The organism is Paraglaciecola algarum, from assembly GCF_021532655.1.
GTDB classification, from domain to species: Bacteria; Pseudomonadota; Gammaproteobacteria; order Enterobacterales; family Alteromonadaceae; genus Paraglaciecola; species Paraglaciecola algarum.
Map to the genome: position 1 here is coordinate 230,685 of NZ_JAKGAS010000002.1, position 230,686 is coordinate 461,370.

199 protein-coding genes and 2 pseudogenes (2 of these 201 only partly in view) are annotated in these 230,686 nt (G+C 39.1%); 84 read left to right on the forward strand and 117 right to left on the reverse strand.

All coding sequences use genetic code 11. The features are described from left to right. The 21 genes from mreC to L0668_RS04605 form a co-directional block, all read right to left on the reverse strand. Positions 1-414 carry the 5' portion of a rod shape-determining protein MreC gene (gene mreC, locus L0668_RS04505; RefSeq protein WP_235310887.1) on the reverse strand. 444 nt of this gene lie to the left of the window's left edge, so only the first 414 of its 858 coding nucleotides appear in the window; its start codon is at positions 412-414; its stop codon lies off the left edge, out of view. A 163-nt stretch (positions 415-577) separates the two neighbouring features. Continuing rightward, the gene (locus L0668_RS04510) at positions 578-1,621 is read right to left on the reverse strand and encodes a rod shape-determining protein (RefSeq protein WP_235310888.1); all 1,044 of its coding nucleotides are present in this window, start codon (positions 1,619-1,621) and stop codon (positions 578-580) included. Between the two features lie 223 nt (positions 1,622-1,844). Next, on the reverse strand, positions 1,845-3,710 hold the full coding sequence (locus L0668_RS04515; protein WP_235310889.1) for a formylglycine-generating enzyme family protein: 1,866 nt from the start codon (positions 3,708-3,710) through the stop codon (positions 1,845-1,847). Positions 3,711-3,889: 179 nt separating this feature from the next. After that, entirely contained in the window at positions 3,890-7,597 is a 3,708-nt protein-coding gene (locus L0668_RS04520; protein ID WP_235310890.1) for a LamG domain-containing protein, read from the reverse strand. Next, positions 7,594-8,049 (reverse strand): MSHA biogenesis protein MshP, encoded by a 456-nt coding sequence (locus L0668_RS04525; protein WP_235310891.1) that lies wholly within the window; start codon positions 8,047-8,049, stop codon positions 7,594-7,596. The genes L0668_RS04520 and L0668_RS04525 overlap by 4 nt, the downstream gene beginning before the upstream one ends. Continuing rightward, a complete protein-coding gene (locus L0668_RS04530) occupies positions 8,039-8,905 on the reverse strand; it encodes a PulJ/GspJ family protein (RefSeq protein WP_235310892.1) in 867 nt (288 codons plus the stop codon). Before L0668_RS04530 ends, L0668_RS04525 begins: the two co-directional genes overlap by 11 nt. After that, positions 8,905-9,453, reverse strand: a complete 549-nt coding sequence (locus L0668_RS04535) for a type IV pilus modification PilV family protein (protein ID WP_235310893.1) — start codon at positions 9,451-9,453, stop codon at positions 8,905-8,907. Before L0668_RS04535 ends, L0668_RS04530 begins: the two co-directional genes overlap by 1 nt. Beyond that, positions 9,440-9,994 carry a prepilin-type N-terminal cleavage/methylation domain-containing protein gene (locus L0668_RS04540; RefSeq protein WP_235310894.1) on the reverse strand — a complete coding sequence of 185 codons (555 nt, stop codon included), beginning with the start codon at positions 9,992-9,994 and terminating at the stop codon, positions 9,440-9,442. The genes L0668_RS04535 and L0668_RS04540 overlap by 14 nt, the downstream gene beginning before the upstream one ends. Before the next feature lie 86 nt (positions 9,995-10,080). Then, positions 10,081-10,653, reverse strand: coding sequence for a prepilin-type N-terminal cleavage/methylation domain-containing protein (locus L0668_RS20810; RefSeq protein WP_284439538.1), 573 nt, complete (start codon positions 10,651-10,653; stop codon positions 10,081-10,083). A 117-nt stretch (positions 10,654-10,770) separates the two neighbouring features. Continuing rightward, on the reverse strand, positions 10,771-11,403 hold the full coding sequence (locus tag L0668_RS04550) for a pilus assembly FimT family protein (RefSeq protein WP_235310895.1): 633 nt from the start codon (positions 11,401-11,403) through the stop codon (positions 10,771-10,773). A gap of 27 nt (positions 11,404-11,430) precedes the next feature. Further along, complete coding sequence (locus tag L0668_RS04555; RefSeq protein ID WP_235310896.1) at positions 11,431-11,961, reverse strand: hypothetical protein; 531 nt, start codon at positions 11,959-11,961, stop codon at positions 11,431-11,433. A 5-nt stretch (positions 11,962-11,966) separates the two neighbouring features. Next, a complete protein-coding gene (locus tag L0668_RS04560) occupies positions 11,967-13,193 on the reverse strand; it encodes a type II secretion system F family protein (protein WP_235310897.1) in 1,227 nt (408 codons plus the stop codon). Beyond that, positions 13,180-15,039 carry a GspE/PulE family protein gene (locus L0668_RS04565; protein WP_235310898.1) on the reverse strand — a complete coding sequence of 620 codons (1,860 nt, stop codon included), beginning with the start codon at positions 15,037-15,039 and terminating at the stop codon, positions 13,180-13,182. The genes L0668_RS04560 and L0668_RS04565 overlap by 14 nt, the downstream gene beginning before the upstream one ends. After that, the gene (locus L0668_RS04570; RefSeq protein ID WP_235310899.1) at positions 15,036-16,196 is read right to left on the reverse strand and encodes a tetratricopeptide repeat protein; all 1,161 of its coding nucleotides are present in this window, start codon (positions 16,194-16,196) and stop codon (positions 15,036-15,038) included. The genes L0668_RS04565 and L0668_RS04570 overlap by 4 nt, the downstream gene beginning before the upstream one ends. Further along, positions 16,193-17,101, reverse strand: coding sequence for an ExeA family protein (locus L0668_RS04575; protein ID WP_235310900.1), 909 nt, complete (start codon positions 17,099-17,101; stop codon positions 16,193-16,195). The genes L0668_RS04570 and L0668_RS04575 overlap by 4 nt, the downstream gene beginning before the upstream one ends. A 3-nt stretch (positions 17,102-17,104) precedes the next feature. Further along, a complete protein-coding gene (mshL, locus tag L0668_RS04580; protein WP_235310901.1) occupies positions 17,105-18,778 on the reverse strand; it encodes a pilus (MSHA type) biogenesis protein MshL in 1,674 nt (557 codons plus the stop codon). Further along, positions 18,768-19,109 carry a hypothetical protein gene (locus L0668_RS04585; protein WP_235310902.1) on the reverse strand — a complete coding sequence of 114 codons (342 nt, stop codon included), beginning with the start codon at positions 19,107-19,109 and terminating at the stop codon, positions 18,768-18,770. The genes mshL and L0668_RS04585 overlap by 11 nt, the downstream gene beginning before the upstream one ends. Then, positions 19,110-19,784 carry a type II secretion system protein M gene (locus L0668_RS04590; protein WP_235310903.1) on the reverse strand — a complete coding sequence of 225 codons (675 nt, stop codon included), beginning with the start codon at positions 19,782-19,784 and terminating at the stop codon, positions 19,110-19,112. After that, positions 19,777-20,391 carry a PilN domain-containing protein gene (locus L0668_RS04595; protein ID WP_235310904.1) on the reverse strand — a complete coding sequence of 205 codons (615 nt, stop codon included), beginning with the start codon at positions 20,389-20,391 and terminating at the stop codon, positions 19,777-19,779. The genes L0668_RS04590 and L0668_RS04595 overlap by 8 nt, the downstream gene beginning before the upstream one ends. Continuing rightward, complete coding sequence (locus tag L0668_RS04600) at positions 20,391-21,317, reverse strand: type IV pilus biogenesis protein PilM (RefSeq protein WP_235310905.1); 927 nt, start codon at positions 21,315-21,317, stop codon at positions 20,391-20,393. Before L0668_RS04600 ends, L0668_RS04595 begins: the two co-directional genes overlap by 1 nt. A gap of 237 nt (positions 21,318-21,554) precedes the next feature. Then, positions 21,555-22,424 (reverse strand): sugar phosphate isomerase/epimerase family protein, encoded by an 870-nt coding sequence (locus tag L0668_RS04605; protein WP_235310906.1) that lies wholly within the window; start codon positions 22,422-22,424, stop codon positions 21,555-21,557. A gap of 266 nt (positions 22,425-22,690) precedes the next feature. On the opposite strand from L0668_RS04605, the gene L0668_RS04610 reads away from it, so the two are divergent. Then, positions 22,691-23,437, forward strand: coding sequence for an AraC family transcriptional regulator (locus L0668_RS04610; protein WP_235310907.1), 747 nt, complete (start codon positions 22,691-22,693; stop codon positions 23,435-23,437). Between the two features lie 83 nt (positions 23,438-23,520). Beyond that, positions 23,521-23,913 carry a hypothetical protein gene (locus L0668_RS04615; protein WP_235310908.1) on the forward strand — a complete coding sequence of 131 codons (393 nt, stop codon included), beginning with the start codon at positions 23,521-23,523 and terminating at the stop codon, positions 23,911-23,913. A 43-nt stretch (positions 23,914-23,956) separates the two neighbouring features. Here the strand turns inward: L0668_RS04615 and L0668_RS04620 are convergent, their stop codons facing one another. After that, entirely contained in the window at positions 23,957-24,565 is a 609-nt protein-coding gene (locus tag L0668_RS04620; RefSeq protein WP_235310909.1) for a TetR/AcrR family transcriptional regulator, read from the reverse strand. A gap of 166 nt (positions 24,566-24,731) precedes the next feature. Between L0668_RS04620 and L0668_RS04625 the strand changes: the two genes are divergently transcribed. The 4 genes from L0668_RS04625 (at position 24,732) to grxB (ending at position 29,116) form a co-directional block, all read left to right on the forward strand. Next, positions 24,732-26,123: an aldehyde dehydrogenase family protein gene (locus tag L0668_RS04625; RefSeq protein WP_235310910.1), complete on the forward strand. Its 1,392-nt coding sequence runs from the start codon at positions 24,732-24,734 to the stop codon at positions 26,121-26,123. Positions 26,124-26,395: 272 nt separating this feature from the next. Then, positions 26,396-28,060 carry a SulP family inorganic anion transporter gene (locus tag L0668_RS04630; RefSeq protein ID WP_235310911.1) on the forward strand — a complete coding sequence of 555 codons (1,665 nt, stop codon included), beginning with the start codon at positions 26,396-26,398 and terminating at the stop codon, positions 28,058-28,060. A gap of 47 nt (positions 28,061-28,107) precedes the next feature. Continuing rightward, entirely contained in the window at positions 28,108-28,446 is a 339-nt protein-coding gene (locus L0668_RS04635; protein WP_235310912.1) for an FKBP-type peptidyl-prolyl cis-trans isomerase, read from the forward strand. A gap of 28 nt (positions 28,447-28,474) precedes the next feature. Continuing rightward, positions 28,475-29,116: a glutaredoxin 2 gene (gene grxB, locus L0668_RS04640; RefSeq protein ID WP_235310913.1), complete on the forward strand. Its 642-nt coding sequence runs from the start codon at positions 28,475-28,477 to the stop codon at positions 29,114-29,116. Between the two features lie 58 nt (positions 29,117-29,174). Here the strand turns inward: grxB and L0668_RS04645 are convergent, their stop codons facing one another. Continuing rightward, positions 29,175-32,216: an efflux RND transporter permease subunit gene (locus L0668_RS04645; RefSeq protein WP_235310914.1), complete on the reverse strand. Its 3,042-nt coding sequence runs from the start codon at positions 32,214-32,216 to the stop codon at positions 29,175-29,177. Next, entirely contained in the window at positions 32,216-33,256 is a 1,041-nt protein-coding gene (locus L0668_RS04650; protein WP_235310915.1) for an efflux RND transporter periplasmic adaptor subunit, read from the reverse strand. Before L0668_RS04650 ends, L0668_RS04645 begins: the two co-directional genes overlap by 1 nt. Positions 33,257-33,387: 131 nt before the next feature. On the opposite strand from L0668_RS04650, the gene L0668_RS04655 reads away from it, so the two are divergent. From L0668_RS04655 to L0668_RS20850, 5 genes are all read left to right on the forward strand, one after another. After that, positions 33,388-33,966 (forward strand): TetR/AcrR family transcriptional regulator, encoded by a 579-nt coding sequence (locus L0668_RS04655; protein WP_235310916.1) that lies wholly within the window; start codon positions 33,388-33,390, stop codon positions 33,964-33,966. A gap of 128 nt (positions 33,967-34,094) precedes the next feature. Next, positions 34,095-34,874, forward strand: a complete 780-nt coding sequence (locus L0668_RS04660) for a substrate-binding periplasmic protein (protein ID WP_235310917.1) — start codon at positions 34,095-34,097, stop codon at positions 34,872-34,874. A 186-nt stretch (positions 34,875-35,060) separates the two neighbouring features. Next, positions 35,061-36,572, forward strand: a complete 1,512-nt coding sequence (locus L0668_RS04665) for a sulfatase-like hydrolase/transferase (RefSeq protein WP_235310918.1) — start codon at positions 35,061-35,063, stop codon at positions 36,570-36,572. Then, positions 36,569-37,633 carry a glycoside hydrolase family protein gene (locus L0668_RS04670; protein WP_235310919.1) on the forward strand — a complete coding sequence of 355 codons (1,065 nt, stop codon included), beginning with the start codon at positions 36,569-36,571 and terminating at the stop codon, positions 37,631-37,633. The genes L0668_RS04665 and L0668_RS04670 overlap by 4 nt, the downstream gene beginning before the upstream one ends. A 220-nt stretch (positions 37,634-37,853) precedes the next feature. Next, positions 37,854-39,833, forward strand: a complete 1,980-nt coding sequence (locus L0668_RS20850) for a S9 family peptidase (protein ID WP_235310920.1) — start codon at positions 37,854-37,856, stop codon at positions 39,831-39,833. A gap of 177 nt (positions 39,834-40,010) precedes the next feature. Here the strand turns inward: L0668_RS20850 and L0668_RS04680 are convergent, their stop codons facing one another. The 4 genes from L0668_RS04680 to L0668_RS04695 form a co-directional block, all read right to left on the reverse strand. Continuing rightward, positions 40,011-41,165 carry a PKD domain-containing protein gene (locus L0668_RS04680; protein ID WP_235310921.1) on the reverse strand — a complete coding sequence of 385 codons (1,155 nt, stop codon included), beginning with the start codon at positions 41,163-41,165 and terminating at the stop codon, positions 40,011-40,013. 310 nt (positions 41,166-41,475) lie between these two features. Then, positions 41,476-41,718, reverse strand: a complete 243-nt coding sequence (locus tag L0668_RS04685) for a hypothetical protein (protein ID WP_235310922.1) — start codon at positions 41,716-41,718, stop codon at positions 41,476-41,478. Positions 41,719-41,928: 210 nt separating this feature from the next. Beyond that, positions 41,929-42,507 carry a single-stranded DNA-binding protein gene (gene ssb, locus L0668_RS04690; RefSeq protein WP_235310923.1) on the reverse strand — a complete coding sequence of 193 codons (579 nt, stop codon included), beginning with the start codon at positions 42,505-42,507 and terminating at the stop codon, positions 41,929-41,931. A 12-nt stretch (positions 42,508-42,519) separates the two neighbouring features. Then, positions 42,520-43,860, reverse strand: a complete 1,341-nt coding sequence (locus tag L0668_RS04695) for an MFS transporter (protein ID WP_235310924.1) — start codon at positions 43,858-43,860, stop codon at positions 42,520-42,522. A gap of 200 nt (positions 43,861-44,060) precedes the next feature. Between L0668_RS04695 and uvrA the strand changes: the two genes are divergently transcribed. After that, on the forward strand, positions 44,061-46,892 hold the full coding sequence (gene uvrA, locus L0668_RS04700; protein ID WP_235310925.1) for an excinuclease ABC subunit UvrA: 2,832 nt from the start codon (positions 44,061-44,063) through the stop codon (positions 46,890-46,892). Positions 46,893-47,086: 194 nt separating this feature from the next. On the opposite strand, the gene L0668_RS04705 is transcribed toward uvrA, so the two are convergent. From L0668_RS04705 to L0668_RS04725, 5 genes are all read right to left on the reverse strand, one after another. Continuing rightward, positions 47,087-48,706: a methyl-accepting chemotaxis protein gene (locus tag L0668_RS04705; protein WP_235310926.1), complete on the reverse strand. Its 1,620-nt coding sequence runs from the start codon at positions 48,704-48,706 to the stop codon at positions 47,087-47,089. A 127-nt stretch (positions 48,707-48,833) separates the two neighbouring features. Next, positions 48,834-49,319: a DUF3299 domain-containing protein gene (locus L0668_RS04710; RefSeq protein WP_235310927.1), complete on the reverse strand. Its 486-nt coding sequence runs from the start codon at positions 49,317-49,319 to the stop codon at positions 48,834-48,836. Next, a complete protein-coding gene (locus L0668_RS04715) occupies positions 49,316-50,524 on the reverse strand; it encodes an MFS transporter (RefSeq protein WP_235310928.1) in 1,209 nt (402 codons plus the stop codon). The genes L0668_RS04710 and L0668_RS04715 overlap by 4 nt, the downstream gene beginning before the upstream one ends. A gap of 163 nt (positions 50,525-50,687) precedes the next feature. Continuing rightward, positions 50,688-51,599 carry a transporter substrate-binding domain-containing protein gene (locus L0668_RS04720; protein ID WP_235310929.1) on the reverse strand — a complete coding sequence of 304 codons (912 nt, stop codon included), beginning with the start codon at positions 51,597-51,599 and terminating at the stop codon, positions 50,688-50,690. 152 nt (positions 51,600-51,751) lie between these two features. Further along, on the reverse strand, positions 51,752-52,717 hold the full coding sequence (locus L0668_RS04725; RefSeq protein ID WP_235310930.1) for a class 1 fructose-bisphosphatase: 966 nt from the start codon (positions 52,715-52,717) through the stop codon (positions 51,752-51,754). A gap of 247 nt (positions 52,718-52,964) precedes the next feature. Between L0668_RS04725 and mpl the strand changes: the two genes are divergently transcribed. The 4 genes from mpl (at position 52,965) to L0668_RS04745 (ending at position 58,069) form a co-directional block, all read left to right on the forward strand. Next, on the forward strand, positions 52,965-54,323 hold the full coding sequence (mpl, locus tag L0668_RS04730) for a UDP-N-acetylmuramate:L-alanyl-gamma-D-glutamyl-meso-diaminopimelate ligase (RefSeq protein ID WP_235310931.1): 1,359 nt from the start codon (positions 52,965-52,967) through the stop codon (positions 54,321-54,323). Positions 54,324-54,356: 33 nt separating this feature from the next. After that, positions 54,357-55,133, forward strand: coding sequence for a S1/P1 nuclease (locus L0668_RS04735; RefSeq protein ID WP_235310932.1), 777 nt, complete (start codon positions 54,357-54,359; stop codon positions 55,131-55,133). 96 nt (positions 55,134-55,229) lie between these two features. Beyond that, positions 55,230-57,050, forward strand: a complete 1,821-nt coding sequence (locus L0668_RS04740; protein ID WP_370659885.1) for a metallophosphoesterase family protein — start codon at positions 55,230-55,232, stop codon at positions 57,048-57,050. 32 nt (positions 57,051-57,082) lie between these two features. After that, complete coding sequence (locus L0668_RS04745) at positions 57,083-58,069, forward strand: sugar phosphate isomerase/epimerase family protein (protein WP_235310934.1); 987 nt, start codon at positions 57,083-57,085, stop codon at positions 58,067-58,069. Positions 58,070-58,144: 75 nt separating this feature from the next. Here L0668_RS04745 and hemE read toward each other — a convergent pair whose 3' ends face one another. After that, the gene (gene hemE, locus L0668_RS04750) at positions 58,145-59,209 is read right to left on the reverse strand and encodes a uroporphyrinogen decarboxylase (protein ID WP_235310935.1); all 1,065 of its coding nucleotides are present in this window, start codon (positions 59,207-59,209) and stop codon (positions 58,145-58,147) included. A 324-nt stretch (positions 59,210-59,533) separates the two neighbouring features. After that, positions 59,534-60,355 carry an NAD(+) diphosphatase gene (gene nudC / locus L0668_RS04755; RefSeq protein WP_235310936.1) on the reverse strand — a complete coding sequence of 274 codons (822 nt, stop codon included), beginning with the start codon at positions 60,353-60,355 and terminating at the stop codon, positions 59,534-59,536. A 168-nt stretch (positions 60,356-60,523) separates the two neighbouring features. On the opposite strand from nudC, the gene L0668_RS04760 reads away from it, so the two are divergent. From L0668_RS04760 to L0668_RS04780, 5 genes are all read left to right on the forward strand, one after another. Continuing rightward, positions 60,524-60,961 (forward strand): transcriptional repressor, encoded by a 438-nt coding sequence (locus tag L0668_RS04760; RefSeq protein ID WP_235311215.1) that lies wholly within the window; start codon positions 60,524-60,526, stop codon positions 60,959-60,961. A 34-nt stretch (positions 60,962-60,995) separates the two neighbouring features. Next, on the forward strand, positions 60,996-61,460 hold the full coding sequence (locus tag L0668_RS04765) for a chemotaxis protein CheX (RefSeq protein ID WP_235310937.1): 465 nt from the start codon (positions 60,996-60,998) through the stop codon (positions 61,458-61,460). Between the two features lie 4 nt (positions 61,461-61,464). After that, positions 61,465-61,887 (forward strand): secondary thiamine-phosphate synthase enzyme YjbQ, encoded by a 423-nt coding sequence (locus tag L0668_RS04770; RefSeq protein WP_235311216.1) that lies wholly within the window; start codon positions 61,465-61,467, stop codon positions 61,885-61,887. A gap of 90 nt (positions 61,888-61,977) precedes the next feature. Continuing rightward, a complete protein-coding gene (locus tag L0668_RS04775) occupies positions 61,978-63,099 on the forward strand; it encodes an OmpA family protein (protein ID WP_235310938.1) in 1,122 nt (373 codons plus the stop codon). 103 nt (positions 63,100-63,202) lie between these two features. Beyond that, positions 63,203-64,093 (forward strand): dienelactone hydrolase family protein, encoded by an 891-nt coding sequence (locus tag L0668_RS04780; protein ID WP_235310939.1) that lies wholly within the window; start codon positions 63,203-63,205, stop codon positions 64,091-64,093. A gap of 66 nt (positions 64,094-64,159) precedes the next feature. Here the strand turns inward: L0668_RS04780 and hslO are convergent, their stop codons facing one another. Together hslO and hslR are read right to left on the reverse strand one after the other, a co-directional pair. Then, positions 64,160-65,050, reverse strand: coding sequence for an Hsp33 family molecular chaperone HslO (gene hslO, locus L0668_RS04785; RefSeq protein ID WP_235310940.1), 891 nt, complete (start codon positions 65,048-65,050; stop codon positions 64,160-64,162). 43 nt (positions 65,051-65,093) lie between these two features. Beyond that, on the reverse strand, positions 65,094-65,504 hold the full coding sequence (hslR, locus tag L0668_RS04790; protein WP_235311217.1) for a ribosome-associated heat shock protein Hsp15: 411 nt from the start codon (positions 65,502-65,504) through the stop codon (positions 65,094-65,096). A gap of 127 nt (positions 65,505-65,631) precedes the next feature. Between hslR and gspC the strand changes: the two genes are divergently transcribed. From gspC to L0668_RS04850, 12 genes are read left to right on the forward strand one after another with little or no spacing between them, the layout of a single operon-like run. Continuing rightward, positions 65,632-66,585: a type II secretion system protein GspC gene (gene gspC, locus L0668_RS04795; protein ID WP_235310941.1), complete on the forward strand. Its 954-nt coding sequence runs from the start codon at positions 65,632-65,634 to the stop codon at positions 66,583-66,585. A gap of 2 nt (positions 66,586-66,587) precedes the next feature. Further along, on the forward strand, positions 66,588-68,648 hold the full coding sequence (gspD, locus tag L0668_RS04800) for a type II secretion system secretin GspD (protein WP_235310942.1): 2,061 nt from the start codon (positions 66,588-66,590) through the stop codon (positions 68,646-68,648). A gap of 2 nt (positions 68,649-68,650) precedes the next feature. Further along, positions 68,651-70,213, forward strand: a complete 1,563-nt coding sequence (gene gspE, locus L0668_RS04805; protein ID WP_235310943.1) for a type II secretion system ATPase GspE — start codon at positions 68,651-68,653, stop codon at positions 70,211-70,213. After that, positions 70,213-71,433: a type II secretion system inner membrane protein GspF gene (gene gspF, locus L0668_RS04810; RefSeq protein WP_235310944.1), complete on the forward strand. Its 1,221-nt coding sequence runs from the start codon at positions 70,213-70,215 to the stop codon at positions 71,431-71,433. Before gspE ends, gspF begins: the two co-directional genes overlap by 1 nt. Beyond that, on the forward strand, positions 71,433-71,912 hold the full coding sequence (gspG, locus tag L0668_RS04815) for a type II secretion system major pseudopilin GspG (RefSeq protein ID WP_284439539.1): 480 nt from the start codon (positions 71,433-71,435) through the stop codon (positions 71,910-71,912). The genes gspF and gspG overlap by 1 nt, the downstream gene beginning before the upstream one ends. Before the next feature lie 24 nt (positions 71,913-71,936). Then, entirely contained in the window at positions 71,937-72,560 is a 624-nt protein-coding gene (gene gspH, locus L0668_RS04820; protein ID WP_268820182.1) for a type II secretion system minor pseudopilin GspH, read from the forward strand. After that, positions 72,550-72,945, forward strand: coding sequence for a type II secretion system minor pseudopilin GspI (gspI, locus tag L0668_RS04825; RefSeq protein WP_235310945.1), 396 nt, complete (start codon positions 72,550-72,552; stop codon positions 72,943-72,945). Before gspH ends, gspI begins: the two co-directional genes overlap by 11 nt. 3 nt (positions 72,946-72,948) lie before the next feature. Continuing rightward, positions 72,949-73,581: a type II secretion system minor pseudopilin GspJ gene (gene gspJ / locus L0668_RS04830; protein ID WP_235310946.1), complete on the forward strand. Its 633-nt coding sequence runs from the start codon at positions 72,949-72,951 to the stop codon at positions 73,579-73,581. Then, positions 73,578-74,666, forward strand: coding sequence for a type II secretion system minor pseudopilin GspK (gspK, locus tag L0668_RS04835; RefSeq protein ID WP_235310947.1), 1,089 nt, complete (start codon positions 73,578-73,580; stop codon positions 74,664-74,666). Before gspJ ends, gspK begins: the two co-directional genes overlap by 4 nt. Before the next feature lie 49 nt (positions 74,667-74,715). After that, the gene (gene gspL, locus L0668_RS04840) at positions 74,716-75,921 is read left to right on the forward strand and encodes a type II secretion system protein GspL (protein ID WP_235310948.1); all 1,206 of its coding nucleotides are present in this window, start codon (positions 74,716-74,718) and stop codon (positions 75,919-75,921) included. 1 nt (position 75,922) lies between these two features. Beyond that, entirely contained in the window at positions 75,923-76,402 is a 480-nt protein-coding gene (locus tag L0668_RS04845; RefSeq protein ID WP_235310949.1) for a type II secretion system protein M, read from the forward strand. Next, positions 76,399-77,148 carry a type II secretion system protein N gene (locus tag L0668_RS04850; protein ID WP_235310950.1) on the forward strand — a complete coding sequence of 250 codons (750 nt, stop codon included), beginning with the start codon at positions 76,399-76,401 and terminating at the stop codon, positions 77,146-77,148. Before L0668_RS04845 ends, L0668_RS04850 begins: the two co-directional genes overlap by 4 nt. 13 nt (positions 77,149-77,161) lie before the next feature. Here L0668_RS04850 and L0668_RS04855 read toward each other — a convergent pair whose 3' ends face one another. The 3 genes from L0668_RS04855 to ilvC all read right to left on the reverse strand — a co-directional run bounded on the left by L0668_RS04855 (position 77,162) and on the right by ilvC (position 79,641). Further along, positions 77,162-77,491 (reverse strand): hypothetical protein, encoded by a 330-nt coding sequence (locus L0668_RS04855; RefSeq protein ID WP_235310951.1) that lies wholly within the window; start codon positions 77,489-77,491, stop codon positions 77,162-77,164. Positions 77,492-77,757: 266 nt separating this feature from the next. Continuing rightward, positions 77,758-78,015 (reverse strand): DUF3081 domain-containing protein, encoded by a 258-nt coding sequence (locus L0668_RS04860; protein WP_235310952.1) that lies wholly within the window; start codon positions 78,013-78,015, stop codon positions 77,758-77,760. A 144-nt stretch (positions 78,016-78,159) separates the two neighbouring features. Continuing rightward, the gene (ilvC, locus tag L0668_RS04865) at positions 78,160-79,641 is read right to left on the reverse strand and encodes a ketol-acid reductoisomerase (protein ID WP_235310953.1); all 1,482 of its coding nucleotides are present in this window, start codon (positions 79,639-79,641) and stop codon (positions 78,160-78,162) included. A gap of 144 nt (positions 79,642-79,785) precedes the next feature. Between ilvC and ilvY the strand changes: the two genes are divergently transcribed. Then, positions 79,786-80,640 carry an HTH-type transcriptional activator IlvY gene (ilvY, locus tag L0668_RS04870; protein WP_235310954.1) on the forward strand — a complete coding sequence of 285 codons (855 nt, stop codon included), beginning with the start codon at positions 79,786-79,788 and terminating at the stop codon, positions 80,638-80,640. Between the two features lie 84 nt (positions 80,641-80,724). Here ilvY and L0668_RS04875 read toward each other — a convergent pair whose 3' ends face one another. From L0668_RS04875 to L0668_RS04885, 3 genes are all read right to left on the reverse strand, one after another. Beyond that, complete coding sequence (locus L0668_RS04875) at positions 80,725-81,111, reverse strand: VOC family protein (RefSeq protein ID WP_235311220.1); 387 nt, start codon at positions 81,109-81,111, stop codon at positions 80,725-80,727. A 201-nt stretch (positions 81,112-81,312) separates the two neighbouring features. After that, the gene (locus L0668_RS04880) at positions 81,313-82,827 is read right to left on the reverse strand and encodes a YifB family Mg chelatase-like AAA ATPase (protein ID WP_235310955.1); all 1,515 of its coding nucleotides are present in this window, start codon (positions 82,825-82,827) and stop codon (positions 81,313-81,315) included. A gap of 61 nt (positions 82,828-82,888) precedes the next feature. Beyond that, the gene (locus tag L0668_RS04885) at positions 82,889-83,518 is read right to left on the reverse strand and encodes a trimeric intracellular cation channel family protein (protein ID WP_235310956.1); all 630 of its coding nucleotides are present in this window, start codon (positions 83,516-83,518) and stop codon (positions 82,889-82,891) included. A gap of 207 nt (positions 83,519-83,725) precedes the next feature. On the opposite strand from L0668_RS04885, the gene ilvD reads away from it, so the two are divergent. From ilvD to L0668_RS04900, 3 genes are read left to right on the forward strand one after another with little or no spacing between them, the layout of a single operon-like run. Further along, a complete protein-coding gene (ilvD, locus tag L0668_RS04890; protein ID WP_235310957.1) occupies positions 83,726-85,573 on the forward strand; it encodes a dihydroxy-acid dehydratase in 1,848 nt (615 codons plus the stop codon). Continuing rightward, the gene (gene ilvA / locus L0668_RS04895; RefSeq protein WP_235310958.1) at positions 85,574-87,130 is read left to right on the forward strand and encodes a threonine ammonia-lyase, biosynthetic; all 1,557 of its coding nucleotides are present in this window, start codon (positions 85,574-85,576) and stop codon (positions 87,128-87,130) included. A 54-nt stretch (positions 87,131-87,184) separates the two neighbouring features. Next, positions 87,185-88,105, forward strand: a complete 921-nt coding sequence (locus L0668_RS04900; RefSeq protein ID WP_235310959.1) for a glutaminase — start codon at positions 87,185-87,187, stop codon at positions 88,103-88,105. Between the two features lie 302 nt (positions 88,106-88,407). Here the strand turns inward: L0668_RS04900 and tsgA are convergent, their stop codons facing one another. The 4 genes from tsgA to ftsY all read right to left on the reverse strand — a co-directional run bounded on the left by tsgA (position 88,408) and on the right by ftsY (position 92,733). Continuing rightward, entirely contained in the window at positions 88,408-89,583 is a 1,176-nt protein-coding gene (tsgA, locus tag L0668_RS04905) for an MFS transporter TsgA (protein WP_235310960.1), read from the reverse strand. Positions 89,584-89,658: 75 nt separating this feature from the next. Then, positions 89,659-90,639, reverse strand: a complete 981-nt coding sequence (gene ftsX / locus L0668_RS04910) for a permease-like cell division protein FtsX (protein ID WP_235310961.1) — start codon at positions 90,637-90,639, stop codon at positions 89,659-89,661. 30 nt (positions 90,640-90,669) lie between these two features. Continuing rightward, entirely contained in the window at positions 90,670-91,365 is a 696-nt protein-coding gene (ftsE, locus tag L0668_RS04915) for a cell division ATP-binding protein FtsE (RefSeq protein WP_235310962.1), read from the reverse strand. 3 nt (positions 91,366-91,368) lie between these two features. After that, on the reverse strand, positions 91,369-92,733 hold the full coding sequence (ftsY, locus tag L0668_RS04920) for a signal recognition particle-docking protein FtsY (protein ID WP_235310963.1): 1,365 nt from the start codon (positions 92,731-92,733) through the stop codon (positions 91,369-91,371). Positions 92,734-92,817: 84 nt separating this feature from the next. Here ftsY and rsmD point away from each other — a divergent pair, with 84 nt between their 5' ends. After that, positions 92,818-93,405: a 16S rRNA (guanine(966)-N(2))-methyltransferase RsmD gene (gene rsmD / locus L0668_RS04925; RefSeq protein ID WP_235310964.1), complete on the forward strand. Its 588-nt coding sequence runs from the start codon at positions 92,818-92,820 to the stop codon at positions 93,403-93,405. 53 nt (positions 93,406-93,458) lie between these two features. Here rsmD and L0668_RS04930 read toward each other — a convergent pair whose 3' ends face one another. Together L0668_RS04930 and L0668_RS04935 are read right to left on the reverse strand one after the other, a co-directional pair. Continuing rightward, positions 93,459-94,040 carry a YjaG family protein gene (locus L0668_RS04930; RefSeq protein WP_235310965.1) on the reverse strand — a complete coding sequence of 194 codons (582 nt, stop codon included), beginning with the start codon at positions 94,038-94,040 and terminating at the stop codon, positions 93,459-93,461. 71 nt (positions 94,041-94,111) lie between these two features. Next, complete coding sequence (locus tag L0668_RS04935; protein ID WP_235310966.1) at positions 94,112-94,702, reverse strand: YhgN family NAAT transporter; 591 nt, start codon at positions 94,700-94,702, stop codon at positions 94,112-94,114. Positions 94,703-95,039: 337 nt separating this feature from the next. Here L0668_RS04935 and L0668_RS04940 point away from each other — a divergent pair, with 337 nt between their 5' ends. Then, positions 95,040-95,222, forward strand: a complete 183-nt coding sequence (locus L0668_RS04940; RefSeq protein ID WP_235310967.1) for a helix-turn-helix domain-containing protein — start codon at positions 95,040-95,042, stop codon at positions 95,220-95,222. Between the two features lie 54 nt (positions 95,223-95,276). Here the strand turns inward: L0668_RS04940 and pepB are convergent, their stop codons facing one another. Beyond that, positions 95,277-96,569 carry an aminopeptidase PepB gene (pepB, locus tag L0668_RS04945; RefSeq protein ID WP_235310968.1) on the reverse strand — a complete coding sequence of 431 codons (1,293 nt, stop codon included), beginning with the start codon at positions 96,567-96,569 and terminating at the stop codon, positions 95,277-95,279. A 79-nt stretch (positions 96,570-96,648) separates the two neighbouring features. On the opposite strand from pepB, the gene sfsA reads away from it, so the two are divergent. From sfsA to panC, 7 genes are all read left to right on the forward strand, one after another. Further along, complete coding sequence (sfsA, locus tag L0668_RS04950) at positions 96,649-97,350, forward strand: DNA/RNA nuclease SfsA (RefSeq protein WP_235310969.1); 702 nt, start codon at positions 96,649-96,651, stop codon at positions 97,348-97,350. Between the two features lie 164 nt (positions 97,351-97,514). Then, complete coding sequence (gene dksA, locus L0668_RS04955; RefSeq protein WP_235310970.1) at positions 97,515-97,964, forward strand: RNA polymerase-binding protein DksA; 450 nt, start codon at positions 97,515-97,517, stop codon at positions 97,962-97,964. 76 nt (positions 97,965-98,040) lie between these two features. Next, a complete protein-coding gene (gluQRS, locus tag L0668_RS04960) occupies positions 98,041-98,961 on the forward strand; it encodes a tRNA glutamyl-Q(34) synthetase GluQRS (protein ID WP_235310971.1) in 921 nt (306 codons plus the stop codon). A 148-nt stretch (positions 98,962-99,109) separates the two neighbouring features. Beyond that, positions 99,110-100,405: a polynucleotide adenylyltransferase PcnB gene (gene pcnB / locus L0668_RS04965; protein ID WP_235311221.1), complete on the forward strand. Its 1,296-nt coding sequence runs from the start codon at positions 99,110-99,112 to the stop codon at positions 100,403-100,405. Beyond that, on the forward strand, positions 100,402-100,890 hold the full coding sequence (folK, locus tag L0668_RS04970; RefSeq protein ID WP_235310972.1) for a 2-amino-4-hydroxy-6-hydroxymethyldihydropteridine diphosphokinase: 489 nt from the start codon (positions 100,402-100,404) through the stop codon (positions 100,888-100,890). The genes pcnB and folK overlap by 4 nt, the downstream gene beginning before the upstream one ends. Before the next feature lie 96 nt (positions 100,891-100,986). Beyond that, on the forward strand, positions 100,987-101,781 hold the full coding sequence (gene panB / locus L0668_RS04975; RefSeq protein ID WP_235310973.1) for a 3-methyl-2-oxobutanoate hydroxymethyltransferase: 795 nt from the start codon (positions 100,987-100,989) through the stop codon (positions 101,779-101,781). A gap of 11 nt (positions 101,782-101,792) precedes the next feature. Continuing rightward, positions 101,793-102,641: a pantoate--beta-alanine ligase gene (gene panC, locus L0668_RS04980; RefSeq protein WP_235310974.1), complete on the forward strand. Its 849-nt coding sequence runs from the start codon at positions 101,793-101,795 to the stop codon at positions 102,639-102,641. Between the two features lie 29 nt (positions 102,642-102,670). Here the strand turns inward: panC and panP are convergent, their stop codons facing one another. Next, on the reverse strand, positions 102,671-104,272 hold the full coding sequence (gene panP / locus L0668_RS04985) for a pyridoxal-dependent aspartate 1-decarboxylase PanP (protein WP_235310975.1): 1,602 nt from the start codon (positions 104,270-104,272) through the stop codon (positions 102,671-102,673). A gap of 151 nt (positions 104,273-104,423) precedes the next feature. On the opposite strand from panP, the gene L0668_RS04990 reads away from it, so the two are divergent. Continuing rightward, a complete protein-coding gene (locus L0668_RS04990; protein ID WP_235310976.1) occupies positions 104,424-105,137 on the forward strand; it encodes an EAL domain-containing protein in 714 nt (237 codons plus the stop codon). A gap of 27 nt (positions 105,138-105,164) precedes the next feature. Here L0668_RS04990 and trmB read toward each other — a convergent pair whose 3' ends face one another. The 6 genes from trmB to pdsO all read right to left on the reverse strand — a co-directional run bounded on the left by trmB (position 105,165) and on the right by pdsO (position 111,297). Beyond that, on the reverse strand, positions 105,165-105,824 hold the full coding sequence (gene trmB, locus L0668_RS04995; protein ID WP_235310977.1) for a tRNA (guanine(46)-N(7))-methyltransferase TrmB: 660 nt from the start codon (positions 105,822-105,824) through the stop codon (positions 105,165-105,167). 37 nt (positions 105,825-105,861) lie between these two features. After that, positions 105,862-106,632, reverse strand: a complete 771-nt coding sequence (locus tag L0668_RS05000; RefSeq protein WP_235310978.1) for an ABC transporter permease — start codon at positions 106,630-106,632, stop codon at positions 105,862-105,864. Then, positions 106,625-107,575, reverse strand: a complete 951-nt coding sequence (locus L0668_RS05005) for an ABC transporter ATP-binding protein (RefSeq protein WP_235310979.1) — start codon at positions 107,573-107,575, stop codon at positions 106,625-106,627. Before L0668_RS05005 ends, L0668_RS05000 begins: the two co-directional genes overlap by 8 nt. A gap of 153 nt (positions 107,576-107,728) precedes the next feature. Next, positions 107,729-108,358: a class GN sortase gene (locus tag L0668_RS05010; RefSeq protein ID WP_235310980.1), complete on the reverse strand. Its 630-nt coding sequence runs from the start codon at positions 108,356-108,358 to the stop codon at positions 107,729-107,731. Beyond that, positions 108,310-110,535 (reverse strand): marine proteobacterial sortase target protein, encoded by a 2,226-nt coding sequence (locus L0668_RS05015; protein WP_235310981.1) that lies wholly within the window; start codon positions 110,533-110,535, stop codon positions 108,310-108,312. The genes L0668_RS05010 and L0668_RS05015 overlap by 49 nt, the downstream gene beginning before the upstream one ends. A 42-nt stretch (positions 110,536-110,577) precedes the next feature. Continuing rightward, positions 110,578-111,297: a sortase-associated OmpA-like protein PdsO gene (pdsO, locus tag L0668_RS05020; RefSeq protein ID WP_235310982.1), complete on the reverse strand. Its 720-nt coding sequence runs from the start codon at positions 111,295-111,297 to the stop codon at positions 110,578-110,580. A gap of 198 nt (positions 111,298-111,495) precedes the next feature. Here pdsO and pdsR point away from each other — a divergent pair, with 198 nt between their 5' ends. From pdsR to L0668_RS05040, 4 genes are all read left to right on the forward strand, one after another. Continuing rightward, a complete protein-coding gene (gene pdsR / locus L0668_RS05025) occupies positions 111,496-112,188 on the forward strand; it encodes a proteobacterial dedicated sortase system response regulator (protein ID WP_235310983.1) in 693 nt (230 codons plus the stop codon). 52 nt (positions 112,189-112,240) lie between these two features. After that, a complete protein-coding gene (gene pdsS / locus L0668_RS05030) occupies positions 112,241-114,400 on the forward strand; it encodes a proteobacterial dedicated sortase system histidine kinase (protein ID WP_235310984.1) in 2,160 nt (719 codons plus the stop codon). 72 nt (positions 114,401-114,472) lie between these two features. Then, positions 114,473-114,880, forward strand: a complete 408-nt coding sequence (locus L0668_RS05035) for a CBS domain-containing protein (protein ID WP_235310985.1) — start codon at positions 114,473-114,475, stop codon at positions 114,878-114,880. A gap of 163 nt (positions 114,881-115,043) precedes the next feature. Then, complete coding sequence (locus L0668_RS05040; RefSeq protein WP_235310986.1) at positions 115,044-117,338, forward strand: CRTAC1 family protein; 2,295 nt, start codon at positions 115,044-115,046, stop codon at positions 117,336-117,338. A 92-nt stretch (positions 117,339-117,430) separates the two neighbouring features. Here the strand turns inward: L0668_RS05040 and L0668_RS05045 are convergent, their stop codons facing one another. From L0668_RS05045 to L0668_RS05075, 7 genes and pseudogenes are all read right to left on the reverse strand, one after another. Next, positions 117,431-117,604: a hypothetical protein gene (locus tag L0668_RS05045; protein WP_235310987.1), complete on the reverse strand. Its 174-nt coding sequence runs from the start codon at positions 117,602-117,604 to the stop codon at positions 117,431-117,433. Positions 117,605-117,720: 116 nt separating this feature from the next. Continuing rightward, positions 117,721-118,497: pseudogene (locus L0668_RS05050) on the reverse strand (transposase). 242 nt (positions 118,498-118,739) lie between these two features. Beyond that, positions 118,740-118,949: pseudogene (locus tag L0668_RS05055) on the reverse strand (transposase); the annotation flags it as partial. 155 nt (positions 118,950-119,104) lie between these two features. Beyond that, entirely contained in the window at positions 119,105-119,398 is a 294-nt protein-coding gene (locus L0668_RS05060) for a HigA family addiction module antitoxin (RefSeq protein ID WP_085301836.1), read from the reverse strand. Continuing rightward, entirely contained in the window at positions 119,398-119,676 is a 279-nt protein-coding gene (locus L0668_RS05065; protein ID WP_235311222.1) for a type II toxin-antitoxin system RelE/ParE family toxin, read from the reverse strand. The genes L0668_RS05060 and L0668_RS05065 overlap by 1 nt, the downstream gene beginning before the upstream one ends. 155 nt (positions 119,677-119,831) lie before the next feature. Then, on the reverse strand, positions 119,832-120,611 hold the full coding sequence (locus tag L0668_RS05070) for an SDR family oxidoreductase (protein WP_235310988.1): 780 nt from the start codon (positions 120,609-120,611) through the stop codon (positions 119,832-119,834). Position 120,612: 1 nt separating this feature from the next. Further along, positions 120,613-121,239, reverse strand: a complete 627-nt coding sequence (locus tag L0668_RS05075; protein WP_235310989.1) for an FMN-dependent NADH-azoreductase — start codon at positions 121,237-121,239, stop codon at positions 120,613-120,615. Between the two features lie 104 nt (positions 121,240-121,343). Between L0668_RS05075 and L0668_RS05080 the strand changes: the two genes are divergently transcribed. Beyond that, the gene (locus L0668_RS05080) at positions 121,344-122,240 is read left to right on the forward strand and encodes a LysR family transcriptional regulator (protein ID WP_235310990.1); all 897 of its coding nucleotides are present in this window, start codon (positions 121,344-121,346) and stop codon (positions 122,238-122,240) included. A 244-nt stretch (positions 122,241-122,484) separates the two neighbouring features. Here L0668_RS05080 and L0668_RS05085 read toward each other — a convergent pair whose 3' ends face one another. Next, positions 122,485-122,721 carry a virulence factor gene (locus tag L0668_RS05085; protein ID WP_235310991.1) on the reverse strand — a complete coding sequence of 79 codons (237 nt, stop codon included), beginning with the start codon at positions 122,719-122,721 and terminating at the stop codon, positions 122,485-122,487. A 726-nt stretch (positions 122,722-123,447) separates the two neighbouring features. After that, positions 123,448-123,714, reverse strand: coding sequence for a hypothetical protein (locus L0668_RS05090; RefSeq protein ID WP_235310992.1), 267 nt, complete (start codon positions 123,712-123,714; stop codon positions 123,448-123,450). 256 nt (positions 123,715-123,970) lie between these two features. Here L0668_RS05090 and L0668_RS05095 point away from each other — a divergent pair, with 256 nt between their 5' ends. Then, positions 123,971-124,939 (forward strand): integron integrase, encoded by a 969-nt coding sequence (locus L0668_RS05095; RefSeq protein ID WP_235310993.1) that lies wholly within the window; start codon positions 123,971-123,973, stop codon positions 124,937-124,939. A 534-nt stretch (positions 124,940-125,473) separates the two neighbouring features. On the opposite strand, the gene L0668_RS05100 is transcribed toward L0668_RS05095, so the two are convergent. From L0668_RS05100 to yjjX, 3 genes are all read right to left on the reverse strand, one after another. Next, the gene (locus tag L0668_RS05100) at positions 125,474-126,088 is read right to left on the reverse strand and encodes a hypothetical protein (RefSeq protein WP_235310994.1); all 615 of its coding nucleotides are present in this window, start codon (positions 126,086-126,088) and stop codon (positions 125,474-125,476) included. 101 nt (positions 126,089-126,189) lie between these two features. Beyond that, complete coding sequence (locus tag L0668_RS05105) at positions 126,190-126,447, reverse strand: hypothetical protein (RefSeq protein ID WP_235310995.1); 258 nt, start codon at positions 126,445-126,447, stop codon at positions 126,190-126,192. A gap of 23 nt (positions 126,448-126,470) precedes the next feature. After that, complete coding sequence (gene yjjX, locus L0668_RS05110) at positions 126,471-127,004, reverse strand: inosine/xanthosine triphosphatase (RefSeq protein WP_235310996.1); 534 nt, start codon at positions 127,002-127,004, stop codon at positions 126,471-126,473. Positions 127,005-127,163: 159 nt separating this feature from the next. On the opposite strand from yjjX, the gene L0668_RS05115 reads away from it, so the two are divergent. After that, positions 127,164-127,337 (forward strand): hypothetical protein, encoded by a 174-nt coding sequence (locus L0668_RS05115; RefSeq protein ID WP_235310997.1) that lies wholly within the window; start codon positions 127,164-127,166, stop codon positions 127,335-127,337. 60 nt (positions 127,338-127,397) lie between these two features. After that, the gene (locus L0668_RS05120; protein WP_235310998.1) at positions 127,398-128,156 is read left to right on the forward strand and encodes an MBL fold metallo-hydrolase; all 759 of its coding nucleotides are present in this window, start codon (positions 127,398-127,400) and stop codon (positions 128,154-128,156) included. 22 nt (positions 128,157-128,178) lie between these two features. Here L0668_RS05120 and L0668_RS05125 read toward each other — a convergent pair whose 3' ends face one another. The 11 genes from L0668_RS05125 to L0668_RS05175 all read right to left on the reverse strand — a co-directional run bounded on the left by L0668_RS05125 (position 128,179) and on the right by L0668_RS05175 (position 143,034). Continuing rightward, on the reverse strand, positions 128,179-129,912 hold the full coding sequence (locus L0668_RS05125; protein WP_235310999.1) for a GMC oxidoreductase: 1,734 nt from the start codon (positions 129,910-129,912) through the stop codon (positions 128,179-128,181). Between the two features lie 61 nt (positions 129,913-129,973). Further along, entirely contained in the window at positions 129,974-130,612 is a 639-nt protein-coding gene (locus L0668_RS05130; RefSeq protein ID WP_235311000.1) for a gluconate 2-dehydrogenase subunit 3 family protein, read from the reverse strand. Positions 130,613-130,694: 82 nt separating this feature from the next. Then, entirely contained in the window at positions 130,695-131,909 is a 1,215-nt protein-coding gene (locus tag L0668_RS05135; protein WP_235311001.1) for an MFS transporter, read from the reverse strand. A 13-nt stretch (positions 131,910-131,922) separates the two neighbouring features. Next, positions 131,923-132,978 (reverse strand): sugar phosphate isomerase/epimerase family protein, encoded by a 1,056-nt coding sequence (locus L0668_RS05140; RefSeq protein WP_235311002.1) that lies wholly within the window; start codon positions 132,976-132,978, stop codon positions 131,923-131,925. Positions 132,979-132,996: 18 nt separating this feature from the next. Further along, entirely contained in the window at positions 132,997-134,163 is a 1,167-nt protein-coding gene (locus L0668_RS05145) for a Gfo/Idh/MocA family protein (RefSeq protein ID WP_235311003.1), read from the reverse strand. Between the two features lie 258 nt (positions 134,164-134,421). Beyond that, complete coding sequence (locus L0668_RS05150; protein WP_235311004.1) at positions 134,422-135,387, reverse strand: D-2-hydroxyacid dehydrogenase; 966 nt, start codon at positions 135,385-135,387, stop codon at positions 134,422-134,424. Between the two features lie 20 nt (positions 135,388-135,407). Beyond that, a complete protein-coding gene (locus tag L0668_RS05155) occupies positions 135,408-136,739 on the reverse strand; it encodes a glycoside-pentoside-hexuronide (GPH):cation symporter (RefSeq protein ID WP_235311005.1) in 1,332 nt (443 codons plus the stop codon). Positions 136,740-136,815: 76 nt separating this feature from the next. Beyond that, complete coding sequence (locus L0668_RS05160; RefSeq protein WP_235311006.1) at positions 136,816-138,402, reverse strand: aldehyde dehydrogenase (NADP(+)); 1,587 nt, start codon at positions 138,400-138,402, stop codon at positions 136,816-136,818. Positions 138,403-138,411: 9 nt separating this feature from the next. Next, positions 138,412-139,593 carry a fumarylacetoacetate hydrolase family protein gene (locus L0668_RS05165; RefSeq protein ID WP_235311007.1) on the reverse strand — a complete coding sequence of 394 codons (1,182 nt, stop codon included), beginning with the start codon at positions 139,591-139,593 and terminating at the stop codon, positions 138,412-138,414. Positions 139,594-139,624: 31 nt separating this feature from the next. Continuing rightward, positions 139,625-141,406: an IlvD/Edd family dehydratase gene (locus tag L0668_RS05170; protein WP_235311008.1), complete on the reverse strand. Its 1,782-nt coding sequence runs from the start codon at positions 141,404-141,406 to the stop codon at positions 139,625-139,627. 5 nt (positions 141,407-141,411) lie between these two features. Further along, the gene (locus L0668_RS05175; protein WP_235311009.1) at positions 141,412-143,034 is read right to left on the reverse strand and encodes a glycoside hydrolase family 43 protein; all 1,623 of its coding nucleotides are present in this window, start codon (positions 143,032-143,034) and stop codon (positions 141,412-141,414) included. A gap of 286 nt (positions 143,035-143,320) precedes the next feature. Here L0668_RS05175 and L0668_RS05180 point away from each other — a divergent pair, with 286 nt between their 5' ends. The 4 genes from L0668_RS05180 (at position 143,321) to L0668_RS05195 (ending at position 147,744) form a co-directional block, all read left to right on the forward strand. Beyond that, positions 143,321-144,316 carry a substrate-binding domain-containing protein gene (locus L0668_RS05180; protein ID WP_235311010.1) on the forward strand — a complete coding sequence of 332 codons (996 nt, stop codon included), beginning with the start codon at positions 143,321-143,323 and terminating at the stop codon, positions 144,314-144,316. Between the two features lie 268 nt (positions 144,317-144,584). Further along, on the forward strand, positions 144,585-144,851 hold the full coding sequence (locus L0668_RS05185; protein ID WP_235311011.1) for a DUF4212 domain-containing protein: 267 nt from the start codon (positions 144,585-144,587) through the stop codon (positions 144,849-144,851). 3 nt (positions 144,852-144,854) lie between these two features. Then, on the forward strand, positions 144,855-146,576 hold the full coding sequence (locus L0668_RS05190) for a sodium:solute symporter family protein (RefSeq protein WP_235311012.1): 1,722 nt from the start codon (positions 144,855-144,857) through the stop codon (positions 146,574-146,576). A gap of 181 nt (positions 146,577-146,757) precedes the next feature. Then, the gene (locus tag L0668_RS05195) at positions 146,758-147,744 is read left to right on the forward strand and encodes an endonuclease/exonuclease/phosphatase family protein (RefSeq protein WP_235311013.1); all 987 of its coding nucleotides are present in this window, start codon (positions 146,758-146,760) and stop codon (positions 147,742-147,744) included. A 68-nt stretch (positions 147,745-147,812) separates the two neighbouring features. On the opposite strand, the gene L0668_RS05200 is transcribed toward L0668_RS05195, so the two are convergent. Then, a complete protein-coding gene (locus L0668_RS05200; protein WP_235311014.1) occupies positions 147,813-148,553 on the reverse strand; it encodes a substrate-binding periplasmic protein in 741 nt (246 codons plus the stop codon). 297 nt (positions 148,554-148,850) lie between these two features. On the opposite strand from L0668_RS05200, the gene L0668_RS05205 reads away from it, so the two are divergent. The 4 genes from L0668_RS05205 to L0668_RS05220 all read left to right on the forward strand — a co-directional run bounded on the left by L0668_RS05205 (position 148,851) and on the right by L0668_RS05220 (position 153,617). Then, the gene (locus L0668_RS05205; protein WP_235311015.1) at positions 148,851-149,282 is read left to right on the forward strand and encodes an FKBP-type peptidyl-prolyl cis-trans isomerase; all 432 of its coding nucleotides are present in this window, start codon (positions 148,851-148,853) and stop codon (positions 149,280-149,282) included. A gap of 71 nt (positions 149,283-149,353) precedes the next feature. Next, positions 149,354-150,574 carry a glycoside hydrolase family 88/105 protein gene (locus L0668_RS05210; RefSeq protein WP_235311016.1) on the forward strand — a complete coding sequence of 407 codons (1,221 nt, stop codon included), beginning with the start codon at positions 149,354-149,356 and terminating at the stop codon, positions 150,572-150,574. Positions 150,575-150,683: 109 nt separating this feature from the next. Then, entirely contained in the window at positions 150,684-152,531 is a 1,848-nt protein-coding gene (locus tag L0668_RS05215; RefSeq protein ID WP_235311017.1) for a methyl-accepting chemotaxis protein, read from the forward strand. Between the two features lie 711 nt (positions 152,532-153,242). Continuing rightward, complete coding sequence (locus tag L0668_RS05220; RefSeq protein WP_235311018.1) at positions 153,243-153,617, forward strand: MaoP family protein; 375 nt, start codon at positions 153,243-153,245, stop codon at positions 153,615-153,617. 44 nt (positions 153,618-153,661) lie between these two features. On the opposite strand, the gene L0668_RS05225 is transcribed toward L0668_RS05220, so the two are convergent. The 3 genes from L0668_RS05225 to L0668_RS05235 all read right to left on the reverse strand — a co-directional run bounded on the left by L0668_RS05225 (position 153,662) and on the right by L0668_RS05235 (position 158,755). Further along, positions 153,662-154,717 carry a CobW family GTP-binding protein gene (locus L0668_RS05225; RefSeq protein ID WP_235311019.1) on the reverse strand — a complete coding sequence of 352 codons (1,056 nt, stop codon included), beginning with the start codon at positions 154,715-154,717 and terminating at the stop codon, positions 153,662-153,664. Between the two features lie 78 nt (positions 154,718-154,795). Then, the gene (locus L0668_RS05230; protein WP_235311223.1) at positions 154,796-156,190 is read right to left on the reverse strand and encodes a 5-methyltetrahydrofolate--homocysteine methyltransferase; all 1,395 of its coding nucleotides are present in this window, start codon (positions 156,188-156,190) and stop codon (positions 154,796-154,798) included. A 105-nt stretch (positions 156,191-156,295) separates the two neighbouring features. Continuing rightward, positions 156,296-158,755, reverse strand: a complete 2,460-nt coding sequence (locus L0668_RS05235) for a TonB-dependent receptor (protein WP_235311020.1) — start codon at positions 158,753-158,755, stop codon at positions 156,296-156,298. 164 nt (positions 158,756-158,919) lie between these two features. Here L0668_RS05235 and L0668_RS05240 point away from each other — a divergent pair, with 164 nt between their 5' ends. After that, positions 158,920-159,342 carry a MerC domain-containing protein gene (locus tag L0668_RS05240; protein ID WP_235311021.1) on the forward strand — a complete coding sequence of 141 codons (423 nt, stop codon included), beginning with the start codon at positions 158,920-158,922 and terminating at the stop codon, positions 159,340-159,342. 41 nt (positions 159,343-159,383) lie between these two features. After that, complete coding sequence (locus L0668_RS05245) at positions 159,384-160,058, forward strand: DUF1826 domain-containing protein (RefSeq protein WP_235311022.1); 675 nt, start codon at positions 159,384-159,386, stop codon at positions 160,056-160,058. 29 nt (positions 160,059-160,087) lie between these two features. Here L0668_RS05245 and L0668_RS05250 read toward each other — a convergent pair whose 3' ends face one another. Beyond that, positions 160,088-160,786 (reverse strand): DUF3299 domain-containing protein, encoded by a 699-nt coding sequence (locus L0668_RS05250; protein WP_235311023.1) that lies wholly within the window; start codon positions 160,784-160,786, stop codon positions 160,088-160,090. 30 nt (positions 160,787-160,816) lie between these two features. Beyond that, the gene (locus L0668_RS05255) at positions 160,817-161,338 is read right to left on the reverse strand and encodes a DUF3299 domain-containing protein (RefSeq protein ID WP_235311024.1); all 522 of its coding nucleotides are present in this window, start codon (positions 161,336-161,338) and stop codon (positions 160,817-160,819) included. Positions 161,339-161,473: 135 nt separating this feature from the next. Between L0668_RS05255 and L0668_RS05260 the strand changes: the two genes are divergently transcribed. Both L0668_RS05260 and L0668_RS05265 read left to right on the forward strand, forming a co-directional pair. After that, positions 161,474-162,232, forward strand: coding sequence for an ABC transporter ATP-binding protein (locus L0668_RS05260; RefSeq protein ID WP_235311025.1), 759 nt, complete (start codon positions 161,474-161,476; stop codon positions 162,230-162,232). Continuing rightward, the gene (locus L0668_RS05265) at positions 162,232-163,626 is read left to right on the forward strand and encodes an ABC transporter permease (protein WP_235311026.1); all 1,395 of its coding nucleotides are present in this window, start codon (positions 162,232-162,234) and stop codon (positions 163,624-163,626) included. The genes L0668_RS05260 and L0668_RS05265 overlap by 1 nt, the downstream gene beginning before the upstream one ends. Positions 163,627-163,789: 163 nt before the next feature. On the opposite strand, the gene L0668_RS05270 is transcribed toward L0668_RS05265, so the two are convergent. The 6 genes from L0668_RS05270 to L0668_RS05295 form a co-directional block, all read right to left on the reverse strand. Next, positions 163,790-164,569, reverse strand: a complete 780-nt coding sequence (locus tag L0668_RS05270; protein WP_235311027.1) for an IclR family transcriptional regulator — start codon at positions 164,567-164,569, stop codon at positions 163,790-163,792. Positions 164,570-164,676: 107 nt separating this feature from the next. Then, the gene (locus L0668_RS05275; protein ID WP_235311028.1) at positions 164,677-165,522 is read right to left on the reverse strand and encodes a fumarylacetoacetate hydrolase family protein; all 846 of its coding nucleotides are present in this window, start codon (positions 165,520-165,522) and stop codon (positions 164,677-164,679) included. A 118-nt stretch (positions 165,523-165,640) separates the two neighbouring features. Beyond that, positions 165,641-166,423, reverse strand: a complete 783-nt coding sequence (locus L0668_RS05280) for an SDR family NAD(P)-dependent oxidoreductase (RefSeq protein ID WP_235311029.1) — start codon at positions 166,421-166,423, stop codon at positions 165,641-165,643. A gap of 20 nt (positions 166,424-166,443) precedes the next feature. Further along, a complete protein-coding gene (locus L0668_RS05285; RefSeq protein WP_235311030.1) occupies positions 166,444-167,475 on the reverse strand; it encodes an aldo/keto reductase in 1,032 nt (343 codons plus the stop codon). A 19-nt stretch (positions 167,476-167,494) separates the two neighbouring features. After that, entirely contained in the window at positions 167,495-168,679 is a 1,185-nt protein-coding gene (locus L0668_RS05290; protein ID WP_235311031.1) for a UxaA family hydrolase, read from the reverse strand. Between the two features lies 1 nt (position 168,680). After that, complete coding sequence (locus tag L0668_RS05295; RefSeq protein ID WP_235311032.1) at positions 168,681-168,980, reverse strand: UxaA family hydrolase; 300 nt, start codon at positions 168,978-168,980, stop codon at positions 168,681-168,683. 553 nt (positions 168,981-169,533) lie between these two features. Here L0668_RS05295 and L0668_RS05300 point away from each other — a divergent pair. Continuing rightward, positions 169,534-170,997, forward strand: a complete 1,464-nt coding sequence (locus L0668_RS05300) for a glyceraldehyde-3-phosphate dehydrogenase (protein ID WP_235311033.1) — start codon at positions 169,534-169,536, stop codon at positions 170,995-170,997. Positions 170,998-171,236: 239 nt separating this feature from the next. Here L0668_RS05300 and glmS read toward each other — a convergent pair whose 3' ends face one another. The 3 genes from glmS to L0668_RS05315 all read right to left on the reverse strand — a co-directional run bounded on the left by glmS (position 171,237) and on the right by L0668_RS05315 (position 174,981). Further along, positions 171,237-173,069, reverse strand: coding sequence for a glutamine--fructose-6-phosphate transaminase (isomerizing) (glmS, locus tag L0668_RS05305; protein WP_235311034.1), 1,833 nt, complete (start codon positions 173,067-173,069; stop codon positions 171,237-171,239). 27 nt (positions 173,070-173,096) lie between these two features. Continuing rightward, positions 173,097-173,864, reverse strand: a complete 768-nt coding sequence (locus L0668_RS05310; RefSeq protein ID WP_235311035.1) for a DeoR/GlpR family DNA-binding transcription regulator — start codon at positions 173,862-173,864, stop codon at positions 173,097-173,099. 172 nt (positions 173,865-174,036) lie between these two features. Next, positions 174,037-174,981, reverse strand: coding sequence for a polysaccharide lyase family 7 protein (locus L0668_RS05315; RefSeq protein ID WP_235311036.1), 945 nt, complete (start codon positions 174,979-174,981; stop codon positions 174,037-174,039). A 397-nt stretch (positions 174,982-175,378) separates the two neighbouring features. Between L0668_RS05315 and L0668_RS05320 the strand changes: the two genes are divergently transcribed. After that, positions 175,379-179,686 carry a VCBS domain-containing protein gene (locus tag L0668_RS05320; protein ID WP_235311037.1) on the forward strand — a complete coding sequence of 1,436 codons (4,308 nt, stop codon included), beginning with the start codon at positions 175,379-175,381 and terminating at the stop codon, positions 179,684-179,686. A 118-nt stretch (positions 179,687-179,804) separates the two neighbouring features. Here the strand turns inward: L0668_RS05320 and glmU are convergent, their stop codons facing one another. Together glmU and L0668_RS05330 are read right to left on the reverse strand one after the other, a co-directional pair. After that, complete coding sequence (gene glmU, locus L0668_RS05325) at positions 179,805-181,163, reverse strand: bifunctional UDP-N-acetylglucosamine diphosphorylase/glucosamine-1-phosphate N-acetyltransferase GlmU (protein ID WP_235311038.1); 1,359 nt, start codon at positions 181,161-181,163, stop codon at positions 179,805-179,807. A gap of 116 nt (positions 181,164-181,279) precedes the next feature. After that, entirely contained in the window at positions 181,280-183,625 is a 2,346-nt protein-coding gene (locus L0668_RS05330) for an agarase (protein ID WP_235311039.1), read from the reverse strand. A gap of 649 nt (positions 183,626-184,274) precedes the next feature. On the opposite strand from L0668_RS05330, the gene L0668_RS05335 reads away from it, so the two are divergent. Further along, a complete protein-coding gene (locus L0668_RS05335) occupies positions 184,275-185,699 on the forward strand; it encodes a sensor domain-containing diguanylate cyclase (RefSeq protein WP_235311040.1) in 1,425 nt (474 codons plus the stop codon). On the opposite strand, the gene L0668_RS05340 is transcribed toward L0668_RS05335, so the two are convergent. Genes L0668_RS05340 through L0668_RS05350 form a run of 3 tightly spaced genes read right to left on the reverse strand, consistent with a single transcriptional unit; the run spans position 185,686 to position 188,418 of the window. Then, positions 185,686-186,582 carry a DMT family transporter gene (locus L0668_RS05340; RefSeq protein ID WP_235311041.1) on the reverse strand — a complete coding sequence of 299 codons (897 nt, stop codon included), beginning with the start codon at positions 186,580-186,582 and terminating at the stop codon, positions 185,686-185,688. The two genes, L0668_RS05335 and L0668_RS05340, sit on opposite strands and share 14 nt — an antisense overlap. After that, entirely contained in the window at positions 186,572-187,060 is a 489-nt protein-coding gene (locus L0668_RS05345) for a methylated-DNA--[protein]-cysteine S-methyltransferase (RefSeq protein ID WP_235311042.1), read from the reverse strand. Before L0668_RS05345 ends, L0668_RS05340 begins: the two co-directional genes overlap by 11 nt. Next, positions 187,057-188,418 (reverse strand): DNA-3-methyladenine glycosylase 2 family protein, encoded by a 1,362-nt coding sequence (locus L0668_RS05350; RefSeq protein ID WP_235311043.1) that lies wholly within the window; start codon positions 188,416-188,418, stop codon positions 187,057-187,059. The genes L0668_RS05345 and L0668_RS05350 overlap by 4 nt, the downstream gene beginning before the upstream one ends. 303 nt (positions 188,419-188,721) lie before the next feature. On the opposite strand from L0668_RS05350, the gene L0668_RS05355 reads away from it, so the two are divergent. Continuing rightward, positions 188,722-189,828, forward strand: coding sequence for a serine hydrolase domain-containing protein (locus L0668_RS05355; protein ID WP_235311044.1), 1,107 nt, complete (start codon positions 188,722-188,724; stop codon positions 189,826-189,828). Between the two features lie 158 nt (positions 189,829-189,986). Here L0668_RS05355 and L0668_RS05360 read toward each other — a convergent pair whose 3' ends face one another. The 3 genes from L0668_RS05360 to L0668_RS05370 form a co-directional block, all read right to left on the reverse strand. Then, positions 189,987-191,024: an energy transducer TonB gene (locus L0668_RS05360; RefSeq protein ID WP_235311045.1), complete on the reverse strand. Its 1,038-nt coding sequence runs from the start codon at positions 191,022-191,024 to the stop codon at positions 189,987-189,989. Positions 191,025-191,117: 93 nt separating this feature from the next. Beyond that, positions 191,118-193,037 (reverse strand): biosynthetic arginine decarboxylase, encoded by a 1,920-nt coding sequence (gene speA / locus L0668_RS05365; protein WP_235311046.1) that lies wholly within the window; start codon positions 193,035-193,037, stop codon positions 191,118-191,120. A gap of 108 nt (positions 193,038-193,145) precedes the next feature. Next, positions 193,146-194,486: a magnesium transporter gene (locus L0668_RS05370; RefSeq protein WP_235311047.1), complete on the reverse strand. Its 1,341-nt coding sequence runs from the start codon at positions 194,484-194,486 to the stop codon at positions 193,146-193,148. Between the two features lie 177 nt (positions 194,487-194,663). Between L0668_RS05370 and L0668_RS05375 the strand changes: the two genes are divergently transcribed. Next, positions 194,664-196,229, forward strand: coding sequence for a bifunctional GNAT family N-acetyltransferase/carbon-nitrogen hydrolase family protein (locus L0668_RS05375; RefSeq protein ID WP_235311048.1), 1,566 nt, complete (start codon positions 194,664-194,666; stop codon positions 196,227-196,229). Between the two features lie 261 nt (positions 196,230-196,490). On the opposite strand, the gene L0668_RS05380 is transcribed toward L0668_RS05375, so the two are convergent. The 6 genes from L0668_RS05380 to L0668_RS05405 all read right to left on the reverse strand — a co-directional run bounded on the left by L0668_RS05380 (position 196,491) and on the right by L0668_RS05405 (position 203,932). After that, complete coding sequence (locus L0668_RS05380) at positions 196,491-196,649, reverse strand: helix-turn-helix transcriptional regulator (protein ID WP_268820215.1); 159 nt, start codon at positions 196,647-196,649, stop codon at positions 196,491-196,493. A gap of 1,339 nt (positions 196,650-197,988) precedes the next feature. Then, positions 197,989-199,269: a GGDEF domain-containing protein gene (locus L0668_RS20855; RefSeq protein WP_235311050.1), complete on the reverse strand. Its 1,281-nt coding sequence runs from the start codon at positions 199,267-199,269 to the stop codon at positions 197,989-197,991. A gap of 46 nt (positions 199,270-199,315) precedes the next feature. Continuing rightward, positions 199,316-200,119, reverse strand: coding sequence for a 3-keto-disaccharide hydrolase (locus L0668_RS05390; protein ID WP_235311051.1), 804 nt, complete (start codon positions 200,117-200,119; stop codon positions 199,316-199,318). A gap of 55 nt (positions 200,120-200,174) precedes the next feature. Beyond that, positions 200,175-201,878 (reverse strand): GMC oxidoreductase, encoded by a 1,704-nt coding sequence (locus tag L0668_RS05395; protein ID WP_235311052.1) that lies wholly within the window; start codon positions 201,876-201,878, stop codon positions 200,175-200,177. Positions 201,879-201,932: 54 nt separating this feature from the next. After that, positions 201,933-202,571: a gluconate 2-dehydrogenase subunit 3 family protein gene (locus L0668_RS05400; RefSeq protein WP_235311053.1), complete on the reverse strand. Its 639-nt coding sequence runs from the start codon at positions 202,569-202,571 to the stop codon at positions 201,933-201,935. 518 nt (positions 202,572-203,089) lie between these two features. Continuing rightward, positions 203,090-203,932 (reverse strand): substrate-binding periplasmic protein, encoded by an 843-nt coding sequence (locus tag L0668_RS05405; RefSeq protein WP_235311054.1) that lies wholly within the window; start codon positions 203,930-203,932, stop codon positions 203,090-203,092. Between the two features lie 123 nt (positions 203,933-204,055). Between L0668_RS05405 and L0668_RS05410 the strand changes: the two genes are divergently transcribed. From L0668_RS05410 to L0668_RS05425, 4 genes are all read left to right on the forward strand, one after another. Continuing rightward, positions 204,056-204,457 carry a heavy metal-responsive transcriptional regulator gene (locus L0668_RS05410; RefSeq protein WP_235311055.1) on the forward strand — a complete coding sequence of 134 codons (402 nt, stop codon included), beginning with the start codon at positions 204,056-204,058 and terminating at the stop codon, positions 204,455-204,457. A 1-nt stretch (position 204,458) separates the two neighbouring features. Continuing rightward, positions 204,459-205,496, forward strand: a complete 1,038-nt coding sequence (locus tag L0668_RS05415; RefSeq protein WP_235311056.1) for an SO_0444 family Cu/Zn efflux transporter — start codon at positions 204,459-204,461, stop codon at positions 205,494-205,496. 94 nt (positions 205,497-205,590) lie between these two features. Next, positions 205,591-206,325, forward strand: coding sequence for a transporter substrate-binding domain-containing protein (locus L0668_RS05420; protein WP_235311057.1), 735 nt, complete (start codon positions 205,591-205,593; stop codon positions 206,323-206,325). A 229-nt stretch (positions 206,326-206,554) separates the two neighbouring features. Then, positions 206,555-207,847 (forward strand): outer membrane protein transport protein, encoded by a 1,293-nt coding sequence (locus L0668_RS05425; RefSeq protein WP_235311058.1) that lies wholly within the window; start codon positions 206,555-206,557, stop codon positions 207,845-207,847. A gap of 88 nt (positions 207,848-207,935) precedes the next feature. On the opposite strand, the gene L0668_RS05430 is transcribed toward L0668_RS05425, so the two are convergent. The 4 genes from L0668_RS05430 to L0668_RS05445 form a co-directional block, all read right to left on the reverse strand. Beyond that, positions 207,936-210,179 carry an alginate lyase family protein gene (locus L0668_RS05430; RefSeq protein ID WP_235311060.1) on the reverse strand — a complete coding sequence of 748 codons (2,244 nt, stop codon included), beginning with the start codon at positions 210,177-210,179 and terminating at the stop codon, positions 207,936-207,938. 186 nt (positions 210,180-210,365) lie between these two features. Further along, positions 210,366-213,320: a TonB-dependent receptor gene (locus L0668_RS05435; RefSeq protein WP_235311062.1), complete on the reverse strand. Its 2,955-nt coding sequence runs from the start codon at positions 213,318-213,320 to the stop codon at positions 210,366-210,368. A gap of 499 nt (positions 213,321-213,819) precedes the next feature. Beyond that, positions 213,820-214,188: a nuclear transport factor 2 family protein gene (locus L0668_RS05440; protein WP_235311063.1), complete on the reverse strand. Its 369-nt coding sequence runs from the start codon at positions 214,186-214,188 to the stop codon at positions 213,820-213,822. 133 nt (positions 214,189-214,321) lie between these two features. Beyond that, positions 214,322-215,389 (reverse strand): GGDEF domain-containing protein, encoded by a 1,068-nt coding sequence (locus L0668_RS05445; protein ID WP_235311064.1) that lies wholly within the window; start codon positions 215,387-215,389, stop codon positions 214,322-214,324. Positions 215,390-215,658: 269 nt separating this feature from the next. Between L0668_RS05445 and L0668_RS05450 the strand changes: the two genes are divergently transcribed. The 6 genes from L0668_RS05450 (at position 215,659) to L0668_RS05475 (ending at position 223,593) form a co-directional block, all read left to right on the forward strand. Continuing rightward, a complete protein-coding gene (locus L0668_RS05450; RefSeq protein ID WP_235311065.1) occupies positions 215,659-217,164 on the forward strand; it encodes a beta-N-acetylhexosaminidase in 1,506 nt (501 codons plus the stop codon). 206 nt (positions 217,165-217,370) lie between these two features. Continuing rightward, positions 217,371-217,745 (forward strand): dihydroneopterin triphosphate 2'-epimerase, encoded by a 375-nt coding sequence (gene folX / locus L0668_RS05455; RefSeq protein WP_235311224.1) that lies wholly within the window; start codon positions 217,371-217,373, stop codon positions 217,743-217,745. Between the two features lie 2 nt (positions 217,746-217,747). Continuing rightward, a complete protein-coding gene (gene folE / locus L0668_RS05460; protein WP_235311066.1) occupies positions 217,748-218,440 on the forward strand; it encodes a GTP cyclohydrolase I FolE in 693 nt (230 codons plus the stop codon). After that, positions 218,441-219,181, forward strand: coding sequence for a dihydromonapterin reductase (gene folM, locus L0668_RS05465; protein WP_235311068.1), 741 nt, complete (start codon positions 218,441-218,443; stop codon positions 219,179-219,181). Between the two features lie 98 nt (positions 219,182-219,279). Beyond that, positions 219,280-220,632 (forward strand): alkaline phosphatase D family protein, encoded by a 1,353-nt coding sequence (locus L0668_RS05470; RefSeq protein ID WP_235311070.1) that lies wholly within the window; start codon positions 219,280-219,282, stop codon positions 220,630-220,632. Between the two features lie 267 nt (positions 220,633-220,899). Then, positions 220,900-223,593 (forward strand): CHASE domain-containing protein, encoded by a 2,694-nt coding sequence (locus L0668_RS05475; RefSeq protein ID WP_235311071.1) that lies wholly within the window; start codon positions 220,900-220,902, stop codon positions 223,591-223,593. A gap of 189 nt (positions 223,594-223,782) precedes the next feature. Here L0668_RS05475 and L0668_RS05480 read toward each other — a convergent pair whose 3' ends face one another. The 4 genes from L0668_RS05480 to L0668_RS05495 are packed head-to-tail and all read right to left on the reverse strand — an operon-like array spanning position 223,783 to position 229,390. Next, the gene (locus tag L0668_RS05480) at positions 223,783-225,900 is read right to left on the reverse strand and encodes a TonB-dependent siderophore receptor (RefSeq protein ID WP_235311072.1); all 2,118 of its coding nucleotides are present in this window, start codon (positions 225,898-225,900) and stop codon (positions 223,783-223,785) included. A gap of 12 nt (positions 225,901-225,912) precedes the next feature. Beyond that, the gene (locus L0668_RS05485; protein ID WP_235311073.1) at positions 225,913-227,211 is read right to left on the reverse strand and encodes a DUF3526 domain-containing protein; all 1,299 of its coding nucleotides are present in this window, start codon (positions 227,209-227,211) and stop codon (positions 225,913-225,915) included. Then, on the reverse strand, positions 227,208-228,656 hold the full coding sequence (locus L0668_RS05490; protein WP_235311074.1) for a DUF3526 domain-containing protein: 1,449 nt from the start codon (positions 228,654-228,656) through the stop codon (positions 227,208-227,210). The genes L0668_RS05485 and L0668_RS05490 overlap by 4 nt, the downstream gene beginning before the upstream one ends. Then, entirely contained in the window at positions 228,653-229,390 is a 738-nt protein-coding gene (locus L0668_RS05495; RefSeq protein ID WP_235311075.1) for an ABC transporter ATP-binding protein, read from the reverse strand. Before L0668_RS05495 ends, L0668_RS05490 begins: the two co-directional genes overlap by 4 nt. A gap of 193 nt (positions 229,391-229,583) precedes the next feature. Here L0668_RS05495 and L0668_RS05500 point away from each other — a divergent pair, with 193 nt between their 5' ends. Together L0668_RS05500 and L0668_RS05505 are read left to right on the forward strand one after the other, a co-directional pair. Further along, complete coding sequence (locus L0668_RS05500) at positions 229,584-229,751, forward strand: SEC-C metal-binding domain-containing protein (protein WP_235311225.1); 168 nt, start codon at positions 229,584-229,586, stop codon at positions 229,749-229,751. A gap of 228 nt (positions 229,752-229,979) precedes the next feature. Then, positions 229,980-230,686 carry the start of a DEAD/DEAH box helicase gene (locus L0668_RS05505; RefSeq protein ID WP_235311076.1) on the forward strand. It continues 3,598 nt past the right edge of the window, so only the first 707 of its 4,305 coding nucleotides appear in the window; its start codon is at positions 229,980-229,982; the stop codon falls past the right edge of the window.

Consider the following 230,686-nt stretch of genomic DNA (forward strand, 5'->3'; position numbering starts at 1 on the left):
GTTAATAACTATTTGATGACTGTAAGGGTTGTTGTCAACGGCCATTAACTCTGCCACTAAGCGTTCTGTATGGTTATTTACAGGGGCGTTTAGTAAGCTGCGTAATCGTTCGTTTTCTTTTTGCAGGAAAGTTAAACGTTGAAGTTGTTCACTCATTAATACCGCATCATGAGTTAATTTAGCATTTTCAGTCACGAGTCGTTCATGGGATACCAAGCGACTTGCACTGGTATTTAACATCTCTCCTGGAAGGTTGGCTAAATACTGCAAGGGACTGACTAACGAATTTAAATAAACACGTGTGGTACCGAAACCATTTAATTTGTGGTCAAATAAAATGAGTGCTACGGACATACACAAGCCTAGTGCCAAACGGCTTTGTAGAGATGGACCTCTAGAAAACATCAAATTCATTATGTACCCAAACTTCCTTAGAATTAGTGTTTCAGTGAGTGTGGACTGATTAAACAAGTCGCTGACTTGTATAATTGAGTCGATTTCAAGTCTTGTTTTAAATGACTAGTATAAATGGTTAAAAGGCAGCACAAATGCTGCCTTCATTCATAATAATTAAAGATTATTCGTAGCTAAACAGATCTCCACCATGCATATCGATCATTTCAAATGCCTTACCACCACCTCTAGCTACACAAGTCAGTGGATCATCAGCAATCACAACGGGTATGCCTGTTTCTTCCATTAATAAGCGATCTAAATCTTTTAATAAAGCGCCACCACCCGTTAACACCATACCTCTTTCTGATATATCTGAAGCTAGCTCTGGAGGAGATTGCTCTAAAGCCACCATCACAGCAGAAACAATACCTGTTAATGGCTCTTGTAATGCTTCAAGAATTTCGTTGCTATTAAGTGTGAATCCACGAGGCACACCTTCAGCTAAGTTACGGCCACGTACTTCAATTTCTTTTACTTCTTCGCCTGGATAAGCTGCACCAATTTCGTGTTTGATTCGTTCAGCAGTTGCTTCACCGATTAAAGAACCAAAATTACGACGAATATAAGAAATAATCGCCTCATCAAATTTATCACCACCAATTCTGACTGAAGAGGAATACACGATACCGTTTAATGAAATAATAGCCACTTCAGTGGTACCACCACCAATATCGACCACCATAGAACCGGTTGCTTCTGATACAGGTAAACCCGCTCCAATTGCCGCGGCCATAGGCTCATCAATTAAATATACTTCACGAGCTCCTGCACCTAATGCCGACTCTCTGATCGCGCGACGTTCAACCTGAGTAGAACCACACGGTACACAAACCAGTACTCTAGGACTAGGCCTTAAAAAATTATTGTCGTGAACTTGTTTGATAAAATGCTGAAGCATTTTTTCGGTGACATAAAAGTCTGCAATAACTCCATCTTTCATGGGTCTTATTGCTTTGATATTGCCAGGAGTTCTACCCAACATTTGTTTGGCTTCACGCCCCACTGCTGCCACACTTTTGGGGCCGCCAGCGCGCTCTTGTCGAATTGCCACTACAGACGGTTCATTCAGAACAATACCCTGGTCTTTAATATAAATCAGAGTATTTGCTGTACCGAGGTCGATTGACAAATCATTAGAGAACATTCCCCGAAGCTTTTTAAACATGGAAAAACCGCATCCTGGTTGGTAATTTATAAATATCCGCTAACTTTACCAATGCACCTTGATTTCAGCAAGCACAGAGGTTCAACAAGGCAATAAAAAAGTGCGTTTTAGGCGTTTTTTATCGATTAAAGTAATAAAGTGACACAAACATCAGTTTATGAACAAATAATATAAACAAAAATCCCGGCTGGTATGCCGGGATTTATTGAATTACTAAAATGTGTTATTGCTCTCGAACAACTCGAAACCCAATATAGTTTGAACGGAATGTGCTATCTAGTTCCATTCGGGTAGAAGCCCGTGCTAATCGAGGAGCGAAATTCCAAGCTCCACCCCTTACTACTGCACTGTTGACGTTTTGTTCACTAGTAGTCCATTCCCAAACGTTGCCTACTGTATCAAATAAGCCAAAATCATTTCGTTCAAATGAACCTACAGGTGCGGTACTAACGTTAGACCATTGACTTCCACACCAACCACAATTTGCGTTGTCGGTGTTAACACCTTCACCCCACCAGTAATCTGTTTCTTTGCCAGCGCGTGCGGCGTATTCCCAACGAGATTCAGAAGGTAATTTGTAAGCTTGACTACTGGCTTTAGAAATCCAATCAACATAGGCTTGTGCATCATTTAAACTGACACACACCACTGGGCTTTGATCAGTTTGCACAAAACCAGGACTACGCCAGTTGCGATCGTCTTGCCACACAGCTTTACCATCTTCGTAAAAGGCACAACCTTTTTCTTTCTCTGCATCTGTAACATAACTGGTGGCATTTACGAAGGTTTCAAAGGCTTGTACGCTTATTTCAGTTTCACTGATACCAAAAGATTGTTTAAATTCTTTGGTTTTAACTGGGCGTTCATTTTCCAGTCCAAGACCTGTAATGTCGCCCATTCTAAAACTGCCCGCAGGCACAACTACCAAGTCTGGGCCCGGAATATCACCCGCTAGGATATCTTGAATTCGTTCACCTTTACTGAAGGTGTATTGTGCACGATTTAAGTCAACTTTGATGGTTTTAGGTTCTGTTAAGCTAATGGTTTGACGACTAGAATCAAAACCGCGTTTAACCACTTCAATATCGTGTTCACCAGAAGGTAACATCACTTGTAATTTAGTTGAACCGTAACTTACGCCGTTAATAAATACTTCATCGTCAAATACATTGGAACGCACAGTAAGTTCATACATGACGGATTCGTCAGTGACCAGGGTAGGGGCAATCGCTGCTACTTGGGTGACTTCTTGACCTTTAAAATTGATACAATAACGTCTGTCTAAACCCAACAACTCACAACCTACGGTACGTTTCAGATTGCCCTGTAATTCTAGGTTCATTTTGACATTATAATTACCTTGACCACTAAAGTTACTATCGGCCACTTCACTGCGTAATACTTGCACTGAGGCATCAGAGGTTTGTCTTCTTTTTTCTGCTTCTACAGCTTCACTTAATCCATCAAACACACTGTCTAAGAATCGTTTCGATGCTTTTTGTTTTGCTAATGCTTTACCGCGAACAGTACATTTAGATAAGGTTTCATCTTTGTCACAGGTGATTTTGTGACTGACTACTACAGATTCTTTACGATTAAATTCTTTGTATAAACGATCCACTCGAGCACTATTGTATTGTTCTTTCAGTCCTTCAATTGTGTTCAACAAACTGTGTTTAGACACCTGCATTTGTTCTACATCTTGCAACTTAGTTTGCCATTCGTTGTACTTGTCTGTGATGGCGTCTTTAATGGCTTTATGGGTTCGAACTGCTTTGGCGTATGCTGAGCGAGCTGGTGTGATGTCTAACTCAGGATCATCTATTACTTTTTCATACTGCATGTTCATTTCAATTAAAGCAGATTGCCTATCTGCATCAGCTAAGGTTACATTTTGCCTTAATTCCGCTAGATCTTTTTCTAAATTATTTGCCAAAGCAATTTGTGCATCTAAATCACTGTTGTAGTTATCGTATTCAGACTGCTTAGTTGATATTTTTTGCGCAATCTCGGAGACCGAAAGAGCAAATGCCTGTTGGCTACTAAATGAAAGGGCTGCGATAAAAGTAAGTTGAGCTATACGGTTCATTATAAAATTCCAAACTGATTGCCTATAGGCAACTATTTTTATTGTTATGATACAAAACAGGCACAAGCCTGCCAACTCACAACTTTGTCAGCCTATGCTATTGAGTTATAACAAAAAGCGCAAGCATGTTAGGCATGCAAAGTTAATTTAATTGTCCTAGAGGTGTTTCTTAGTCATGGTTAATTAAATACCTCTCGCCACTGAATAATACGATCATTACCTCTAAACAAGCCGAAACTCATAGTTGCACTAGGATAATCAGTTAATTGTGGATCAGAATCTGTATCATTTATTGAGTCAGGACAAGAGCCTAAATTGCAAATCACACCATCTCCGTTCCAATCGTAATTTAGATAACTTGGCCAAGCATAAGGTTCAGTATTTGGGTCTGGCAACAATGGATTCAGTTTTAGCACAATTTCTCCCATTATATTGGGCGCATTAAAAAATAAGTTACCTGGATCTGGACTGACACCTGCAGTTAATAGCCCTATGCTAGTGATCTCGTTTACCGCTGCCAATACACCGGCATCTCCTTCTAGAACAAGTTCATTTGCATTTTGGGAAAATTCAATACTTGTACAACTGTCTTCATTATTAATTTGCCACAAACTATTCGCATTATAAAATTCAGTCTTAATCGGTACAGTTAAGCCTTCGGTTTCAGGGCCATAATTACTATCTAAAACAAACCGCCCATAACGCATCTGTGTACCAGTTACATCTTCAATACTCAAGCCAAGACAAGCTTTTTCAGCATAGGTGTTTTGGTGACAAATAGTATGCTGAGTGCTACTTTGATCCGTAAATGTGCTCATAAAAAAGTCGCTGGCGAATCTTAAGTTCATAGAAGCTTCAAATGGCGTGGATAAATCGTAGGTATTATTATTTGTATCAACTTTGTCATACTTAAAACTGCTGTTGGTAATTGCGATGGTGCCAGAACCGTTATAATTTGTATTATTTTCAATTAATGGGGCATCACCTAAACCAATCACACTTGCTGTGCCAGTTAGGGCGTAACTTGAACTGTCTGCAAAATTCAAATAGGTTTCTAAGGTCGTTTTGTTTGGTGCGTAATTCCAATAATTATCGCTGTAATTTTGCGTAACACTATCTAAAGCATTGTAAGCAGTTAAAGTCAGTTCAGGATCTGTAGCGAATGTCATTTCTTGGCCAATATAACTGAAGGTGTTGCATGTCTTGTTTAATGTAGGAGTATTGGATGCATACACTTTATAGTAAGCGGGATAAAAATCCCCTATCAATAAACTGCCGTTGGAAGAAATAACATGGCCAAAATAGTTATTATCTTGAGCGTTTAATTCTATTCTGCCCACTTCATCATAATAAGCATTCGAGTAACTATGTTTACCACCATTAAAGCTCAATCCTGCTGCATTTGTATATGTTGCACTGGTAGTGGCAGTCGCTGTGCCGATATTTGAATATTTAAAATTACCATTCTGACCAGAGTTTGCAGGAGATATTCGTGTGACTTTTAGTTCAGGATCAGAACCAGAATCGATAGTTTCATAGTTGGGTAATAATTGATTATTGGTTCCATAGGCGCCAATAATAAAGGTAAAACTTTCACCGGCTATATAGTTATTTTGCTCACCTGTCCCACCATAAATTAATTCGGTTTCATCAACACTTAATTGCAAGTAACTAGGATAAACCACTATAGTCTCTTCACCTGTAGTGGAAAATGTCGCTCCATCTATTTCTGCTTCAGCAGATAATATTATTTGTCCAGCATCGGGGTAATTTAGCGTATCTAGATTGGCTACTCCTGAACTGTCAAACTTCAAATTAACTGTACCTGAATTTTTGCCAGTGTCATTCGTTATAGGAATATTTGAAAACGGTGTGAGACAAGTATTAGGTGTGTCGCATTCATAGCTCAAAGTAATATCTTTAAAGCCAACTAATAAAGGTTCACATACTCCAGCATTATTACGAACCGCCCTAAGATTGGCGTTAACAAAATTATCTGCGGCAACTTGGTCGGGAAATACATCGTTTATAGTCGCTCCAAAAAATTCAAATCCTGCATCTACAAAGGTTAAATCGCAAGCACCACTTGCACTTGAGCCATTGCAAGTTATAGGGTGGGTAGGTGCTTCATTGGCATTTGCTATTGATAAGGTAACTGTTTCAGCAGTGGTATTGGTATAAGCAAAATTAGTACTGCCAATTATAGTATTAGAGATATAGGTAGTATTGTTAGCTTGAAAGTCTAAAGAAACAAAAGCGCTGCTCAATTGTGTACAGGCAGCATTTTCACAGGCTTTGATTTCAATACTGGCTGACGAACAGGTTAATGCTTGATTGGGGTGACTTATCTCGTAATGATGAACACTGACACATTCTTGTGGAGGATTTGCTGCTAAAGCTTGAATTTCTGATCCAGTTAATAAACCAGAGTAAATTCTAAAGTCGTCTAGTGAACCATTCAAAGAGTTTGATGATGCTTGCCAAGTACTTCCACCAATTGTAAGTGCATTACTTGGCTGAGCACTTAACACTTCATTCCCACTATTATCTAATACTCCGTCAATATAAACTGCCCAATCTCCAGTGCTCACATTTGTAGTGAAAGCAAAGTGTGTCCATGTATTTGTAGTCGTAAATGCGCCACTAGTTCGAATACTATTGTTTGAGCCAGTCTTATTGATGTCGATATACATCACACCACCTGAATCAAACCGTATTTCATAACCATCGCCAAAACCAAATATTCGGTTTAAGGAGTTAGGCACGCTGGGTATTTTCATCCAAAATGCTACAACGCCTTTTTGTGGTGGAGTAAAGGCGGAAGTGGTAAGTCGTTGATTTTTACTTTTATCAAAATCTAAATAATACCCACTAGCTTCACATTGCCAGCTAGGATCTTGATCATTGACTGCAGCAGAGCCACCTAAAGTTCCGTTTCTACCGTAACCACTAGCGTCACTTATTGATTGCCCAGTGCCGTTATTAAACAAGTAATGAGCTATCAGTTCAACTGGTGGCGTATTGTTGCACAGGGCGCCATAATCAGTGTCATCAACTTCTGAGCTTTGGTAGGTTATGGTTGATTCAGTGCCTAAGTCTATATTGGCGGCACTGACCGCACCAAATGCATAACTAGATGAGCCTAGTGTTAGATCACCTTTAACATATAAGCTACCGGTAAATGTACTATTATTGTTGAAGTTTACTTCAGAAAAAGCATAAAGCACCAGTTTGCTAGCATCACCACTATTATTAATTGATGGTGAGTTGATTAAGCCTGGTGAAGGAAAGCTAAGACTTTGATTGACATAAATAAATGCAGTGCCTGTGCCTTGCACAACAATATTTGCCTGACTACCCATACTCAATTGGTTAAACCAATATGTTGAGCCAGCTTGCAGATATAAAGTGTTTTTAAAGCCCAAAACCAACCTATCCACAAAATACTGACTGTGAGTATTTGAAAAGGTAATATTTGCTTCTGAAGCACTACTAGGGTTGATATCGTCGAATTCATTGCCTCGATATCTACCAGTACCGACAACCACTGCCCCCTGATAACGCAAGGTGATGTCGTCAGTGCTATTTGTAGCCTGAAAGCTAATATTTGGAGCCGCTTGTGAGGCTGTTCCTGTTGCGACACAATCAGCATTACTGCAGGTGCTGAGGTTTGAACCACCATTTTTACCAATGCTAGTGGTAGCGAGCAGGTTATCTTCACTTCCGGTTAATCGAGAATTATAGCCAAAATATATAGTCCCATTTGCACTGTGTGTTGATGCTCCGTCTGGAAAAATGAGACCACACTGTGCAGCAACACTTACAAAGCTAATTGGTAATAGTATTAAGACTGATAAAATTTGACATGTTGTATTCACTAATCTCATGGGTTTTTATCCAAGGCGTCAACATACACCTCGCGGGTAACAATTATATTTCCCGCATCACAACGACCTGTGCTTACAAATTTGGAATAAGTGAAAGTCTGAGCATTATCCGTGACAATAACATCGTCAATGGGTTTGACTTGATATTGACAGTTTTCTAATCCAGCGACGTTTACAAAAGTATAATTGGTTGGGTTACTACAAGGCGTAATGCCAGAAGCAATCGGATATTTATCTGCTAAACATTTTTCCAAACCCGATCTAGCGGCATTTAAGGCTCGTTGACCTAACACCTCATATATAACGGTTTCTGATGACGAAGCTAATAAGCGGGTCATGGTTAGTCCTAACAAACCAAATACTATGATTACAAATAGTGCAATCACCAGCATACTGCCTTGTTGGTGGCGACGATTATTCACTAAACTGAGTTGAAATGATTTAGGGAACATTGGGAATATGCACCTCAACATTGTAATTCACTAACTCATCGTTACGCTTAAATTCTAACAAAATATTAACTAAACCATTTCTGGTTAAACTGGCTTCTTCTATTTTAAATGGCTGACTATTTGTTAGCTCCTTAGCCATAAGCGCTCGGCTAACAGTGCTATCTGACGGATAAACCTCTTGAATATCATCGATAACATTTTGGTAACGATAAACCTTCCCATCATTATAAGCGCAATAACTAATTGCATCTCGCCCAAAATACAAACGAGAGGCAGGTGAGTTATCGGCAAAAGATCCATCCAAAGTTAAAATAGCCGTATGTTGTGCGTCGTCCAATGTCCAACAATCGTCATCAGCGCTAGCATCTTGCTCGGTGCAAGCTAAAATTTCACGCCGTTTTTCACTGGCAGCGGCATAAATATCAGTATTACTAGTTGGATATACAAAAGCATAGTCGCCGGTTACACCTGCTAATGTATTTTGTGGGGTAATTTGATAGTTAGCTTTATTTTGTCCAATTTCTATTATAGTGCTTTGAGTTGCTGTGTCTGGTAATACCGGCAAAGAAGTGTAGTAAGTCACCCATAGAGTTGGCACAAACTCCAAACACTGAGTGTTTCCAACAGATTTAATTCTCGTGCTGTTTGGAATTGCATGACGTAATTCACGGCTAATACGTTCGACCATAAACCGGCTTTCGCCCAAAATCTGATCTCGCTCATTTACATCTGTGTAGATCCCCATGCCAGTTCGTATAAATCCTGACAAACCTACTGACACCACACCTAATATTACGATCACTGTGATGAGTTCAATTAAGGTAAAGCCATGTTTTTTGCGGTTAGATGAAAACATTAATAGTTTGCCCTATAGGCAGAAAATATGATGTCTTCGTTATTGGGTGTAGTGATGGTAACGGTTATAAGCTTGATATTTCCTACTACTGTATCTGGATTGCCGCCATCCATATCTGCGTCATAGGACACCTTAACTCGGGCACTAAAGCCTTGATATAAGTTTGTCGTAGCACCTAACGAGTTTTTAATATTAGCTCCAGATTCGTTTAGATTATTATAATCATCCACGTCATCAAATTGTTCTCGGTTACCTAAACCTTCTTCGATATTTGAATTGGTGACACTATTAATACTAGTGCAAGCCGTACCTTCATTGCAGCGGGTATAACCACCAACACGACTGGAATTTTCATCAAACGGTTTACTGGAAATTTCACTAATTAGAGCTTGCCCCAATTCTGCTGCTCGGACTTGAAATATAGGTTCAACACTACGTATAGCTTGGGGCACAATTAAAGAGACAAAGAGTGTCATGGCGATGGAAAACACTACAAGACCGATTATTAGCTCAACTAAGGTAAAGCCGTTATTTTTAGTCGCAGGCATGGATATACCCCTGTGACTCTACACACACTTTAACCGTAGACTCCCCGGTTAATTCAATTTTACAAGTTGGGTTGCAACTTCCGCTAGCTGTTTGTGGGCGGCCGAGTGAGTCAAAACGAATGTACTCATACGGTGTCCCACCACTATCTTGGGCAACCAAGCTAACTTTGCTATCAGCCATTTCTGTGGCTGACGTAACTAGGTAATCTGGGTTGGAGTAGTCTATGTTAGTTTCACAGGTGGTAGAGTTTATACTGGGTGTTTCATAACTAAACTCTGGGGGGCCAAATGCCGAAGGTGATGCACTAAAGTTAACCTGAAAACAAAGATTTTTCCGTGTATCAAACATGGCACGAGTTTGTATGTGACGCAGTGCTGAAATCAGTCTAGCTTGATACGTGTATTCAGCATAGCCTGATGGACCAGTGAATCGGCTATAGGCAGATACAGCAAGGATACTAATCAAACTAATAATAACAATCAGCTCAATTAGGGTAAAACCCAAACTTTTTGGTTGATGACAATATTTAGGTAATATCATGGTCATCCATTTGCTGTAGGTGACGCATTAAGGTGTATTGAGTTGATACATAAAAGGGCATTAAGCCCTTTTATTATAGAACTAGTTTAACAACCGCCTTTAACTACAGTAATAACAGGAGGCGTATTCACTCCTCCCGCATCTTTATACAATACATGGCAGCTCGCTCCATCTTCAGCTGTTTTAGTATAGTCTACAGTCGCACCATCTGGTGATATCCCAAAGTAACCGAGTGCCGGAGAGGCCGTTACTGCGCTAGCGCCAGTACCCGCTATAAAATCCCAATCCGCCGCATCTAACTCAGCAAATGCAGCTACATCTGTACCCACAGGTGTAGCACTTTTGATGGCAGTGATAGTCGCAGAATCAGGGTAACCATAATGAGTTCCAATAGTTAAATTATTTGCTAGTATTTGCCTATCCGCAGCTGTGGTAACTGTTTTCGGATTACCTTGTTCGCCAGCAATGGCTGATTTGGCATAGACCAATTGCGCTCCGCCTTGTAACGCGGCTTTAACACCTTCTAAGGTTGCACCTCGGGCATCACCTTGAATATCAATAAATTTAGGTGCAGCTGTTACCGCTAAAATACCTAAAATGACAATAACTATGATTAATTCTATTAATGTAAAACCACGTTGGTTTTGTATATTACGCATAATATTTCCTCGACGGATATTAAAATTACTAAGTCCTTTAACTGGTTAGATGTTTTATACCATCAAAACACCTTAAAGCGCTATTTTGTTTACTAAATAATTTGTTGGCTCATTATTCTAATTATTACTAAAAACAATTACTTGTCCAATTCTTGGATCATAAATAAATCCATTGCCAGAGGTGTTGTTAGTGGGCTCTGTGGTTTGGTTTTTAATGGTTTGAGTTAAATAGTAGTAACACAAATCATTACCACCAGAGCCTGTATTGTTACTGACGTTAGTAAAGTATCGATAGTTTTCAAATGGCCTATCTGCCCAATTGGATGAAATTGAGGGGGCACTTTGCATAATCAAATTAAAAATACTCTCACAATCTAGTGTACTAACTTGTTCATCTTCGCTGCTAGCGTCTGTATTTAATTGTCCTGTAGGGTAGCCTGTGTCTTTATCAATACCAACTTGGATCCCTTCAATTGTAATATAAGATAAGTTTGTGCCGTTATTCTCTTTAGGCCTTCCTTCTAACTCCCATTGAGCACGTACGAGTCCCACTCCTGTCGCAAATCCGCCTGCAACCCCTTCAACTGTGGCATCTTCAGCATCGGTTGTCACATCTAATAGTCTAGGTAATGCGGTGGCGGCAAGTAGGCCTAAAATCACCACTACTATAACCAGTTCTATAAGAGTAAAACCTTGTTGTTTAGATCCAGTACTTTTCATAAGTTTATTACTCATTTTGTTATTCAACATCTATTCTTCTCCAACAAACATAAACTTTTATGACTTAACTTTAAGTACTTGTCCCAAGCGCAACTTATATTCAAAGTAAGGCCCAGTAGAAAGTCGATATCGACAAACTGAGTCTTGCATATTACCCGTGAGTTTTTCTCCTTGGTAATATTCTGCTATAACTCTAAATCCGTCAATTTCCATCGGAACATCTAACACCATATTCCAAATTTCTTCACACCCGGCTGAGTCTTGGGTTGATTTTGGCCATCCTTCATAACTCATGAAAATAGGCCGCCTTTGGGTTGCTACTAATTTATTGTCATCACCTAACTTATTGGCATAGGACACCAACATCACTATTTGTGGCCGACCTTCAGCTTGCCACTGCCAATGGGCATTATGCACACTGGTGTTAAATCCTTCGGCTAGCTTTTCTAATGTTAACCGCCTTAAATCTGGCGAGTTATTGTTCAAATACAAAATAAAGCCTAACATCAAGCCTACAAAAACCATTACAACTATTATGTTGATAAAAAAGCTGCGATTTCGTTCTTCTGTTGCTTGTTGTTTTAACACCTGAATCAGCCTTTAATTGCACTCATCATGTCCCACATTGGGGTAAATATACCTAAGGCCAATACCAGCACCATGCCTGCTACTACCATTATTAATAAGGGTTCAATCTTTGCTGTCAGACTTTTCAAATCATAATCCACTTCGCGCTCATAAAACTCGGCAGCTTCAGATAGTAATTCATCAACTCGGCCAGTTTCCTCTCCTACATTAATCATTTGTAATACCAGTGGGGTAAACAACTGACTACTGACAGCCACTCTGGATAGACTTTCGCCTTTCTCAATATTTTTGCGCATAGTGATAATTCGATCTGCCATATAAGAGTTACCCACGGCTTCGGCCACTAAGGTTAACCCAGCAGTAAGCGGTACTCCGGCTACCAACATCATAGAAAAACTTCGAGCAAACCTGCCTAACAAAGTGCGCTCAAAGATACTACCGACTATGGGTAAACGGATTTTAGTTTTATCCCATTTATAACTGCCCGCTTCTGTTTGTAAGTAGCGGTGAATCAGATATATCATCAAGCCTAGAGTGATCACTAAGTAGTGCCATTTGGTCATAAAAAACTCTGACGTACTTAATAATATACGAGTCATTAAAGGTAACTCTGCGCCAAAAGACTTAAACATGTCGGCAAAAATTGGGATCACCACCATATTCATTATGACCATGGCAATTACGATCGCGATTAAGACAAACATTGGATAACGGGTGGCTGACTTAATTTGTTTTCGAGTTTCTAACTCACGCTCTAAGTAAAATGATAATTGATTAAAAGCGTCGTCTAACTTACCTGTATTTTCGCCTACATGAACCATGCTTACAAATAATTTATTGAAGACTTTAGGATGTTTGTTCAACGCTGAAGATAAGGTTCGGCCTCGTTCAAGCTGGTCGCCCACATCAAATAAAGCTGACTGCATACGTTTTGAACTTGTGGTATCGGCAAGTCCTTTAACTGCCCGTAAAATAGGAATGCCTGATTTGGCTAAGGAATACATTTGACGAGAAAAAATCACTAAATCATCGAGTTTGATCGAAGGTGTAAATAACGATAGCTGAACCTGAGAAGCACCAATTGAATCGATATCTCCATTTGCAGTGATTTCTATGGGAATAATATTTCGACCAGTTAATATTTGGGCTACCGCTTTTTCATCTGCAGCTTCTAAAGTCCCTGTGGCTAATTCACCGGATGAAGTTCGAGCTTTATAATTAAAGTGAGCCATCATCATCTCCTAGCGGATCGATCTTTGGCTCTAATTCGAATCGATTACTGGCTTGCGTTTTGTTACTGGATTCGATGTCACCTTTTTGGTCTGCAATCACAGTAGCGAGTTCTTCTTGTTCGTGGATTTCGTCAGTTCTTGCCGTTTGCTCTTCTGACACCATTTCTATTAACTTGAGCACTTCATCTACAGTAGTGATACCCATCTTGGCGTACATCAGGGCAACCTTGGCCAAAGGTATAAATCCAGGACTGGCTTGAGCAAACTGAGTAAATGAGGCAGTGTCATTATTTTTTAAAGCGTTCATCATGTTTTCAGTCATTTCTAATAACTCAAAAACCCCAACGCGGCCTTTGTACCCAGTATTATTGCAGCTTTGACAGCCTTTACCTTTTTTGAAGGCAACCTTTTCTAAACTGTCATCTAAGTTTTGTAACCAAGTTAATTCTTCATTTTTTAGTGAATAATCTTCACGACAGTTTTCACAAATTTTACGTACTAGTCGCTGTGCTACGATTGCGCGCAATGAACTGGCTACTAAATAACCGGGAGCCCCCATGTCAAGTAACCTAATTGCGCTACTAATGGCATCATTAGTGTGAAGGGTTGATAGCACTAAATGCCCGGTTAATGCACCTCTAAGTCCAACTTCTACGGTTTCTTGGTCGCGCATTTCTCCAACCATTATAATATCGGGATCCTGGCGTAAGGTGGTGCGCAGCACATTTGAAAAATGTAAACCGATTTTGCTATTGGTTTGCACTTGATTGATTCTAGGCAGCCGATATTCAATGGGATCTTCCACTGTAATGATTTTAGTAGAAGCTTGGTTTAGTTCGCTCAATGCGCCATAGAGGGTGGTGGTTTTACCTGACCCCGTTGGGCCGGTTACCAAGATCATGCCATGTGGCCTGTGTAACAAATTACGAAAGCGAGTCAACAGACTGCTTGGCATACCGGTTTGATCTAAAGATAATAATCCGGCTGATTGATCGAGTAAGCGCATGACCACTGACTCACCGCCATGAATAGGCATAGTAGAAACCCGTACATCAATAGTGTGGCCTTTAACTCGGGTGGTAGTTCGGCCATCTTGGGGCAAGCGTTTTTCAGAAATATCTAAGCCAGACATTAACTTAAGGCGCAAAACTAAAGCTGAGGCGATGTTTTTTTCTTGGATGACGTTTTCTTGCAGTACACCGTCAACCCGCATACGAATTCTCAATAGTGCATCATCAGGTTCAATATGGATGTCGGAAGCTTTAGCTTGTAGGGCGTCTTCAAATATAGATTGTAACAACCTAGCTACAGTAGTGTCTTGGTCGTCGCCTACGCCAGTATCAAAGTCGAAATCTACATCGTCTTGGTACTCTTCTGCTAATTCTTGAGCGAAAGACGCAATTTCTTCAGTTCGACGATATAAACCGTCAAATGCTTGAAGTAATTCAGCTTCTCTAACCACACCAACATCTATTGGTTTAGGCAAGATGCCAGATAACACATCAATTGCCGCCAAATCAGCAGGATCACTCATGGCAACCAACAACTTATCACCCTTATCTTGTATCACTAAAGCACGATAACGGCGCGCTTGCACTTCTGGCAGCAGGTTAACAATTGCTGGCGAAACATTGTATTGATTAATGTCAATTAGCGGTACTTTTAAATGTTGAGATAGAAATGCAAGTAATTGATTTTCTACAATAAAACCTAATTCAGTTAAAATATAACCTAATCTACGACCTGATTGTTTTTGGGTCGTCAAAGCTTGATTTAACTGCTGCTCATTAATAATACCGTTTTGGAGTAACAAGTCACCTAAACGTATTTTTACTCTAGATTTCATTTAGACTCCAAAATCAGTATTCTTTGCTGCACAAACTCCAAAACATTAGCTTCTAACTGATTCGCTTGATTAGCGTATTTATATGCACCTAAGGCTTGAGAGCTATTTCCTGCTTGATCTTCAATTATGCCCAAACCCAGCCACCATTTGGCATTGTTAGGATTTAGTTTAGTTAATGCTAGGTAATCTGCTCTAGCCAGATCAACTCGTTGTAATTGTTGAGCTAACGCCGCTCGATAGGCTAAAAATTCTTTATCTTGTGCTGGTGGTTGATAATTAATTAACACTTGCAAAGCTTTATCGGACTGGTTTTGAATGACAAAAACACGCGCCAACATCACGCGTAAATCACTGTTATCCGGAAACAATTCTATACCTTGGCTTAACAACATCTTTGCTTGATTAGGATTCCCTTGAGCAAAATGAATGGAGGCTAGTTTTTTGCGAGCTTTTATATTTTGAGGTTGCTGGGTAACCAGCTGGCTTAATAAAACGAGTGCTTGTGTGTTGTTACCTTGGGCTAAGTGTTCCGCAATTTTTTGTTTTAAATCAATTAGTTTAGTTTCTTGATTGTTATTGGTCATTTTGAAGCTGCTGGTAGCTGATGGTGTTGACGGTTCGTGACTTTCAACTATTGTGTTAGGTTCTGGTTGCTCCTGTTGCTCCTGTTGCTCCTGTTGCTCCTGTTGCTCCCGTTGTTCCCTTTGCTCCTGTGACCCAAGCTGCTCAACTTCAGCTATTGCGAGTTGATTGTTGTTATCTGTATTGTCGGTTTTTTTAAGCGAGTCAAAGTTTGCCTTAATTTGAACTACTGGTGCTAATTCTTGGTTAGTTAACTGATCTTGTGAAGGTGTATTGTCAGTTATTATTGTCTGGGTATTAGTCGTTTGTTTAATTGGCTCAGACAGCATGGGTTTTGCTTGGTGAACAATGCTAGCTTGCTCTGAAACAGCGTTATTCTCGAGAGGATTAGTGAATTTGGAATTTGTTGTTGGCATAAATAGAGCATACAAAATGGCTACTACTGCTAACAGAATCAAACCTATTATTAATATTTTAGGTGACTTTTTTTGAGGTGGTTGATAATCCGCATTCATGCTTTGATCGTCTGAGCCACGGTTTTCAAGATCTTGTAACATCTTATTAATGACGCTCATACCGAATACCTTATCCAAGTAAGGTAACTACCAGCTGCAAGCATGGCTAAAGCCACTATAAATAAAGAAATTGTCAATGTATGTTTGCTGGCAGGTGTAGCGGCTTCTGTGTCCTTAATTGCTAGTTTTAGGTTATGGACGCTTACTTGCTGTTTACCTTCACCATAAGCCAACATTAAGGCCTTATGACATAACACATTAACAATCCGTGGGGTGCCTTTACTGGCTTTGAACAATATTTTACAACATTGTTGATTGAATACTTCAGCCCCTTTATAGCCAGCTACTTTCATACGATGTTTAACATATTGAAATACTTGATCAGAGTCCATTAATTGTAAGGTATAAGCAAATGTGATCCTTTGTTTCAGTTGTCTTAGTTCTGGCAAGGCTAATTTTTGATTTAACTCTGGTTGGCCAAATAAAACTACTTGGATCAGCTTTCTAGTTTCAGTTTCTAAATTTGTGATCAAACGTAATGCTTCGATACTTTCAGTGGGTAAAGCTTGGGCTTCATCAATTATTAACACCACACATTTGTTTTCTTGGCTTATTTGAATTAATCGTTGTTGGATACGCTGAGTAAACTCCTGCTGGTCGGCATGATCTGTTAAAACCACATTTAATTCATTAGCGACTGCTCTTCGTAATTCAGTAGGGGTTAAATATGGATTGGGGATATAGGCAGCGACAAATGGATCAGGCAAGTCATTTAATAATTTACGACAAATTAGGGTTTTTCCCGTACCGACTTCACCTGTTACTTTTATAAAACCTTCACCGGTTGTTAAGGCTGTTAGCAATACCTGAATGGCTTCCTTATGACTAGGTAAGCCAAAAAAGTAGCTGGTGTTTGGGGTCAGCGTGAATGGTAATTCTTTAATACCAAAGTGGTATAAATACATGGCCTAATCCACTAATAACCAATCAGCCATTTGGTCTCGGCTACGACGTAACTCTTGTTTCCAAGTTTGGCTATTTACCACAGTAGGTTTAATTAAGATCACGAGTTCTTTTTTGATTTCTTTCTCATGTTTATTTTTGAATAAATTTCCTAACAGTGGAATATCTCCCAACAAGGGCGTTTTCGATTCCGATTTGGAAATAATGGATTGCATTAAACCGCCAATTACCACAATCTCGCCAGATTTAGCGCGAATGACAGTGTCTGATTCACGAATATTGCTTTGGGCTAAGGGTAAAATATATTGCTCTTCATTGAGGGTGACGATTTTTTCTTGTTCTTGAGTTTCAATCACAGAAGGGTGTACATGTAATAACACTTCACCTTGCTTATTAATTTGTGGGGTCACGTCCAACGCAATACCTGAGAAAAATGGAGTCAATTCAATGTTAGGCACCACTGAAGTACTGCTGGAAGATATAGTGCTTTGGCTTGATACATCGGTAACAAAATATTCATCGTCACCAACTTTTATTACTGCTTTTTGATTATTGGTCGCTGTGACTCTAGGACTAGATAAGACCTGCACATTGCCTTGAGTAGATAACAAAGATAACACCCCAGAAAAGTCTTTATTCACAAAAGACAAACTAGTGATATTGCCAAGAGCTGCACTAATTGAATCGCCAATAGTGCCTGAAGTATTAGAAAACTGAAAATCGGTAGAACCGCTATTAGCTAAAATTTGTCCCCAGTTAATACCTTGTTGAAACCCGTCATTTAGGGACACTTCAATAATTCTTGCTTCTAAGATAACTTGCCTTTGTACAATTTCTTCAGACACGGCTAAGAATGATTTAATTGCCCTAATTTCATTTGGCATGGCGCGCACTGTTACTAGCCCAGCTTGCGGTGTCACCATCACACTTTTACCCTCTTCACTGCCTATCATAGTCTCTAAGGTGGCTAAAAGCTCTGTCCAAAAATCAGTTTCGGTTAAGGTGTAAATATTGGTGCCATTGGCATTACTGTTAGAATTATTACTTCCACCGTAATTACCGCCGTTACTGGAATTGCCACTGAAATTGTTTTGAGAATTAGTGTTATTATTGCTACCACCATTTCTATTGCCATTTTGCCCAGAAGCTTGGGAGACTCCACCAGAGGTGATACTGGTTTGAGTCGCACCATTACGTTTCATCAACAAATAATTCACTGCAAAGGTTTCTGAACGTAATCCAGCCGGATAAATGCGGTAAATATTTTGTTTGCGTTCAATTTCGTAACCGTAAATTTCTGCTACTAAATCGAATACATCGTTTAGGGCCACTTGTTTTAAGTCTAATGATATTTCACCGCTGACTTCTGGATGAATAGCCACACTAAAAGGTGTATCTTTTACTATGCTGCTAAAAAATGTCTGAGCGGGCAGCTTTTGTGCATTAATATCGTATTTAGTCACTCCAAACAATGGATCATCCATTTCTGAGGTTTGTGGCAGCAGAGCTTGATTAACCTCATCAGGGATCGTTTGCAGAGTTTTTTCATTGGTGCTTTTAGCTTCGTAATTAGCAATTGCTGCATCCATTGAATTTTTTACTGGGCTGGTTTTAGGTGGACTTTGGCATGCCATTGTTAAAACCAGTAAACTGATAAATATTATTTTTTTAAAAAACATTATTGATATCTTTTTTAATTGAGTGGTTATTTATATGAAGCGTTTTTTTTCCGTCAGTGGTATCAAGTACAACTTGATTTTGACTGATGGAGATCAACTCACTTCCTTGCACCTTTTGTCCTGTTTGGTAGTTCTGGCCATTAATCACCGCATATTTGTTTTTGTTATTTATAAACACGGCAGTTAACACAAATTTTTCAGGGATATTTGAGCTATTTTCTTTTTGTTGTTCTTGGCTGTACTTAGGTCGCGTCGGGTCAACCAAGGATTTAGCCTTGAGTTCACTTACTATGAGTGTCAGACAAAATGCAACACACCAATATATTTTCATTTATACCCCTATAAACGCTTGGTTGGTACTCAAGGTATATATTTCTAAATTGATTTGTCCATTCGGGTACACATCAACTTTATAATCGAATTTTTTCCAATAAAACTTCCACTGCAAAGATTCAAGCTTTTGTAAATAATCTTGAATGTCAAAATAACTGGCTTGCATTACAATTTGCACACCATGGCGATATAAGTCTGGTTCTGGCTGTTTGTCGTCTTCACTTGGTTTAGACAAATATATCGGTGTTGGGCTAATAGAGGCTAATTCAATCAGTTTAATACCTTTACTTTCTTGCAGTATTTTTTCTAACATACTTGCCATTTGATTGGCTGGTACCAAATTATCAGTTTGTTGTTGTAATTGAATATCTAAAGTAGATATCTCTTCATTTAATATATCTATTCGTTCACGGATCGCAATATTTGGATCATGTTTAAATTGATTTTGAATCTCGACAACTTGCCCGGCTAGTTTTTGTTGCTCAGACTGGGCGAGCAAAATGCTTTTAGTTAAGTTGTTTGTTTGGTTTAAGTTGGGTTCAATTAAAAATGTATAACCTAATAAGATTAAAGCGACTAAGCCACTAATTAAAATAAGTAGTTGCTCACGCTGACTCATCGTTAAAAATTTAGCTGACACTTTTTGCCATGCAGAAGCGTTATCGTTATTCATATTGAACACCGCCATTAGATACAGTAGTTTCACCTGTGGTCAGCACAAAACGTATTTGTTGTGTTTCATCTCGGAATATCCGAGTGGCTGAAAATTCTTGGCCTTTAAAATAATTGCTTTTACTTAAGTTATTTACCCAAATAGGAATGCTTGATGATTTAGTGGTTGCCCCTTCAATCGTGACATTCTGCTCATTCAAATACACTCGTGTTAGCCAAATATCGGTTTGGTGATGCTCGGCTAAATCTAACATGAGATCGGAAAATCCAGTGGATTTGCTTTTTTCTTGGCCGATTAATTCTTGATAAACGCGCTTTTTTAAATGGGCTATTTGTTGTTTTTTGGCAACTTGGCCGATTAATTCAGGATCCGCTTTTAAGTTATCTAACTCATTTTTTAAGGCTGATATTAAGGCAGTTTTTTGTATATTATTTTTATCGAGTTGATTTAACTCATCTTGTAGACTTTGTTGTTTTGAGGATAAGTAAGTATTCAATAATATGACAGCCAATAAACAGGTACTCCAAATCACAATCACCAAAGGTAAAGATAATAAACGTAATTTGGGGTGTAATTTAGTTGGGTATAAATTGACTTGGTTCTTCATTAGGTAGCCAACTGTGGGGTATGAATTGCTGCGGCTAAACTGGCGAAACTGGCTGGTAAAACAGATATATTGTCTTCAGCTAGCACATAAGGAACAAATTTTTCTACTGGAACATAAACCACATTTTTGATCAATTCAGCTAAAGCTTCTTGATGTAAAGAATCAATAGCTATATAGACCTGTTTGATAGGAGCTTGGCGCATCTGGCTTTCAAAATAATCCATTGATCTTTGTATCTCTAAGCTTAAATTATCAGCTATGCCCATAGCTAATTCTTCAGCTGATAAACTGCCAATACTCTCATATCCTTTTAAGCGTCTAGAAAAATAGAGTTGGTTTTGTTTAATGATATTTAAACTCAGTTGACCATCTTGTTGTTGTTTTAACAGAATAACTGCATGGTCACTATATGCGCATAAATTACATATTATTAACTCTTCAATGCCTATATTTTCTAGCTGTAAACCTGCTTTTAAGATTCCGTTTCGTATGTGGATAATTTCGCTTTCAGTGAGAGCGACTACGTTTATTTGAGGAGTGCTATTTGTCGAAGCCGGTGGCTCAAAATAATCAATAACTAATTGTTCATCTGTGGCTAATTGCTCTTTAACATTCCACTGCAGCGCGTCAATTATTTCTACTTCTGCTACTGCGGGTTTGTCTATATGCAGAATTTTATATTTAGTAATCGCTAAAACAACATGGCATTTTGTATTGCCAAGTTTCTCTTTTTCGACGTAAGTTTTTAATTCTACTTGCCAATTTTCGATATTGATGAAATGTTGTTGGACCCAGCGAAGTTCACCCTGTACTTTTTTCAAACTAGAAATTTGAATGCCTTTTAGGCCGATCATAATCCCCACTGAGTGGAATTGAGAGGCTGTTTTAAAACGATTTTTAATATATTCACGCCAACCAATAATCATGCAACAGGCTACAAGGTAAAAAATGTTAAATAACATTACATCAAAAATATGCGTAAAGCGCCAGTTTTTAACCTTGTATGAGTTAAATTTTATTGAATAAATCCAATGATTTATCTTTATTCACTAGTTCAAGAATAGATTTTGTTTTGCAATCATTTTTATAAAAGCAGCGAGTATGATAATTATCTCAAAAAATGCCCAATGAACATGGGCATTTGGGTTTGAGTTAACCAGTGGTTAGTGGCTAAGGTTGTCCAATTGTTTTAAATATTTGATACTTTCAGGTACTTGAATCATCACTCGAGAAGATTCGTCCTCAATAAAGAAATAACGAATGCCTTGTTTTTTAGCTTCGGCGACAACTGAGCTTATGCCCACATCTCCAGTGCCTAAAACCACATTAGCTTCTACAACTGCTTTATAATCAGTTGAGTTTTGGGTGCCTTTTAAACGATCTTTTAGGTGTAGAGATAAAAATTTTCCTGGGTATTGTTGTAATAAGGCTGTTGGATCCATACCAGCTTGTTTAACCCAAAATACATCCATTTGGAAAGCTGCATGTTTGGTATGTTGCAACATGTAATCCAGTATTGTTCCGCCTTGATGAGGTAAAAATTCATATCCATGAGGGTGATATTGCAGGGTAATACCATTTGCTTTTAATATTTTTCCTGCATTATTCATTGCCTTTACAGCACCTTTTGCATCTTGGATAGTAAAACCTTTTTTACCATCATGAGGTATCCAATAAAAAGTGGCATATCGACTACCAAAATAACGGGCTTTATAAACTACAGCCATAGGGTTATCACGAACTTCTTCAAAACTGGTATCAACACTGACAATTTGTAGGTCGTTTTTTATGAGTTCGTTACGGAAATTTTCTGCTGATAGGCCGTAATGGTTGCCACCACCTTCAACAATTTTAAGCCCCCAATTGCTTATTTCTGCAAAGGTATTAGGAATATCCTTTTCCATTTGATGCCTAACACTATATAGCTGTAAACCTAGTTCATGACTTACTGCGGGTGAGATGAAGCTAACAGTTAAAGCCAACAAAAGAATTGTCTTTAAGCAATATGATTTTTGCATTATTGATATACCCATAGTTCTCTATCCTCTAATTTTAATTTTTATAATTGAATGTTTACAAATAATTAACACTAAATGCAGTGTATCTCGCAATTTTTTTTGTAACTAAGTCAATTTCGGCTTGTAGTGACATTTTTTCAGCGTTGACTGTCGAGTTTATAGATATGCCTCTGGATGTATAAATACAGCAAATTTATTTGATTAAGGTAATAAATACTATGTAAAGTAATGCAATAATTTCAGCGTTAAATTGGTTAATACCATTTGGCAATAGGTAAAGTATGACAGACAAGCAAGTTATCCAAGGGTCGGAATTTCTGCAAAGTATAGTGGGCTTTGAGCAAATTCTAGCTATGTTTGATCTTTTAACTGACGTTATTTTTTGGATTAAAAATACAGATAGTCAAATTATCTATGCGAATAAAAAATTTGTAGAACACCTAGGTTTTCACTCTTTACATCAGGTTGTGGGTAAGTCAGATGATTCTTTTTTCCCGCCACATATCGCCAAACAATTTATAACCGATGATAGAAGTGCTATGGACGGTAAAGTGATTACTGACCGTTTAGAATTAAATATGTTGAATTCTGGTGAATTCGCCTGGTTTTCAACCTCTAAAAGGCCTCTTTATAATAAACAACAAGTGATTGTTGGCTCATTTGGTTTTACTCAGTTATTGTCGAAAGCATCAAAAGTCTTGTCGAGTATTGACGCAATAAAAGAGCCGATTGAATACGTTCGAGAAAACTACGGTAAGGAAATTAGTATTGAAGAGTTAGCTAAATTAGCTTTTATTTCAGTCAGTGCTTTAGAAAGGCGTTTCAAAAAATATTTGTCAAAAACACCTAAGCAATTTATCAATGAAGTACGTCTTGAAAATGCCCGTAGAATGCTAATTGAAACACGCTTACCTATCGCTGAAATTGCTTACCGTTGTGGTTTTTCAGAGCATAGTTATTTTAGCCGACAATTTAAATTACAGTTTGGTCTTTTACCGTCACAACTGCGTGAAAGTATGAAAAGTTAGACTAATTGCTCATCGATTTTAGTGGTAAGTCTATCCATAATCCAAAGTGAATTTGGATTAAAACAGTTTATGAGTAAGAATTTGTGTCTATCCCAAAAGAATTTTTTGATATGTTGCCCTTGCCGATTGTTGTGGTTAAAAATATATCAGATTCACTCAATCACCCTTTGGTTTATGTAAACATTCGTTTTAAGCAAATAATTGGCTGGGATATCGAAGATATTGCAGATAAAAAGTCATGGTGGCAAAAGGCTTACCCCGATCCTTACTATCAAAAAGCCATAGAAAACCTTTGGGAATTGAAGATGGATTCTATTGATCCCGAAAATAATAGCTTCGTGATAATGACTGTTAATATTATGACCAAACATCAAGGTATCAGACGTTTTAAAGTGTATACCGAATTAGATAGTGTATTGATGAAAGGCTATTATGTAGTTGCCTTTGAAGAGTTAGGTACTCAAATTCTAGATTAGTTAACTCATTATTTGTACATTATAAATCAAAACCTCTTGAGTATTATTGGTGTATTGTCATGGCGTAACTAGTCGATAATAATTTCCACTCATTTATATAAGCTAAACGCTCCTTTTCTGTTGGAGCTGTCCACACCAAAAATGTCATGACATCCGACACCATAATAGCAATACGGGTTTTACGAGTCAGTTGACTTACATCTATATTTTGATTGTTACTTGAAATATAAGACACAATACCAGTAATGACTTTTTCATTTTTAGCTGCTTTGACCTGTTCAAATGCTTCGGTATTGCGTATGGCTAAAATAGTTTGTACGACACTTTGTTTATGGCAATAAAAGTTTAGTGTGGCGTCTATTAGGCGGGCCGATAATTCAGCCAATTCAAAAACCGGATCACTTTGTAAAGTTTGCATGATAGTTAAATAAAGTTGCTTCATGACTCGCTCTATCAGAGCGATTTTTACAGTGTCGATATTAGGAAAAAACTGATACAAAGATCCCACCGCTATCTCTGCGCGTTTGGCCACCAAGTGAGTGGTGATATTGTCAGCGCCTACTTCTTTCATCAAAAGAGCCGCTGCATCTAAGATCCGCTCCACTTTTTCAATTGAGCGTTTTTGTTTGGGGATCCTTCTGGTTACAGCCACCATATTTCCTTTTAGCTATTGCTTAGATTGACATAACTTTTCTATTTGAACCAAAAGAGGGGTATTTTTCAATTCAACATTTACTATTTTGTCATAATATTTGCAAAACATGAATATTTGTCATATTTTTGTTGAGTAAAAAATTGTTAATTGAGGAAGTTAGATTTTGCAAACGTCTGCAGCAGATTTAAATTACATATGTGAACGGGTAAATCACTTAAGGTCACATTTTAACTCCGGTGGCACTCGCACTTATCAGTGGCGTTTAACTCAACTAAATCAATTAAAGAAAATGTTGATTGAACAAGAAAAAGCATTTTTACAGGCGTTAAGTCAGGACTTAGCTAAATCTGAATACGAAGCATGGACCTCTGAAGTAGGTTTTACCACTAGCGAAATTGAGCACTCAATTAGAAGCTTAAAAAAGTGGATGAGACCTAGGAAAGTCAGTACACCTTTAGTTGCTCAACCAGCTAAAAGTTATCAATTGCCTGAGCCGCTTGGTACTGTTTTAATCATTGGCGCTTGGAATTATCCAATCCAACTTGTACTCGGTCCTTTAGTTGCAGCAATCGCTGCAGGAAATTGTGCGGTAATTAAACCTTCTGAATTATCACCAGCGTGTTCAGCCTTAATCGCAAAACTAATTCCCGAATACCTAGACTCTGAAGCTATCTGTGTGATTGAAGGTGCGGTGGCTGAAACCACAGAATTATTAAAGCAAAAATTTGATCATATTATGTACACAGGCGGAGAAGGTGTCGCAAAAATTGTTATGCGAGCCGCAGCTGAAAACCTGACTCCTGTGACACTGGAATTAGGTGGTAAAAGCCCTTGTATTGTAGATAACAACACTAACTTAGGCGTGACAGTATCTAGGATAATTTGGAACAAATGGATGAATGCTGGGCAAACCTGTGTGGCACCGGATTATGTGTTAATTGAAAAGTCTCAAGCGGATAAATTTGTGGCCAAATTAAAAGATAAACTCCAAGAGTTTTATGGCCAAGATGTTAAGTCTAATAGCGATTATGGGCGGATAGTCAATAAGAGGCACTTAATTAGGTTAGTGGCTTACCTTGATAATCAAAATGTGGTGATTGGCGGCGAACACGACTTAGAACAAAAATATCTAGCCCCTACAGTAGTGCTAGATCCCCCTGCTGATAGTCCATTAATGTTAGAAGAAGTTTTTGGCCCTATTTTACCGATAGTTACGGTCGAAAATATTGAACAGAGTATAGAGTTTGTAAACCATAGGGCTAAACCTCTAGCTTTGTATGTGTACACAAATAACTCACAATTTGAGCAAAAAGTACTTAATACCACTAGTTCAGGAAATGTGTGTGTGAATGATGGCATGATGTTTATGACCAATCCTAATTTACCATTTGGTGGGGTTGGAAATAGTGGAATGGGTCATTATCACGGGCAATCAGGCTTTGATACTTTTAGTCACTTAAAAACAGTAATGAAACGAGCGACATTTATTGATCCAACGTTGCGCTATCCACCTTTCACCAGTACAAAGTTGAATATAGTGAAAAAATTACTTTAAACAACAGGCAGGTAATTTGCCTAATAGTTTTATAAATCAGCAGTTTTGCAGCTAATTTCGCTGCTTAATATGCCTAATAACGAACGCGATTTAAAGCTGCATACCCACTTTGAACCAACTAATTATTCGTAAAAGGTGGCGGTTACGCAGCATGCTGCTCTCATATTCTAAGATTAATTCACAGAAAACCCTGATAAATTTCAAAGACAGTTGCGTTTTGCCTGAGGTACGTGAAAAATAGCGCCTATGTATTTTTATTGAAGAGTTGTGTTTTGTTAGTTCCCTTAAATCATATTAATTTTAGTAATATCGGTGGTGATGTTTTTGGTGGCCTAACTGCAGCGATTGTATCTTTACCTCTTGCTCTAGCTTTTGGTATTGCCTCAGGTGCTGGAGCCGAAGCCGGTATCTATGGAGCGCTTATTATTGGGCTGTGTGCCTCGTTATTTGGTGGCACTGCGACATTAATTTCTGAACCCACAGGCCCAATGACTGTCATTATGTCAGCAGTGATTGTCAATATGATGGCTGCTAATCCCGAAAATGGCATGGCCATGGCATTTACTGTGGTGATGATTGCTGGTTTATTTCAAATTGTATTCGGCATACTTAAGTTAGGCAAATATATAACACTCATGCCCTATAGTGTTATTTCTGGCTTTATGTCTGGTATTGGATTGATCTTAATTATCATTCAAATCGCTCCATTTTTAGGCCAAAGTCCGCCCGCTGGTGGTGTGAGTGGAACCTTAAGCGCCTTGCCTAGTTTGTTGTCAAATATTAACTATGTAGAAGTCATTTTGGGTTTAGTCACACTAGCCATTTTAGTGTTTACCCCTAAGCGAATTACAAAACACTTGCCCCCACAGTTAATTGCCTTGGTATGTGTAGGCTTAGCGTCAGTTTTATTGCTCAGTGATAGTAATATTCAACGTATCGGTACAATAGACATAGGTTTACCGTCTTTAATTTTACCCACATTTACCTCTGAACAGGTCACTATCATGTTACTCGATGGCATGGTATTGGGCATGTTAGGTTGTATTGATTCAATGCTAACTTCAGTTATTGCAGACAATTTAACTCGTACTGAGCACAAGTCTGATAAAGAACTAATTGGCCAAGGTATAGGTAATATGGCCTCTGGTCTCTTTGGTGGATTACCTGGTGCAGGAGCTACTATGGGCACAGTAGTGAATATCCAAGCGGGTGCTAAAACGGCCTTGTCTGGAGTAGCTCGAGTGGGAATTTTATTGGTAGCTATATTTGGAGCTGCACCACTATTAGAGGTTATCCCTTTGGCATTATTGGCTGGTATTACAGTTATGGTAGGTTTTAACATTCTAGATTGGAGTTTTATCAAACGTTCGCATTTGGTCTCCTGGCAATCAACAGTCATTATGTACGCTGTTATGTTACTCACTGTCTTTGTTGACTTAATTGTGGCGGTAGGAGTTGGAGTATTTATCGCCAACATATTGATTATTGAAAAGCTCAGTAAATCTCAAGAATCAAAAATTAAGGCCGTTAGTGATATGGATGACAATGTGCCGCTTACCGACAGAGAGCAAGCTATTCTAAATCAAGGTGCGGGCAATATATTGTTAGTCTATTTAAGTGGTCCACTTATTTTTGGTGTATCTAAGGCTTTATCGCGGATCCACGAAAAAATTCAAAGACACAATATCATAGTGATTGACTTAACTGATGTCTCTCTCATTGATGACACCATTTCTCTAGCTATTGAAAACACGATTAAAGAAGCCATAGAAAATAATAAACAAGTGTTTTTGGTGGTTAAGACCGATAAAACCAGAGCCAAGCTTGAACGTATGGAAATAGTACAGTTACTCGGTAATGAAAATGTTCTAAGTAAAAGAACTGCTGCATTGGAAAAGGCAGAACAGAGTTTGGCTATTATGAATTCGCGTAAATAAAAAAAGCACGTCAATACGTTCTTAAACGAGAATAAATAGAATCTACTATGCAAGACCAATTAAAAATCGAAGATTTAGTTGAAGGAACAGGTAAAGCTGCTGAGCGCGGTGCCTTAATCACTGCTCATTATCGAGGTTATTTAGCTGACGGCACTGAATTTGATTCTTCCTATAAAAAGAACGCCGCTTTTCAAGTGGTACTCAGTAATAAGCGCGTTATCCAAGGTTGGATTTTAGGTTTACAAGGCATGAAAGTCGGTGGTAAACGTCGTATTTGGGTACCTGCCTCACTTGCATATGGCGAAAGAAAAATCGGTGATATGATCCCTGCCAATTCAGATTTACACTTTGAAATTGAACTCTTAGAAGTACTCACCAGAGACTAAAGCACATCCGACTAAGGTAAATACCCATATGAAACTATATCAATATCATCATTGTCCATACTGTATTCGCGCAGATATGGTGGCTAATTATAAAAATGTACCCCATGAAAAAGTCTATTTACTGAACGACGACGAACAGAGTTGTTTTGATTTAATTGGTGCCAAAGTCTGCCCAATTTTACAATTTGATGACGGTACAGCGATGAAAGAAAGTTTAGATATAGTGGCTAAGCTTGATGCATTAGGTGACAAGGCTAAAGTTATCTCAGCTTTAGAAGATGGCGATAAATTTGAGCAATTATTTGTGAAGATTAAACCATCGATGCGAATTTTAACATACCCTAGAACTATATTGATTGGCTTGCCAGAGTTTGAGACTCAATCAGCTCGCGATTATTTTGAAGGCAAAAAAGAGAAGATGATTGATATGTCCTTTGAGCAAGCCACCATGCAATCTGCTCAACATATTGGCATAGTGAATGCTGTGTTAGCTCAACTACCTGAATTACCAATCAATGCTGATTTGGGTATGGATGACATTTTATTATTCCCCACCTTACGTAATTTGAGTATGGTCAAAGGTTTAAACTTTAAACCACAAACCTTAGATTATATGCAACATATAGCTAAGTTAACCAATAGCGAGCTGTACTTGGCTCAAGCCCTTTAAAAAGATTTACCGAAATAATAAACCCCAGCCAGTGCTGGGGCTTCGTTTAGCAAACCTGTTAAGTCTTCTCGTAACGGATCTTGAAAAAGATACTATAAAAAACTGGTACTGCGATTAGAGTTAATAAGGTGGCAAAGGCTAAGCCTCCCATAATAGTGACTGACATATCGGCAAAAAACGGGTCAAATATTAGAGGCATCACACCTAAAATAGTAGTGATGGCCGCTAATGCTACAGGCCTTAAACGGCTTACGCTGGCTTCAATCAAGCCTTGTAGGGGCGGCTTTCCCTCGTTGATTTGTAAGTCAATTTCTTCCAATAAAACAATGGCATTTTTGATCAACATGCCAAATAAACTCAAGAAGCCCAACAAAGACATAAAGCCAAATGGCATATCCGCAGTTAATAAACCTGCTACTACGCCCACTATTGCCATAGGCACAATTAGCCAAATAATCAGAGGTTGGCGCACGCGACCGAATAGCAATACACTAATTAAAAACATGACTAAAAACCCCAAGGGTAGCCCAGCCCCTAAGGCTTTTTGAGCGTCGTTAGCTGATTCAAATTCACCACCAAATTCTAATGAATAACCAGTGGGGAGTTCGATATCTTCAATTTGTTGTCTGACTCGACTAAAAGCAGCCCCGGCAGTTTCATTTAAACCTGGCTCTGCAGAGATAGTGATGGTTCTGACTCTGTCTCTACGTTGGATCAGCAACTCTTCGCTTTCGTATTTAATATCACTAGAAATCTGTTGAAACGGAATATAACGTCTCTGACTAGTACTCCATACGACACTGTTTTTTAAGTCATCGATATCGGGTTCAGTTTTAACTCTGCTTTTAGCGATAATTGGATATAGGTAATCTCCAAATTGTAATTGTCCAATTCGCAATCCACTCGTCGCGAATTGTATTGCTTCTGAAAAATCGGTGCGAGAAACGCCGGCTAGACCCGCGGTAATTTCGTCATACTGAGGCGTGATGATAAAGCCTTTTTCGCGCCAATCATCTCGCACATTACCAATAGATGGATCATCAAAGTATATGTTTTTGGTTTGCTGAGCTAAATCTCTTAACACTTCAGGGTCAGAACCAGAAAATCTAGCTTGCAGTTTAGCCGGTGCGGATGGTCCAAATTGCATGACTTTCATATAAAAGCGGCCGTCAGTATCCACTACCTTTAATTTTTCAGCTAAAGCTCTCGCCACTACTGGTATTTCTGTTGCATCTTTTACTCTAACTAAAAATAAACCATAACTTTCGTTAGGCATTTCTGGTCCATACAGTAAGGTAAAACGCTCAGCGCCTCGTCCTACAAAACTGGCTACAGATGACACGCCGGCATGATCTAAAATGATCTGCTCACCTAGTTTCATATTAGCTTCGGTGGTACGAATGTCGCGACCTTGTGGGCTCCAGTAGTTAACAAAAAACACAGGTGCATTTGAAGGTGGGAAAAAGCCTTGTTTAATTAGGCCAAAACTGGCGTAAGCGCTGATGGTAATCACTACTAATATTGCCAAGCTGATCCAGCGAAAACGTAAAGCTTGAGTCAATAAAACTAAGTAACCTTTGCTAAAGCCTGACGGTGCGGATTCTTTTTGTTCACTTTCGCCTACTTTGTAGAAATACTTTCCTAACAGCGGGGTTAAAGTCACGGCAAACACCCAACTCAACATTAATGAAATAAGTACTACAGCGAATAACGAAAACAAAAACTCACCGGTAGCATCGTTCGACAAACCTATGCCTGAGAATGCCATTATGCCTATGATAGTGGCGCCTAAAAGTGGCCATTGTGTGCGTTTAACGATAAAACTTGCGGCCTCTAATGCCGACTTACCTTTGGCCATTCGCATCATAATGCCTTCGGCTACCACTATGGCATTGTCTACTAGCATGCCCATAGCAATGACCATGGCTCCTAATGAAATACGTTGTAAACGTAAATCGTACAGCCACATAATAAGTACTGTGCCCAATACAGTGATCAGCAGTGTCACTCCGACCACCACACCTGAACGCCAGCCCATAAAAAGACATAAGGCTAAGGTGACCACCAATACCGACACTTCTAAGTTGAGAATAAAGCCATCTACGGCCTCTTCGACTATGCCTGCCTGATCATACAAACGGTCTACTTCAATACCGGCTGGAAAGCGAGCCAGAAGTTCATCTACTTTTTGGTTTACTTTTTTACCCACGTCAACAATATTCACGTCGAACTTGGCAGACACTGCAAACGTAATCGCATCTTCACCATTAAATCGCATTAAACTTTGTGGGATCTCAACCGGCTGAATAGAGATTTCGGCAATGTCTTTCAATTTTATCGAAGCATTATTACCGGGCAAAACAATAGATAAATTACCTATTTCGTCAATTCTATCTGAAGAGTCAGCTAAAGAAATGCGCACCTGTTTACCGTCAACTAACAAACGTCCTCCGGTAAATGGTTGTAAATTGTTACTTAATAATTGGGTTACATCTGGAAAGGACAAACCTAAGCCGGCAATTTGGTATGTATCAAAAGTAGCGACGATTTCTTCTTCTAAAATGCCATTGGTATCTACTTTGGCCACGCCATCAATAGTCAGTAGTTCTCGTCTAATAATGCGCGAAAACTCTCGAATTTGGTAGGGACTGAAATCCGGCGCAGTTAAGGCATAATACAGCCCATACACATCACCGAAGTCGTCTATTACCGCCGGCGTAGTGGTACCTATAGGTAGCGATGAACTTAAGTCAGAAAGTCTCTTTCTGAGTTCATCCCATATTTGCGGTAATTCTTCGGTATTGTAATGAGATAGCACCTCAACTCGAATTTGCGACACACCAGGTTTACTGGTGGACTTAAGGCGTTTGAGTTGCGGCATTTTTTGCAAGGCAATTTCAATCTGTTCAGTCAGTTCTTTTTCTACCTTTTCAGCACTCGCGCCTGGGTAGTACGTCATAATCATGGACTCTTTGATAGTAAATACGGGATCTTCTAAACGTCCAATCTTGTCTAAAGCAAGTAAACCACCCACAATACAAACAATAGCAAGCAGCCAAATATTGACTGATTTAGTCAGGGAATAACGTGCTATATCCATTATTTTTCTGCCTTATATTCTCTGACAGCTAATCCTTCGCGCATATATGTTGTGCCAGCAGAAACGACTTTTTCACCGGCTGTTAAACCACTGCTTATCAAAGCGTAGTTATCGACTATTCCAGCGACTTGTACTGCTTGTTTGTTTACAACTGAATTGTTAAATTCCCATACCGCAAACCCTGACTCGGCATCACCAATGACAGCAGACACTGGTATGGCGATTAATTGACCGCGATTTAGGTTGGTTTGGATAGTGACCATGGCGCGTGAACCGGGTATCAATGCTGTTTCTTGAGCATTATCTATGGCAAAAGTCACATTGTAAGTTTGCGTGATTGGGTCTGGGATCGCTTCGTGTTCTACATAGTGAATTTTGTAAACTTGATCTTCTAAGCCTATAACTCTGGCACTCGCTTCTACATCTTTATTGCCGCTATTTAAGGTCATGATCCTTTCAGGTACATCAAAGGAAAAATATAAAGTAGAGCGATCTTGGATAGTGGCGATTGAGGAGCCTACTTGCACATAACTGTTGTTTTCTACGTATCTGTCTGACACAAAACCATCAAAAGGTGCACTAATTTTAGTGTAGCTTAAATCTTGTTTGGCGTTGTTTAAATCTAAAAGTGTGGTCTCAAATAGTGACTTAGCATTGTCAAAATCACTGTGTGACACCCCTCCTTTTTTATATAAGGCTTGAATACGTTTTAGATCATTTGTGGCTACTTGGTGTCTAACTTCTCTATCTTTTACTTTACGTTCATATGGAGCTGGGTCAATTTGTGCTAGTACTTGGCCTTTTTCTACTTTTTTACCTTTTACTAAGTTGGTGGCAATTAAACGCCCTGCCACTTCAAACCTTAGTTCAACATTTTTAACTGCTGAAACTACTGCCGGAAACTCATAGGCTTGGTTATTTTGCTGCGTTACGGCAGTAAATGTTTGCACTACGGTTGGTGATGTTTCTGAAACAACGGCGGCCTCTTCTGAACAACTCTGCACTAGTATTAACAGACTTAGATAAATCCACTGCTTCATTTTTCTCTCCAAAAAGTATTAGCCATGCTAAAAATTAAAATGCATGTTAACACATTTACATAAAGTGTAAACTGTGTTGATTGATTATCTAGAATTAAGTAAACTGCTAGTTCAATTTAAAGGTAGCTGTAATGTTAAAAAGTACGCAAAAAATATTTGAAACAGCCAAGCAATGTTTTTTCCAGCATGGTTATAGTGCATCAAGCATTGCAATGATTAGTCGTTACTCCAAAGTATCTAGGGTCACAATTCATAAACAATTTTCGTCTAAAGAAGATTTGTTTAGAGCGTTTATTGAAAATTTTTTATTAGAAAAAGATACGGAAATACAGGCCTATATAAATAGCCCTGGTATGTTTTGGGATGACACAAGTCGTTTTTTAGCCAAGCGTTGTACTGAAGTATTTGACAATATTCCTAGCACCATAATCAAAGCTGATTTGATTCATGCCGGTCAAACATATTGCGCAGATTTAATCGATAAAAATAGAGTGAAGACCCGCCACGCCATTGGGGTTAAGCTACAACAGGCAATCGATCAGCAGCAGGTATGCCTAGCCAAAATAGGTCTGGTGGTTGAAGATTTTGCGGCCAATATTGAATCTGTTGCCGAGAGTATAATGCTGTCTAGTGCCATTCAAGACTCTAGGCAAACATTACAAAAAACGCTGGATGTTTATAAAGTTGCCAGCTGGGTGGAACGTTCTTAAGGTAATTCAAAATTGCAAGCTTAGTTTAAAGAGCAGGCCTATGGAGTGTTGTAACTGCGGGTTTCATAAAAGTGTAAGTTATTTAAATAGTTGTATACTAATAATTAAAGCTTTGCTGAGACAGTGCTGTGAATAAACTATTTTTTTTACTTTGCCTAATATGTAATTCATCCTTTGCCTCTAAACTTAGAATCATAACTGTCAACGAACCCCCTGCAAGTTTTATTAATTCTCAAGGGAAAGCAGATGGTTATGTGACTGAAATCATAGAGGCATTAAAAGCTGAAGTACAATCTTCCGCTAGAGTAGAGTTTGTGCCAGAGGCAAGAGCATTAAATATAGGTTTAAATCACCCGAATGTTGTGTTGTTCAGTTTTTCTCGTACCCCGTTTAGAGAAAAAAATTATCATTGGGTTGGTTTAGTATTAGAAAAAAATTGGAGTGTGTTTGCTCTTAATAATTCAGATTTGAAAATTAATAGTTTAGCTGATTTAAGGGAGCTTCCTTCTGTTGGCGTCGTAAGAGGTGATATTAGAGAGGAGTGGTTAATTAACCGAAAATTTCTAAATTTATATTCTGTCACTGAACATGCACACAATGTTAAAGGGTTACTTAAAAACAGAGTGCCGGTAATTTTATATGAACAACAAGGATTGGCTTATTTGTGCCAATCACTGGGAATTGACACAAATTTATTCAAAAGCCTTTATGTTATCAATAAATCAGAAGTTTATATCGCGATGTCTAAGAAAAATACTTCTAAAAAGCTTTTAAATAAATGGAGAAAGGCTTTTATTAAAATAAAATCGAACGGAGTTGTAGAAGGTATTGCACAAAAATGGCAACAGAAGATCTACGCTGATTTAAATATTAATAGTGAAATAAATGACTCTATTTTAGTTTTTTAATAACGCTTAAGATTCTTGTTTATATGTAAATTTATACTTTTAAATATGTAGTTGTTTGATACAAATTGGGTATTGCCGACAATAGTTAAGGTAAGAGTAAAATATGTGAACGTATGGCATTTATTTGCAAAGGTCATTTCGTTTAATAACTCGTTAAATGTTTCGCCATATGGACCCAATATCAAAGTGAAAAATTTTAATAATAAACATCATTCCAATTTAGTCATTTCTAGCTTTATTGTCTTTTTCTCGGTTCTATTACCTGCTTGTTCTATTCAGAATAAAAATACAGCTAGCCATGAAAAAGTCGAACCAGAAGCGCCTAATATCTTATTTATTTATACCGATGATCAAGCGCCTTGGGCGATTGGTAGCTCTGGTAACAAACAGGCGATTACACCTAACTTAGACAAATTTGCTTCGCAAGGTATGTCATTCCCCAATGCCTATACCACTACGCCTGTGTGCAGTCCTTCAAGGGCAGGGTTAATGACATCTCGCTATGGATATGAATTAGGCATAGATGACTGGATTAATACACATTACAAATCTCTGACTCATTTAGAGCCTGAACTTGGCTTAGATACGTCTTTACAAACTTGGCCCGACATACTGCAAGATGCTGGTTATTACACTGGTTTAATAGGTAAATGGCATTTAGGCGAATTAGACAAATATCATCCCACTAAACAGGGTTATCATGAGTTTACTGGTTTTAGATCTGGCGGTAATTCTCCTATTCATCCCAAAATTGAAAAAGACGGTGTAGTCAGTACTTTTAAAGGGCTCACTTCAGATGTATTAACCCAAGAAGCGATTGGTTTTATTCAGCGTAATCATCAGAAAAAATTTGCCTTGTCTTTACATTATCGGGCTCCACACACTAAATGGTTACCCGTGGCGCCAGAAGATGAAGCGCCTTACAAAAATATGGATATGGTTTTACCTCATCCCAATTACCCTGACTTAAACGTTAAAAAAGCCAAAAAATCTATGGCTGAGTATTTATCTAGTGTGCGTAGTATTGATAGAAATGTGGGTACACTCTTAGCTGAGTTAGATAAATTGGGATTAGCAGAAAATACTTTAGTGGTATTCACTTCTGATCATGGCTACAACATGGGCCATAATGGTATTTGGCATAAGGGAAATGGTCATTGGATCCTGAATAAAAACCCTAAAGGCACTAAAAACATCCCCGCTGGTGACCGGCCTAATATGTATGATAACAGTTTAAAAGTCCCTACTATTGTACGTTGGCCAAGTGTGGTGAAAGCCAACACTCGAAATATGTCTTCTGTATCTAATCTAGATTGGTTCCCCACTATAGTGGAAATAGCCAAAGGTAAAACCGCAGCACAGAGTACTATTCGAGGTAAAAGTTTTATCTCAGCCTTACAAGATGAGCAGTTACTGGTTTCCACAGATTATTATGCTGCCTATTCAACTCTCCACCAATCAATCACCCAGATGAGAATGTATAGTGACGGTCAATTTAAGTTAGTTAAAGACTTCAAAAATAAAGGGCGAGATGAGTTTTATGATTTACAAAAAGACCCGGGTGAAACTCAAAATTTAATTGCCACCACCAATCCTAAATTACAGCAAAAAATTAATGCTTTTGACGATATCATTTTCAAAAAAATGTTGGCCACTGATGACCCTGTGCTAGAGCAATTTTTTGGAGATAAAAAATGAAACGCATGCTAGTTACAATTTTAGTATTGGGTTTTCAAATTCAATTATTTGCAGCCGATAGGTCTCATACTTTTCCACAAGACTTAGCTGAACTCGGCTTACCTTACCCAGTCACTGAATCTGACTTCAGTAAAAAATTAAACTCAGGTAAACGAATTCTAGAACAAGAAAACTGGAACGTATGGGGCGCTTCTCCCATAATGGGCGAAGACGGTAAAATCCATGTGTTTTACTCTCGCTGGCGTGGTACACATAGCCGCTGGTTAAGTCATAGCGAAATTGCCCATGCTGTGGCTGACACACCTGAAGGGCCATACACGGTTCTAGGCCCAGTATTAAGTGGTAGAGGTGAAGGACATTGGGATGCTGACACCATTCATAATCCCACTATTCAAAAAGTAGGTGACAAATATGCTTTATTTTTTATCGGTAATAATCTAGCTAATGCCAGTAAATATGATGGTCATCATGCGTCAACTCAAAGAATTGGATTAGCTTTATCTGATAGTTTAAATGGCCCATTTAAACGAGTATCAGAAGATCCTATTTTGGAAGTAAGTCCTAACAAACAGGATTGGGATAGTTACCTCACTACCAACCCAGCATTACTGCAACATCCAAACGGAGAATTTTGGTTGTATTACAAAGCATGGGATAAATACAACGACAACATGCGCAAAATGGGTGTGGCCATAGCCAAAGACATTAAAGGGCCTTACATCAAACACCCTAAAAACCCTTTGGTTAACTTTGCTCAATATAAAAAACAGGTAGAAGATGCTTACGTTTTTATTGAGCAAGACAAGTTTTATATGATCATGCGTGATATGGGGGTGATCCACCCTCATGTAGGTTTGATGTTAGATTCTGACGACGGCATTAACTGGTCAGCCCCGCAGTTAGGTTACAGAACCAACGTGGATTTCACTAACGAGACCACAATTCAGCGCATGGAACGCCCACAAGTACTTATGCAAAATGGCAAACCTACCTATCTTTTTTTAGCTTTGATGGGCGGAAAGTTTGCCACATCTACCGCATTTGTTTTAAAGCTGCAATAATTAAAATTACCTTAAATCGAATTTCAACTTTTTCTGGAACCCCGATAATATCATTCTAGGTAAATAGTTAGGTAATCACTTATTAACGTGGAATGGTATTACCCAGAATGGCATAAGTTAATGGGTTTTGCACAAACCCTTAGGTAATTGGTTTTATTAATAGCGAACCTAATTTAACTAAGCTAATGTCATTAAACAAAATTCCAATCAAGGACGTCCAGTGAAAATTATTAATGCCTGTTACTTTCTATTGTTAATTTTTGTTTTATGTTACCTGCCAAATGCCAATGCTCTTCAAGAGTCTTTAGCCGGAGGACAATCTGGCTATGACCAAAGTTTGCAAGCAGTTGAACCTAGTGGTCGTCCGATACCCATAAGTTTGGCAGGTGAATATCCAGCCGATATTTCAAGATATTATGTTGTTGATAATCAAGCTACTAAGTCAGCATCATTATCTTTTGATGGTAAATGGATTGCATTTACTTGGTCTATTACTGGGGAAAAACAATTGTGGATTATTCCAAGTATTGGTGGTCAACCCAAACAACTTACGTTTGGAAATGGCGTGACTTTTTATCGCTGGGTCAAAAATCAAAATAAGTTGCTTTACGGCGCAGATAATAATGGTGACGAGCAAGAAGCTTATTACACTATTAGTGCCGATGGACAGAATGAAAGGCTAGTTTTATCTTCCGCAGTAGGTGGCTTTAGAAGGTTTGGAGACTTTGTGGATGACAATACGATTGTATACTCCTCTACTGAAAGAAATAAAATAGATTTTGATATCTATTTGGCTAATCTGACTGATAGTACAAGTAGACTGGCGCTTAAAGGAAAAATGGGCCTTTACGCTAGCTCAGTATCACCGGACGGTAAACATCTTGTTGTAATTGAAAGGGTTGGTGAAGACTCCGACAATCTTTATTTGTTTACTATAGGAACTGACAAGCTGCGCCCTATATCTATTCCTACTCGGCGTGCGGCACATGCTAGAGAAGGCATAAAGTGGACAAATAATAGTGAAGGGTTTTATTTATCTTCCAACCTTGATTCAAATTATTCGTCACTTCGCTATTACAGCCTAAACGACGGCTTTAATGAATTAGAAACGGCAAGCGGAGATATTGAACAAGTCAGGCTGTGCGGCGATAACGACAAGTATTTATTGTGGAGTGTGAATAAAGGCGGTTATAGCGAGTTATACATGTTGAACAATAAGAGTGGAGTCAAAACTGCTCTTGCCAACAATGTAGAGGGAGTTATTAGTGCATCGTGCAATAAACATAATAACAAGGTCGTTCTATCAATAAACGGTTGGAAAAATCCAGGGGAAATTCTACTCATTGATTTAGACACCAAGCAAGAAACATCAATAATGCAAACTAATATGGCAGGCTTAAAAACTGACAAATTAGTAAAACCTGAAAGCATTAATATTACCGCTCGAGACGGTGTTGTGCTGCAAGGGCTTTTATATTTACCTCATAAATCTATAAAAACAGCCACTAAACCTGCGGTAGTCTTTTCGGTACATGGTGGGCCAACCGGGCAATCAAAACCAGTGTTTAGTCCATATGCTCAATATCTAGTTGGCCGTGGAATTGCCGTTTTTTTTCCGAATGTACGTGGTTCAACGGGTTTTGGGCATAAATATGTCACTTTGGATGACAAAAAAAATCGACTGAATAGCATTCGTGATTTGATCGATATGCTTGAGTATTTAAAACAAGAAGGTCGAGTTGATACTGATAGGGCAGTGGTATCAGGTGGCTCTTATGGCGGTTATGCGGTTAATGCTGCATTGGCCAATTTTCCAGGACATTTCATTGCAGGTATCTCACGTTATGGCGTCTCCGATTGGGTGACAGCACTTAAAATAGCCTCTCCTGCTTTAAAAGCAACGGATAGGATTGAATATGGTGATATTAGCGATCCTAAGTGGCTTGATTATTATTCCAAAAACTCACCAATAACACAGGCAAATAACATTACTGTACCCGTTTTGTATTCTCACGGTGTGAAAGATCCAAGGGTCGATATATTAGAAACAGAAACTATGGTTAAAACACTAAGAAAAAATGGTGTGAGAGCCGAGTTTATTCGTTTTTTAGATGAAGGACACGGTTGGGAAAAATTTAGCAATAGACTATTCTCTGCACATCAAGAAGCCAAATTTTTGGATAGTATTTTTGCTGAGTAGACATAAGTTGGTTTCATTATTGAACCAATACACGCAGTATTAAAAAACACCCTAGGGCGATTGTAGTTTTGTTTCTGCTACGGAGTTTTAAATTAATACCAATTATTTACTGTAATTGGTATAACACTCCGTTAGAAGGATATATTGCTAATCATCAGTAGATGAACCAAGGAGAGGTTAGTTAACGGCTAAACCTTTTTGTAAACAGCCTTGTTTAAGCTCTTCAAACATTTCGATGTTAAACCTCAAGCGTTTGGCATGTGCGGGAGTCGATGAGCCTACTCTTTCTCTTTCTAACATACCGTCGAGTTTTGATTTAACGATTTTACAGTTGTGGGCGGAAACTGGCAGTCGTGGTTTTGCAATTGTGCTTTTGGTAGTGGTAGGTTGATTTATATTCTGAACAGCAATATTTACAGTATCAGTGGCTGTTGCATTGTCATTATCTGTCACTGTCAGTTGGAATGTCAGTGTTTCATCTTTAGTTATGGCAGGTGCAACAAATGTAGCCCTTGCTGAATTAGCGTCTTTTACAGTCACTGAAGTACCCGATATTTGGTTCCATCTATAGCTAGAAATGGAACCATCTGAGTCGGTGCCTAAGCCTGATAATGTGACTCTGGTTTGCTCCTTTACCGCTTGGTTGTTACCTGCATTGGCTGTGGGAGGTTGGTTAAGATTCTGAACCCTAATATCTACAGTATCAGTGGCTGTTGCATTGTCATTATCTGTCACTGTTAGTTGAAATGTCAGTGTTTCATCTTTAGTTATGTCAGGTGCAATAAATGTCGCCCTTGCTAAAGTAGTATCTATTAAAATAACTGAAGTCCCCGATGTTTGTGTCCAGCTATAGCTAGAAATGGCACCATCAGCGTCGGTGCCTGAACCTGATAATATTACATTGGCTTGCTCATTTACTGCTTGGTTGCTACCTGCATTCGCAGTGGGAGATTGGTTTATATTCTGAACTGCAATATCTACAGTATCAGTGGCTGTTGCATTGTTATTATCTGTTACTGTCAGTTGGAAAGTCAGTATTTCATCTGCAGTTAGGTCAGGTGCAACAAATGTAGCCCTTGCTGAAGTTGCATTTTCTATAGTAACTGAAGTACCCGATGTTTGTGTCCAGCTATAGCTAGAAATCGAACCATCTGAGTCGGTGCCTAACCCTGATAATGTTGCACTGGATTGCTCCTTTACCCTTTGGTCGCTACCTGCATTGGCAGTTGGAGCTATATTCGAAGGTTGTGGCGTACATCCGCTCCAGCAAGCAACAATCATAACTGATAAAAATACTGTGATTACGCTTATTCTTTGGTGCTTATTCAGCATACATCTTTCCTTGAATTTTAGGAACATTCACCAAAGATCAACAGTCCCTAGTGACAAAAACTCAATACATGGTATATCAGGTTATCGTTATAATGAAATTGTTATGCAATTAGCTTGGTATTATTGTGAGTTTAGGTAGAGCTCATGGAACTAGGTTACAGCATAATGTAATGGCATTGGGTATGGGGTTTGTGAGCGACTTTGTATGGGGGAAGAAGCAAGCCGCTTATCAATAATTTGAAATGCGGCTAGTGACTAGCTTATGTCGCAGAGTATTAATTAATAGTTCTGTGGGAATATTTTAATCGGGTTAATTAAGGGGCAAACCTTTTTGTTTGCAGCCATTCTTAAGTTCTTCAAACATTTCGATATTAGATCTAAGACGTTTGGCATGTGCTGGAGTAGATGAGCCAACTCTTTCTCTTTCTAACATACCGTCTAGTTTTGTTTTCACTATCTTACAGTTGTGTGCAGATACTGGCAGTTGTGATTTAGCAAAAGTGCCTGTAGAAAATATTGCTAAGCTGATTAAACCTACTGTGACTAATTTCATGTTTTTGCTCCTGTGGTTAGAGATTCAAACAATAGGTCATTTTTACAGCATTGGTTATGACTGGGTTCATACATTGTTACTTCAAAAAATACCTTTCTACTAGCCTTTAATGCCCTTGGTGTAACAAGGTGATAGAAGCTACACATACAAAAAAGCCGCTAAATAGCGGCTTTCAAAGTTATTTTTCAACACTTAATATTTTGTCTTTGTCTAGAACGGAATGTCGTCATCAAAATCAAAATCAGGTTCTGCCATAGGAGCAGGTTTACCTGGTTGCTGACCCTTAGGTGCTTGATTAAAGCCTTTATTCTGCTGTGAAGCTGGCGGTTGTTGTTGATAACCTTGGTTTTGTGGAGGTGCTTGTTGATAGCCATGATTTTGTTGTGGTGCGGATTGCGCTGGACGTTGTTGTCCTTGGAAGCCACCTTCCGATTGACCACCTTTGCCGCCTAACATTTGCATCACACCATTAAACGGGTCTAAAACCACTTCTGTGGTATATCTATCTTGACCTTGTTGATCTTGCCATTTACGGGTTTGCATCTTACCTTCGATATAAACTTGACTGCCTTTACGTAAGTATTCGCCCGCAATTTCGGCTAATTTTCCGAAAATAGAAACTCGGTGCCATTCAGTTTTTTCTTGAATTTGTCCGCTTTGATCTTTCCAGCTTTCAGAGGTAGCCAAAGTCAAATTAGCGACAGCTTTACCATTTGGCGTGTAACGTACTTCAGGATCTTTTCCTAAATTACCAACCAAAATTACTTTATTTATACCTTTACTCGCCATTATATTTCCTCTCTATTCTTGTATATTCAGCACACGTCGAGCGTTGTGGATGTCGAAGTGTTTTGCATCTGCTTTTAAATAAATAACCTGTTCGTTTGGAACAACAGTAATATCTTTTACACCGGCTAATTCGGAAAGCTGCAAGTATGCTGAATCGGGTGTTTGATGATTTGTGTTAAGTGTATATCTTTTTAGCTTTGCCGTCGCAGATAATCCTTGGATTATTGGCAGCCAGATAATACATACCAAGCTAGCCAATACAAATACCCAGTCACTGCCTAAAAATTCGCTAATTGTGCCGGATAATACACCGCCAATAAATGCGCCGAAAAATTGAAAGCTGGCATAAATACCCATGGCCGAACCTTTTTTACCGGCAGGAGCAATACTTGACACCATAGCGGGGAAATTAGCTTCTAAGTAGTTGAAACAAGTAAAAAAGAAACTAACTAATATCAATAAATATATAATGGAGTTATGCCCACTTGCCATTAAAGCAAAGACCAAAGCCAAGCCAGCTACACTAATTAACACCACTAATTTTTGGCGCTTTCTGGCTAAACCCATAAGTGCAACTAAACCAACAATTGAAGCAAATAAAACGATTGAATAGGCTTTCCAGTGGACTTCCATTGGCCAACTTAAATCTATTAAAAAGATAGGGATTTGTACAAACAAGAGAGTGATTAACATATGTAGAAGTAACACACTGATGTTTAAGCGTAATAAATTAGATTCAGAGAATAGAATTTTGAGATCTTGCAAAATCGGTAACGTGTCACCTTTAGGCGCTATATTTTGTGCACTCGGGACTACAAACAACACTAACAAAATACACACTAAAGCCAGTGCACCTGTGGCAAAGAAAATGCCACTTAGCCCATAATTTGTCACTACTAACGGCCCAAGCAATAAAGCTAGATAGAATGAAAAACCAATAGAAATGCCGATAATAGCCATCACTTTAGGTCTTTGACTTTCACGACTTAAGTCTCCTGCCAAAGCCATAATGGCTCCTGCAATGGCACCTGCACCTTGCAAAAAACGGCCAATTACAATCCATAACATAGTGTCTGCAAAAGCTGCAACTAAACTGCCTATTGCAAATATAAGTAAGCCAAATGCAATAACCGGCTTGCGACCTATTTTATCTGACAATATTCCCATAGGAATTTGTAACATTGCTTGAGTGAGTCCATATCCGCCTATGGCTAAGCCAACCAAAAAAGCCGAATAATCAGGGTAATGTTGAGCACTGACAGCTAGTACAGGCATGATCATAAACAAGCCTAACATTCGCAAAACATAGATAAATGCGAGAGAAAAAGAAGTGCGAAGTTCAGTAGAATTCAAGGTTAATTCAGTTTACGTTTAGTGATTAAATAACAAAGATAAAAATGGCCGAGAACCTTAGCATAATTTCTATTTTTCAGGAATATTAATCAGTAAGCATTTTACTTTTTTTGAAGAATTTAAAAGATAATCACACCGGGCATAGAGCTAACATTCAGAGTGTGTAATACTTCTTCTTTTGCGCTGATACAGAATCACCAATGGACAAAATTGAAGTACGTGGTGCTCGCACCCATAATCTTAAGAACATCAATCTAGACATTCCCAGAGATAAACTGACAGTTATCACCGGCCTTTCTGGATCAGGCAAATCTTCCTTAGCTTTTGATACCTTGTATGCTGAAGGACAAAGACGTTATGTGGAGTCTTTATCGGCTTACGCTCGCCAGTTTTTGTCTATGATGGAAAAGCCTGATGTGGATCACATTGAAGGTTTGTCTCCGGCTATTTCAATAGAGCAAAAATCCACTTCTCATAACCCTCGTTCAACTGTGGGCACTATTACCGAAATATACGATTATTTACGTTTATTGTATGCCCGAGTAGGTGAACCTCGTTGTCCTGAGCATAATGTGCCGTTAGATGCACAAACAATTAGTCAAATGGTGGATCGTGTTTTAGCTATGCCTGCTGATTGCAAATTAATGTTGTTAGGCCCAGTGGTTCAAGATCGTAAAGGTGAACACCTTAAAACGTTGGAAAACCTATCGGCACAGGGTTTTATTCGTGCGCGAATTGATGGCAATGTGTGCGACTTGTCGGATCCTCCTGACTTAGATTTACATAAAAAACACACTATCGAAGTAGTGGTTGACCGCTTTAAAGTCCGTGAAGATTTAAAATTACGTTTGGCAGAGTCTTTTGAAACTGCACTTAATTTATCTGGCGGTACGGCAAAAGTAGCCTTTATGGATGAACCAGAAAAAGAAGAATTAGTGTTTTCTTCCAATTTTGCTTGCCCACATTGTGGTTACAGCATGGCTGAATTAGAACCTAGACTGTTTTCATTTAACAACCCTGCTGGAGCCTGCCAAAGTTGTGATGGTTTAGGTACAAGGCAGTTTTTTGACCCACACCGCGTTATCACTAATGATGAGTTAAGTCTATCTGGTGGAGCCATTCGTGGATGGGACAAACGTAGTTATTATTATTTCCAGATGTTACAGGCGGTAGCTGATCACTACGGTTTTGACTTAACTAAACCGTATTCTGAGTTAACTGATGAAGCTAAAGATTTAGTGCTAAATGGCAGTAAAGGAAAGTCTTTAAATTTCAAGTACATCAATGATCGCGGCGACATTATGGAGCGTAAACACCCTTTCGAAGGGATTATTCCTAATATGGAGCGTCGCTACAAAGAAACTGAGTCAAATGCGGTACGTGAAGAGTTGGCTAAATATTTAAGCCAGCAACATTGCTCAAGTTGTTCAGGCACTCGTTTAAGATTAGAAGCCAGAAACGTATTTGTCGGTGAAACGCCTTTACATGTGATCACAGACATGTCGATTGCTGAAGCATTAGACTTTTTCAAAAGTGTTAATTTAACCGGTAAACGGGAAAAAATTGCTGAAAAGATATTTAAAGAAATTAACGACCGTCTAAGCTTTTTGGTAAACGTAGGGCTTAATTATTTATCTTTATCAAGAAGTGCAGACACCTTGTCGGGCGGTGAAGCTCAGCGTATTCGACTCGCCAGCCAAATAGGTGCAGGCTTAGTGGGTGTAATGTATGTGTTAGATGAACCATCAATAGGACTGCATCAAAGAGATAACGAACGATTACTTAAAACACTGATCCATTTACGTGATTTAGGTAATACTGTACTCGTAGTTGAGCATGATGAAGATGCAATTAGAGCAGCTGATTTTGTATTAGATATTGGCCCAGGTGCTGGGGTACATGGCGGAGAAGTGGTTGCCCAAGGTACCATTGAAGATATTAAGAACAGTGAACATTCACTAACAGGAAAGTACCTTTCAGGTCGTGAAAAAATTGAAATACCTGCTAAACGTACAGAGATTGACCAAGAAAAATGGATTGAAATAACTGGTGCCTCTGGAAATAACCTTCAAGACGTCACTTTCCGTGCGCCAATAGGATTAATGACTTGTGTCACAGGGGTTTCAGGTTCGGGTAAATCCACTTTAATTAACGATACTTTTTATAAATTAGCTCACCATGCATTAAATGGTGCGACAACTGGCGAAGCCGCTCCATACAAGAGTATTACGGGTTTGGAATTTATGGACAAGGTGGTGGATATTGACCAAAGTCCGATTGGCCGTACCCCTCGTTCTAATCCCGCTACTTATGCTGGAATATTTACACCAGTAAGGGAGTTATTTGCTGGCACTCAAGAAGCTCGCTCGCGCGGTTATAAACCTGGGCGCTTTAGTTTCAATGTGAAAGGTGGACGATGTGAAGCTTGCCAAGGTGACGGTGTAATAAAAGTTGAAATGCACTTCTTACCTGATGTGTACGTGCCTTGTGATGTGTGTAAAGGCAAACGATATAACCGTGAAACTTTAGAAATCCAATACAAGGGATTAAACATTCATCAAGTTCTAGAAATGACGGTTGAAGAAGCCCGTCCATTTTTTGATGTGATCCCAGCTATTGCCCGTAAATTACAAACCTTGATGGACGTGGGATTATCATATGTACGTTTAGGTCAGGCCGCTACTACCTTGTCGGGTGGTGAAGCCCAGCGAGTAAAATTAGCTAAAGAATTGTCTAAACGAGACACAGGTCAAACCTTGTATATTTTGGATGAACCTACAACAGGGTTACATTTTCACGACATTAAACAATTACTTGAAGTATTACATCGTCTCAGAGATCACGGTAACACTGTGGTAGTGATTGAACATAATTTAGATGTAGTTAAAACAGCTGATTGGATAGTGGATCTTGGGCCGGAAGGCGGCTCTGGTGGTGGACAAATTATCGCCCAAGGCACACCAGAACAAGTGGCTGAAGTAGAAGGATCACACACTGCGAGATTCTTAAAACCGTTATTAGAAAAGCGTTAAGTATTGTTTTCCAAAACTTAAAACAAAAAACGCAGCTAACTAGCTGCGTTTTTTAATATACCCTTCATCCTTGAACTGCACATTTGTTGACTATTCTCATTCGCCCCAATCACTTAGTATACTAAGCTCACGCGGTTTCACTCATTTGTCGTCGCCGTGCAATTCCAATGATTTTGCGTACATAATTCAAAAGTTCACACTTTAAATTGTTTAGTAATGCCTTCTAAATGTTGAGCTAATTGAGCTAATTCAGAGCTTACGGATGCTAATTCCCGTGAACTTGACGCCGTTTCTTCCGTTCTACGATGAATTTCATCAACGTTACTACTGATAGTGGTTGCTACCGCTTGCTGATCACCCGTTGAACGGGCAATTTGATCATTCATGCTAGTGATACGGCTAATAGTTTCTGTAATAACAGCTAAACTAGAGCCTGCTTTGTTAGCTGTTTCTACGCTATTTGATGCTTGCTCGGTACCTTTAGCCATAACACCAACAGCTGACCGAGCAGCACCTTGCAATTGCTCGATAGTTTTTTGGATTTGTTCGGTAGATTGTTGGGTTCTAGAAGCCAGTGTGCGCACTTCATCTGCTACAACTGCGAAGCCTCTGCCTTGTTCTCCTGCTCGTGCTGCTTCAATAGCGGCATTAAGTGCTAATAAGTTAGTTTGTTCGGCTATACCTTTGATGACGTCAAGTACCACGCCCACTTGATTTGAATCATCTTCAAGTTTACGTATGACTTCTGCCGTTTCTTCAACATTGGCTGCTAATTCTTGAATGCTATGCACAGTATGGTTTACAACAGATTGACCGTCATCTGCTGCTGTTGAAGCATCACCCGCTGCATTTGCTGCTTCTGCAGCACTTTCGGCAACTGCATTAACACTCTTACTCATATCGTCAACTGCGTGTTTAGCTTGGTCTGCTGAACTTTTTTGTACTTCGATAGTTTTATTGGTGGTATCAGTTAGTTGGTTTAAGTTTTGAGCAAGTTGAGAAAGCGGTAAAGAAGAGTTAACAACTTCTTTCACTACGCCTTGAAGTTTTTCCATGAATTGATTAAACCAATGGACTAGATCACCAATTTCATCTTGGTTTTTAGATTGTATTCGTACCGTTAAATCACCATCTTCTTGAGCTATGTCTTTAAGTGAGTCAACCACTTGTACTATGCTGCCTTTAATACCATTTACGATTGGAATGGCGGTGGCGAACAACAACACTATGGTGATTAATGCCATTATCACGCCTACCATAATCATAGACTGACCACTTTCACCAACACCTTTAATATCGGTTTGAAATGCTTCAATTCGTGAATTTTTAAATGATGTTAGAGTGGCTACAGCGTCATCATAATTTTTATTCATTTCTGCTGATAACTGACCCAGCTTAGAAAAATCTGCCGTGCCGTTTACCATAGATTCCGAAACTGAATAGGCAAGTTCAAAGTATGCACCAAATGAAGAGGAAATTTTGTTTACTTCTATACTGAGATTCGGATCGATATTTTTAATATTATTCAATGAAGAGGATGTTTCTTCGGCATAAAGTTTAGCATTGTCTAATGCTTCTTCGTCTCCTGTTGTAACCGCTACGCTTAAGGTATCTTTTACCTTTTCCATTTTTACTAAAGCACTTTTGGTTTCATCCAAGGCGGGATATTGCACTTCGATAATATTTTCAAGTGAATCAACATTATTTAAAGCGGTGGTGGTAGTGATAGCTAAATAAACTAAAAAAGCGACAGTACCAATAATAGGGATAAGAAATAATTTTTTCGCAATAGACATTTTGGTCAAAAAGTTCATCGAGTTATCTTTCCTGTATTAATTACAACTTTCAGCGCACCTATCACTCAAATGACTGCATCTAAAACATGAGTATAGACAAGATAACTAATGTTTTAACACTAAGTAACGAATTTTGCTAAATATTTTAGCCATCATAGGGGCTAATTTTAATTCCTGCCAATGAATAACCTACCGTCGCTAAATCACCTTGCCATGATTTTGTGGACAAAGTTCCGGTTACCCATACTGCATCTTGTATATTATGTATCGGCACACCTTTTGAAAACTTCACATAGACTATCTGATTAGCTGGTGGTGGTGGTACATGAATACATGCGCCAAAATAGGGAACCAGTAAAAATTCTGTAGTATTTAGGTTATCTCCCTCAAGAGGCACAACAAATCCTGGAATTTTTACTAATTTATTATCTAAGGTTTTTACTATGGGTGCATCCACACCCAATTGCATCATAGAACCGTCGTGGCTTAATTCTGCCTCTGGGGCCACGTAATTTTTAGGCACCATATCTTCCCAAAACAATTCTACAGGTTCATTTGCTTGACTTGCAAAGCATACAAATATTGAGAACAGTGCGATTAATTTACTTATTTTAATATTTATTGTGGTCATGATTTATTGTTTACCCAAGATAGAGGGTTTTTTATTACTTCATTTCCCGTAGCGGGACTATTTGGTATGTTAAGAGCTAAAAATAATGAACACACTGCAAATCCGGTGCCTATATAAAAAACTAATACAGGGGAAGTTAACCAAATAATACCAAGCAATGCTGGAATAATGACCGCTGCCACATGATTAATAGTAAAGCTCACCGCTGCCGTTGAAGCAATGTCTTTAGGATCGGCTATTTTTTGGAAGTAAGTTTTTATCGCAATCGCTATAGCAAAAAATAAATGGTCGATGATATAAATTCCAGCTGCTAGGTTGGAGTTATCAACTAACGCATAACTAGAAAATACAAAAATAAGTCCAATATATTCGATAGTAAGCGCTCGCCTTTCTCCTACCTTACTTATCCATTGGCCAATTTTAGGCGCAAACAGTAGGTTAAATATATAATTAACCATGAAAAGTAGACTTATGTCACCAACTGAGTAGCCGAACTTTTCGACCATCATAAAAGAAGCAAACACCATGAATATTTGTCTTCTAGCTCCGCTAAAAAACACCAATGCATAATATAGCCAATACCGTTTGCGTATCAGTAATTGTTTATGCTGAACTGAACCGTGATTGAAGGTGTCAAAACTTGTCCACATGAAGAGCACTATAATTAGGCCTACACCGCCGGCCAACATGTACATAGTTAAATATGAATACCCTATCCATTCCATCACTATCCATACTGAGCCATAAGCTAATAAAGAGGCAAAGCTTTTGACAGCAAGTTGTTTGCCCATAAAGTGTGCAGTTTGGTCTTTTGGGATCCATTGTAATGTCAGAGATTGGTTAATGGTTTCAAAATAATGGAAACCAATCGACATCAACACAGTCGTGCAATACAAACCTAACTCGAAAGGGAGCCAACCTGTTAGGGCGACACCTATACACATTATGGCCAATGAAATTAGAGCTAACATTTGTTCTTTAATGACTAGTAATAAAAACACCGCAGTAAAGGCTAAAAATCCAGGTACTTCTCGCAAACTTTGTAATATGCCAATTTCGGCACCCGTAAATTGAGCTTTTTCCACCGCAAAATTATTTAGCAATGCATTCCAAATAGAAAACACCAAAGGCATAACAAATGCCATAACTAAAAGTAATAACTGGGGATTTTGTTTAAGTGATGAAAATGAGGTGGTTCGGAACATAATAAGACCTTAGATAATCAAACTTATTGTGCCATAGAGATGAATGAAAAACACTCTTGTACCAGTAGGTAGTTTGACGATTCAGGCTTTAAAAACGCTTTATTGATAAGTCTCAATGTTGGTTTGCTAAAAACTTGGGCTATAAAATGCCTCGTTTTTTAATTTAACGAGCGTTTTTAATTGAATACCACAATTCTGGTTTATCTAAGGGCGTGGCTGGGGTCATATTCAAGTTTGGAAGGTTAAAAATTTTACGTTTAGGCAGGTGACTTTTTTCGATAATGTCACTGTAGTAACGATTAAATATTTTATCAAAAGAGCCGTCTTTTATGGCATTGGTTAAACCTAATTGAATTATGTCATGCAATTTTTGATTGTCTTTGCGTACAAAAAAATAAATAGCTAAGGGGTAACGAATTGCTATGTGCTGGTCGATGGCTAAGTCTAAATCTTCGATGACGTTTTTTTCGTGCCATATTTCTAAAATAGAACGTGGAAAATAGTCAATGCGCTTTGCATTAAGCATGCGTAATAGGCCATCAGCTCCGGTTGCGGTTTCTATGTGAAAGCCTTGGCTTTTAAGTAATGTAGTATCAGGCCAACTTCTGCCTTGTCCGCCTATATATGACTTAAGTTTTTCTACTTGGTTAACATCGGCAAACATATTTACATTATCTGGATGCACAAACATTAGCCTGAGTCCAATCAAGCCTTTAAATAATGGAATTCGAATAGGCAATAATTCCCTTTCTCTACTCGCATTCGTGGTATACCAGTGAGCATCGTAATAACCTTCGTTCATTAGTATTAGGCTACGATCTTGCTCAATACTGGCCGGAATCCGAATGGTTTTTACCGTATATGGTGTACTTGATTTTTGCAGAGCTAAATTAAATAGTTCGTAAAAGTATTCAGTATTCTTTTTGTATAGCGGATCTATGTTAGAGCTTTTAGCATACTTAACCTGTAATTCTGGTTGCTGTGCCTCTGCAGCACTGATCGCTAAGCCAAGTAAAGCACTTTGGCATAAGATGAATACAATGACATACTTGATTTTTGACCAAAAATTATTCATTGGTTGCACTCTCCCTGAGTTTTCTACCCTAAAACAATCTAAGTGTAGCTCAAGACAGTTTTACAACAATGATACTTTTGTCTAGTTTTTGCACAGTTGAGACCTAGTAGAATAGGCGCTAAACAGTTCAGCGCCAATTTCTTTATTACTTATTACGAGTATTCTAGACAGGTTTCAACTTCACCCTTAGAGCCTATTAAAACAGGGACTCTCTGGTGTATATCAGTTGGCATGACTTCCATTATTCGGCCATCTCCAGTATTGGCTAAACCACCTGCTTGTTCTACTAAAAAAGCCATAGGGTTAGCTTCATATAATAAGCGTAATTTTCCTGGCTTATCTGGCTCTCTGGCATCTTGTGGATACATGAATATTCCACCTCGACATAGTACTCGGTGAATGTCGCCAACCATAGCGGCAACCCAACGCATGTTAAAGTTTTTCTCTCTTGGGCCTTCTTTACCAGCTAATAAATCACTAATATAATTTTGAATGTGTGGTTGCCAATGGCGTTGATTCGAGGCGTTAATTGAAAACTCAGAGGTTTGTTCAGGCACTTTAATATTGGCAGTAGTTAACAAGAAACCACCATGAGTTTTATCTAAAGTGTAAATATGTGTACCTTTACCTGTCGTTAAGGCAAGCATAGTTGATGGGCCATAAAGTACATAACCTGCCGCAACTGCCTGAGTGCCAGGCTGTAAAAATGCAGAGGGATCATCGGGCTCCATCCACTGCGGCGCATGGGTAATTGAAAATATGGTGCCAATTAAGCTATTGATATCTGTATTAGAGGAACCATCTAGCGGGTCAAAACTAACTAAATAATTACCATTTGGGTTACAACCGACTACGTCATCTTCCTCTTCAGAAGAAATAGCTTTTACATAGCCAGATTCGCTCAAAATATCTTTTAAAATTTGGTTAGATATTACATCTAATTTTTTTTGAGTTTCACCTTGTACATTTTCACTCAAGGTAGAACCTAACACACCTGCTAATGCTCCTTGGCTTACCCGGAAAGATATTTCCTTGCAGCCAGCTAATATTGTTCTTAATAATAATATTAGCTCCATTGGAGCGCCATCATCTTGAAGTTGTGAGTTGAGTCTCTTCATTGATTCTTACCTTATTATTGTAGGGGATTGTATTAAACGACTGGTTTTTCTTATTATTTTTGTCGTCATTCACAGTTATTGTACCTGCAAATAAAAAGAATCTCTGTAACCGAATCGCATTCTTTATAACCAAAGGTCAGCATATGCAGTGTTTGTATAGTAAATTTATACTTTTTTACATTCAAGATTGGGTTCAGCATTATTGTTCTGATAATCTAACCCTATTCATTTTTTAAATTGGCAGTTTATGCACCTACATATATTAGGTATTTGCGGTACGTTTATGGGTGGCATTGCTGCTATCGCTAAAGCTATGGGGCACAAGGTAACTGGCTCGGACGCTAATGTATATCCACCTATGAGTACTCAGTTAGAATCATTAGGTATTGAACTATTTGAAGGGTATGACGTCAGTCAGTTTTCACCGGAACCGGACATAGTGGTGATTGGTAATGCTCTGTCTCGCGGCAATCAGGCCGTTGAATATGTATTAGATAGAAATCTACCTTACATTAGTGGCCCACAGTGGTTATTAGAAAATGTACTTAAAGATCGCTGGGTCGTGGCTGTTTCGGGAACTCATGGTAAAACCAGTACCTCAAGTATGTTGGCTTGGATATTAGAATATGCGGATTTAGAACCGGGGTTTTTAATTGGCGGTCTTCCACAAAATTTCGATGTGTCGGCTAGATTGGGAAAAAGCCCATTTTTTGTAATAGAAGCGGATGAATACGACAGTGCCTTTTTTGATAAACGTTCTAAATTTGTCCACTATCGTCCTCGTACCTTGATATTAAATAATTTAGAGTTTGATCACGCTGATATTTTTGATTCATTGGCTGATATTCAAAAACAATTTCATCATTTGTTACGCATGGTGCCTAATAATGGCTTAGTACTTTATCCAAAAGCAGATACAAATTTAACCCGAGTATTAGATATGGGGTGTTGGACACCTGTTCAATCTACCGGGGGGGATTGGCAGGTTAGTAATGCAAAACCTGATGGCTCTCAATTTGATGTGTTATTTAAAGGTCAAAACTGTGGAACTGTTAATTGGGATTTGTTGGGCGAGCATAATGTCAATAATGCACTGATGGCCATTGCGGCAGCGCAACATTGTGGTGTGAAAAGTGGTATAGCCATTCAAGCCTTGGCGGATTTTGTCAACGTTAAACGCCGCATGGAAATTAAAGCAAAAATTAACGATATTACCTTATACGATGATTTTGCTCACCATCCTACCGCCATTGCTACCACTATTAATGGACTGCGAGCTAAAGTGGGGAAAGGTAGAGTTTTAGCTGTGCTAGAACCTAGATCTAACACCATGAAAATGGGTGTGCACAAAGATACGCTAGCTGAATCTTGGCAACAAGCCGATCAGGTATTCATTTTCGAGCCCACTAGTTTAACTTGGTCAATGGGAGACTTGTTAGCTCAAAGTGAAGTGACAGCGTTGTTGTATAAAGATATGCAAATATTAATAAAATCTCTCGTCTCATATGCCCAACCAGGTGATCATATTTTGATTATGAGTAATGGTAGTTTTGGTGGGATCCACGATTTATTAGAAAAGGCATTAACGAACAAGTTTCAACCTTAGTCAGTTTAAAAAACATTAAAATAAGTGAAAAATATGAAATTAAATAGATTTTTATTTGGGGTTAGCGTTTCGCTTATCAGTTTTCAAGTGATGAGTTGGGGGCAAACAGGGCACAGAGTAACGGGCGCAATCGCCGAGCAATATTTATCACCTAACACTCAAGCGGCAATTGCAAACCTAATACCTAGTGAAGATTTGGCTGAGGTGTCAACTTATGCCGATGAAATGCGGTCTGATCCTAGTGAATTTTGGCAAAAAACCTCAAGTCCCTGGCATTATGTTAATGTACATAAGGGTTATAGTTACCAACATGATAAAGCGCCAACTGAAGGCGATGCAGTCACAGCGTTAGCTAAGTTTTCTAAACAGTTAACAAGTAACACAACTAGCATCGAAGACAAACAATTAGCCTTAAAGTTTATTGTGCATATTATTGGTGATTTACATCAACCTTTTCATAGTGGCACAAGCGAAGATAGAGGTGGGAATACAGTTAAGGTAAAATTTTTCTGGGAAGATTCAAACATACACAGGGTATGGGATTCTGGATTAATTGATCGACAAAAGTTGTCCTACAGTGAATGGGCTAGCCGTTTAAGCAAAAAAATATCTAAACAACAAGCCAGCCAATGGATGAATGCCGACCCGTTAGTATGGGTTGCAGAAAGTGCTCAAATAAGGCAAGGTTTGTATCCTAAAGATGATGAATTGTCGTGGGATTACCAATACCAGCACTTACCTACGCTGAAGCAACGTTTGCAAATGGGTGGTGTGCGAATTGCTGCTTATTTGAATCACCTATTTAAGTAGTTGTTTTAATTGAAGCCTGATATTCATAATCTGCCTCCTGTTCTTGCTGGACCTATTGTTCGGCAAGCTAACACTACACAAGTTTGTTTTTGGTTAATGACTAAACAAGCTTATCACTTTAGCCTTAAACTATTTGACGAACATAATCATACTACTTGGTTTGATGGCGAACTAGAGTCTGAGCACGTTTCTCAAATTCAAGTGGGAAACCATGCATTTATAAACCTAATAGATATTCACTTAAAAGAATCTATTGCTTGCGGCTCAAGAGTTAGTTATGACTTGTCTGTCATTGATGAACAAGGCAATAAATTGGCGATTAGCCAAGTTTGTGAAGATTTATTATATCCAGAACAGTCTTTTCCAAGCTTTGTGATGTCCCGCAAGATCAGTCGTGTCTTGCATGGTTCTTGTCGTAAACCTCATCATAATAGTACTGATGGCTTGGTTATTGTAGATAAACAAATAAACCAAGCTTTAAAAGGTGAGACCCAAGCCCCGAATTTGTTGATCATGTCTGGTGACCAAGTTTATGCCGATGATGTGGCGGGCCCCATGCTGGTGGCGATAGAACAAACTATCCAACAACTTGGTTTATTTCATGAAGATATAAATGGAGCTGAGATCACTAACAGTAGTGAATTATTTCAACATCCACATGGCTATTATAAAAGACCTGAATTATTACCAGATACTGAGGACACCGAAAACACCTATACACAGTTCTTTGGAGGTAAAAAGAAACCAATTTTCACCTCGGTAAATGCTAATAATCATTTGATTTCATTTGCTGAAGTTATCGCAATGTATATTCTGGTGTGGTCGCCAGAAATGTGGTCGAAAGTAAATATTTCTGATCAATCTATTCCAGATGAATTTAAAGATTTATTCAAGCGCGAGCAAACAGCTATCGAGCAGTTTGCTCAAGGTTTAACTAAGGTTAGGCGTGCTTTAGCTCATATTCCCGTGTATATGATTTTTGATGATCATGATGTGACTGACGATTGGAATTTGACTAGAGGCTGGGAAGAGGCGGTATATCAAGACCAGTTTGCTAAACGCATAATAGGTAATGCCTTATTGGGCTATTGGTTATGCCAAGGGTGGGGAAATACGCCAGCTAAGTTGAAGCCTTTGTTCGATAACTGTATTCAACACTTCACAGCCGAATGTATTATTGAACATGATCAATTAGTCGATAAAATTCTTGATTGGGAACATTGGGGATTTCACTTAGACACTCATCCTAAAGTGGTGGTGTTAGATACCCGAACCCAAAGATGGCGCTCTGAATCCAGTTTAACTAAACCATCAGGTTTAATGGACTGGGAAGCCTTATGTGAATTACAGCAAGAGTTGATTGGTCAAAAATCAGTAATTATGGTTTCAGCGGCACCGGTTTTTGGGGTTAAATTAATCGAAACTATTCAACGGATATTTACTTTTTTTGGTAAAGCTTTGACCGTAGATGCGGAAAACTGGATGGCTCATAAGGGGACTGCCAGTGTAATGTTAAATATTTTCCGCAATCGGAAAACACCCCCGAACTTTGTCATTTTATCGGGTGATGTACATTATTCCTTTGTTTACGATATTACCCTTAGATTTCGACAACATAGTCCTCAGATTACTCAAATAACCAGTAGCGGAATAAAAAACGAATTTCCAGATGCCTTATTACGCTGGTTCGACCGCTTAAATCGAATCCTTTATAGTAAAGTTTCGCCATTAAACTGGTTTACTAAAAGGCGCAATATGCGAGTGCAACACAGAAGGCCTCAAGGCCAAAAAGTGCGAACACTGCTAAATAGCCCTGGAATTGGGTTGTTAGAAATTGATGAAAACTGCGACTCCGTGCAGGCCACACAGTTGTGTGTATCAGGTGAACATATCCGTTTTAAAAAACATCAAGATTAAGTCTGAAAAAATAGACGAAATAAGGATTGAGCATGCAACGAAGAACTTTTGTTAAAGCGTTATCGAGTATTGCTGCGGCTAGTGCTATACCGCCGCTGTTTTGTAATGTACAAGCTAATTCAAAGAGTTTTGATATTGCCTTGTCGCAATACTCTTTTCATCGTTCGATTTTTGGTGATAGCCAAAAGAACTATCAGAAGTTTATACAGCTAATTCATAGCGATCCTGATGCTGTGTTGGCAGGTCCAATGGATCCGCGAGAGATAGTAGTGATAGCACGAAAGTTAGGTGTGGGACATGTTGATTTAGCGAATATACTTTGGTTTGGCCATGGACAAGATAAACCTTGGCTTAATCAGTTTAAGACAATGGCTAAAGATAACGATGTTGGGTTTACCTGCTTAATGACAGATGAGCTCGGGCAATTAGGCAGTAGTGATAAAAAACAAAGATTGGCAGCGATAGAAAAACATAAACCTTGGGTCGAAACAGCTGCTGAGATTGGTTGTTTTCAAATGCGAGTTAACGCCTATGGTGATGGCACATATTTAGAACAATTAGAGCAAAATGCTGAAAGCATGATTATTTTGGCTGAATATACTCAAAATATGGGGATTGAATTGGTGATTGAAAATCATGGTCACCCCTCAAGTAATGCTGCTTGGCTGGCCATGTTAATCGAAAAAGTAAATCACCCCAATTTAGGTGTATATACCGACTTGGATAACTTTTTTATGGGGGGCTGGAACCATTCTCCTCAAAGACGCTACGACAGAACTCAAGGGTTAATTGATTTAGCTCCTTACACTCGAGGTGTCAGTGCAAAAACTCACGGTTTTAAAGACAATGGACAAGAGCTGACTATAGATTATTTTGCGGCTTTAAAAATTCTGACTGATGCTGGATTTTCGGGTTTTGTTTGTGGGGAGTTTGAAGGTAAATCACTACCAGAAATGCTAGGTAGTCAGGCAACTCTGGATTTGTTGCGAAAAACACGTAAACAAATACAAAATTCTTAGTAAAAATAAATTGAAGAGTGTGGCCCGTTTGAAGTTGTTCCGGGCCAGTATGCTTTTATTTCTGGTGGATAGGGGTTAAAGGTGAAATGGCTTACTTAATTTGTGTACTGCATCCACAAAAACTTTTGCGTTTTCAGGTGGTACATCTAAATGAATACCATGACCTAAATTAAATACATGTCCGTTGCCTTTACCGAATCCATTCAGAATTAATTGCACTTCTTGCTCAATACGTTCTGCAGGTGCATATAACATAGAAGGATCCATGTTTCCCTGTAAGGCTACTTTGTCACCAATTCTTTGTTTGGCATCGGCCATATCAATGGTCCAATCTAAACCTACTGCATCACAACCTGTAGCGGCTATTGATTCCAGCCATAAACCTGCATTTTTAGTAAACAAAGTAACAGGCACTTTACGTCCATCGTTTTCGCGAGTTAAGCCATCAACAATTTTATGCATATACTGCAACGAAAATTCTTTGTAATCTCTCCCTGACAATACGCCACCCCAAGTATCAAATACCATCACAGATTGTGCACCTGCTGCAATTTGCGCGTTAAGGTACAAAATTACCGAATCAGCTAATTTATCTAATAATAGGTGTAACGCTTGGGGATCACTAAAGGCCATTTTTTTGATTTTTGTAAAGGCTTTACTTGAGCCGCCTTCGATCATATATGTGGCTAATGTCCACGGGCTACCAGAAAACCCAATTAACGGCACTTGGCCCTTGAGGTTTTTACGGATAGTGCGCACCGCATTCATCACGTAACCTAATTCAACTTCAGGATCTGGGTTAGGTAATTTTTGAATATCTGCCATACAAGTTAATGGACGTTCAAATTTTGGACCTTCACCTGTCTCAAAATATAAACCTAAACCCATGGCATCGGGAATAGTTAAAATATCAGAAAATAAAATGGCTGCATCTAATTCAAAACGACGTAATGGCTGCAAAGTCACTTCACATGCTAGTTCGGCATTTTTACATAGAGACATAAAATCGCCAGCTTCGGCACGTGTAGCTTTATACTCAGGCAAATATCGACCTGCTTGACGCATCATCCATACGGGAGTCATATCAACTGGTTGGCGCAACAAAGCTCGTAAATATCGATCGTTTTGCAATTCTTGCATCGGTTACCTCAAATCATGTAAAGCTAGCCTGATTAAGTAATATTAAAAATTACGGTTAGGCGTGAATTGGCAGTATTGTAGCGACTTTATGGGTTGAAACTAGGGTAAATTGAATTATATCGAGCAAAAACCTTTGAAAACAAAACTACTTGTACGATTTTTGAGCTTATTATTCGACACAGGGTTTTATCTTTGCTATAAAATACTGGCAAAAACAAACCGAACAACAAGAAGCTCGACCACGAGACCAGACGCTAAAAAATGCAAACCCCACTTTCTAGTGGGGTTTTTTAATGGTTTTTTATACATTTAGCGAATCAATACTCAAGCGTTTTGTTGTTGGATTTCAGCTATCGTTTGTTCAATAAGTTGGCCGGCTATAGATAGTTTAGACGGGATATTAGGTAGTTGATTAGTATCAAACCAGTCTGCCCGCAAAATTTCTTTGCCATCTACCTTTATCTCACCAGAATCATAATCAGCCAAATAACCCATCATCAAAGCATGGGGGAAGGGCCAAGGTTGGCTGGAAATATAACGTAAGTTTTTTATTTTAATTCCTACTTCTTCCATTACTTCTCTGTGTACTGATTGTTCTAATGTTTCGCCACTTTCGACAAACCCCGCAATAATTGAGTACATATTTCTGGATTGTTGTGATTTTCCTTGGGCCAGTAAAATTCTATCTTGACGGCGGATTGCCACGATAATACAGGGAGAAATTCTTGGATAACACCTGTGTTGGCAGCGAGAACATTGCATGGCCATTTCCCAATCAATTTGTTGCATACTACAACCACATTGTCCGCAAAATCTGTGTGTTCGCATAAACAAGGCAACTTGCCACGCACGTGCAGCAATACTAAAAAATTGATCAGAACATTCATTTAGCAATGCCCTTAGTCCAGTTGGAGATAAGTTTTGGTGTGTTATGTGTTCATTTCCCATATCAATCAAATAGCATGATAGGCCTTTATACATGCCAATTTTAACGATTTGTTCTTGATATGCGTGAGCAAATTCTAAATCTTGCCACTCACATTTTAGTAAGAGTTCGTCGCTATTTGGCAGTAAAACTTGTTCTTCAGTTAAAATTAACCAGATTGCTTGGGTATCAAGGGAAACAGATATATTTTGTTCAATCATAAGTATTACTAATCTTTATAGCTTTAATGGTAAGATTATCACAGCAAAAGATGTATTCTGCTGATAGAATATAAAATTGGTTAAATTTGTAACGATAATCAATTAGTCAATTTAAATATATATGTTTGTTTATAGGGCTATTTTCAAGGATAAAATGTGGCTGATACCATGCCGGGATCTACAGATTCGCAAATCTATAAAGCTCGACAATTTTGTGAAGATAAAGGTGCAAGATTTACACTCTTAAGAGAGAAGGTGTATGGGCTCTTATTAGAACAAGAAGGTGCTGTTGGGGCATATGAATTACTTGATTCATTAAAGTTAACCGAATCAAATGCTAAACCGGCCACCATTTATCGCACATTAGATTTTTTATTAGAGTTTGGTTTGATCCACAAAATTGAATCTACCAATGCCTTCGTAGCCTGCCATCATTTTGATTGCCATCATCCCGTACAATTTTTAATTTGTGATACTTGCGGTGAAGTGAAAGAAATACAATCCATTGGATTAAAAGATACCTTAAATAAACAGGCAGAGTCTGTTGGGTTTAAAGTAGTTAAACAAACGATTGAAGCCCACGGAACTTGTGCCGCTTGTAACTAAAACTGTCATTGGAAGGTAAGGACGAACTATACATATGAATGCCGAGTTTATTAACCCATTTGTTGCAGCATTACTTAATGTGATGCAAACGATGGCACAAACAGAACTAAAACCAGGGAAACCTCAAAAGAAAGCTGATGATAAGGCTGGTGGTGATGTATCTGGCCTAATTGGTATGGTTGGAGAAAATGTTCAAGGTTCTTTGTCTATTTCATTTGAGAAAGGTTTAGTGCTGGAAATTATGCATAAGATGTTGGGCGAAAAGCCTGATAGCATTAATTCAGAAGTGAATGATATGGTGGGTGAAATTACTAATATGATTTGTGGTGGTGCTAAAAACGAATTGGATCAAAAAGGGATCAGCTTTGGCATGGCAACCCCTATGGTTGTGTCAGGTGAAAATCATACCATTGACCACCAAGTAGATGGTAAAAAAATGATTATGCCTTTCTCTCATGAATCAGGCAAAGTTTACCTAGAAATGTGCTTTAACAAATAAGTTTATTATGTGGTCTCAACAGCGTTTAATATTAACACCAAAATCACGAGGTTATCACTTAGTAACCGAAGAAGTGATTGGCCAGCTAGAAGGTTTGCAGGATATTTCAATTGGTTTATTGCACTTATTTATACAACACACAAGTGCCAGTTTAACTGTCAACGAAAATGCTGATCCCACAGTGCGATTAGACATGGAAACTCATATCAATAAAATGGTTCCAGACAATATGGCTTATTATTTGCACAATTATGAAGGTGCAGATGATATGCCTGCACATATAAAGGCCAGTTTAATCGGTAGTAATATTACCATTCCAATTTCAGATGGAAGGTTAGCGTTGGGAATGTGGCAAGGTATTGTATTGGGTGAGCACAGAAATCGAGCTGGGAGTCGTTTAATTATTGCTACTTTATCAGGACAATAATAAAAGAACGTTTTGATTTATAAAATTAATGATAGAATTACTGAAACATTAATGATAGTTACAGTTTTAAAATTTTAAGGAAAATCACACATGAAAAAATTACTAATATGTAGTGCTTTAGCACTAGCTTTTTCTGCAACAGCCAACGCAGATACGAATAAAGAAGGACAAAAGTGGGTAGGCGGCTTTTTCGAACGCTATTCTACCGATCATGCAGAAACAGGTTACCCTAACTTTTTGGATGATGGAAATGGGTTAGGTGCTGAATTCGGTTACAGGTTTACACCAGAGTGGGCGACAAGACTTGAAGTGTCTAGTTTTGATATTCATTCTCCGACTAAAGATTATACCAGTAATCGTCTAGGGTTAGACCTAATGTATTTTTTACCTAATGACGTATTTTATGCTTTTGGTGGCTTAAAAAGAACTAAAATAGTTGATGATGTGATGATGTTAGATCTTGGTTTGGGTAAACATTGGCACATAAACAAAAACTTCAGATTAATCACTGAAGTCGCTGCCTATCAAAACCTAGAAAGTGGTGATGGTGTTAACACTCATATGGGATATAAAATTGGTTTGGCTTATGCGTTCGGTGAAGGTGCTGCAAAACCAGCTTCTGCAAGAGATAGCGACCGTGACGGCGTAAACGATAGTAAAGACCAATGTGCTAACACGCCTTACGGCACTAAGGTGGATGCCACAGGTTGTGCCATTGCTACAGCTGCAGCAGTTCAAGTTGGTGATTCGGATGGTGATGGTGTTTTAGATAATAAAGATCAATGTGCAAATACGCCAAGCACTGACATAGTTGATGCTAAAGGTTGTAGTGTATTTATTGAAGAGCAAGTATCTCAAGATATTAAAGTATTGTTTGCTAACAATAGCTCTATTGTGAATAACCCGAGCGATCCTCAGTTTAAAGAGTTCGCTGACTTTATGAAACGTTTCCCATCAACCGACGCTGTAATTGAAGGTCATGCTTCAGCTCCAGGCGAAGCTTCTTATAACATGATGTTATCTGAAAAGCGTGCCAAGTCAGTACGCAATTTATTGGTTGAAACTTATGGCGTTAATGCAAGTAGATTAACAGCCAAAGGTTTTGGTGAAACTCAGTTATTAGATAGCTCGAATACTTCAGCTGCGCATAAGAAAAACCGCCGCATAGTGGCAACTGTTTCTGCTAGCACTAGAGTAAAAATGACGAAGTAACCAGTTAAGTCACAATTTGTAACTTATTTTAAAAGCCCGATAATTTAATTATTATCGGGTTTTTTTATACTGGTATTAATGATTCAATATTGAGGATACGAAAATGACATATATTTCAGCTGAGAAGATCCCACAACAAGCATTTGACTGGTATGACGATTATGCTCATGGCGATATTGATAGGCGTACCTTTTTAAGTCGTTTAGGCACTCTTTCTGTAACGGGCTTAACTTTAGGTACTATGACTCGTGCCTTAACCCCTAACTATGCATTGGCCGAACAAGTCTCGTTCAATGATAAAGACATTATAGCGAGTTACGAACAATTTGATTCACCTAAAGGTCATGGTACTGGCCAAGGTTATTTGGTTGTGCCTAGTAATTTGTCGAGAAAAACCCCATGTGTCTTGGTGGTGCATGAAAATCGGGGCTTAAACCCCTACATAAAAGATGTTGCTAGAAGATTAGCTAAACAAGGGTTTATTGCTTTTGCTCCTGATGCCCTATTTCCGTTAGGTGGTTATCCAGGTAATGATGACGAAGGTAAGGTCATGCAGCGCAGTATGGATAGAACCAAAGTAGAACAAGACTTTATTGCTGCGGCGAGTTATTTAAAAAATCACCAAAGTGGTAATAGCAAACTAGGCGTGGTGGGTTTTTGTTTTGGTGGTTACATTAGTAATATGTTGGCAGCGGCTGCACCTGAGCTAATTGATGCTGCCGTACCATTTTATGGTACTCCGGCTGAAGCTGAATTAATCAAACAAGTAAAATCGCCTATTTTGTTGCAATTTGCTGAAAATGATAAAAGAGTGAATGCCACTTGGCCTGATTATGAAGCGACACTCAAAGCCAATAAGGTAACTTATCAAGCGTATTTTTACCCCAATACCCAACATGGTTTTCACAATGATTCTACCAGTCGATATAATCCACAAGCTGCCGAGCTCGCGTGGGATCGTACCATCAAGTTTTTTAAACAGCATATAGCATAAAGTTACAATTTGAATGAAAGGCGATGTTAAAACATTGCCTTTCATTTAAATAAACCGCTTACCAATCTAACTTTCAGCTGAAGGCAAATTGAAAGTCCCAGCATGAATACTTTCTATATCGATAGCATCAAAGTTATACTCAGTATGACAATATTGGCAATTCATTTTAATACTGCCTTCTTGGCTGACGATATCTAGCAGTTCTTCTTTAGCGATACCAACTAAAGCTCCTGCACTGCGTTCTTTACTGCAAGTACATTTAAACACTACTTTTGTTGGAGGATAAACTTCTACATCTTCTTGATGATATAAACGATGTAGAATTTCCTCGGCTGGTAAGCTAAATAATTCGTCATTTTTGATGGTGTTAGTTAACTGACTTAAATGTTCAAAAGCCGTATCTTCTATTTGGGTGACAGCACTACTTGTTGGCAAAACCTGTAAAAACATACCACAGGCCAACGAAGCGCCTTTTGATAAATGGGTGCGTAATATGACTTTAGTGGCTAGTTGTTCTGACTGTTCAAAATAACTTTCTATACATTCAGCTAGGCTAGGTTTGTCTAGTGCCACCATGCCTTGATACCGCTCTCCCTTAGCAGGGGTGATTGTAATCACCATCACACCTTTACTGATTAGTTTGTCAAAACTATCAGGTAAAATCTCTAATTCTTCATTCCAGCGTGCCACGCCTCTTAGTTCTTGCTTGTGGGTGCCATTAATTACTGCATAAGTTAAGGCGCCTTCACCTTGCAATTGTATGGCAATATCGCCTTCAAATTTTAACGTGGCTGTGAGTAAACTCGCCGCCGCCATTAATTCTCCCAATACTTGTTGAACAATAGGCGGGTAATGATATGAATCTAAAATAGTTTGAAAGCTATCACCTAAACGTACGAGTTCGCCACGTACATTTCCTTGGTTGAATAAATAACGGTGAAGTTGGTCAAAAGCCATAATGTTTACCTTGTTGTGTAATCTGTAGTTTACTTAGCGGGTTTCATTGTTGTTTAAATTGAATGATTTTCCGACGTTGTTTCTTATCGGGTTTGTGGTCTGGTTTAGGGCTATGAAAAGCGCTAAGTTTTCGAGCTTGGGTATTACTTGCCCGTAATTTTTCACTTTCTACTGTTTCTTGATACATGAGAACGGCTAGCGGGGCTCCCTGTCTTTGTTCTTTCAGTTGCAGAACTTTTATATCTTTAAAGTCGAAACCCTGAGGAACTTTAATGCTCGCGCCTAACTCTACTATTTTACCTGGCTTGCTACGCTGCCCATTATATTGTACCTTGCCGGATTGCACAGCATCTCGAGCAATGGCGCGAGTTTTAAAAAAACGCGCTGCCCATAGCCATTTATCTAAGCGCACCTTGCCTTGGATATCTGTTTGTTGAGAGCTTAATTTTGGCATAAATAAATAATTTTCATTGTTATTTTTTTGTAACCTTGATTGATTAGAGTTGTAGCCCAACTTACTACTAGTTATCATTAGTAAGTTACGTTTTTTATATACTTTACAAATATCCCACCGAGAGATAATGACAGTCGCAAATTATAACGCTAATCAATTATGGCTCCAACTAGTTAAAAACCAACATAAATTAAATGTGTTGGTGGTAGCTCTATTGTTGATTTTTTTATTGGCTTACGCGGCAGAGCTGACCTGGCGTCTGTATCCGCAACCTGAGACCAATCATCAATCATCAGCGGTAATCACTCAATCAAATGCAACGAGCAGTAATAATAGCCGTTTAAACTTGGCCGATATTAAAAAACTAAATTTGTTTGGCGATTTATCTGCTAAACCTGAAGTGGAAAAAGTAGTCACTGAAGCTCCCGTCACCCGCCTTAATTTAACCTTAACAGGTGTAGTGGCAAGCAGTGTTGAAGCACAAGGCGCTGCAATCATTGAAAATCGTGGCCAACAACAAACTTACGGTATTGGTGAAAAAATTGAAGGTACTAATGCATCCTTGCAAGAAGTGCATGCTGATAGAGTCATTATAAAAAATGGTGTCAATCACGAAACCTTAATGTTAGATGGCGTGGATTATACTAAAGTGAGTTCTGCGCAAGTCGCCCAAAAGTCGAGTGTTTTTAAAAGCAGTGATGAAAACTCACCTCAAAGCCCATCTCAATCTGACGAACAAAGACGTACCCTGTCTAAAGCTGCTATTCAAGCCACACTAGATTTACAAAACCAGCCTGCTAATTTTACTGATTATATAAGTATCTCTCCTCATCGTCCTGATGGAGAGCTAGCTGGTTATCGGGTGAGCCCAGGGAAAAATCCTACATTGTTTACGTCAGCTGGTTTAGAAGCAGGCGATGTGATAACCGAATTAAATGGTTTAGATTTGTCTGATATGCAGCAATCGTTAGAAGCCATGAATATGTTGAAAGAATTACAATCTTTGCAAATGACGGTTTTACGTAATGATGATCTTTTAACCATTTTTCTAGATCTACCCCAAGGGGAAGAGGAATTTTAAGCATGACCTGTAGTAGTGGCAAACGCCCAGTTTTATTTAAAGGATTATTAGTTGCAGTAGCGAGTGCATTTTTTGCTGTTGCTACTTTCGTTTCAGCAGCAGATTATTCGCCGAACTTTAAGAATACCGAAATCGGTCAATTTATTGATATTGTTGGTAAAAATTTGAAAAAAACCATAATAGTTGATCCTAATGTACGAGGCAAAATTACCGTTCGTAGTTATGATTTATTGAATGAAGATCAATATTATCAATTTTTCCAAAACGTGCTGCAGGTATATGGTTATTCAGTGATTGAAATGCCTAGCGGTGTATTAAAGGTCATTCGTTCAAAAGACGCTAAATCATCAAATATTCCAGTTGTGGAGGGCAGCCCTTTTGATGGTGATGAAATGATCACTCGAGTGATGCCAGTATACAACGTTCCTGTTCGTGAACTAGCTCCTTTATTACGCCAACTTAATGATACTACTGGTGGTGGTAATGTAGTCAGTCATGATGCATCTAATGTGATGATGTTGACTGGGCGTGCTGCGGTTGTGAATCGCTTGGTTGAAATTATCGAGCGAGTTGACCAAGCTGGTGACGAAGAAGTAGAAATCGTAAAACTAAAATATGCTTCAGCATCTGAAATGGTACGTATCATTGATAGCATAAATAAATCTCAAGGAAAGGCTCCAACAGCCAATAGTAAGTCGGCGCCAAGAGTGGTGGCTGATGATAGAACCAACAGCATCATTGTTAGTGGTGATGTAAAAGCTCGCCAACGTTTAGTCAATCTCATTGAGCGTATGGATCAGGAGCTAGAAACCAGTGGTAATACACGGGTTATTTTCCTTAATTATTCGAAAGCAGAAGACTTAGTAAAAGTATTACAAGGTGTAAGTTCAAGTATTCAAGCTGAAGCTAAAGGTACCTCAAAAACGAATTCTCGCTCAAATAACAACCGCGCGATTAGTATTGACTCTCATGAAGATTCTAATGCATTAGTCATTACCGCTGAACCAGATATGATGCGCTCTTTAGAAGATGTGATCAGGCAGTTAGATATTCGTCGAGCACAAGTGCAAGTTGAAGCCATTATTGTGGAAGTGTTTGAAGGTGACGGTACAACTTTAGGTGTGCAATTTGGTAGTGAAAAAGGTGGCGGTACGCAATTTACCAATGGAGTTGCCGGTATAGGCTCGTTAGCTGTTGCTGCTGATTTAGCGCAAGATAAAACCATAGTAGACACGGTGACTACTACCTCAAATGGGGACGTTGTGGTAGTACCAACATCAAAAACTCAACTAGGTAATTTTGAGCCACTTGCCAGTTTGCTTGGTGGTGTAAATGGTATGATTGCTGGATTTGTAAAAGGTGGTTGGGGGGCTGTGGTGCAAGCTGTGAGTACCGATACCAATTCAAATATTCTAGCTACGCCTCATTTAACCACTATGGATAATGAAGAAGCATTTTTTATTGTGGGTGAAGAAGTACCAATTATTACCGGCTCAACTACAGGCTCGAGCAATTCCAATCCATTCCAACAGGTAGATCGTAAAGAAGTAGGTATTAAACTTAAAGTCACCCCACAAATTAATGAAGGTGATGCAATTCAATTGTTAATTGAGCAAGAAGTATCAAGTGTAAATGGCGCCACATCAGTGGATATTTCCATCAGTAAGCGTGAAATTAAAACCTCTGTGATTGTGAACGATGGCGGAACAATTGTGTTGGGTGGTCTGATAGACGACGCGGTACAAGAAAGTGTTTCTAAAGTCCCTCTATTAGGTGATATCCCTATTCTTGGCAATTTATTCAAATCAACCACAACGAGTAAACGTAAACGTAACTTAATGGTATTTATTCGTCCCACTATTATTCGTGATGGCGTGACTATGAATGACATTAGTAAACGTAAATATCAATATATCCGTGGAGAACAATTGAAGCGTCAATCTCAGGGCGTTCCTTTAATGCCATTGACTGAGGGCCCAGCATTACCAGAGTGGGACGATACATTAAGTTTACCGCCAAATTTTGAAGAATATATTCAAAATAAAGACAAGGACCAAAACTAGCCATGTCTGCTGGGCAAATTAATACCACTGAAGCAGAAGAACAAGCTTTGCTAGAATCTGGCACAGACTTAGATGCGCCAGTCGAAGATGCTGAACATAAACAATTGGCATTTAGTTTTGCTAAACGTCATCAAGTTTTGTTGGATACTGGTGAAACGCCTGCCATTTTGTATCACACTCCAGATACTGAATTTCAGATTTTTGCGGAAGTTAGGCGTTTTTTAGGTGAAGAATTTCGTTTACAACAGATTGAACTAGAAAAGTTCGAATCACTTTTGACCCATGCTTTCCAGCGCGACTCATCAGCGGCTAAACAATTGATGGAAGATATAGGTAATGAAAGTGATTTGTTCAGTTTGGCAGAAGAGCTGCCAGACACAGAAGACTTATTAGAAAGTGAAGATGATGCGCCTATCATCAAACTGATCAACGCCATGTTAGGTGAAGCCATCAAAGAAGGTGCGTCAGATATTCATATTGAAACCTTCGAAACTCAGCTATTAGTGCGATTTAGAGTGGATGGAGTGCTTAGAGAGATCCTTAGGCCAAATCGCAAAATGGCCTCTATGTTGGTGTCGCGGATTAAAGTTATGTCTAAGATGGATATAGCTGAAAAACGTGTGCCGCAAGATGGTCGTATTACCTTGCGTATCGCCGGACGTGCGGTTGATGTGCGGGTATCGACTATGCCATCTAGTCACGGCGAACGAGTTGTTTTACGTTTATTAGATAAAAACAACGTACGTCTGAATCTTGAAGATTTAGGTATGACGCAGACAAATCGTGATTATTTTTCGACTTTAGTGCGCAAACCTCACGGCATTATCTTGGTAACTGGCCCTACTGGCTCGGGTAAATCCACTACCTTGTATGCGGGATTGAGTGAAATTAATTCCAAAGACAGAAACATTTTAACTGTTGAAGATCCTATAGAATTTGATTTACAAGGCATAGGTCAAACTCAGGTTAACGCCAAAGTGGATATGACCTTTGCTCGTGGTTTGCGCGCAATACTTCGCCAAGATCCCGATGTGGTCATGGTGGGTGAAATACGCGACTTAGAAACCGCACAAATTAGTGTGCAAGCCAGTTTAACCGGCCACTTGGTAATGTCTACATTGCACACCAATACCGCTGCAGGTGCCATTACTCGACTAGAAGATATGGGTATCGAACCCTTCTTGTTATCTTCGAGTTTACTGGCTGTTTTGTCCCAACGCTTAGTTAGAACTTTATGTCCTGACTGTAAAACCTCACACCAACCAAGTGAACAAGAATGTAAAATATTAGCGGTTAACCCAGTTGAAGCAGCAAGTAATCTTATTTATTCACCTAAAGGTTGTGCGGCTTGTAATCAAACAGGTTACCGAGGAAGAACAGGTATTCACGAATTATTAGTAGTAGACGAAGGCATTCGTGAACTGATCCATAACGGCCACGGCGAACAAGCCATTGAAAAACATATTCGTCAAACTACGCCAAGTATTCGTGATGATGGTTGTAAAAAAGTGCTGTTAGGATTTACCTCACTTGAAGAAGTGTTGCGTGTAACCAGGGAAGATTAATGGCTGCTTATGCTTATCAAGCCATGGAAAAAAGTGGCAAAACTAAAAGTGGTGTATTAGAAGGCGATAACCCTAGACAAATTCGCCAGCAGCTGCGTGAATTAGGTTTGATCCCCATGCAGGTGGATCAAGTGGCTGAAAAAGAGCGTAAATCTCAACAAGGTTTTACTTTATTTAAAGCTAAGATTTCCGCCTCCGATTTATCTTTATTAACTCGTCAACTAGCTACCTTAGTTGAATCAGCATTACCAATTGAAGAAGCTTTGTTAGCGGTAGCTGAACAATGTGAAAAGCCCCGCCAAAAAAACATGATGATGGCTGTGCGTAGTAAAGTGGTTGAAGGCCATGCTTTAGCCGATGCCTTGGCAGAATTTCCCCATGTATTTGATAACTTGTTTTGTGCCATGGTGGCCGCAGGTGAAAAATCAGGCCATCTAGACACAGTATTAAATCGTCTAGCGGACTATACCGAAAATCGTCAAAAGACTCGTAGTCAAATTACTCAAGCTCTTGTTTATCCCATGATCATGATGTTTTTTGCAAGTGCTATTGTGGTCTTGTTACTGACAGTGGTAGTGCCAAAAATAGTGGGCCAGTTTGAACATATGGGCCAAGACTTACCTACCATTACTAAAGTTATGATCAGCACTAGTGATTTTCTGCGAGATTATGGTTTGATTTTGGCTGGCCTAGTGGTGTTGACAATCATAGGCATCAAAAGGTTGTTAACTAAACCCGCCATGAAAAAGCGTTATCACAAATTTATTTTAACTTTACCCCTTATTGGTAAAGTATCGAAAGGGCTGAATACCGCTCGTTTTGCTCGTACCTTAAGTATTTTAACCTCTAGTGCGGTGCCACTTTTAGAAAGTATGCGTATTGCTGGCAACGTGCTAGAAAACTTGCATATTAAAGACGCGATTAAACAAGCGGCCGGTTTTGTAAAGGAAGGCTCAAGCTTAAGGGCATCTCTAGAACAAACTAAAATGTTCCCCCCTATGATGATGCATATGATTGCTTCTGGTGAACGAAGTGGTGAATTACAACAAATGCTCGGACGAGCAGCAGATAATCAAGACAGACAGTTTGAATCTTTAGTGGGTGTGTCACTCAAAATATTCGAACCCGTTTTAATCGTAATTATGGCAACAGTAGTATTACTGATTGTACTGGCTATATTACAACCCATTATGGCATTAAACTCTATGGTAGGCATCTAATGAAAACAACCAAACAAACCCATTCAGCTATTTATCCGGATACTTCTCTGAGTAAAAAACTTCAAGGTTTTACCCTTATTGAAGTTATGGTGGTATTACTGATAATAGGCATTATGGCTGGGATTATTGCACCGCAAATTTTAGGCAGCCAAGAAGAAGCGCAACTTAAAAAAGCTGCGGTTGATATACAGCAGTTAGAAACAGCGCTAGAAAGATACAAGTTAAGCAATAATGTGTTCCCTACTACAGAGCAAACTTTAGAAGCCTTAGTGGAACAACCGACTATTGATCCAATTCCTCGAAACTACCCTGATGGTGGTTACATTCGTCGTTTGCCACAAGATCCGTGGGGTAACGATTATCAAATTTTGAGCCCAGGCGAGTTAGGCGTAATTGATATATTTTCAAATGGTCCAGATATGGAACCAGGCACAGAAGATGATATCGGCAACTGGAATTTAAACGATTATTTAAACTAATCTAAAAATTGATAAAGCACAGTGTTGCAAACTTGCCCAAAACTAACCATAGCCCGCGGATTTACTTTAATAGAGATCATGGTGGTGCTGTTTATTATGGGCATTGCAGCCAGTACTGTGGTGTTAAGTTTTTCTGGGCAAAACAATGCTGAATTACTGAAAAAACAAACTCAAAGATTAGAAGTGGTTTTTAATATGGCGTCAGATTACGCGGTATTAAATCAAAGGCAACTCGGTTTACGAATCGAACAAAAAACCAATAGTTATTATTTTATGCTATTGGATGAAAATGAAGAATGGGTCAAGCTAAGTATCGATAAAACCTTTGATGAGCACTTACTTCCAGAATCATTTAGTTTAGAGTTATCTCTCACAGATTTACCTTGGGACACAGAAGACAACTTGTTTAGCACAGAAGTGTTTGACGAAGAGTTATCCTTAGATGACGATGAAACCCAAATTGGTGATGAGGAAGAAAAAAAACTACCACCTCCTCAGGTGTTTATTTTTTCAAGCGGTGAGATCACGCCATTTTCAGTGACATTAAGTTATGAGCCTGAGTTTTCTAATGACCAGCCTGTATATTACCGCATCAATGGTCAAGACAGCATCCCCCTATTAAGAGATGGGCCATTAGATGAGCTTTAATTCTCAAAATTACTCAAGCTTACGCACAAAATTAGGTTTAACCTTAATTGAAGTAATGGTCGCTTTAGTTATTTTCGCTTTGGTTGCGTCAGCTATTGTTAAAGCTGCCGGAGATAATTTAGGTGGTGTTGGACAAATTGAAAACATCACCTTTGCTACTTGGGTAGCCAATAACCGTTTAACTCACTTGCATCTAGATAAAACTTGGCCAGTTGAAAACAACCAATCAGGCTCAGAAGATATGGCCGGTAGAACTTGGTATTGGCAACAAAAGGTTGAAAAAACTAACGATAAAGACATGGTGTTGGTGGAAGTTACCGTGGGTACAGACAAGGCGTTAATCAATTCCGTTACCACTATTACTGGGTTTATTTCTAAAAATTAACCTATGAATAAACCTAAACTAACTAACCCATCCGGTTTTACCCTAATTGAAATATTAGTGGCTATGGCTATTTTCAGTTTAATTGGTTTAGCCAGTGCTGGTGTGGTTAATCAAGTCATTGAAAGTGACAACCTTTCTAAGCAACGCATTGGTCAGCTAGAAGTATTACAAAGAGCCATGCTTACAATCGAGCGGGATATAATGCAGGCCATGCCGCGATCTACTCGAGTCGAGGGTGAGTTAAACGACACAGTGTTAGTCGCTGGTGAAAATGTCTTAGAAAGCGAAACCGACGGTATGGGGTTTGTGCGGGCCGGTTGGCATAATCCTCAATTAATATTACCTAGAAGCACCTTGCAAGCTGTGGGTTATCGTTTACAAGAAAAACAATTACAGCGTTTATACGGTAATTATGTAGACAATGTGATTGGTTATGAGCCTAAAGTTAGAGTGTTACTGACAGACATTGAAGATTTTCAGGTGACATTTTTAACGGATTTAAAAAATTTAGATGAACCTAAATCTTGGGAAGAAGAGTACGCTAAAAACTCTCTACCTATCGCTGTTTCTATCACCATAGTCAGTACTACTTTTGGTGAAATTCACCGTGACTTTATGTTGGCCAATGCTTTATGAGTAATAGTCTTAAAACAACTCCAACTAAAAATCTTAAATCCCAAAAAGGTGTGGCCTTAATCATAGTGCTTTTAATCGTGGCAATTGTGAGTGTGTTAGCCACTAAAATGGGCAGCCGATTACAGTTACAAGTTAAACGTGCATCTAACATCAAAGAAAATAACCAAGCTTATTGGTACGCCATGGGGGCAGAACAATATGCTAAAAAATCTTTAACAGAATTATTTAGTAAAGAAAAAGTCATTCATCTTAATCAGCCTTGGAATCAAGAGTTTACCTTTCCTATTGAAGGTGGAGGTATTCAAGCCCAACTAATTGATTTGCAATCTTGCTTCAATTTAAATGCTTTGGGAGTGACTAGTCAAAGTGCTGGAGCGGGATCTAATCGAATTTCTTCACCTAATGGCAACTCAACTGCAGCAAGCCCATCTCCGAATCCTACGCCAACAGCCACACTAAAAGATGAATTAAAAGAGCGTTTAAACGTATTTGAACAACTTGTCATAGGTATTGATGCAGAAATCCCTTCCTATAATATCGAAATTATGCGTGATTCTTTGGCTGACTGGTTAGATAAAGATAGTCGTGTAACAGGTTTAGGTGCTGAGGATAACGAATACGAAAGTCGTCAATTTCCCTATATGGCGGCTAATGCATTAATGGTGCACGAGTCGGAATTACGTTTAGTCAATGGGGTAGAAGCTAGTTGGTTACCGAAAGTATTAGAATTAGTGTGTGTTATCCCTAATGATGATAGCCTAAAAATAAACGTGAATACTGTATCTGAAGAAAATGTGAGTATAATTGCTGCTATGACTGGTATGGATATAAGCCAAGCACAATCAGCCATTTCCGCCAGAGGGGAAAAGGGTTTTCAACAAGCTTCAGAATTTTTGGATACACCTGAAGTAAAAGCCGTCACCTTAAATGACAATCAAAAACAATGGTTTGATGTCACAACATCACATTTTATATTGCATACCAAAACCAAGTACAATAATGCCACTTTTGCTATGCAAACCGTTTTTAAGATAGAAGACGGCAAGAAAGTTAGCGTTATTAGGCGGGAGTTTAGCGGCTTTTGAAAAAAATTAATTTAATCATCCACTATCATTTGCAAGGCAATGAGACGTTATGGAACAGTTAGTAGTGCGCTTAGGCGCCAATTCAGATGAAGTGATTCATTGGATCGTATGGTCAGAACAAGAAGATGAAATCATTGCATCGGGAGAACTTGCCGGCGCAAAAGAGTTAGAGACTTTGTCTTCTCGAGCAGGTAGTAGGCCCATAATCACTCTAGTGCCAACCAGTGATGTTTTATTGAAATGGGTAGCCTTACCAGCTAAAGCAGGGCGTAAGGCAATTGCAGCTATCCCTTATATGTTAGAAGAAGAAATAAGCGGTGATATCAACCAACAATTTTTTGCTTTGGGGCCTAAAGAAGGTAATCAACAAGCCGTTGCTATTGTCAATAAAGACAAATTAAAAACTTGGTTGAACACTATTCAAGAAGCAGGGTTAGTCTGTAATTTAATGTTGCCAGATGTGCTTGCTTTACCCACCGATATCGATGCATGGAACATGTTAGAGCTAGGCCAACAGTTATTGGTACGTCAAGATAGTTGGGCTGGCTTACAAGGTGAAACGTCTTGGTTAACTCAGGCCATCAAACATCAAACCCGCCAAGTGGTAAAAAACGAAGGGCAAAGCTTAAACTTAAATAATCATTCGGCCCTAGACTTAAATGATGTCGATGGTTTGTCAGTTAATAGTATGCCGTTAGAATTACCCATGAAAGTGTTGGCCCAAGGGGCGCTAGCTTCAAAATTTAACTTGTTACAGGGTGAATTTAAAGTAAAAAATCAATCTAGTGGAAATTGGAAAAAGTGGCGATTAGCCGCGGCTTTGGCCGTTATTGCTCTATTCACTAGTTTGATTGATAAAAGTTTAGAGTTAAACCGTATCGACACTGAACTGGCTAATTTAAAGACTCAAATAGACGGCGAATATAAACGTGCGTTTCCTAATGCAGGTGCCTACCGTAATTTAAAAACCACTATGCAGCGCAAGATGAAAGAACTTGAACAGGGAGGCGGTGGTAGCTCGGTATTGTTGATTTTGAATCAACTTAAACCTGCATTCGAAGCTTCAAAAATTAAACCACAAACCTTACGTTTTGACAGCAAACGTTCAGAATTACGTTTGCAGGCGGTGGCTAATAATTTTGAAGCGTTAGATACCTTTAAAAAGCAAGCTGAAGCCCAAGGTTTTGTGGTGGAACAAGGCGCGATTAATCAAAAAGACAATCAAGTGATCGGCTCATTGTCGATTAGGAGTTAAGGTGGAAAAACTTAAAAGTACGTTTCAACAACTTAATCCCCGTGAACGTTTGTTAGTCTCTATTTCAGCCGTTTTTTTAGTGATCGCTTTGTTTTATTGGGTAGTTTGGTCGCCGTTAAATACCTCTATTGAACGAGGGCAAAAAAGTCTGACTAGTCAGCAATCATTATTGGTTTGGGTAAAAAAGAACAGTAATCGTGCGATTCAGTTACAGGGTTCTGGTGGTAATAAAAGCCAGTTTTCAGGCTCTTTACCGCAAGCTGTCAATCAATCTGCTAGCCGCTTAAAAATTAAAATCTCTCGTATGCAGCCACAAGGTGACGAATTACAAGTATGGGTAGACCAAGCACCTTTCAACGATGTGTTAAGTTGGTTGCAGGCTTTAGAAAAAACAGGGATCCATATTTTAGATATCGATATTGCTGAAGCTGGTGAGCCAGGCCAAGTTAAGATCAGGCGTTTAAAATTAGGAAAATCATGAAGTCTATTTTAAAGTGGTTTTTTGCATGTTTTATTATCTATTGCGTTTTTTTAGTGGTGAAATTACCCGCTGTACACGTATTGGCAAAGTTGAACTTGCCAACACAACTTCAAATTAGTGGTGTATCAGGCACCATTTGGAATGGCCAAGCTCAATCCATTAGTTTTCAAGGTTTACCTATTGAAAATGTTAAATGGTCTTTATCAGTCTTACCTTTATTAGTTGGTGATATAAGCGCTGAGATCAAAGGTGGTAATGTTCGTCAAGCTGATCAAATATCGATTAGTGGTCAATTAAAAGTATCTGCAAGTCAAATCCAAGCAAATAGCTTACAAACTTATTTACCGGCTGATTTAGTCATGATGATGTTACCGTTGCCTATGCCCGTTCAGGCAGAAGGTCGGTTTAAAGTAGAGTTGACCGAACTAAATTATGACTTAACCACAGGTTGCCAAGTGATTGATGGTAAAGGTCAGTGGTTAAACGCTAAAGTGGCGGGTGTGGGAAAAACTATTGATTTAGGTAACTTTGATGCCACTTTAGGTTGTGAAAACAATGAAACCCTAATTAAAGTAAAAGAGCCCAATAGTTTTGGTTTAACGGCTCAAGTCAATCTACCCGCCAATATGAAATTTAAAGTGAATGGTCGCTTTAAACCAGCTGCCAGCTTACCCAAAGAAGTGCATCAAGCAGCCCTGTTTTTTGGTAACAAAGGCAACGACGGCTATTACCCAATTAAGTTTTAATTGGGTAACACCATTAACATACCCTAAGTTTGGGGGCCGGATGTTGATTCTCTACTATGTCCACATTTCTAGTGGATTTTAAGCCATTTTTAATTCTGTCATAGCTGATATTCTGCATACCAATGGATTGGCAAAATTTATAAATAGCCATAAAGTCATCTTTTTGTAAGTCTTCATTATTAGCTGACAAATGAGAGTCAATGTACATTTGGTCTCCGTTAGCTGTCAGGCTAGCAACGGCAGAATATGGATCACCATGGTTTTTAACTTTAATGGCTTTAACCATTTTTATTTCAAAAATCCAGTCATCTATTTGAGTTATTTTGGTTATAGATTTGCGCATTGTGACCTTAATAAAATTAAAAATATAGGTAATGAACGAGCATTTGCAATTCATAGGCCAATCTAGTAATTGTTAATTTTAAAGGCTTGTAGCGGCATAATAGTTATTAGTCTGTATGAATTTAGCCACACTGTGAGCTAGGGGCTCAAATTAACTATGGGGTTTGTCTAAAAAACAGCCTGATTGCTTAGCGTTTTCTCTGCAAGCCTTAATATAACTGTTATCTTAGCTTGTATCTTTTTGCATACACTAAGGGTAATCAATCCTTAATAGCTGTTGACTATACTTTGTAGTTTTTTCTGAAAAGATTCGAAATGGTCACTTGATTCATAGTCGAAATTGTATTGGTTATGAAAGCCAAAACTTAATTTCACTAGGGCATCTTCCAAAAAGATGGTGTAACCATCAAAATCTGTATAGGCAATAACACCTTCTAAAAGATATTTTTGATCTTCTTGTTTGCCATGTCGGCGGATTTTTTCAAAAGCTGCCAATATGAACTTACTATCAATATCGTTTTTCATGTCATGACCTTTTTATTAAGATTCTATTATTTTTAATATACAGTATGGAGGTAGAAAATGATCACAAAATACACTGCAACAAAAAAGCCCAGCTATATAGCTGGGCTTAGAATTTTGGTGCTTAAAGCTAACTAAATGCGAGCATTAAGCTTCAACGATAGCTTTCATGTCAGTCATGTAACCACGTAAGGTAGCACCGATAGTTTCAACACCACTTGTACGGATAGCTTGATTGATATCAACTAACTTTTTGTTATCTACGCTGTTTGAAGCTGTGGTGAAAGGTTTACCGATTAAATCAGTACCGATATTAGGCATTAATTTTTCACGTAAAATTGGTACCGCAGCATTAGCGAATAAGTAGTTACCGTATTCCGCTGTATCAGAGATAACCACGTTCATTTCGTATAAACGCTTACGAGCAATAGTGTTAGAAATTAACGGAGTTTCGTGTAGTGATTCGTAGTAAGCAGACTCTGGTAAAATACCTGCTTCAACCATAACATCAAATGCTAGCTCAACACCGGCTTTGATCATAGCAACTAAGAATACACCGTTGTCGAAGTATTCTTGCTCGTCGATAGTACCTGAGAACTCTGGTGCATTTTCAAAACCTGTTTCGCCGGTTTCTTCACGCCATTTAAGTAAGTTAGCGTCGCCATTTGCCCAGTCTTCCATCATAGTGCGAGAGAACTCACCACAGATGATGTCGTCTTGGTGTTTACCGAATAAATCACCTAACAATACTTTTAATTCGTCAGCTAGTTCGTAAGCTTTGATTTTTGCTGGGTTAGATAAACGATCCATCATGTTAGTTACGCCACCGATTTTAAGTGCTTCGGTAATAGTTTCTAAACCATCTTGGATTAATTTACCTGCGTAACCTGGGTCGATGCCGTCAGCCACCATTTTTTCGTAACCTAAGATAGCAGCCACTTGTTGCATGCCACATAAGATAGTTTGCTCACCCATAAGGTCAGATTTAACTTCAGCAACAAAAGAAGACTCAAGAACACCTGCACGGTCGCCACCAGTAGCAGAAGCTAATGCCTTAGCGATATCCCAGCCTTGACCTTTAGGGTCATTTTCTGGGTGTACAGCGATAAGGGTCGGTACACCAAATCCACGTTTGTATTCTTCACGTACTTCAGTACCTGGGCACTTAGGTGCACACATAACAACAGTTAGGTCAGAACGGATTTGCTGGCCTTCTTCAACAATGTTGAAACCATGTGAATAACCTAAAGTTGCACCTTGTTGCATTAATGGCATAACCGCTTCAACAACACTTGAGTGTTGCTTGTCTGGAGTAAGGTTATAAACGATATCAGCAGTTGGAATAAGATCTTGGTAAGTGCCTACAGTGAAACCATTGTCACTAGCACGTTGGAAAGAATCACGCTTTTCGTCGATAGCAGCTTGGCGTAGAGCATAAGAAATGTCTAAGCCAGAGTCGCGCATGTTCAAACCTTGGTTTAAACCTTGCGCACCACAACCAACTATGACAATTTTTTTGCCTTTTAAGAAATCACACCCAGAAGCAAATTCTGAACGTTGCATAAAACGACAGCGACCTAATTGGTCTAATTGCTGGCGTAGCGATAATGTATTGAAATAATTAGCCATGTCTAATCCTTAGTTTATTAAACGTTGAAATAGTGCAAATTCAAGATGAAATTGCGATGGCCGGATAATAGGTAAAAACGGGTGTTGTTTAAAATGATATATTTGCAATATAATGTTTCATAAATTGCAATGCAGGGGTTTTTAATGGATATTCGTAGCCTAGAACTGTTCCAACATTTGGCAAACAGTTTACATTTTAGTAAAACTGCAGAAGCTTTATTTGTTAGCCCTTCTACCTTGAGTCGCACTATTCAAAGGTTAGAAGAAGAATGTGCTACACCCTTATTTGTGCGTGATAATCGTAAAGTTAAACTCACCGCTGCTGGCACTAAGTTGTTAGGCTTTAGTCAACAAACCCTCACTGAATGGAAAAAAGTGAAATTAGAGCTGAAACAAGATCACCAACAATTACAAGGTGAGTTAAGTTTGTTTTGTTCTGTGACCGCAAGCCAAAGTCATTTACCAAACTTGTTAGATAATTTTAGACACAAGTATCCGCAAGTTGAGATTAAGTTAAGTACTGGCGATCCGGCTTGGTCTGCCAGTAAAGTCATGCAACAAGAAGTCGATGCCTCTATTGCTATCCATACCCCAGATTTCCCAAAAGAATTAAAGTTCTTACCACTAGATGAAATACCTTTGGTACTGATTGCAGCTAAAGAATTACAACTAAATCGACTCAATCAAGTAGATTGGCGTGACCACTCTTTTATATTGCCAGAATCAGGTCCCTCCAAACGTATTGTGCACCACTGGTTTGCCGAGCAAGGTATTCGCCCCAGAGTGTATGCCACAGTGGCTGGAAACGAAGCAATTGTGAGCATGGTGGCACTAGGCTGTGGTTTAGGCATAGTGCCTAGTGTGGTGTTAGACAATTCAACTGTTGGGCAAAGAGTCAGCCGTATAGTGTTAGATGATATTGAACCTTACCAGTTAGGTTTATGTTGTTTACAGGCAAGAGCGAATGAACCAGCAATAAAAGCATTAATGAGTGTGTGATGTCGATGCTTGTTTCTTTAATCGACAGTTCTGTCCTCAATAGATATAAAGGGCAAGCCCTCTATATCTATTCGTAAATTAGGGTTATTGCACCATACAAAAGGCATTGAGTTTGTTGCCATCTATATCTCTAAAGTAGCCAGCGTAAAAACCTGATGTTGAATCATCTGGCCTAAATCCAGGTTTACCTTCGCAGGTACCTCCTAGCTCTAAAGCTTTGTTGTAAAAATCTTTTACTTGTGTTGGTGTTTCTAAGTAGACTGCCACCATGGTGCCATTACCAACAGATGCTGGCTGCTGATTAAACGGAACGCTTACAGCAATTGAAGGTTCATTATCTCCTTTTGACCAAGCAATAAAGTACCCTGCCTCTTCCATAAAACGTTTGGCACCAATAGTGCCAAGTAATGCATCGTAAAACGCGGCAGATTTAGTTAAATCTGCCGTTCCTAAAGTCACATAACCAATCATCATAATCTCCATTTAGTTGTTAAATATTGTTAATAACCTTGTTTGCTATTGGCAATTTCGCTGCAAAATTACAGTCTAAAAAATCAATCAGCCAACGCACAAATAGATAATATAACCGACATCCTGACTGAATCCGTCAGTAGTGTTTTTAAATATTGAATTAAAAGTGATATTAATAGGTGTCGCGCCATAAAATATAAATTAATTATTCGTTAGCTGCGCTAGCATGCGGTCAAAGGCTCGATAATTGAGTGCTTCGGCTAAATGTGGTCTTTGGATATTTGTTTGATGGGCTAAATCGGCAATAGTGCGAGCGACTTTTAATACTCTGTGGTAAGTGCGCAGTGACAAACCTAAATGTTCAACCGCATGTTGTAAAAATTGTTTATCATCTTTATTTAACTCACAGAATGTTTGTACTTCTTTACTGCCTAAGTGTGCATTAGTTTTGCCAGCGCGTTTGAGTTGAATATGATAAGCCTTAACCACTCTTTGGCGCACAACTTGGCTGCTTTCACCTCTTGCGGTTACTTGTTCTGAAAATTCATTAGTAGGTAATTTAGGTACATCTACTTGTAGATCTATCCTGTCCAAGAACGGCCCGGATATGCGATTGAGATAACGTAAAACTTGTTCAGATGAAGAACGGCCATCTTGCAAGCTGCCGGTTGGGCTAGGATTCATGGCTGCTACTAATTGAAATTGAGCTGGAAATTCAGCTTGTCGAGCTGCCCGAGAAATATTGACTACACCGGATTCCAGAGGTTCGCGTAATACGTCTAACACTTTACGATCAAACTCTGGTAATTCGTCTAAAAATAATACCCCATTGTGAGCTAAGCTAATTTCTCCTGGCCTAGGTATGCTACCGCCCCCCACTAAAGCTACTGCAGAGGAAGTGTGGTGGGGGTGTCGAAATGCCCTTTGTTTCCAAGTTCTTGGATCAACCGGTTTACCTACAATGGAGTGAATAGCTGCGCTAGCAAGTGCTTCTTCGTCTGTCATGTCGGGTAAAATAGTGATTAGACGACTAGCTAACATGGTTTTGCCGGTTCCAGGGGGGCCTGTAAAAAGTAGGTTATGAGACCCAGCCGCGGCTATTTCTAAAGCGCGCTTTCCGGCACTTTGGCCTACCACATCTTGCAAATCTTGCTCGTATTCGGCGGCTTGATTAGTGACTAAGCTATCGAAAAGGTTAAGGCTATTCTGACCAGAGATATGGTTATAGACCTCTAACAACTGCATAACCGGAATAATTTGGGCTTGTTTTATGAGTGAAGCCTCCGCTGCATTATCTCTAGGCAGAATGATTTTTCGATTAGCTTGAGCGGTGGCATAAGCAAAAGGTAATGCGCCTTTTATACTGCGAATTTCCCCAGACAATGCCAGTTCGCCGGCAAATTCAAATTGTTTGAGTTGTGGCGCTGGAATGTTAAGAGTGGCAGCTATGATTCCTATAGCTATGGCTAAATCAAAACGCCCTCCTTCTTTAGGTAAATCTGCCGGCGCTAAGTTTACCGTAATTCTTTTGGCAGGAAATTCGAAGCCAGAGTTAATTATTGCACTACGCACCCTGTCTTTGGCTTCACGTACAGAGGCTTCAGGTAAACCAACTAGATTAAAACAAGGTAGGCCGTTGGCTAAATGTACTTCGACTGTGATAAGTGGTGCGTCTATACCCACACTGGCTCGTGAATAAACTATGGCTAATGACACAGCGCAACTCCATTTGCATATAGGAAACTATAAAGTTAGTTAAAACCTGCAAAATAGCGAGTTATTCGTCGGTGATCTTGTCATGGGGGTTAAATACAGGCAATGCCCAGCCCCATTTCATAGCCGCTAATCTAAGGCTTAGTGTTAATGAAAATGCCACAAACATAGCAACAGGAATACTTGAACCAAATGTTGAACATAATATGTATCCGGCGCCTCCTAAAATACAGGTTGTGGCGTATAGCTCACCTTTTAGAACAAGGGGAATTTCACGACAAATTACATCGCGGATCAGGCCGCCAAATACACCTGTCATAGTGCCTAATATAATGGCAATAAAAGGTGAGGCACCATAGGTCAGGGCTTTTTGTAATCCCATTACATTAAAAAATGCCAGCCCAATGGCATCGGCAAATAACAAATATTTTAACGGAAAGGTTTCTTTGCGACGTAACCATAAAATAGTGACAGCCGCTGCTGCTGTGATGACATAAAAGAAACTAGGATCTTGTACCCAAAAAACCGGTAAATCTAAAATCATATCCCGTAAAGTGCCACCTCCTACAGCTGTAACCGATGCCAAAACCACTACACCAAAGCCATCCATGTGTTTTTTGTACGCCATGAGTGTTCCGGCAATTGCAAATACCGCAACGCCAGCCAGATCAATCCAATGTAACCAATAAAGCATATTTTGTTTTCAGTCCGTTTAAACTATAAATTCTTTAATGAATTTACTGCTAAAATGTGGAATAAATAAAGTTTACATATCGTATAACAATCTCGAATTCTTACCTAGCGTAAATACCTGTATGCTTTATCGCATAAAGTTAACTGTTTTAAATAAGTAATGGTTTTTTGGCCGTTACATAGACAACCCAATTAAAGAGTAAAAACAATGCCAAAGTTAAGATCAGCTACTACAACCCAAGGGCGTAATATGGCCGGCGCCAGAGCCTTATGGCGTGCCACTGGTATGAAAGATGGAGATTTTCATAAACCTATCATAGCCGTATCTAACTCATTTACTCAGTTTGTCCCTGGCCATGTGCATTTAAAAGATATGGGGCAACTAGTTGCGCGCAGCATTGAAGCTGCTGGTGGCGTAGCTAAAGAATTTAATACCATAGCGGTAGATGATGGTATTGCTATGGGTCATAGCGGTATGTTGTATAGCTTGCCTTCTCGCGAAATTATTGCTGATTCGGTTGAATACATGGTCAATGCTCACTGTGCAGATGCCATAGTGTGTATTTCAAACTGTGACAAAATCACTCCGGGCATGTTAATGGCGTCTTTACGCTTAAATATTCCAGTTATTTTTGTATCAGGCGGCCCTATGGAAGCAGGTAAAACTAAGCTTTCTGATCAAATCATTAAACTTGATTTAGTTGACGCTATGGTCGCGGGTGTTGATGACAACGTAAGTGATGAAGATAGCAACGAAGTAGAACGTTCTGCTTGTCCTACTTGTGGTTCTTGTTCAGGTATGTTCACTGCCAACTCAATGAACTGTTTGACTGAAGCCCTTGGTTTATCTTTGCCGGGGAACGGCTCTATGTTGGCAACTCACGCGGATCGTGAAGGCTTGTTCAAACAAGCTGGTAGCCAGATTGTAGAATTATGTCGCCGCTATTATGAAGAAGATGACGAATCTGTATTGCCACGTAATATTGCAAACTTTAATGCATTCGAAAATGCCATGAGTTTAGATATTGCTATGGGTGGATCAACTAATACTATCCTGCACTTATTAGCAGCAGCTGTTGAAGCTGAAATACCTTTTACCCTTGATGATATTGACCGCTTATCCCGCAAAGTACCGCAACTTTGTAAAGTTGCTCCATCTACACCTAAGTATCATATGGAAGATGTTCACCGTGCTGGTGGTGTGTTGGGCATTCTAGCTGAAATAAATCGTGCTGGATTATTGCATGCAGATTCTCCTCACGTGTTGGGTAAAACCATAGGTGAAGTAATAGCTGAGTGGGATATTACTAACCCAGCCAATGAAAAAGCTTTAGAATTTTATAAGGCGGGCCCAGCTGGAATTCGCACCACTAAAGCCTTTAGTCAAAACTGCCGTTGGCCTACAGCCGACACAGACCGTGCTGAAGGTTGTATTCGTAGTCGTGACCATGCATTTAGTGAAGAAGGCGGTCTAGCTGTATTATTTGGAAATATTGCTGAAAATGGCTGTATTGTGAAAACTGCCGGTGTAGATGAATCTATCCTCAAGTTTACCGGTCGTGCGCGCATTTTTGAAAGCCAAGACACAGCTTGTGCTGCGATTCTAGCTGACGAAATTGTAGCAGGTGACGTTGTCATAATTCGTTACGAAGGTCCTAAAGGCGGCCCGGGAATGCAAGAAATGTTGTATCCCACTACTTACCTTAAAGCCAAAGGATTAGGTAAAGAATGCGCCTTGATTACTGATGGTCGTTTCTCAGGTGGTACATCAGGCTTATCTATTGGTCACTGTGCACCAGAAGCGGCAAGTGGCGGTGGTATTGGTTTAGTTGAAGAAGGCGACACTATGCTCATCGATATTCCAAATCGCACCATTGGCATAGATATCAGTGATGCTGATTTACAGACCAGACGTGACAAGATGAATAATAGTGCTAAACCATGGAAGCCAGTTTCTCGTGAACGTAAAGTGACACTAGCACTTAAAGCTTATGCATTATTAGCAACAAGTGCCGATAAAGGCGGAGTGCGTGATGCATCCAAGTTGGAAGACTAAATGAAACTTTCAGCCGATGATTATTTAAAGCGCATTTTATTGTCGCCCGTTTATGACGTGGCGGTGAACTCTGATTTGCAAAAATTAGATAAACTGTCTGCTGCTGTAGGTAATGAAATTTGGCTGAAACGTGAAGACCAACAACCTGTTAAGTCTTTTAAATTACGTGGTGCGTATAACAAATTAAGCCAGCTCTCAGATGAACAATTAAAAGCTGGCGTGGTGGCGTCTTCAGCGGGTAATCATGCTCAAGGCGTGGCTTATTCGGCTAAAAAAAAGCAAATCCAAGCCACCATAGTAATGCCCGCTACTGCGCCTGATATTAAAGTGGATGCGGTAAAAAGTTTTGGTGGCGAATACGCCAACGTGGTTTTGCACGGCACCAGTTTTGACCAAGCTAAAGAAGAAGCACTGCGCTTATCCCAAGAATGTGGATATACCATGGTGGCGCCTTTTGATGATCCCGATGTAATTGTTGGCCAAGGCACTATTGCTCGTGAATTACTTGAACAAAACCCTGATCTTGACACTTTATTCATTGCCGTAGGTGGCGGTGGATTGATTGCCGGTATTTCAGTCTTTCTAAAACATCTTAAACCAGAATTGAAAATTATTGCAGTAGAGTCAGAAGAATCTGCTTGTTTGCAAGCCGCAATGCAAGCGGGTAAACCCGTGCCGCTTAATCATGTGGGCATATTTGCTGACGGGGTGGCGGTAAAAATTATTGGTGATGAACCATTTCGTCTATGCCAACAGTATGTAGATGAGGTGATTACTGTCAGTACCGACGAAATTTGTGCGGCCATCAAAGATATTTTTGACGATACCCGTGTGATTGCAGAGCCAGCTGGGGCTTTATCTGTAGCAGGTATAAAAAAATATTTGCATGCTCACCCCGCAGTTAAAAATCAAAAGTTTGGCGGTATATTATGTGGCGCTAATATTAATTTTCATACGTTACGTTATGTATCTGAACGTTGTGAATTAGGTGAACAAAAAGAAGCGGTATTCGCGGCAAAAATTCCAGAGCGTAAAGGGGCGTTTAGAGAGTTTTGTGAAGTATTAGGCGGCAGAGCCATTACTGAGTTTAATTATCGATATTCGACCGACCGTGAAGCCCACATTTTTGTGGGCATAAAGTTGCGTGAAGGCCAGCAAGAATACGACCAGTTAAGCGAGCAATTAAATAACCAAGGATATCAGTGTTTTAACTTGTCAGATAATGAAATGGCCAAGTTACATGTGCGTTACATGGTAGGTGGTCGTCCACCTAGTTTATCAAATGAAAAGTTATTCTCCTTCGAATTTCCAGAACACCCGGGTGCCTTAATGAAGTTTTTAGACACCTTAGGTGAAAACTGGAACATCACCTTATTCCACTACCGTAATCACGGAGCTGCCGAAGGTTTAGTGTTGGCTGGGTTTGATATAGCTGATGAGCAACGCGCAGACTTTGATCAGCATTTAGCTAAACTAGGTTATATCTACGAAGAGCAAACCCATAACCCTGCCTATAAGTTTTTCTTGTCAGATTTAAATGGTGTGTTTGAAAAGTAAGGTAAGCAGTAGATACTAAATTGAGGCTAGAGATAGCCAGCTAAAGGGCTAAATATGCAACAAATAGTAGATGATATTGCAGCGCAAATGGCCTCAAAAAGTGACAAAGGAGCTGTAGCTAGTTATATCCCGCAATTAGCCTGTGTTGATCCGAATCAGTTTGCCATCAGTGTGGCTTTACCTGATGGAAGCTTGTACAGCGCAGGTTGCTCAGAGACACTTTTCTCTATTCAAAGTATTTCAAAGGTATTTACCCTAACGTTAGCATTAGGAAAATTAGGTGAACGAGTATGGACTCGAGTTGGCCGCGAACCTTCTGGGGACCCATTTAACTCTATTGTGCAACTCGAACATGAACATGGAAAACCACGCAACCCCTTTGTAAATGCAGGCGCTATCGCAATAGCGGATGCTATTCTGCACGGGCATCAGCCAAAAGAAACCCTAGCCGAAATTTTACGATTTATGAGATTTATGGCAAATGATGAATCCATCACAATAGACGAAAAAGTGGCCCGTTCAGAATTAGAAACTGGCGACAGAAATGCATCTCTAGCTCATTTCATGGCGTCCTTTGGTCACTTTGAAAACTCAGTCGATGCTGTATTAGGTACTTACTTTCATCATTGCTCTATAGCAATGAACACCATTCAATTAGCTACCTCAGGACTATTTTTAGCCAATGATGGCATTAACCCGACTACTGGCTATAGAGTGGTGTCGTCTAACAGAGCCAAACGCATTAACTCTTTAATGCTGATGTGTGGCCATTACGATGGCTCTGGCGAATTCGCTTTTAGAGTGGGCTTACCCGGCAAAAGTGGTGTAGGTGGCGGTATTTTGGCTGTGGCACCGGGAAAGGCGTCTATCGCAGTTTGGTCACCTGGGTTAGATCCCATAGGTAATAGTAAACTTGGCACTCAAGCTTTGGAGTTGCTTGTTAAGAGGACTGGATGGTCGGTATTTGGTAAGTAGCTAACGCGGGTTTTCTTTGCTAAATAAGCATGACTTCGGCACTTGCCAAGCATGCATGGGCACCGCTTTTCGGTAAGACAATTGCTGTGTTTATAAAGTATCGACATTATAGGCTAAGATAAAAACCGCTCCTAGCTCTGAACCATTATTCCGCTGGTTCCTGTTAACTACTTACAGGAAAGTCGAAATGACCCGTAATCCATTTTTTAGTTGTGTTGGCCCTGTATTAACATGCCTGTCCTATTAAACCGTTTAACCCTACTTATAAGTTCTTCTTGTCAGGTTTAAGCGGTATGGTCAACTCAGCCTTTCTTATGCTCTAATACTAAACAAGCGCAAATTAATACAGCTACTAGGCTAAAACCTATTAGTGTCATTAACATTGCACTACTCACTCCAAAAGTGGATACAACTAAGGCTGAAAGTGCCGGTGCAATTGTGCTACCAAGGGTAGCTGAGCAAAGTAGAAAAGTAACAAGAAAGGGTGGTGCATTTTTGATTTGTTGAGTGCCAATAGATATCCCCAATTTAAAAATACAGGAAGTTAGAAACCCTAGCCCCAAAGTGACAGTTAAAAACCAGTCGGGATCTGAAGTGCTGTATAATAGAAACGATAAGGCCACCGCTATTGCCAATACACACAATAATAAAGGACGAGTAGGAACTTTCATTACTAACAGTGTGACTGTAAGTAAACCAAAAATTGAAGGCCCCCAATAATTACCTACGGCACTTGCGGCTTGGGTCGAATCTAAGCTAAGAATCTCTTGCAAATAACTCGGAGCCCAAGTTAAAAAGGTGGTTTGAGAGGTTAAATAGCAACATAAGGCAAAGGCTACCAAGATCACTCTTGGGGTCCAAATATTTACCTTGGTAGATGGTTCATAAGGTTCGAGATCCCGCTGATTCCTTTGGGTATCTCTAGGGAACCTTAAAATAAAACAACCGATGAAAATCAGAAATGCCAATACTCCGACAACTGCATAGCTCAATGTCCATAAGTGATTTGCTGACAATAAAATGATAGCCAATGAGGGAAATATATATCCGGCTAAGCTAAATGAACAATCGGTGGCCAAAAATGCAGAGGCTCGCTTTTTTTCATTGTATAAATGAGTAATTAAGACTGCACCACCTGCTAATCCAATTCCACAACCTATACCTAAAACAAACAAAAAAATCGATACAACTAGGAGGGATTGACTATCCAAAAACACTAATAGAATTAATGACAGGATGAAGGCTAGATAATTAACCTGCAGGATTCTTTGAGTGGTGAATCGACCATACAACCACATGGCTATAAATGTACCGGCGAGAGTTCCTCCAGTTAACAGCGAAAAAATAGAAGCGACTTTAGTTACACTTACATTTAGGTATTCGGCTAGGGGAGAAATCAATACGCCTATTTGGGTCATTAATCCAGACATCACCATATACGTCATAAATGCAATTAAAGTTAATAGTGCTTTATTCATGCTAATGCTGATTCCCTAATTTATTAATAAAGCGTACTTACCGGAACTTGCAGAGTTGAACTTATACAGACTTTGTTATTTAGGTTCAATTTCCCTTACATGACGTCTGACTGATAACAAGGAGCCACTTAGCCCCAAAAATATTGATACAGCTAACATCAACATAAACGTACTAAAATTGAGGCCTGTTATATCAAAGTTCTTTTGGTATAGGGCACTTACGGTTTTAATACTACTGCTCATCCACCAGAGTAAAATGGTAACTGCGAACCAAGCTAACACACCACCTAAAAAACCATACCAAAAGCCGGTATACATGAAAGGGCGCTGAATAAATGCATCTGTTGCCCCGACTAACTTCATCACGAGTATCTCATCTTTCTTACTAAGAATATTAAGTCTTATGGTGTTGCCAATAATTAACACTACGGCTAAGAACAATAATAAGGCAATCACAGTAACTAATTCTTTCACTACATTTAGCAAACCGTGTAATCGTTCTAGCCACTCAATGTCTAATTTGCCTATATCAACTTCCCGTTCACCTTTGAGTTTTTCTAACAATAATCTAGCAGCAGTTGGCCCTGCGTGTCGGCTGGTGGGAGTAACCAATACTACATTAGGTAAGGGATTTTCATCTAAATAGGTGATAGCGTCACCAAATCCTGATAATTGTTTGAATTCATCTAAGGCTTTGTCTGCGGAAATAAATTCAATTGTGTCAACTTCTGGCCAAAGTTGAATACGTTTTAATAATTGGTCGACATCGCTTTTGCTTGCATCTTCTTTTAAAAATAAAGAAATTTGCGAGGCTTGCTCCCAACCTGAACTGACTTGTTCAGCGTTTTTAACCATGACATACAAAGTGCTTGGTAAAGTAATACTGAGCCCTAACACACCTATGGTCATAAAAGATGACGTTCGAGAGCGCCATAACTCTCCGAGACTACCTAAGGCTTGTCTTACATGACTGACAAAAAACATTACAATTCGCTGTGCTGCAGATATTTGAGCAATTTGTGCACCTTGTACTCTGCCTTTAAATAAAATGCTCATTGATTAACCTACGTATGGTTGAAAGATTGATTAAACGTATAAATCATCTGTTTGAAACTCTTCATCCAGTCCATCTGTGATCATTTGTCCTTGTTTAAGAGTTAAGGTTCGATATTTCATGCGAGCGATTAAACCTAAATCATGGGTGGCAATAAAAACAGATACCCCAGCTTGATTAAAATCTTCAAATAAACGAATGATTTCCATGGAAAGTTTTGGATCTAAGTTACCCGTTGGTTCGTCAGCTAACAACAATGGCGGTTTATTCACTACCGCTCTAGCAATGCCCACTCTTTGTTGTTCTCCTCCAGATAACATCATTGGAGAATTTTTAATCTTGTCTCGTAAGCCCACCATTTCTAATGCAGCATGAACACGTTTGGCAATTTCTTTATGAGAATAACCTTCAATCACTAAAGGTAAGGCCACATTATCAAATACAGTTTTATCCATTAATAATTGGTGGCTTTGAAAGATCATGCCTATGTCGCGACGAATATATGCTATTTGTTTGCGTTGTATGTTGGATAGGTCGTGACCATTGATCAAAACTTTGCCTACAGTCGGCCGCTCCATAATCGATATAAGCTTAAGTAAGGTGCTTTTACCGGCACCAGAGTGTCCAGTTAAAAAAGCCATCTCTCCAGGTTCAATATGAAAATCGACCTTACGCAAAGCCTGTTGGCCACCGGGATAGGTTTTACTAACTTGCTCAAACTTAATCACGGTTTAATTTACCTGTTCATCGGGTTCAGTAAATAGGGCATTAACAAAGTCTTGGCTATTGAATGGACGTAAATCATCTATGCCTTCGCCTATTCCAATGTATCGAATTGGGATCTCAAATTCATCTGCGATAGAAAATATCACGCCGCCTTTTGCTGTGCCATCTAGTTTAGTTAAGCTTATACCTGTTAAGCCAACTGCTTCGTGGAATAGTTTAGTTTGGCTGACTGCGTTTTGGCCAGTGCTGGCATCTAGAGTTAACATGATTTCGTGAGGCGCTTCTGGTGAAATCTTTTTCATTACACGCACGACTTTTTTCAACTCTTCCATTAAGTGGTCTTTATTTTGTAAACGACCAGCGGTATCCGCAATTAATACATCAATATTTTTTGCTTGGGCAGATTGAAATGCATCAAAAATAACTGATGCACTGTCTGAACCGGTTTGTTGCGCCACAACTGGAATGTCGTTGCGCTCTCCCCAAACTTGTAGTTGTTCTACCGCTGCTGCTCTAAAAGTATCACCCGCGGCCAACATGACTTTTTTGCCTTGTTGTTGAAATTGTTTTGCCATTTTGCCAATAGTTGTGGTTTTACCTACACCATTTACGCCAACCATTAAAATAACAAATGGGCCTGATGGTGAATTAAGTTGTAGTGGGCTTTCTACTTTTTGTAACATGCCTGCCATTTGTTCTTTAAGTACTTGATACAGAGCTTCGCCATCTTTTAATTGTTTGCGGTTAGAACTTTCAGTCAATTGGTTGATTAACTTAACTGTAGTATTCATGCCAAGGTCAGCTACCAACAATTGGGTTTCAAGCTCTTCAAACAAGTCATCATCAATGGCTTTGCCTTTAAATAAACTTATTATGCCACTACCAATACTTTCTTTTGTGCGTGATAAACTTTGTCTTAATTTACCAAAAAAACCAGTTTTTTCAGTTTTGACAGGCGCTACTGCTGTTTTTTGTGTTGATTCAGCTTGATTGTTTTCTGAAATTTCTGGAATGGGATCGGGTTCTGATATCGATTCTGAGGCTATGTTGGGGACAGCGAGCTCAGCTTGAGTAGAAGTGTTTTGTGTTACCTCTTGTACCGAATCAGTATGAGAATGATTAGTTTCTAAAGTGCTTTCTTGACTATCTTCGGCAGCACTCTGTTTTTCTTCTGAAACTTCATTAGCTTCGTCTAACCCCTCATTAACTGTGACTTCAAGTGGTTCTTCTGCTAATTCAGAATCATTGTTCTTTATTTCTGGAGTGGACTTTGATGCTAGCTCATTCGCTGATTTTGTAGGTTGAGTATCCTGCTCGACAGACTCTTGAGTTTTATTATCTTTTTTAAGCCAATTGAAAAACTTTGACATACAGTTGAAAAATCCTTGGAATTTCGTTGAACTAATTAAGTACACTAGTGTTATCTGTTCCTAATAATAGCATTTCTATCCCAAATGAAGCGAGGCGTAAAAACAACTCAAAAGGCAAATGGTGCAATTCGCATCATTAGTGGCCGTTGGCGAGGGCGTAAATTGCCTGTTATCGATGTGCAAGGATTAAGACCCACCACAGATAGAAACAAAGAAACCTTATTTAATTGGTTAATGCCTTATACCCAAAACGCTAGGTGTTTAGACGCTTTTGCCGGTAGTGGTGGATTAGGGTTTGAAGCACTTTCTCGTTACGCTCAATCAGTTGTATTTATTGAATTAGATAAAAAAGCGGCGGCTAAACTTAATGAAAATTTAAAGTTATTAAATATTGAGGCGCAACAAGCAAAGGTGATGTTAGGCAGTGCAGAACAGATGCTAGATAAAATTGATCAAACCTTTGATTTAATATTTTTAGATCCGCCCTTTAATAAAAATTTATTACCCGCCGTGATTGATAAAATAGCGGTTCGAGATTTATTGGCCCCAGATGGGGTGATTTATATTGAATCTGAGGGCCAGTGTATATATTCGGTTCCAGATGATTGGCAAATGATTAAAGAAAAACAAACTTCACAAGTTCTTGTGAGGTTATATCAACGGGTAGCTTGATTATTTAAAATATTTAGCAGTAGCGTATGCTTAAATTTATCCCCCATAAAAACTTAGATTTCAATACCAATATTACTCATGCCTTCTGTTGTGGCTAAAGTTTTTAGTTTTTTGCATGTTTCCGCATTTTTAGGACTTTTATTTAACAAGATTAATAGTTCTTGTTGGGTTTCTATCTCCCACTGCATGAGTGGATGTTGCTTGATGTCTTGAGGTTCAAGCTCTTGTTCGCTACTAGCTTCAATAAAGGCTTCGACCCCTCCTTGTGATAATTTACTAACCACCACAGCACCTTGTAAATCTTGTTCTTGGATTAATAATATGGTGGCAGACATAGACATAGCTACATCGATAGCAGGGTATACACCATAGTTGTCAAAGTCGCTGGCGTCAGGAACTAATTCTTCTACTTTCTCGAGTTGCGCAGCAAAATTAATTTTGGCTTTGGGTACGGCCAACCACTCCCAAATAGAATTAAGGGTTTTGCGATATTGAGCTGGGTCGGCAAATTCAGTGACTTCACAAAATAAGGTGTAATTAGGCAACATTCTTTCTAACAAAGTCGCGGAAAAGGCGACTGCATACCAACCTTCTAACTCTCTAACTTGCTGAAATATATTTAATTTTTTATTCAATCTGTTCTCTATTTTGTTTCATTATTAAAATTTTTGAGGGGGTAACTTTGGCCATAATAGGTGTTTTTTATCTAACCTAACCCATAATAATCGCCAATACCATCTAATAACATTTGGATGGAAATCATGATTAAGATCATACCCATTAATCGTTCTATTGCGGTTAAGCCTCTCTCCCCTAAGAGTCGATGAAAAGTGCCCGATAACATTAATATAGTGGCTGAAAATAGCCAAGCGCCAGCTAAAGCCAATGACCAATCTAACATACGATTATGGTCTTGATTGGCTAAAAGTATTAAGGACGCTAATACTGAAGGTCCAGCTATCATAGGGATGGCTAAGGGGACTATAAAAGGCTCTTCTCCAGAAGGTAATCCAGTAATCCCTCCTGGTTGAGGAAAAATCATTTTTAAGCCTATTAAGAATAAAATGATGCCGCCTGCAATACTTACTGATTCTTGGCGAACATTTAGGAAGTCTAAAACCGCCTGTCCGCTAAATAAAAAAGTAAACATGATTATAAGCGAGAATATTAGTTCTCTGGCTAATACAATTTTTCGACGTTTGGGCTCAATACTTTTTAATACAGACATGAAAATAGGTAAGTTCCCTAAAGGATCCATAATTAAGATTAAAGTTATGGCTGCAGACCAAGTGTCCATAGTAGTGCTCTATATGATTTTTACTGAGTGTTTATATCACCTTATTCGTAAGCTTGAAACCGATGGGAGTATTTTAAAAGTTAGACAATTTAGAGCTAAAAACAAATATTCAAATTGAGTCCTCAAAATATTGCTGTCTGTTCATTTAGTCACTATTATTCAATTACACAGATAAAAAAAGTTTTAATTTCAATGGCTTGATGATTTAATGGAGGAGTGCAAAATTGGTAAATAATTTTGTGTTAATCAAATGGATGATAAATTGAGCTAGCAATTATTGATCTTTAAGCTTTACTAAGAAATCATCATTATTATAAAAATATTTGAGGGTAGACGAATGAGTCTAATGACAGTAGCACAAGTTGCAGAGTTTCTAGGCGTACAAGATGTAAGAGTTGAAAGGTTGGAAAGAGAAAGTTTACTTATTGCCGCAGATAAAGATGCCGCTGGCAATCCTTTGTTTGACAAGGATGCGGTAGAAAAATACAAGGTACTGGCTGAGCGTTTAGGCGGTATCTAAATTAAATTCATTACAAAAAGGAAGAGTATCTCCCTTTTTGTAAGTCTTTTATTTTTAGTTGTTATTTTCTTCTAGCAAGGTTTTAGCAATTGTTCTAAACCCTTGTGCTGTGGCACCAGCTGGCAGGCATGGGGTATTGGATGGGTTATAAGCAGCTGCTAAATCTATATGCAGCCAACCAGCTCCATCCTCGTTTACAAAACGTGATAAAAAGCCCGCCGCATTTGAGGCTCCGCCCCCGCCGCCTCCTTTTTGTGGTCTACTATTAGCTGTATCTGCAAACGCTGAAGGGCATTTGTTTCTATGCCATTTCTCTAGTGGCAATGCCCATGCCGGTTCTTGCTCTGAATTAGCGTATTTTAGTGCACGTTGTTCTAAATTTTTATCCAATGCAAAAAATGCATTGTACTCACTGCCAAGAGCGACTTGAGCAGCGCCAGTAAGGGTTGCTGCATCTATAATTAATTCTGCACCCGTTTCACTTGCAGCCATTAACCCGTCGGCGAGTACTAATCTACCTTCAGCGTCTGTATTCACTATTTCAACTGTTGTGCCATTTTTATAGGTAATCACGTCTCCAAGCTTGTATGCATGGCCGCTGACTAAGTTCTCTGCACAACATAAAAATAGTTTTACCCTTTTATTCAAACCTCTTAAAATGGCTAGGCCGAGTCCCCCTGTTACTGTAGCGGCTCCACCCATATCACATTTCATACTTAGCATACCTTCACTACTTTTCATGCTGTAACCACCGCTATCGAAGGTAATACCCTTACCAACTAAACAGGCACTAACATGTGCATTAGGGTTATTTGTTGGGTTAAAATCTAATTCAAGCAATACGGGAGGACGAGTACTGCCTCGGCCCACATGATAAATACCCATCCAGCCTTGTTTTTTTAGCTCTTCGCCCGTACAAAAGGAATAACTAATTGAATGATCTGTGAGAGATTGTAGCCAATTCGCACATGAGTTTGCTAATACTTCGGGCGAGAGATCTTCCGGAGTGGCATTAATTAAATTTCGAGTAAACAACATACACTCATATCGATTAATCAATTCGGTCTTGTTTTGATCGTCACACCATTGAATGTGAAGCTGCTTTTGAGTCGTAGTAAAACTTTGGGCTAATGCCCATTGTTGCTCAATTTGCCAATCGCCTATGAGTTGAATTTGCATTATTCCTAATCCATCCAATTGCCGGCCAGCTTTTTGAATGACTGCCAACTCGTTTTCTGGATCTGTTAAATGAATTTTTGCTTGATGATTTTCAACACTTAATACCGAATTAGGTGCGTAAAAATCTGCAGGGGGCTGAGTGGTAAGGGTAATAGATAAATGAGACATGACTTCTCCAATTCAATATATATTTGTTAGAATAACACGCATACCGTCAGCCATTCACTAAAGATCAACACCTTTAACTATGCATTATCCAGATTTAATTCAAGGCACTTTGATTAAGCGTTACAAACGTTTTTTGGCTGATGTGCAGCTAAATGATGGCAGTATTGTTACTGCGCATTGCCCAAATACAGGTGCCATGACCGGTTGTGCTGAACCAGGTTGGCAAGTTTGGTTATCGCCTAGCACCAACCCTAAGCGAAAACTTCCCTTTACTTGGGAAGTGGTTAAGACTAATAAAAATCATTGGATCGGAATAAATACTCACAAGGCCAATGCCATTGTTAAAGAGGCCTTATCTAAGCAATTAATTCCAGAATTAGTTGGATATAACCAACATAAAGCTGAAGTGAAATTTGGCGAAGAAAACAGTCGCATAGACTTTTTACTAATGGCTGAGCATAAGCCAGATTGTTATGTGGAAGTTAAATCAGTCACCTTGTTAGACAATGAACTGGGATATTTCCCCGATGCTAAAACCATTAGGGGACAAAAACATCTAAGAGAACTCAGTTCAATAGCAAGTAGAGGCGAAAGGGCTGTATTGTTGTTTTGTGTACAACACACTGGAATAAACTCAGTGACTGTTGCTCAACATATAGATCCAGATTATGCTAAAGAATTATCGTTGGCCATGGACAAAGGTGTCGAGGTCTTGTGTTATGGTTGTCATATTGATGCAGAAAAAATCTATGTAAATCAATCTGTAAGATTTTTTATTTAACTTGATAGTTGATTTTTTCAGCAAGGACACCATATACCCAGCTCAAAATTGATTTCATTCCAGCGGATAAGTTGATAGCAAATAAATTGCCAGTGTAATGGCTTTCTGATATACATAGCCGCCTGCACATTACAGCTCGTGCCGTAGTTTAGGAGAATTGGCAAATGCCAACAACAAATACAAATAAAACCCTTGGGTTATTAGCGGTAGCCGGATTAACTCCTTACGAGGAGAAAAAAGGCGAAGAGTACATGAACGATGCTCAAATGGAGCATTTCAGTTTATTACTTAAAGCTTGGCGCGATCAGTTGCGTCAAGAAGTTGATCGTACTGTTCACCACATGCAAGACGAAGCGGCTAACTTTCCTGATCCAGTGGATCGCGCAGCTCAAGAAGAAGAATTTAGTCTTGAGTTACGTACTCGAGATAGAGAACGTAAGCTAATTAAGAAAATCGAAAAAACCCTTAAACGTATAGACGAGGATGATTTTGGGTTCTGTGATGCTTGTGGTATCGAAATTGGTGTACGTCGTTTAGAAGCCAGACCAACAGCCGATATGTGTATCGATTGTAAAACTATGGCTGAAATTAAAGAAAAACAACTTCAAGGTTAGTTTTGTAAAGCCCACTCAAAGTAAATCGAATTTATTTTGAGTGGCTTAAGTAACTGACTTCGTTGACCTCAACTGATTGTCTTCTTTAACCTTAAATAATGCATCTAATTATGTAGGGCGCTTTGCTCCCTCACCATCAGGTCCTCTTCATTTTGGTTCATTGGTTACTGCTTTAGGTAGTTACTTACAAGCTAAATCTAATGATGGTAAGTGGTTACTTCGGATAGAAGATATTGATCCTCCTAGAGAAGTAGCAGGTGCAAGTGATTGTATCTTAAGTTGTTTAGAAGCTCACCAGCTTTTCTGGGACGACTCTGTTGTTTATCAAAGCCAACGTAGCGAACTTTATGCGGATAAAATAGAGTGGTTACACAAACATGGCTTTACCTATCATTGTCAATGTACTCGTGCCGAATTATGTCAACTATCTCAGGGCCAAATCTGTGCGTGTGTTGGGCTTAATTTACCTGCATTGAGTCATGCAACGCGTTTTAATTTTTCATCTCCTGCCATTCACTTTAATGATCAATTGTTAGGAAAAATTACGTTTGATCAAACACAATTGGCACGCCAGTTTGCCATTCGTCGTAAAGATGGATTATTTGCTTATCAATTAGCTGTAGTAGTGGATGATATTCAGCAAGGTATTACCGAGGTGGCAAGGGGAGCTGACTTATTGTCGGCAACCGCATACCAAATTGCTTTATATCAAGCCTTTGATTGCGCTATTCCGCAGTTTTTACATTTTCCAGTTGTGGTGTCAGAACCAGGTAAAAAACTAAGTAAACAAAATCATGCATCCGCGGTGCAAAACACAGCAGCTGCAGCCAATTTAGTTGCAGCTTTACAATTTTTAGGTTTATTGGTTCCGCGTGAGTTAACAGGTGGTGCGATTGCAGATATATTAGGTTGGGCAATTGATAATTGGGATTTAGCTAAGCTGGTGGCAAAAACCGAACGCATTGACAATAGAATTGCACAACAAGACAGTATATGATTGGCGCCCAAATTTAAGGCTCACAATAAGCATAGGAGCAATTGATATTATTTCTCGAGTTATAGACAAGGTAAAAGGTGCGTTACGCCAGAAAGCGACAGAGCGCCCTAAAACTGCAGACAAGCCTGCTGATCTTGTCGCGACCGTTATTCCTCGTGCAGAACATGCAGTGTCACGAGAAAGTTTTAGTGAGAACGCGCTAAAAGTGCTGTACCGCTTGCACAATAGTGGTTATCAAGCCTATTTGGTTGGCGGCTGTATTAGAGACGTCATGTTAGGCAAAGAGCCTAAAGACTTTGATGTGACAACAGACGCGACTCCTGAGCAAATTAAAGGCCTGTTTCGTAACTGTCGATTAATTGGCCGTCGTTTTCGCTTGGCTCACATAGTATTTGGCAGAGAAATTATCGAAGTCGCAACTTTTCGAGGACATCACGAAACGAGTCAAGATACAGAGTCCAAGGTGAGTAAACAAAGCGACCATGGTCAACTACTAAGAGACAACGTTTTTGGTAGCATTGAAGAAGATGCGCAACGCCGAGATTTCACCATAAACGCCATGTATTACAATATCGCTGATTTCTCAATCCGTGACTTTGCAGGCGGTATGCAAGCCATTAAAGACAAAAAGATTGCTTTGATTGGAGATCCAGATACTCGTTATAAAGAAGATCCTGTACGTATGCTTCGAGCTATACGTTTTGCGGTCAAACTCAATATGACAATTAGCCAAGAAACGGCTGAACCTATTAAGCGTATGGCTCCCCTGATGGCCAATATTCCGCCCGCTAGGTTGTTTGAAGAAGTATTAAAACTCTTGCTGTCAGGCCAAGGTTTAGACACATATAAATTGTTATCTGAGTATCATTTATTCGAGCCTTTATTTCCACAATTAGCGCCTCTATTAAAACAACCAGAAAGTCGTGAAAATCGATTTGTTGAGCAAGTGCTTACTAATACAGATAATCGCATTAATACTGGGCAACGAGTTACCCCTGCATTTATTTTTGCTGCGTTTATGTGGTATCCATTAGAAGAGCGTTGTGAGCAATTAATGGCTGAAGGAGGGTTGAATCATTTTGATGCCTTTAACTTAGCCTTAAATGATGTATTAAATCGTCAGATCCAGCGGATCATGATCCCGAAACGTTTTAGTATTCCAATTCGTGATATTTGGCAATTACAAAACCGATTACCTAAGCGATACGGCCGCAGAGCTTATCAATTATTAGAGCACCCTAAGTTCAGAGCGGCTTATGACTTTTTGTTGTTACGAGGTCAAATTGAAGGTGGCAAATTATTAGAGCTAGCTGAGTGGTGGACCGACTTTCAAGAGGCTGACGAAAACCAGCGAAAAAACATGTTGAATATTTTGCGTGAAAAAGAAGGCGGTGCACCTAAACGCGCACGTCGTAAGCGTAAGAAGCCTAAAGCCTCTTCATGAGTCTTGTATACATAGGTTTAGGCAGTAACTTGTCTAAACCTGAGCAACAGCTCGATAACGCTTTAAAATCCTTATCAGCTATACCTAATACAGAGTTAGTTTGCTGTTCTAGCTTTTATGTTAGTCAACCTATGGGCCCCAAAGACCAGCCAGACTTCGTAAATGCCGTGGTTTTACTTAAAACCACACTCGAGCCTTTAGCGTTACTCGAACAAACCCAGAAAATAGAGTTATTACAAGGCCGAGAGCGCAAAGAAAATCGTTGGGGACCACGGACGTTAGATCTTGATATTTTGCTTTATGGTGATCGCATTATCGATTTGCCTGACTTGGTTGTTCCTCATTACGGAATGAAAGCCAGAGAATTTGTGTTGTACCCTCTGCTTGAAATCGCAGAAAATTTAATTTTACCAAGCGGCGAAAAGTTATCTAAGCTGGTTGAGTCATGTCCTAAAAATGGACTTAGGATAATTGAGTTTAAATAAGCTCAATTCTAGAATTTTTATAAAATATCCGTATAGTGCGCGTACTTGATAGCAATTACAGTAAACGACTAGGCATCAACAACTGAGGTAAATGAAATGAAGAAAGTAACTATTTCTACCTTGCTTAAAATGAAGCAGGAAAAACAATTAATTACTGCCTTAACAGCTTACGATGCTAGTTTTGCAAAGCTTTTTGATGAACAGGGTATCGATCTTTTATTAATAGGCGATTCATTGGGCATGGTATTACGTGGCGATGATGACACCTTAAGTGTCACAATCGAAAACATGGCCTATCATACTCGTTCAGTTAGGCAAGGTGTTGAGCGAGCTTTTGTAGTAGCTGATATGCCATTTATGTCTTACTCCACCCCTGAGCAAGCTTACTTAAATGCCGCTGAATTAATGCGAGCAGGTGCCAGCATGGTGAAAGTGGAAGGTGGAGCTTGGCTACTTGAGACCATTAAAGGTTTGCAAGAACGAAGTGTACCGGTTTGTGGCCATTTAGGTTTAACTCCTCAATCAGTGCATGTTTTTGGTGGATTCAAAGTGCAGGGTCGAGACGACCTGCAAGCTGAAAACATTCTAGAGCAAGCCAAACAATTGGAACAAGCTGGTATTCAATTGTTAGTTTTGGAATGTATACCAACTGATTTGGCTGAGCAGATCTCTTTAGCTTTGAGTATCCCAGTGATTGGCATTGGCGCAGGTGCTAAAACAGATGGTCAGATTTTAGTCATGCATGACATGTTTGGTATTAGCGCTAATTATATGCCTAAGTTTTCAAAAAACTATTTATCTCAAACCGGTGATATACGAAAGGCCGTTCAACAATATATTCAAGAAGTACAAGAGGGCGAGTTCCCAAGCGCGGAACATAGTTTTAATTAAGGTTGTTTTACATGAAATTAATTAGCGATATCACAGATTTGCGTATAATTAGGCGTACTTGGCAAGATGATAGAAAGATGATTGCATTTGTTCCCACCATGGGAAATTTGCATCAAGGCCATTTAAACCTAGTTAGAGAAGCAAAAAAACATGCTGATATCGTGGTTGTGTCCATATTTGTCAATCCAATGCAGTTTGGTCCAGATGAAGATCTAGATGCATACCCTAGAACTTTAGAAAACGACAAGTCGCAATTAGAGGCCCTAGGCGTAGACGCTTTATTTATGCCTAAAGCTAGCGATATTTATGCCCGCGGATTGGAACAACAAACATTTGTCGAAGTACCGGGTTTGTCTTACATGATATGTGGGGCTAGTCGTCCAGGGCACTTCCGAGGTGTGGCAACCATCGTTTGTAAATTATTCAATATGGTTCAGCCCAATTTAGCCTATTTTGGAGAAAAGGATTTTCAGCAGTTACAAGTCATTAAAGCGATGGTGACTGATTTATCCATGAACCTTAAAGTGTTTGGTGTGCCTACTACACGCGAAGAAGATGGTTTAGCCATGAGTTCACGAAACCAATATCTAACTGATGTAGAGCGTAAGTTAGCGCCAACTTTATATAAAAAGATGCAAGCCTTAACCGCCGAAATTAAGCTCGGTCGTAGGGACTTCACACGTTTAACCGCTGAGTATAAACAGCAACTAGCTGAACTTGGCTTTAATCCAGACTATTTGGAAATTCGAAGTAGTGAATCATTGTTGCAACCAAGCCATGAAGATACACATTTAGTTTTATTGGCTGCGGCATTTTTAGGTAAAACTCGTCTGATTGATAATCTACAAATCTCACTTTAGGTTTTCAAAATTTTCAAGAGCTAAGCTTTTTAGGTAGTTAAGCTCAGCCAAGTTTGTGTTTCCAGTGCGATAGAGACTTGTTCATCTAGTATATTTTGCAAGTCTAATTCTGTAGTCAATGGATTGGCTAATACCACACGAAACACGGTAATAGATTGCTCAGGGTATTTTTCAATTTGTAAACGTGTTCTAGACACAAAGGATTTACCCGCCTCTCGTTGCCTTTTTTGCACAGCCACAGTAAGTTTGTCTAATTCAATATTTAAAGCATGGGCTATTTTGGGGTTTTTGCTTAATTTACTTTGAACCTTTTCTGGAACAATTCGATAGGTCAGTAAAGACAAAGTAGGTGATGTGACTAATTCGAACTCTTTATGTTGTTCGATCATCTTGGCAAATAATTGAGCTTTTTGAATACTTTGATTAATTAATAACTCATAGCCTTTTCTACCGAAAATGTGTAGAGAAGCATACACCATCATGGCCATACCATTACGCGAGCCTTCAAGAGTAGTGGCTCCTAAATCTTTTGACCCTGCTCTTAATATATATTGAGCATGATGACGTACCGCATTACTATCGTTTGGATCTTTAAATAAAACCATACCTGCGCCCATAGGCACATACATTTGCTTATGAGCATCTAAGGTTACAGAATCAGCCTTCTCAATACCTTTTAAAAGTTTATTATGTTGTTGAGAAAACAACGTGGCTCCACCCCAAGCAGCGTCAACATGAAAATGACAGCCCAGCTCTTGGGCAACATCAGCCAATTCATCTAATGGATCAATATGTCCTGTTTCAGTGGTTCCTGCGATACCGACTATGGATAAAGCTTTATTACCTTCTTGCTGGTATTGCTTGCCCACTTTAAGCGCTTTTTCTGCAGAAAGAGTTTGTGTGGGGCAATCAATTGTAAGCATTTGTTGGCGGCCTAAGCCAAGAATATCGACTGCTTTTGATAAAGAGTAATGACCACGTTTAGAAGAAATAACACCCAATCTTTTATAGCCGTGATGCATCATCCCTGCTGCCATCCCCTCTTGGGCAATCCCTTGGAACTGAGGTGTAGCAGGCAAAGCTTTGTTTCTGGCAACCCATAAGGCGGTGATATTGGCCACGGTACCACCCGAACAAAAAGCACCTAGAGCATGATTTGCACTGTGTAAATAGGTGCTATAAAAATCGCTAGATTGTTTATAAACCAATTCATGCATCATGCCTAAAACCTGTCTTTCCAATGGCGTGAAGGCTTTTGAAGTCTCAATCTTAACTAGGTTTTGATTTAATCCTACTAGTAATTTAGCTAATGGCAGATGGAAGTATGGTAACGCTGACGTCATATGCCCTATGAAAGTTGGAGAATAAGTATTGACCGAATTAGCAACTAACTTTTCAAGTAAGGTTTCAGCATGTTTAGACACAAACTCAGGCGCTTCAGGAACGGCATACTCTGCGAAACTTTTTTCGATTTGCTCTAAAGAATTAACTTTGGTCACAACATGTTGTGATAAAAAGTCAGCTAGATTATCTGAAAGGTGTTTTTCAATTTGTGCAAGTTTAGAATCTTGCCCTTCGGGCATAGTAAATACTTTATATAAGTGTTCTAAACTAACTTCAGCTCCACCCACTCTAACTACCTTTTTGAAATTTCAAGTCGCGAACTTTACCCTAAATATAGCCTGAGACCAACTGTTCAAGCAAAACCTGCATACTTGTATGTGGTAATTGTGAAGCTTTTGTTATATTTTTGAATAAAGCACATAAATAAACGATTGAATAATGCAAGTAACTGAAGTTACGGAAAGTTTTAGTTTAGACAGTGTCGTTCCTTTTTTTCAGCCAATTATGGACTTAAACCATAATGCGGTTTGGAGTTATGAATGTTTAGCTAGGCTAATGACAGTAGAGGAACGAGCATGTTTGCCTAGTGAATTTTTGTATTTAGTTGAAAGGCAAGATTTGGTCGCTGAATTCACTCAAACTATATTCAATCGAAGTGCAAACTATTTCAGAGACATTAATATGGCTTGGAATATAAATGTAAGTTTGTCAGATATATCCGATACCACTATTCATCAGTTTCTATTAAACGCACTGAGAAGTTATCCCAACCCACAACGCATTTCTGTTGAAATAACCGCTCAAAACGCGCTAACCGAAGTTAATAAATTTTCAGCATTTTCTGACATTTGCCAGCAGTTGGGTGTAAAAATAGTGATTGATCATTTTGACCAAAGTACTAGTGATTTAAAGGCCATCTTAGCTCTGCCTATTTCTGCGGTTAAAGTCTCAGGAAACTTCTTAGAACAGGCGACAAAAGATGTAGAAAGTGCAAATCTAGCAAAAGATTTAATAAACCAATGCGCAGAAAACAATATAGTGGTTGTGGCTGAACATATTGAACAAAAAAGCACATTGGATGCGGTTCAAAGTTTGGGCGTGCAATACGCCCAAGGCTTCTATTTTAGTCAGCCAAAAGCTTCTGCAGAATAAGAGTTCTTATTCATAATTAGCTTAAAATTAATCTAAGTCAGCAATGAGCTGCCAGCTTTTTTGTCCACTTAACCAATACTTTCTTTCGAAAGGTGTAATAGCTGGATGACTAGAGTATTCATTCACTTGATTATTAATTTTTGCCAGCTGTAAAGCTAAAGAAAATTCTTGGATGTACAACTGCCAATTACTTCTGACTTCAAGTTGTCCACCTAATTTTAATATATCGGTAAGGGCAGATGTGGCATACCAGCGCCTTTGCAGATGAGCTGATTTGGGATAGGGATTAGGGTATAACAGGTAATGTTTGTAGAGTTTAATATTTTCAAGAACTAATAGTCTTAAAAAGTCATTGAGGTCCGCTCGTATAATCAGATAGTTGTCCAAGTTAGCTGCATATGATTGGTGTTTGTCTGTACGTAGTGCTGATTTATCAATTCCAATTACTCTTGCATCAGGGTGATCTTGTGCAATATTTGTAGTGCTTTCACCGACACCACAACAAGAATCAAGTATTAACTTGCCTTGCCAGTTATCTAGCCATTTCAAGGTCTGGTTAAATGCAGTTTTGGTATGGTCTGAAAAAGGCTTTTGACTAATCGAGCGTAAATGACGTGTCACTACTTTTTCGAGGTTTGGATGTAATCCCACCTGATTAGTACTAATGGAGCGAGCTTGATTTTGCATATATATACTTTAATAATTTTGAAACATTAAGGTCAAATTAGCTACGGATGCCAACACCACGATTAATCAGAGAGTAAGCCCAGCTAATTAAAATAATATTAAAACCAACCAATAAGCCAAGTGAAATATAGTGGTTAATATCTGACTCACCTAAAAATCCATATCTAAAGCCATTTACCATATACACAACTGGATTAATTTTACTCACGCTTTGCCAAAATTCAGGTAATAAACTTAACGAATAAAATACCCCGCCTAAATAGGTTAAGGGAGTCAGTACAAAAGTAGGCACTATGCTTATGTCGTCAAATGAATTGGCATAAACAGCATTTATGAGACCAGCAGTAGCGAACAAAATCGCGGTAAGTAATAAAGTAACAATTATCATGGCGAAACTATGAATTTGGATATCTACAAAAAACATGGATACACAAGTTACTATTATCCCAATTATTAAGGCTCGAGCGACTCCACCACCAACAAAACCTGCGATAATAATCCAATTGGATACTGGGGCAACTAGTAATTCTTCGATGTTTCTTTGAAATTTGGCACTGTAAAAAGAAGACGATACATTCGAGTAAGAATTTGTGATGACGGCCATCATAATTAAACCAGGTACGATGAATTCCATGTAACTAAAATTACCCATTTGACCAATTCGGTTACCGATTAAATTGCCAAAAATAACAAAGTATAATGACATAGTGATCGCCGGCGGGATCAGGGTTTGTACCCATATGCGTAAGAAGCGTTGGCATTCTTTTCGCCAAATGGTTAATAGTGCAACCCAATTAAGATTATTCATTAATTTTTTCTCCAACGGCGGACTCTTTTGTTACGCGCCCAGATTCAACCATCCTGACAAAGAGTTCTTCCAATCTATTTGACTTATTACGCATACTTAAAACTTGAATGTTTTGTTGTGATAGTTGTTCAAATACCGTATTTAGACTGTCCTCTTTAGGCACGTCTACCTCTATTGTATGCGGGTCAACTAATCGAGTTTCGAAGCCACTCAATGATAAAGAACTAATGTTCTTAGATAGGTCTAAAATAAAGGTTTCAATATTCAGAGTTGCTAATAGAGACTTCATGCTCGTATTTTGTACTATGCTGCCTTTATCGATTATCGCTATGTTTTTACATAACATTTCTGCTTCTTCTAAATAGTGGGTGGTTAAAATAATCGTCACCCCTTGCTTATTTAACTCTTGCAAAAAACTCCACATAGAACGACGGATTTCAATATCTACACCAGCAGTAGGTTCGTCAAGAATAAGCATTCTAGGATTATGCATTAAAGCCCTAGCTATCATTAGTCGTCGTTTCATGCCGCCTGACAGCATTCTTGCAGCGTCATTACGTTTATCCCACAGGTCTAATTGTTTTAGGTATTTTTCTGCTCTTGGAATCGCTTCTTTTTTAGGTACACCGTAATAACCAGCTTGATTTAACATGATTTGCCATAGAGGTTCGAACTGGTTGAAGTTAAACTCTTGAGGAACTAAACCAATACAAGATTTTGCTTGAATAGGCTGCTCTTCTAATGAATATTCAAATATATCAACTTCACCAGCAGACTTGTTTACCAATGAGCTGATAATGCCTATTGTGGTAGATTTGCCTGCACCATTAGGGCCGAGTAGAGCAAAAAAATCTCCCTGTTTTACCTCTAGGTTGATCCCCCGTAATGCTTGGGTACCACCTTGGTAAGTTTTAGTTAACCCCTTAATATTCAATGCATTCATTCAATTAACCTTGCTGACTTAATTTGATCCAATAGCTAAAAACCTTATTAGTATACATACGTACTTAAGGTTTAATAAGCTATGTAGAGGAGTTAGTGTAGCTAGATATTGAGTTAATTAGGCGTTTTTCAAGTATCTACCAAGGTATTCTGGCTAAATCGCCACGGCTTTTACTATGTATCTATGGGTTGGGTTTGGCACTAAACTATCGAAGGGATAACAAGTAATTAGGGTGAGTGCTTTGGTTGAATAATTTAAATTTGAGCTCTCCTCATCGTCATATAAATACTCCACTTGTGATTGGTGTGCAATTCTTAAACTTGAAACCTTAAATGGTTGTCGACCTTCAGTGGTTTTGACTTCAATTACATCGCCTTTTTGGATGTTTTTTAGTTGATTAAATTGTGTGTCTCTATGCCCTACTATGACACTGTTGCCCAATTTGCCCGGTAATGGAGTGGCACTAACATGTGTCGGAGCAAATGCCAAGTTACGGCCACTTGCGCCAGCTAACACATACCAGCTGCTATCTTTAATAATTAATTCAGCTACAGGAAATGTGTCTGCCCAAGGCCAAGGTGCCTGCTGTTGATGAGAACTTAGATTCTTATTCCAAGCTTTAGCAATTAGATATTGAGCTAATTCGGCTTTAGCAAAAATATATAATCCAGCAGAAAATTGATAAATACCCAGCCCTAGCACTAAGGCAAGCCATTTATACTTAACAAGTAAACTTAAGCACCACGAAATGCGGTTTTTCTTTTTGTAACTATAAGTATGCATAGTGATAACCCTATTAAAATTAGTCCAATTAGTAGTTTCAATTCAGCGTCAGTGGCTGTTTGAGGGAGTTTACCCACGAATTGTCTTTGTCGATTTTTAGATCCAGCGGGAGGCTGGTTGGGTATTTTGGTGTTTTTGCTATTAATGGTATGTGACTTAGTAGGTGTGATATCTACAGCCACTAAGCTGGTGTACTGGCTAACAATGTGATGTTCTAAAGCCGTTTGGGTGATCATAGATTGATATTCATCTTGCACAGTAACTGAGTTGTTAGCAGAGATTGATGCATGGCGTTTATCTCGGGTTAACTGGGCTATTTTTTCCCTCGCCCACAACACGTTTAGGCCAGATTGTCTGGTCGAGCTAGTAGATTGAGTATGACTTGACCAAGGTTCATTTTGGTAGATGCCAGACAAGGTTATATCGGCTGTAGATTTGTTTGAGAATACTAGTTTTGGCATATTGGCTTGTTGACGATAACTAACAATTAAAGGTTCTCCTATATAAAGATCACTAAGGATATTTGGATAAAACTCAAAATGCTGGTTATTGGTCAATACATGAGAGCCTACTTTCAACTCTAAATCGGTTATTGCAGGATGTTTAAGTTTGTTCAATAAGGTCAACATCTTGTCTTTGACCTGAGTCGTCGCGCCAATATAAGTGAATGTACCTTTGCCCATTTTGGCGGCTTCAGTCATAAAGTAGCTGTTTGGCGCACTGCCTATGCCCACGGTAAATAGTCTTGAATCACCGAGTTTATGTTTAATCAAGGACATCAGTGATTCTTCATTGGACACACTGCCGTCTGTAATGAATACAATTTGACGTAAACTTTGGTATTCAAATTCTTGATTGGTATTAACTTGTTGATTTTTAGTATTAAAAGCTAAGTTAAATGCTTTTTTCATGTGGGTGCCGCCATTCGCGTTAAGCTCGGAGACAAACTCGATGGCTAGGTTTTTGTTGATGCTGTTGGCAGGCAAAGGGGTTTTCCAAAGATTCTGTGCATGATTATTAAACTCAATAACATTAAAGCTATCGTTTTCGGCTAATTGCTGAATGGCTAATATCAATGCTTGTTTAGCCTGCACTATGGATTGCCCTTCCATAGACCCTGAAGTGTCTAATACAAATATCAGTTCTCTATTTGTGTGTTTAGCCGCTTGTTGGTTATTTTGTTTGGGCTTAGGTGGTAACAACATTATTAAGCCATATTCCTGTCCGTTTACGTTTTGTTTGAAATGAGATATTTGTGGGTGTTCAACTAATTCTGGCTGCCAAGTTAAAACAAAGTCTTTATTAGCTACCGCATCAGGTGTTAATTCAATATGGCGACTACCATCTGAAAGTCTTTTTGTGCTGACTGGATGAAATTCACTCTCCAAGTTTAATAATTCAAATCCTGTTTTTAGGTTGACCCTTAAATTGGTATTTCGCAGTTTTGTGTTGGTATTCTCAGGGTGATAGCTAGGCTCAACTGCTAGTTGAGCTGTTTCAGTATCATTTGGGGTATATCTAGGCGTCATTGTCATAGGAAAACGTAAACTATATTGTTGATCTTGATAGGTAAGCGTTTGTTGATATTCTATGCTGACTTCTATTGTTTCGTGTGGGCCAATATTGGCAATAGCATTAGAAAACATATTTGGCCTAAGTTGGCTAACTAAGCTGGCTTTTTTACCCTCGGCTTTAGCTTGATTAAATATCTTTAGCGCTTGTTTTTTCTCTTTGATTTGTCCTTCAATTTTACGATCTCCTACTGTGATCATCAGGTGATCCACCGCAGCATTTTCAGGTAGTGGAAACACATACAAAGCATTCACCCAATCTTCACTAGCATTTTTAAAACGCTGGGTTAAACGTGTACGGGCAATCATGCCAGTCACTTTAATATCAACGTCGGTTTTTAATAATGGGCTAAGTGTTTGTTCAGATTTTGGATTGGTGCCGGCGGAGTCATCTGCAGTAAAATATAAGCTCCCTTGTTGAACTTCTTGTTGGTTGGACACCTGCAAGTTTTTCAAAGGTTCTGTTTTAATCGATTGCAGATGGGCATTGGTGTGCTTGTTGTTAGCTTTGTTGGAAAAGGCAGGCACTGCAAACTGCAGTGCCTCCATAACAATTATCGCAATCATAGCTAACGCAATGATTGCCAGTTTTTGAATAGAAGGCATGTTAGCTAATCCTTAGATTGAAACATTGAGTAACCGTGAAATTTATTGATTGGCGGCCGTCATAGCCGATTGGTCATCGGATACTTTTACGTGTACCCTACGGTCAAAAAAGTCATCTTCAAAATTCGCTCCTGCACTGACTAGTGATGATTCTCCATATGAGTTTGTAAGTACTTGCTGTTTTCTTACGCTTTTATTTAAAAGATACGACTTTACTGCTTTAGTTCTTTTCTCTGACAAAGACTGGTTAAAATCATTGTCACCTCTTTGGTCAGCAAAACCAGATAAGTTCACTGTTAACTTAGGATTTTGTTTAAGTGTTTGCGCGACTAAATCGAGTTGAGACTTGTAATGATCTTCTAATACATAAGATCCTGTTTTAAATTGAATGTTGCTTTCTAACTCAGGAGTATTTTGTGCCAGTGCGCGATCTAATGAGGCAATTTTAACCATAGCGACTTGTTTGGCTTGTTCGAACCTGCCCGTTGCCGCAACTAGTTCATCTTCCGTTTGGCGTAAAGATTGTTTAACTAGTTTTAGTTCCTTGTCTGAATTTACATCCTCCGCTATTAATAAGCCAATTATACCAGTTACCATACCACCAAGAGGTCCAGCGATAAGAGTGCCAACTACTACACCTGAACCTAGGCCAATCATCTCGTTTTCTTTTTGTTGCTCTCGTAGGTCATTGGCCAATACAGAGCCAGATAGCAAACAAGTAATAGCAACAGCAGTAATTTTTTTGTTAAGTGATAATTTCATTTTGTTTCTCCAAAAGAGGTTGTTGATTAATTCCTCTCTAGTAAACAAAGATTTAGTGGCAACTTTTAGGACAAAAAATGGCAATGTAGCGATCAAATGTGGCGAAAAAATGGAAATTTGCTTGATTAGGCTTTTGATGGGTTATGGGTTGCTTTTTTTATTATATAGTCGGGCTATCAGTTTTTAGGAAAACCTTAGATGTCAAAACGAATTGCCTTAGTAGAAGATGACCAAGCGCTCAGAGAAAACTATATTTCAGCTTTAACAAAGCAAGGTTATGAAGTTTTGCCTTATGCTAATAGGAAAAGTGCAGAACAGGCTTTTGCTGAAAAGTTACCTGACTTGGCAATCATAGATATTGGTTTAGAAGATGAGATAGACGGTGGTTTTGCCGTGTGCCAGCAACTCAGAAGTTTATCTAAAACCTTACCCATTATATTTTTTACAGCCAGAGATAATGATTACGACACTATATGTGGTTTAAGAATGGGGGCAGATGATTATTTAACTAAAGACATAAGTTTGCCGCATTTATTGGCGCGAATTGCTGCATTGTTTAGGCGTACCGAGTTACTGGGTTTACCTCAACAACAAAGTGATACCGTGCAAACTGGCGAGTTAACCATGGACGCTAAACGCATGACAGTCAGTTGGAAAGGGCAACCCATTGAATTAACAGTAACCGAGTTTTGGATGTTACATGCCATTGCTAAATATTCTGGTCATGTCAAAAGTCGTCAGCAATTAATGGATGAATCAAAAATGGTGGTGGACGACACAACCATCACCTCCCACATTAAACGTATTCGTAAAAAGTTTATGCAAATAGATACACAATTTGATTGTGTGGAAACTGTATATGGTATGGGTTACCGATGGAAAAATTGTTAAACATGCTTGACCAAATTACAAATAACACCTGTTGTATAGCAGGTGTTTTAGCATGAATAGAATTAGATTTGGCATTCGCCTAAAGTTATTGTTTTTTTCCTCATTTTTATTGGCTATCCCTTGGTTAGGCTATCAATATGTATGGGAAATGGAGACTTATTTACGTATCGGTCAAGAGCAAACTATGGTGGGAACTGCACGAGCAGTAGCCACTGCTTTACATGAACGCCCAGCTTTATTCGATAGTCAGTCTTCGTATTTAACTGACGTAAAACCAGGTACTGATCTGTATGCTCACAAAATAGCTTTTCCTATTCAATTAGATGGAAAACTAGATGACTGGTTAGATTATCAGCACCTCACCATGGAATACGCTGAAGGTCACTTGTTTAAGCATAAGCAAGCTTATCAACCTGAAAGCTTAACGTTTAAACATATGGTTGGGCAGTACGGAAAATATCTTTATGCCATGTTCGATGTCACAGACGATACCGTATTGTTACGGCCACAAAATAGTTTACGTATAGACAGGAATGACTATTTGCAAATTGCCATGACTGACGCCTCAGGTCAGTTTCAGCGGTATGCTGTTGCCCCAAAAAGTGAAGGGTGGGTAAACGCTTACTTACTAGAAGGCGTCGACGATAAAGTTAGGCCCATAAAACTAGAAACTAAGATTCAAGGCCAATGGCGCAATACCAATCGTGGTTATCAATTAGAATTGCGGTTTCCTTTAGCTATGATGTCCAGCAAAATTGCATTTGCAATAGTCGATGTAGACGATAACAACAGCCGTGATTTTAAATATGTATTAGGCACGGCAGATCCCACAAAAGTAGACTTTTTGGGTACGGTTTTAGTACCGTCACCAGAAATAGAAAAAATACTTAAAGGCTTAAAATATTCTAGTGCTCGGGTGTGGGTGGTGGATAAACATATGCGAGTATTAGCTCGCTCTGGAAATATTCAAGATGCAACAGGTGTAAAAAACAATATTGAATATCAAGCTCAAACAGGCTGGTGGCGATATATTGAAAGTAACTGGTTATTGCCATTGTATTATCAAATATTAACTAAACCTCCTGCTGAGTTTGTTGATGATTTACGTGACGCATTTGCCTTGCAAGGGCAAGACATAACCAAAGCTTTGCAAGGCGAACCATCGTCTTTATGGCGCTTAAGTTCAGATAATAAAGCCGTGATCATGTCTGCGGCTCACCCAATTTATTTAGATGAAACCGTAATGGGCGCGGTGGTGGTAGAGCAAACCACCAATGGTATTCGCACTTTGCGTAATAAAGCGTTAGAGAGCCAGTTTAACTATATTTTGTTAGTTATTTTAATCAGTACAATTGCATTGTTTTTGATGGCTTCGCGAATTTCTTGGCGCATCCGTCAATTAAGTCATGCTACTGAAAGTGCTATTGATTCAAATGGAAAAATTATTAGTACAATTAAGCCAGTTACTACACGGGATGAAATTGGTGATTTGTCTCGTAGTTTTGCCAATGTATTAGGTCGCCTGAGCCAATATAATACTTACTTAGAGAATATGGCTTCTCGTTTATCTCATGAGTTGCGCACTCCAGTGGCTATTGTTAATTCTTCTTTGGATAACCTGTCTCTGGAAGAGCAAACGGAAGATAGCAAACAATATGTAGCAAGAGCTAAACAGGGGATCACTCGCTTGAGCCGTATATTAACTAACATGAGTGAAGCTACCCGTTTAGAACAAGCTATTCAAAGTAGTGAATTAGAAAGTTTTGATGTAGAAGATTTATTGAATGGGTGTGTTGCAGGTTATCGGATGGCCTATGGTGACCGAAAGTTTGATATACAAATATCAGTATCTAATTCAGAACTTCAAGGTTCGCCAGAATTGTTTGCACAAATGTTAGATAAAATCATCGCTAACGCAGTGGAGTTTAGCCAGGAAGGTTCAACCATTAAATTACAAATGCTTAATAGTGATAAAGGTGTCATTCTGACAATAGTTAATCAAGGAAGCTTATTGCCTGAGGATATGCAATCTCAGCTTTTAGATTCTATGGTTTCAGTTCGCAAGCAAAAAAACTCAGAGGAACCTCATTTAGGTTTGGGCCTGTATATAGCAAAAATAATTGCTCAATTTCATCAAGGTGAGATAAGAATAAATAATCTTAAAGATAAATCTGGCGTGGTAGTGACGTTAATTTTTAAATGCTATAAGTAATTTTACCACTATACAGTTTCCTAAAGTAAGGTAACACTGCTTTGTGGTAAACAAATTTAATAGGAAAATAACATGATCTCAGCAAGTGTAGCGGAATGTATGAGCAAAGATTTTGCCAAAATTCATCCGACAATGATGGTTGCAGAGGCTTCAGCTAATTTAATTAAAAAAGCTTTATTAGGTGGCCCAGTTGTAGACACAAGCGGTAAATTAGTTGGATGGATATCTGAGCAGGAATGTTTGCAAGTTACCATACAAGTTGTGTATCACAATATGCGTGTCGCTACAGTGCAAGACGTTATGCAAACTGAAGTATTGACTGTACCACTTAACGCAGATTTGTTGGATGTGGCGCAACAAATGTTACAAGCTAAACCTAAAAGTTACCCAGTTGTAGACGAGAGCGGCAAGGTAGTGGGCGTATTAACCCGCCGAGACATTCTAAAAATGTTAGATAAAAAATTAGGTGAAATGGCTTAAGCCATCAATCTTTTCAGTGCATTCAAAATCAACCCTGCTTAGCCTTCGGGGCTTTGCGTCTGTTTTTTCAGCTTGAACACGCTACTTTTTACGATAATTTTTGTTAATGGTATTTTGTTAACAAAAAGGGTATCTTATATAAAAAATTATCATCGTATTCATTATGTTCAAAATCAAGCTCCTCACTTATTTCTTTATTGGTATTAGTTCTATTGGCAGTATTGGGCTATCAGGCTGCACAAATAATGGTGTTAAAAACTCTAGTCAGTTTGCGAATAAAAACGCTACTTTATTAACAACTCCAGTTGTTTTGACTAATGACGTTCACCATTCAGTGACTTATCAATCTCTAGGATCTTCTACAAAGCGTATATCTATAACCGCAACTATCGATAAAAATTATGCAAATTTGTCGATTTACGCAGATGGAAAAGTTATTGCAGACAATTTGGATTTACCTAAAAAAGGCAAGCAAACCATTAATGTGCTGGTTGACTTAGCAAGTAGCGGTACAAAAGAGTTAGTTTTCAAAGGTCGAAGTGCCGAGATAACCTTGCATAATATTACAATTGAAGATGTTGAAGGCATTCAACTGCCGACTTTTATCGATAATTCAAAGGCCGCTAATTTAGATACTGAAAGTACCTATAAATATGGTGGCCCGTCGATTGGAGATATTGATAACGACGGTGACTATGACTTTGTATTAAACAATCATAATAAAGTCCCCACCCAGTTAGTCACAAACTTAGGTAACGGACAATTGTCGATTAAGCGATTGTTTAATGGTGCCCCAGATCTACATGGCTCGGCATTAGGTGATTATGATTTAGATGGCGATCTAGACATTATTTTGGCCCATGGCGGAGCGAACGGCACCAGTCCTAGTTCTTATACTTTATTTAAAAATACCGATATGACATTTGAAAATGTATCAGGAAAGGTGGGTATTCAAACACCGGCCAGAGGTCGTGCCCCTCGCTGGATTGATTTGGATCTAGATGGTGATTTAGATTTAGCTCTGTTTAATGCTAAAACCCCAAATTATGACGGCCCACAAACATTATTTTTAGATAATCAAGGTAATGGTACATTTGAAGAAGTCCGTATTGCAGATATTGAAAAGCTTAATGTTGAAAAACCTCTTGTAGTAGATTTTGACCGTGACGGTAAAGACGATTTATTACTGTATTACCCAGACAAGCTATCTTTGTGGAAAAATAATGGTGATTTTACTTTTACTAATGTAAGCAAAAAGTGGTTACCTAGTCAGATAGCGCAATTAGAAAATATTAATGGTGCAACAGATGTCGACGTGAACAACGATGGGTTAGTGGACTTGTATTTAGCCAATGGACGCTCACATTATAGTATTTCTAATAAGTCTCTGGATTTTTCACCGAACTCTAAAAAGCTAGATGTAAACGACAACGGTGAAAAAGGTGTAACACAAATTGAGTTTACCGCAGATGGTAATATTCACTTAGCCGATGTAAAACTTGTCTTTCGCCAATACCGAGATGGTTTTCCAATCTTTTTGGGTAAGGATAAACAGCAAACCTATATTCAACCCCTTGACTTTAATCGAAATGATAACCGCTACCCTGCAGAGCAAGAAAACGCGCCGTTTGAACTAGATTTTGCGCCAGACCAAGCTCAAGGTTGGCCAGAGCAGCGTGCAGAAAGTGGCTTGTATATTGGTTATCTTGGCGACAAAAAATGGAAAGCTGAATGGGTACGCAACAAAACTATATATTGGGGCGTTGAATTTTCACTTACAGGTTTAAACAATGTGGATTATGATTGGCCAGCCAATAATCGCAATATTCAAGATGTGTTGTTAATTAATAAGGGTACTCACTTCGAAGATGCAGGGCAAGAATGGAATATTCCCAAAGGTGGTAACCATTGGGGCGTCAGTCGAGCCGATTTTAATAATGATGGCTGGCAAGATTTGTTTGTGCACCGTTATGGTTATTTACGTGAACGAATTGCGGATCTTTTATTGCTCAATACGGGCAAGGGGTTCGAGATAGTAACTTCCCATGGCGCTTTTGACCCGGCTGATACAGGCCACGGAGACATGGGGCAAGCGTTTGATTTTAATAACGATGGCTTGCTTGACATGCTAAATGGCAGTGAAAGTACAGGTAAATGGTATTTGTATTTAAACCAAGCTAATAAAGCAGGTAACTATATTCAATTCCATGTGGGTTATAGCCCTAAACAGGGTATCGATCCTTTGTCTGCTGAAGTGACTATCGAAACAATTGACGGCAAAACCTTTTTTCAAACAGTAGGTTCAACCGGTGAAGTGCATTCACAAAGTGTGATCAATACAGTTCATTTCGGTTTAGCTCAGCGGAATAAAATTAAGTCCGCAAAAATCGTATGGCGTAACGGCGAAGAGAAGAGTTTTGGTTCTTTAAAAGCAAATGCATTGTATAAGAGTGAATAATTTTTTTTACAGGGTTCTAAGACAGGGGGTAACTCAAATCACAGCCTGTCTGTAATATTTATATTAAGATTTCACACTTTTAATCATGTGCATTATTCGTGGTCGGGAGCATCTTCTTGGTTATGACGTTTTTGTGAGTTATTTCGAGCAGCTTTTTTCGCTTTCTTTCGCTCATTTTTTTCGGTTACGATTTTGATTATTTCTTCTTTTGTTAAGTGAGGATGTTTAGCGATTAACTCTTCGACTCTTTGGGCAAAGTTGGCCATTAATAAACCTTAATACTGTTTAAATACGATAGTGACCTCCATTCTAGCAGAATGAAGCCATACATAACCGTAATTCGTACTAGCATGATTGAATCAAAAGTTGGATATATTCTAGCTTAGGCTGGTTTAAGTAAGGCTTTTGATTGACACATGCCGCACATTCGTTGGTGTCCTGTGTGCTTTTTGAATTGGTGCATCATCTGCTCTGGGCCAGCGGCATAACAAAAATGTTGTTCAAATTCTGTGGTGAGGGTAAGCCATTGTTCATCTGATAAACCAAGTCTTTCTAAAATGAGGTTATGGTGATGTTCGATATGCCCAGCTTTGTCTTCTCGAATACAGCGACCGGTGCAATCCACTAATTCACAATAGTCCTTTAAACTGTAAGCAATGCCTTTGGGCATATTTTGTTTGTAGTTACCGACAAATGGCAGTAGTCGATGGGATTGGCGTTTCTTTTGTTTATTAGCTTTTGTTCGTTTGCAAATACTGGTGTGTTTGGACGTTTCGGGCGTGTTTTCCATTTTGGCTCGAACGGGATTTAAATCTACATAGGCCATACAAGCTAATACCGCAGATTCGTCAAGTAGGGCTTGAGACTTAAACTGCCCCTCCCACTAATTTGTCAGGAACAAATAAGAACAGCTTTAGCTGGCCCGAAGGGTGAGTGCCAAGGATGGCAACGAATAAAACCTACCGGTGCAATTATCTTCTTTATTGGCTTCGCGGGCTATATATTCATTGAGGTTTCGCATTAACCAGCTGATGTCGTATAAACGTTGGCGATAGACTTTTACCGTATCAAGTACTTGTTTCATACTCCAACTATCAGCCGTTTTTTTATCGACAAATAACACCACATGCACATGGTTATACCAATTACAGTAAATAATTAATCACTCAGCGAGAGTTTAAAAGAGCTTAAACAAGGCGCATGACTGAAGGAATAGTGGTGCTCTTTCAAAGATATGGAACGCAGTGTAAGCTCTTTTAAAACTCGCCTGAAAGGAGTGCCCCAGCGGGTTTTGCTTTTTGTTCTCACTATTTGAAAGGGAACAACCATTACGGCATAGTGGCGCCTCAATCAAAATCCGCTGGATGTACTCTGAGTGGTCAATTATTTACTGTAATTGGTATTACTCATTACCGCATACGCGCAAATATCAATTGCAAACACAGAGGCTAAAAATAATAACCTGTCCTCTACCCAACCTCGCCTGTGTTCATAACTTTGACCTGAGTAGGAATCCACACCACACAAAAAACAGCGTCGTACACAACGTGAAACACAATGGTAATAAGGCGTATCGATAAGACTAATTTGGCTTTTACGAGATTGAGGCATCACACACCATCCTTGGTTGTTTAATTCGTCTTAAGTCTAGTTCAGCTTCATTAAACTTCTAATTTAATCATGGGTGTCTTTTTATTTTTTTTTGCGTTGTTTGCCAAAACCGTGACAACTAAACATTGTCGGAGTTTAGGCGCTTGTTATATTCCTTAGGCCATTGCAAAATCAATTTGATGAACTCTAGCTAAGTTTACATTATGTTTTGCTTGCCAAAGATCATAATTGTCTTGCATCGATAGCCAACTTTCAGGGCTACGGCCAAGCGCTTTCGAAAGTCGTAAAGCCATTTCTGGAGTAATAGCACTTTTAGCTTTTAAGATACGGCTTAAAGTTGAAGGAGAAACATCTAATTGTTTTGCAACAAATCGACAACTATAGCCAAATGGTTCCATATAAACATCGGAAATAAATTCACCCGGATGCGGTGGATTATGCATATTCATTAGTGATAATCCTCATAATTTAAAATAAAAGCATTGCCATCTTTAAATTCGAATGTGACTCGCCAATTACCATTTACAGTAATAGACCAAATTCCATCTCGTTTACCTTTTAAGGGATGTAACTTAAACCCTGGTAAGTCGATGTCGTCTAAAACAGTCGCAGTATCAATAGCGGCAAGTTGCATTCTAAGTCGACGCTCATGCTTAGCTTGAATGCCAGCTATTGTGCCTGACTCAAAGAACTTTCTCAGTCCTTTATGTTTAAATGATTTAATCATAACCGAAAGTGTAGCGCGTTGCGCAACACGTGTCCAGAAGGAATATAACGCCCCAATCACCGGGCGCAACGTAGCTGGCTCCGAGTGCATTGGCTTGTAATGAGCGGTTCTGTATTCGGGTATATCTACTAGGATAGCAGATCACACTTTATTCCCTAGTAATTTTGAGGAAGCCCAACTCGTTCTCGACCCTCTTTCGTTTTGATTGAAAAATCAGTACCTGCAAACTCTTCGCCTTCGCGCCCACATAAAAACGCCACTGCCTCTGCTGCCCATCTCGGTGGAATATGTACAGACCAGTCTAGGTTACTCACAGCGTTAATTTCCGCATCACGAATTCTTGCCATCATGTCGGTTGCTACTGTGCCCGGAGACAAGCCAACAACACGGATATTTTTATCGTGTAATTCATTATGAGCGACTTCAGTAAGCTTTTTCACTGCCGACTTTGTTGAACAGTAATGACTCCAGCCAGGCAACGCACTATTAGCAGCACCTGAACTCATATTAACGATTACCCCTTCACCAGCTTCGACCATATAAGGTAAAACGGCCCGCATACAGTAATAAACACCTTTATAATTAATGTCTGCTGCCAAAGACCATTCAACTGGATCACTATCAATCAGGTGACTTAGAGGGTCGATAACACCCGCGTTGTTTATTAAAAAATCTATTTTACCCGCTTGATCAATGCAGTACTTAGCGGTAGCCTCCACAGAAGAGTAATCCGTGACATCACATACGTGAGCTCTCGCCTCGCCTCCTTTGCTGTTTATCATCAAAACAGCTTCTTCTAGTTTATCTGAGCTGCGTGCGGCAAGTATGACGCTTGCACCTAGCTCAGCCAGCTTTTCCGCTGTTGCTAAGCCTATACCTTTACTCGCCCCCATAATTAAGGCTGTCTTATTGGTAAAATCTAAGGTTTGTGACATCTCAATTTTCCTCCAATGTATTTTTTACTTGTGCCATCAATGCAAGCTTTTGTTTGTCCAAACTTTCCTCGTCGACTACAGATGTGCCCTCTATACGAAATACGGTTATGTCTTCTATCCCTATAAACTTCAGCAAGGCAACAAGGTAAGTTTCAAAAAAATTCATTGAGCGTAGCTCGCCATTCTCGACGTAACCTTTTGCGCCATATGACAAAGCCAGAATTGCTTTCTTTCCACGCACTAGGCCAGAGAAGCCAGTTTCATCGAAATTAAAGGTCTCGCCGACCCTAACAATTTGGTCAACCCATGCCTTTAGTGATGAAGGAACCCCAAAGTTATACATAGGCGCACTGATTATTAGCGTTTCAGCTTCTCTAATTTCTTTAATTAATTGATCTGATAACGACGTGGCTTCCTCCAGTACAGGCGTGAAGTTTTCCTTTGGGGTAAAGAAGCCAGTAATTGTATCTTGTGAAATAGAAGGGATTTCTAGGTACGATAAGTCACGCAGACAGATATCGATGTCAGGCGTGTTGATAACAAGCTGACTTTGAACTGCATCAGCAATAAATTTGGAGTGAGAACCAGCACCACGTGGGCTGGAGTCAATACGTAGTAATGATGGCATTTCCTAATATCCTAACTCTGGTTAATAACTGAGAGAATAGTAATTAATGCATTTGAAATGATAAACTACGCTAAAAGCAAATCAATAATGCAAAGGGCGCACGAATGAATTTAGACCATATCCATCTCTTTATTCTGGTATACAAGGCAAAAAGCTTTGCTAGCGTAGCTAAAGAGTTGAACGTCGCCCCCTCTTCAGTATCACGCGCCATTGCTGGTTTGGAAGGGCAATTACAAGCTCGTTTATTTCAACGTACAACCCGTTCATTAACACCGACTCAATTAGGAGAGGATTACTTCCATAGGGTAGAGGCACTTATTGATGAATTGGAGTTAGCTAAGGACGAGGTTTTCAACCAGAATTCAGAGCCATTTGGTAGCATAAAAGTGACGGCATCAACTTCATTTGGCCAAAAAGTTCTCTCCCCCATTCTTAGTGGCTTCTTTGACCGCCACCCCAAAATCCGACTTGATCTAGTGCTAAGCGATGCTCAAGTCAATGTAATAGATGATAGATTTGACTTGGCGATCCGCCATGGCGCTCTTCGAGATAGCAGTTTGGTTGCTAGAAAACTCATGGACGTTCGCTATGCACTTGTGGCATCACCAAACTACTTAGCAAGATCAGAAAAAATAGAAAAACCACGCGATATTCTTGCACATCGACTCATTAGTTTTGCCTATAGTTCATTTAATACAGAATGGCGTTTCAAAAAAGACGAATTAATAGAATCGATTCCGATAGAGCCAGTTCTAACAATGACAACTGCGTCTGCAATCCAAGCAGCAACAGAGAACGACGCGGGTATCGCACTTCTGCCAAATTGGGCCATTAAAGATCACTTGAAGGCTAAAAAGCTGATTAATATTTTGCCAGATTGGCAAGTCGCTGGAGCAGATTTTGACACATCTATTTGGTTAGTTTATCCATCTAAACGTTTTTTACCTGTTAAAACAAGAGCATTCATAGATTACTTGTTGGTCAACGTAAAAGCGGTTTAGCCTCATAACGCCTGGCACAGCGGCGGAGTGAGGGGCTTAAGTTTTGCTACACTGAGCGCAGCGAAGGCAAAACCTTAATGCCCCGAAACGACGTCCAGCCCGCCGAGCGAAGCGAGAGTGTTTTAAGGGCGTTGCTGCTGCCACTTGTTATGTGCTTGATTCTGGTTTGAAGCTCAACCAACTACTTAATTTATCTTAGAGACAGATAATTTATGGTTGCAAAGTATGAGTTGGATTTATATTGTCACGATTTACCACTCATTTTTGCTGGTTTTGGAGCGCCATATTGCGCTTCAAATTTTCTAAATGCCTTTTCTAGAGCTTCGGGGTCGGCTATTTCATCAAGGGATTCTAAAAGTATTGTCAGAAGGTAATTGTTTCCGTATCCATACTTGGAATTCAGAGACCTTAACTTGCTGTAGGCTTTTTCCGACATTGCAGCACCGAATCTTTTCGGTAGAGGAAAACGTTTATCTTTCATGGGCTGGGGCTCCAATTTTGGTGCACATAACGCCGAGCACAACGGCGCAGTTAAGGGGTAACAGTTTTGCTAGGCTGAGCTTGCGAAGGCAAAACTGATGCCCCGAAACTGCGTCCAGCCCGGCCCGCGAAGCGGGGTGTTTTAGGGCGAGTTGCTGCGCCTTGTTATGCCCCTGTTTTATTGAGAGAACCTTGAATGCAAAAGCGACCAACCTTACACGCACAGCTTGCTGAAAGGCAAGTTGGTACACGCTAGAAGACAAGATTAACCAATTAATTTTCGATTACCATCGCGAAGGATAGGTAAGGATTAGCGCAAAACTATACAAAGCTCAAAGAATGGTGATTAACCAACTTGCTTGGGCGGCCAATATTAGTGGTGATTTACTTTATTTTACAGATTGCTAGGTTAAAGCCATGGTTGGCACTGTTTTGGCGTTGCACAAACTAAGACGGACTTTATAAATTGGGCTGCACATTACTGTATTAAAATTCACATTACCAAGCAAGATCAACTTTAACGCTTGATGGCTATTGGCTTAGGTTTAGTAATTATTATTGCACGAACCTTAGATCCCCTAACAAACTTGATGTACGTTCTTCCCAAAGCATAACGCCGCCAGAACGCGGCAATTTTGGAGTTGATTTTTTTGTGGCAGCTTAGCGACCGCCATAAAAAAGCGACGGAAAAATTGCTCGCCGTTACTGGCCTTGTTATGAGCATTAATTACTTCAAAGAATCAATAAGATCCCGTACTGTTGAAAAGTATTCGTTAGTTGGTCCACCGAAGCCGACAGAGGGATTTCCTTTTGGCACTCGCAAACCAAGTTTAGAAACATGATCGAGTGCAGCTTGATATTTATCATAGTCGTCAGACACCACATCACATTCATTAAATTTGTTTTCCAAGTGCTGTTTCACATCTCGCCTTAAATCGTCCGGTAGGTCTACATCATTTTCATATGGCTTTAATGCTTCTATTACGTTATCCATCTTAGAGTCCTATCTTTAAGGGTGGTTGCTCATAACAATTTAATAGTGCGCTAACCGCGCATATTTCTATTTACATGTCGCGCACTTTCTTAATTTTACTATTTTTATCAAATTTCATAACACATTGCTACTTAAAGAAAAATTTATACTGATAGAAATTTTATACTCTACAAAAGTGCGCGATCCGCGCATTTTCCTATATATGGGGGAAATTACGCTATACTGTATAAATAACCAGTTGTGTGTGGGGTGTAAAATGAAAACTAAGTCACCATTTTTGCAGTATATAATTGACTACATGTTAACTAGGCAATACTCGCTAAGGACGATTGAAACCTATTTGAAATGGATAACGTCATTTATACATTTTCACCAAAAACGACACCCAGCCTCGATGGGCGATAATGAGGTAGAAGTTTATCTCGAACATTTAGTATTAAAAAACAATGTCGCTCCAAGTACTCAAGCCACTGCACTGAATTCTTTGGCATTTTTATATAAACATATAGTCAAAAACGAACTGTCATTAAATCTAAATTTTGTACGCTCAAAGCGACAAGCTAAATTACCTGTGGTCATGACAAAAGATGAAGTAAAGCTATTGATGACAAAATTAACCAAGCGATATTATTTAATTGCAGGGTTAATGTATGGCAGTGGCTTGCGAGTAATGGAGACTGTTCAACTACGAGTGCAAGACATTGATTTTGATTACAAAAGTATCCGTGTATGGAATGGCAAAGGCAACAAACACCGAATAGTCACCTTGGCCAATGAATTAATTCCTGCACTTAGAAATCAAATTATACAAGTCGATGAGTATTTGAAACTAGATATTAAAAATGACCAGTTTTCTGGGGTATGGATGCCTCACGCATTAGCTAAAAAATATCCATCAGCGAACAAATCTTTAGCCTGGCAGTATTTATTTCCATCTTACAAATTAAGTGCCGATCCTGAGACTGGTGAAATTAGACGGCATCATTTTCATCATACCTGTGTTAGAAAAGCAGTGAAGGTAGCGGTTAATGCAGCGGGACTTACCAAACAAATAACACCTCATACTTTTAGGCACTCGTTTGCCACTCATTTACTCCAATCTGGCGCAGATATTAGAACCGTTCAAACTCAACTTGGACATTCAGATGTGCAAACTACCCAAATTTATACTCATGTATTACAGCAAGGCGCAAATGGGGTAACTAGCCCACTATCCCGCTTATAACCTCAGTGGCAAAGCCAGGCTTTTGATTTTATCGCGACTCAAGGCTCGCCAGTTTTGTGGTGAATTTAGTAGTGCTGTAGTTTACTGAGCCGGACCTAGGTACACACTTCAATTTAGTCACTCGCACATCCATGATGATATGCACCCAATCTCGACATCCATGACGAGCTGTTCAACTGGGCGAAGCGCTGCTTCTAAAAAATCCAGTTTCACCCTGCTTAATTCATTCCAAAATTGGAAGAAGAGCATTGCTGGAGCGCGGCATTTTTCTGGTTACTCTTTTTTTGCTGTTGACCAATATTTACTGGATAAATATGGAACAGCTTTAGCTGGCCCGAAGGGTGAATGACAAGGAAGTCATTCATAATAAAGAGTCACTAGCTCGAAGGGATTCGAGTTAAAAACCCGCATGGATGCAGAGTGGGCGTAGCCCATACTTCTGGTGAACGTAGTGAATAATCTTAGTTCGCAGCGTTAATACTTTGTCGCGTAGCGATACCTTATGCGCAAAGCACATGCCGTTAAAAAGAAAACCTAATAACACCCATCATACTGTGTCTCACTCAACTCTTTAATGTCTTCCACAGTACCATCGGTAAACACTTGTACTAGCTTCTCTCCGTGAGTGCCACATAAGTCATCCCATGCAACCAATACTTTGTAACCTAATGCATTTTTCTCATAAGATTTTGGTACTGCACCGTTTTTGTTTAAGTAAACAAAAACCTCAGCTTCTGTGTCTATGTAGTCAAAAAAGACTAATAAATCTTGTTGTGATTCAATCACCACAATATCATCTTGACGGATGGCTACCCCGTAAATTGGGCAGTAACTTGGCAGGCATTGGCTATCGAAACCATAATCAGATTGAACCGCTTCAATTCTGTTTGATAAGTCGTTTTGTAGCGCTGTGAATTTTTCTGGATCGTATTTATTTAAAACTGTGTGACCCACTTTAGCCGTGGAGAGGTCAGTACCTTTTCTGATTTCCCAGTATTGATAGTTATCATTTAACTTAAAGTCTGCCATTGAATATTGCTCGGCAAAACTACTGGCTGGTAGTTGAACTGAGGTGGAGTTTGTTTGCTCAGTACCATTACAGGCTAACAGCATAATTGAGATTATTAAGGTAAAACTAAAATTTTTCATTGGATTACAACATACAAATTTATACTGGATCTTCACTTTTCCAGTGATTAAAAACGATTATTCTCGTATGTAATAACTCTGGTAGATGGTTGCTAAGATAATTACGGAAGTATTACCTTTACCGCTACATGCATGCCATCTACAGTCCAACTTTGAGTGAGTTGATTAAAAATTACACGAGAATAAAATGTACGCTGAGAATAATCATCGTATGTGACGTTCATATTACAGAAATATTGCTCTTTTAAGACAAGGTCAGGGATGCTGACTGAGATGGGAATAGGTTCTTTACTTGGGGTGCGTCGCTTTGCCCAACTTTTAGGAATGATTTCAAAGGTATAGCTCGAAGTATTTGTCATAGTGTCGTCATTTTACTGTCATCTTATTTACAATTAAATAAATCTGGATTTATAAAAGGGGCCATGGCTAATATGCAGGCTTGTGTGTAAATACTTTCTCTAGTGGCTAAACCATTAGTCAATAAACCTATGGCGCCTTGTTTTTGTTTAATGTTGTGGGTGTTAAATAGCCTGTCCATTGCTAAGCCTAATTCTTCACCTAGTTGTAAAGCTTGAAATATTTTTGGCGGCAATGGCAACATGCTAGAACGGCCAATTGAAGTGTGAGTTCCGTCTGTAATGGCGATATAAGCAAAAGTCGCTGGGCCATGCTCAAAAAGGTCTACTCCGCCTTCAATAGCTAGATAAAAGTCTGCTTTAGATTGTTTTTGGCAATAGTCAATTCGGTTAAGTGCTCCTTGTTTGGTTTCTTGGCTGTTCATTGGTTGGTCTGGAACTAATGACGGGGCATTGATACCTAAACATTCAATTTGGTTGTTTGGATAAATATTTGTGATGGCTTGTTTGGCTGCATTAACTTTGACTGGATTAGTGGAGCCCACTATTACTTTAATCATTTAAATCCTGCTGCTTAGGTGTTGGTTTGTTTAACTTCACTTGTGTCAAAGTGGTTAACTTGGCCACTCGAATCTTAAATTCATTCTCGTATCCGAGCATATTGCAGGATATAATAATCGAGTTACGAAAGAAAAATAATAATAAATGGATAACAAATTATGCCAAATGTACCTCCAGAGTCTTTAATTCGCACTTGGGTGTGGATGATGTCAGAAAATAATAATCCTGAGTTAGCCAATAAAGGTCGTCAAAATCTGATCAATGCTTTTGGTAGCTTACAAAAGGCTATTGAATATATCGAACGTACAGTGGAATTGTCGGAAGCTGAATAAAGTAGCTAAATAAACCTACAAAACAACAAATAGATACATAAATAGGTAGGTCAAGCCGCGATGAAAATTCACACACTTTCAGGTTATATCCAATCTATCTATTTAGTTGAATATCCAAATGGTTTGTTGCTGTTAGATGGTTGTTGCCGCGCTGATGTGGATTTTTTAGAAAGCTTTATCACGCAAACTTTGCACCGTCCTTTGACTGATTTAAAATTAGTTGTAGTAACCCATATGCATCCTGATCACGCAGGAGCTGCTGCGAAACTTAGGCAACTCACTCATTGTAAAATTGTCACGTCTATTAAATCTTATCCTTGGTACCGAGGCATAAAAGGCCGCTTGATGCACATGTTAGATTTGGCCTTAGCGTATTGGGTGGGCCAAAGATTAGGTCGTAAAAAAACAAACTTATGGTATTCACCGGTTTTACAGGCTGATTACCAATTACAGGATTTTGATTGTTTACCTGGGTTTCCAGATTGGCAGGTAATTACTACACCAGGACATACAGACCGAGATTTGTCTGTGCTACATACTCCTTCAAAACGCTTATATGTGGCTGATTTAATAGTTAAAGTAAAAAATCGATTTGTGCCCCCTTTACCTGTTTTTCATCCCAATCAATATCTAGCTTCTTTGCAAAAAGTAAAAGCAATGGATTTAAATACTGTGCTCTTGGCTCATGGTGGGGAAGTGTTGTTTAAAGATATTAACTTTGAGCATCTGCTAACTGTTGCACCACGATATCCACGTTCGACACTTTCATCAACCACAAATGCTTTAAAGCAAGTACTATTAAGAAAGCGCCGTTCGTGAAGTTTGGTAACGTATTCCAAATTTAAAGTCGTTGGTTTTTCATTTCCTTAACACAATAATCTACCGCTCTGGCGGTCAACGCCATATAGGTTAACGAAGGGTTTTGGGTGCTGGTCGAACAAAAGCTCGCGCCGTCTGTCACAAACAAGTTAGCTACATCATGAGTTTGGTTGTAGTTATTAAGTACAGAATCTTTTGGATCATGGCCCATTCTAGCCGTGCCTACTTCGTGAATTGCTAAGCCGGGTGGTTTGTCTTTGTAGCTGGTGTAACTTGATACGTTTTTTAACCCTATTTTAGTTAACATTTCTGCAGCTAGATCTGCTGCATCATGCATCATATCTATTTCATTTTTAGACCATTCGCAGTTGATATGTAATAAAGGCATGCCCCATTTGTCGGTTTTAGTGGGATGTAACGACACTTGGTTTTCGTATCTGGGTAACATTTCACCTTGTGCATACATACCAAATGACCATCCGCCAGGGTGAGTAAGTTTATTTTTAAAGTCGGCGCCTACGCCTTGGTTATATCGCATACCTTGCCAATTGTCTCGCTGGGCACTTGCACCAAACGAAAACCCTCTGACATATTTTTTACTGTAACGAGAAGGTTTGAATCTAAAATTAGGCATGTACAAACCTGTAGGGCGGCGGCCCGAATAATACTCATTTTCAAAGCCATCCAATCGACCACCTGCACCTGCTCCATAGTTATGATCCATTAAATAATGGCCTAATACGCCAGAGCTATTTGCTAAACCGTTGGGAAATGATTTGGTTTTAGTATTGAGTAATATTTGGGTGCTGCCTAGAGTTGATGCGCATAAAAATACCACTTTGGCGTAATATTCGCGGGTACTTAGATCATCATTGTCTATGACTCTAACCCCTTTTACTCGCTTGGTTTTTTCATCATAAATTAAGCTGTGTACCACACTATTTGGTGCGATAGATAAGTTATTGGTTTGTGCCGCTGCGGGCAAAGTCGAACTTTGAGTAGAAAAATACGCTCCAAAAGAACAGCCTTTTTGACATTCGTTACGAGCCTGACACTGCACTCGGCCTTGCTGCATATGTAACTGTGTAGGTTTAGTTAAATGTGCCGCTCGACCCATTATCATAGGCCGATCTGGATAATGTTGTGCAAAACGTTTTTGTATTTCTTGTTCTGGCACTGACATCTCAAATGGCGGTAAAAATTCGCTGTCGGGAAGTTGTGGTAGGTTTTCTTTGGAGCCACTGATCCCAGCGTGCTTTTCTACATAGCTATACCAGTCATTGATATCTTTAGAGCGGATAGGCCAATCATTACCATGGCCATCTGCTTTATTGGCAGCAAAATCAAAATCACTTAAACGATAGGATTGTCTGTGCCATAACAAAGATTTTCCTCCGAGTTGATTGCCTCGGATCCAATGGAAAGGTTTACCTTCTTCAGTGGTGTAGGGGAGATCTCTGTCATTGCCAAAAAAATGTTTAGTGGCATCAGTAAAGGCATAACAGTGCTTTTGGATCTTGTGTTGCTGCTCTACTAATAGGTTATTTACTTTACTGCGGTTGGGGAATTCCCATGGCCCTTTACCTTCACCTATATAATCTTCGCGGTGTTTAACTACGCGGCCGCGTTCAATCATTAAAGTGTTTAAGCCGTGCTCGCAAAACTCTTTAGCCGCCCAGCCGCCCGATATGCCCGAGCCTACCACTATGGCGTCATAAACTTCTGAGCTTTGGAGTATGTATAATTCGTCTGTCATGACATGACCTTATTAAATTCGTTGAAATGGATAGCGGAACTGATTTCTATCTAAATTGTAATTAGTAGTAGTCAATTGAACCCCATGATTTAGTATTCTCATCACATGGAATTGAGCCTTTAAATCCACCTGGTACGGCTTGATAATTAAGTGCTTGGGTAGCTCCGGCTTCAGATGTGAAATAACCAAATATTATCAGGGCTTTTAATAATGAGAATTGCCCTTGCTGCTGGTCAGTAAAACCTTGACCTTTTTCTAATTGCGTAAGTAACGCTTGTTGTTGTGCTGGGATTAATAAGGCGAAAGGTTTATTGAGTTTATCAACACTCGACTTATCAATTTGTGCCACTATTTCAACACAGGCTTGTTGCTCATCTCTAGCATGGCAAGCTAGCAGTTGATGTTGCACAAAGTGATGACAATTAACTTCACTGGCGCTGGGTGTGTCGGTACGAGGTAGAATGGCGTCGCCAATGGCGAACAAAGTTGCCATTTGACCTTCATTAAACAAAACCCTTGAGTTAACCGGTTCACTTTTAGTTTTAACAAAATTGTCTGCTGATTTTAAGGCGCAACTCGATAACATTGAAGCACTACCTGTGACACAGGCCAGGCCCAACATTTTTTGCAAAAACTGTCGACGTGACGCTTCACTTAAATTGACTGTGTTGGCCGTTTGGTCATTTGAGACTGTGGTCATAACCTATCCTCATGTGTGGGTAAAACTAAAAACGCTCATTACGAGCGTTTTTATCATTCAATTCAGTATAAAACTGAAAGGCTTAAGCTTTTTTACGCATTACAAAGTAGAAAGCACCAAATAATACGATTAAAACAAGCGGAAACATAATTAAGCTGTTTAAAACTTCGTTTCCTGCAGCTAGTGATGCTTCAGTGCCTTCAAGTCCTGCTGCCGCTGCACTAGATGTTGCTGAATCTACCCAACCACCAATAATTGGGTTCCAAGCACTCATAGCGAACATACCTGCACCACCCATTAAGGACATACCTAAAGCTCCCGTTTTAGGTGTATATTCGGTGGTACAACCAATCATAGTTGGCCAGAAGTAAGTGATCCCTAATGCAAACACAACCGCTGCAATATAAACCGCAGTACCTGATAATTGAGTCATTAAGAATAGGCCTAAAGTGGCTAAAATAGCAGAGGCAAACAATACGCCAGGAGGGCTAAGTTTATGCACTAAAGGACCTGCATAAAAACGACCTAATGCCATAATACCTGTGATTAATGCCAAGATAAGCATAGGTGTTGCACCAGAAGCTTCAAGAATTTGGTTAATCCATTGGCCTGGACCAAATTCACTTACTGCTGTAATTGTCATACATACAGCAAGGAAAATATATATAGGGTTGATTAATGCTTTTAAATTACCACTAGTTGAATCATCTTCAGTTTCTAGTTTAGGGAAAGTAAAACCAAACATTAAGAAACCGTAAATGGCAGTAGGTACTAACATAGTCGCTACTTGAGCTTCCCAACCAAGGCCTAATTTAGTCATACCGGCTGATACTAAAGAACCAATCACGATACCGCCAGGGAACCAAACGTGGAAACGGTTCAACATGGCTGTTTTATTGTTTGGATAAAGCTGAGCAATAATTGGGTTACAACCCGCTTCCACTAAACCGTTAGCAAATCCGACTAAGAAAGTGGAAATCATTAATCCCCAGAACCCATCAGCGACTATGGTTAAAATTAAACCTAACGCGTGACCAATAAAGGCTAACCAAACAATTAATTTTGCGCCAATAGCGTTGTAAAGTATGCCGCCAAACATCATGGCAAATGGGAAGCCCAAGAAAGCCATACTGGCAATCCAACCCAGTTCTTCACCACTGAGTCCGTACTGTTCACCCAATTCGCCTAAAATCCCTGCGCGAATAGCGAAGGTCATGGCGGTAACTATCAGCGCAATACAGCTGATATTAAAGACGCGTTTAGCATCCTGTTCTGAAATGTCTGTTACTGCATTCATATTATTATTTACCTTATTTAATGCCGAGTATTTTATTATTCATTTCAACGTCTTTTTCCACACCAGCAAAATCGTCGAAAGCTTTCTCTGTTGGTCTAATCAGATGATCACTAATAAATTTAGCACCTTCTGCTGCACCGTCTTCAGGATGCTTGATAGCGCATTCCCATTCCATAACAGCCCATCCATCAAAATCATACTGTGTCATTTTGCTGAATATGCTCTTAAAGTCGATTTGGCCATCACCTAATGAACGAAAACGTCCTGGACGATCAACCCATCCTTGATAGCCGCCATAAACACCTGAACGACCATTAGGATTGAATTCTGCATCTTTTACATGGAAGGCTTTAATACGTTCGTGATAAATATCAATGAAAGCCAAGTAGTCTAATTGTTGTAACACAAAGTGGCTTGGATCATATAAAATATTAGCACGAGGATGATTGTCTACGGCTTCTAAGAAACGTTCAAAGGTCACGCCGTCATGTAAATCTTCACCTGGGTGTAATTCGTAACATACATCTACACCGGCTTCGTCAAATGCATTTAGAATAGGTTTCCAGCGTTTAGCTAATTCCGCAAACCCTTGCTCAACTAAACCAGCAGGACGCTGTGGCCAGGGATACATGGTTTGCCATAAAAGTGCACCTGAAAAACTAGCGTGTCCTTTCAGGCCTAAATGTTGGCTGGCTTTAGCGGCTAGTTTCATTTGGTCAATTGCCCACTCAGTACGTGCAGCTGGGTTGCCGTGTACTTTTGCTGGTGCAAAACCATCAAACATTTGGTCATAGCAAGGGTGAACCGCTACTAATTGGCCTTGCAAGTGTGTAGATAACTCAGTGATTTCTAAGCCTGATTCTGCCGCTATTCCGGCGATTTCATCACAATAATCTTTACTCGTGCCGGCTTTTTCCAGATCGAACAAGCGGCCGTCCCAAGAAGGCACTTGAATACCTTTAAAGCCGTTACCTGCTGCCCACTTACAAATTTCTGGGAAAGAATTAAAAGGGCTATCATCACCAGCAAATTGTGCTAGAAATATACCCGGGCCTTTTATTTGTTTCATGTTTATTATCCTGATTAATTAAAGTGGTGCGATAACGAAGTCATGCCATTTAGTCTCTGACTGACTAAAGGTTACACTGTTTTCAATAAATGCCATGCCACGGATGGCTTCATCTATACCTGGTACGTCAAATGCGGCATTAGAATGATCTTCTCCGGCTTCAAAGGCTCTGATTTGTTTCACGAAATTGCCATAAATATTAGCAAATGCTTCTAGGTACCCTTCTGGGTGTCCAGCGGGGGTACGAATTGCCGCTTGTGCATTAGCACTAAATGCACCTACGCCAGTGCGGATCATCTGAGTTGGTGCCGTGTTAGATTTGAGCCATAAGGTATTTGGCTCTAATTGTGACCATTCAATGCCACCTTTTTCGCCGTATACTCGTAAGCGTAGATTGTTTTCGTCACCTACTTGCACTTGGCTAGAAAGTAAAACACCGCGAGCGCCGTTATCAAAACGTAGTAAAATTGTGCCGTCGTCGTCTAATAAACGACCTTCAACTACACTGCCTAAATCTGAGCACATTTTTGAAATATGAGATCCAGTAACGTATTCAGCCAAATTAGCAGCATGTACACCAATGTCACCCATACAGCAGCTGATACCAGCGCGCGCAGGATCAACCCGCCACGCAGCTTGTTTGCCAGAATCGCCTTCTTTATCGGCTAACCAGCCCTGAGTGTATTCAACAATCACTTTAGTGACTTTACCCAACTGGCCGCTGGCTATTATGTCTTGAGCTTGTTTGACTAATGGATATCCATTATAGGTATGAGTCAGACCGTAAAGTTGGCCAGTAGATTTAACAACCTCTGCTAAATCAACGGCTTGTTGCAGATCAAAGGTAGCGGGTTTATCGCTTAATACGTGAAAGCCTGCTTCCATAGCGGCTTTAGCCACGGCAAAATGTAAATGATTAGGTGTAACAATTGCCACAAATTGCATTCTTTTCTCAGCGGGAAGTTGAGCTTCAGCTGCAAACATTTCTTCATAAGTTGCATAACATCTATTGGCAGGTAAATATAAATCAGCCCCTGATGCAATACTGCGTTCGCCATTTGAACTAAACGCGCCACAGACGAGTTCTATTTCACCATCAATATTCGCAGCTATCCTATGTACTGCGCCAATGAAAGCGCCTTGACCACCGCCAACCATGCCCATTCTTACTTTGGATTTTGCCATTGAAACTTTCCCAAAAAATTTGTTGATTTCTTAAATTAAAGAAGGTTAATTTTATGTTAACAATCCTACCTTGCTGTTGTCACTAACTCATAATATAAAATCGGCAATTCGATGCAACAAAATCGGCGTAAGCGAAATTGGGAAATAGCTGAATTATGGCTTTAGAGTAGAATATTTAAGAGTTTTGCGAAAATGTATTCTGGTATTTTGTTCAATATCTGCTAATTAAACCAGCTCAACAGATTAAGTGCTAATGAATTAGTACCCGTGAGATTTTACAACTTGATTACGTAATTTAGCGCCTTGGTGAAATAAAACTAAATTGTTTAAAGCTAAATCACGCCAAGTGATGATGACGTCATTGTATGTGCCTCCGGAGTGCGGTGTAATGAGTAGATTTTTTGTGGACCACAAAAATGAAGATTGGCTTAATGGCTCCTTTTTACTGACGTCAATTCCCGCGCCTTTTAATATTCCTTGATTCAACGCTGTGGCTAAGTCATGTTCGTTAACCGCATTTCCTCGTCCAACATTAAAAAAGAAACTAGGTTTTTTCATGGCGTTAAAAATATCTATATTAAATAGCTCATTCGTTTCATGAGTTTTAGGTAAGGTTGAAATAACCATATTGGCTTGTGCAACGGCTAAAGGAAGATCTTGTAATTTATAGACAATATCGACATTTTCAGTTGTTTTAGAGGGGTTTTTACGCACACCTATTATGTTTGCACCAAATGCTTTTAAACGTTGCACTATGGCTAAACCGACTGAACCTAGGCCGATCACTAAGACTGTTTTCCCGCGTAATTGGAATAATGAATCACACTCAGTCAAGCTGGTTGTGTACCAATTTTTATGTTGTTGGTTTTTTACTGAAGTAGGAATGCCTCGAATGACGCTTAATATTAATGCCAAAGCATGGTCTGCCACTACGTCATGGTGTGAGTCTGAACAATTAGTCAGAGTAAAGTCTGTATCAATTAATTCGGGATATTCTTGTAGCCACTCCACCCCAGTGCCAAATTGTTGAAACCAGACTAAATTAGGTAACAGGGATAGATATTGTTTGGGAAAATCACCTAAAACAATATCTATATCTTGGGCGTATTTTTGGATTAAAGCTAAATCTGTGGTCACTAATACCTCACGGTCACCTGCGTATTTCAGCAAAGTGGTGGTAGAAGCCGTGTCCATAAATTTATCTTCAATCCACATTATTAACATGGCATGTTAATCCTTGTTTATTATTGCCCCTTGGTCGCAACCAACCTTTTAGACCAAGCATCGTCTAATTTGTATAGCTGTAATAAGGCTAAACAGATTAGTGCTCCGATTGCAGGGCTCGCAGAAAATATTGTGACTATACCATTTAAAGAAGTTTCAGTTTGCTCGACATTTGCTTGGTAACCATAGGCGGCGAGTAACCAACCGGTTAATGCTCCGCCTATTGCAATACCAAATTTAAGGCTCAACAAGTGGCCTGAAAAACTCATAGCCATAGGCCCACGACCATTCTGACTAATACTATGATCTACAGTATCGGGAATAGTCGAAAATAACATAGGTATTAGCATCATATGGAAAAATTGTGTTAACAAGGTAATGAACAAGGCGATATACATTAAATCTGCGGGTACAAAAAATAAAATACAATTTGAAATGGCTATGCCTATGCAAGCAAGTTTCATCAATTTCACTTTACACATCACTTTGCTGGCCCAATTCGATACTAGCGCGCCAATAATGCCGCCTATCATGCTAACTGTTACAAATGTACCTATTAAATTTTCCAAGCCTAGATAATAACTCACATAATAAGGCATGACTCCTCCGCGCATCGCGACAGTAATCAACAAAAAGAAGGTGACACCAGCAATGATCCACCATTGGTTATTACTCAAAACGATGCCAATGTCCTCTTTAATTGACACATTGTTTGTGGCGACATTAACCCTTTCTTTGGTAAATGCAAAACAGCCAACAAAACACAAGACTGCAAAAATTGCCATCACAGCCATAGCCAAAGAAAAACCAAGCTGTTCATCCCCCTCACCAAAGTAGGCCACTAATGGCAAAGTAGCGGCAGCGATAATTAATCCTCCTGCTTTTGCCATGGCAAAACGCCATGACTGAATTGAGGCTCGCTCTCGAACATCACTTGTTAATACTCCACCTAGTGCAGAATAAGGAATATTAATAGCCGTGTAAGCTGTCATCATTAATGTATAAGTAACATATGCATACACTAATTTGTTGCCATCTGAGGCGTCTGGAGTAGTAAACGCTAAAACCGCGAGCAAGCCATAAGGTATGGCTACCCAAATTAAAAACGGACGATAACGGCCCCATCTTGTTTGGGTTCTGTCCGCTAATGCGCCCATTAACGGGTCGGTAACAGCATCAAATATGCGGACTACTAACATCAAGGTACCTGCCGCTGCAGCGGTAATGCCAAACACATCTGTGTAGAAAAACATCATAAAGTTGATCACAACTTGGAAAACAATATTGCTGCCTGTATCGCCAAGGCCGTAGCCAAGCTTTTCTTTAGTAGTTAACTTAACGTTAGATTCCATTAGATTTATCCTTTTTATTTGTTGTTATTTGATGGTGAAAACCTTTGATTCTGTTTACCACTGAGCTATCTCAGGTTTAACTTGAGATTGGGTTAGTAGTAAATTCTCCGTTCACTCTGCGCATAATTTTAAGGGGATTGGTGTCTTGTAATTCAGCAGGTAGTAAATCGTGAGGCGTATCTTGATAACTGACAAATCTGACAAATCGATAGATGGCATCGATACCCACACTAGTAGAGGCTGCGATAGATGATGAAGGGTAAGGACCGCCATGGTTTTGTGAACCGCAGACTTCCACTCCGGTAGGAAAACCGTTAAAAATAATGCGGCCAACTTTTTGTTCAAGTTTTGTTACCAAAGCTTTTACTAAAGCTGTGTCTTGGTCTGTTGTGTGAATACTTGCTGTTAGGTTTCCGTCTATTGTTTGGGCAATTTTCACAAACTCTTGGTCGTTATCACATTCAACAATTAGTGTTGCGGGACCAAAGACCTCGTGTTGTAACTCAGGGCTGTGTAAGAATTGTTTTGCTGTTGTATTAAGTACTATATTTGGTGGTTGAATAGAACTATCCAATTGCTGGCTATTTTCATTTACCCAGCTTACATTTGGGTGTTGTAAAATCTGCTCAACACCTTGACAGAATGCCTTACCTATTCCCTCATTCAACAACAAGTTCCTAGGATTATTGGCCATATATTTCGCCACTAAATTGACAAACTCCGGGTTCTTTTGAATAACCACCACGCCTGGTGAGGTACAAAATTGGCCCGTACCCATGCACACAGAGTTAGCTAGGTTTTGTGCAATATTTTCGCCTGATTGAAGTAAGGCATTATGGGTCATGAATACTGGATTTACGCTACCCATTTCAGCAAATACAGGGATTGGGTTTGTTCGCCTTGCTGCTGCGTCCATCAAAGCTCTACCTGCAGTCAACGAACCAGTAAATCCTACCGCTTGGGTGATAGTGTGTTCGACTAAGTCTATTGATAACGACACGGTATTGCCTTGCAATAGTGAAAAAACGCCTTTTGGCATACCGCATTTAGTTATGGCTTTATCTATTGCACAGGCAAATAATTCGTTGGTAGCAGGATGTGAAGGATGGCCTTTTACTACCACAGGATTACCTGAAGCTAACGCAGATATGGTGTCTCCACCAATTGAGCCAAAAGCGAATGGGAAGTTTGAGGCGCCAAATACAGCCACCGGACCAAGTGGTTTTAATAATTTACGTAAATCAGGTTTAGGTACTGGTTGGCGTTGCGCATCGGCGGTATCAATACTGGCTTGTATCCAACTACTATTTTTTACAATGGCAGCAAAGGCTCTTATTTGCCCAGTAGTGCGCCCGCGTTCACCGGTTAATCTCGGCAGTCCAAGAGCCGTTTCTTGATTGCACACTGCTAATAATTGATCGCCTAAGGACTCTATTTCTTCTGCAATGGCTTCAAGAAACTCTGCTCTGGCGGTATTAGGTGTTTGACTATAAGCTTCAAAAGCTGAAGCGGCTGCGTGTAATGCTTGTTCCACTTCGTTTGATTGGCAACTGTGATGTTTAGGTAAAGGTTCTAGATTCGCTGGATCTTGCGCCTGAAAGCTACTTCCTTTGGGCGTCACCCAGTTACCAGCAATATAAGATTGTTGAGTTAAGTTATGCATAGGTTTTTCCTAAATTAGATTACGTTGAGCAAGATTTTTCATTAACGCGCTGATACCAAATTCCCAAGGTGCAATTTGATTTGAAAAATCTACAGTATTTTGCAGCGTACCAATGTGTTTGGTAGAAATACTGACGATATCGCCAGTCTTGTGAGTGAAGCCTTTTCCAGCTTCACCTCGGTCTTGTGTTGGGGTAAACAAGGTGCCGGTGAATAGTGCTAAACCATCTGGGTATTGGTGACAGTCTGAAATGGTTTGCGAGACTAAGTCTTCTACATCACGGCTTATTTGCACCATGTCGTTGGTGGCATCTAATTCATATTCGTCTTGTGCACCTTTGACATTAAGTGTGACTAAAGATGACCTGACGTCGTCTAATGAATAACTGTCGTCAAATAAGCGAATGATTGGGCCAATCGAACAAGAGGCATTATTGTCTTTGGCTTTGCCAAGTAATAATGCACTGCGGCCTTCTACATCTCTGAGATTGACGTCATTACCTATAGTAGACCCTACTATTTTGCCTTGATTGTTCACCGCTAATACTATTTCAGGCTCGGGATTGTTCCAACTGGAAATAGGGTGAAGGCCAACTTGAGCACCTAAACCGACAGATGATAAAGGTTGAGATTTGGTAAATACTTCAGCATATGGCCCAATTCCAACCTCTAAATACTGAGACCACATATTTTCTTTGATCAATATTTCTTTTAAGGCTAGGGCTTCTGTTGAGCCTGGCACTAAGTTGTTTACTGAGGAACCAATAGTGTCGTAAATTTTTTGACGAATACCTTTAGCTACGTCAGCGTTGCCTTCGGCTTTTTCTTCAATTACACGTTCTAACATTGAACTAACAAAGGTTACACCACAGGCTTTGATGGCTTGTAAATCAAAGGGAGATAATAGATGTAAATAGTTTTTGTCGAGTGGGTGTTGAATAGAATTAGCGTAAAGCGCGGCAACGCTGCCTAAACTTCTAAAATTCCCTGCCTCAAGTTGTTTTTTGCTAATTCCAATATTAAGTATCTCTGAACAGGTAGGTGCGATACTGGATATGTCATATACATTCGAATCATGTAACCAAATTGGCGTAGGACCAGCGATGGGAAAGTCTGAAGATTGCGGTACCCAAGCCCGGCCAATTAATGTGCCTGTATATTGATCTGAAGGTAAATATGTGTCTATTTGCATGTGTAAAACCTATTGCTTAACTGGGTCATGATTAATGGTTGTGTCTGGGTAATTTTTTAGCGATTTTCTGATACTTAGTGGCCACTTCAATCACAGCTCCTTGAGACAAATCACCCACTGTATCGCGGTATATTTCTTGCCAAGGCGTTTCGGATACTGGTGGTGTGGCTATGCTTGATTGTTTGCGCATGGCTAATTCACTTTCGTCGAGCAACACATCGCAAATACCATTGGCTATATCAATACGTAATATATCGCCAGATTGGATATAGGCTAAACCGCCACCTACTGAACTTTCAGGGCAAACGTGCAAAATGGATGGACTATCAGAAGTACCAGATTGCCTGCCGTCACCAAGAGTGGGTAGACTAGTAATGCCCTGTTTAATTAAATAGTCGGGTGGTTGCATATTGACGACTTCGGCAGATCCAGGCCAACCTATGGGGCCTGCGCCGCGCAATACCAGAATACAGGTACCATCAATATTTAGTGCTGGATCATTAATAGTGGCGTGATATTGCTCTGATGTATCAAACACTACTGCTCTGGCTTCAAATACGCCATTACTGTTAGGTTTAGACAGAAAACGTTGTTCGAATTCGGCTGAAATAACACTGGTTTTCATGATCGCAAAATCAAAGAAGTTGCCTGAGAATACTGCAAAACCGGCGTCTTTTTTCATGGGCGATGAGTAGGGTTTAATTACCTCTGTGTCATGACTCTGTTTATTTTGCAGATTTTTGGACATGGACTGCCCAGTAACACTTAACACTTCACCATTTAACTCGCCGGCTTCTAGTAGTTCCCACATAATGGCGGGTACACCACCTGCGCGGTGAAAACGTTCACCTAAATATTCGCCTGCCGGTTGTACATTGGCCAACAAAGGAATAGGTCTTGCCAAGGTATTCCAGTCTTCGGCCGTGATTTCGATTCCAGCATGCCTAGCCATGGCCATTAAATGAGGGTGTGCATTAGTTGAGCCGCCAATAGCTGAAATGACTTTCATGGCATTGATAAAGGAATCTTTGTTAAGGATTTTAGAAGGGGTTAAGTCTTCGTATGCCATTTCTACAATACGTACACCGGTTCGATAGGCAATTTGACCACGTTCTTTATAAGGCGCCGGAATAGCCGCGCAACCCGTTAAAGACATACCTAATGCTTCAGCCACTGAGTTCATAGTTAAAGCGGTGCCCATAGTATTACAATGTCCAGCAGATGGTGCAGAACTCATAGCTAAATTTAGAAATTCGGTTTCGTCAATTTCACCTGCGGCTAGGCGTTTTCTAGAACGCCAAATTACTGCCCCCGAGCCGACTAATTCACCATCGTGCCAACCATCCAGCATTGGACCGCCAGACAGCACTATGGCTGGAATATCTACCGTTGAGGCCGCCATTAAATTAGAGGGGGTAGTTTTGTCACAACCTGTCGTTAACACCACAGCATCAATAGGGTAACCATGTAAGATTTCCACTAGACCCATATAAGCCAGATTTCGGTCTAATGCAGCTGTGGGGCGTCGACAATTTTCAAAGATAGGGTGAGTGGGAAATTCAATGGGGATCCCCCCCGCTGCGCGGATCCCATCTTTTACTCTTTTCACTGTTTCTAGGTGAATACGATTACACGGGGCTAAATCACTGCCCGATTGAGCAATACCTATAATAGGTTTGCCAGAGCGCAGTTCTTCTGGCGTTACGCCATAATTCATAAAGCGCTCTAAATACAAGGCGGTTAAATCAATGTGGTCTGAATTATCAAACCAATCTTCAGATCGAAAACGGCGAGTTTTTTTAATATATTCCATTTTATTTACGCTTCACTAATTGTAATTGGTTGATAATCGAAATGATGGAAATCAGCGTGTATGCCTTCATGGCTTAAATCTGAACAATGCAAACATACAAATGCGCCAGTAAAAAAGCCTTTGCCTTGAACGTAATCGTCGGAGAGTTTCCATGCAGCAAACTTCTGCTTTAGGGGGGTCCAATTTTGTTCATCGATTGAGTAATAAAAGGTGAAAACTGATTGCCTAACGCTGACTTTTATAGAGATGTTTTCTACAGCTTGAGCAATGAGTATGGGATTGTCGTAGTAGAAATACTGTGCTTGTCCATTGTCCACTTGAATAATTTTAATGCTGCGTGAATTGATCGTTTTATCAAAGTCAACAAAGCAATAAACCCAGTTTTCGGTATTGTAATACATTGTCATACCAGCATTTTGTTGCTCATGGTTTGGCTTAAAAGACAAACTAGTGAGTGCATCAAAATTAATATGTTTCCAACGATGACCGATAGTGGATTGGTCAAATCTGGAGATTAATGGTTCTTGTCCAATTAATCTTAAACTAGCATGAGCAGTTAACACTTCGCCCATTTCTGGGTTAAAAGGGATCCGTAGGGTTTGCCATTCAGGATCTAATTGGCCTTTATCAAAGTTATCGATAAATGATTCGTCAGTTTGTTTTGCTGGGGTGAAAAATGAAGGTGCGGGAATGAGTTCTTTTGCTTGTCCCCCACCGACTAAGTAGGGCCAGTTGTTTCGCCATTCAATTTTGTCTATAGCGGTTTCTCTACCTAAGGGGCAGTACCCTTGTTTGGTTCCCTCTGTTTGAGTTGAGCGGCCATTTAGTGGGCGGCCTACTAAATAGACTAAATACCATTCATTACTATGTGTGTGGATCATCGCACCATGTCCCGCTTTTTGTAACGGTTCGAAAGGTTTGTCGATCATGCTTAATATGATTTCGTCGGGGTGTAATTCGTAGGGTCCATCCACATTTTTACTTCTCAGTACAGTCACGGCATGTTTGTATTCAGTGCCGCCTTCCGCAACTAACAAATAATAATATTCATCTTTTTGGTATATATGTGGGCCTTCGGTTAGTTTACGTTGAGTGCCAGTAAAAATAATTTTGCGCTGGTTACTTAAACTTTGCTGCTCATGAAAATACTCCTGCAGCACTATATTATTATGAGGGTTACTGTGATGGCGTGGGCCCCAAGTACGATAAGTTAAGTATTTCCGCCCTGATGTATCGTGATACAGGGATGGGTCAAAACCACCTATTTTTAAGCGTATAGGCTCACTCCAAGGCCCTGTGATGTTTGCAGCTGTCACTAGAAATGTATCACCACATTTCCAAGGGCTTTGGACACTTTTTACATTGGAATATACTAACCAGAATAAACCGTCTTGATAACTTAAACATGGCGCCCAAACTCCGCCAGAATCGGGTATACCGTGCATATCTAATTGGCTAACTCGGTTCAATGGTTGTGCGACTAAATTCCAATCTTGAAAATTAGTGCTGTGATAGATACGTACTCCTGGAAACCACTCAAATGTTGAAGTAGCAATATAATAATCGGGACCATTACGGCATATCACTGGGTCTGGGTTGAAACCTTTAATTATAGGATTATTGATCATGGATATAATGACACCTAATAAAATGTAAAAAATATGTTGCTAGTATGTGCATTAAAATAATATGTTCCCGGTAACATGGCAAGTTTTTAGATAATGATTGAGAACTTAAATAAAGGCTAAAATGATTTACATAAAGATGGTTTGTATTGCGTAATGTGATAAAAATTGGATAAATTTAGTCTTAAGGTATTAAATCTGTTAGCTAAGTTGTTTATGTGTTATTTACTGTTAAGAATAATTGACCTAGGCATTGGCTTCGCCAGCTAATTTCCATACAAAAATAAATATGAAATCAAAAAGAACTTCACTTCAAGATATAGCTGATATCGTTGGTATGACGAAAATGACAGTTAGTCGTTATTTAAAAAATCCAGAATTGGTCGCCCCATCCTCACGAGTTCAAATTGAAACGGCGATTAATAAGTTGGGATATATACCAAATCGCGCGCCGAATATTTTGTCTAAAGGTAAAAGTTATGCCATAGGGGTGTTATTTCCTTCTATTTCAAATCACGTATTTGATGAGGTTTTACGAGGCATAGAGTCAATCACTGAACCAGCTGGGTACCAAATTATGATTGCTCATTACGCTTATTCTGAGCAACTTGAAGAAAAACGTATTAGCTCCTTGTTGTCGTTTCATGTGGACGGGTTAATTTTGTCAGAAAGTGTACATACCCAAAATACGCTTCGAATGATCCAAGGTGCTGGCGTTCCTGTCACAGAAATTATGGATACCCGCACCCCTCCTATTCAGCAGGCAGTAGGGTTTGATAACGAAGATGCGGCAAGACAGATGACTGATCGATTGTTGAGTAAAGGTTATCAGAATATTGCGTATATAGGGGCTAAAGGAGACGTACGCGATTTAGCCAGGCAGAGGGGTTATGAGCAGGCACTTAAAAAAAGTGGGCAAGAATCAATTGTTTTTAGATCCCCTGAGTTTACTTCGATTCGACTAGGTTCAGAAATTTTAGATGATATTTTGGCTATTCGACCCAAAATAGACGCGGCAATTTGTACCAATGATGATGTAGCAATTGGCATGTTAGTCAGCTGTAAGAAAAAAGGGCTAAGGATACCTGAGGATCTTGCCATAACAGGTATGCATGGACACGAAATGGGACAACTTATCTCACCTAATTTAGCTAGTGTGATCACCCCAAGGTTTAAAATTGGTCAAGTGGCTGCCCAGCAGTTACTTTTGCGTATTAATGGTGCTTCGAATATTGAGCCTTTTATTGATTTAGGTTTCGAAATAAATGAAGGAGAAAGTATATGATCCAGTTAGTTTAGCTCTTCTAAAATTTTACTTTTTTATAACAAACTACCTTCTATTCAGCTTTTTCCTATTTTTTATTCCCGACAAATAAAATTAAAGCTATTTCCCTCTTCTATATTTTAGGGTGTTAACTAATTGCTCTAATTAATAAAAATCTATACTGTAAATAATTTTCATAACTGAAATAATTCTAATATGAACTTATTTTGTTAGGCATTATTACCCTAAGTCTGTTAACAAATTTATAATAATAACGAAGGAGAATCTAATGGGATTCAAAAACGAAGAAGATAAAAAGGCTTATTGGCATGCCAATCTAATGTTAATGGCAAAGTTATTAACAGTCTGGTTTGTGGTGTCTTTTGGTTGTGGAATATTGCTGGTGGATCAGTTGAACACTATTCCTTTTTTTGGTTTTAAATTGGGCTTTTGGTTTGCTCAACAAGGCGCAATATATGTGTTTGTGGCATTAATTTTTATTTACATGCATCAAATGAATAAGTTAGATAAAAAATTTGGTGTAGAGGAGGAATAAGCCATGGATATTAAAACCCTTACCTTTTTGATTGTTGGTGCCTCTTTCGTTTTATATATTGCCATAGCCATATGGGCTCGAGCCGGTTCCACTAAAGAATTTTATGTAGCAGGTGGCGGTGTTCACCCCATCGCCAATGGTATGGCAACTGCCGCAGATTGGATGTCGGCAGCCTCATTTATTTCAATGGCAGGTTTGATCTCGTTTATGGGATACGACGGAGCCGTTTATCTATTAGGTTGGACCGGTGGCTACGTGTTATTAGCGCTTTGTTTAGCACCATATTTACGTAAGTTTGGAAAATTTACTGTGCCTGACTTTATTGGTGACAGGTACTACTCGCAAACCGCTCGAACCGTAGCCGTTTTATGTGCCATTTTCGTTTGTTTCACTTATGTAGCCGGTCAAATGCGTGGTGTGGGCGTAGTGTTTAGCCGGTTCTTAGAAGTGGATATTACCAGCGGCGTATTGATTGGTATGGGCATAGTGTTTTTCTATACCGTATTGGGCGGCATGAAAGGCATTACCTACACTCAAGTGGCCCAATACTGTGTATTGATGTTTGCATACTTAGTGCCTGCCGTGTTTATTTCAATTATGGTCACGGGCCACTTGTTACCACAAACCGGATTTGGCGCAACCCTAGCTGATGGTTCCGGAGTCTACTTATTAGATAAACTCGATGGGCTTTCTCGAGAGCTCGGATTTCATGAATATACCTCCGGCTCCAAAAGTACCTTAGACGTATTTTGTATTACTGCGGCCTTGATGGTGGGTACCGCAGGATTGCCTCATGTCATAGTGCGCTTTTTCACTGTGCCCAAAGTACGTGATGCCCGCAAAAGTGCTGGTTGGGCTTTGCTGTTTATTGCTGTTGTGTATACCACAGCACCTTCAATTGCCTCTTTTGCACGGGTGAATATGATAGAAACTATTAACGGCCCCACTATTGATGCTCAAGCAGCTACAGGCACCGCCTACAGTGAAGCTCCTAGTTGGATCACCAACTGGGAAAAAACCGGCTTAATCAGCTGGGATGATAAAAACCAAGATGGCAAGATGTTCTACTCTGGTGATGAGCGCAATGAAATGAAAGTGGATCGCGACATCATGGTACTAGCCAACCCAGAGATTGCAGATTTACCCGCTTGGGTGATAGCACTTGTAGCAGCTGGCGGCGTGGCTGCGGCATTGTCTACTTCTGCTGGTTTGTTATTGGTGATATCTACCTCTGTTTCACATGATTTATTAAAACGAAACTTGATGCCAAATATCAAAGATAAAGCAGAGCTGTTTTATGCTCGACTAGCTGCTGCTGTGGCAATTTGTGTGGCAGGTTGGTTTGGTATTAATCCACCCGGATTTGTGGCGCAGGTGGTCGCCTTCGCGTTCGGTCTGGCGGCCTCGTCCTTCTTCCCAGCTATTATCATGGGTATTTTTTATAAACGTATGAATAGCCAAGGTGCCATAGCTGGAATGTTAGCAGGCATAGGTTTTACTACCGCTTATATAGTGTATTTTAAGTTTGTGGAGCCAGCTGCCAATATCTCAGAAAATTGGTGGTTTGGTATTTCACCAGAGGGTATAGGCGCGCTAGGCATGTTAGTGAATTTTGCAGTAGCCTTTATTGTGTTTAAGTTTACTGCAGATGCGCCTAAAGAAATCCAACAACTCGTTGAGGATATTCGTTATCCACAAGGTGCTGGAGAAGCACAAGATCATTAATATTTGTTAAAAATTGTATAAGCCCGCAGATATTGCGGGCTTTTTTATGGGTAATTGATTGACCTTTAGCTAAAAAAAGTAAATCCTACATTAAGTGTTTAATTTTTAACCGTATACACTGTTCTGTATTACCTATTTCGGTATTGCATTTAAAATCTAATAGATAGGACGACACTAGATTATGAAAATAGCCACGTTTAACATCGAAAATTTAGACGAAAGCAGCGACGAACTAAACCCAGTGTTACATAAAAGGATCAAACCTTTGCGAGATATGTTATTGCGAATTGATGCGGACATTTTGTGCTTGCAAGAGGTGCATGGGCAAGAGTTACCAGAGCATACATCACGAGATCCTAAGCGTGAGCTATCTGCGTTAGAAACCTTAATCCTTGACACTCCTTATACTCACTTTCATACCGCGTATACAGTGACTTCTGATGAGGTACCGTATGATAAACGTAACTTAGTGATTTTATCTCGTTGGCCAATTATCCAATTAAATCAATATAAACATGATCATTTAGAAAAGCTTGAATATCGCAAGTCTACCGCTATTCCGGCTGAAGAAGCCAAAGATATTAGTTGGGAGCGCCCGATTTTACATGTACAGATTGATGTGCCAGAAGTAGGTAATGTACATGTGATTAATCTGCATCTTAAATCTAGGTTATCTTCAAATGTGAAAGGTCAAAAAGAAAATAACTATACGTGGAAAAGTGCTGCAGGTTGGGCTGAAGGATACTTTTTATCGTCAATCAAAAGAGTGGGGCAAGCCTTAGAAACTCGAGTCTTGATTGATGAAATCTTTGCTGATACTCCAGATGCAAATATTGTAGTGTGTGGTGACTTTAATGCTGAACCAGGCGAGGTGCCGGTAGAAGCTATTTGTGGCCGAGTAGAAAACACTGGTAATCCTGAATTGCGCCATACTGTGATGTTGCCTTGCAGTTTAGCCATCGCTGATTCAGTGCGCTTTAGTCATTTACACCATGGCCAAAGAAACCTATTGGATCACATGTTAATTTCTCAATCTATGTATGGAAAATTTGCTCAAGCGCAGATTTTTAACGAAAACTTACATGACGAAAGTTTACCTTTTGCTAGTGACACTAAGTTTCCAGAATCAGATCACGCGCCTTTTGTTGCAACTTTTAGACAATATTAAGCCGCTATATTTTTTGACAGACAGTTAAGATTACCGACGAGTTTAAATTTGAACTTTGTTTTATTTACCTAATAATTTAGTTGATATTTATCCAATAATTTTTGGTATTCAGGAGATGTCATTAATTGTTGGAGCAATTCCGCTAACCTATTTTTAATTAAAAGTGAGTTAGGGATATTTTTTGATAAGGTCAAATAAAAGGGTGTAATGGTAATGTAGGGCTCAATTGGTTTTACTTTGCCAACTAAGTTTTGTTTTAAAATTAAATTATTAAAGGTAAAGGGATTGGTAATAGCTAGATCAATTCTTTTTCCCACTAACAATTTTAGTAATACTTCTTCTGATATTGTTGGGAATGTTGTTATGTATTCAGCATGGTTGAAAATCTTTCCGCTTGAATAACCTCTAGTACTCCCTACTGTATATGGAGTTAATTGTTCTAATTGGCCTGTAAATTCAAAATTATTATCAGTTAGGGTAAATAGCTGGCTTATTTCACCTCCATAAGAGGGTTCAATAAGGTGGTACTTTTCCACTCGCTCCTTGGTTTTAAACAAGGATAAAAGTAAGTCAATTTTCCCCAGTTCAACCAAGTGCAGTGCTCTTGGCCAAGATAACACGATAAATTCAAAATCAAATTCTGAATGGGTTTCAATATAATCAAGCACATCTATGGTGAAACCTTGCCTAACACCGTCTACTTCGAATTTAAATGGTAAATAATCAGCATCCGTGGTGGCGATAGTAATAGTGGTTTTGGTGCCTTTAGGAGATGTTTCAACTGATTTTGCATTCACAAAAAATGACATACTGAGAATGTAAAACAAAAATATTTTTTGACTTGAGTTTTTTATATTCATCAGATATTAATTAGGAATTTTAGTTCGAAAAAGCTTAACACTAAATGTTAGTAAGTCTAGTGGCGGTTGCTCTTTTGTGTATAAATTTCATTCAAGTTAAGGGCTTTTTAGATCTCTGTGCTGGTGTAAAGTCGCTACCTAATTAAAATACTTAGGGCGATATTCAGACCGCCAAAATCTTATCTAATGTTGAAAATGATTTTGATATACTGAGTGCTAATAACAGTCAGAGACACACATCTTTACATGGCAAAATCCAAAAAAATGAATAAAGGTTCAGCAGGTCAAAATCGTAAGGCCAGCGAGTTGTTTATTGAAAAATACCTTAGAAAAGACGATACGGTTCAAACTGCAACTGGCCTTATTTACCGGGTTATTGAAGAAGCCCAAGGTCAACAACCCACAATGCAAGACAGTGTAGTGGTGAATCAACGGATCCTAAATATGGATGGCAGCGTGATTGGCGATACTTACAAGACCGGCTTTCCAGATAGATTCTTAATGAAAGAAGCCTTACCTGGATTACAAGAAGGTTTACAAATGATGCCTGTAGGTGCTCGGTATGAATTTGTATTACCCTCTGATTTGGCGTGGGGCAAAAAGGGGGTAGGTAATAAAATTGGACCGAATACGGCATTATTTTTTGATATTCGTTTGATCGATGTGGAATTTGATTAGCTTTAATTGAACTAATGTCTTAGCTAGTGCTATTATTTTTTTACTTATCATACAAGTTTAAGGTGCACACAATGAAGAATATTTTAATGTCTCTTGGGGTGGTACTGATATTAACTGCCTGCGCGCAAAAGCCAACTGAACAACCACAATCTCAAATAACCGTTAATACAAGTGATATTGCATTATCAATGCAGAAAGTGGCCGATTGGCAAATAGCCCACTTTCGAGAAATCTTCTCGGAAAAAAGAAATAAGCCTCATCACATATTAGATTGGACGAATGGTGCTTTATATGTAGGTATGTTGAAGTGGGCCAGTATTTCAGGCGACCCTCGTTATCAAGAATGGTTAAAGAGCATTGCAGAGCAAGGGGAGTGGAAATTACACAGTAGAATGTATCATGCTGATGACCATATTGTTGGTCAACTCTATCTAGATCTATACCGCCGTTACAATGACGCCTCTATGTTAGCCCCTACTAAACAAAGTTTAGATTACATTATGGCGCATCCAAGTCAGGAGCCCATTACCCTTGACAATTACAAGCATCTTGAACGCTGGACTTGGTGTGACGCCTTGTTTATGTCTCCACCTGTATGGGCAAAAATGTCAAAAATCACGGGTGATAATCAATATCTTGATTGGATGGTAGAAGAATTTAAGGCGACTACAGACCACCTATACGACCCCGCTGAAGGTTTATATTACCGAGATAACAGTTATATAGGTGAATTAGTTAACGACAAAAAAGTATTTTGGGGGCGAGGTAATGGTTGGGTTTATGCTGGCTTAGCCTTAGTGATGAATGAACTCAACCCTGAATCAAAACACTATCCGTATTTCAAAAAAATCTATCTAGAAATGACAGACACTTTAATGGATATTCAAACTAAGCAAGGTCATTGGGCCATGAGTTTATTGGACGATGAAAATTATCCGACACCTGAAACCAGTGGTACCTCATTTTTTACTTATGGTTTAGCTTGGGGAATAAATAAAGGTTTATTGAATAAAGAAAAATATTTACCTAGCGTGTTAAAGGCGTGGTCAGCATTAACTAGTCATATCACTGACGATGGCATGTTAGGTTATGTACAGCCAATTGGAGCTGCACCTGGTCAAGCTTGGCCTGATAAGACTGAAGTTTACGGCACAGGGGCATTTTTAGCAGCTGGTAGTGAATTGTATAAATTATTAGGTGGTTTACAACCAGTACCGATTAAACGCTCAGAAAACTTAGACAATGCAATTGAGTTGAGTGACCAAGCCCTAGAACAAGAACAGTTTGAATAGTGCTGTTGCTGAGCAATAAATGAATAATTATTATAATTTAGAAACGGCCGATAAAGTGAGCGTCTAACAAATTTTATTTATTGCTTACCTAAGTTAAAAGAGGAATGCCATGAAACTATTAATTAAACATAAACTCTATGGGCTTGCTGCTTTTGTGGTGTTTTCGTTGGCGATAATATTTGCTGCGGGCTCCTTTCATGAAAGTTCACAAAATCATTTATACCAGTTAATTGATTCAAGTAATAAATTACAAATTGCTTTATTACAGCTGCGTCGCAGTGAAAAAGACTTTTTAATGCGTCAAGATTTTAAGTATGTACAAAAATTTGATCAGGTTTTTAAAAATTCAGAAAAAGAACTGAAAATACTAATCAGCCAGGTGGCAAAAAGTGGATTAGATGGTTCTGAACTAGCTAAAGTAAACGGTCTTCTACAGCGTTATATAGCAGCATTCCACAAGTTAGTTGATGGAGTTGAACGTAAAGGAATAGATAAAAACAGTGGACATTACGGTAAATTAAGAAAGGTCACTCACGAATTAGAAGCTTATTTAGAAGCACAAAATAATGATCGGGCTTTAGTACAACTGTTAACTTTACGGCGTCACGAAAAAGATTTTATGTTGCGTAGCGACCCTAAGTATTTAGGTTCACTTAATGATACCGCTAACGGACTAAAAACCTTGTTATCTGGAGATCCTAAGTCGATTGCTTTGATTCAAAACTATACTCAAGAATTTGCTGCCTTTGCTGATATTTCAAAAGAAATCGGCTTAGATCAAAATGAGGGATATCGTGGGCAATTGCGCAATGCTGTGCACGAACTCGAAGAAAGCTTGAGCATAATTAACAATAAATTAGTGCAAGAAACGGAAGAGCAGTTAGCTTCTAGTCGAGTTGTGAATATAGGCTTAACTGTGGTGTTGTGCTTAGTGATTGCACTGGTGATTGTATTTGTGGCTAGACAAGTAGTGAACGCCATTGAATTTTTATCCAATTCTTTTAGTGATATTCGTCGTTCTGAAGATTTATCCAAACGAGTTAAAATTTTAAGAGATGATGAAATTGGCTCCGCATCAAAAGACTTTAATATCTTAATTGAATATTTTCATCACATGGTTGAGAAAATAGCTATTGCCATTGTTAAATTAGAGAACGCTACATCTACCGTATCAAAAAGTGTGCATAACACTCAAGTGAGCGTAGAAAAGCAAGCAATACAAAGTGATATGGTGGCTACAGCGATAACCGAAATGGGGGCTACGGCAAATGACATAGCGAAAAATGCCGATCGCACTGCAAGCACAGTAACTTCCACTCATGATAGTGCTAAAGAAGGGGCTGAAAAGGTTAAGCAAACTATTAGTAATGTCGACAAGTTGGCAAATACTCTAATTACCGCTGGTGAAGATATGCACCACCTAAAAACTAAAAGTGACGGTGTCACCTCTGTGCTTGATGTGATTAAAGGTATTGCCGAACAGACAAACTTATTAGCATTAAATGCCGCAATTGAAGCGGCAAGAGCCGGTGAGCAAGGTAGAGGTTTTGCCGTAGTGGCTGATGAGGTGAGAACCTTGGCAATGAGAACACAGGAATCTACTGCAGAAATAACAAAAATTATTAATGATTTACAAGAATCTACCGTAGGTATTGTTGCAGTAGTTGAACAGTGCAGAAATGAGAGTGTCGAAAGTACAACAGCTGCAAAAGAAGCAGGGTTGGTTTTAGATAATATTATGTTGGAAATGGAAACCGTTGCACAAATGACCACAGAAATAGCTACAGCTGTAGAGGAACAGTCTTATGTGGTTGAAGACGTAAATAAAAATGTCATGCAAATAAGAGATTTAGGATCAGATATTAATAAAGAATCTCAATCAAATGTTAGTGCTAGTCAGGATTTGTCTGATCAAGCGGTATTATTAAAAGAAACCATTAGTATATTTAAAGTCTAGTTGATTAGAACAACAAAGCCTTTTAGTAAAGGGCGATAAAACACTATGACTATTAGGTTATCTATAAAAAGGGCTAGGGGAGGGCTGAATGATACAAGCTGATGCTAAAAATAACCTAAACATAGTGAGGTTGAGCGCTTTAATCTTTTTGCTGCTAGGGGCCTATTTTAGTATTGTTTTATTTCAATCCTTGCAGTTCGACAATAACCCGTTAGTATGGCTTACGGCCCAATACTACTCTCAGTTTATCCCATTCTATACCGCTATTACTTTGTTCTTAGCTGGTTTTTTCATGGCCTTTAAATCATCGCAGACTAATTTTTATTTAGCTGTATTTGGACATACTGCCTCAGAAGAAATTTTGTTTAGTTGGGCAGGCATAACCAGTACGCAATTGCCTCTAGTCGCAATTATTATATTTTTTCCGCTGTCATTAATTGCTATCTGGCTAGGATATTTTAATGTTCTTAAATTAAAAAAATTGTCAGTTATAGAAGCCATATTTGGTATTGTTATAAGCACCATATTTATTTTGGTCCCACGCTACCTTTAATTTGTATCTTAAGTAGAGCAATTTTATTGCAGCTCTCACTATTCCTAAAAAATTTGTCGTGATGAAAAAAATTATTTGTTTTATTTAAACCAAAAATTTGTTTAAAAAAGGCCTGTTTTACATACTCAATAAATGACAGATTTTTAGGAGCAGGCTTAATGAATACTTTTAATATTCGAATCGGTAGTAAAATGTACAGTGATCCTGTGAACTTTTCTCGTGGGTTTAAAAAGTCTGGGGATTTTAGCATTGCTGAATCAGATATTTTGAGCATCTATGGCCAGAGTCTGTTAGGTCTAGAGATGGGAGAATTGATTCCAGAAACAGCCGAAGAAAAACAATTTGTTCAGGTGATGATGGGTAAAGCACAAGCCACAACTACTGTTGAGAAAGCTTGGGCTAAGTACGTCAAGTTATCCAGAACTAAACGCAACTTTTTTACTTTGTACAGCTCTGCTTCTAAGTCTTCGTTAAATGACGCAGACAATGAAGAATACGATGATAGTGGCACCGATATAGAGGCAGAGATTTAACTCTAGGACTAATCATTAGTGCCACTTGGATTCAAAAATAGGCCTTAGTTTGGAGCTAAATTTAATAAATGTTCTATTCTTTGACTGGTTTGTTCGGCTAGGTTTTTGTCATCAGTAATAAACTCTAGCCGTGAATCTGCTGCTTGTTCTAAGCCAGTCATGCTTACTGATAGACAGCCGTCTATTAAATTACATGTCAGCACGCCCTGCTCTGTTATTAATATGCCTTTTAATCGTTCTACAGTTAGTGGACTAAGAGTATCCATTACCGATCTAAAGTCGAAAATTTGTGTGGGCGCGCATATCCAACCATATGAGTAATAACCATCTGCATTATTTTCAACTTTGATTGAGCCTGTTTCCGGTGCCTTGATAGTTTGTATGGAGTCTGATGTTTTGGGGTGGGAGCTTTCATGATCATGGGGGGCAGAATGAGAGTGTGAATGCATGGTTTGGTCGCTCGGTTCTTGATATTTTGATTTGGATAACAAAATTTGCGGGTCAATTTTTCCTTGTTGGGCGTAACGGATAGGTAAATTTGAGATGCCAATATCTTGTAAATATTCATTAAGCTGGGGTGTTAAGTCTTGTTGGTATAAGTCTGACTTCGTCACTACTATGTGGTCAGCTATTTCTAATTGTTCTTGGAAAGGCTGATGGGCTCGCCAGCGTTTATCAGCCAGTTTACGAATGTCAATTAGTGCCAGTGTGGCTCGGATATCTAACACCTCCTTGTAATGCTCTTCACTCAAGGTTTGTAGCACTTCTCTGGGATGACCAAGCCCCGTTGGCTCTATTAATAGTCTATGGGGTTTTGCTCTAGCTAACAGTAGATTAAGGGCAATTTGCATAGGTAAACCAGAGGTGCAACACATACAGCCTCCTGGTACTTCTTTGATAAAAATACCGTCTTCCTCGGGTGTCGTTAGCAAAGCGCCATCTACGCCTATTTCACCAAATTCATTAACTAAAACAGCCCATCTTTCGTGCTTTGGCTTTTGCTCCAGTAAAGCTTGAATAAGCGTGGTTTTACCTACGCCAAGTGCGCCAGTAATGATGTTAGTTGGAACTTGTTCAATTTTTGGTGTGGTTTCTAACATAACGCCAATTATTGTTGTGGATTATATAGAGTAGTGGTTTGTAGGGCACAGAATGTGCCCTACAAGACTAGGGTTCAATTAATGATCGTGCTCGTCGTCTTCGTGTGCTTCTTCGGCTATACCCAGCCATGTAATATTAGCAGGAGCGAAATCTAACTCAATATCACCTTCAATCTCCATGTCTTCTATATGCACCTGAAGTACGTGTTGAGCGATGGGATCGGCCACATAAACATAGTGACCGTTTTCGGCGACTGTCATGCTAAATTTCATGCCTTCTGGCATGGTTGACACATCTTCTTCAGAGATATCCACACTGCCTGCTAATTCCCAATGTGTTTCGCCATCGTGATCATGTGGGGTTAAGATGTTTAAAAAGCCTTTACTGTCTAAAATTAGAAATGCTTCACCTTCGTAAGCAAATGCATAGGAAACCGGACTAGCATCCGCAGCTGGTTGCCATTCTAGGGTTTCCATCTCTTCATTTTCAGGATCAATTTTTACTAGAATTGCCTCACCGCCGCCATGTCCGGCTGCTATACCAATAAAGGTTTCACTCTCTTCATGACCGTAAATAGTGCCAATACGTAAACCATTTAAGCCTTCAATATTGAGGATTTTCTCTGCTTCGAATTCTTCATCATGCTGATGAGCGACTAATATGCCATCAGAACAACCAAACAGTACTGCATGTCCGTTTTGAGCTGCACCGTGTAAATCAGGGCAAAGTACCTCTAATATTTGTTCTTGTTCATATTCGCCGTCGTGCAAGTGATAAACCGCGACTTGATCAGGTAGGATTTTAGCGGCTGACGTATTTTCGGCATCATCACGACGAACAGTTGAAAGTAAGTATTCTCCAACTGGCTCAGCTACTCCATGCATGTTTACTGGGTAGTCTAAAGTGTGGATGTTAGAGATTTCAGAACTAATATCGGTATCAGTTAAAACTTGCACCGCAGCTGGAATACCAGAGTCTGCGTCGCCATCATAAAACACTGCCATATGGCCGTCATGCTTAACAATATGCGTTGGTCGGCTGCCATCTAACTCAAGATGATTCATTTCTGGTGCTTGTTCGTAATCGTGTAAATGAGCACCATGATCTTCACGCCACATGCCGCTATCAATAAAACCAACATAGTCATTGCTGCGGCTAGCGATTACGGCAAAACGATAATCAGCAGAGGCGGTAAGTGAGTTTGAGTTATGAATTAGCGAGAAAGTATCTAATAGTTGGTTGTCATCTAAGTCAAAGACTACTGCTTGGTTGCTGTCAGCAGATAACACAGCAAGGCGTCCCATTGATTCAATTGTAAACTCGTCATCGCCATGGTCATCATCATGGTCGTCTTCATCTGGCACTACTATTGGTTCTTTTTCAATAATAGTGGTTTCAGCATCGCCACAACCATAAAGTAATAAGCTGCTGATAGCGGCAGTTAATAAATTAAGTTGAAATGGCTTTTTGATTGATTTCATTATGTATTCCTTTATTCGGTATATATCTAATTTTGTAAACCGAGCGCTTACTAAATCGTTTGCTAAGCAGCCGCGCTCGGTATGTATGCTTTTTATCTAAAAGTAACCTCGTACACCCACTGATATATTGCGGCCAGGTCGAGGTGCTACATTTTTGATAAATGAGGTATGCACCCTTGCTTCTGTGTTGGTTAAGTTATTACCTTTGAGATATACGGCCATGTCTTGATTGAACATTGGCACGTCGTAAGAAACACTGGCATCTACCATGGTATAACCATCTGTTTCAGTCTCTGTTGAGGTGATTTTGTCTTGCTTTTGATAACGAGTGATATCTAAGTGAGCACTTAGATTTTCGTTTTCATAACTTAGTTGAGTACCGAAACGCATAGGTGAGGTTCGAGGTAAATCGCCACCACCTTTTAGCCTAGCTCGGACAAAGTCAGAGAATACAGTCGCTTTAAACTCGCTAGTTACTTGCCAAGCAACTTGCGCTTCAAAACCATGTAAAATTACGTCTTGGGTTTGAAAAATGTAAACCGGTAATTCATCACTATGCTCGTCATGACCTGCTTCGTCTTCAGCACCGTGGTCATGTTCATCTTCCTCATGATCGTGACCACTTTCAGCAAATAGCCCCGTATCTGTTTGATAGTAATAATTGTCAACTTGGTTATAAAACACATTAAAAACAAAGGCTAAATCACCTTGGCTTTTACGTAAGGTAATATCAATATTATTGGCGGTTTCTAAATCAATGGTTTTTTCTGTAAGTTCAATATGAGTTTCACCATCTTCTTGATGCATCCCAAACAAAGCGCCCACTTCATAGCTGCCTGTACCTATGTGTGGTCCAAAGGATAATAATTCAGAAGCTGAAGGAGCACGTTGTGAACGAGATATAGACACTCCTAAGTTATAGCCTTGAGTAAATTCCCAAACTAATCCTGCAGATAAACTCACCGGAGTAAATTCGTGATCCACTGCAAACACGCGTGTGATGTTACTTTCTTCTTCGTGAGCATGGTCGTCTTCATGGTCGTGCTCATCAGAATCTTGGTCTTCATGCGCTTCTTCGTGGCCATGAGCTTCTAGCATAGGCAGTAATACGTTATCTGCTGTTAAGGTGACACGTTCTACGCGGGCGCCAAATTGTAGCAATACATCGCCAATGTGTTTTTCTTCCATTAACCCTAGAGCAATAGTTTGTGCTGTAGATGGGGGAGTAAAGGCTTCCTCACCTTGGGCTGCCACTTCACTATTTTTATAATGCAAACTAAGGCCACCGTTCCAGTCTAAATATGTGTTTTGAATCACATCGACTTTTAGCTCTTCGGTTTGACTTTCAAATAATGTGCCTATTTCACCTGCTTCGACTTCTGCATGTTCATAGTTGGTAAAACCTGTCCGTAGATTGACTTTCTTAATCCAATCACTTCCAATATTGAATTCACCCAATAATTGAACTTTAGTTTGTGCTAAATCGGCATAAACGTTTTCAGCTTCATCACCATGGCTGTGACCAGGAATACCGTATTCACGATTAAATTGTTCTACAGCAAGGCCCACATAACCTTTATCAAATAAGTAACTGCCACCTAAGGTAAAGCCACTGGATTCTTCAGCGCTATTTTCAACTGTATAGTCATGGGATTCGTCGTGATCATGATCGTCGTCATGGTCGTGATCATCATGCCCAGCTTCAGCTTCAACAGGCACTTCATAATCATTAGATTTGCGCCAATAACCATCGGCATAAAAACCAAATGAGTCAGTGCCTGTAGTGGCATTAAAAGAAGCGAGTTTTTGGTCGTTAACTGAGCTGTTTTCAAGTAACCACTCACCGCGAGTTGTACTATCGGTAGGTACACGGCCATCGACCACGTTTACTACGCCACCAATTGCGCCACTACCGTAAAACAAAGTAGCAGGGCCACGGAGTACTTCAATTTGTTGAGAGGTAGATGACTCAGCTGCAACCGAGTGATCAGGTCCCACTCTAGATACGTCACTTACGTCTAAACCATTTTGAGCAATCAGTACTCTTGGACCACTTAAGCCTCGGATAATAGGAGTACTGGCCACATTGCCATGAAAGTTGGTTTGCACACCGGGGAGTTTTTCTAGGGTGTCACCTAAGGTGGCAGCTTGTTGGCGACGTAAGGTTTCGCCTGTAATAACATTCACAGGTGCAGCTGATTCCATTACCGACATGTGAATAGGCGTAGAGACTATATCGATAACTTCAATTGGTGAACGAGATAAGGTTAGTGTTAATGATTTATTCTCATCTTTAGCTAAAGTCACGTCTTGATGAAGGTGAGCATAACCTGGTACGGCAATATGAAACTCGTTATTGCCTATGTTCAAGCCATCAATAACAAAACGTCCAGTTTGATCTGTGACGACTTTGTTAGTGCTTCCTTCAACTTTTATTGAGGCTCCGGCTATTACTTCCCCATCACTATTTTTGACGGTTCCTTCAATTGATTGGGCCAACACACTGGCTGGTAAAAGCACACTTAACAGTGCTGCTATTGGGGAGATTTTGAACATTTTTGCTTCTCTTGAGATGTTATATTGTAACAATTGTTAGCTATGTTATATTATAACAATTGCTAGTTCAATATTTACTTTACCGAGCCGTCATTTTTCTAAAACACTATTTGCAGTGAGAATTGCTTTTTGGATGGTTCTTTTAACTTTTATTTGGAGTCAAGATGTTTAAATTTTTGATAAATACAGCTGATCGCGCGGCTGTTATTTTGTCTACCTTGTGTTTGATCCACTGTTTTGTCTTGCCGATTATCCTAATTACTTTGCCTACTTTAACCAGTGTGGCGTTTTTTAGTGATGAACGTTTTCACGCTTGGCTGCTGTATGCGGTGATACCTATTAGTGCCTTTGCTGTGGTCTCTGGGTATTTCCATCATCGTAATTGGTATGTGGTGCTCATTACGTCAATTGGCATGAGCATTTTAGTGTCAGTGGCGATACTAGGTCACGCCGTTTTTGGCGATCAAGGCGAAGTACTTGTGTCGGTAGTAGGGTCTCTTTTCGTGGCATACGGACATATTAAAAACTTTAAAACACGTAAGCAGTTAAGCCAATGTCATCAGGCAACTATTAAAGTGTGCTCGTAACGAACACTCGTTTATTTTAGAAAATTCAAGCCGGAGGGGTGATGCAATCTCAAGTTGTTTTAAAAGAACAAACAAAAAATAATATCATCATGCGTTTTGCTAATTCAACTGAGCCTAGTGTGCTCACTGATATTTATGATGATTCAGTGAATCTAGCGTTATGGCAGCGGGACTTATCGAGTGAGATCAAAGCAGATGTTGCTCAATTTATCGGTGCTGCAAAGCATCTTGATCGTTCTGCATTTATTAGAGCAAAACATATTGAAGAGGATATTCGCGATGAACTAAAACGCACAACTTTAGGTGATGCCTTTATCAGTAATACTAGCGAATTGGTTGATATGTTTTGCACCTTGTTTGACCTTGATCAAGTGGGCTTTCGCATTCGTTTACTTGATTTACCTATGTGCCCTCGGTTCCATATTGACAGAGTACCTTGTCGATTGGTCACCACTTTTTCTGGCCAAGGTACACAATGGTTAGATGGTAACAATATAGACAGAGGTAAGTTAGGTCACGGCAGTCAAGGCTTAGATGATAGTGAATCGGGACTTTATTCAGCAACAAGCAGTATAGAAAATATGACCGCAGGTGATGTGGCTTTACTTAAAGGGTCTGCATGGATAGGCAACGAAGAGACCGCCATTGTGCACCGCTCTCCACCATACAAATCTGCCGAAAAACGCTTACTGCTGACCTTAGACTTTTTATCCTAAGCCCCTAGTTTATTGAGTTACTTTTATGATTAATGCTTTCTAAAATCGTCAGGTTGACCATTAAACTTTGAGATGAATACCGGCTCCAACGTGTAAGCCGAGGTACCCATAGGATCTTCAAATAATTCCCGATTGATTTTTCCTTTAAGGGTATAGGCTTGAGTAATGTCGAACTGGCTAAAACCTGGATCAAGTTGCACGAACAATATTTGGTTAGGTGGCGGCGGCGGAAAATGTAAACAGGCGCCAAAATAAGGAACCAGAAACAGATTTTGAACACTTTTATCGGCATAAAAATCTATGGGCACAATAAAGCCAGATATAGACACCATTTTGTTTTCGAGTTGTTCAACCGTATTAGTTGAGATTAACGCTTGTTGGTAATCTTGGTCACTTGAGGCTTGAATAGAGCGCATGATTTGGGCCGTCATATTCTCTAAGTTTTGGGCTTGAGCTGGTGTTTGGGATAGAGGCGCTTGATATTTAGTAATAACTTTTTGTTCGGATTGGGGTAAAAGATCAGCCCAATTTAAAGGTTCGACTTTAGTGTGTTTAAAAGCGGATTTAAGTTTGTCATTTGATGTGCTGTAAAGTGTAGCTTTGGGCAAAATTTGTTGTTTAATGGTTGACCCATAATTAATTGCCAAATGAGATGTCGTGATGCCTAAAGCTAGGCACAGCAACATACTTAAAATTATTTTTATTCCTCTGCTCAGTTGTTTATTCATGATCTTTTGTTTGTGCCTTTATCAGGTTATTCATTCAAAAATTTGAATATTGTCTATGGTCATACCGTAGGCTGAGGTGCCATTTTCTGTGTTGGTGGTTTCTATATGTATTGTTCCTTCAAACCAAAATGCTTCTGTGAGGTCTGTTAATTTAAACCCTTTTGTTACCTTGCCATAAATTATTTGATTAGGCGGGGGAGGCGGCATATGTAAGCAAGCACCAAAATATGGCACGATAAAAAACTCTGTTACATTTTGGTTTTCATCATTTGCTAGGGGTACCATATATCCTGGAATTCGAATCGCTTTTTTATCAAAACTTTTGATAACTTTTACAGAAGTTAAAGCTTGTTGAAAGCGGCTTGTTTCTTTGTTCGCTGATTTTGCTGATAAAGCAGCGATAGAGTCTTGCTCACTGCCGTCTGCTATATTGGATAAAAAATCCGGTGGATTAAGTAAAGCATCAAGATCACCTTGAGGGATGAGTTCCACCCATTCTATTTGTTTATAGGTTATGGTTTCAGCGATTTCTGCTTGAATAGATGCACTCAAGAAGCTTACAAAAAGGACAAGGCATGAGTGCCAAACCCTAAAAACTTTGTTAGTTTTCATTCTAAATCTATAGGGATATAATTATATCGATGTTATATCATAACAATTATATTTAATGCCACTCTTGGTCTATTTATGTCTGCTAAAGAAAATAAACACAATTTAGATACTAGTGACTGCCAAACAGCAATTGAGCTTAACGATTTAGTACATGTTTATGGAAACCCAACGAATAAAGGTGCCCAGTTGCGCTTTGATAACTGGAAAGTACAAAGTGGCCAACAAGTGTTTCTTTACGGCGATTCAGGCTCGGGAAAATCTACTTTATTAAATTTGCTATCGGGTATTCTTGCACCGCAACAGGGGAGTATTAAGTTGTTTGGCAATGAATTGAGCGATTTATCGAATAGTCAACGGGATCGTTTTCGAGCAGAAAACATAGGGGTAGTGTTTCAACAGTTTAATCTTATTCCTTATTTGAGTGTGGCAAAAAATATTGAGTTAGCTGTGTATTTAGCTAAGTCTTCGAAACAAGATCTTCAAGCATCTATAAAACAATTCGTTTCAGCTTTAAATTTGCCTAGCAATATTTTAAACAAACCCGTTTCAAGTCTAAGTATTGGTCAACAACAGCGAGTGGCGATTATGCGAGCATTTATCAATTCGCCAAAATTGTTGTTAATAGACGAATCCACCTCAGCTCTAGATAATACGGCCAAACAAGCTTTTATGTCTGTGTTGATGGAAATTTGCCAAGCGAATAAAACCACTATGATATTTGTTAGCCATGATCTTGAATTAAAACGTTATTTTTCACTACATACGCCACTTTCATCTTTTTGCCAATTAAGCCATCAGTCTGAGAATTATTTAGATAAAGAGGAGGCTAATTAATGCTTACTTCAATAGCATGGCAAAGTTTAGTCAGTCGCCGCAAAACTGTATTTCTGACCTTTTTATCTTTGGTGGTGAGTATTAGTGTGCTGATAAGTGTTGAGCATATTCGCTTGCAGGCTAAAGAAAGTTTTAATCGCACTATTTCTGGTGTAGATCTAATAGTGGGCGCGCCAAGTGGCGAATTAAATTTACTTTTGTACTCTATTTTCAGAATGGGTAGCCCGACTAATAACATTCACTTTGATAGTTTTACCATGCTTAAATCTAACCCATCTGTTGAATGGGCTGTGCCTATTTCTTTGGGAGATTCCCACGATGGTTTTCGGGTAATGGGCACCAATCAGGATTATTTTGAGTATTTTAAATATGGTAATAAGAAGCCTCTACAGTTAAGTGAAGGCGAAGTTTTTCATGGGCCTTTTGATGCTGTAATTGGCTCTGATGTGGCGAACAAGTTGGGTTATAAAACAGGTGATAATATTGTCTTGTCTCACGGTATTGGCCACACAAGTTTTGTGCATCACGACCAAGCCCCTTTTACAGTAACAGGTATTATTGCACCCACTGGCACTCCGGTTGATAAAACGGTACACGTTAATCTAGCGGCTATAGAGGCGATCCATTTACCTCCCAAAAAATTGGCGCAGCTGGTGGAAGCGAGTCAAATGCATGGTGATCATGTTGAAGAGGGTCAAGCTCACGAGTATGAACATAATCATATAGAACAAAACCAAGTCGAGCATGAGCAAGTAGATGTACATCATGCTCATAATCATGAAAAAGAACATGATTATGATGAAAAACATTCAGAAAATACTCATGCCCCCCACAGTCATTCAGCTGAAAAGATTACTGCTGTGTTATTAGGATTAAACAATAAATTTGCCACTTTCACTCTACAGCGACAAATTGATAATTATCAGAATGATAGATTAATGGCTGTATTGCCTGGCGTTGCTATGACTCAATTGTGGAGCTTAATGGGGAATATTGAAAAAGTCCTACAAGTAATTGGCTCTTTGGTCTTGTTAGCGTCCCTATTTGGTTTAGCTACTATGTTATTGGCCACTATGAACGAGCGTCAAAAAGAGATCGCAGTGTTTCGAATATTAGGTGCTTCACCCAAATTTATAGTCTATTTAGTTGTGCTAGAGGCGTTAATTATCAGTACGCTAGCTATAGTAGCAGCCTTTTTATTGGTGACATCATTATTAACGTTATTAGATGGGTGGTTAACCGCTGAATACGGATTGTTTTTAAACTCAAATGTGTTCACTCAAGATTCACTTATGTTGGCAATTATTATTCTTGGGGCGACTAGTGTGACAGCGTTAATTCCTAGTATAGAAGCTTATAAAAAAGCATTACACTCGCAGCTCTCGGTGCACTAGCGTTATACTTTCTTAGTACAAATCAAAAAGGATTAACTGACTTTTTAGCTTGATATTGAGTTTGCAAATACCAAGCGTATTAATCGGCTCTTTAGCGACGTGCCAAAGAAATAACCAAGCATCAAAAGACTTTTTTCATACTTAATAAAGTTTTAACATTTATTTAAAATCCACTGTATGTCTGGGCCAAAAGTGATAATTCGGCTGCCGCTGTTTTAATAAATCCTTCTGTCTTAGATAAACTTAGAGATATACCTTTTTCTTCAATAAATGGTACGGTTAAGCAGGCTATCACTTCTTCTGTATTGCCCAAAAAAATAGGGAATGATAAATCGGTTAGGCCCGTTACAATTGCGCTTTTCGATCTAGCATGGCCTTTATTCAAAATTCTCTCTATGAGGATTTCACATTCTTCACGATTAAAATCAGGAGCAGTGGTTTCAAATTCCTTAAGTGCAGCTTCTCGCATATTTTCTGGCATGTAAGATAACAAAACACGACCAGAACCTGTCTTATATAAATCTAAATGATGCCCAACTCTCACAGACAAGCTAACAATAGCAGGGCTTTGAACTCTAGCAATCACTACCATGCGTTGTTGATTAGCAACTGCAATATGACACGATTGCATGATATCAGCTGACAACTTATGCATGATTGGGAACGCAGCTTCAACTAATGTGCCTACTGGGGGAACTTTCATGCCGAGGTCAAATAATTTATTAGTAATATGGAATAAGTCCCCCCCTTCATTTCTAGCTAAATATCCGCGTATTTCTAGAGCCGCTACCATACGGTAAATTTCACTTTTGGAGCGTTCTAGGGTCGTAGATATTTGAGTAAGGGACATGGGCTCTTGAATTTCAGCTAACAATTCTAGAATTTCAAAGCCCTTTTCTAATGCTGGTGCCGAATAACTACGCTTTTTATTTGGTTCTTCCATTATAGTCCTAGCCCCACAGTGATATGTAAATCGTTGCTTTTAAGTATACGTAGCTAGGTTTAAGTATTCTATACATGTATTTTTTACTACTCACCATCTACTTATGATTACTGTGTGTATTCAACCACTGTTTGACTTTGTTCGCCTAAACCTTCAATGCTTAGGGCAATTTTGTCACCTGGCTTTAAGTAAAGTGGTGGGGTTTGACCTAAACCAACACCTGGAGGTGTGCCTGTTGAAATCACGTCACCTGATTGTAAGCTCATGTATTGGCTTAAATAACTGACGATGAAAGCTGGTTTAAATACCATAGTCTTGGTATTACCGTTTTGGAAACGTTTGCCGTTAACTTCTAACCACATCGACAAATTGTTAGGGTCTTTCACTTCGTCGCTTGTCACCAACCATGGGCCGATAGGTCCGAAGGTGTCACAACCTTTTCCTTTATCCCATTGAGAGCCTTGCTCTAATTGGAAAGTACGCTCAGATACGTCATTACACACACAATAACCCGCAATGTAATCTTCGGCTTCTTCTTCGCTCACGTAAGAGGTGTGTTTACCTATCACTATGGCTAGCTCGACTTCCCAATCCAGTTTGTCACTGTTCTTAGGCTGAATCACATCATCAAAAGGCCCACAAATCGCACTGGTAGCTTTAGTGAAAATTTCAGGCTCTGCAGGGATCGGCATGCCTGATTCTGCTGCATGGTCTGCATAGTTTAAGCCGACACATAAAAACTTGCCTACATTGCCTACACAAGCGCCGTAACGAACATCACCTTCCACAATAGGTAAGCTATTAATATCTGTGGCTTTGATTTTATCTAGATGGTTGGAAAGTGATTCACCATTGATGTCGCTTACCACTCCTGACAAATCACGAATGTCGCCATTGTCATCGACAATACCCGGTTTTTCTTGGCCTAATGGCCCATAACGTAAAAGTTTCATTATTTGTTCTTGTTCCTGTTCTTGTTTCTTAATTTAAATTTTTTGAGCTACGAGCCAAAACCTAGGGTTCTAAATCTTTAAGCTCGCCACTCGAAGCTAGAAGCTTGTCACTGTGTTGTTAGTTATTTAAGGTGACAAATCCGCCGTCTATGGGGAAATTACTGCCAGTAATAAAAGATGCTTCGTCAGAGCATAAATAGTCTACTAAAGCGGCTATTTCTTGAGGTTGCCCCATACGGCCAATTGGCTGACTTTTAGACAGTTTTTCAAACATCTCATCACGATTATCTGCATAGTTATTATCTAAAAAGTTATCGACAAATGGGGTATGTACTCGGCCTGGTGAAATACAGTTACAACGTACACCGTCATCTATGTAATCTCGTGCGACAGAGTAAGTCATAGTTAATACCGCGCCTTTACTCATAGAATAAGCAAATCTATCTGTGATACCCACAGAAGACGCAATAGACGCCATATTAATAATCACGCCACTTTTTTGCGCTTTCATGGCGCCAATACAAGCTGAAATACAGTTGTACACACCTTTCACATTTACATTGTAAAGACGGTCTAAGTCGGCCTCAGAGGTGTGTTCAATATCGCCTACATGGGCAATACCCGCATTGTTGATTAAAATATCAATGGATTCTTTTTCAAGAATTGAATCAAACACAGATTTTACATCTGCATTGTTGGCTATGTTCAATTCATAGGCTTGTGCTGCACCGCCTTGCTCAGTGATTAAGTTGACAGTTTGGTTGGCAGACACTAAATCTAAATCTACCACCAAAACCTTTAATCCTTTTTGCGCTAAACGCAGACAGATACTTTGGCCTATGCCACTACCGCCGCCTGTCACTAGTGCGACTTTTGTGATGTTTGTTGTGTCTTGAGGCATTATTTATTCCAAATATGTTTTTAAATAGGTAATGGCGCGTTTTCGCTTAACAGACCTTTTGTTTGTAAAGTCTGCCAAAACCCAATAGGAATAGTTTGATTAAACAACTCTATTGTGTGATTGACTCGTCTTTCACTACCTAAACCTGGAATAACCGATGATACAATTGGGTGTGCTAAAGGAAATTGAAGGGCAGCAGCAGCAAGTGTTACTTGGTACTCAGCACATACTTTTTCAATCTCAGCGACTTTTTCAATGATATCTTTTGGGGCAGGCTCATAGTTAAACATAGGGGTACCACTAAAGTTTACGCCTGTGGCTAAAATTCCTGAATTGTACGGGCCACCTAAAATTATTGTGGCGCCATGTTCAATACATTTGGGAAATAAACTGCTTAACGGATCTTGTTCGAGTAACGAATATCTTCCGGCCAATAAAAAACAATCAAACTGTCCAATATCCATAGCTTGTTCGCAGACCAAAGATTCGTTAACACCTAATCCAACTGCGCTAATTAATTTAGCTTGGCGTAATTCTTCTAACGCCTTGTAACCGCTGGTTTTAAGTTGATTAAAGTAGTGAGCGTCTTTGTCGCCATGGGTATCTATACCGATATCATGGACTAGGGCGATATCGATTTTAGCTAAACCTAAGCGCTGCAAACTATCTTCAAAAGAACGCATTATGCCATCGTAGGTATAATCGTAATGAGCATCAAATGGCATAGGAGTATCAAAGCCGTATCTTAGTTCTTTGGTATTGGCAGTGCGATCTGCTGTGAGTATGCGACCGACTTTAGTCGACAATACGTAGTCAGCTGGATTTAACTCACGTAATGCGTCACCAACCCGTCTTTCGCTTAAACCTAAGCCGTAACGAGGGGCAGTATCAAATAAATTAATACCTGAATTAATTGCTGCGTTTAACGTAGCTTGGGCGTCTGCGTTTGATACAGCTTGATAAAGATTGCCCATAGAAGCCGCACCAAAACCAAGAGTAGAGACTTGAAGTTGGGTAAGCCCGACTTGGCGTTTTTCAAAATTAGTATTCATTATTTTTTAAATCACTGGTTTATCGAAGACATGATGGGCCGATGTTTTCGAACGTTTTATAGGTTAATAGAAATTCTTTATGGCCTAATTCTTCTGACTTAGTCTGAGCACCTTTAGCCACCATTAATGTTTGCTGATAAATTTCTTCGCCCACTTCTTCAACAGTTGCTTTGCCTTCGATAATTGCCCCAGCATTCACATCCATATCTTCACTTAAGTTTTTGTAAGTTTCAGGATTTGCACAGATCTTTATTACTGGTGATATGGCAGAGCCAACGACAGAACCTCGGCCGGTAGTGAATAAAATTAAATGCGCACCAGATGCGATCATTTCGACTATTTCTGCATTGTCTGCAATATTTGGGAAGCCAAACATAGGATCGCCGTCAGGCACAACATCCATTAAAAATAAGCCTTTTTTGTGAGGAATTTCACCTGGTTTAATGATGCCATTGATATTAGATGCACCAGATTTAGCGTAGGCACCCATGGATTTTTCTTCTTGGGTGGTGAGTCCACCTTCGGCATTGCCTGGGGCAAAACTGCCGTATCCCATAATGGTGTAATACTTTTCAGCTTTTTCTACACACTTGACTAAATCTTCGGCTATTTGAGGTGTTTCTGCCCGATGGGCCATTATATGTTCGCAACCAATAAGCTCACCCGTTTCTTCAAAAATACAGGTGGCTTCGGCGGCTATTAACTTATCGAAACACACGCCAACTGCTGGGTTAGCGCTAATACCACTAGTTCCGTCAGAACCGCCACAAATAGTACCCACAACTAAATCAGCAACTGACATATCTACTTTCTGTGTGGATTGAATTTGCTGGAATATGGCTTTGGCTTTTTCAACACCACTTTCAATAGTTGTTTTTGTACCTCCACATTTTTGGATCACTAGTGTTTCAATAGGGCGCCCGCTATCTGCTATTGTTTGAGCAAGCTGTTCTCTATTAAATCCTTCACATCCCAAAGACACTAAAACCACGCCACCTACATTTGAGTGGGTGCATAACTTTTCCATCATTTGTAATGAGTACTCGTTGGGATAACAACCAGGAAACCCAATTAGTTGAACATCTTCATTATCGACTTTAGAGACTATGGTTCTGGCCACGTGATGAGCACATTCTACCAAATAGGCCACAACGACTATGTTTCTGATGCCTTTATTACCGTCTTGTCTTAAATAACCTAACATTTTATTCTCCAGCCTTGGCTTGTCTGGTGTGACTGGGAATGTAGTCACTTTTCATGTTATGCATATGAACATGCTCTCCAGCCTTAATGTCAGTAGTTGCCGAGCCGATTGGTACTCCATACCTGATAACTTTCTCTAGGCTATTCAGGTCAGTTCTGGCGATCTTATGACCTACATCTATTGCGGTACTCAATGTATATTTTTTGTCATCAATCAGGGCCACTTCTCCAGAACTAGCTGGTTGGCAACAGATCAGGACATTGTCAGCTTGATTAACCAAAATAAATTTGTTTCGACTCACGTTTTACCTAACCTGGTGTTTTATATTTTAAATTAAATTTAATATTTAAATTATTGTTGAGTCTCTCTATATAAGTCAATTAATTTATTTTAATTTGATTTTAGTGCGATTCATTGTTGCGGCCTTAAAACCTGAATATAAAGATAACTGCCATCTATAAAATCAAACACTTAATTAGGTGATGAAAATAGGTTTGAACTGAAGTTTGCTTTAATGACAATACAGAGGTGTTTGACCGTCTTTAATGATTCGTCTAATTATTAGATTTTTATTATTGATGAACTTTTTTTTGAAAGTTAATTTCATTTTATGTTCCCTCCTAAGGCTTAATTAGCGGTCTTTTTTAATTTTGATTGATCTTATTCTCTGCTAATTTCCTAACTGTAAATTTATTACGAAAAAATAGACTTAACATATTGATATTTATCGTTTTTTGAAATTTACATACAATTTGTCGTTACTCTTTTACTCGATTAGAATGCGCCCGATCAGGTGACCTATTGCGATTAGCAGTATGGGGAATTGTAATAAAGATTAGCAAAAAGGTTAGTTAATGAATCAACAATATGAGCAAGAGTTATCGAGTAGTTGGCAAGAAAGGCAAGAGTTTGCAGAAAAAATGTTGCCATTATTGGGCAGTTTATATCGTGAGAAGTCTGTCGAAATATCCGTCTATGGGCGCCCTCTTTTAGGTGCCAGCGCAATTGATATTATCAAAGCGCACCGCAGAGTGCGTTTGAATGAATCACAAAAACTTAGGTTGCGCGAGAGTTGGCCATTGTTGCAAGCTTTAGCAAAGATGCAGTTAGCCCCTGCTCATATTGATTTAGGTAAGTTAGCTTATGCTTTCCATTATGATCCAGCATTTACAGGTCTGACTATAGAACGTTATCTAACGCAGCAGCTTAAAGACATAGTTGATATCCAACAAAATCAAGTATGCCAAGATGTGGTTTTGTATGGTTTTGGACGCATAGGACGCTTATTAGCAAGGTTATTGATAGAACGGCAAGGTAGCAATAACAAGCTTAAACTCAAGGCCATTGTAGTGCGTGGAGGAAAGGAAGGGGATTTAGAAAAACGAGCAAGTTTATTACGTCGTGACTCAGTACATGGCCCATTTAATGGAAGCATTACCATAGATAAAGAAAAAAATGCGATTAAAGCGAACGGTGCTTACATCCAAGTTATCTATGCAAATAGCCCATTAGAGATAGATTACACTCAGTATGGAATCAATAACGCAATTGTTATCGACAATACAGGTATATGGCGTGACCAAGCCGGCTTGACCCAACATCTAAAATCAAAAGGAGTGAAAAAAGTATTACTGACTGCACCAGGCAAAGATAAAGTAAAGAATATTGTTTATGGGGTAAATCACCAAGATATTGAAAATAGCGATGTTATTTTATCTGCTGCTAGCTGCACTACTAATGCGATTACCCCAGTATTAAAGGCTATCGATGAAAAGTACTCTGTGGATAGTGGCCATGTTGAAACCGTGCATTCATTTACCAATGACCAAAATTTAATTGATAATTTTCATTCTGGTGAGCGTCGCGGACGTAGCGCGGCATTAAATATGGTGATTACAGAAACGGGTGCAGCAAAAGCGGTTGCTAAAGCTTATCCAAGTTTAAAAGGAAAATTAACTGGCAATGCGATTAGGGTACCTACACCCAATGTATCCTTAGCTATTTTGAATTTACAATTACAAGAGTCTGTAGAAAAAGAGCCACTAAATAGTTTTTTACGTGATATGGCTTTGTTTTCATCACTACAGCATCAAATTGATTATTCTTCTTCCACTGAGATAGTTTCTTCTGATCTTGTTGGTACGCGAACACCTGCCGTGATCGATTCACAAGCAACTATCGTAGCTGGAAATAGGGCAACGCTGTATGTTTGGTACGACAATGAATTTGGCTATAGTTGTCAGGTACTTAAGGTGTTGCAACATATGGCAGGCTTAGTTTTACCTACTTTGCCAGAATCCTTTTCAATTCAAGTGTGATGACCATACTCAGAGTTATATAGTTGGGTACAAGTCGCATATTATTTTAAGATAACCGCTAATTTAGCGGTTTTTCTTGGCGAGAATACTCAGTGTTATTCGAGATAAACCCCGTGGATCGTTTTAAACAAAAGTGCTTTACCCGGTGAGCTCTGGTAAAGCAATGTGTTTTTCGGATTAAAGCATTGGGAAGCCACCTAATTTGCAAACCACAATTTTGATATTCAATAAATATCTTTTTACTCAACGGTTACGCTTTTTGCCAAGTTTCTAGGTTGGTCTACGTCTGTACCTTTAATAATGGCGACGTAATATGACAATAATTGTAATGGTAGGGTGTAGACGATTGGGGCGATAGCGGCCTCGCAGTGGGGAACATTGATTACGCGCATGGTGTCGTCGCTTTGGAAGTTGGCTTGTTTGTCGGCAAACACGTACATGATACCGCCGCGAGCGCGTACTTCTTCTACGTTTGATTTGAGTTTTTCTAATAATTCATTATTAGGCGCCACAACAATAACTGGCATTTCATCGTCGATTAAGGCTAATGGTCCGTGTTTTAGCTCGCCCGATGCGTAGGCTTCGGCGTGAATATAAGAGATCTCTTTAAGCTTAAGTGCCCCTTCCATCGCGATGGGATATTGGTCGCCTCGACCTAAGAACAAACTGTGATGCTTGTCGGCAAATTCTTCGGCTAAATCTTTGATGCTATCGGTTAAAGATAGTGTTTCTTCTAACTTGGCAGGTAAAGAATGTAGGGCGCCGACTATGTGATCGTGATCATTTTTACTCATGCCGTTATGTTGGCCTATGGCCAAGGTCAGCATCAAAAAGCCTGTTAATTGGGTGGTAAATGCCTTAGTTGAAGCGACACCAATTTCGGCACCAGCTAGGGTCATAAAGGCTAAGTCTGATTCACGCACTAATGACGAACCTGGTACGTTACAAATAGTTAAACTAGCGGCGTAACCTTGTTCTTTAGCTAAGCGAAGTGCGGCTAAAGTATCAGCTGTTTCGCCCGATTGAGAGATGGTGACAATTAAGCTATTAGGATGTACGTAAGATTTTCGGTATCTGAATTCAGAAGCGATTTCCACGTTACATGATACGTTAGCGTATTGCTCTAACCAATAACGAGCTGTCATACCTGAGTGATAACTGGTGCCACAGGCAATGATTTGTACATGTTTAATTCCGGCTAATAATTCATCAGCACCATGACCAAAAATATTGGCGCTGATACCTGAGTCACTTAAACGGCCGCTTAACGTATTGCGCACAACAGCGGGTTGTTCATGAATTTCTTTTAACATGTAATGGCGATAATGGCCTTTATCGCCTGCATCGTGAGTGACGTTTGATTCGTTCACTTCACGTTCTACTGGATTACCCTGAGTATCGTAAACTTTAATACTGGTGCGGGTAATTTCAGCTACGTCGCCTTCTTCCAAAAACATAAAACGGCGCGTCACTGGTAATAACGCCATTTGATCAGACGCAATAAAGTTTTCACCTATGCCTAGTCCAATCACTAAAGGACTACCTGAGCGAGCCACTATGATGCGTTCTGGGTCGTTTTTGTCCATGATCACAGTACCGTAAGCACCATGAAATTGTTTCACAGAGTTTTGCACTGCCGTGAGTAAATCATCACATTGATCTAATTCAAAATGCACTTGGTGAGCTATGGTTTCGGTGTCGGTATCTGAACTAAACCCGTAACCTTTGGCAGTTAATTCTTCACGTAATATTTGATAGTTTTCAATAATGCCATTGTGCACAACGGCGATACGTTCGGTAGAAAAGTGCGGGTGAGCGTTAGCTTCAGTAACCCCACCATGGGTCGCCCAGCGAGTGTGGGCAATGCCTGTAGAACCTTTAATCGGCGATGCATGTAAGGCGTCGGCTAATTCTTTTACTTTACCTATTCGGCGAGTTCGAGTGAGGTTACCGTTATTGTCTAACAGGGCTACACCAGCTGAATCATATCCACGGTATTCAAGGCGTTTTAATCCTTCTAATAAAATTTCTACTACGTTTCTTTCTGCTATTGCGCCAACTATCCCACACATAAATTATTCTCCGTATTAAAAGCTTTTTTATTGGGCTGAGGCGCACAATACTTTAACGCCTTGCTGTTCTATTAATTGTTTGGTGTTTAAATCTATTTGGTCATCGGTAATTAATGTCGATATTGATTGCCAAGGTAGTTCTACATTAGGAATTTTTCGTTGTAGTTTTTCTGATTCAGCTAACACAATTACCTGGTTGGACACTTCTGCCATCACTCGACTTAGGTGAGTTAATTCGTTAAAGGTGGTTGTACCCTTTTCTATGTCTAATCCAGCGGCACCTAAAAATGCTTGGTCAAAATTATAAGCACGTAACATTTGTTCGGCCATTTGACCTTGAAATGAATGAGATTGAGCGTCCCATGAACCACCTGTCATCAAGACTTTAGGTTCGTTTTCTCGCTCTAACAATGAGTTGGCAACATGTAATGAGTTGGTCATGACCACTAGCCCTAACTTAGTTTTAAGTTCAGGAATTAATGCTGACGTGGTGCTGCCACTGTCGATAATAATGCGATTGTGATCTTTGATTAAGGTAGCAGCTAGCTTGGCGATAGCTATCTTTCGAGTTGAAACTTTTTCACTAGAAAGTTCTGACGATTCGGTAGGTAATAACACCGCACCGCCAAATTTTCGTAGCAAGAGTCCATTGTTTTCTAGTTCAGCTAAGTCTTTTCGAATGGTCACTTCAGAAGTGGAAAATGCCTTAGATAATAGATCAACAGATACTTCGCCGTCTTGGTTGAGGCGTTCAATAATGGCTCTTCGCCTTTGTTGAGTATTACGTTTTTGCATTTTAAAGTTGCTTAAGTTTCGAATCGAAATGTATTTTAAGTATTATCTTTCGAGTTTCAAGTATTAATTTCGAAATGTAAGTATGTGGTTTGGTACGTATAGGAGAAGAGGAAGCTAGGAGATTCGTAATATTAGATACGAAGAGCGGGCTGAGTTGAGTCACTCAGCCCTGTTAGCGGTCGTAACCTTTATGGGTATTTTCCAGGCGATAAAAGGTGGCTTGTACATAGTCTTTGGGATCACCTGAGTTATTTTGATTATATACCCCTGCTTTAAAATACATGTATTGATCACGTTTATGATAACCACTGTCTTTTATATCGACTATGTGAGTGATGTCTTCTTTACCTTCTCTAATTAAGGTCACAGTTAAGGTGTCGCCTTTAACGTCAATCACATAGCTGAACTTTTCATTAAGTGCTATGCCATCTTCGGGCTCTTTAGCATTACTCGCTCGTGAGCCGTTAAATTCATAATATTGTTCATCGCCTTCTCTTGGTTCGTGGGCTAAATATACAACCCCCTTGGAATTGTAAGGAAGTTTTCGATAATACAATCGAGCGGGTTCGTCGTCTTTCGCATGGATTTGGCCAATAATGACTCTGCCAATTTGTTTTGAGTCACCAGTTACTGTGACATTGTTTACCGCAACCGTGGCTTCTAATCTGCCATCTACACCACCTGCCTCTCTTTGGGTTTTTCCGCGTACGCTACTAAATACCCAGTTGTTTTTAGTCACGCCCTGAGTTTTGATTGAGTAATCATCTCGTCTTAACATTTCTCGTAATTCGGTACGGGTATATTTTGTGTTTTTTGAGGTTTTTACGCCATCAACAAAAGCGGTGAACACCATGCCTCCGTCGTCTGCTGTATAAAAGTAGGGTTTATATTCAAAGCCTTTTTTAAAAAGTTCCCCAGGAATTGTGTCTACTTTGCCATCTTTATTGGTATCTACAGGTAAGCTGATATTCCAATCTGCAAGGTCAAAGTTTAGCCCAGGTGGTGCTTTAGGATTTAGTTGCTGATTTTTATTGGCGGCAGCCGTATTGGCAACTGCAATACTGCTAGCCAAAGAGGTAAGTATTACCATGAATAAAATGGGGTTTTTAGTAAACATATTTCTAACCTTTTTAATAAATTAGGGCTAACCCTGAATCATAATTTAGATGTTCAGTATACCTAAAAAACAAAGTGGTAAGAGCATTTGAGTGATATTTATTATAATTGGTTGTATTGTTTTTTGTAATTGGTATTACATTCTGTGTGTGGGTAGCTTGTGATTCATTACATTATATTGATTCCTGTTGGTATTTTATCATGGGTTATTTTGTAAATAAAATGTGTCTAGTCGTTAAATTTGACTGGTAAGATGGTTCTCTTTGTGGTTTTATATCACTTTCAAGTAACCAAATTGATAAAATTGGTAATATAGGTTGGTCGTGTGGTTGTTGTTATTAAGCAAGTGCAAGCAGATACAAGATCTAGATAAAGTGTAACTCAAAGAGAGATTAACGATGAACAAGTTAAAATTATTTACCCTATGCGTGATAAGCGCTACGGTGATTTCATCCTGTGGAGACGACACGTCTAAGTTGCAAGGTAATAGCAATGGTGCCATTGAAATCGTGGGTAGCGATTTCCTTGCTGGCTCTACATTAACTACATCGCTAAGCGATCCTGATGGCATAGTTGATGGCACAGTTAGTTATTTATGGTCAACAGGTGCAACCGGCTCTTCATATACCATTACCGAAGATGACGAAGGTACTGTTATAACGGCTTCTGCTTTATATACTGATAAAGCTGGCTTTATGGAAGGGGTTGGCGCATCTACTCCACTAATACGCCCAACCTTAAATGTGACTGCCAATGTAGTAAAAGGGCCGGTCAGTGGTGCCAGCTGTGACCTTTTCTCTATCGACGATAGCGGTGCAGCGGGTTCAACCTCTGAAGCCAGTGCCATGTCAGACGCAACGGGCGCTGTGACATTTATCGATGTTCATTATGAAGGTACGGCTTTAATTTCTTGTACTGGCGGAACCTACCTTGATGAGTCAACCGGCAACACAGTTGATGCCCCAGAGTTACGAGCGGTATTGAATGTAGTTGAAGGTGATGCTGAAACTCCCGCTCCATCTTATGTTGTTTCACCATTAACAGAAATGGCAGTACAAGCTGCCGGTGCCAATTTAAATGATTTTGCAGCAGTAGCTGATACCATCAACCAAAGGTTTGGTATACGTTTTGATGCTACAGAAGTGCAGCCTACTGTGGTAGGTGTTGATGTGCTTGGCGCCGATGGCGCTGAAAATTCAGATAGATATGGTTCTGTTCTTGCGCTTCTTTCACAACTTGATTCTGACGATGCTGATAAAGATATAGCTGCTGTGATCGCTGAGCTTGCTGCTGACATAGCAGACGGTTCATTTGCAGACGCGACTTTAGATGCCTTTGAACTGGCACAAACTAACTTGCAAACCACTTCTCAGGTTGCCAGTTATGTAGATGAGTCTCTGCTTGATGTAATTGGCTCAGCTGTTGGTTATAACAATGACCCAGTGACAGCCATAATCGAAGGTGTGTTTAGTGGTACTGTTCCACACACTGCCACTTCTCCATTAACCGGAGCTGTATCTGTTACTGATCCAAACTTTGAAGAAGACGCTATCATCATTCAATCTGATGTGGCGTTAGACTTTGGTAGTTTTAGTATTGCAGCTGACGGAAGCTGGTCATATACAGTTGATGTAGCAAATGAGACTGTTGCCAGCCTTGAATTAGGAGAGTCAGTTAACGATTTAGTGACTATTACCTCAATTGATGGCACTACCGCCGAAATTAACATCCGTGTTGCTTCACTTACCCAAGTAGTTAAGCTTTCAGACATAGGTGGAGACACTGGTGAGATTTACTATAACCTAGATAATTTACGTCAAGGTAAGCTAACAGCCTCGTTCGCAAAAGAAGAAGCGCGTGGCAGTGATGGAAACATCAAAGATGCTTATATTGCTCTGTACGGTTCGTCAGGCAGTAACAGTGAATCTCTCGTAGACGTGCGTATTCAAGGTAATCAAATTATCGACGATGTAGCAGTTGAGCCTCGCTTCTTTGTGCGAAATACAGATAGTGCCGCTTACCCAGGTAACATTATTACCGCCCCATTTGTTGAAGAACAATTTTATGAAATATCCATTGCATGGGACTTAGATGCAGTTGAGCAACTCACTATTACTGTTGATGGTGAAGTGATTGGTGGTGGTGCTTTCTCTACAGCAGCTGTGGTTGACTCTGATTACGAAAACTTAGCCCAGTGGTTTGCAGACGGTGTGCAAAGGGTTCAATTCAGATTCGGTGATAACGACAGAACGATTCCTTTTGGCTCTTTTTATGTCGACAACATTGCTGTTTATTCAGACACTGCTGGTACGGTAAGTGTATTTGAAGATGACTTTGAAAGTTATGCTGAAGGTGACACCTTAGATGGTGATAATAGCCCTTACGGCACAGCAATCTATGCTGAAGTGGTTGTATTTGACGTAGGTGGTGCAGCTGAACCTACACCAGCAGTATTCTTTGGTTTAACCGGTGCTATTGCGGGTGATGAAGCTACCTCTACAGGTGCAGTTAGTGTACTTGACCCTGATGATGGTGAAGCCTTTATTCAGCCAGCAAGTTTAACTGGTATGTACGGAACGCTAGACATTTTAGATGATGGCTCATGGACTTATACCCTAGATACCAACAACGCAACTATTGCTGCACTGGTTGTAGGTGAACGTGAAACTGATACATTCACTATTGAATCTTTTGATGGCACGACTGCTGAATTAGCAATCACAATTACAGGTACGGTTGTGGTTAATACTGGTGCAAATAATGTTGCTGTTATCGTTGATACCCTTGATTCAGATACTGGTGAGTTGCGTTATGCACTTGGAGATAATGGACCGCTAGCTGCTGGTAGAATCGAAGTGAAGGTTAAGCGTCTTGACGATGACCTAGGTAATGCAGATGCATTTATCACTTTATTTAACGAAAACACTAACAACGACGGTGCCATTTTAGACCTTCGCCTTAGAGATGATAGTTTCGGTGTACGTAGCCCTGGTGATGTAGATACTTCTGCCGCGACTATGGTGTTGGATACCTTTATGGATGTAGTGATTACTTGGGAATACCCAGGTGGTGATACTACGGTTAATCCATTAGTAACCGTTGAAGTTGATGGTGTGAGCTTTAATGCAGAAGGCTTTACTCCAGACAACAATTCATTCGGTGGCGTGACTCACGTATCGTTTAGATTAGGTGGTAACAGCGCGGTTAGTGAAGCGACTGGTAAGTTTACCCTTGATGACTTGTCTATTTTCTCTGATACAGCTGGCACAACTGTTGTGTTCTCTGATGACTTTGAAAATTACGCTGATGGTGATTCACTTGATACTGACAATGCCGCGTCTCCGTACCATAGCAATACCTCTGAAGCGACGATTGAAAAAATCGGCTCTGTAGGTGGTCCTGGCACTGCTGGCAATAAATTCGCTGTCATTACCGATACCTTAGATTCAGATACTGGTGAGTTGCGTTATGCACTTGGCGATAATGGTCCTCTTGCCGCGGGTAGAATCGAAGTGGCGATTAAACGTCTTGACGATGACCTAGGTAATGCAGACGCATTTATCAGCTTGTTCAACGAAAACACTAACAATGATGGTGCGATTTTAGACCTTCGTATTAGAGACGATAGTTTTGGTGTGCGTAGTCCTGGTGATCTAGATACCTCTGCTGCGCTAGTAATGCTTGATCAATTTATGAATGTGGTAATTACTTGGGAATACCCAGGTGGTGATACTACGGTTAATCCATTAGTAACCGTGGAAATTGACGGTGTTAGTTTTATCGCGGAAGGCTTTACACCTGATAACAATTCGTTCGGTGGTGTGACTCACGTATCATTTAGATTGGGTGGCAATAGTGCTGTAAGTGGAGCGACAGGTAAGTTTAGCCTCGATAACTTGTTTATATTCTCTGATACAGCAGGTACAACAGAAGTGTTCTCTGATGATTTTGAAGCTTATGCTGACGGTGATTCGTTAGATACAGACAATGCCGTATCTCCATACCACAGCAATACTTCAGAAGCTGTTGTGGGTGTCGAGGAAGGCGGTGCGATAGGTGGCCCTGGCAGTGCAGGTAATAAGGCCGCGGCCATTACCGATACATTAGATTCAGATACCGGAGAGTTACGTTATGCTCTTGGTGATGGTGGCCCATTAGTTGCTGGCCGATTTGAAGTGGCAATAAAGCGCTTGGATGACGATCTTGGAGATGGTGATGCATTTATTTCATTGTTCAATGAAAATACCAATAATGATGGCGCTATTTTAGACCTGCGGATTAGAGATGATAGCTTTGGTGTGCGTAGTCCAAGCGATATAGATACTTCTGCTGCTCTAGTCATGCTAGACCAATTTATGAATGTAGTGGTGACTTGGGAATATCCTGAGGGTAACCTAGAAGTGACCCCTCTGGTGACTGTTGAGATTGACGGTGTGAGTTTTGTCACAGAAGGCTTTACTCCAGATAACAACTCTGTAGGTGGTGTGACTCATGCTTCAATTAGATTTGGAGACAACGGTGGTGTGAGAGAAACCACGGGAGTGATAACAGTTGATAATATTGCAATCTACTCTGATACAGCAGGTAACGCTTTAGTATTCTCTGATGACTTTGAGACATATGTGGATGGTGACTCATTAGACACCGATAACCCAGTTTCACCTTATAATTCTTCAACCTCTGAAGCAGTTGTGATTGTTGAATAAAGTTTAATATGTGTGTGTAAAGCACTTAAGGTGTTAAACCTTAAGTGCTTTTTATTAGTGAGATAAAAACTTAGTGAAATAAAAAAGCTAGAAGTTTACTAATCAGTGACTCAAACTTTTACTTTTTAACAGGACGTTCCCAATTGCCAATATTGCGCTGCTTGGCACGAGCAATAGCCAGTTCACCATCTTCAATAGACTTAGTAATGATTGAACCTGCACCCACAGTGGCATTTTTACCAATATTAGCCGGTGCCACTAACGAACTATTTGAACCAACAAAAGCGCCGTCACCAATGGTGGTTTTAAATTTATTCACACCGTCATAGTTACAGGTGATAGTGCCAGCACCTATGTTGACGCCTTTGCCTACTAATGTGTCACCTAAGTAAGTGAAGTGATTGGCTTTAGAGCCTTCGCCTAAAATGGTTTTTTTCATTTCAACAAAATTACCCACTTTAGCATTTTGATGCATTACCGCTCCAGGGCGGAGTCGAGCAAACGGCCCTACATTACAGTTTTCGCCCACTTGCGCTTGTTCAATGATTGAATTAGCTTCAATATTGGCACCAGTGGCAATATCGCAATCTATTAACACACAGTTAGGGCCAATGTTCACATTTGAACCAATGTTAACTTTGCCTTTAATCACTACGTTTACATCTATATTGATGTCTTGGCCAACACTTAATTCGCCGCGTAAGTCAAACCTATGGGGGTCATTTAAACTTACACCTTGAGCCATAATTGCTTGCGCTTGTTCAAACTGAAATGCACGTTCGATATTAGCAAGTTGCATGCGGTTATTAATGCCTTCGACTTCAATAGCTGAACTTGGGTGAGAGGCTTTAATGACTTTGCCTTCGTTGGCGGCCATTTCGATGACATCGGTCAGATAAAATTCGCCTTGAGCATTATCACTGTTTAACTGGCTTAACCAACGCTTTAAATCTTTACCGGCCATGATCATCATGCCAGTGTTGATTTCGGTAATTTGTCTTTGTACGTCAGTGGCGTCTTTATGTTCAACAATAGCCGTGACTTGGTCACCTTGGCGAATGATACGGCCCATACCTGTGGGATCATCTAAGTGCACAGTTAATAAGGCCAAATCTGCACTTTGTTTGATGGCAATCAATTGCGCTAGAGTTTCTGGTTTAATTAAAGGTGCGTCGCCCACTAATATCAATACATCTTCTTCATCGGATAGGTGCGGTACTGCTTGTTGAACTGCATGGCCAGTGCCGAGTTGCTCAGCCTGTAAACACCAATTTAATTGATTATGGTCCAAGGTTTGTTTTAATTGATCTGCGCCATGTCCGTAAATCAGGTTAACCGAACTAGCACCAATAGTGTTAACTGTATCTATAATGCGCTGCACCATAGGTTTTCCACCAATTGGGTGTAACACTTTAGGAAGAGAAGATTTCATTCTCGTTCCTTTTCCTGCCGCTAACACTACTACTGAAAAAGCCATAAAAATCCCTAAATAAAGAAGTTGGGGTATTTTACTTAATTGATTTAAAAGTGCACATAGTTAATGTGCACTTTTAATTTTGAGCTTCTGTAGGCTTATATCAAAACTGATTAGTCTTATTTTCCGTAACGTTTGGAATACATATCAGACGTAATTTCTTGAACCGCTTGAATGAGCTCAGGGTAAGGAATATCTGTGGTAGTGACAAATCCAATATTGGCATTTTCGCCATCAAAAGAACGCCCAGAAATAGGTTCATCGACGTATTGGAACCAATGGGCACCAACCATATAAGGTTTGTCTAATACACTTCGCATGTATTTTTTATACATAGCGGCACGTTCTGTTTGGTTTGCAGCATGTACAATACCAGGATTAAACATGCCTGAATCTGTGGCTGTACCAATATGGAATTCACCTATGGTCACAGGTAAGTCTACCTCTGTTAAAAAGTCCCAGAAATGTGGCTGTACACCTTCTTCATAAATATTAAAACTTAATACATCTGAATATTTGATTGATGCCTTAATAATTTCGTCAGGCATGCCCCAATTAGCCATTCTAGCACCCATGTACAAATGATTTGGTAAAGCTTGCTCAAGTGTGTTGTGCACCACAATAAAGTATTGTTCACCGAGCATTTCTAACATTTTTGATAAGTCTTGGATTAGTGCTGCTGAATGTTGAGTAAAGGTGATGCCATTTTCTAGTTCAGACCAAGTGGTTAAATCTGTTTGCCATTTTTGATTTACTTGTTCGACAGAAGAGTATTTTGTTTTTAAGTGCTTAGTGAATGCGGCTTTAGCTGGGCTTTCATCCGTACTTTTAGATAATGCGTCTAATATTACGCCGTATCGAGCTTCCACTGAACCTTCTCGTTCGCCCCAACTTTTTTCGTTATCAATAAAAATACCTGCACACCAAGGTGAAGCTTTTACCTTTTCGGCGATTTCATTGATGGTAATTTCTGCGCGCTGTTTAAAAACAGGATCGTATGGATCTGGCATTAATCCCCAGTGGTTGGTTTTTCCAGACAAGGTTTTGAAATTGCCAATAATCCATCCATTGGCGAAATAAGGAATTTTATCTTTATGATCATAAAACGCAGGATCAACCCAGTTGCCAAAAGAGGTAAATCCCCAATGTTTCATGCGATCTAATGTAACTTGATGCCATTGTTTTACGTAGGACTCTGGTTCTGTTTCTCCATAACGACGTTCTAGATTAGCTCGATAAAAACTATATGTTTCTCCGTGTTTAACCGCCCCCTTGTGTGTTGAACGGCGGTAACTGTAGTGATCGGCTAAGGGATCATCGTATTCAGGCAACCATTCAAACATATTGTTGCGAATAGCGGATGTGACAAAACGTGTTTGTTTTATTTCATCAGCTATTTTTATAATGCCCATGGAGTCTTCCGGTGTGGTTTCATCGTCTCGAACTATTCTGATTTCTGGTGCTGCGTAATCGACTCCGGTAATAGTAGTCAGGTTAGCCATACGTACGTTTGCTGGACCATGGGAGAAAAATAGATAACCTTCTGGATCAACCATCCACCATTTGCCCTCTACTTTTTGTGTTCTGAAGTAGCCTGTGGCTTCCAGTTTAGGACCATTTTTGTAGCCACCAAAACGAGAGCGGTCAGGCATACCTTTTGATGATTTAAGTAGAGCGAGTTCTTCATCGGCTAATTCTTTGAGTTTTTGTTCAGAGGTCACTTTTAGTGGGTAGTCACGCTTGGCGTTTTGACCAAATTTATCCACTATGTTTACTAACCATTCTTTATCAGTTGCAGGGTTGGCTCTAATACGAATGTCGTCTATTGACACATGTTTATCTTCAAGCACACCAATAGTTGAAAAATTCAATGCAGTGATAGTATTTAGATTAACTTGGGAAGCGCGCCATGATCGCCACACCATTAAGTCATCTTTGGTTTGCCAAGGTGGAGCGTCGCCCCAAAGTCCAACTTCTGTTTCGGCTTCTTTGCCTTTAAGTGGGAAATATACAGTTCCGGTATAACCTACAGGTAAACTGATAGATCTTTTTTGAATTTCTCCTTGAGGGTTTTCTACCGATAAATATAAGTGAATAGCGGTATCACCGGTATTTTCTGCATCAAAAGCTAAGTTATAGTTATTATAACTTGTAAGATCCCAAGGTGATGCTGGTTGAATACGCACGGCTGAAATATTTTGTTGGGCAGAAAAATTAATTTTGAGTTTTTTGCCATCTTTATTAGACATATCAGCAACAAAATTTTGTATGTTTGCTGAGGAACTAGTCCAGGCTTCCTGATGAGAAGAGTCAAAATTAACTAAGGACAAAAGTACTTGCTCTTTTTCAAAAGGGTCGACTGGATACTCATCTTGCGAAGGAGAGCTTTTTTCATTGGGACTACATGCGGATAAGCTAGTAATAAGAAAAAACGTTAATAACCTAATATTTTGTCTAGTGGGCATTTTATTGATCTCTAACGGTTATAAGCTAAGTATCAATATGTTAAACATATTAGCCATAAATGCAAACTGTTAACAATATACCAGAGTGGGGTTGTTTAACCCAGTTCGGGATTATTTACCCAGGGGCTGTTGATCTTTAGTGTATAAATTTTGTTCAAACTAAACGCTTTTTAATTGAGGCGCTGACTTAAAGGCGCGATTTCTATAAAAAAGGTGGATTAAGTCAAAAGTCAGCAACACAAAAATATATGGAATATTTTTGAACAGCTTTAGCTGGCCTGCTTGCAGGTGAGCTACATGGATGTAGCGAATAAAGAGTAAAAAGCGTTTAGGAAGACATACTTTCTTTAAACAAATGACGCAGCGTTTGTGCAATATTTCTTCTGCTTCAGCACTCACTCATGTAGCACAACTACACCACACTCGAGCTTCATTGTATAAATACCCCACAACTTGCTGCAAAAAAATACACCAAAGATCAACAGCCCCTAGTTATAATCAGAAAGTAGTATGGCAATCTCTGAAAAAAATGATTACAGTGATCGTCTAAGGAATATTCTCTGTATTAAAGAGAATGAGCGCTGTTAAATTTGATGTGTGATGATAAATTGTCAAATTGAAGTTGGACAAGTAATGAGCAAGGCTGCCTGTGAATATATTTCGAACCTTACATCGTAGTATTTTAATACTTTTTGCTGTGGTGGTAGTGTCAATTTTGGCACTTGCCCACATTAGCATCTCTAAAATTGTTGCTGAACAAAGTAGGGCGCAACAACAATCTCATTCTCCAGCATTAAAGTTGATTACAGAACAATTAATGCGGCCCTTGCACATTTCGCAAACCTTAGCTCAAGCACAAGAACTTAAACAGATCATGGCCAACCCTCAAGATAGAGAGCAAGATATATTTGCTATGTTGGCACGTTTGAATAAAGAATTTGATTTAAACTTTTTTATCGCAAGTGAAATCAATCGTGTTCAATATGACTCCAAAGGTCGCAAATTAGAATTAATTGAAGGCAAGGTAGACTGGTACTTTAGGTACAAAGCACAACCTGAAACAGCTATGGCAGATATAGGCCAATGGCAAAACCCTCAATTTTATATCGATTTAAAAATATTCGATGAAAAAGGCAAGTTTCTAGGTGTGTTTGGTGTAGGTAAGAGTTTAAAAGGGTTCACTGAGGTATTCGGCCAATACAAGAATACTTTTGGCTATGACTTTATTTTTGTTGACCAAAATAAAGATATCACTTTGACTTCAGACATAGAGTTATTAGTGCAAGGCGCCACATTTAAAAACTTAGCGAATTTACCTTGGTTTCAAGCTTTGGATGAACAGCAACAAAGCCAATCATTGAATAATTTATTATTACCCATTAAAGGGCAGGAGTCGTTAATAGCGGAACTCAATATTCAACCTTTTGATTGGACCCTTTATTTAATCACTCCGTTAGAATCTAGACAAACAGAAATTAGTCGCGGTTTTATGTTCAGTATTGTGACTTTATTAGTGGTTATTTTTGGCTTATTTTTGTTGATCTACAATCTATTGTATTACTTCAAAAAGGATATGCAGAAGATCAAACAAATCGATATTCTGACTGAGTTGTCAAATCGTAGTAATATGAACTTGAAGTTCGATGAGTTAATGTATGAAAAACAATCTGTTAGCTTGGTTTTAGTGAATTTGGATAACTTTAAACCGATTAACGAAACTCATGGTCGAAAAGCAGGTGACATAGTTTTACGCCAAGTCGCGCAAATGTTACAAAGTGAAGTCAGGAACAGTGATTATCTAGGCCGCTGGAGTGGTGAAGAATTTATTATATTGATGCCCAACACTGGTCCTCATGAAGCTGTAGATGTTTGTCAGGGATTATGTAAAAAACTATCTGCCATGACAATCACTACCGGCACTACGTCTATCCAAATTACCGCTAGCTTTGGAGTGTCATTTACGGCAATTCCTCGACCAATATCTGAAGTAGTATCAGCTGCCGATGATGCCTTATTTACCGCAAAACGTGATGGACGTAATATGGTGAAAATGCAGTTAATTAAAGCGGATTAGGGCTTACTGTAGAGCGCTTCTTAAAACGTAATACGCCTGTGGTTAATGCCACGCCTATTAGTACTAAACTTGCACCTAATAACATGTTCAACGTTAATACTTCCTGCAAAAACACTATGCCCCACATCACGCCAAATACTGGCACTAAATAAGCTACGGTTATGGCTTTTTCTGCACCTACTTTGGCTATCAGTCTAAAATACATAATAGATGCAATACCGGTGCAAAACAGTCCCAAAACTATGACTTGTATCCAACTATCCATACTTGGATTGGTTTCTGGCCAAAAAAACAAACTGATGGGGAAAAGTATGATTAATGAAAAATAATGGCTACCAGCGGCTATGGTGAGTGACTTAACCCCAGTTAAATATTTTTTCGAGTAACAAGCAGATAAGCCGTATCCAAAAGTAGCAACTAATGCAGCTAATATCGGCAGATACACAACTTCAACTACCGCATAGATTTTACTTAAACTGAGCAACAATACTCCCATAAAACCCAAGAATAAACCAAATACAGCTATTTTTGATAGGTTGTCTTTAAGCCAGAAAAATCCCACTAAGGCACCAAACATTGGCGCGGTGGCATTTAATATCGAGCTATAACCAGCTCCCAAATGGTAAGTGCTATAACTAAATAAACAAAAAGGCACCGCTGTGTTGGCGACAGCCAAGAAAAGAATTGGCTTCCATTGATGTTTAAATTCTGCAAATAACTTTCGATACACAAAAAAAGGAAACAATGCCAAGGCTGCGATACCTGTGCGTAAGGTGACTAACATAACCGGCCCGAAGTCACCGGTAGTGGTTCGCATAAATAAAAAAGATGCACCCCATAACGCAGACAAAATTAACAACTCGATGAAATACTTAAATGGCACTGGTGTTTGTCCTTATTGTTTTTTCTAGGGTTAATAGACGTTGTTTACGTGTGGTTCCCCATGCATACCCAGTTAAGCTGCCGTCACTGCCAATGACTCTATGACATGGAACAATGATCGCAATCGGATTGCGCCCATTTGCCGAACCGACTGCTCTGACTGCTTTGGGATTATTAATTTTTCTAGCAATATCAGCGTAACTAAAGGTTTCACCTAGGGGGATTTTTAAAAGTTGTTCCCACACCTTTTTTTGAAATTCGGTACCGTTAAGCACAATCGGAATATCAAAATTGCTTCTTTGCCCTGCGAAATATTCAGTTAATTGTTCAGCCGCACTTTCTGTGTGCTGGTTGGTAAAGTCAGGTGCGTCAGTTGTTTGCTCAAAACGAAGGGAGGTCACTCCGTTTACATTTGCCTGAATTTCAATTTTACCAAATGTACTGTTTAAGTGTTGGATAAATTGTGTTGTTTTATTCATGCTAAATTCCATAATTGTAACGTGAGGTAACTGCGCCAAGGTTCGGCTTTTTGGGGCGAGATTTTATATTGTGCGAGTTGTTTTTTAATAATTAAATCACTGTCTAACCATATATCAGGGGACGATTGTCCTCTAAGCTTTACATAAGAAACTGTCCAAGGGCCTATTCCCTTAATCAAAATTAAGTCGTCAATTGAATGATTTAGGGGATTTTTCTCGTTATTTTGCATATAACTGGCAAAATCAATTAAGGTTTGTTTTCGACTATTTGGGATCTTTAAAAATTCCAAATTACTGTTTGCTACCGCACTTGCAGATGGGAAATATGCTAACGTTTGGTGTTTTTCTGCTAAATTTTCAGACAATTTTGTGAGTAAGGATATGGCACTTTTTACCGATATTTGTTGGCCTAAAATTGCTCTACAACCTGCTTCAAAGCAATTCCATACCCCCGGAAGTCGTAACCCTCTAACCAAGTGTTCTTTGGCTAAACCAGTGGCTAATAATTGGTTGTGAATAGCCACTGGATCTGCCTTAAGATCAAACAATCTTTCAATGTTCATGATAACTGACCTTAAATGAGACAAGTTATTCAATTTTATTTCCAAATCAAAATAGGTGTGTTTCGGGTTGAAAGTCATTTTGAACCAACCGGGCTCTTGTTCGATAACGAATGTTCTTGAATAAGAATTATCCGTTATTGTTTCTATGCCCTTAATTGCCCGTAAGAACAAAAAATCTTTTATATGCTCCCAATGATACGGTGGACGATAATTGAGTTTAAGATTGATGTTTTGATTTGGCATGCTCACGGATTTTACTTTTCGAATATTGCTAGGGGTCAGTCCAGTAATTTTTTTAAATTGACTCTGTAGTCGGCGTGAACTTGAAAATCCACTAGCCATTGCGACTTGCTCAACAGATATCTGGCTTTCATGCAGTAAACGTTTGGCGAATAATACTTTATTAAATAACTGAAATTGTTTAGGGCTCATACCTAATTTGTGTTGGAATAATTGCCTTAAATAACGTGGTGACACACCTAATTTAGTGGTTATTTCATTAATGCTTAATTCGGGGTATTGTTTTAAAAGTTTAATTGCTCGGTTGAGAGTTGTATCTACACCTTGCCAAGCAAATGAGTCAGGTGCACTATCTGGGCGACATCGTAAACATGGTCTGTAACCGGATAATATAGCGCTTTCTGCCAGTTCGTAATATTCTACGTTTTTCTCTAGGGGTAGGTTGGCAGGACAAATTGGCCGACAAAAAATATGGGTAGTTTTGACTGCAACAAAGAACTTACCATCAAATCTGGGGTCTCTTGATAGCCTTGCTTGTTGATATGTCGCACTCATTGGTGATCCCGAATTGCAGATAATGACGTCATTCTATCCAGATTTATTGCGTTAAGTGCGACAAAAACGGTAGTTTATTTTGTGGTATCTTTTAGTAACGTCTAACTGCTTAAAAATGCCAGTTGATTCGAACTAGCAAGAACGTTGATAATAGGCGTAATAGGTTACGGCAATGCTGTAGATGTTTTTATTTGAGGTGTGTGATTATTTTTCAGGCTTTTATTGATATTTTTTCTCGCTGTTACTGTTATTCAGACACTTGGATTGTACATGTGTAGGTTTATTTTGATTTGCATAATCAGTATGGCAAGCCATTTTGTTGTTGCAGCTGAGCCTTGGTTTAAAGAATTTTCTCACGATATTCAAGTTAAAGCAGAGCGTAAAAATATTCCAGGTTATACCTTTGCTTTGATAGAAAAAGGTAAACCAGCCACCGTCGTTGTTTACGGTAAAGAAAGTAAGTCTGGCGCTCCTATTGCTTTGGATACTGTATTTCGATTAGCATCAGTTTCTAAGACGTTTACCTCTATGTTAATGGCAAAATTTGTCGAGCATAACCAACTTGATTGGCAAGCTCCTGTATCTAGTTTTGTACCGCAATTTGAGCTGGCTAAAAAGCCAATTCAACCACTCTCTTTACAACACATTATTGGACAATCGAGTGGTTATACACCTAATGCTTACGACAACTTAATTGAAGCCAATTACCCAGTGGAACGCGTGCTTACTATGCTTGCTAACCTAAAGCCACTGTGCAAGCCTGGCGAGTGTTATACTTATCAAAACACTCTATTTGCTGTGGTTGAAGAATACTTTTCTCAGCATAATTCTTCTTATAAACAAGCTTTACAAAATGCACTTATTCAACCTTTGAATATGCCTTATGCGAGTGTCGGTAAACAAGCGTTGCAGAGTTCAAAAAAATGGGCCAAGCCTCATGTGGCTATTTCAAAAAACGGCTGGCGTAAAACCCGAGTAAGAGATGACTATTATCGTTATTCTCCAGCGGCGGGTGTGAACGCAAGTATGCGCGATATGATCATTTGGATGAGAGCTTTGATGGGAGAAACGCCACAAGTGGTTTCGGCAGATTTGGTAAAACAAGTGACTAGGCCACTTACAAAAAGTAAAAAAGAATTATATCGTAGTAATTGGCGCAAACATTTAACTGATGCTCATTACGGGCTAGGTTGGCGAATTTATCAGTTTGAGGGGGAAACTTTAAATTATCATGGAGGATGGGTTAAGGGTTACAGAGCAGATGTCGCATTTGCTCCAGACTTTGGCGCGGCTTACGTGATGTTAATGAATGCTGAATCTAACCTGATTAATGAGCTTACTCCAGATTTTTGGCAACGTTATTTTAAACAAGCAAAGCAGTCTAAACTCACAGCCACATTGACAAGATAGTAAAACCACTAAAAGAATAAGTATTCCTAATTGTTTTGTTTACTTTTCAAGTTTTAATAAAATTCACATTTTTAAATTTAATATCATATGAATTTAAAAGTGCTGTTATACAAGAACACCTAGTTTTTATATTGATTCAGAAAGTTAAGCCATGTTTTCTAAACTTTATTCGCTAACTCTACGATATTGAATTTGGTATTTTCCGCACCTTTAAAGAATACGTTACATTTTCCCCAGTTGGCAGGAATGCTCCAAATTGAGTCTTCAGCGGCTGTATAGCGAGAACGTTTGTTGTCGCAACGTATTTCTAATTCTTTTAACGGGCCTTGTACATTGCTCAATTGAAAACGGTTTCTAGTCAGCTGATGATTAACGTGGCCTCGTTCGTTAATTGAAGCCTTGCGTATTAATATTTCGTCACTAGATATCAAGGCCTTTATATTGTTAGCGTATTTCGTATATTGGGCAATTAGCTCTTCACTGCCTTTTACTTTTTGCATTTGTTGATAGGTCTTTAATGCATAGGCATAAAGCTGATGTTGAATTTGGAGGGAAAACTTTCTTTGTAAAATATATAAGTAATTGTCGTTTCCAAGAGTTTTCTCTCCACCATTACTTGCGCGACTAACACTATTTAACTCTCGTTCTTTATCATTAGTGGCCTTAGCGTAAATAGCATCGGCTAACCAATACCAATCATTTTCATACATGTTCCACAGATTTTTATCTAAAAGCTCATTGAGTAATTGCTCTGCTAAAAGATAATTTTTTTCTGCAATTGCATCATTGATCTTTTTGTATTTTCGGTAAAACTTTCCAGTTACTCCAACTTTTCCCTGTAATCTAAAATCTAGTTGGACAGTTGATTTGCATTGCTCTATGGCTTTTCCATCTTGTATTGCAGGATCATATTTCCATTGTTTAATAGCGCTTATCGCTGCTTTTTCAAAGCCTTTTATACCAGAGGAGTCTTCAATAATAGGTTCTACTACATTACCTTGTTTATCAATCACAAAACTCATTTTCACCCAACCTTCTTGACCTTGTTTGGCAGCTCTTAGCGGAAACTTTGGGGGCACTCGTTCAATAGGTTTCGCACTAATGGTTGTTTCGATTAGACGAGCTATTTCAGCTTGTTCTGCGAAGGCCGGAAAAGAGCATGAAAGTAGTACGAGAATGGGTAGTCTAATTAGCATATATCATCCATGAAAATATAGAGAGTGTGGTGACTTCTGGGTATATTAATGGGCAACAGGGTGAAAGTCACCCTGTATATTTACTAAGTAAGGCTAAACCTTTAAGTAGGTGTAACCTTTTAAGCAGTTTTCGTAAAAATCTGTCCATTTCACGCCTTCTCTTGGTTTCATCTTGCCACTTGCTACGTGTTTGTCTATGGATTTTTTAAGAGTTTGCGCCATCGAACTCGGATGATATTGCATAATCGATAACACATCATCTACCGATGAACCTTTAACCACTTCTTCAATATAAAAGTCTTCTGGGTCGTCATCATGACTGAAAATATGCACCTCATTTAGGCGTCCAAATAAGTTGTGCATATCACCCATTACGTCTTGGTATGCACCGGTTAAAAACAGACCTAAGAAATAGTCTTCTTTTGGTTTTAAACTGTGCATAGGCAATACGTCAGATATGCCATGATCACTGATAAACTTATCTAACTTTCCATCACTGTCACATGTAATATCCACTAGCGAGCAATTAACTGTGGGGCGTTCGTCCATTCTAGTTAATGGCACCACTGGTAATATTTGATCTATGGCCCAAGTATCTGCGGCAGATTGAAACACTGAAAAATTACATAAGTATTGTGAAGATAGATTAAATTCTAACTCTTGCATCTCTTCGGGCACAAAGTCAGCCGATTGGATTTTAAGTTGAACACTTTCCATAATTTGCCAATATAAGGTTTCGATTTTGGCCAATTCTTCTAAACTAATCACCCTTAGTTTAAAGGCATCTAGTGCTTGTTCTTTAAACTGAGATGCATCGTTAAATATTTCCTGCAGATTGTCGTGAGTATCTATGATATCGACAAGCTCACGAATGTTACTCACGAGTACATGTTCGCCTGCCACCACGTCAGTGTTGATGCCAGTACTATGGGCTTTGATTTCGCCTACCACTTGGGTGATAACACAACTATGGTGAGCTGTGATAGCCCTGCCACTTTCACTTACCAAAGTTGGGTGGGGAACTTGTTCTAAATCGCAAACTTGTTTCATGCCAAACACTATGTCAGCTACATATTCGCTCATATTGTAATTACGTGATGAGTCGTTAGTAGATTTACTACCATCGTAATCAATGCCTAAACCACCACCAACGTCAACATAATCTAGTTTGAAGCCCATTTTATGCAGCTCAGAATAGATCATAGCGCCTTCATTAATAGACTCTTTGACTGAGCGTATGTCGGTTAACTGACTGCCAATATGGAAGTGTAGAAGTTTCAGGCTGTCTTTCATGCCTCGCTCTTCTAGATATCGAGCTGCATTGATTATTTCACTGATAGTTAAACCGAATTTAGCTCTCTCTCCACCAGAACTGGCCCATTTACCTCGGCCTTTTACTGTCATTTTGCTGCGCACGCCAACCAGAGGTTTGATGCCTAGCTCTTCAGCTATTTTAACTAATAAGATCAGCTCTGAAAATTTCTCTATTACCACTATGGTTTTGCGGCCAAGACTTAAACTCAATAGGGCTAAGCGCATAAATTCTTGGTCTTTGTAGCCGTTCAAGATGGTAAGAGATTCGGTATTTGTATTTAACGCCATCACGGTTAGTAGTTCAGCTTTAGAGCCTGCCTCTAGACCGTAATTAAAAGGCGCGCCAGCATCGACTACTTCTTCAACCACTTCGCGCATTTGATTCACTTTTACCGGGTATACTCCCATGTATGAACCTTGGTATTCGGCTTCTTTTATGGTGTCTTGGAAAGTTTGATTTAATCTTTCAACTTGGGAACGTAAAATATCGTGGAAACGCACAACCACTGGAAATTGTATGCCTTCTTGTTTGATTTCTTCAACCACAGATTTGAAGTCAATACGCATATCGGTATTGTTTGGATCCGGCGTGACGAATAAGTTGCCATTTGAACCAATTTCAAAATATCCCTCTCCCCAACGTTTTACTCGATATAGGTTTTCAGAATCATTTATGGTCCACTTCATTTTTGTACCCATGTTTACTTTCACTGTTGGTTAAAGGCTAAAAAACGGCCGGATTATAGAGAACAATAATTCCACTGGCTATAACAATCATTTTGCTAGTTATAATATTAGTTTTTATGGTTATAACAATAATAACGAAGCAGAGCCTAAAAACACAAAGAAACCAACTACGTCAGTGACTGTGGTTAAAATTACTGAGCCAGCTAATGCGGGGTCAATACCCATTTTGTCAAGAATGACAGGAATAGCAATACCAGCAAAAGCGGCGATAACCATATTAACAACTATGGCAAAACCTATAATCACTGAAAGCCAATTGTTGTCAAACCAGACAGAGGTGATAAAAGACACCACGCAAGCCCAGAGTAAGCCATTAAAAAATGCCACTAACACTTCTTTATTACCCAAGGCTTTAAGGTTTGATTTAGCTAGTTGGCCTGTGGCCAAACCCCGTATGGTTAAGGTTAAAGTTTGACTGCCGGTAATTCCGCCCATGCTGGCCACGATTGGCATAAGTACCGCTAAGGCGACTACCTGAACTAATACTTGATCAAAAATGCCTATGACTAAGGAAGCTGCAAATGCAGTGATTAAATTTATGCCTAACCACACAGCACGACGTCTAGAGCTGGTAAATACCGGGGCAAAAAGATCTTCGTCACTGACACGGCCCATATGTGATAGCTGAGATTCGTAGTATTCCTGGTATACTTCAATCGCATCTTTTATTGAAAAGCGTCCAACTAACCTGCCTTGTTTGTTGATAACCGGTAACATTGAGCGGCCACTGCCTTTTACTGCTTCTGATGCTTCGAATAGGTCTTGATCAGCAGCTAAAACACGATCTGAAAATTCTGCAATGTGGATGACATCTGTGTGTTCTTCACAGCCAAATAATTGATTGATATCAATTTGCCCAAGGTAATGTCCAGCTTCATCAACTACTAATATGCTGTCGGTATAAGCTGGAAGAACATTCGTTTTTAGTTCATTTAACAAATCTAAGGTATTCACTCCTTTGCTAACCGTAAACACTTCGTGATTAACGTAGCGACCTAATTGTTCGTCGTTATAATTCAAGGCTTCTTCGATTATTCCAGTTTCTTCTGGATTTAACTTCTGTATAAGACCTTTTGCGACTTTGTTAGGTAATACATCTAAAATTTCAACTAAGTGGGCTGTGCTGCTGGTTAGTGCCACATCTTCAATATTTTGGGCACTGAGTAAAGACATGAGTTGCTCGCGCGAGTCATCGCGCATGGCAGCTAATATCGGAGATTTCTTATCCTCGCTTAGGGTTTGCCATAACTCAAAGCGGTGCTCCTTGGGTAAACCTTCAAAAATAAAGGCCCAATCTTCAGGTGTGAAGTCTCTGGCAATGATAGGCACTGCCACTTGATCTTCTTGTAATCTGTCTAAAATCCATAAAAAGGCACTCTCACGTTGTTCTTGATTTACCATTCGTCCTCCCTTTTTATTCATTTAGTAAAAATAATTTAGCTAGATTGAAAATACAGATCGTCAAACTTCTATAAGTCATTGTATGCTGCAAACAATTACCGTAATTGTAATTTATTTACGTGTTCGTTGTATTGTATTTGTAAGTGAAAACTTCCTTTTTTGAGTAGAGTGATTGTAATGCAAGATAGAGAAACCCATCCAGTTACCACAATTGATGACCCAGAACATATTTTTGAGCTTAGATATTTAACCCTACAAGATTACCCTGATGTGAAAGAGTTAATGGATCTTGTGTACGCTCAGGTAGGTGGTGCTTGGCCATTAAAAAATTATCAGGCCCAGTTGAGTACTTTTCCTGAAGGGCAATTATGTATTGAAGATAAGGGTAAAGTGATTGGTGCAGCCTTTTCTGTCATAGTGGACTATGACAAGTTTGGTGATAAACATACCTATGACGAAATTACCGGAGACGCATATTTAACCACTCATGATCCAAATGGTGATGTGTTATACGGTGTAGATGTGTTTGTGTCACCAGACTACAGAGGACTAAGAGTTGGGCGTAGGTTGTACGAAGCGCGTAAAGAGTTATGCAAAAACTTAAACTTAAAGTCAATTATGGCTGGTGGACGCATTCCCAACTATTCAAGACATGCCAGTGATATGACGCCTTATGAATATATTGAAGCGGTTAAATCAAAAGATTTGTTTGATCCTATTTTAACGTTTCAAATTTCTAATGGTTTTGAAGTTAAACAAATTATGCAAGCTTATCTACCTGAAGATGAAGCTTCTATGGGTTATGCAACTCTATTGCAATGGCATAATATGTACTACAACGCAGACTCGCCTAAATTATTTGGTGGTCATAGAAATACCGCTAGAATTGGCTGTGTGCAATGGCAAATGCGTTACTTTAATGACGTGCAAGAACTGCTGCAACAGGCTGAATATTTTATCGATGCCCTGTCTGACTATCAATGTGATGTGGCTTTGTTCCCAGAGTTTTTTAACGCGCCACTTATGGGAGTTAAACCTGCGGAAACTTCTATTGACGCTATCTGGAACTTAGCAACTTACAGCGAACAAATTTTAACTGAAATGTCTCGTTTGGCTGTGTCATACAATATCAACGTTATTGTTGGCTCTATGCCGGTTATTGAAGATGATGAGTTATATAACATTAGTTATTTGTGTCATCGTGATGGGCAAATTGATAGTCAATACAAATTGCATCCTACACCCCATGAGAAAAAAGATTGGATCATGCAAGGTGGAAACAAATTACAAGCCTTTAATACTGATTTTGGGAAAATAGGTATTCTCATTTGTTACGATGTTGAATTCCCCGAGTTAGGTAGGATTTTAGCTGAACAAGAGATCCAGGTTTTGTTTGTACCATTTTGGACAGATACAAAAAATGGATACTTAAGAGTGAGACGATGTGCTCAGGCTAGAGCAATCGAAAATGAATGTTATGTGGCTATTGCAGGTAGTGTGGGTAATCTACCTAAAGTTGATAACGTTGATATTCAATATGGCCAAACAGCTGTATTCTCTCCATCAGACTTCTCCTTTCCCCACGATGCAATTGTGTCAGAAACAACACCTAATACAGAAATGACACTCATTGTAGATTTGGATTTTGATAAATTAACTCAATTACAAAATGAGGGATCCGTTAGAAACTATTTAGATCGAAGACGGGATCTTTATCGTGTTGACTGGATTGGTGAAAAATAAGTATAAATTGAGTTGTTCGGTTAAATAATAATGTAATCATTTGGTGACCTTTTTAGGTCGCCAAATGTATTTAATTATAACTGACATTCAAAGTTGAAAGTATCAGTTTTAATTTTTATAGTAAGCATTTACATACTGTTAGCGCCATTATTAAAGCAGGTTTTGTTCTTTTTTGAATGGAGGTTTAAAATACTAGGTTAGAGCTGTTTGGATTGTCTAGCGTCCAAATCAAGCACAAAAATGTATAAAGTCATGATTGTTTTAACCTGCTTGGTATTCAAATACTTCTTCAATTGAGTGACCAAATATTGTAGATATTTTAAATGCAACCTCTAAAGTTGGTGAGTACTTGCTTTTTTCTATGGCAATAATTGTTTGTCTTGTCACACCAACTAGCTCAGCTAATTCTTGCTGAGTCATCTCGTCAGCAAAAAATCTAAGTTCTCTTATATTGTTTTTAATTATATTTTCTGTCACTAGTCTTCCAATATTTGACTATTCAATGTTTAATAAAATTGGTAGCCAATTACTATTTTAACATTCCTAGAAATGCTGAATGTGATTATTCAATTGACCAATGGTTACAAGTTTATTTATCTATCAGCTGCTGAGACTATGTATTTAAGGTATTTTGTAAGCGCCAGTTAATTAGAGTGTAAACTCCTAACCAGCAAGCAACAAAGTTGGACGCCTTACGCTAGATTCAAACTGAATTGGCCAACATTTAGTTAATCTTAGGCAGCTAAAAGTATCGGCATAGAGAAATAAACTTGGGTCAAGTATAAATAAGAGTTGTAATATATGATATACACAAAGTTAAATATATTTTACTCGGTGTTATCATTATCTAACTTTAAACTAGAAGGAACAGCTCATGATTATAGAATGTTAATGGGTTTTCGCAGAGCTAAGTTTGTAGCATTTAAGTGTCTCAGCTAACAATACATCAATCATTAAGGTGAGATATTAACCTTATTGCTAGTATTTAATTTGTCACTCATCGTAAAATCAAAACTACCTTTACTTAGCACCCAATGATTAAAGTTTCGAAGCAGCCTGTAAATTAGATTCAATTCATTTAACCTTTGCAGTTTGGCAAATACTCAAGTTTTCTAATTATTCTTAGTAACATAAACCTCATAAACTCTAAGTGTTGAAAGTTTAAAAATATTGCTTGGCAGCACATAAATTTTAGTTACTCAGATCCCTTAGCTGACTCTATTTGGCCTCCTAACTATCAAGTCACCCTTAATTGAATAGTTTGATAATTAAGTAACCTAATTAATTTATCTAAGTTAGCACCTACTATCTAAAATATAAAGAAATTATCTAAATTATATTTTATTTATGGTTTTTTAATAAATTTAATTTAAGTTTGTGTGTGTTTACTATCATCATTTAACTTGTTTTTAATGGCGTTTCTTCTATGTAAGAATTTTCACAAGGTATATGAAATTAATTATTTATTTAGAAAAGCCACGCTTAGGATAGTGATATTAGATTATTTAGATGTAATAAAAGCTGTGAGATAGAATGATTGGGTACATAAAATCTATACTAGGGTTTATGTGTTTTATGTATTTTAGGTAAATGAGTGAGACAATTGCCATGAAATATTAGTTAACTTGAATTCTGGATAAGAAGTGTCGTTTAAAATATATTTAGCCATATAATTCAATGGCTTGTTTATGCAGAAAATATCTGCCCTTTGGGCAGGCTCGGCTTATCCAGTATTCAGGTTGATTAGGTTTAGCACTGGTTACTTTTGATAAATCATAACTCTGTTTCTACCTGCTCCTTTTGCAGCATATAAAGCCTCATCAGCCATTTTAAAAGTTGAATTGAAGTTAGGTGGGTTATTGATTTTTGCCACGCCTAAGCTAGCTGTAATTAGGCTTTTTTTACCCTTAATTAAAGTGGCTGACTCGACTGCTTTTCTGATTTTTTCTGCGAATGTCAATAGGTGGCTATCATCTAAGCAATGGAACAAGATAACAAACTCTTCTCCGCCCCAACGAGCAAAAATGTCATAAGAACGCATGCAACTACTTATGATTAACGCTAGTTCTCTTAGTACGTCATCACCTACTGCATGACCATATTTGTCGTTTATACGTTTGAAGTAATCGATGTCTAAAACAATAATAGCGTATTGTTGTAACAGCCCCTGCTCCTTGAGTTTTTCTACAATTTGCTCCAATCCTTCCCTATTTAGAATTTCTGTTAGTTTGTCAGTTTCAGCTTTTTCTTTGTATAAGGCACTTTGCTCAGACATCTGGGATAAAATTTTACTGTAACTTCTAGACTTTTTTTGTAAATTTATATATTTCACAATTATTTCGCCTAATAGCAGTATGCTCCAAAAGATAATAATAGAAAAATATAAGATCTCTTTACTGAAATAGTCACCAATAGCAGTCAGAGAGCGGAGGTGAAATTCATGATTTCCTAATGGTGCTGGGTGGGGTATATCAATGCCTAACGCTATTGTAGCACTTACATCAGGTGAAACATGTTCAGGGGGGACTTGAAAATCATCAATCCACCAATCGGAAACCCTTAATTCATCAAAGTAAATTAAAACGGGTTCCTTAAACGAAGCAGCATATTTAGTAATGTTATTAAATTTACCACTTTGCAGCGGATCGAGATTTTTCGGGTCGTGATATGCATTGCGTATGAATACTCTTAAAAACTTTGCGGCACCAGTGTATTCTAAATCCAGTTTGACATGATTATATGGACTAAAATCAATTTGCCTAAAAGGCCGCTTCGACCACGCTAAACTAATGTTACAATAGGGATATGCATATTGATTTTTAAAGGTACAAGACCATTTTAACTGGTCTTTATCTAGCCATTCAAATTCTGAATTTCCGCCCACGACTTGGTCTGTTGTTTCCTGAGCAAAATTATCGACATGAGGTACTAAAACTAAGGTGCGCTTGGGTAAATCATCATAAAACAACACCAAAATAATAGTAAAAATAAAAGACAGAACTTTTATTTTTCCAAAATTGTTTAATGTTGTTTTTATCACTAATTTATCCCACTTTGGCCCTATATTTTGCGCTCATACTGACTTGCTAATCTAAAGATTTTATTTCAATAACCCTAAATTGTGTGGGGTGTGTTTCTGCTTGTATTGCAAAATGACCTTGAGTTATTTTTAATGGTTTTCCTGCAGCTAACCATTTTGCACCGTATTCATCTTGTGGATCTATTTGTAATTCAGAATACTCAAATACTAGTTCATCATTGATAAAATGTTTAATCCTACCGTCAGCATGTACTTCTGCCTCAAACCACACCCATTGATCACCATGGAACGTTTTTGAGTTTGACTTAATACAATGTTCAGTTTTTAACTCGCCATTTTGTACGATATTAGTACTAGGTGAGCAAAAGTTACCTGTGGTGCGTAGGTCTGTGCCATTTCCACCTAATAACTGAGCTTCGGCAGAAATTGGAAACGCTTGGTCTAGTTCCATATCCTGAGCTGGAGGCGTATGCAACATCACTCCATTATTTCTGTAAGCCCAAGCGAGTTTAGGATCATCCGTTACTTGTTCACCAAGAAAACGGTATTCAACACGTACTCTATAATTTGAATATGATTCGTTGGTAAATAAGTGGCCCATTTTGTAATCTTTGAATTCATCCCATTGATCATACGAAACGGTCAATAATCCATCTTCTACCCTGAAAGTATTATTGTAATTTTCACCGACAACAGAGCCATTAAATTTAGGGGTCCAACCGTCGAGGTTTTTGCCGTTAAATAGGCTAACCCAGTCACTTTGGTCGGAGGTTTTTTCAGTTGTTCCACACGCCGCTAGAGTTAACATAACTACTGACGGTAGTAATAACTTAGATATATTTTTATTCATTTTATTTATTGTCCTAAGTGTAAAAAAAACGGGGTTAATTAAAATATCGAATATTTTAAATCACCCCTTCTTTGAATAATTTCACCGCATGGCTGGCAGCTCTAGCTGATAATGCCATGTAGGTGATAGACGGATTTTGGCAGCCCCCTGAAGGCATACAAGCGCCATCAGTAATAAACAGATTAGGTACATCATGAGCTTGGCACCATTCATTTAAAACTGATGTTTTAGGATCTCGTCCCATTCTCGCTGTACCCATTTCATGTATCCGGTTACCAGGTGCAGTTAAGTTCACTTCTGCATCAGGCCCTTTGTTAATATTGACAGCCCCTGCCGCCTTTAACATTTCGTAGGCGTCTTTTTGAGCTTCGCGCATCATAATCTTTTCATTTTCGCCCATAACGCAATCTATATGAGCTATGGGGAGTCCCCATTGATCTGTCTTGGTTTTGTGCAAAGTCACTCTGTTATTGGGGTTAGGTAAAACCTCACCAAAGGCATAAATACCAACGCGCCAAGTACCTGGTTTACGATTAGCCGTTTTAAAGTCTTCTCCTATACCTGGGCGGTTGCCCGTCCAGCCAGATCGATTCCCCCCGCCTTGAAATCCAAACCCTCTTAAATAGGGCTTATCTTGTTCGGTAATATTGGCATAGCGTGGAATATAAATGCCTCCGGGTCTACGCCCGTAATAATACTCGTCGTCGAACCCTTCAAATTCACCACTGGCACCTGCACCGCTGACATGGTCCATTAGGTTACGGCCTACTTGGTCAGAACTATTGGCTAAACCATTGGGAAATGTTTCTGATTTTGACTGCAGCAATATCATGGATGTAGCTATTGTCGAAGCGTTTAAAAAAACTAAACGAGCTGTATAGGTTGTAACTTTGTTGGTGTTCGCATCGATTACTTTTACTCCTGATACTCGTTGACGTTCGGCATCATATTCAACTGACTGCACTATGGCATTATTCACAATCGTACAATTTCCGGTGCGCATAGCTGCTGGCAGTGTAGCGTGATTCGATGAAAAGTAAGCGCCAAAACTGCAGCCTCGATTACAATGGTTACGCACCTGACAAGGACCTCTGCCTAATGCCATTTGTTCTTCTGTAGGCTTAGTTAAGTGCGCTACCCGAGCTTGTATAACATTTCTAGTTGGAAAGTTTTTCTCGAGGTTAGTTTTGAATGCTTGTTCTGCGCAAGTTAGATCGAATGCAGGTTGGAATACACCATCCGGTAATTGCTCTAAGCCGTCTTTATTACCTGCTACACCAGCAAATTTTTCTACGTAATCGTACCAAGGCTCTAAATCAGAATATCTAATCGGCCAGTCTGTACCATGCCCATCTTTTTTGTTTGCTTCAAAATCCTGAGGACCTAATCGATAAGACTGACGACTCCACAACAACGAACGCCCCCCAGTATGATAACCCCTTAACCACTCGTAAGGTTTATCTTTAGGCGTATCATATGGATGTTCGCTATCTTTGACCCAAAAATGTTTAGTACTATTACGCATGGCATACCGAACCCCTTTGTATTGGATTGGGTAGTGTTCTTTAACTTCATCTTCAGGAATTTGGTCTAAGTTAGGCTTGTCCCATGGAGATACAAAATCTGCGTAATCTTTACTTGGTTCTATTTTTGGTCCTCTTTCAAGTACTAATACTTTTAAACCTTGTTCTGCTAATTCTTTGGCGCTCCAGCCTCCACTCATGCCTGAGCCAACTACGATTGCATCATATTCTGTCATACTAAAACTCTTTGTTTTTTGGGTATTTGATTAGGTTATTTGGTGACTTGGATTTTAAGCTGCCCATGTACGGCCAATTTTTTCAAACGGCACACAGGCTTCCCAGCGCCCGGGGACTAATTCATAACGTAACTCTTTTGTTGCCCCAACTTCTGATAAGTAATAAAACTGCGCAATCAATGATTTGATTGCTCGATAAGCCCATGTTTGATCCCAATTGCTTGAAAAAGCCTGTTGGTCATAATTTGATAATATTTCAATTTGTTTGTCGCTAGGTGCCGCTAGAAAATCTTCACTGAGTAAATCGTTTAAGCCAGTGCTGACTTGGGTGATCTCTTTCGTGTGTTTTTCTTTTGATGATTCAGATGCCCACTGGGCATACAAAGTATCCATCATCGCAGGGACCCCGACCGCCAAGGCACCAAGAGTATCGGTATTAGGAATAATTAAATCTGCTAGAACACTGATTAATTCAAATTGCTCTTGGCTGTAAAACTGCAAATCATCTTGCTTAGAAGGTGAGTCAGCGGCTGGACTAGAAATAGACTTTTCGAAGTTATCTACACAGCCCATAGTGCTAACTACGCCTACCGAGGCCATTATTCCAACCAATAATTCGCGTCTAGTTAATCCGACTTTTGTTTTATCAGTTAAAGACTGATTGTTCTTTTGTTGAATGTCTTGTTTTTGCATAAGAACCTTGAGAGTAAAGTTGTTAAATTTAGCTATATTTATAGAGAGTAATAAATGTTTATATACAAAATCTTAACATTAATCACCTGTCATACAAAAGAAAGAGAACAATTGTTTTTTGGCTTTATACCATTCCATATCAATATGTAGTCACTCAGCGAGAGTTTAAAAGAGCTTAAACAAGGCGCATGATTGAAGGAATAGTGGTGCTCTTTCAAAGTCATGCAACGCAGTGTAAGCTCTTTTAAAACTCGCCTGAAAGGACTGCCCCAGCGGTTTTTGCTTTTTACTCGTTATTTGAAAGGGAACAACCATTACTGCACAGCGACGCCTCAATCAAAATCCGCTGGATGCACTCTGAGTGATCACATATTAATATGGAATGGTATTATTAAATTTGTTTATCGTTGAGTTTGGAGGGATTCTGCTTGGAAAACCTAAATGGGCATCTAAAAATCAGATGCCCATTATGTTTCTGTCGTTAATCTTAAGGAGTCTGTTAACTTTAACTGCGAAATTTATTGACTATACTTGTTCATTAAATTTTCAAATAATGGACTGTTTTTAATGGTACTGAGTTGCTGATTAAAATCCTCGAGTTGATTATTTGAAAAGGTGTCTTTAGCAAACATTACGTAAACATCACCTGTTTCAATCGCTATTTTATGGGGCGTTATTCGATTAGACAGTGCTTTTCTGCGCAACATAGAGGCACCAACAAAACTATCTTCAATATATACGTCTATATCGTTATCTAATAACCGAGCAACATTAAGTTCTCCCATAATGGCATTTACAAATAATTTAGACGTCACAGAGCCTTCAAGTAACATGGCGATTTGTGGACCGTAATAATAGTCTTCTACTATGCCGATACGGCTATTGCTTGTGATAAATTTATCAATAGAATCAAATGCCTGTCGCTTTTTATCTGCATGACGTATATATAAGGAAAACTGTTCAGTTCGATAAGTCGAACTAAATAAGGCGTATTGTTCTCTAGCTTTGGTTTTAGATGCGCCTAACAGCATATCCACTTCACCAGTCTTGAGCGAATTCAATAATTCGACCCAAGTCCCTTGCTGGTAGGTAATCTTACAGCCAATTTTTTCGGTAACTAGACTAATGAGTTCAATGTCTAGTCCAGTCACTTTCCCTCCTACATCCACATATTGGTAGGGCTCCCACGCATCAAAACCTAGAGTTAGATTGCAATTAGTAGAGCTAGTATTAGCTTCTGGAAGTAAATTTGTCTCGGATTGTGTTATTGAATTTGATTTTTCTTCAGTCGTCGCTGCTGGTTGGCAGCCGGCTAAACTGAGGTTAATTAAAATGATTAACAGTAAACGGCATAGTTTCATGATGTAAGGCCTCTTTAAAGTTCCTACTAAGTGTAAGCGACAAATGAAATTTTGCTAAACTAGTTGACCTTAGATGTAGCTCTAAGGTTTATAATGAAACAAAGTCACTACAAATAAATCAAAATGAAAATCAGTGAATTAGAAAAGCGCACTGGAATTAATGCCCATACGTTAAGGTATTATGAAAAGTCAGGCTTATTAAAAGCGTCAATGCGAAGTGTGAATAACTATCGTATATATTCAGAAGATGACTTAATTACAGCCTTGTTTATTAAACGTTGCAAAGAATGTGGATTTTCACTAGCACAAACCGCTGCATTATTAGCGATTAAGCATGACAAGAGTCTGCATGTATGTGCTGAGGCTAAATCTATAACAGAGAGTAAATTACAAGAAATATCTCAACAGATTGAACAGCTTCAACAAATGGAAGGCACCTTAACTGAATTACAGGCATATTGTTGTGGCGGTCAAGAAAGCGCAGAATTTTGTACAATTATTTCTACTTTAGAAGCGGGTAAATAACATGCAACTAGGGCTTAATTTTATTCACTTATTTGTTGAATCTGCACCTTACTTATTATTGGGTATGTGGGTTGCCGGATTAATTAATCAGTTTGTACCAAAAACGTGGATAGATAAATCTTTAGGTCAAGATAGTTCTGTCGTCACAGCTGCTTTAATAGGTGCGCCACTCCCCTTATGTTCTTGTTCGGTTATTCCGGTGGCTATGGGAATTCGGCGTAGTGGTGCCAGTAAAGCTAGTACGGCTAGTTTTTTGGTGGCCACGCCAGAAACCGGGGTAGATTCGCTCGGTATTACCTATGCGTTAATGGGGCCGATTATGACTATCGCGCGGCCTATAGCTGCAATATTTTCTGCTATAACCACAGGTATGTTAATTAAAAATTTTGGTACTCAAGAGGCACAAAATATTCATCAACAAAAATCGGAACCGGCTAAGAAATCTTGCTGCGGCCACGCTAAGCCAAAGCCTGAGTCTTTTGGCCAAAAATTAAAAAGCTCATTTGTGTTTGGTTTTGGGCAATTGTTGCGTGACTTTATGCTGTGGTTTTTAATCGGTATAGGTTTTGCTGCTTTAGTCGCCACCTATGTGCCAACTAATTATATTACTGATTATGCCCAAGGAATAGGTGCCATGTTATTGGTCGTGTTGATTTCGATTCCTATGTACATTTGTGCTACTGCTTCAACGCCTATTGCCGTAGCCTTATTAATGTCGGGTATAACACCTGGAGCTGCATTAGTGTTTATGCTTACAGGCCCAGCCACTAATATCGCCACTTTAATGGTTATAAAGAAGGAGTTAGGCAAGCGAGAATTAGGCATTTATTTAGTTGGCATTATAGTCAGCGCATTATTCGCAGGCTTATTATTAGATTATCTTTTTGGGCAATTTAATTGGCAACTCGATTTGTCTCATGGGCAACACTCAGACATGATTGGGTTATTTTATCAAACGTGTGCATGGATTTTGGCGGGGTTGATCCTAATTCAATTTTTAAAAAATTATGGGTTTAAAAAGCATGCTAATAGTAATTAGAGTTATTATCGTATAACATTGATTTATATGATTTTTTGTTTTGAGTGTCATCTAAATGAACTGGGTAGTATATAGGTCTTTTTTGGGGTGGTGTTTGTTATTTTCATGCCTGACACTCGGAACGACTAATTGTGGTTATGCTCAACAGCCTCAAAAAAAAATTCCAATTCATATGACTGCGCTTAACTTTCCAGGTGCTACGCAATTTAACCATAAAGGTTTGTTCGATCTATTGGTTGCACATGTTGACCTAACTAACGGAATAGCCATGGACTATCAAGTGACTATTCCAGCGCGAGGAGCAAGGATTTTTTACAGTCGAGACACTGATTGTATTATTCCTGCTACTTTGCTTGATGTATATTATGAAGGGTACGATGTTTTATCGACCACTAGTTTTGCAACAGTCGATTATGTTGCTTTTACACAATCTTCTAACGTAAAAATAGTCAATAAAATGCAGTTACAAGGTAAATTAATTGGTATTGTTCGTGACGAAGGAAAATGGGATTTAAAAAAACGGTTACAAATTCCTAATGCAAAATATATAGAGTTAATAGATGTTAGATCTATGATTGGCATGTTAGCAAAAGGGCGTTTAGATGCAATCGTGCATGATGCCACAATAGTCATATCAGCTCTTAAACGGTTTAGATTAGAAAATATTGAATACGATATTAATTCACCAATATTAGTGGATGATTTAGGTATTGTTTGTCATAAGAGTCCACAAACTGAAGAGTATATTCGTCAATTTAATATTGAATTAGACTCATTGCTTCAAGGCCCTGGATTAGCTAAATTTCACTCTCAAATAGAGATAGAGTAATAGTTGTAATGGTATGAGATGAGTGTGAGTTTAAATATCTACCGCTATACCTTTTTCACTAAATTTACGGATAATTCGTAAAGTTTTAGTTACATTTTTTCGCAGTTTATTCGTAAAAACTTTAAATTTTTACTATCCCTTTAACATTAAAGTCTATATTATCTCCGTCCTTTTTAACTGGTCTGCTCTGTTTGTAGGCAGTTAATAGCAGTAGGTTTAGGAGATAAAGATGAAATTAAATAGAATTCTAATGGGTGCCAGCGCAAGCTTTTTGTCACTCAATACATTTGGTGCAGCATTCCAGCTAGCGGAACACAGTGCTTCAGGTTTAGGTAGGGCATTTGCTGGGGATGCAGCTATTGCAGAAAATGCATCGGTTGTAGCACGTAATCCAGCTCTTATGTCTCAATTTAAACAGAATCAATTATCTATTGTCGGAACCTATGTTAAGCCTGATGTGAGTCTTGAGGGTGAAAGTGCGCCAGCTTATTCTAATGCAGAGGCTTTAAATAACGATAGTATTGCACCTGGTGCATTTGTTCCTGCCAGTTATTTGGTGATGCCTATTAATAATAAGTGGGCTGTTGGTTTAGGTTTATTTTCTAATTTTGGATTAGCGACTGACTTTGCTGATGATTACGCAGCAGGCCAACTTGCCGGCTCAACAGAGATTTTAACGGTTAATCTCAATACTAGTATTTCTTATAAAATATCAGAGCAATTTTCAGTGGCTGCTGGTCTTAATTATGTATATGCAGAAGCAGAACTGGTTCGTCATGCAGGTCCTGGGTTACCCGCTTTTTTACAAGCTAATTATGGATCAACCTTAGGTGTGACCAATAGTACCGAAGTGGCAAAAATGGACGGTGATGATGCTGCTTTTGGTTGGAATATAGGTATGGCTTGGGACGTATCTAATTCTACTCGTTTAGGTCTGGCACACCGTAGCTCTGTTGAACTAGATTTTGAAGGTGAATATAGTAATCAGCTTCCGGCTGCCTTGGGTGGCTTAGAAGGTAATACGTTAGATGGCAGGTTGGCAATTGAATTACCAGCTATTACTGAATTTTCTGCTAGTCACCAGTTAGATGATAAGTGGGGCTTACACTATAGCGTAATGTGGACTCAATGGAGTAGTTTCGACAGGTTGGAGGCCTATGTTCCAGTGAGTGAAGAGCCTGTTTTTGAAAAAGATGAAAACTTCAGTGATAGCTTCCGCTATGCCATAAGTGCTGATTATCAATTGAATTCTGATGTGAAGTTACGCGCAGGTATTGCTTATGATAAAACTCCAAGTGACCCTAACCATCAGTCAATCTCTATCCCAGATACTAACCGGTTATGGTTAAGTGCTGGCGCTACTTATGTGCTCAATAATACCTCTTCAGTTGATCTCGGTTTAAGTATTCTACGGGGTGAAAATAGAAGTTTTACCGAAGCTGATAATCTAGGGGGGCAGTGGGGCTTTGCCAGTGAAGGTAACGCCGCTATTTTTGCTGCTCAATATAATTATGCATTCTAAATGTAAGAATTGTTAGTTCTGCTAGACAAGAATAAAAGAGCCAGCATTTAAGCTGGCTCTTTTAGTTTATTCTAAGTTTAGTTCCTTTCTATTCTGAAAAATAATAAACCCCTGTCCATTTATAAGTTTTACCCGCAACCGGTAAGGTATGTTGTTTATCAGCTGATGCGTTTTTATTCGCTATAATAAACAAGCTTGAAGCCCCTTTAACATCCTCGATAGAAACAGCTGTATAGTTTGCATCGTCATGCATAACTAACAACTGCTTAATATTGCTATTTGAGTTTAAAGACAGTTCCGACACTGGGCTATAGCTGCCGTGAGGTTCAATCACAGACACAAAGCTAGTGTTGTCAGTGTCTTTTCTTCGGATCATCAAAGCCGCATCTCTGCGCAAGTTAAACTCAGGGTCATTAGCACCAATACGGGTTAGTAATAGTTCGTCTGAGGTGCTGGTGGCACTACTCAAAGTGTAATACTTACCTTGGCCTAACCATGAAAACTGTGAGGTATTGGCAGCAGCCTGACCTTTACCTTCAAGGTAAAGATGTTGATAACCATTCTCTGTACCTAGCGGCTTTAAAACTTCAGGGGATTCATAACTAAAGTTTTGGCTAAGCACTTGCCCCATGTAATAAAAAGGCATCTCGTATTGGTTTTTTGTGCCTGAAATTATTTTCATGATATCTAGCAAAAATGCTTTCTCAAAACTTGGATTTTTGATTAAGGCCATAGTGCGCTGTAACTTAGTGCCAGGGTAGGCATTGGTTTCAGTCGCGCTGACAACTTGCACATTTTTATTCGATACATCATAAACGTGTAGCTCTGAATGATGTTGGCTAGCGACCTTATATTGTCCACCAAAATGCATTTGTTGATTTTGAGAGAGAGTATTGTGGGCTATGGTGGTTTTAGCCCAGGTTGTGTTTTCTGGTAAATAGTTACCGCCACCTTTTTGACCAATATTCACAAATCGAGCAAGCCCGTAGTCTTGAATAACTTCATTGCCTTTTTCAAAAAGTGAAAATGATAATTTGTCATAGTGGCCGTGACTTAAGCCTTGGGCTGCGTATTTAAACACTAAAGTTAAGTCTTCGTTGCCATAACGTAGCACGCTGACGCCACCTTGATCACCGTTTTGACCATCGGTTAAGTTAATTGAGTTTTTAAGGTAAGGCGTACTTTTTCCATCACGAATGCCCATAGCCACAGACAAACCAGCTTGGTTTAATAACACCTTATTTTGTTTTTCAGCAATGCTTAATAATTGAGGGTTTTGACTACCATAATGGTATGCCACATCAACCGCTGTCACTAAAGATGCGGTGTAATAAGACATGCCTTTTTGCCCGTCATTTAACGGAAAAAACTCGCCATCAGCGTCGGTTAAATTAAGCAAGGCATCTACACCTTTAAGTAGAACATTGTCTTTATGCTCAAACACTTTCATTTCAGGCTTAACATTGTGCATACCTAAAGCAAAAATCAAAAAGGGATACATGGCATAGCGCTGATAATAAGGCCCTTCGGTGTAATAACCGTCTGGCGAGAATGGGTCTTCTAGGTTAGCTAGAAAGCCTTTCTTTTGTCCTTCGACTTTTATTGTGCCGCCATCATTGTCAATACCACCTATTGGTAGTCCGTCGTCTTCAATTCCGTATAAAGCTCTGTCTAACAATTCTTTATCATCCATTACCAAAGCGATCATACCCACGGCTGCGTTACCCCAAGTACTGTGGTTATGAATGCGGTTATAAAATTTTGGATTGCCAATAGAGATGAAATCAGCAAAAGGCCGGAATAAATTGTTTTCTAACTTGTCACGTTCGGCTTTTGACAAGGTTTCGTAAATGGCATCGTAGGCTTGGCTCATATACACCAACCAATTACTGTCATTTAGACATTGCCAGAATAGCTTTCCTCTTGCGTATGAGCGCTCTTGTGGATGTACTGGTAGAGTTTTGTACATGGTTTCGTATTGAAAAAGCATGTCTTTGATATAAATTGCATATTTTTCATCTTGAAGTATTTGATATAAAGCGCCTGCTTTTTGCGCAATGATAAAATTTAGTTTATGTCTTTGGTGGGTATAACCACCTGAAAAATCTTTAGGAATGGGTGTATCTATGCCTAAGGCAATTTCTGCATCTACCTCTTGTTTAACACTTTCTAAAGAGGCATCAAATAAAGGCACTTTACCTAGGTTTTGTCTAATTTTTTCTACCCCAGATTTGGTCATAATCAAGTTAGGGTGTTCTTGCGACTGCGCAGTAAAAGAGATATTGAGTGAGATTGCCATTAATAGAATAGCGGAGATGTTAAGTTTCTTCATCAGCAGTGGCTCCAGTTAATAATTGTATAACTTCGCTTTGTAAATTTTTAATACCGACGATTGTTAAGCCGGTTTAATTTAGAGCTATATTTTGTAGTTTCTTGAAAATGCTAACCCCAGCTTATAGCTGGGGTTAGTTTAGTGCTTATAGTATTTAATTTAATATTTGATACTTGTTTTCAAATATTAGAAACGGTAGCTAGCACCTAAGGTTAAACGTCTGTCTGGTAAGCCGACGAAACATAAAAGTGCATTTTCAGCCACACAGTACTGGTCAATACGCTCTTCAGTTAAGTTAACTGCTTCAAGTCCAATGTTTAATTGTTCAGTTACGTCGTAACTGATACTGGCATTAAGCTGTCCTCTATCTGCTGTAACAACAGGGAAACTAAGTGTACTACTACCACTGGTGTTAGCACCGCCACCAAAATCTTGGGTACGGAACGCTTCACGCCATGTGTAACGCATACGAGCTGAAAGGCCAAATTTTTCATAGTACAAAGTAAAGTTATAAGCATTTTCAGAGAAATCTAATAACCCTCGGTCTATGCTCACATCACCTAATACTTGAAGTCCGCGGCCAGAGGTTGAATCAACAATTGAACCACCAGAGAAATCCTGAATAGTGTAGTTGGCTAAGATACCAAACCCAGAAGCCCAACCTAAATCATCTTCAAAACTAGATAGGTCATACTGGAAGGCCATTTCGATACCGGTTTGGGTAGTGGTGTCTGGATCATTACCGGGCTTAGTTAAATCTACACACATACCAATTTGATTAGGATCGCTGGCTAAAATCCCAGGAATAACTGTTGGGTTGTAGAACCCGCCACCAGGGCATGATGGGCCAGGTTCACGAGATAAACCACCTGTTAAATTGTTAGGGTCGTCCAGTAAAGCAGCCCCTTCAAAGTCGATACCAAAGATATTGGTGCGTTCTTTCTTGAAGTAACCAATACTGGCTACAGCAGCTTCAGCAAAATACCATTCCACACCAATGTCGAATGAATCCACTTCTTCAGGTTGTAAGCCTGGGTTACCTAAGGCCACTACTGAGTTTTCATCTTGTGCTAATGAATAACCTGTTGCTAGACGATTAAAACCAGGGCGGTTAATGTCTGTGCCATACCCTAAACGCACGACTACGTCATCGTGTGGAGTAATCACTAAGTTCAAACGAGGTAATAGGAAGTCATAACTACCGCTGGTGGTTTCTAACGTATCGTTAGGGCCATAACCAGTTGAATCAATGTCAGTTTCAATATAACGCACACCAATGTTACCACGTATCATCTCATTTAATTCAAAGTTAGCTTGTACATACAAGGCGGTAGTTTCTTCTTTTATATCACGAAATGCATTCTTATCTGATTCAACTTTTAGAATATCAGGACTATCAGGATCATGTGCGATCACTGCATCTTGAAGGATTTTTAACGTTCCAGCAGGGTCTGAGAATGAACGATCTGGATCAAGCAACAAGAAATTAGAGATGAATAAATCACGTCCGTCAGCGTCTCCATAATTAGTCGGTCCTTTTACCAGTAATTCGGCAAAAAGCGTCCCATTTGGGCTGTCTTTCATTTGGCTGAAACCGCCAATTCTGTCATCAATATCTTCAAATTTATGCGACGATTTGTTGTAACGGAAGCCAAAGTCAACCGTATTAATAAAGTCGACTGTATCAACATAGTATTCAAAATCTACCCGAAAGGCATCTTCAGCGTTTTCGTTAATGTTTCTGCCCACATCTACTTGGTCAAGTACAACGTTAGCAGGATTGGTTAAATCAGCCACAGAAGGTGCCCAAGGTGAATCAAAGTTGATCCCCCAAGCCAATGAACCACCTGATAAATCATATATAAACGGCGTACAGTTCTCGTTACGTGAATTCCCCTCTATGTCACAATTAGGGTTGATAAAATTCACCGTTGTACTTAGGGTTGGATTGGTAGTATCAGAGCTCGAAGAAGATATTTCCGCACTCACTTTTAAGTTTTCACCTTGCCATTCACCGCCTAAAATAAAGACTGTACTGTCTGTTATACGGGAGCCTGTTTCACTTGAAAAACGTAAATTCGGGTTTTCTTGTGTAGGAAGCAATGGGTCACCTATAGTACCGGAAAGCGCTGCTTGGTAACTTCCAATATTTACGCCACCTACCGTTCCATAATTAATTGTTTCAAAAGCGGTAGGGGTATTATATTCACGAAATGAACTAACACCTGAGGCTTGAATTCGGTAGTTATCACGGCTCCTCTCTTGCTCATTAATTATGGCATCAAAGTGAAATTTTAAATCAGCGTTAGGGGCCCACTCAAAAGTAGTGGCTAAGTTAAGAGTCTCATAATCGTCGTTTTCTTGCTCTTGTACTAAGAACTGAATGCCCTGAAATTCGGGAACCCCTTCAATATTTGATAAGTTGTCGCGGTCAGTACGAGGACGGAAGGAAACCGCTTCTTGTTCAGTGTAACTTCCGCTTGCAACAAAACCGAATTTACCCGCATCAGTTTCCCAGTTATCGCCAAATGCACCAGAGAAACGAGGAGTGGCACTTTCAGTGCTCAAGCTGCTATCTTCTAATTGAACACGCACTGAACCTAAGGTTTCAGACAATTCTAATGGGCGAATAGTACGTAAGTTAACTGTACCACCCACAGAACCTTCGATGGTTTTTGCATCTGGAGCCTTTGTTACTTCAACCGAAGAAATGATCGATGCATTTACATCTTCAAAACTTATACCACTGCGACCAGAACCTGAACCCACAGTGGATACACCATTAATTTCCACACGGTTAGAGTTAGTACCACGAATTTGTACGCCCGTACCAACACCAGCGGTTCTGGTGATTTGAATACCAGTAATGTTCTCTAAAACCTCAGCCAAGTTTTGATCTGGTAATTTACCTACATCGTCGGCTTGAATAACTTCAATCAGGTTAGTCGCTTCTCGCTTTTCTAATAGGGCACTGGTAAGAGAGCTACGTATACCAGATACTTCGATTACTTCAACATCATCAGTAGCTGCTTCTTGAGCTGTAACAGCAGGTGCGCTAAGCATGGCTAACATCGCAGTACCACATAATGCAGCTGTATTGCTTTTCATCACGCGGGTAATTTTATTAAATTGAGTGTTCATGTGAATTTTGATTCCTCATTTTGGCTTGTTATTTTGGTAATACCAATTTTGTTATTGTAGTAGGGTTTGGTATTGCCTTGTATGTAACCAATTTAAAATTGGTTTGTCAAATAAATGTTACAGGTGAGTTTCATTGTGTAAATAAATAATTAATAGCTATTTACTAAGTAAAGCTTGTTTTTGTTGGGATTCAAGCAGGTAAGCTTAATTTTTTAATTACTAGAATTATTTTATTGGTAATACCAATTTGATGGGTGTCACTAGTTCGTAATTAAAACTAGAACTAATTGAGTGGTTAATTTAAATTTGGCAAGTTAAATATTTGTAGTGAATCCCAAATTAGGAAGTAGGATGGTTAACTGTTCCTAAGTTAGGAGACTTTTCTGTTTATAAAAAAATGTTAATTGAATATTGGAGTAGTTTGGCAAAAGCCAAGTCAATCCGAGCTTGGCTTAATACCAGTAATACACGCTCGATTGGTTTATTATTATAACCGAGGTTAAACGGTGCGTTCTAAATGCCACACTTTAGACACTATGCACCAGCGGTCTGCATCTTTTACAAACGAAAGATGATCAACAAATATGTTTTTGTGTGCTCTAAGGCGAACTTTGACCATGGCACAATCTTTTGATAACCAATCGATTAGAATGATTTCTTGCTCACGTTCTTGTCTCATACTAGCTGGGGAAGGACGTGTGGCAACGTCTTGTCTAAAACTGGCGATAGGATCCACTAGCAATCTGCCTTCATCTACATCAAATAGACTCGATGACTGGTGAAACACTTGGTCTAAGAGTTTTACATCACAAAAATAAAGTGCATCAAAATAAGTGTCGATTGCGGCTGATAATGATAAGTCTTGCATAATGAGATCCTTCAATAACAATAAATAGGTTGAATAATTGAAGGTTCATATTAATGGCCTAGTTTCGAAAGGTATATTGGCTAATAAGACATGGTTCGATAATAATAAGACAATAGTGTTGTTCTAAATTGGTTTAACAGCTAATACAGTTACGGCCTTGATTTTTAGCTCGATATAGAGCGTCGTCAGCTTGTTTAATAATATTGGTTAATTCCGATAAGTGTGTATCGCCTAAACTCAAACCAATGCTTAAGGTGCAAGAAGTATTATCTGTATTGCTCAAAGGTATCTTTAAAGATTCAACTGCTTGCCTGATGGATTCGGCTAGCTCCTTTGCTTGCTCAAGGTTTGTTTCTGGTAATAGTAAAACAAACTCTTCTCCGCCATATCGAGCCAATATATCGTTAGGTCTAATTTTAGCTTTAATTAAACTTGCCACTAAGCTTAAAGTATTATCACCCACTATATGGCCATATGAATCGTTAATTTTTTTAAAATGGTCGAGATCCATTAAAAGCAGGCAGAAAGCCTGTTGCTTTTGAACTTGGCTACCATAAATATTTTCAGCGAGCTGCATAAAATTACGACGGTTGTTTAGCCCAGTTAGGGGATCAATTGCGGCCATTTGTATCAGTTTGTTTTCTCGAGAGGTGATCATCTGATTAAAGATAAACATCACTATGCCTAACTCACCAATAATGACCAAAATTATTGAAGAAAAAATCCAAGTCTCAGCTTGTTCAGTAAGCTCAATAAGCGGCTCCTTAGGATAATGTTCGCAAATAAAGAATAAGCCAGTAGCAAGCATGGTGATTACAATCTTGGATAACTTGTACTGATTTTCTAATAATAAAAATACGCCACTTGGAAACAATAAATAGTAAAAATGAAAGCCGGTATTTGAGGTAAACACTTGTGTGGTGAGTATAAATACATGACAGGCTAAAACCGCGAAAAACCATAACGTAGCGGCAGCTGAACGTTGGTAATGGATTAATACTAACGAAGCTAAATAGGCCAATACAAAAAGTAAATTGATCCCTGCGATAAAAGGCTGATCTATCTTTATCCAAAAAAATAAAGCGTAAAACAACGCCACTATGCTAGTGAAATTACAAACATACTTAATGATTTTTAGTTGGGATTTTTGATCGGAAAAGTCACCTAACAAGGCTAAATCTAGATTTTTATCAGCGGTCATAGCTGTACAACACGTTTATGGATCACATCCACTATTTTAGCAGTGCGAAAAGCTAGCTTCCATTTATTGCCTTAAAAGTTATCCTAATATATTTAGTTAGGCTTTAATTTGCATAAATATTCGACATTTATTCATTAGCAGGGAAATATTAGTTGCTAGGTTAAAGTATGGCAGAGATTGATATAAGTGATTATCAGCATCTTTTTGCCTAACATTTATTTCAACTGTTAGTATTGAGTTTATAAAAATATAATTAGAAAGGGTCTAAGATGAAAATTCTATATTTGTTATTTATCGTTAGTTTTATTGTTGGTTGTGGAACGAGCGATAGTCACAGGGCCGCTCTTGATACTGAACTAGGGACTCACGAAAAAGCTATTGTACAAGATAAGCAGTTACCACTAATTCCATATCCTCAATCGATCACACGTCACTCTGGTACATTGCAGTTAAGTCAATCTGTAGTTCTTATTGCACCGCAGAAAGCTAGTACTGCAATGCCCGCGTTAATCAGAGTTTTAGATGAAATTAACCTTAAACAAGATGCTAGTTCTGCCAGCAAAATACACATACAGCTAGTTGATGAGCCTATTCTGGGTGCTGAAGGGTATCGACTTATTATTAATAATGACATTAAATTAAGTGCTAATTCCGATGCGGGTTTGTTTTATGGTGTGCAAACTCTGAGTCAATTATTGATTAAGCAGCAAGACTCTTTATTTATTTTACCAAAAGTTGAGATAACCGACACTCCCACATTTGCTTGGCGCGGCAATATGTTAGATGTAGCACGTAGTTTTTTGCCAGTGGAATACCTAAAACAACATATTGAGCGTATGGCTCGATTTAAATTAAATCGCCTGCACTTACATTTGACCGATGATCAAGGCTGGCGAGTTGAAATAGCAGGTTATCCAAAGTTAACTGAAATTGGTGGCGCAAGTGCAGTAGAAGGTGGCCGCTCTGGATTTTACACTCAAGACCAAATCCGACAGCTTGTTAAATTTGCTCAAGATCGCCATGTAACTTTAGTGCCTGAAGTTGATTTACCCGGCCATACTCAAGCAGCCATAGCTGCATACAATAGACTAGCTTGTGATGATGTAACCAATCTTGCGCCATACAACGGGTTAGAAGTGGGTTTTAGTAAATTATGTTTAACTAAACCTGAAACCACTTACCCTTTTGTAAAAGATGTATTAACTCAGCTTGTAGCATTATTCCCCTCTAAATATATCCATATTGGTGGCGATGAAATTAAAGACCCGCTTTATGCTGAATTTATTGGGCGAGCTACACGCATGGTAGAAGAATTAGGTCGCACCGCTATTGCTTGGGAAGAAGGTTCCGTGGCTGATAATAATCCAGATGTATTATTGCAGTTATGGAACGACAAATACGATATTCAACCGGCCTTAGCCCGTGGCCATCAAATTATTTTGTCACCATGTTCTTACACTTATTTTGATCACGGTAATTACACAGGCCAAGCTAATACTTACGATTGGTGTCGAAAAGAAGGGGTACCGTTAGAGCGAGCGTATCAACTTAACCCACAAAATTTTAAACAAGTGATTGGGGTGGAATCAGCCATGTGGTCAGAGCTAGTGCATACCAACGAAGCCGCTGATAACCGGCTGTGGCCTAGATTATTGGCTACGGCTGAGCTAGCTTGGACTGAAGAACGGCACAGGGATTATCCGAGGTTTTTAAGTCGCGTCGATTCAGTTATACCTATTTTAGACAGGCTGAATATTAAATATTATCAAGATTAAAATTCCTAGGAATTAAATGGTGCAATAACTAGCTTTAGCTATTTTAACGTTGGTCTTCTTTATTGTTGATTGAACTAAATTTAAAGAAGTAGCGTATATAGGCATCAATACTAAAATATTAACTTATTTAGAGATGTTTTATGAATTCTCCAGCTTATGCCTTAGCAGATGACTCTGTTTATCAGTCACCAAGAAAATCGATACGTGTGATGAATGCAGTAATCGAAATAACTAATTTAAGATTAAGAACCTTTATCGGGTTTAACGATGAAGAAAAAACTAAACAACAGGATATAGTGATAAATGCTGAGATTCACTACCCTTTAAATAATGGATGTATAACTGATAAGGTATCAGACGCGCTTAATTACAAAACTATTACCAAAGCTATCATTAAACACGTTGAATCAGGTCGGTTCTTATTGCTCGAAAAGCTCGTCGCAGATGTCCTTAGTATTTGCAGTGAGCATCCGGATGTAGTTTATTCTAAAGTAAAAATAGACAAACCCCATGCCCTTCGATTTGCTGATTCGGTATCACTTTCGCTCGACTTTCACAGCAATACAACCCAGGAGAATTAATTATGACCCCACAAGCAGCAGCGTTGAGTATTGCTAGTGAAAACCTTTCGTCTAGCCCAATTAGTCAAGAGGCTTTATTGGTACGTAAAGCACTAATAAAGCGTGGCCTAGAGACGCCAATGCTCGACAATCAACTTACGGACGAGCAAAAGTATGCAAAAATTAAACATAGTTTTACTGATATTGTAACTACATTGGGCTTAGACCTATCAGATGATAGCTTGTGTGAAACCCCTCATCGCCTAGCAAAAATGTACGTTAACGAAATATTCTCAGGGTTAGATTACAAATCGTTTCCTAAAGTGACTGCTATCGAAAATAAGATGAACGTTGATGAAATGGTCAAAGTAGATGGTATTAGTTTAATCAGTACCTGTGAGCACCACTTTGTAACGATTGATGGCACGGCGAAAGTTGCTTACATACCTAAAAATAGCATAATTGGTTTATCAAAAATAAATCGTATTGTTCGATTCTTTTCACAGCGCCCGCAAGTACAAGAGCGATTAACCCAGCAAATATTAGTGGCACTACAAACACTTCTGGATACAGATAATGTTGCGGTTTCAATTGATGCAACACATTACTGTGTTAAATCTCGTGGGGTTATGGATGCAAACTCACACACAACAACAACCGCACTTGGCGGCAGTTTTAAAGATAATGCTATTACACGACAGGAGTTTTTAAAGTAAATGCCCACACTTCTTATAACGGGCGTGGGTCAACGTCTGGGTTTATCTCTCGCCAATCACTTTCTGGCTAAACAATATAAGGTTATTGGTACTTATCGTACCGAGCGAGCCTCAATCGAAACCTTGCGACAAAACGGTGCAGAGCTTTACCAAGTAGATTTTTACAAACCTCAGCAAACTCAGCAGTTTATAAATTCAGTGAACAGGCATCATGCTGTTATAGACTGCCTAATTCACAATGCATCTGATTGGCACGATGAAAAAGATGAGTTGGATTTTTTAGATTACCATCAAATATTCTCAAACATGATGACTATCCACGCTGAAGTTCCCTACCAACTGAACTTAGCATTTAAACAACAGCTTACTAGCAGTAAATCGGAGTCAGGCATAAAGCAACAACCACAGTACAGTGATATTATTCATATCAGTGATTATGTAGCATTTAAAGGGAGTAAAAAGCATATAGCATATGCAGCCAGTAAAGCGGCACTAGAAAACTTAACCTTATCCTTTGCCCAACGCTATAGCCCTATCATTAAAGTTAATTCAATCGCCCCAGCATTATTAGCATTTAATGAACACGATGACGACAGTTATAAAATCAAAGCTCGGAATAAATCACTACTGCAAACCGAAGGCTCTTTTCAAGAAGTGATTAAAACCATTGAGTGGTTGCGGGACAGTCAATACGTTACTGGGCGAACAATACACCTTGATGGTGGGCGGCACTTAAAGTAAACCTCGAATTTAGTTTCACTATTTTTAATTCCTAATGAGTTTTTAATAATCCCTTCTATACTGAAATTGTAAAAATTCAAAAATATAAGGAATTTGTCATGGAAGTAAACAAGTTTAATGTCGGACCTATTTTAGGGAAAGTCACCACAGATTCAGCTCATGTATTTGGCCGCGGAAAACCCAAAAGGCGAAAAATAAACTTTAGTGTTTGTCGAGTTAAAAAAGTAAACAGTGAAGATTGGTCTAGTCCGATCATTCGGTTTCAACAGCCCCATTTTGATTATTCAAGTGTATCTATTAACAATAACCTCGCCCCAGCCACAGATTATGAATATCAATCTGGTTATGTAAATGTAAAAGACGGCGAAGAGGTTGACCCGTCAGAGTTGGATTGGACAGAAATAAACATCAAACAATTTCGTACACCAAGTGCTGATGACTCAGACCCAGTAAAGTTTGCTTTTGGTTCATGTCGGTATTTATTGAAATTGTTTGGAGGAACCATTTTTGATTCGAGAGGCGATAAAACCTTTGGCAGTATGGCTAATGAAGAGCTAGACCACGTGTTAATGTTAGGCGACCAAATATATGCAGATGACCTAAACATTATTGGTGCCGATAATTGCGTAGATGAATTCTTGGAGCGATATAGAGAGGTTTTTAGTCAAGCTAACTTCTCAAAATTAGTCGGTTCAACTCCCACTTATATGACCTTAGATGATCACGAAATTGAAGATAATTGGCCCTCAAAAGCTAGTTATAACGATTTGTTAAGAAAATACCCAGCGGCCATGCACGCTTATAAAATTTATCAAATGAGCCATAGTCCAGCGGCAACCCTAAGCAATGACAAAAGTAAAATAGCCAATGTTGGCAACACATTTTGGTATACAACTGAAAACGGCTGTAGTGAAACCTTTGTGATGGATGTAAGGACGGGTCGTACGGAAGACCGTATGGTCAACCCAAAACAATTTAAAGCATTATTAGATTGGCTTAATAATGGTTCAGGCAAAGTAAAGTTTATAGCCACCTCAGTGCCATTTTTTCCAGATTATTCTAAGGGAAACAAAGATAAATGGAGTGGATACCAAGGACAAAGAAATGAAATATTAGATTTTATTAGCAATAAAAATATTGCCAAAGTGGTGTTTCTTAGTGGTGATGTACATGCTTCTATGGCCGCTATTTTAACTCGATCTGACAATCCAGATTTTCATGTTGTTTCTGTTGTCAGCAGTCCATTCTTTTGGCCTTATCCTCACCCTAATCAAGATACCTTTCAGATGTCTGGAAAATTGTCCGGTCATGACTGCATACAAGTCAACAAGCTGCTTGATGTGTTTACTGAGGAGAGCTACGGAAAAATCATCGCCAAACCAGAACAGTTAACCATTGAAATAAAAGACAGAAAAGGAAATTTAAAAAACACTAGCATAGTGAAGTTTTAAACTCACATTCAATTTATTAATTGGTTTGTTGATCCTACACCTAAGCCCGAATAGTAATATTTGGGTTTTTGAAGACTTCCTTTAAATTTCTACTCTTAAATATTTTAAGAAGTGTATATTGTAATGACTAGGTATGAATGTTTGGGGATAAAAGGCCCTAATCTGATTAGTCATTTTAAACCTACTCATAATAAAGCTTACAGGGATGAACAGAGTCATCTGGTAGGCAATACTTATGCGGATTGAGGTTAAATAACAAGGTTGTGCATGAAGCATTCTATATTTTTTAAAAAGGTACTTAATAAATCGTTGTTTAGAGCACTTATATTACCTGCGTTAATTTTAATTGTTGGTTCTTATATTTCTTATAAAGCAGAATATAAAGAGCAACAAATTCAAAATGCTTTAGCCATACAAACGCTAAAAAATGATCTATCCAAGATAAGTGCTGATTTCGAAGAGCGCATCAGGTTTTACACATATGGTTTAAGAGGGTTACATGGGCTTATTTCAACTATAGGTCTCAAGCAATTCGATTATCAAACTATGTTGACTTACTCTCGCAATAGAGACTTCCAACAAGAGTTTCCGGGAGTTCGAGGTATTGGTTTTATTCAGAAAGTTGAGCAAGTTAAGTTGTCTAGTTTTTTACAACAACAAAAACAAATGCGGCCTGATAACCATTTTACGTTGCGACAACTTTCAGCCCATAACCAAAGTTTATTTATTATACGTTTTATTGAGCCTGAAACATTTAATAAAAATGCCGTTGGGTTGGATATTGGTTCGGAAACTATGCGCAGAAATGCAGCCATAAATGCTGCTGTAAATAACAAAATTGAAATTACTGCGCCAATTACATTAGTGCAGGCTGATAAAAAGGTGAAACATGGCTTTTTAATTTTGCTACCAATTTATGATACTTCAATCCTACCTAATGCTCCTGCTGCAAAACTCGCCCATGTAATTGGATGGACTTATGCTCCTATATTAATTGATGAGGTGTTAAGTGCTAATCAAGCGTTTCCCAATAATATTGACGTGATTATTTCTGATGTCACTGATGATACCAGAACCGTTTTTTATCAACCGCAATTAACAAGTCCCGCCGATGATTTTATTCGAACTATGGAAAGTGTGCCTGTATTTGGTCGAATCTGGGAATTCACTGCTATAGCGACTACTAGTTATGTTGAAGACGCAAAAACAGTAAAACCTTACACTGTTTTTATTCAATACCTGATTTTAACTGTGGTCCTAGCACTTGGGCTATTAAGTCTTACCCTTATCTATTTCCGTAAAGAAGAAGCTCAAAATCTTCGTCAGCAGTTTTTAATTACAAACGACAAAATGTTAGAAGAGTCGAACGAGCGATTAGAAGGTTTAGTGGCAAAGCGAACCAAAGAAATTAGTGATGCGAATGCATTAAAAACCGCCATATTAAAAAATGCTAGTTATTCCGTTATCGCAACTGATACTTCTGGATTAATAACTTTATTTAATCCAGCTGCAGAAAGGTTGTTAGGTTATGTAGCTAACGACTTAATTTTAAAAGAATCTCCAGCCTTATTTCATTTGAGTTCAGAAATCGAAACACGAGCACTTAAGTTATCAGAAGAATTACAATGTATAGTGAAACCCGGATTTGACGTGTTCTCTGTTAAATCGAATAAAGGCTTAGAGGATGAATGGCAGTGGACATATGTAGCCAAAAATGGCCAGCACATACCTGTTATGTTGAATGTTACAGCTCTAAAAAATGAGTTTAATGAAATTACAGGATACCTAGGAATTGCTTATGATTTGACAGAGCAAATTGAGAAAGAGCAAGCTTTGGCTGAAGCAAAAGAATTAGCAGAAAAAGCCAACTTAGCTAAATCTGAATTTTTGGCCAATATGAGTCACGAAATTCGCACACCACTAAATGGTATGTTTGGTACTTTACAGCTGTTAAATAACGAAACAGACGAAGCCAGAAAAAGAGAGTTGATAGAATTGGCTATCAGATCTACTACAACGCTTAATAAACTTGTTAACGATATTTTAGATATTTCAAAACTAGAGTCAGGCAAATTAGAACTGGATGTCACAGAGGTTAATTTAGTTGAATTGACCAAGGAAATAAAATCGGAGTTGCTCACCAGCCTGCAAGCAAAAGGGTTAAATTTAAGCATTAAAAATGAATTAAATCATGATGTTTGGTTGGTAGATGAACTAAGGCTTAAACAAGTTTTGCTAAATGTATTATCCAATGCTATTAAGTTTACCAAGCGCGGAGAAATAATACTTTCGTTGGATACTGAGGACAAGGAGGGCATGCTTATTAGCATTCAAGACCCTGGCATAGGAATGAGTAAAAATGCTCAAAGCCGCCTCTTCCAGCGATTTGAACAGGCTGATAAATCGATTACTCGGCGCTATGGCGGTACAGGTTTAGGCATGTCTATTACCCAATCTTTAGTTCAATTAATGCAAGGCAAGATAGAAGTCTCCAGTATTGAAAATATTGGCACAACAATTAATATCTTTTTGCCTTTGCAAGCGGTGAAGTCGCCCCTACCTAATCTTGCTATTCACGAGATAAATACTGGAACTCTGGTGGGTAAAAATATCTTGATTGCAGAAGATAATGAGATCAATCAATTGGTGCTTAGCTCAATGCTAGAAAATAGTGACGCCACAATTTTTATTGTCGAAAATGGAGAATTGGCAGTAGATTTTATTGTGCATAACGAAGTCGACATTATATTGATGGATATTCAGATGCCGGTTATGGGTGGTGTCGAGGCGTGTAAGTTGATTAAAGCCAAACATCCTGAGTTACCCATCATTGCCATTACTGCCAATGCATTTGAACAAGATATTAAACTTTATACCGAAGTTGGTTTTAATGCTTATGTTGCCAAACCCTTCGAAAAGCGGCATTTACTCACAACCATAATTGCGACTCTTGCAGACTAGCCTAATCTAGGTTTAATTAAGGACATTCCTTTTTAGCTCTCGCAAAGTCGCAACATGCTAAGACAGACTGGTATTACCCTGAGTTCAGATTATTTTGCAAATTAGTTTTAAATCTATATCAAATAGAAAAGCCCACATATGGTGAAATATGTAGGCTTTTTAGTTTGATTGTTTTTACAATATTTAAACTTAAAAGTTATAGGTCGCCGAGACTCTAAAACTGCGAGGCGTACCGGGTTGTACCCATACGCTTGCATAAGAGTTAGTGTAATACTCTTCGTCTAGTAGATTATTAATTTCAGCTCGTAAAGTGAGAGAGTCAGTTAGTTGATAACTAGAAGCAATTCGCACTGTCGTATATTCAGGTAATTTGAAAGCAGGGTTACCAAACTCACCACTTCTTTCACCCACATAAACTAACCCAGCTATTAAATCTAGAGCTTTATCAGCGAGTTGAGTTTGCTGCACAAGTTGTAAACTTAATTGGTTATCAGCAATATTTAGCAGACTTGAACCGGCCGGAACAAAGTTATAAGAAATAAAATCGGTATAGTCATTTTTGGTTTCAGCATCAATATAAGAATAAGAAAGCAAAATGCTTAATGTGTCTGTAAGTTTACCTGTTAAATCAAGCTCTACTCCCTTACTTGACGCTTCACCTACTGCAGTTGCATTAAAGTCGGCATCAAATGTGGCAATGTTAGATTGTTTAACATCAAAAAATGCAAATGTTCCCGATAGTGCTCCGTTATTTAGCGCAAACTTTACACCTATTTCTGATGATTCTGATAGATTCGGTTCTAAGCCATTTTCATCAGTTGCGCCAGAAAGAGGGCGAAAGTTTTCGCCGTAAATAGCATAAAAAGATAAGGCATCTGATACTTTATAGACAACACCCAATTGCGGAGTGACTTTTGACTCTGAGTAATCAGAGACACCATCTGAACGGCGATTAACCAGCTCTTGTTGGTAGTCATCAAAACGAGCGCCAAAGCGGATATCTAGTTTGGCAGTCAAGCTAATCTGATCTTGGATATATAAACCAACACTTTCCTGTGTTTCAAGTCGATCAATATTACCCGCCAAAGTTAAAGTTGATTCAGGATATTGTCCGTAGACCGGATTAAAAATGTTAATACTCTGGTCAGTTGATCTGTCTCTAAGGGCGAACTGATCATTCTCGAATTTATCGGCATCGATACCAATAATCAGTTTATGGCTTAACGCTCCAGTATCAAAATTTCCGCTTAATTCAGCGCGAAACACTTGATAGACAGCATTGTAATCGCGATAACGGCTAAAGCGACCAAAGTTACCTTCTGCATCTGGTGCTGAAAAGCCATTTTCAGAGGCGAGTCCTTCGAGTGAAGTATCACGATAGTTAAAGCCAACCAAAGCACTCCAGTCATCATTTAAATCTTGTTGGTACTCAATTTGATGCCCTAGAACGTCAGTTTCTATCGGACCATAACCTGGCTCACCAAGAAAACGACTCTCTGGAATGACACCCAGCACGCCATCAACCGCAATGACTCCCCGATCAAATGGTGTTTCCTGGTGACTGTACTCTAGTTCATAGGAAAGCTGACTTTCGTCATTAATGCTCCACAAAATAGATGGGCTAAAACCTTGTTTGCTTATTTCAATTGTGTCGCGAAAACTTTCTGCATCTTCATAAAAACCTACCAGTCTTATAGCAACATCATCAGAAACAGCCTTGTTGATATCTATATCGGCTCGTGCTGTACTAAAACTGCCGGCTGATAACTTTAGTTCAGCTCTTTCATTAAAGTTTGCACGTTTGGTTACCAAATTTATGGTACCACCTGGCTCGCCACGGCCAAATAATGCTGCACGTGGGCCTTTTAACACTTCAACTGACTCTATGCCAGACATGTCACGAGAACCACCAAATCCGCGGCCGGCATTAAAGCCGTTTACTAGGTAATTGCTTGGTAAGTTTTCATCACCCACAAACCCACGTACCGCAAAACTATTCCATAAACCGCCAAAGTTATTTTGACGCGCAACAGACGCAGATAGGTCTAATGCTTGGTTTAGGTCAAAGGCGCCAGCGTTTTCTAGTGCCTCTAAGTTAATTCTTAATTCAGACTGTGGGGTTTCTAAAGGACTAAAGTCGCCTTGATATGCCTGACGAGAGCCAACAACAGTAACTGTTTCAATGTCTTCCAGCTTGTCTGTATTTTTCTCTTTTTTTTGTGCAACAGCAGATGCTTGAGAAAGAAGTACGCAAGCAAGACATGTACTTAAGTAGCTCAACTTAAGCCCTTTTTTATTGGTGTTCATGGGAAAACCTTATTAGTGTAATTGTGGTGTTGTTGATGTGTTTTTAGTTTTGTGGGCCTCAGGTTTATAACGTGGCATGATAGCCAGTTGAGATCGGCCTAAATTTAAACCTTTGAATAATGGCGGGTAATAAAACTCTCTGAGTCGCTTATGAAAATCGCGGATCTGTTGTTCGTATGCAAAGGCCGCAAGAGCGTCAGTATTTGCCACTCTGGTTAATTGACGTTGCAATAATAACGGCGGCGATATTAACGATATATAGCCAGATAAATCATATTTTTGGTGTGCAGCCTGACGATATGCTTGTGACAACGATTCTGCTTTTTGATCACCAACTTGCTGAAAGGCGTAATACCATTTCCACTCAAACATACTTTCCATGGCAACATGATTTTTCCATTTTGGATGAGTAGCGGTAAATGCATCCATAGTGGTTTCTTTAGGTAAGTCCCATGCGTCATTTACTGCTTCGCGCTGAGTAAGCAAAATGTCGCCACCTTTGGGAGAATGCACTGCTTTTTGGATGGCTAAATCACCCAATATAGGAATAATAAAGGCAAACAATACCCAAAAACCGATTAGTCCTGATGCTACACGTGGCGCGCTGCTGGCATTTTTGCCCCACCAAATACTGAGCAAGGTCCAAAACAATAAATACAATATTGACCAAACACTCACTTGCAAGACTGAATCAAGTGACGAGCCACTTATCCAAGTGCCAATATAAAAAGGCAACATTAAGCACAGAATTACCGTAATAAAACGCACACCTGCTCGTGCTCCCCATAGGGCTAATCCAGATTTCGCTGTGGTGACCAACAGGTCATGACGTCCACTTGCTCGCTCACTGGCATACAGATCATGAAAAAGCAGAATAATGAGAAGTGGTGCTAAGGCACTTAATACAAAAACAAAGTCTATCTTGCCCGTTTGGGCTAGTTCAGCATTTTGCCCATCGCTTTCATATATTTGGCCTTCTAAAGCCAACATTCGAACTCTGTGTTTCCACGGATAAATATCTCGTTCCCCTAGCGCGGCAAATGCAATGGCTGAAGGCGGCGAATAGGTAAGGTGAAAGCTGTAATAAGCCAAATACCCAGGGTCTGAGTATTTGGCTTGAGTTTCTGAGCGATCTTGTTCGTCGGCTTGCAGTAAACGTTGAATAGTTTGCTCTTGTTGGTTTATTTCTCTCAGTCCACTCCAAACAGAGAACCCTGAAATGACTAAAGTGCACAAAAGTAGAACTAAAATATACTTTTGAGTCAGCATGAATCGCCATTCTCTGATCAGTTGTGCAAACATATAATTCATTGCGCACGTCTCCCGGTTAGCTGAATAAACCCGACTAAAACAATGATCCACACCAGTAATTGAAGATAAGAAGACACGCTGCGTTGTAATCGTGTAGATGGTGAATCAGGTGTGAAGGTAAAGTCATTGAGTACCTGCCAATTTGCAGAGTCAACCCGAGCTTGCTTTGAAGATTTTTCATTCAAATTGCGGTTAATATCATCCTGATAATTGAGTTGTTCAACATGCACTTTGTTTAAGCTCTGCACAAAATCAAAACGAAGTTTTTCCGTTTCTCTCATGAACCTGTGATGAGTCTCAATGCTTGTGCCCGCGCTTATCATAGATAAGGTTTTAATGGCGACCATAGGCGATAGCCAACCAAAATTTCTTGAAACTTGTGTTTGTGATAACTCTTCATCCATACGTTTTTCAGCAAACTTATTAAGTACAGTGGTTAACTCTGCTTCAGATCGACTGGCAACAGCTCCCCTAAAGTTAATAGGCAAATCTTCAACTGTATCCACATTATATTGCGCGAGTAATGATGCCTTGAATTTGGCGAATGCAGGGTCATTAGCATTATGTCCATCACCTAATTTACGCAACTCAGCAATGACGGTAAAATCTGTTTCTAATTTTCCAGCGGAAGGAACTGTTGTAGATGCAGTTGTACTAGCTATTCTTGGCATCGCAATACAAAATAGGATCCATACAAATGTTAACGCCGTAAAACTTTCGCTATTTTTTGATAAGGCAGTTGAAAACAATATGATCATGAGTGCCCATATTATTAGGTAAAATGCGTAACCCAATAAAAAGCTTGCCACTACAATTGGGTTTTCGCCGTTACCAATGGTGAATAAGCCAGACAGAATTAACGGCAGCAAAATTAGTCCTATAAGGGATATCAAGGCCAATGCTTTACCTGCTATCAAAACAAAAATTGACGTACCTTGGGAAAGAATAAAGGTTAGAGTTTGTGATTCACGTTCACGACTCACCGAGCTATATCCAATGAGTATCAATAATAAAGGAACTAATACTTGAACGATAAAAGCAGGGGATAAACTACCAAGTTTAGTTAATGCAGTACCTTGTCTTTGGTCTGCAAACATCGCACTGTTTTGACGGTGTCCCTCTAAAAATACAGAGTTGCCAGTATACGCATCTACTCCAGGATCAAGCGTGGCTAAAGGTGAAGGCAATCTAAAAGCGTAGTGCCCATAATGAACCATTCGATGTGGATGACGATCTGGTTGCTCCACAAAAGTTTGTTCGGCCGCGTTTTGTAAATCATGTCTATCGTGATTCAATTCCAACATATTGATCGACGTCACAATCACTGACGATAAAGTCAGTAACAATCCTATAATTAATACTGTAATTGCAATTTTAGAGCGCAACCAATAGCGCCATTCGTCCTTGGCAATTGTGTATGCAGTAGAGAAGGCACTTAAATTCATGCACTTTCCTTTTGAGCGAAAGCTCTATGCACTTCTTCAGTATCGATACGCCCATTCTCAGGTGCATCAAATTCACCTACTAATTCTCCATTACGCAATAATCCAATGCGATCTGCTACTTGGCATGCTCCATAAACATCATGAGTTACCATTAAAATAGTAGCGCCACTTAAAGCGAGTTCTCGCACCAGATGGTTAAACTCATCTATTGCAACGGGATCTAAACCTGAAGTTGGCTCGTCTAAAAGAAAAATTGGCGCTTCTCTCAATAAGGCTAAAGCAATTGCGGTTTTTTGGCGCATGCCCTTAGAGTAGGTTTGCATGTGGCGATCCCATGCATCTTGTTGCAAAGCGACTTTTTGAAAAGCTTGATTGATATCGTCTTGAGACTTACGAATATTCGCTAGAGATAAAAAATATTCTATATTTTCTCGAGCGGTTAAATGTGGGTATAAGGTCGCAGACTCCGGTAAATAGGCACATTTTTCTCTTGTCGTATCTAAAGCTTCAGTGACTTCTTGATCATCAATTTTGGCATTGCCACTAGTGGGGATGTTAAAACCCAAGAATGTTTTTAAGGTGGTAGATTTACCGGCACCATTGCCACCAAGTAGAGCGTAAACCTCCCCTTTTTTAACCTGAAAATTTAATGTTTTTAAAATGGGGGGGGTGTTGATATCGACGCACAGAGAGCTTGCTTCAATTACAGAGTTGATTTTTTGGATTTTGATCATTTTAGGGCTATTTGTTATGATATAACGTATCTATAGTTATGTTATATTATAACGTTATTGGTGTGCAAGCATAAATTCGAATGTATGACTTGTTAAGCAATGGTCACATGAGGTACTGAACTATTTATTATTAGTTTCAATATCTCGTTGATAGAGTCGAATATTAAAATTTAGAAATAGAGGACATTAAATGATGGAAAGTCATAATCCAGTTGAAAGCAAGAAATCTAGCTGCAGTAATGCCAGTTGCTGTGCTCCTAAAACACCGATAATTAGAAGTTCACCAAAGGTTGGCCGCAACGATCCATGTATATGTGGTAATGGTCGTAAATATAAGAAATGTTGTGGAAAAAATACTTAGCTATTCTACGTATTAAGTTAGTTACAACCATTTTCATTTTCTATTTTTGACTGAGAATCTAAATTTGTTTGTTAAGATTAGGGTTGGTTTTAAACTAAACAAAAAAGCCCGAATATTGCTATTCGGGCCGTAATAATACTAAAATTTAAAATTAGTAAGTTTGTTTTGCACTGTTATATTTGTTAGTTTCATAGCATTAATCTCAGCTCCTAATCAAATAACCCTTCAATGAAACTTGTCTCTTTAATCCAACCAAATACAGAACATCAAATTGAATCTTTATATCAAACCTTTTTGTGTCTTGAACAGGCTCAGAAAAGTGTATTAACAGTTTTAGCTGTGGTCTATAAACCTATTGGTATTACAAAGCTAGGTTTGTTATTGGATATGTTGGTTGATGTGGATTTTTTACCCCTGAGTAAAAAGGATTATCGCGCAGCTTTGCAACACAAAGAACCTCTATTGCAACAGTTGTTGTTAACTTCGAGCAGAGAAGGGCTACAGATTAATCGGTTATTGGCGAACAAGTTAGTCGCTGAAATAGGTCAACTCCCAACTCTTGGTGAATTCACCGAAAAAGCATCAGCAAAAGATAAATTGTTAGAAATTATTATGACTGGGGAGGAAATAGTCCCGGTCGCTAATAGTTATGATTGGCAAAATAAGAGAGCGGATAAAAATAGAGTGATCCGCGATCTCTATTTTCTATATTCAGCCGACAAAATAGCAGATGGGTTAACATTTAATAAAAATCCACAAATTATTGAGCATGATAACAACGCTGTTTTAGTTGGCCTGTTTTTTATTCCTTTTGACTTAACTCATTTTTTAACATTACCTAACAATATTCAGTATCAAGCTTTTGCCACGCTGATTCGTCAGTGTCAAACAGACGGACAGAGTTGTGAATACGCTATTCAAATATTAGAACAAGT

What these genes read in the sequence shown, in the direction of transcription:
- dksA (WP_235310970.1), top strand. Translation starts at nt 97,515, where the DNA reads ATGCCAACAACAAATACAAATAAAACCCTTGGGTTATTAGCGGTAGCC.
- L0668_RS04510 (WP_235310888.1), bottom strand. Translation starts at nt 1,621, where the DNA reads ATGTTTAAAAAGCTTCGGGGAATGTTCTCTAATGATTTGTCAATCGAC.
- L0668_RS04940 (WP_235310967.1), top strand. Translation starts at nt 95,040, where the DNA reads ATGAGTCTAATGACAGTAGCACAAGTTGCAGAGTTTCTAGGCGTACAA.
- L0668_RS05160 (WP_235311006.1), bottom strand. Translation starts at nt 138,402, where the DNA reads ATGCATAACTTAACTCAACAATCTTATATTGCTGGTAACTGGGTGACG.
- L0668_RS04585 (WP_235310902.1), bottom strand. Translation starts at nt 19,109, where the DNA reads ATGAAAATATATTGGTGTGTTGCATTTTGTCTGACACTCATAGTAAGT.
- L0668_RS05185 (WP_235311011.1), top strand. Translation starts at nt 144,585, where the DNA reads ATGGGATTCAAAAACGAAGAAGATAAAAAGGCTTATTGGCATGCCAAT.
- L0668_RS05120 (WP_235310998.1), top strand. Translation starts at nt 127,398, where the DNA reads ATGAAAATTCACACACTTTCAGGTTATATCCAATCTATCTATTTAGTT.
- L0668_RS05390 (WP_235311051.1), bottom strand. Translation starts at nt 200,119, where the DNA reads ATGAATAAAAATATATCTAAGTTATTACTACCGTCAGTAGTTATGTTA.
- L0668_RS04855 (WP_235310951.1), bottom strand. Translation starts at nt 77,491, where the DNA reads ATGCGCAAATCTATAACCAAAATAACTCAAATAGATGACTGGATTTTT.
- L0668_RS05005 (WP_235310979.1), bottom strand. Translation starts at nt 107,575, where the DNA reads ATGAATGCATTGAATATTAAGGGGTTAACTAAAACTTACCAAGGTGGT.
- L0668_RS05040 (WP_235310986.1), top strand. Translation starts at nt 115,044, where the DNA reads ATGTTCAAAATCAAGCTCCTCACTTATTTCTTTATTGGTATTAGTTCT.
- uvrA (WP_235310925.1), top strand. Translation starts at nt 44,061, where the DNA reads ATGGACAAAATTGAAGTACGTGGTGCTCGCACCCATAATCTTAAGAAC.
- L0668_RS04575 (WP_235310900.1), bottom strand. Translation starts at nt 17,101, where the DNA reads ATGTATTTATACCACTTTGGTATTAAAGAATTACCATTCACGCTGACC.
- gspI (WP_235310945.1), top strand. Translation starts at nt 72,550, where the DNA reads ATGAGCTTTAATTCTCAAAATTACTCAAGCTTACGCACAAAATTAGGT.
- L0668_RS04610 (WP_235310907.1), top strand. Translation starts at nt 22,691, where the DNA reads ATGACAGACAAGCAAGTTATCCAAGGGTCGGAATTTCTGCAAAGTATA.
- L0668_RS04655 (WP_235310916.1), top strand. Translation starts at nt 33,388, where the DNA reads ATGTTAAAAAGTACGCAAAAAATATTTGAAACAGCCAAGCAATGTTTT.
- L0668_RS05360 (WP_235311045.1), bottom strand. Translation starts at nt 191,024, where the DNA reads ATGCTAATTAGACTACCCATTCTCGTACTACTTTCATGCTCTTTTCCG.
- gspF (WP_235310944.1), top strand. Translation starts at nt 70,213, where the DNA reads ATGGCTGCTTATGCTTATCAAGCCATGGAAAAAAGTGGCAAAACTAAA.
- L0668_RS05065 (WP_235311222.1), bottom strand. Translation starts at nt 119,676, where the DNA reads ATGATTAAATCATTTAAACATAAAGGACTGAGAAAGTTCTTTGAGTCA.
- pdsR (WP_235310983.1), top strand. Translation starts at nt 111,496, where the DNA reads ATGTCAAAACGAATTGCCTTAGTAGAAGATGACCAAGCGCTCAGAGAA.
- L0668_RS04720 (WP_235310929.1), bottom strand. Translation starts at nt 51,599, where the DNA reads ATGAATAATTTTTGGTCAAAAATCAAGTATGTCATTGTATTCATCTTA.
- L0668_RS05060 (WP_085301836.1), bottom strand. Translation starts at nt 119,398, where the DNA reads ATGAATATGCATAATCCACCGCATCCGGGTGAATTTATTTCCGATGTT.
- nudC (WP_235310936.1), bottom strand. Translation starts at nt 60,355, where the DNA reads ATGATTGAACAAAATATATCTGTTTCCCTTGATACCCAAGCAATCTGG.
- panB (WP_235310973.1), top strand. Translation starts at nt 100,987, where the DNA reads ATGAAGAAAGTAACTATTTCTACCTTGCTTAAAATGAAGCAGGAAAAA.
- L0668_RS04560 (WP_235310897.1), bottom strand. Translation starts at nt 13,193, where the DNA reads ATGGCTCACTTTAATTATAAAGCTCGAACTTCATCCGGTGAATTAGCC.
- L0668_RS05000 (WP_235310978.1), bottom strand. Translation starts at nt 106,632, where the DNA reads ATGAATAATCTTAATTGGGTTGCACTATTAACCATTTGGCGAAAAGAA.
- L0668_RS04670 (WP_235310919.1), top strand. Translation starts at nt 36,569, where the DNA reads ATGAAACGCATGCTAGTTACAATTTTAGTATTGGGTTTTCAAATTCAA.
- L0668_RS05430 (WP_235311060.1), bottom strand. Translation starts at nt 210,179, where the DNA reads ATGAAGAAACTTAACATCTCCGCTATTCTATTAATGGCAATCTCACTC.
- ftsX (WP_235310961.1), bottom strand. Translation starts at nt 90,639, where the DNA reads ATGAGCATTTTATTTAAAGGCAGAGTACAAGGTGCACAAATTGCTCAA.
- L0668_RS05470 (WP_235311070.1), top strand. Translation starts at nt 219,280, where the DNA reads ATGGAAGTAAACAAGTTTAATGTCGGACCTATTTTAGGGAAAGTCACC.
- L0668_RS04760 (WP_235311215.1), top strand. Translation starts at nt 60,524, where the DNA reads ATGCCGGGATCTACAGATTCGCAAATCTATAAAGCTCGACAATTTTGT.
- ilvY (WP_235310954.1), top strand. Translation starts at nt 79,786, where the DNA reads ATGGATATTCGTAGCCTAGAACTGTTCCAACATTTGGCAAACAGTTTA.
- L0668_RS05250 (WP_235311023.1), bottom strand. Translation starts at nt 160,786, where the DNA reads ATGAATAAACAACTGAGCAGAGGAATAAAAATAATTTTAAGTATGTTG.
- grxB (WP_235310913.1), top strand. Translation starts at nt 28,475, where the DNA reads ATGAAACTATATCAATATCATCATTGTCCATACTGTATTCGCGCAGAT.
- sfsA (WP_235310969.1), top strand. Translation starts at nt 96,649, where the DNA reads ATGCATTATCCAGATTTAATTCAAGGCACTTTGATTAAGCGTTACAAA.
- yjjX (WP_235310996.1), bottom strand. Translation starts at nt 127,004, where the DNA reads ATGATTAAAGTAATAGTGGGCTCCACTAATCCAGTCAAAGTTAATGCA.
- L0668_RS05075 (WP_235310989.1), bottom strand. Translation starts at nt 121,239, where the DNA reads ATGCCATCATTACTACGTATTGACTCCAGCCCACGTGGTGCTGGTTCT.
- L0668_RS05260 (WP_235311025.1), top strand. Translation starts at nt 161,474, where the DNA reads ATGTCTGCTAAAGAAAATAAACACAATTTAGATACTAGTGACTGCCAA.
- L0668_RS05215 (WP_235311017.1), top strand. Translation starts at nt 150,684, where the DNA reads ATGAAACTATTAATTAAACATAAACTCTATGGGCTTGCTGCTTTTGTG.
- hslO (WP_235310940.1), bottom strand. Translation starts at nt 65,050, where the DNA reads ATGGCTTTTGACCAACTTCACCGTTATTTATTCAACCAAGGAAATGTA.
- L0668_RS04680 (WP_235310921.1), bottom strand. Translation starts at nt 41,165, where the DNA reads ATGCTGAATAAGCACCAAAGAATAAGCGTAATCACAGTATTTTTATCA.
- L0668_RS05495 (WP_235311075.1), bottom strand. Translation starts at nt 229,390, where the DNA reads ATGATCAAAATCCAAAAAATCAACTCTGTAATTGAAGCAAGCTCTCTG.
- L0668_RS05190 (WP_235311012.1), top strand. Translation starts at nt 144,855, where the DNA reads ATGGATATTAAAACCCTTACCTTTTTGATTGTTGGTGCCTCTTTCGTT.
- L0668_RS05245 (WP_235311022.1), top strand. Translation starts at nt 159,384, where the DNA reads ATGCAATCTCAAGTTGTTTTAAAAGAACAAACAAAAAATAATATCATC.
- gspC (WP_235310941.1), top strand. Translation starts at nt 65,632, where the DNA reads ATGACAGTCGCAAATTATAACGCTAATCAATTATGGCTCCAACTAGTT.
- L0668_RS20810 (WP_284439538.1), bottom strand. Translation starts at nt 10,653, where the DNA reads ATGCGTAATATACAAAACCAACGTGGTTTTACATTAATAGAATTAATC.
- L0668_RS05475 (WP_235311071.1), top strand. Translation starts at nt 220,900, where the DNA reads ATGAAGCATTCTATATTTTTTAAAAAGGTACTTAATAAATCGTTGTTT.
- L0668_RS05225 (WP_235311019.1), bottom strand. Translation starts at nt 154,717, where the DNA reads ATGTTAGAAACCACACCAAAAATTGAACAAGTTCCAACTAACATCATT.
- L0668_RS04550 (WP_235310895.1), bottom strand. Translation starts at nt 11,403, where the DNA reads ATGTTGAATAACAAAATGAGTAATAAACTTATGAAAAGTACTGGATCT.
- speA (WP_235311046.1), bottom strand. Translation starts at nt 193,037, where the DNA reads ATGGGTACAAAAATGAAGTGGACCATAAATGATTCTGAAAACCTATAT.
- L0668_RS05485 (WP_235311073.1), bottom strand. Translation starts at nt 227,211, where the DNA reads ATGAATTATATGTTTGCACAACTGATCAGAGAATGGCGATTCATGCTG.
- L0668_RS04725 (WP_235310930.1), bottom strand. Translation starts at nt 52,717, where the DNA reads ATGAAGAGACTCAACTCACAACTTCAAGATGATGGCGCTCCAATGGAG.
- L0668_RS05145 (WP_235311003.1), bottom strand. Translation starts at nt 134,163, where the DNA reads ATGGCAAAATCCAAAGTAAGAATGGGCATGGTTGGCGGTGGTCAAGGC.
- gspL (WP_235310948.1), top strand. Translation starts at nt 74,716, where the DNA reads ATGGAACAGTTAGTAGTGCGCTTAGGCGCCAATTCAGATGAAGTGATT.
- L0668_RS04745 (WP_235310934.1), top strand. Translation starts at nt 57,083, where the DNA reads ATGCAACGAAGAACTTTTGTTAAAGCGTTATCGAGTATTGCTGCGGCT.
- trmB (WP_235310977.1), bottom strand. Translation starts at nt 105,824, where the DNA reads ATGCAAAATCAAGCTCGCTCCATTAGTACTAATCAGGTGGGATTACAT.
- L0668_RS04635 (WP_235310912.1), top strand. Translation starts at nt 28,108, where the DNA reads ATGCAAGACCAATTAAAAATCGAAGATTTAGTTGAAGGAACAGGTAAA.
- L0668_RS05435 (WP_235311062.1), bottom strand. Translation starts at nt 213,320, where the DNA reads ATGAACACTCAATTTAATAAAATTACCCGCGTGATGAAAAGCAATACA.
- L0668_RS05440 (WP_235311063.1), bottom strand. Translation starts at nt 214,188, where the DNA reads ATGCAAGACTTATCATTATCAGCCGCAATCGACACTTATTTTGATGCA.
- L0668_RS05270 (WP_235311027.1), bottom strand. Translation starts at nt 164,569, where the DNA reads ATGGAAGAACCAAATAAAAAGCGTAGTTATTCGGCACCAGCATTAGAA.
- L0668_RS04705 (WP_235310926.1), bottom strand. Translation starts at nt 48,706, where the DNA reads ATGAACTTTTTGACCAAAATGTCTATTGCGAAAAAATTATTTCTTATC.
- L0668_RS05410 (WP_235311055.1), top strand. Translation starts at nt 204,056, where the DNA reads ATGAAAATCAGTGAATTAGAAAAGCGCACTGGAATTAATGCCCATACG.
- mpl (WP_235310931.1), top strand. Translation starts at nt 52,965, where the DNA reads ATGCACCTACATATATTAGGTATTTGCGGTACGTTTATGGGTGGCATT.
- L0668_RS05240 (WP_235311021.1), top strand. Translation starts at nt 158,920, where the DNA reads ATGTTTAAATTTTTGATAAATACAGCTGATCGCGCGGCTGTTATTTTG.
- L0668_RS05375 (WP_235311048.1), top strand. Translation starts at nt 194,664, where the DNA reads ATGCAAGATAGAGAAACCCATCCAGTTACCACAATTGATGACCCAGAA.
- L0668_RS05150 (WP_235311004.1), bottom strand. Translation starts at nt 135,387, where the DNA reads ATGTTAATAATGTGGATTGAAGATAAATTTATGGACACGGCTTCTACC.
- L0668_RS05195 (WP_235311013.1), top strand. Translation starts at nt 146,758, where the DNA reads ATGAAAATAGCCACGTTTAACATCGAAAATTTAGACGAAAGCAGCGAC.
- hslR (WP_235311217.1), bottom strand. Translation starts at nt 65,504, where the DNA reads ATGCCAAAATTAAGCTCTCAACAAACAGATATCCAAGGCAAGGTGCGC.
- L0668_RS04515 (WP_235310889.1), bottom strand. Translation starts at nt 3,710, where the DNA reads ATGAACCGTATAGCTCAACTTACTTTTATCGCAGCCCTTTCATTTAGT.
- L0668_RS04650 (WP_235310915.1), bottom strand. Translation starts at nt 33,256, where the DNA reads ATGAAGCAGTGGATTTATCTAAGTCTGTTAATACTAGTGCAGAGTTGT.
- L0668_RS04520 (WP_235310890.1), bottom strand. Translation starts at nt 7,597, where the DNA reads ATGAGATTAGTGAATACAACATGTCAAATTTTATCAGTCTTAATACTA.
- L0668_RS04605 (WP_235310906.1), bottom strand. Translation starts at nt 22,424, where the DNA reads ATGGGTATATCAATAATGCAAAAATCATATTGCTTAAAGACAATTCTT.
- folK (WP_235310972.1), top strand. Translation starts at nt 100,402, where the DNA reads ATGAGTCTTGTATACATAGGTTTAGGCAGTAACTTGTCTAAACCTGAG.
- L0668_RS04885 (WP_235310956.1), bottom strand. Translation starts at nt 83,518, where the DNA reads ATGCTTTATTGGTTACATTGGATTGATCTGGCTGGCGTTGCGGTATTT.
- L0668_RS05415 (WP_235311056.1), top strand. Translation starts at nt 204,459, where the DNA reads ATGCAACTAGGGCTTAATTTTATTCACTTATTTGTTGAATCTGCACCT.
- L0668_RS04685 (WP_235310922.1), bottom strand. Translation starts at nt 41,718, where the DNA reads ATGAAATTAGTCACAGTAGGTTTAATCAGCTTAGCAATATTTTCTACA.
- pepB (WP_235310968.1), bottom strand. Translation starts at nt 96,569, where the DNA reads ATGTCTCATTTATCTATTACCCTTACCACTCAGCCCCCTGCAGATTTT.
- L0668_RS05100 (WP_235310994.1), bottom strand. Translation starts at nt 126,088, where the DNA reads ATGAAAAATTTTAGTTTTACCTTAATAATCTCAATTATGCTGTTAGCC.
- L0668_RS04565 (WP_235310898.1), bottom strand. Translation starts at nt 15,039, where the DNA reads ATGAAATCTAGAGTAAAAATACGTTTAGGTGACTTGTTACTCCAAAAC.
- L0668_RS05085 (WP_235310991.1), bottom strand. Translation starts at nt 122,721, where the DNA reads ATGAAAGATAAACGTTTTCCTCTACCGAAAAGATTCGGTGCTGCAATG.
- L0668_RS04900 (WP_235310959.1), top strand. Translation starts at nt 87,185, where the DNA reads ATGCAACAAATAGTAGATGATATTGCAGCGCAAATGGCCTCAAAAAGT.
- L0668_RS05350 (WP_235311043.1), bottom strand. Translation starts at nt 188,418, where the DNA reads ATGAGTGCGACATATCAACAAGCAAGGCTATCAAGAGACCCCAGATTT.
- L0668_RS05140 (WP_235311002.1), bottom strand. Translation starts at nt 132,978, where the DNA reads ATGAAACAAATAAAAGGCCCGGGTATATTTCTAGCACAATTTGCTGGT.
- L0668_RS04735 (WP_235310932.1), top strand. Translation starts at nt 54,357, where the DNA reads ATGAAATTAAATAGATTTTTATTTGGGGTTAGCGTTTCGCTTATCAGT.
- L0668_RS05370 (WP_235311047.1), bottom strand. Translation starts at nt 194,486, where the DNA reads ATGGTAAATCAAGAACAACGTGAGAGTGCCTTTTTATGGATTTTAGAC.
- ftsY (WP_235310963.1), bottom strand. Translation starts at nt 92,733, where the DNA reads ATGTCAAAGTTTTTCAATTGGCTTAAAAAAGATAATAAAACTCAAGAG.
- tsgA (WP_235310960.1), bottom strand. Translation starts at nt 89,583, where the DNA reads ATGAATAAAGCACTATTAACTTTAATTGCATTTATGACGTATATGGTG.
- L0668_RS05205 (WP_235311015.1), top strand. Translation starts at nt 148,851, where the DNA reads ATGGCAAAATCCAAAAAAATGAATAAAGGTTCAGCAGGTCAAAATCGT.
- L0668_RS04530 (WP_235310892.1), bottom strand. Translation starts at nt 8,905, where the DNA reads ATGTTTTCATCTAACCGCAAAAAACATGGCTTTACCTTAATTGAACTC.
- L0668_RS05095 (WP_235310993.1), top strand. Translation starts at nt 123,971, where the DNA reads ATGAAAACTAAGTCACCATTTTTGCAGTATATAATTGACTACATGTTA.
- ilvA (WP_235310958.1), top strand. Translation starts at nt 85,574, where the DNA reads ATGAAACTTTCAGCCGATGATTATTTAAAGCGCATTTTATTGTCGCCC.
- L0668_RS05180 (WP_235311010.1), top strand. Translation starts at nt 143,321, where the DNA reads ATGAAATCAAAAAGAACTTCACTTCAAGATATAGCTGATATCGTTGGT.
- L0668_RS05175 (WP_235311009.1), bottom strand. Translation starts at nt 143,034, where the DNA reads ATGATCAATAATCCTATAATTAAAGGTTTCAACCCAGACCCAGTGATA.
- L0668_RS05220 (WP_235311018.1), top strand. Translation starts at nt 153,243, where the DNA reads ATGAATACTTTTAATATTCGAATCGGTAGTAAAATGTACAGTGATCCT.
- L0668_RS05015 (WP_235310981.1), bottom strand. Translation starts at nt 110,535, where the DNA reads ATGCCTTCTATTCAAAAACTGGCAATCATTGCGTTAGCTATGATTGCG.
- L0668_RS05115 (WP_235310997.1), top strand. Translation starts at nt 127,164, where the DNA reads ATGCCAAATGTACCTCCAGAGTCTTTAATTCGCACTTGGGTGTGGATG.
- L0668_RS05275 (WP_235311028.1), bottom strand. Translation starts at nt 165,522, where the DNA reads ATGAAACTTTTACGTTATGGGCCATTAGGCCAAGAAAAACCGGGTATT.
- L0668_RS04645 (WP_235310914.1), bottom strand. Translation starts at nt 32,216, where the DNA reads ATGGATATAGCACGTTATTCCCTGACTAAATCAGTCAATATTTGGCTG.
- L0668_RS05405 (WP_235311054.1), bottom strand. Translation starts at nt 203,932, where the DNA reads ATGAAACTATGCCGTTTACTGTTAATCATTTTAATTAACCTCAGTTTA.
- L0668_RS04710 (WP_235310927.1), bottom strand. Translation starts at nt 49,319, where the DNA reads ATGACCACAATAAATATTAAAATAAGTAAATTAATCGCACTGTTCTCA.
- glmU (WP_235311038.1), bottom strand. Translation starts at nt 181,163, where the DNA reads ATGGCTTTTTCAGTAGTAGTGTTAGCGGCAGGAAAAGGAACGAGAATG.
- L0668_RS05450 (WP_235311065.1), top strand. Translation starts at nt 215,659, where the DNA reads ATGAAAATTCTATATTTGTTATTTATCGTTAGTTTTATTGTTGGTTGT.
- rsmD (WP_235310964.1), top strand. Translation starts at nt 92,818, where the DNA reads ATGAAGCGAGGCGTAAAAACAACTCAAAAGGCAAATGGTGCAATTCGC.
- L0668_RS05235 (WP_235311020.1), bottom strand. Translation starts at nt 158,755, where the DNA reads ATGTTCAAAATCTCCCCAATAGCAGCACTGTTAAGTGTGCTTTTACCA.
- L0668_RS05090 (WP_235310992.1), bottom strand. Translation starts at nt 123,714, where the DNA reads ATGGATAACGTAATAGAAGCATTAAAGCCATATGAAAATGATGTAGAC.
- L0668_RS05315 (WP_235311036.1), bottom strand. Translation starts at nt 174,981, where the DNA reads ATGTTTACTAAAAACCCCATTTTATTCATGGTAATACTTACCTCTTTG.
- L0668_RS04540 (WP_235310894.1), bottom strand. Translation starts at nt 9,994, where the DNA reads ATGATATTACCTAAATATTGTCATCAACCAAAAAGTTTGGGTTTTACC.
- L0668_RS04715 (WP_235310928.1), bottom strand. Translation starts at nt 50,524, where the DNA reads ATGTTCCGAACCACCTCATTTTCATCACTTAAACAAAATCCCCAGTTA.
- L0668_RS04775 (WP_235310938.1), top strand. Translation starts at nt 61,978, where the DNA reads ATGAAAAAATTACTAATATGTAGTGCTTTAGCACTAGCTTTTTCTGCA.
- L0668_RS04600 (WP_235310905.1), bottom strand. Translation starts at nt 21,317, where the DNA reads ATGATTATTGGTTGGCGTGAATATATTAAAAATCGTTTTAAAACAGCC.
- gspJ (WP_235310946.1), top strand. Translation starts at nt 72,949, where the DNA reads ATGAATAAACCTAAACTAACTAACCCATCCGGTTTTACCCTAATTGAA.
- panC (WP_235310974.1), top strand. Translation starts at nt 101,793, where the DNA reads ATGAAATTAATTAGCGATATCACAGATTTGCGTATAATTAGGCGTACT.
- L0668_RS04570 (WP_235310899.1), bottom strand. Translation starts at nt 16,196, where the DNA reads ATGAGCGTCATTAATAAGATGTTACAAGATCTTGAAAACCGTGGCTCA.
- mshL (WP_235310901.1), bottom strand. Translation starts at nt 18,778, where the DNA reads ATGTTTTTTAAAAAAATAATATTTATCAGTTTACTGGTTTTAACAATG.
- L0668_RS05490 (WP_235311074.1), bottom strand. Translation starts at nt 228,656, where the DNA reads ATGAATTTAAGTGCCTTCTCTACTGCATACACAATTGCCAAGGACGAA.
- L0668_RS05500 (WP_235311225.1), top strand. Translation starts at nt 229,584, where the DNA reads ATGGAAAGTCATAATCCAGTTGAAAGCAAGAAATCTAGCTGCAGTAAT.
- L0668_RS05035 (WP_235310985.1), top strand. Translation starts at nt 114,473, where the DNA reads ATGATCTCAGCAAGTGTAGCGGAATGTATGAGCAAAGATTTTGCCAAA.
- L0668_RS04860 (WP_235310952.1), bottom strand. Translation starts at nt 78,015, where the DNA reads ATGAAAAACGATATTGATAGTAAGTTCATATTGGCAGCTTTTGAAAAA.
- ssb (WP_235310923.1), bottom strand. Translation starts at nt 42,507, where the DNA reads ATGGCGAGTAAAGGTATAAATAAAGTAATTTTGGTTGGTAATTTAGGA.
- ilvD (WP_235310957.1), top strand. Translation starts at nt 83,726, where the DNA reads ATGCCAAAGTTAAGATCAGCTACTACAACCCAAGGGCGTAATATGGCC.
- folM (WP_235311068.1), top strand. Translation starts at nt 218,441, where the DNA reads ATGCCCACACTTCTTATAACGGGCGTGGGTCAACGTCTGGGTTTATCT.
- L0668_RS04525 (WP_235310891.1), bottom strand. Translation starts at nt 8,049, where the DNA reads ATGTTCCCTAAATCATTTCAACTCAGTTTAGTGAATAATCGTCGCCAC.
- L0668_RS04935 (WP_235310966.1), bottom strand. Translation starts at nt 94,702, where the DNA reads ATGGACACTTGGTCTGCAGCCATAACTTTAATCTTAATTATGGATCCT.
- L0668_RS04535 (WP_235310893.1), bottom strand. Translation starts at nt 9,453, where the DNA reads ATGCCTGCGACTAAAAATAACGGCTTTACCTTAGTTGAGCTAATAATC.
- L0668_RS05010 (WP_235310980.1), bottom strand. Translation starts at nt 108,358, where the DNA reads ATGCATACTTATAGTTACAAAAAGAAAAACCGCATTTCGTGGTGCTTA.
- pdsO (WP_235310982.1), bottom strand. Translation starts at nt 111,297, where the DNA reads ATGAAATTATCACTTAACAAAAAAATTACTGCTGTTGCTATTACTTGT.
- L0668_RS05130 (WP_235311000.1), bottom strand. Translation starts at nt 130,612, where the DNA reads ATGACCACAGTCTCAAATGACCAAACGGCCAACACAGTCAATTTAAGT.
- L0668_RS04595 (WP_235310904.1), bottom strand. Translation starts at nt 20,391, where the DNA reads ATGAAGAACCAAGTCAATTTATACCCAACTAAATTACACCCCAAATTA.
- L0668_RS04765 (WP_235310937.1), top strand. Translation starts at nt 60,996, where the DNA reads ATGAATGCCGAGTTTATTAACCCATTTGTTGCAGCATTACTTAATGTG.
- L0668_RS05280 (WP_235311029.1), bottom strand. Translation starts at nt 166,423, where the DNA reads ATGCCTCAAGACACAACAAACATCACAAAAGTCGCACTAGTGACAGGC.
- L0668_RS05285 (WP_235311030.1), bottom strand. Translation starts at nt 167,475, where the DNA reads ATGAATACTAATTTTGAAAAACGCCAAGTCGGGCTTACCCAACTTCAA.
- L0668_RS05320 (WP_235311037.1), top strand. Translation starts at nt 175,379, where the DNA reads ATGAACAAGTTAAAATTATTTACCCTATGCGTGATAAGCGCTACGGTG.
- glmS (WP_235311034.1), bottom strand. Translation starts at nt 173,069, where the DNA reads ATGTGTGGGATAGTTGGCGCAATAGCAGAAAGAAACGTAGTAGAAATT.
- L0668_RS05380 (WP_268820215.1), bottom strand. Translation starts at nt 196,649, where the DNA reads ATGACTCAGCAAGAATTAGCTGAGCTAGTTGGTGTGACAAGACAAACA.
- L0668_RS05200 (WP_235311014.1), bottom strand. Translation starts at nt 148,553, where the DNA reads ATGTCATTTTTTGTGAATGCAAAATCAGTTGAAACATCTCCTAAAGGC.
- L0668_RS05155 (WP_235311005.1), bottom strand. Translation starts at nt 136,739, where the DNA reads ATGGAATCTAACGTTAAGTTAACTACTAAAGAAAAGCTTGGCTACGGC.
- ilvC (WP_235310953.1), bottom strand. Translation starts at nt 79,641, where the DNA reads ATGGCTAATTATTTCAATACATTATCGCTACGCCAGCAATTAGACCAA.
- L0668_RS05045 (WP_235310987.1), bottom strand. Translation starts at nt 117,604, where the DNA reads ATGGCCAACTTTGCCCAAAGAGTCGAAGAGTTAATCGCTAAACATCCT.
- L0668_RS04850 (WP_235310950.1), top strand. Translation starts at nt 76,399, where the DNA reads ATGAAGTCTATTTTAAAGTGGTTTTTTGCATGTTTTATTATCTATTGC.
- gspD (WP_235310942.1), top strand. Translation starts at nt 66,588, where the DNA reads ATGACCTGTAGTAGTGGCAAACGCCCAGTTTTATTTAAAGGATTATTA.
- pdsS (WP_235310984.1), top strand. Translation starts at nt 112,241, where the DNA reads ATGAATAGAATTAGATTTGGCATTCGCCTAAAGTTATTGTTTTTTTCC.
- folE (WP_235311066.1), top strand. Translation starts at nt 217,748, where the DNA reads ATGACCCCACAAGCAGCAGCGTTGAGTATTGCTAGTGAAAACCTTTCG.
- L0668_RS05310 (WP_235311035.1), bottom strand. Translation starts at nt 173,864, where the DNA reads ATGCAAAAACGTAATACTCAACAAAGGCGAAGAGCCATTATTGAACGC.
- hemE (WP_235310935.1), bottom strand. Translation starts at nt 59,209, where the DNA reads ATGCAAGAATTGCAAAACGATCGATATTTACGAGCTTTGTTGCGCCAA.
- L0668_RS04740 (WP_370659885.1), top strand. Translation starts at nt 55,230, where the DNA reads ATGACTAAACAAGCTTATCACTTTAGCCTTAAACTATTTGACGAACAT.
- L0668_RS05080 (WP_235310990.1), top strand. Translation starts at nt 121,344, where the DNA reads ATGAATTTAGACCATATCCATCTCTTTATTCTGGTATACAAGGCAAAA.
- L0668_RS05125 (WP_235310999.1), bottom strand. Translation starts at nt 129,912, where the DNA reads ATGACAGACGAATTATACATACTCCAAAGCTCAGAAGTTTATGACGCC.
- L0668_RS05265 (WP_235311026.1), top strand. Translation starts at nt 162,232, where the DNA reads ATGCTTACTTCAATAGCATGGCAAAGTTTAGTCAGTCGCCGCAAAACT.
- L0668_RS04875 (WP_235311220.1), bottom strand. Translation starts at nt 81,111, where the DNA reads ATGATTGGTTATGTGACTTTAGGAACGGCAGATTTAACTAAATCTGCC.
- L0668_RS04990 (WP_235310976.1), top strand. Translation starts at nt 104,424, where the DNA reads ATGCAAGTAACTGAAGTTACGGAAAGTTTTAGTTTAGACAGTGTCGTT.
- gspK (WP_235310947.1), top strand. Translation starts at nt 73,578, where the DNA reads ATGAGTAATAGTCTTAAAACAACTCCAACTAAAAATCTTAAATCCCAA.
- L0668_RS05345 (WP_235311042.1), bottom strand. Translation starts at nt 187,060, where the DNA reads ATGAATAAAACAACACAATTTATCCAACACTTAAACAGTACATTTGGT.
- L0668_RS05165 (WP_235311007.1), bottom strand. Translation starts at nt 139,593, where the DNA reads ATGCAAATAGACACATATTTACCTTCAGATCAATATACAGGCACATTA.
- L0668_RS04780 (WP_235310939.1), top strand. Translation starts at nt 63,203, where the DNA reads ATGACATATATTTCAGCTGAGAAGATCCCACAACAAGCATTTGACTGG.
- L0668_RS05070 (WP_235310988.1), bottom strand. Translation starts at nt 120,611, where the DNA reads ATGTCACAAACCTTAGATTTTACCAATAAGACAGCCTTAATTATGGGG.
- L0668_RS05425 (WP_235311058.1), top strand. Translation starts at nt 206,555, where the DNA reads ATGAAATTAAATAGAATTCTAATGGGTGCCAGCGCAAGCTTTTTGTCA.
- L0668_RS05135 (WP_235311001.1), bottom strand. Translation starts at nt 131,909, where the DNA reads ATGAATGCAGTAACAGACATTTCAGAACAGGATGCTAAACGCGTCTTT.
- L0668_RS05210 (WP_235311016.1), top strand. Translation starts at nt 149,354, where the DNA reads ATGAAGAATATTTTAATGTCTCTTGGGGTGGTACTGATATTAACTGCC.
- gspG (WP_284439539.1), top strand. Translation starts at nt 71,433, where the DNA reads ATGAAAACAACCAAACAAACCCATTCAGCTATTTATCCGGATACTTCT.
- L0668_RS05290 (WP_235311031.1), bottom strand. Translation starts at nt 168,679, where the DNA reads ATGTTAGGTTATTTAAGACAAGACGGTAATAAAGGCATCAGAAACATA.
- L0668_RS05480 (WP_235311072.1), bottom strand. Translation starts at nt 225,900, where the DNA reads ATGAACACCAATAAAAAAGGGCTTAAGTTGAGCTACTTAAGTACATGT.
- gspE (WP_235310943.1), top strand. Translation starts at nt 68,651, where the DNA reads ATGTCTGCTGGGCAAATTAATACCACTGAAGCAGAAGAACAAGCTTTG.
- L0668_RS05400 (WP_235311053.1), bottom strand. Translation starts at nt 202,571, where the DNA reads ATGCAAAAACAAGACATTCAACAAAAGAACAATCAGTCTTTAACTGAT.
- L0668_RS05395 (WP_235311052.1), bottom strand. Translation starts at nt 201,878, where the DNA reads ATGACAGAATATGATGCAATCGTAGTTGGCTCAGGCATGAGTGGAGGC.
- L0668_RS05330 (WP_235311039.1), bottom strand. Translation starts at nt 183,625, where the DNA reads ATGCCCACTAGACAAAATATTAGGTTATTAACGTTTTTTCTTATTACT.
- L0668_RS05105 (WP_235310995.1), bottom strand. Translation starts at nt 126,447, where the DNA reads ATGACAAATACTTCGAGCTATACCTTTGAAATCATTCCTAAAAGTTGG.
- L0668_RS05445 (WP_235311064.1), bottom strand. Translation starts at nt 215,389, where the DNA reads ATGACCGCTGATAAAAATCTAGATTTAGCCTTGTTAGGTGACTTTTCC.
- L0668_RS05355 (WP_235311044.1), top strand. Translation starts at nt 188,722, where the DNA reads ATGGCAAGCCATTTTGTTGTTGCAGCTGAGCCTTGGTTTAAAGAATTT.
- L0668_RS04590 (WP_235310903.1), bottom strand. Translation starts at nt 19,784, where the DNA reads ATGAATAACGATAACGCTTCTGCATGGCAAAAAGTGTCAGCTAAATTT.
- L0668_RS05170 (WP_235311008.1), bottom strand. Translation starts at nt 141,406, where the DNA reads ATGGAATATATTAAAAAAACTCGCCGTTTTCGATCTGAAGATTGGTTT.
- L0668_RS05300 (WP_235311033.1), top strand. Translation starts at nt 169,534, where the DNA reads ATGAATCAACAATATGAGCAAGAGTTATCGAGTAGTTGGCAAGAAAGG.